This window comes from Paraburkholderia caledonica, from assembly GCF_000383275.1.
Taxonomy (GTDB): domain Bacteria; phylum Pseudomonadota; class Gammaproteobacteria; order Burkholderiales; family Burkholderiaceae; genus Paraburkholderia; species Paraburkholderia caledonica.
The window spans coordinates 1-229385 of sequence record NZ_KB911036.1 but is presented as its reverse complement, the minus strand read 5'-3'; the positions used below and the strand labels follow the sequence as shown (position 1 = coordinate 229385).

The 229385-nt window shown below is 60.7% G+C and carries 211 protein-coding genes, 1 tRNA gene and 6 pseudogenes (1 of these 218 running past the window's edge); 105 read left to right on the top strand and 113 right to left on the bottom strand.

Annotated features, from left to right (window positions below):
- The 3 genes from H281_RS0110880 to H281_RS0110870 form a co-directional block, all read right to left on the bottom strand.
- On the bottom strand, positions 1-427 hold the 5' portion of the coding sequence (locus tag H281_RS0110880; protein WP_020067140.1) for a YbaK/EbsC family protein. 95 nt of this gene lie to the left of the window's left edge; 427 of the gene's 522 nt are visible here — the first part of the coding sequence; the start codon lies at positions 425-427; the stop codon falls past the left edge of the window.
- A gap of 61 nt (positions 428-488) precedes the next feature.
- On the bottom strand, positions 489-1415 hold the full coding sequence (locus H281_RS0110875; protein ID WP_020067139.1) for a hydroxymethylglutaryl-CoA lyase: 927 nt from the start codon (positions 1413-1415) through the stop codon (positions 489-491).
- A gap of 76 nt (positions 1416-1491) precedes the next feature.
- Positions 1492-2433 (bottom strand): 2-hydroxyacid dehydrogenase, encoded by a 942-nt coding sequence (locus H281_RS0110870; RefSeq protein ID WP_020067138.1) that lies wholly within the window; start codon positions 2431-2433, stop codon positions 1492-1494.
- Positions 2434-2742: 309 nt separating this feature from the next.
- On the opposite strand from H281_RS0110870, the gene H281_RS0110855 reads away from it, so the two are divergent.
- Both H281_RS0110855 and H281_RS0110850 read left to right on the top strand, forming a co-directional pair.
- The gene (locus H281_RS0110855; protein WP_020067135.1) at positions 2743-3345 is read left to right on the top strand and encodes an RBBP9/YdeN family alpha/beta hydrolase; all 603 of its coding nucleotides are present in this window, start codon (positions 2743-2745) and stop codon (positions 3343-3345) included.
- Positions 3346-3536: 191 nt separating this feature from the next.
- Complete coding sequence (locus tag H281_RS0110850; RefSeq protein ID WP_020067134.1) at positions 3537-4562, top strand: sulfate ABC transporter substrate-binding protein; 1026 nt, start codon at positions 3537-3539, stop codon at positions 4560-4562.
- 86 nt (positions 4563-4648) lie between these two features.
- Here H281_RS0110850 and bioB read toward each other — a convergent pair whose 3' ends face one another.
- The 12 genes from bioB to H281_RS0110790 all read right to left on the bottom strand — a co-directional run bounded on the left by bioB (position 4649) and on the right by H281_RS0110790 (position 18552).
- Entirely contained in the window at positions 4649-5776 is a 1128-nt protein-coding gene (bioB, locus tag H281_RS0110845; RefSeq protein ID WP_020067133.1) for a biotin synthase BioB, read from the bottom strand.
- Positions 5777-5811: 35 nt separating this feature from the next.
- Positions 5812-6540, bottom strand: coding sequence for a dethiobiotin synthase (bioD, locus tag H281_RS0110840; RefSeq protein WP_020067132.1), 729 nt, complete (start codon positions 6538-6540; stop codon positions 5812-5814).
- Positions 6537-7721, bottom strand: a complete 1185-nt coding sequence (bioF, locus tag H281_RS0110835; protein WP_020067131.1) for an 8-amino-7-oxononanoate synthase — start codon at positions 7719-7721, stop codon at positions 6537-6539. The genes bioD and bioF overlap by 4 nt, the downstream gene beginning before the upstream one ends.
- Positions 7721-9082, bottom strand: coding sequence for an adenosylmethionine--8-amino-7-oxononanoate transaminase (gene bioA / locus H281_RS0110830; protein WP_020067130.1), 1362 nt, complete (start codon positions 9080-9082; stop codon positions 7721-7723). Before bioA ends, bioF begins: the two co-directional genes overlap by 1 nt.
- A gap of 628 nt (positions 9083-9710) precedes the next feature.
- Positions 9711-11000: a dienelactone hydrolase family protein gene (locus tag H281_RS0110825; RefSeq protein WP_020067129.1), complete on the bottom strand. Its 1290-nt coding sequence runs from the start codon at positions 10998-11000 to the stop codon at positions 9711-9713.
- Positions 11001-11641: 641 nt separating this feature from the next.
- Positions 11642-12109 carry a YchJ family protein gene (locus tag H281_RS0110820; RefSeq protein WP_020067128.1) on the bottom strand — a complete coding sequence of 156 codons (468 nt, stop codon included), beginning with the start codon at positions 12107-12109 and terminating at the stop codon, positions 11642-11644.
- A gap of 15 nt (positions 12110-12124) precedes the next feature.
- Positions 12125-13261: an acyl-CoA dehydrogenase family protein gene (locus H281_RS0110815; protein WP_020067127.1), complete on the bottom strand. Its 1137-nt coding sequence runs from the start codon at positions 13259-13261 to the stop codon at positions 12125-12127.
- 12 nt (positions 13262-13273) lie between these two features.
- Positions 13274-13951 carry an SDR family oxidoreductase gene (locus H281_RS0110810; protein WP_020067126.1) on the bottom strand — a complete coding sequence of 226 codons (678 nt, stop codon included), beginning with the start codon at positions 13949-13951 and terminating at the stop codon, positions 13274-13276.
- A 46-nt stretch (positions 13952-13997) separates the two neighbouring features.
- A complete protein-coding gene (locus H281_RS0110805; protein ID WP_020067125.1) occupies positions 13998-15206 on the bottom strand; it encodes an acetyl-CoA C-acetyltransferase in 1209 nt (402 codons plus the stop codon).
- Positions 15199-15975, bottom strand: a complete 777-nt coding sequence (gene can / locus H281_RS0110800) for a carbonate dehydratase (RefSeq protein ID WP_020067124.1) — start codon at positions 15973-15975, stop codon at positions 15199-15201. Before can ends, H281_RS0110805 begins: the two co-directional genes overlap by 8 nt.
- 94 nt (positions 15976-16069) lie before the next feature.
- The gene (gene aceK, locus H281_RS0110795; RefSeq protein ID WP_020067123.1) at positions 16070-17917 is read right to left on the bottom strand and encodes a bifunctional isocitrate dehydrogenase kinase/phosphatase; all 1848 of its coding nucleotides are present in this window, start codon (positions 17915-17917) and stop codon (positions 16070-16072) included.
- A 221-nt stretch (positions 17918-18138) separates the two neighbouring features.
- A complete protein-coding gene (locus H281_RS0110790; protein WP_020067122.1) occupies positions 18139-18552 on the bottom strand; it encodes a MerR family transcriptional regulator in 414 nt (137 codons plus the stop codon).
- A gap of 125 nt (positions 18553-18677) precedes the next feature.
- On the opposite strand from H281_RS0110790, the gene H281_RS0110785 reads away from it, so the two are divergent.
- Positions 18678-19748, top strand: a complete 1071-nt coding sequence (locus H281_RS0110785) for an MBL fold metallo-hydrolase (protein WP_020067121.1) — start codon at positions 18678-18680, stop codon at positions 19746-19748.
- Between the two features lie 85 nt (positions 19749-19833).
- Here the strand turns inward: H281_RS0110785 and H281_RS0110780 are convergent, their stop codons facing one another.
- From H281_RS0110780 to argS, 6 genes are all read right to left on the bottom strand, one after another.
- Positions 19834-21420 carry an ABC transporter substrate-binding protein gene (locus H281_RS0110780; RefSeq protein ID WP_020067120.1) on the bottom strand — a complete coding sequence of 529 codons (1587 nt, stop codon included), beginning with the start codon at positions 21418-21420 and terminating at the stop codon, positions 19834-19836.
- 256 nt (positions 21421-21676) lie between these two features.
- The gene (locus H281_RS0110770; protein ID WP_020067119.1) at positions 21677-22495 is read right to left on the bottom strand and encodes a cobalamin-binding protein; all 819 of its coding nucleotides are present in this window, start codon (positions 22493-22495) and stop codon (positions 21677-21679) included.
- 3 nt (positions 22496-22498) lie between these two features.
- On the bottom strand, positions 22499-23272 hold the full coding sequence (locus H281_RS0110765) for an SDR family oxidoreductase (RefSeq protein WP_020067118.1): 774 nt from the start codon (positions 23270-23272) through the stop codon (positions 22499-22501).
- 16 nt (positions 23273-23288) lie between these two features.
- A complete protein-coding gene (locus H281_RS0110760; RefSeq protein WP_020067117.1) occupies positions 23289-23927 on the bottom strand; it encodes a thiol:disulfide interchange protein DsbA/DsbL in 639 nt (212 codons plus the stop codon).
- 185 nt (positions 23928-24112) lie between these two features.
- Positions 24113-24940 (bottom strand): SPOR domain-containing protein, encoded by an 828-nt coding sequence (locus tag H281_RS0110755; protein WP_027804483.1) that lies wholly within the window; start codon positions 24938-24940, stop codon positions 24113-24115.
- 61 nt (positions 24941-25001) lie between these two features.
- Entirely contained in the window at positions 25002-26804 is a 1803-nt protein-coding gene (gene argS, locus H281_RS0110750) for an arginine--tRNA ligase (RefSeq protein ID WP_020067115.1), read from the bottom strand.
- A 432-nt stretch (positions 26805-27236) separates the two neighbouring features.
- Between argS and H281_RS0110740 the strand changes: the two genes are divergently transcribed.
- Positions 27237-27563 carry a DUF1840 domain-containing protein gene (locus tag H281_RS0110740; protein ID WP_020067113.1) on the top strand — a complete coding sequence of 109 codons (327 nt, stop codon included), beginning with the start codon at positions 27237-27239 and terminating at the stop codon, positions 27561-27563.
- A 175-nt stretch (positions 27564-27738) separates the two neighbouring features.
- Here H281_RS0110740 and H281_RS0110735 read toward each other — a convergent pair whose 3' ends face one another.
- The 7 genes from H281_RS0110735 to H281_RS0110705 all read right to left on the bottom strand — a co-directional run bounded on the left by H281_RS0110735 (position 27739) and on the right by H281_RS0110705 (position 36002).
- Positions 27739-27945, bottom strand: a complete 207-nt coding sequence (locus H281_RS0110735) for a hypothetical protein (protein ID WP_020067112.1) — start codon at positions 27943-27945, stop codon at positions 27739-27741.
- Positions 27946-28118: 173 nt separating this feature from the next.
- Positions 28119-30845, bottom strand: a complete 2727-nt coding sequence (gene metH / locus H281_RS0110730; RefSeq protein WP_277394737.1) for a methionine synthase — start codon at positions 30843-30845, stop codon at positions 28119-28121.
- 76 nt (positions 30846-30921) lie between these two features.
- Positions 30922-31992 (bottom strand): homocysteine S-methyltransferase family protein, encoded by a 1071-nt coding sequence (locus H281_RS0110725; protein WP_020067110.1) that lies wholly within the window; start codon positions 31990-31992, stop codon positions 30922-30924.
- 391 nt (positions 31993-32383) lie between these two features.
- On the bottom strand, positions 32384-32641 hold the full coding sequence (locus tag H281_RS0110720; RefSeq protein ID WP_013337859.1) for a BTH_I0359 family protein: 258 nt from the start codon (positions 32639-32641) through the stop codon (positions 32384-32386).
- Positions 32642-32759: 118 nt separating this feature from the next.
- Positions 32760-33548, bottom strand: a complete 789-nt coding sequence (locus H281_RS0110715; RefSeq protein ID WP_020067109.1) for an alpha/beta fold hydrolase — start codon at positions 33546-33548, stop codon at positions 32760-32762.
- 200 nt (positions 33549-33748) lie between these two features.
- Entirely contained in the window at positions 33749-35023 is a 1275-nt protein-coding gene (locus H281_RS0110710; RefSeq protein ID WP_020067108.1) for a DUF3108 domain-containing protein, read from the bottom strand.
- 61 nt (positions 35024-35084) lie between these two features.
- Positions 35085-36002: an IclR family transcriptional regulator gene (locus tag H281_RS0110705; protein WP_020067107.1), complete on the bottom strand. Its 918-nt coding sequence runs from the start codon at positions 36000-36002 to the stop codon at positions 35085-35087.
- A 161-nt stretch (positions 36003-36163) separates the two neighbouring features.
- Between H281_RS0110705 and H281_RS0110695 the strand changes: the two genes are divergently transcribed.
- The 6 genes from H281_RS0110695 to rfaE2 all read left to right on the top strand — a co-directional run bounded on the left by H281_RS0110695 (position 36164) and on the right by rfaE2 (position 42601).
- Positions 36164-37147 carry a fumarylacetoacetate hydrolase family protein gene (locus H281_RS0110695; RefSeq protein ID WP_020067105.1) on the top strand — a complete coding sequence of 328 codons (984 nt, stop codon included), beginning with the start codon at positions 36164-36166 and terminating at the stop codon, positions 37145-37147.
- A 123-nt stretch (positions 37148-37270) separates the two neighbouring features.
- Positions 37271-38539 carry an ABC transporter substrate-binding protein gene (locus H281_RS0110690; RefSeq protein ID WP_020067104.1) on the top strand — a complete coding sequence of 423 codons (1269 nt, stop codon included), beginning with the start codon at positions 37271-37273 and terminating at the stop codon, positions 38537-38539.
- Positions 38540-38575: 36 nt separating this feature from the next.
- Positions 38576-39427 (top strand): enoyl-CoA hydratase/isomerase family protein, encoded by an 852-nt coding sequence (locus H281_RS0110685; RefSeq protein WP_020067103.1) that lies wholly within the window; start codon positions 38576-38578, stop codon positions 39425-39427.
- A 119-nt stretch (positions 39428-39546) separates the two neighbouring features.
- Complete coding sequence (locus tag H281_RS0110680; RefSeq protein ID WP_020067102.1) at positions 39547-40425, top strand: PhaM family polyhydroxyalkanoate granule multifunctional regulatory protein; 879 nt, start codon at positions 39547-39549, stop codon at positions 40423-40425.
- Positions 40426-41013: 588 nt separating this feature from the next.
- Positions 41014-41886: a ferritin family protein gene (locus H281_RS0110675; protein WP_027780097.1), complete on the top strand. Its 873-nt coding sequence runs from the start codon at positions 41014-41016 to the stop codon at positions 41884-41886.
- Positions 41887-42118: 232 nt separating this feature from the next.
- Positions 42119-42601, top strand: coding sequence for a D-glycero-beta-D-manno-heptose 1-phosphate adenylyltransferase (rfaE2, locus tag H281_RS0110670; RefSeq protein ID WP_020067100.1), 483 nt, complete (start codon positions 42119-42121; stop codon positions 42599-42601).
- 122 nt (positions 42602-42723) lie between these two features.
- On the opposite strand, the gene H281_RS0110665 is transcribed toward rfaE2, so the two are convergent.
- From H281_RS0110665 to H281_RS0110655, 3 genes are all read right to left on the bottom strand, one after another.
- Positions 42724-42963: a hypothetical protein gene (locus tag H281_RS0110665; RefSeq protein ID WP_020067099.1), complete on the bottom strand. Its 240-nt coding sequence runs from the start codon at positions 42961-42963 to the stop codon at positions 42724-42726.
- Positions 42964-43042: 79 nt separating this feature from the next.
- On the bottom strand, positions 43043-43885 hold the full coding sequence (locus H281_RS0110660; RefSeq protein WP_020067098.1) for a type III pantothenate kinase: 843 nt from the start codon (positions 43883-43885) through the stop codon (positions 43043-43045).
- Positions 43882-44796: a biotin--[acetyl-CoA-carboxylase] ligase gene (locus H281_RS0110655; protein WP_020067097.1), complete on the bottom strand. Its 915-nt coding sequence runs from the start codon at positions 44794-44796 to the stop codon at positions 43882-43884. The genes H281_RS0110660 and H281_RS0110655 overlap by 4 nt, the downstream gene beginning before the upstream one ends.
- Before the next feature lie 119 nt (positions 44797-44915).
- Here H281_RS0110655 and H281_RS0110650 point away from each other — a divergent pair, with 119 nt between their 5' ends.
- The 10 genes from H281_RS0110650 (at position 44916) to H281_RS0110605 (ending at position 53704) form a co-directional block, all read left to right on the top strand.
- Positions 44916-46049, top strand: coding sequence for an MlaE family ABC transporter permease (locus H281_RS0110650; RefSeq protein WP_020067096.1), 1134 nt, complete (start codon positions 44916-44918; stop codon positions 46047-46049).
- Positions 46046-46924: an ABC transporter ATP-binding protein gene (locus H281_RS0110645; RefSeq protein WP_020067095.1), complete on the top strand. Its 879-nt coding sequence runs from the start codon at positions 46046-46048 to the stop codon at positions 46922-46924. Before H281_RS0110650 ends, H281_RS0110645 begins: the two co-directional genes overlap by 4 nt.
- Positions 46925-46949: 25 nt before the next feature.
- Positions 46950-47912 carry an MlaD family protein gene (locus tag H281_RS0110640; protein WP_020067094.1) on the top strand — a complete coding sequence of 321 codons (963 nt, stop codon included), beginning with the start codon at positions 46950-46952 and terminating at the stop codon, positions 47910-47912.
- A 30-nt stretch (positions 47913-47942) separates the two neighbouring features.
- The gene (locus H281_RS0110635; protein WP_020067093.1) at positions 47943-48584 is read left to right on the top strand and encodes an ABC-type transport auxiliary lipoprotein family protein; all 642 of its coding nucleotides are present in this window, start codon (positions 47943-47945) and stop codon (positions 48582-48584) included.
- Between the two features lie 31 nt (positions 48585-48615).
- Positions 48616-49779: a VanZ family protein gene (locus tag H281_RS0110630; protein WP_020067092.1), complete on the top strand. Its 1164-nt coding sequence runs from the start codon at positions 48616-48618 to the stop codon at positions 49777-49779.
- A gap of 180 nt (positions 49780-49959) precedes the next feature.
- A complete protein-coding gene (locus tag H281_RS0110625; RefSeq protein ID WP_027804480.1) occupies positions 49960-50283 on the top strand; it encodes a (2Fe-2S) ferredoxin domain-containing protein in 324 nt (107 codons plus the stop codon).
- 8 nt (positions 50284-50291) lie between these two features.
- Entirely contained in the window at positions 50292-50936 is a 645-nt protein-coding gene (locus tag H281_RS0110620; RefSeq protein ID WP_020067090.1) for an alpha/beta hydrolase, read from the top strand.
- Between the two features lie 334 nt (positions 50937-51270).
- Entirely contained in the window at positions 51271-52500 is a 1230-nt protein-coding gene (locus H281_RS0110615) for a D-alanyl-D-alanine carboxypeptidase family protein (protein ID WP_027804479.1), read from the top strand.
- A 12-nt stretch (positions 52501-52512) separates the two neighbouring features.
- A complete protein-coding gene (locus H281_RS0110610) occupies positions 52513-53463 on the top strand; it encodes a D-amino acid aminotransferase (RefSeq protein ID WP_020067088.1) in 951 nt (316 codons plus the stop codon).
- Positions 53435-53704, top strand: a complete 270-nt coding sequence (locus H281_RS0110605) for an HP0495 family protein (protein ID WP_020067087.1) — start codon at positions 53435-53437, stop codon at positions 53702-53704. Before H281_RS0110610 ends, H281_RS0110605 begins: the two co-directional genes overlap by 29 nt.
- A gap of 9 nt (positions 53705-53713) precedes the next feature.
- Here the strand turns inward: H281_RS0110605 and H281_RS0110600 are convergent, their stop codons facing one another.
- A complete protein-coding gene (locus H281_RS0110600) occupies positions 53714-54691 on the bottom strand; it encodes a transcriptional regulator GcvA (protein ID WP_020067086.1) in 978 nt (325 codons plus the stop codon).
- 98 nt (positions 54692-54789) lie between these two features.
- On the opposite strand from H281_RS0110600, the gene H281_RS0110595 reads away from it, so the two are divergent.
- The 3 genes from H281_RS0110595 (at position 54790) to lipA (ending at position 56936) form a co-directional block, all read left to right on the top strand.
- Positions 54790-55116 (top strand): DUF2917 domain-containing protein, encoded by a 327-nt coding sequence (locus tag H281_RS0110595; RefSeq protein WP_020067085.1) that lies wholly within the window; start codon positions 54790-54792, stop codon positions 55114-55116.
- Between the two features lie 73 nt (positions 55117-55189).
- Positions 55190-55915 carry a lipoyl(octanoyl) transferase LipB gene (gene lipB, locus H281_RS0110590; protein ID WP_027804478.1) on the top strand — a complete coding sequence of 242 codons (726 nt, stop codon included), beginning with the start codon at positions 55190-55192 and terminating at the stop codon, positions 55913-55915.
- Positions 55916-55928: 13 nt separating this feature from the next.
- On the top strand, positions 55929-56936 hold the full coding sequence (gene lipA, locus H281_RS0110585; RefSeq protein ID WP_020067083.1) for a lipoyl synthase: 1008 nt from the start codon (positions 55929-55931) through the stop codon (positions 56934-56936).
- 213 nt (positions 56937-57149) lie between these two features.
- On the opposite strand, the gene H281_RS0110580 is transcribed toward lipA, so the two are convergent.
- On the bottom strand, positions 57150-57833 hold the full coding sequence (locus tag H281_RS0110580; RefSeq protein WP_020067082.1) for a histidinol-phosphatase: 684 nt from the start codon (positions 57831-57833) through the stop codon (positions 57150-57152).
- 207 nt (positions 57834-58040) lie between these two features.
- On the opposite strand from H281_RS0110580, the gene H281_RS0110575 reads away from it, so the two are divergent.
- Complete coding sequence (locus tag H281_RS0110575; RefSeq protein ID WP_020067081.1) at positions 58041-59708, top strand: Na/Pi cotransporter family protein; 1668 nt, start codon at positions 58041-58043, stop codon at positions 59706-59708.
- A 29-nt stretch (positions 59709-59737) separates the two neighbouring features.
- Here the strand turns inward: H281_RS0110575 and H281_RS0110570 are convergent, their stop codons facing one another.
- On the bottom strand, positions 59738-60508 hold the full coding sequence (locus H281_RS0110570) for a DeoR/GlpR family DNA-binding transcription regulator (RefSeq protein WP_020067080.1): 771 nt from the start codon (positions 60506-60508) through the stop codon (positions 59738-59740).
- A gap of 317 nt (positions 60509-60825) precedes the next feature.
- On the opposite strand from H281_RS0110570, the gene ugpQ reads away from it, so the two are divergent.
- The 8 genes from ugpQ to H281_RS0110530 all read left to right on the top strand — a co-directional run bounded on the left by ugpQ (position 60826) and on the right by H281_RS0110530 (position 70927).
- Positions 60826-61590 (top strand): glycerophosphodiester phosphodiesterase, encoded by a 765-nt coding sequence (gene ugpQ / locus H281_RS0110565; protein WP_020067079.1) that lies wholly within the window; start codon positions 60826-60828, stop codon positions 61588-61590.
- Between the two features lie 162 nt (positions 61591-61752).
- Positions 61753-62865: an ABC transporter substrate-binding protein gene (locus H281_RS0110560; protein ID WP_027780115.1), complete on the top strand. Its 1113-nt coding sequence runs from the start codon at positions 61753-61755 to the stop codon at positions 62863-62865.
- Between the two features lie 133 nt (positions 62866-62998).
- Positions 62999-63937, top strand: a complete 939-nt coding sequence (locus tag H281_RS0110555; protein ID WP_020067077.1) for an ABC transporter permease — start codon at positions 62999-63001, stop codon at positions 63935-63937.
- Positions 63934-64725 carry an ABC transporter permease gene (locus tag H281_RS0110550; RefSeq protein ID WP_020067076.1) on the top strand — a complete coding sequence of 264 codons (792 nt, stop codon included), beginning with the start codon at positions 63934-63936 and terminating at the stop codon, positions 64723-64725. Before H281_RS0110555 ends, H281_RS0110550 begins: the two co-directional genes overlap by 4 nt.
- 33 nt (positions 64726-64758) lie before the next feature.
- On the top strand, positions 64759-65829 hold the full coding sequence (locus H281_RS0110545) for an ABC transporter ATP-binding protein (protein WP_020067075.1): 1071 nt from the start codon (positions 64759-64761) through the stop codon (positions 65827-65829).
- 377 nt (positions 65830-66206) lie between these two features.
- Entirely contained in the window at positions 66207-67487 is a 1281-nt protein-coding gene (locus H281_RS0110540; RefSeq protein ID WP_027804477.1) for a dicarboxylate/amino acid:cation symporter, read from the top strand.
- Between the two features lie 61 nt (positions 67488-67548).
- Positions 67549-69558, top strand: a complete 2010-nt coding sequence (locus tag H281_RS0110535; RefSeq protein ID WP_020067073.1) for a sensor histidine kinase — start codon at positions 67549-67551, stop codon at positions 69556-69558.
- A gap of 16 nt (positions 69559-69574) precedes the next feature.
- The gene (locus H281_RS0110530; RefSeq protein ID WP_020067072.1) at positions 69575-70927 is read left to right on the top strand and encodes a sigma-54-dependent transcriptional regulator; all 1353 of its coding nucleotides are present in this window, start codon (positions 69575-69577) and stop codon (positions 70925-70927) included.
- 143 nt (positions 70928-71070) lie between these two features.
- Here H281_RS0110530 and H281_RS0110525 read toward each other — a convergent pair whose 3' ends face one another.
- A complete protein-coding gene (locus H281_RS0110525; protein ID WP_020067071.1) occupies positions 71071-71604 on the bottom strand; it encodes a TlpA disulfide reductase family protein in 534 nt (177 codons plus the stop codon).
- Between the two features lie 247 nt (positions 71605-71851).
- Here H281_RS0110525 and H281_RS0110520 point away from each other — a divergent pair, with 247 nt between their 5' ends.
- On the top strand, positions 71852-72559 hold the full coding sequence (locus H281_RS0110520; RefSeq protein WP_020067070.1) for a hypothetical protein: 708 nt from the start codon (positions 71852-71854) through the stop codon (positions 72557-72559).
- A gap of 331 nt (positions 72560-72890) precedes the next feature.
- On the opposite strand, the pseudogene H281_RS34550 reads toward H281_RS0110520, so the two are convergent.
- Positions 72891-73490: pseudogene (locus H281_RS34550) on the bottom strand (ATP-binding protein); the annotation flags it as partial.
- A gap of 76 nt (positions 73491-73566) precedes the next feature.
- Here H281_RS34550 and H281_RS34545 point away from each other — a divergent pair.
- The 5 genes from H281_RS34545 to H281_RS34535 all read left to right on the top strand — a co-directional run bounded on the left by H281_RS34545 (position 73567) and on the right by H281_RS34535 (position 80304).
- Positions 73567-74763: a tyrosine-type recombinase/integrase gene (locus H281_RS34545; protein ID WP_020067068.1), complete on the top strand. Its 1197-nt coding sequence runs from the start codon at positions 73567-73569 to the stop codon at positions 74761-74763.
- Positions 74760-76478, top strand: coding sequence for a site-specific integrase (locus H281_RS36800; protein WP_164701866.1), 1719 nt, complete (start codon positions 74760-74762; stop codon positions 76476-76478). The genes H281_RS34545 and H281_RS36800 overlap by 4 nt, the downstream gene beginning before the upstream one ends.
- Before the next feature lie 9 nt (positions 76479-76487).
- Complete coding sequence (locus H281_RS34540) at positions 76488-77843, top strand: site-specific integrase (RefSeq protein ID WP_027804474.1); 1356 nt, start codon at positions 76488-76490, stop codon at positions 77841-77843.
- Between the two features lie 451 nt (positions 77844-78294).
- Positions 78295-78642 carry a hypothetical protein gene (locus H281_RS36795; protein ID WP_164701864.1) on the top strand — a complete coding sequence of 116 codons (348 nt, stop codon included), beginning with the start codon at positions 78295-78297 and terminating at the stop codon, positions 78640-78642.
- Between the two features lie 549 nt (positions 78643-79191).
- On the top strand, positions 79192-80304 hold the full coding sequence (locus tag H281_RS34535; protein ID WP_020067067.1) for a hypothetical protein: 1113 nt from the start codon (positions 79192-79194) through the stop codon (positions 80302-80304).
- Positions 80305-80668: 364 nt separating this feature from the next.
- Here H281_RS34535 and H281_RS0110495 read toward each other — a convergent pair whose 3' ends face one another.
- The 8 genes and pseudogenes from H281_RS0110495 to H281_RS36780 form a co-directional block, all read right to left on the bottom strand.
- On the bottom strand, positions 80669-81028 hold the full coding sequence (locus H281_RS0110495; RefSeq protein WP_164701862.1) for a hypothetical protein: 360 nt from the start codon (positions 81026-81028) through the stop codon (positions 80669-80671).
- A gap of 71 nt (positions 81029-81099) precedes the next feature.
- The gene (gene tnpC / locus H281_RS0110490; RefSeq protein WP_408735237.1) at positions 81100-82644 is read right to left on the bottom strand and encodes an IS66 family transposase; all 1545 of its coding nucleotides are present in this window, start codon (positions 82642-82644) and stop codon (positions 81100-81102) included.
- A gap of 133 nt (positions 82645-82777) precedes the next feature.
- Positions 82778-83068: pseudogene (gene tnpB / locus H281_RS37735) on the bottom strand (IS66 family insertion sequence element accessory protein TnpB); the annotation flags it as partial.
- Positions 83065-83415, bottom strand: coding sequence for an IS66-like element accessory protein TnpA (gene tnpA, locus H281_RS37635; protein WP_020067064.1), 351 nt, complete (start codon positions 83413-83415; stop codon positions 83065-83067). The pseudogene tnpB and the gene tnpA, both read right to left, overlap by 4 nt.
- Before the next feature lie 656 nt (positions 83416-84071).
- Positions 84072-85103 (bottom strand): DNA phosphorothioation system sulfurtransferase DndC, encoded by a 1032-nt coding sequence (gene dndC / locus H281_RS0110475; RefSeq protein ID WP_033379522.1) that lies wholly within the window; start codon positions 85101-85103, stop codon positions 84072-84074.
- Positions 85103-85753 carry a hypothetical protein gene (locus H281_RS36790; protein ID WP_164701860.1) on the bottom strand — a complete coding sequence of 217 codons (651 nt, stop codon included), beginning with the start codon at positions 85751-85753 and terminating at the stop codon, positions 85103-85105. Before H281_RS36790 ends, dndC begins: the two co-directional genes overlap by 1 nt.
- A gap of 823 nt (positions 85754-86576) precedes the next feature.
- Complete coding sequence (locus H281_RS36785; protein ID WP_164701858.1) at positions 86577-88940, bottom strand: hypothetical protein; 2364 nt, start codon at positions 88938-88940, stop codon at positions 86577-86579.
- On the bottom strand, positions 88937-90067 hold the full coding sequence (locus H281_RS36780) for a hypothetical protein (protein WP_164701856.1): 1131 nt from the start codon (positions 90065-90067) through the stop codon (positions 88937-88939). Before H281_RS36780 ends, H281_RS36785 begins: the two co-directional genes overlap by 4 nt.
- Positions 90068-91031: 964 nt before the next feature.
- Here H281_RS36780 and H281_RS0110465 point away from each other — a divergent pair.
- Positions 91032-91880 (top strand): TIGR04255 family protein, encoded by an 849-nt coding sequence (locus H281_RS0110465; protein ID WP_164701854.1) that lies wholly within the window; start codon positions 91032-91034, stop codon positions 91878-91880.
- A complete protein-coding gene (locus H281_RS0110460; protein ID WP_020067060.1) occupies positions 91877-92413 on the top strand; it encodes a hypothetical protein in 537 nt (178 codons plus the stop codon). The genes H281_RS0110465 and H281_RS0110460 overlap by 4 nt, the downstream gene beginning before the upstream one ends.
- Positions 92414-92848: 435 nt before the next feature.
- Here H281_RS0110460 and H281_RS35930 read toward each other — a convergent pair whose 3' ends face one another.
- Both H281_RS35930 and H281_RS0110445 read right to left on the bottom strand, forming a co-directional pair.
- On the bottom strand, positions 92849-94057 hold the full coding sequence (locus tag H281_RS35930) for a DUF1036 domain-containing protein (RefSeq protein WP_084690075.1): 1209 nt from the start codon (positions 94055-94057) through the stop codon (positions 92849-92851).
- Positions 94058-94344: 287 nt separating this feature from the next.
- The gene (locus tag H281_RS0110445) at positions 94345-94590 is read right to left on the bottom strand and encodes a helix-turn-helix domain-containing protein (RefSeq protein WP_020067057.1); all 246 of its coding nucleotides are present in this window, start codon (positions 94588-94590) and stop codon (positions 94345-94347) included.
- 181 nt (positions 94591-94771) lie between these two features.
- Here H281_RS0110445 and H281_RS0110440 point away from each other — a divergent pair, with 181 nt between their 5' ends.
- Entirely contained in the window at positions 94772-94960 is a 189-nt protein-coding gene (locus tag H281_RS0110440; protein WP_020067056.1) for a hypothetical protein, read from the top strand.
- A gap of 23 nt (positions 94961-94983) precedes the next feature.
- The gene (locus H281_RS34530) at positions 94984-95280 is read left to right on the top strand and encodes a hypothetical protein (protein ID WP_063828295.1); all 297 of its coding nucleotides are present in this window, start codon (positions 94984-94986) and stop codon (positions 95278-95280) included.
- Between the two features lie 648 nt (positions 95281-95928).
- Here the strand turns inward: H281_RS34530 and H281_RS34520 are convergent.
- Together H281_RS34520 and H281_RS0110420 are read right to left on the bottom strand one after the other, a co-directional pair.
- A pseudogene (locus H281_RS34520) lies at positions 95929-96906 on the bottom strand (YifB family Mg chelatase-like AAA ATPase); the annotation flags it as partial.
- 126 nt (positions 96907-97032) lie between these two features.
- A complete protein-coding gene (locus H281_RS0110420) occupies positions 97033-97287 on the bottom strand; it encodes an accessory factor UbiK family protein (RefSeq protein WP_020067052.1) in 255 nt (84 codons plus the stop codon).
- A 466-nt stretch (positions 97288-97753) separates the two neighbouring features.
- On the opposite strand from H281_RS0110420, the gene H281_RS0110415 reads away from it, so the two are divergent.
- The 7 genes from H281_RS0110415 to ptsP (H281_RS0110385) all read left to right on the top strand — a co-directional run bounded on the left by H281_RS0110415 (position 97754) and on the right by ptsP (H281_RS0110385) (position 105467).
- Entirely contained in the window at positions 97754-98092 is a 339-nt protein-coding gene (locus H281_RS0110415; protein WP_006048089.1) for a P-II family nitrogen regulator, read from the top strand.
- 45 nt (positions 98093-98137) lie between these two features.
- Positions 98138-99631: an ammonium transporter gene (locus H281_RS0110410; RefSeq protein WP_020067051.1), complete on the top strand. Its 1494-nt coding sequence runs from the start codon at positions 98138-98140 to the stop codon at positions 99629-99631.
- A gap of 247 nt (positions 99632-99878) precedes the next feature.
- A complete protein-coding gene (gene gshA / locus H281_RS0110405; RefSeq protein WP_013586995.1) occupies positions 99879-101168 on the top strand; it encodes a glutamate--cysteine ligase in 1290 nt (429 codons plus the stop codon).
- Between the two features lie 165 nt (positions 101169-101333).
- Entirely contained in the window at positions 101334-102290 is a 957-nt protein-coding gene (gshB, locus tag H281_RS0110400; RefSeq protein WP_020067050.1) for a glutathione synthase, read from the top strand.
- Between the two features lie 341 nt (positions 102291-102631).
- The gene (locus H281_RS0110395) at positions 102632-103120 is read left to right on the top strand and encodes a PTS sugar transporter subunit IIA (RefSeq protein ID WP_020067049.1); all 489 of its coding nucleotides are present in this window, start codon (positions 102632-102634) and stop codon (positions 103118-103120) included.
- An 80-nt stretch (positions 103121-103200) separates the two neighbouring features.
- Complete coding sequence (locus tag H281_RS0110390; RefSeq protein WP_020067048.1) at positions 103201-103470, top strand: HPr family phosphocarrier protein; 270 nt, start codon at positions 103201-103203, stop codon at positions 103468-103470.
- Positions 103471-103718: 248 nt separating this feature from the next.
- Positions 103719-105467: a phosphoenolpyruvate--protein phosphotransferase gene (gene ptsP / locus H281_RS0110385; protein WP_020067047.1), complete on the top strand. Its 1749-nt coding sequence runs from the start codon at positions 103719-103721 to the stop codon at positions 105465-105467.
- Positions 105468-105539: 72 nt separating this feature from the next.
- Here ptsP (H281_RS0110385) and H281_RS0110380 read toward each other — a convergent pair whose 3' ends face one another.
- The 3 genes from H281_RS0110380 to gpmA form a co-directional block, all read right to left on the bottom strand.
- Positions 105540-106298 (bottom strand): HesA/MoeB/ThiF family protein, encoded by a 759-nt coding sequence (locus tag H281_RS0110380; RefSeq protein WP_020067046.1) that lies wholly within the window; start codon positions 106296-106298, stop codon positions 105540-105542.
- Between the two features lie 74 nt (positions 106299-106372).
- Positions 106373-107950 carry a S41 family peptidase gene (locus H281_RS0110375; RefSeq protein ID WP_020067045.1) on the bottom strand — a complete coding sequence of 526 codons (1578 nt, stop codon included), beginning with the start codon at positions 107948-107950 and terminating at the stop codon, positions 106373-106375.
- 378 nt (positions 107951-108328) lie between these two features.
- On the bottom strand, positions 108329-109075 hold the full coding sequence (gene gpmA / locus H281_RS0110370; RefSeq protein WP_020067044.1) for a 2,3-diphosphoglycerate-dependent phosphoglycerate mutase: 747 nt from the start codon (positions 109073-109075) through the stop codon (positions 108329-108331).
- Positions 109076-109211: 136 nt separating this feature from the next.
- Between gpmA and H281_RS0110365 the strand changes: the two genes are divergently transcribed.
- The 5 genes from H281_RS0110365 (at position 109212) to H281_RS0110345 (ending at position 112198) form a co-directional block, all read left to right on the top strand.
- Positions 109212-109637 carry a rhodanese-like domain-containing protein gene (locus H281_RS0110365; protein ID WP_027777762.1) on the top strand — a complete coding sequence of 142 codons (426 nt, stop codon included), beginning with the start codon at positions 109212-109214 and terminating at the stop codon, positions 109635-109637.
- Positions 109634-109894 carry a glutaredoxin 3 gene (gene grxC, locus H281_RS0110360; RefSeq protein WP_020067042.1) on the top strand — a complete coding sequence of 87 codons (261 nt, stop codon included), beginning with the start codon at positions 109634-109636 and terminating at the stop codon, positions 109892-109894. The genes H281_RS0110365 and grxC overlap by 4 nt, the downstream gene beginning before the upstream one ends.
- 150 nt (positions 109895-110044) lie before the next feature.
- On the top strand, positions 110045-110515 hold the full coding sequence (gene secB / locus H281_RS0110355) for a protein-export chaperone SecB (RefSeq protein ID WP_027804472.1): 471 nt from the start codon (positions 110045-110047) through the stop codon (positions 110513-110515).
- A gap of 21 nt (positions 110516-110536) precedes the next feature.
- Positions 110537-111535: an NAD(P)H-dependent glycerol-3-phosphate dehydrogenase gene (locus H281_RS0110350; protein WP_020067040.1), complete on the top strand. Its 999-nt coding sequence runs from the start codon at positions 110537-110539 to the stop codon at positions 111533-111535.
- 114 nt (positions 111536-111649) lie between these two features.
- The gene (locus H281_RS0110345) at positions 111650-112198 is read left to right on the top strand and encodes an O-acetyl-ADP-ribose deacetylase (protein ID WP_027804471.1); all 549 of its coding nucleotides are present in this window, start codon (positions 111650-111652) and stop codon (positions 112196-112198) included.
- Here the strand turns inward: H281_RS0110345 and trmL are convergent.
- The gene (trmL, locus tag H281_RS0110340; protein WP_020067038.1) at positions 112171-112641 is read right to left on the bottom strand and encodes a tRNA (uridine(34)/cytosine(34)/5-carboxymethylaminomethyluridine(34)-2'-O)-methyltransferase TrmL; all 471 of its coding nucleotides are present in this window, start codon (positions 112639-112641) and stop codon (positions 112171-112173) included. The genes H281_RS0110345 and trmL overlap by 28 nt on opposite strands.
- 18 nt (positions 112642-112659) lie before the next feature.
- Positions 112660-113445, bottom strand: a complete 786-nt coding sequence (locus H281_RS0110335) for a ComF family protein (protein ID WP_020067037.1) — start codon at positions 113443-113445, stop codon at positions 112660-112662.
- An 83-nt stretch (positions 113446-113528) separates the two neighbouring features.
- Here H281_RS0110335 and H281_RS0110330 point away from each other — a divergent pair, with 83 nt between their 5' ends.
- The 8 genes from H281_RS0110330 to H281_RS0110295 all read left to right on the top strand — a co-directional run bounded on the left by H281_RS0110330 (position 113529) and on the right by H281_RS0110295 (position 120792).
- The gene (locus H281_RS0110330) at positions 113529-114494 is read left to right on the top strand and encodes a methyltransferase domain-containing protein (protein WP_020067036.1); all 966 of its coding nucleotides are present in this window, start codon (positions 113529-113531) and stop codon (positions 114492-114494) included.
- A gap of 326 nt (positions 114495-114820) precedes the next feature.
- Complete coding sequence (locus H281_RS0110325) at positions 114821-115294, top strand: DUF2244 domain-containing protein (RefSeq protein WP_020067035.1); 474 nt, start codon at positions 114821-114823, stop codon at positions 115292-115294.
- Positions 115295-115367: 73 nt separating this feature from the next.
- Positions 115368-117002 carry a cytochrome c oxidase subunit II gene (gene coxB, locus H281_RS0110320; RefSeq protein WP_020067034.1) on the top strand — a complete coding sequence of 545 codons (1635 nt, stop codon included), beginning with the start codon at positions 115368-115370 and terminating at the stop codon, positions 117000-117002.
- Positions 117003-117045: 43 nt separating this feature from the next.
- A complete protein-coding gene (ctaD, locus tag H281_RS0110315; RefSeq protein ID WP_020067033.1) occupies positions 117046-118659 on the top strand; it encodes a cytochrome c oxidase subunit I in 1614 nt (537 codons plus the stop codon).
- Between the two features lie 112 nt (positions 118660-118771).
- A complete protein-coding gene (locus H281_RS37265; protein ID WP_020067032.1) occupies positions 118772-118906 on the top strand; it encodes a cytochrome oxidase small assembly protein in 135 nt (44 codons plus the stop codon).
- A 44-nt stretch (positions 118907-118950) separates the two neighbouring features.
- Positions 118951-119565, top strand: a complete 615-nt coding sequence (locus H281_RS0110305; RefSeq protein ID WP_020067031.1) for a cytochrome c oxidase assembly protein — start codon at positions 118951-118953, stop codon at positions 119563-119565.
- 31 nt (positions 119566-119596) lie between these two features.
- Complete coding sequence (locus H281_RS0110300; RefSeq protein ID WP_020067030.1) at positions 119597-119806, top strand: DUF2970 domain-containing protein; 210 nt, start codon at positions 119597-119599, stop codon at positions 119804-119806.
- A gap of 128 nt (positions 119807-119934) precedes the next feature.
- A complete protein-coding gene (locus H281_RS0110295; protein ID WP_020067029.1) occupies positions 119935-120792 on the top strand; it encodes a cytochrome c oxidase subunit 3 in 858 nt (285 codons plus the stop codon).
- A gap of 166 nt (positions 120793-120958) precedes the next feature.
- Here H281_RS0110295 and H281_RS0110290 read toward each other — a convergent pair whose 3' ends face one another.
- A complete protein-coding gene (locus H281_RS0110290) occupies positions 120959-121168 on the bottom strand; it encodes a twin transmembrane helix small protein (RefSeq protein WP_020067028.1) in 210 nt (69 codons plus the stop codon).
- A 111-nt stretch (positions 121169-121279) separates the two neighbouring features.
- On the opposite strand from H281_RS0110290, the gene H281_RS0110280 reads away from it, so the two are divergent.
- From H281_RS0110280 to H281_RS0110260, 5 genes are all read left to right on the top strand, one after another.
- Complete coding sequence (locus H281_RS0110280; protein ID WP_020067026.1) at positions 121280-121996, top strand: SURF1 family protein; 717 nt, start codon at positions 121280-121282, stop codon at positions 121994-121996.
- 70 nt (positions 121997-122066) lie between these two features.
- Positions 122067-122729, top strand: coding sequence for an SCO family protein (locus tag H281_RS0110275; RefSeq protein ID WP_027804470.1), 663 nt, complete (start codon positions 122067-122069; stop codon positions 122727-122729).
- Positions 122730-122752: 23 nt separating this feature from the next.
- Positions 122753-123862, top strand: a complete 1110-nt coding sequence (locus H281_RS0110270) for a COX15/CtaA family protein (protein ID WP_020067024.1) — start codon at positions 122753-122755, stop codon at positions 123860-123862.
- A gap of 6 nt (positions 123863-123868) precedes the next feature.
- Complete coding sequence (gene cyoE / locus H281_RS0110265; RefSeq protein ID WP_020067023.1) at positions 123869-124774, top strand: heme o synthase; 906 nt, start codon at positions 123869-123871, stop codon at positions 124772-124774.
- 4 nt (positions 124775-124778) lie between these two features.
- Positions 124779-125396, top strand: coding sequence for an SCO family protein (locus H281_RS0110260; RefSeq protein ID WP_020067022.1), 618 nt, complete (start codon positions 124779-124781; stop codon positions 125394-125396).
- Between the two features lie 33 nt (positions 125397-125429).
- Here H281_RS0110260 and H281_RS0110255 read toward each other — a convergent pair whose 3' ends face one another.
- Positions 125430-125720 carry a YciI family protein gene (locus tag H281_RS0110255; protein WP_020067021.1) on the bottom strand — a complete coding sequence of 97 codons (291 nt, stop codon included), beginning with the start codon at positions 125718-125720 and terminating at the stop codon, positions 125430-125432.
- Between the two features lie 269 nt (positions 125721-125989).
- Between H281_RS0110255 and H281_RS0110250 the strand changes: the two genes are divergently transcribed.
- Entirely contained in the window at positions 125990-126802 is an 813-nt protein-coding gene (locus H281_RS0110250; RefSeq protein WP_020067020.1) for a MetQ/NlpA family ABC transporter substrate-binding protein, read from the top strand.
- A 6-nt stretch (positions 126803-126808) separates the two neighbouring features.
- Here H281_RS0110250 and H281_RS0110245 read toward each other — a convergent pair whose 3' ends face one another.
- Positions 126809-127735, bottom strand: a complete 927-nt coding sequence (locus H281_RS0110245) for a bifunctional helix-turn-helix transcriptional regulator/GNAT family N-acetyltransferase (protein ID WP_020067019.1) — start codon at positions 127733-127735, stop codon at positions 126809-126811.
- 369 nt (positions 127736-128104) lie between these two features.
- Here H281_RS0110245 and H281_RS0110240 point away from each other — a divergent pair, with 369 nt between their 5' ends.
- The 5 genes from H281_RS0110240 to nagE all read left to right on the top strand — a co-directional run bounded on the left by H281_RS0110240 (position 128105) and on the right by nagE (position 135527).
- Positions 128105-128839 carry a GntR family transcriptional regulator gene (locus tag H281_RS0110240; RefSeq protein WP_020067018.1) on the top strand — a complete coding sequence of 245 codons (735 nt, stop codon included), beginning with the start codon at positions 128105-128107 and terminating at the stop codon, positions 128837-128839.
- A gap of 110 nt (positions 128840-128949) precedes the next feature.
- Entirely contained in the window at positions 128950-130053 is a 1104-nt protein-coding gene (gene nagA / locus H281_RS0110235) for an N-acetylglucosamine-6-phosphate deacetylase (protein ID WP_020067017.1), read from the top strand.
- Positions 130046-131053 (top strand): SIS domain-containing protein, encoded by a 1008-nt coding sequence (locus H281_RS0110230; RefSeq protein ID WP_020067016.1) that lies wholly within the window; start codon positions 130046-130048, stop codon positions 131051-131053. Before nagA ends, H281_RS0110230 begins: the two co-directional genes overlap by 8 nt.
- 38 nt (positions 131054-131091) lie before the next feature.
- Positions 131092-133656 carry a phosphoenolpyruvate--protein phosphotransferase gene (gene ptsP / locus H281_RS0110225; protein WP_020067015.1) on the top strand — a complete coding sequence of 855 codons (2565 nt, stop codon included), beginning with the start codon at positions 131092-131094 and terminating at the stop codon, positions 133654-133656.
- Between the two features lie 71 nt (positions 133657-133727).
- Entirely contained in the window at positions 133728-135527 is a 1800-nt protein-coding gene (nagE, locus tag H281_RS0110220) for an N-acetylglucosamine-specific PTS transporter subunit IIBC (RefSeq protein WP_020067014.1), read from the top strand.
- A 340-nt stretch (positions 135528-135867) separates the two neighbouring features.
- Here nagE and rpoH read toward each other — a convergent pair whose 3' ends face one another.
- Positions 135868-136803 carry an RNA polymerase sigma factor RpoH gene (gene rpoH / locus H281_RS0110215; protein ID WP_020067013.1) on the bottom strand — a complete coding sequence of 312 codons (936 nt, stop codon included), beginning with the start codon at positions 136801-136803 and terminating at the stop codon, positions 135868-135870.
- Between the two features lie 359 nt (positions 136804-137162).
- Here rpoH and H281_RS0110210 point away from each other — a divergent pair, with 359 nt between their 5' ends.
- Both H281_RS0110210 and H281_RS0110205 read left to right on the top strand, forming a co-directional pair.
- Positions 137163-137726: an acyloxyacyl hydrolase gene (locus tag H281_RS0110210; RefSeq protein WP_020067012.1), complete on the top strand. Its 564-nt coding sequence runs from the start codon at positions 137163-137165 to the stop codon at positions 137724-137726.
- Positions 137727-137769: 43 nt separating this feature from the next.
- On the top strand, positions 137770-138153 hold the full coding sequence (locus tag H281_RS0110205; RefSeq protein ID WP_020067011.1) for a nuclear transport factor 2 family protein: 384 nt from the start codon (positions 137770-137772) through the stop codon (positions 138151-138153).
- Positions 138154-138156: 3 nt separating this feature from the next.
- Here H281_RS0110205 and ybiB read toward each other — a convergent pair whose 3' ends face one another.
- Entirely contained in the window at positions 138157-139131 is a 975-nt protein-coding gene (gene ybiB / locus H281_RS0110200; RefSeq protein ID WP_020067010.1) for a DNA-binding protein YbiB, read from the bottom strand.
- A gap of 226 nt (positions 139132-139357) precedes the next feature.
- On the opposite strand from ybiB, the gene H281_RS0110195 reads away from it, so the two are divergent.
- On the top strand, positions 139358-140056 hold the full coding sequence (locus H281_RS0110195; protein ID WP_020067009.1) for a fumarylacetoacetate hydrolase family protein: 699 nt from the start codon (positions 139358-139360) through the stop codon (positions 140054-140056).
- 25 nt (positions 140057-140081) lie between these two features.
- Positions 140082-140726, top strand: coding sequence for a maleylacetoacetate isomerase (gene maiA, locus H281_RS0110190; protein WP_020067008.1), 645 nt, complete (start codon positions 140082-140084; stop codon positions 140724-140726).
- Between the two features lie 92 nt (positions 140727-140818).
- On the opposite strand, the gene ftsY is transcribed toward maiA, so the two are convergent.
- The gene (gene ftsY, locus H281_RS0110185) at positions 140819-142009 is read right to left on the bottom strand and encodes a signal recognition particle-docking protein FtsY (RefSeq protein WP_020067007.1); all 1191 of its coding nucleotides are present in this window, start codon (positions 142007-142009) and stop codon (positions 140819-140821) included.
- Between the two features lie 242 nt (positions 142010-142251).
- Between ftsY and rsmD the strand changes: the two genes are divergently transcribed.
- From rsmD to H281_RS0110170, 3 genes are all read left to right on the top strand, one after another.
- A complete protein-coding gene (rsmD, locus tag H281_RS0110180) occupies positions 142252-142866 on the top strand; it encodes a 16S rRNA (guanine(966)-N(2))-methyltransferase RsmD (protein ID WP_027804469.1) in 615 nt (204 codons plus the stop codon).
- A gap of 112 nt (positions 142867-142978) precedes the next feature.
- A complete protein-coding gene (gene coaD / locus H281_RS0110175; RefSeq protein WP_020067005.1) occupies positions 142979-143494 on the top strand; it encodes a pantetheine-phosphate adenylyltransferase in 516 nt (171 codons plus the stop codon).
- Between the two features lie 201 nt (positions 143495-143695).
- Positions 143696-144682 (top strand): site-specific integrase, encoded by a 987-nt coding sequence (locus H281_RS0110170; RefSeq protein WP_027804468.1) that lies wholly within the window; start codon positions 143696-143698, stop codon positions 144680-144682.
- A 145-nt stretch (positions 144683-144827) separates the two neighbouring features.
- Here the strand turns inward: H281_RS0110170 and H281_RS36775 are convergent, their stop codons facing one another.
- The 7 genes from H281_RS36775 to H281_RS0110135 form a co-directional block, all read right to left on the bottom strand.
- Positions 144828-144995 carry a hypothetical protein gene (locus H281_RS36775; protein WP_020067003.1) on the bottom strand — a complete coding sequence of 56 codons (168 nt, stop codon included), beginning with the start codon at positions 144993-144995 and terminating at the stop codon, positions 144828-144830.
- A 52-nt stretch (positions 144996-145047) separates the two neighbouring features.
- Positions 145048-145491 carry a DUF6641 family protein gene (locus H281_RS0110160; protein ID WP_020067002.1) on the bottom strand — a complete coding sequence of 148 codons (444 nt, stop codon included), beginning with the start codon at positions 145489-145491 and terminating at the stop codon, positions 145048-145050.
- A gap of 74 nt (positions 145492-145565) precedes the next feature.
- The gene (locus H281_RS0110155; protein WP_020067001.1) at positions 145566-146966 is read right to left on the bottom strand and encodes a DEAD/DEAH box helicase family protein; all 1401 of its coding nucleotides are present in this window, start codon (positions 146964-146966) and stop codon (positions 145566-145568) included.
- Positions 146967-147679: 713 nt separating this feature from the next.
- Positions 147680-148549, bottom strand: coding sequence for an RES family NAD+ phosphorylase (locus H281_RS0110150; protein ID WP_241077862.1), 870 nt, complete (start codon positions 148547-148549; stop codon positions 147680-147682).
- A gap of 162 nt (positions 148550-148711) precedes the next feature.
- On the bottom strand, positions 148712-149647 hold the full coding sequence (locus H281_RS0110145; RefSeq protein WP_020066999.1) for a sce7725 family protein: 936 nt from the start codon (positions 149645-149647) through the stop codon (positions 148712-148714).
- Between the two features lie 7 nt (positions 149648-149654).
- The gene (locus H281_RS0110140) at positions 149655-150545 is read right to left on the bottom strand and encodes a sce7726 family protein (RefSeq protein WP_020066998.1); all 891 of its coding nucleotides are present in this window, start codon (positions 150543-150545) and stop codon (positions 149655-149657) included.
- A gap of 407 nt (positions 150546-150952) precedes the next feature.
- Complete coding sequence (locus tag H281_RS0110135; RefSeq protein ID WP_020066997.1) at positions 150953-151915, bottom strand: phospholipase D-like domain-containing protein; 963 nt, start codon at positions 151913-151915, stop codon at positions 150953-150955.
- Positions 151916-152174: 259 nt separating this feature from the next.
- Here H281_RS0110135 and H281_RS0110130 point away from each other — a divergent pair, with 259 nt between their 5' ends.
- The gene (locus H281_RS0110130; RefSeq protein WP_027804467.1) at positions 152175-152741 is read left to right on the top strand and encodes a tyrosine-type recombinase/integrase; all 567 of its coding nucleotides are present in this window, start codon (positions 152175-152177) and stop codon (positions 152739-152741) included.
- A 224-nt stretch (positions 152742-152965) separates the two neighbouring features.
- A pseudogene (locus H281_RS34515) lies at positions 152966-153577 on the top strand (porin); the annotation flags it as partial.
- Between the two features lie 57 nt (positions 153578-153634).
- Here the strand turns inward: H281_RS34515 and H281_RS0110120 are convergent.
- Positions 153635-153982, bottom strand: a complete 348-nt coding sequence (locus H281_RS0110120) for a hypothetical protein (protein WP_020066994.1) — start codon at positions 153980-153982, stop codon at positions 153635-153637.
- Positions 153983-154076: 94 nt separating this feature from the next.
- Between H281_RS0110120 and H281_RS0110115 the strand changes: the two genes are divergently transcribed.
- The gene (locus tag H281_RS0110115) at positions 154077-154706 is read left to right on the top strand and encodes a hypothetical protein (protein WP_020066993.1); all 630 of its coding nucleotides are present in this window, start codon (positions 154077-154079) and stop codon (positions 154704-154706) included.
- Positions 154707-154843: 137 nt separating this feature from the next.
- Here H281_RS0110115 and H281_RS0110110 read toward each other — a convergent pair whose 3' ends face one another.
- The 11 genes from H281_RS0110110 to H281_RS0110060 all read right to left on the bottom strand — a co-directional run bounded on the left by H281_RS0110110 (position 154844) and on the right by H281_RS0110060 (position 169229).
- On the bottom strand, positions 154844-155122 hold the full coding sequence (locus H281_RS0110110; RefSeq protein ID WP_020066992.1) for a hypothetical protein: 279 nt from the start codon (positions 155120-155122) through the stop codon (positions 154844-154846).
- A 64-nt stretch (positions 155123-155186) separates the two neighbouring features.
- The gene (locus H281_RS0110105) at positions 155187-155927 is read right to left on the bottom strand and encodes a hypothetical protein (RefSeq protein WP_020066991.1); all 741 of its coding nucleotides are present in this window, start codon (positions 155925-155927) and stop codon (positions 155187-155189) included.
- Between the two features lie 1455 nt (positions 155928-157382).
- A complete protein-coding gene (locus H281_RS0110095; protein WP_241077860.1) occupies positions 157383-157730 on the bottom strand; it encodes a hypothetical protein in 348 nt (115 codons plus the stop codon).
- 746 nt (positions 157731-158476) lie between these two features.
- Positions 158477-159979 carry a hypothetical protein gene (locus tag H281_RS0110090; protein ID WP_020066988.1) on the bottom strand — a complete coding sequence of 501 codons (1503 nt, stop codon included), beginning with the start codon at positions 159977-159979 and terminating at the stop codon, positions 158477-158479.
- Between the two features lie 148 nt (positions 159980-160127).
- Positions 160128-160982 carry a hypothetical protein gene (locus tag H281_RS35615; protein ID WP_164701852.1) on the bottom strand — a complete coding sequence of 285 codons (855 nt, stop codon included), beginning with the start codon at positions 160980-160982 and terminating at the stop codon, positions 160128-160130.
- A 352-nt stretch (positions 160983-161334) separates the two neighbouring features.
- Positions 161335-163137 carry a tetratricopeptide repeat protein gene (locus tag H281_RS0110080; protein WP_020066986.1) on the bottom strand — a complete coding sequence of 601 codons (1803 nt, stop codon included), beginning with the start codon at positions 163135-163137 and terminating at the stop codon, positions 161335-161337.
- 8 nt (positions 163138-163145) lie between these two features.
- Positions 163146-163412: a hypothetical protein gene (locus H281_RS34505; RefSeq protein WP_020066985.1), complete on the bottom strand. Its 267-nt coding sequence runs from the start codon at positions 163410-163412 to the stop codon at positions 163146-163148.
- Positions 163413-163425: 13 nt separating this feature from the next.
- On the bottom strand, positions 163426-163665 hold the full coding sequence (yidD, locus tag H281_RS35925) for a membrane protein insertion efficiency factor YidD (protein ID WP_241077859.1): 240 nt from the start codon (positions 163663-163665) through the stop codon (positions 163426-163428).
- Positions 163662-164333 (bottom strand): hypothetical protein, encoded by a 672-nt coding sequence (locus H281_RS0110070; RefSeq protein ID WP_020066984.1) that lies wholly within the window; start codon positions 164331-164333, stop codon positions 163662-163664. The genes yidD and H281_RS0110070 overlap by 4 nt, the downstream gene beginning before the upstream one ends.
- On the bottom strand, positions 164334-165353 hold the full coding sequence (locus H281_RS34500; protein ID WP_020066983.1) for an SPFH domain-containing protein: 1020 nt from the start codon (positions 165351-165353) through the stop codon (positions 164334-164336). It lies immediately after the preceding gene.
- 1287 nt (positions 165354-166640) lie between these two features.
- Positions 166641-169229 (bottom strand): DEAD/DEAH box helicase, encoded by a 2589-nt coding sequence (locus H281_RS0110060; protein ID WP_020066982.1) that lies wholly within the window; start codon positions 169227-169229, stop codon positions 166641-166643.
- Between the two features lie 663 nt (positions 169230-169892).
- On the opposite strand from H281_RS0110060, the gene H281_RS0110055 reads away from it, so the two are divergent.
- The gene (locus H281_RS0110055; protein WP_013337947.1) at positions 169893-170150 is read left to right on the top strand and encodes a YfhL family 4Fe-4S dicluster ferredoxin; all 258 of its coding nucleotides are present in this window, start codon (positions 169893-169895) and stop codon (positions 170148-170150) included.
- Between the two features lie 66 nt (positions 170151-170216).
- On the opposite strand, the gene hisC is transcribed toward H281_RS0110055, so the two are convergent.
- The 8 genes from hisC to H281_RS0110015 all read right to left on the bottom strand — a co-directional run bounded on the left by hisC (position 170217) and on the right by H281_RS0110015 (position 177492).
- Positions 170217-171296 carry a histidinol-phosphate transaminase gene (gene hisC, locus H281_RS0110050; RefSeq protein WP_020066981.1) on the bottom strand — a complete coding sequence of 360 codons (1080 nt, stop codon included), beginning with the start codon at positions 171294-171296 and terminating at the stop codon, positions 170217-170219.
- 114 nt (positions 171297-171410) lie between these two features.
- On the bottom strand, positions 171411-172013 hold the full coding sequence (gene pth / locus H281_RS0110045; protein ID WP_020066980.1) for an aminoacyl-tRNA hydrolase: 603 nt from the start codon (positions 172011-172013) through the stop codon (positions 171411-171413).
- Between the two features lie 149 nt (positions 172014-172162).
- Complete coding sequence (locus tag H281_RS0110040) at positions 172163-172780, bottom strand: 50S ribosomal protein L25/general stress protein Ctc (protein ID WP_020066979.1); 618 nt, start codon at positions 172778-172780, stop codon at positions 172163-172165.
- 163 nt (positions 172781-172943) lie between these two features.
- Positions 172944-173900, bottom strand: a complete 957-nt coding sequence (locus H281_RS0110035) for a ribose-phosphate pyrophosphokinase (RefSeq protein ID WP_006048037.1) — start codon at positions 173898-173900, stop codon at positions 172944-172946.
- Between the two features lie 47 nt (positions 173901-173947).
- Positions 173948-174024: transfer RNA gene (locus H281_RS0110030), tRNA-Gln, on the bottom strand.
- 52 nt (positions 174025-174076) lie between these two features.
- Positions 174077-174958 carry a 4-(cytidine 5'-diphospho)-2-C-methyl-D-erythritol kinase gene (gene ispE, locus H281_RS0110025; protein ID WP_027804466.1) on the bottom strand — a complete coding sequence of 294 codons (882 nt, stop codon included), beginning with the start codon at positions 174956-174958 and terminating at the stop codon, positions 174077-174079.
- Positions 174959-175018: 60 nt separating this feature from the next.
- Complete coding sequence (gene lolB, locus H281_RS0110020; protein WP_020066976.1) at positions 175019-175651, bottom strand: lipoprotein insertase outer membrane protein LolB; 633 nt, start codon at positions 175649-175651, stop codon at positions 175019-175021.
- Positions 175651-177492, bottom strand: coding sequence for a tetratricopeptide repeat protein (locus tag H281_RS0110015; protein ID WP_020066975.1), 1842 nt, complete (start codon positions 177490-177492; stop codon positions 175651-175653). The genes lolB and H281_RS0110015 overlap by 1 nt, the downstream gene beginning before the upstream one ends.
- 87 nt (positions 177493-177579) lie before the next feature.
- Here H281_RS0110015 and mutM point away from each other — a divergent pair, with 87 nt between their 5' ends.
- Positions 177580-178410, top strand: coding sequence for a bifunctional DNA-formamidopyrimidine glycosylase/DNA-(apurinic or apyrimidinic site) lyase (gene mutM, locus H281_RS0110010; RefSeq protein WP_027804465.1), 831 nt, complete (start codon positions 177580-177582; stop codon positions 178408-178410).
- 6 nt (positions 178411-178416) lie between these two features.
- Positions 178417-179565, top strand: a complete 1149-nt coding sequence (gene mutY / locus H281_RS0110005; RefSeq protein ID WP_027804464.1) for an A/G-specific adenine glycosylase — start codon at positions 178417-178419, stop codon at positions 179563-179565.
- A 23-nt stretch (positions 179566-179588) separates the two neighbouring features.
- Here the strand turns inward: mutY and H281_RS0110000 are convergent, their stop codons facing one another.
- From H281_RS0110000 to kdsD, 11 genes are all read right to left on the bottom strand, one after another.
- Positions 179589-180224 carry an LON peptidase substrate-binding domain-containing protein gene (locus H281_RS0110000; RefSeq protein ID WP_027804463.1) on the bottom strand — a complete coding sequence of 212 codons (636 nt, stop codon included), beginning with the start codon at positions 180222-180224 and terminating at the stop codon, positions 179589-179591.
- Between the two features lie 39 nt (positions 180225-180263).
- Positions 180264-181157, bottom strand: a complete 894-nt coding sequence (gene rapZ / locus H281_RS0109995) for an RNase adapter RapZ (protein WP_020066970.1) — start codon at positions 181155-181157, stop codon at positions 180264-180266.
- 103 nt (positions 181158-181260) lie between these two features.
- Positions 181261-182229 (bottom strand): HPr(Ser) kinase/phosphatase, encoded by a 969-nt coding sequence (hprK, locus tag H281_RS0109990; protein ID WP_007179412.1) that lies wholly within the window; start codon positions 182227-182229, stop codon positions 181261-181263.
- Between the two features lie 139 nt (positions 182230-182368).
- Positions 182369-182884, bottom strand: coding sequence for a PTS sugar transporter subunit IIA (locus H281_RS0109985; protein WP_027804462.1), 516 nt, complete (start codon positions 182882-182884; stop codon positions 182369-182371).
- A 326-nt stretch (positions 182885-183210) separates the two neighbouring features.
- A complete protein-coding gene (gene hpf, locus H281_RS0109975) occupies positions 183211-183567 on the bottom strand; it encodes a ribosome hibernation-promoting factor, HPF/YfiA family (protein WP_020066967.1) in 357 nt (118 codons plus the stop codon).
- 171 nt (positions 183568-183738) lie between these two features.
- Positions 183739-185253, bottom strand: coding sequence for an RNA polymerase factor sigma-54 (locus tag H281_RS0109970; protein ID WP_020066966.1), 1515 nt, complete (start codon positions 185251-185253; stop codon positions 183739-183741).
- Positions 185254-185431: 178 nt separating this feature from the next.
- A complete protein-coding gene (gene lptB, locus H281_RS0109965; protein ID WP_020066965.1) occupies positions 185432-186217 on the bottom strand; it encodes an LPS export ABC transporter ATP-binding protein in 786 nt (261 codons plus the stop codon).
- Positions 186214-186885: a lipopolysaccharide transport periplasmic protein LptA gene (gene lptA / locus H281_RS0109960; protein WP_020066964.1), complete on the bottom strand. Its 672-nt coding sequence runs from the start codon at positions 186883-186885 to the stop codon at positions 186214-186216. Before lptA ends, lptB begins: the two co-directional genes overlap by 4 nt.
- Before the next feature lie 30 nt (positions 186886-186915).
- Positions 186916-187515, bottom strand: coding sequence for an LPS export ABC transporter periplasmic protein LptC (lptC, locus tag H281_RS0109955; RefSeq protein ID WP_020066963.1), 600 nt, complete (start codon positions 187513-187515; stop codon positions 186916-186918).
- Entirely contained in the window at positions 187512-188072 is a 561-nt protein-coding gene (locus tag H281_RS0109950; RefSeq protein WP_020066962.1) for a KdsC family phosphatase, read from the bottom strand. The genes lptC and H281_RS0109950 overlap by 4 nt, the downstream gene beginning before the upstream one ends.
- Positions 188072-189055 carry an arabinose 5-phosphate isomerase KdsD gene (gene kdsD, locus H281_RS0109945; protein ID WP_027804461.1) on the bottom strand — a complete coding sequence of 328 codons (984 nt, stop codon included), beginning with the start codon at positions 189053-189055 and terminating at the stop codon, positions 188072-188074. Before kdsD ends, H281_RS0109950 begins: the two co-directional genes overlap by 1 nt.
- A gap of 185 nt (positions 189056-189240) precedes the next feature.
- Between kdsD and H281_RS0109940 the strand changes: the two genes are divergently transcribed.
- The 5 genes from H281_RS0109940 (at position 189241) to purU (ending at position 194428) form a co-directional block, all read left to right on the top strand.
- Positions 189241-191244 carry a monovalent cation:proton antiporter family protein gene (locus tag H281_RS0109940; protein WP_027804460.1) on the top strand — a complete coding sequence of 668 codons (2004 nt, stop codon included), beginning with the start codon at positions 189241-189243 and terminating at the stop codon, positions 191242-191244.
- A 75-nt stretch (positions 191245-191319) separates the two neighbouring features.
- Positions 191320-191886 carry an adenine phosphoribosyltransferase gene (locus tag H281_RS0109935; protein ID WP_020066959.1) on the top strand — a complete coding sequence of 189 codons (567 nt, stop codon included), beginning with the start codon at positions 191320-191322 and terminating at the stop codon, positions 191884-191886.
- A gap of 58 nt (positions 191887-191944) precedes the next feature.
- Entirely contained in the window at positions 191945-192559 is a 615-nt protein-coding gene (locus tag H281_RS0109930; protein ID WP_027804459.1) for a LysE family translocator, read from the top strand.
- Positions 192560-192611: 52 nt separating this feature from the next.
- A complete protein-coding gene (locus tag H281_RS0109925) occupies positions 192612-193463 on the top strand; it encodes an NUDIX hydrolase (RefSeq protein ID WP_020066957.1) in 852 nt (283 codons plus the stop codon).
- A 95-nt stretch (positions 193464-193558) separates the two neighbouring features.
- Positions 193559-194428 (top strand): formyltetrahydrofolate deformylase, encoded by an 870-nt coding sequence (gene purU / locus H281_RS0109920; protein WP_020066956.1) that lies wholly within the window; start codon positions 193559-193561, stop codon positions 194426-194428.
- A 76-nt stretch (positions 194429-194504) separates the two neighbouring features.
- On the opposite strand, the gene H281_RS0109915 is transcribed toward purU, so the two are convergent.
- The gene (locus H281_RS0109915) at positions 194505-195770 is read right to left on the bottom strand and encodes a PepSY-associated TM helix domain-containing protein (protein WP_020066955.1); all 1266 of its coding nucleotides are present in this window, start codon (positions 195768-195770) and stop codon (positions 194505-194507) included.
- 384 nt (positions 195771-196154) lie between these two features.
- Between H281_RS0109915 and H281_RS0109910 the strand changes: the two genes are divergently transcribed.
- Complete coding sequence (locus H281_RS0109910) at positions 196155-198278, top strand: TonB-dependent siderophore receptor (protein ID WP_020066954.1); 2124 nt, start codon at positions 196155-196157, stop codon at positions 198276-198278.
- Between the two features lie 58 nt (positions 198279-198336).
- Here the strand turns inward: H281_RS0109910 and H281_RS0109905 are convergent, their stop codons facing one another.
- Together H281_RS0109905 and uvrA are read right to left on the bottom strand one after the other, a co-directional pair.
- Positions 198337-199422, bottom strand: coding sequence for an AI-2E family transporter (locus H281_RS0109905; protein ID WP_020066953.1), 1086 nt, complete (start codon positions 199420-199422; stop codon positions 198337-198339).
- 33 nt (positions 199423-199455) lie between these two features.
- On the bottom strand, positions 199456-202329 hold the full coding sequence (uvrA, locus tag H281_RS0109900; protein WP_020066952.1) for an excinuclease ABC subunit UvrA: 2874 nt from the start codon (positions 202327-202329) through the stop codon (positions 199456-199458).
- 392 nt (positions 202330-202721) lie between these two features.
- Between uvrA and H281_RS0109895 the strand changes: the two genes are divergently transcribed.
- On the top strand, positions 202722-203915 hold the full coding sequence (locus tag H281_RS0109895; RefSeq protein ID WP_027804458.1) for an MFS transporter: 1194 nt from the start codon (positions 202722-202724) through the stop codon (positions 203913-203915).
- Between the two features lie 168 nt (positions 203916-204083).
- Positions 204084-204623, top strand: a complete 540-nt coding sequence (locus tag H281_RS0109890; protein WP_020066950.1) for a single-stranded DNA-binding protein — start codon at positions 204084-204086, stop codon at positions 204621-204623.
- Between the two features lie 67 nt (positions 204624-204690).
- On the opposite strand, the gene H281_RS0109885 is transcribed toward H281_RS0109890, so the two are convergent.
- A complete protein-coding gene (locus H281_RS0109885; RefSeq protein ID WP_020066949.1) occupies positions 204691-205491 on the bottom strand; it encodes a bestrophin-like domain in 801 nt (266 codons plus the stop codon).
- Positions 205492-205796: 305 nt separating this feature from the next.
- Between H281_RS0109885 and H281_RS0109880 the strand changes: the two genes are divergently transcribed.
- Positions 205797-207449, top strand: coding sequence for a methyl-accepting chemotaxis protein (locus H281_RS0109880; protein ID WP_020066948.1), 1653 nt, complete (start codon positions 205797-205799; stop codon positions 207447-207449).
- 167 nt (positions 207450-207616) lie between these two features.
- Here H281_RS0109880 and H281_RS0109875 read toward each other — a convergent pair whose 3' ends face one another.
- From H281_RS0109875 to H281_RS0109840, 7 genes are all read right to left on the bottom strand, one after another.
- Positions 207617-208426: a c-type cytochrome gene (locus tag H281_RS0109875; protein ID WP_020066947.1), complete on the bottom strand. Its 810-nt coding sequence runs from the start codon at positions 208424-208426 to the stop codon at positions 207617-207619.
- Positions 208423-210048 (bottom strand): b(o/a)3-type cytochrome-c oxidase subunit 1, encoded by a 1626-nt coding sequence (locus H281_RS0109870; protein WP_020066946.1) that lies wholly within the window; start codon positions 210046-210048, stop codon positions 208423-208425. Before H281_RS0109870 ends, H281_RS0109875 begins: the two co-directional genes overlap by 4 nt.
- Positions 210035-210616 (bottom strand): cupredoxin domain-containing protein, encoded by a 582-nt coding sequence (locus tag H281_RS0109865; protein WP_020066945.1) that lies wholly within the window; start codon positions 210614-210616, stop codon positions 210035-210037. The genes H281_RS0109870 and H281_RS0109865 overlap by 14 nt, the downstream gene beginning before the upstream one ends.
- Positions 210617-210618: 2 nt before the next feature.
- Positions 210619-210795, bottom strand: a complete 177-nt coding sequence (locus H281_RS36770) for a hypothetical protein (RefSeq protein ID WP_020066944.1) — start codon at positions 210793-210795, stop codon at positions 210619-210621.
- A 30-nt stretch (positions 210796-210825) separates the two neighbouring features.
- The gene (locus H281_RS0109855) at positions 210826-212160 is read right to left on the bottom strand and encodes a c-type cytochrome (protein WP_020066943.1); all 1335 of its coding nucleotides are present in this window, start codon (positions 212158-212160) and stop codon (positions 210826-210828) included.
- On the bottom strand, positions 212157-212858 hold the full coding sequence (locus tag H281_RS0109850) for a c-type cytochrome (protein WP_020066942.1): 702 nt from the start codon (positions 212856-212858) through the stop codon (positions 212157-212159). The genes H281_RS0109855 and H281_RS0109850 overlap by 4 nt, the downstream gene beginning before the upstream one ends.
- 451 nt (positions 212859-213309) lie before the next feature.
- Positions 213310-214197, bottom strand: coding sequence for a LysR family transcriptional regulator (locus tag H281_RS0109840; RefSeq protein ID WP_020066940.1), 888 nt, complete (start codon positions 214195-214197; stop codon positions 213310-213312).
- A gap of 94 nt (positions 214198-214291) precedes the next feature.
- On the opposite strand from H281_RS0109840, the gene H281_RS0109835 reads away from it, so the two are divergent.
- The 5 genes and pseudogenes from H281_RS0109835 to H281_RS0109815 all read left to right on the top strand — a co-directional run bounded on the left by H281_RS0109835 (position 214292) and on the right by H281_RS0109815 (position 219284).
- Positions 214292-215815, top strand: a complete 1524-nt coding sequence (locus H281_RS0109835; RefSeq protein ID WP_027804456.1) for an MFS transporter — start codon at positions 214292-214294, stop codon at positions 215813-215815.
- Positions 215816-216062: 247 nt separating this feature from the next.
- A pseudogene (locus H281_RS37560) lies at positions 216063-216374 on the top strand (response regulator); the annotation flags it as partial.
- Positions 216375-216422: 48 nt separating this feature from the next.
- Positions 216423-217403, top strand: a pseudogene (locus tag H281_RS0109830) (response regulator); the annotation flags it as partial.
- Positions 217404-217755: 352 nt separating this feature from the next.
- Positions 217756-218190 carry a CHRD domain-containing protein gene (locus H281_RS0109820; RefSeq protein ID WP_020066936.1) on the top strand — a complete coding sequence of 145 codons (435 nt, stop codon included), beginning with the start codon at positions 217756-217758 and terminating at the stop codon, positions 218188-218190.
- A 131-nt stretch (positions 218191-218321) separates the two neighbouring features.
- Positions 218322-219284, top strand: a complete 963-nt coding sequence (locus tag H281_RS0109815; protein WP_020066935.1) for an alpha/beta hydrolase — start codon at positions 218322-218324, stop codon at positions 219282-219284.
- Here the strand turns inward: H281_RS0109815 and H281_RS0109810 are convergent.
- A complete protein-coding gene (locus tag H281_RS0109810; protein WP_020066934.1) occupies positions 219254-220096 on the bottom strand; it encodes an EcsC family protein in 843 nt (280 codons plus the stop codon). The genes H281_RS0109815 and H281_RS0109810 overlap by 31 nt on opposite strands.
- Positions 220097-220235: 139 nt before the next feature.
- Here H281_RS0109810 and H281_RS0109805 point away from each other — a divergent pair, with 139 nt between their 5' ends.
- A complete protein-coding gene (locus H281_RS0109805; protein WP_027804455.1) occupies positions 220236-221831 on the top strand; it encodes an MDR family MFS transporter in 1596 nt (531 codons plus the stop codon).
- Positions 221832-221860: 29 nt separating this feature from the next.
- The gene (locus H281_RS0109800; protein WP_020066931.1) at positions 221861-222364 is read left to right on the top strand and encodes a MarR family winged helix-turn-helix transcriptional regulator; all 504 of its coding nucleotides are present in this window, start codon (positions 221861-221863) and stop codon (positions 222362-222364) included.
- Between the two features lie 93 nt (positions 222365-222457).
- Here the strand turns inward: H281_RS0109800 and H281_RS0109795 are convergent, their stop codons facing one another.
- On the bottom strand, positions 222458-223735 hold the full coding sequence (locus H281_RS0109795; protein WP_020066930.1) for an amino acid deaminase: 1278 nt from the start codon (positions 223733-223735) through the stop codon (positions 222458-222460).
- 166 nt (positions 223736-223901) lie between these two features.
- Between H281_RS0109795 and H281_RS0109790 the strand changes: the two genes are divergently transcribed.
- From H281_RS0109790 to H281_RS0109780, 3 genes are all read left to right on the top strand, one after another.
- Positions 223902-224792 carry a MurR/RpiR family transcriptional regulator gene (locus H281_RS0109790; RefSeq protein WP_020066929.1) on the top strand — a complete coding sequence of 297 codons (891 nt, stop codon included), beginning with the start codon at positions 223902-223904 and terminating at the stop codon, positions 224790-224792.
- A 3-nt stretch (positions 224793-224795) separates the two neighbouring features.
- A complete protein-coding gene (locus tag H281_RS0109785; RefSeq protein ID WP_020066928.1) occupies positions 224796-226277 on the top strand; it encodes an N-acyl-D-amino-acid deacylase family protein in 1482 nt (493 codons plus the stop codon).
- Positions 226278-226350: 73 nt separating this feature from the next.
- Positions 226351-226737: a RidA family protein gene (locus H281_RS0109780; protein ID WP_020066927.1), complete on the top strand. Its 387-nt coding sequence runs from the start codon at positions 226351-226353 to the stop codon at positions 226735-226737.
- A 56-nt stretch (positions 226738-226793) separates the two neighbouring features.
- Here H281_RS0109780 and queF read toward each other — a convergent pair whose 3' ends face one another.
- From queF to ilvA, 3 genes are all read right to left on the bottom strand, one after another.
- The gene (queF, locus tag H281_RS0109775; RefSeq protein WP_020066926.1) at positions 226794-227618 is read right to left on the bottom strand and encodes an NADPH-dependent 7-cyano-7-deazaguanine reductase QueF; all 825 of its coding nucleotides are present in this window, start codon (positions 227616-227618) and stop codon (positions 226794-226796) included.
- Complete coding sequence (locus H281_RS0109770; RefSeq protein ID WP_020066925.1) at positions 227615-228517, bottom strand: 5'-nucleotidase; 903 nt, start codon at positions 228515-228517, stop codon at positions 227615-227617. Before H281_RS0109770 ends, queF begins: the two co-directional genes overlap by 4 nt.
- A gap of 22 nt (positions 228518-228539) precedes the next feature.
- Positions 228540-229385: threonine ammonia-lyase, biosynthetic (gene ilvA, locus H281_RS0109765; protein ID WP_020066924.1), on the bottom strand; the 846-nt coding region annotated here is incomplete at its 5' end.

Sequence of the window (229385 nt, the reverse complement as noted above, 5' to 3'; positions counted from 1 at the left end):
CGGCGGCCGCCCACAGGCTGTCCAGCGCGAGCAGGTCTTCATCGATCAGCGTGACCGGTTCGACCGCATGACCGACCGGACACACGCCGCCAATTGCATAGCCGGTCTTTTCGCGGACGAACTTCGCGTCGGCGCGGCCGATGTCGCCCACCTGCGCCGCTACCTTCTTTTCATCGACGCGATTCGCGCCGCTTGCGACCACCAGCACCGGCGCATCGTCTTCGCGACGGCGAAACAGGATCGACTTTGCGATCTGCGCGACTGAACAGCCAAGGCCGGCGGCGGCTTCGGCTGAAGTCTTGCCGGTCTCCGGCAGCATGACGATCCGGCCACTGTGTCCGCGCTCGCGCAGCAGCAGTGCAACGCGGCGTGCAGAGTCCGGTAATGCGGTGAAATCGTCCGGGTCGAGAGAAGCGTGGTCCGTCATCGTGTCAGGTCCTGATAGTCTGGTGTCCGGCAATGTCTTGAGGAAGATGTTCGACGTAGGCTCAAACGCAGTTGGCCGCTTCGCTGCGCGCCTTCGCAAGCAGCGCCTTGCCCGCGCGCGAAACGTTCGGCCGACCGATCGACGTGGAAATAAAATCGCCGATTGCCACGACTTGAGCAAGGTCGATGCCGGTCTCGATACCGAGGCCGTTCATCAGATACAGCACGTCTTCGGTCGCGACGTTGCCGGTTGCGCCCTTCGCATACGGACAGCCGCCGAGCCCCGCCACCGACGCGTGATAGATTTCGATTCCTTCCTGCAGCGCCGCGTAGATGTTGGCCAGCGCCTGGCCATACGTGTCGTGAAAGTGCCCGGACAGACGCTCGCGCGGAAACACCTGCGTCACCGCTTCGAAGACTTCGCGCGTGCGCTTCGGCGTGCCCACGCCAATCGTATCGGCGATGTCGATTTCGTCGCAGCCGAGCGCTGCAAAGCGCTGCACCACGTCGACCACCGACGCGACCGGCACCTCGCCTTGATACGGACAACCGAGCGCACACGACACGCTGCCGCGAATGCGCAGGCCGTGCTCCTTGGCTGCCTGCGCGACCGGCGCGAATCGTTCGATACTTTCCGCGATGCTGCAGTTGATGTTCTTCTGCGAGAACGCTTCGCTCGCGGCGCCGAAAATCACGATCTCGTCCGCGCGCGCGGCAAGCGCGCCTTCGAAGCCGCGCAGGTTAGGCGTGAGCACCGAATAGATGGTGCCGGGGCGGCGCTCGATGCCGGACATGACTTCCGCGCCGTCGGCCATCTGCGGCACCCATTTGGGCGACACGAACGACGCCGCTTCGACGTTGCGAAAACCCGCTGCGGAGAGCCGGTTGATCAGTTCGATCTTCGTGGCGGTCGGCACGAACTCCTTTTCGTTCTGGAGGCCGTCGCGCGGGCCCACTTCGACGATCTTCACTTGCTTCGGTACGGCCATGATTGTCTCCTCATACACAGTAGTCGATTGGAGTTGGCGGTTTGGCACCTGCTCCTGCTCATGCAATTCGACGATGTCAATATCCGCGTTCGATGTCCACCACGCCCCCGACCGCTTCCCCGCGCTCCAGCGCCAGCATTTTTTCCGCGATCTGCGCGACGCTTTCTTCGCGCAACGTTAGCGCGGAGATGTGCGGCGTAATGGTGATGCGCGGCTCCTGCCAGAACGGGTGATCGGCGGGCAACGGTTCCTCGCGGAACACGTCGAGCGTGGCCGCGGCCAGTTGACCGCTTGCCAGCGCGTCGAGCAGATCTGCCTCCACGAGATGCGCACCGCGTGCAACGTTGATCAGATACGCGCCACGCTCAAGGCGCGAAAACGTGCGCGCGCCGAGCACGTCGGCGGTATCCGGCGTATGGGGCAGCAGATTCACGAGCACCTTCACGCCGTCGAGAAACGCGTCGAATTGCGCCGCGCCAGCAAACGTAGTGATGCCTTCGACCTGCCGCGCGCTACGGCTATAACCGCGCACCGGCATGCCGAACGCGGCGACAGCTTGTGCGACATGTGCGCCGAGCACGCCGAGACCGAGCACACCCACCGTGAACGTCTCGCGCGGATGCGGATCGAGTACTTGCCAGCGACCCTCGCGTTGCAGCGTCTGATATTCGTCGAAACGCCGCAGATAGCGCAGCACCGCGTGCGTTACGTATTCGGCCATTTGCGGCGCCATGCCGCTGTCTTCGAGACGGATCAACTGCGCGTTAGCGGGCAACGTGCCGGGCTGCTCGCGTTCGAGCGCGAGAATCGCGTCGACGCCCGCACCCAGATTGAAGATCGCCCGCAGATCGCTGCGGTCGGCCAGCATGTCGCGAGGCGGGCGCCATACGACGGCAAAATCGGCGGGCGCGGTGTCGCCGGGCTGCCATTCGCGCAGATCGGCCTTCGGCAGCGCACGGGCGAAGTCGTGCAGCCAGGCGGCGGCTTCGGCGTTCGGCATGTAAAAGAGGATTTTCATGCGGCCTCGCCTTTGAATGCGCGGTCGCGCCGCTTCGCGCGAGATGCACGCCGGCATGGCTGCGAGGCTTCCGGCGGCTGCGGCGCGGCGCACGACGCTGGCAACATGAGGGCTCCTCCTTTTATGGGTAGGCTTCATTCTACTTTTTCGCCGGCAATCCCGCGCGGTTGCGCACGACCGTGCGCGTTGCGGGCCAATGCGCCGCCCGTTGCTGCGATCCACTCCATAAACAAAGCACAAAAACTTGGTTCGTCCACGCGTCGCGCGGCGGGACAATGACCTCCCGGTTTCCCGTAGCGAGGGACAGACATGCTTTCATGCACCACAGCGCCGTGGCCGCCGCGGCTCGTGACCGTTCCCGGATTGCACGGCAGCGAGGGCGCACATTGGCAAACTTGGCTTGAGCGTCAGTTCGCGCGGTCGTTGCGCGTCGAGCAGGCCGACTGGGATGCACCGGACGTCGCAGGTTGGGCGAACTCGCTGCGCGAACTGCTCGCGCGTGAACGGGGGCCGTTCGTGCTCGCCGCGCATAGCTTCGGCTGCCTCGCGGCTGCGCACGCGTTGCAGCAGGCGTCGTATGCCAACGAGGTAGTCGGCGTGCTGTTCGTTGCGCCCGCAAGCCCGCAGAAATTCGCTTTCGCGGGACCGTTCGAGGCCAGGCGTGTCGGCGTTCCGTCCATTCTGATCGGCAGTGAAACCGATCCGTGGATGCCGCTCGCCGGCGCTCGCGAACTCGCGCAGCGCTTCGGCAGTGCGTTCGTCAATCTGGGCGACGCAGGGCACATCAACACCGCAGCCGGGTTCGGTCCGTGGCCGAGAGCGAAGTATTTCGTCGACACATTGGTGCATTGCGCGGCGCCGCTGCGCTTTCGCGACGAAGCGTTCGAGATTGGCCAGCAGGCGCTGGTTTGATGCGCTGGCTCGGGTCCGTTTGTTCGGCAGACCCGTTCGGCTTCTTATCGTGCGCCGCTCGATGCCCGCCATGCGGCGACTATCGCGCGCCCCGACTTCGGCCGAGGCGCGCACAGGCGATCCGCTAGAATCCCGCTTCACGCTGCGCAATTGCGCGGCCACAGGTTTTTATCATCGATAGCGGGGACAACATGGCATACAGGACGGGGACAACGCGCTGGCTGGCGGCCGGTTTTACGGCAGCCGCGCTTGCGCTCGGCGGCGTGTCGGCAGCGCACGCGGAGACGTCGTTGATGAACGTGTCTTACGACGTGACACGCGAGTTGTACAAGGACATCAATGCCGGCTTCATCGCCGCGTACAAGCAGAAGAGCGGCGAGAGCGTATCGATTCGCCAGTCGCATGGCGCGTCGAGTGCGCAGGCGTTGTCGGTATTGCAAGGTTTGCAGGCGGACGTCGTGACGATGAACCAGCCCAACGACATCGACCTGCTCGCGGAAAAGGGCCAACTGGTCCCCGCCAACTGGCGCACGCGTCTGCCGGACGACAGCGCACCGTACACGACTACGATGGTGTTCCTCGTGCGCAAGGGCAATCCGAAGCACATCAAAGACTGGGATGATCTGGCGAAGCCCGGCGTGCAAGTGGTGATCGCGAATCCGAAAACTTCGGGCAACGGGCGTTATACGTATCTGGCCGCATGGGGATATCGCAAGCAGCACGGCGGCAGCGACGCACAGGCGCTCGACTTCGAAAAAGCGATCTTCAAGAATGTGCCGGTGCTCGACACGGGCGGCCGCGGCGCAACGACGACGTTCACGCAGCGCGGCATCGGCGATGTGCTGGTGACATTCGAAAACGAAGTCGCGCTGATGAATACCGGCGTGGGCGCGGGCAATTTCGAAGCGGTCTATCCGTCGGTGAGCCTGCTTGCGGCGCCGCCGGTATCGATCGTCGACAAGGTGGTCGACAAGCGCGGCACGCGCAAGGAGGCGCAGGCTTACCTGGACTATCTATGGTCGCCGGCCGCGCAGGAGATCATCGCGCAACATCATCTGCGTCCGCGTGACAAGAACGTGCTCGCGAAGCACGCCGCCGAATTCAAGCCGATCAAGACGTTCACCGTCGAAGAAATGTTCGGCAGCTGGCAGAAAGCGCAGCAAACGCATTTCTCGGACGGCGGAACGTTCGATCAGATCATCGTCGACAAGAAGTAACTATTCGGACTGAAGATAAAAAAGGCCGCTTCATATTGAAGCGGCCTTTTTCATTGCGCGGCATTTACAGCGCGCGGTCAGTGTACTTAGTTCGTCGCGGCCTGTGCCGGTTGCTCGTGTTCGCAACCATGCTCGCAGCCGCTCTTATCGAGCGGCATGTGCTGCGCGGCCTCGGCGCGAATACCGAGGCGTTCGAGTAGCTTGCGGTCCGCTTCCGCTTGCGGATTGCTCGTGGTGAGCAACTGATCGCCGTAAAAAATCGAATTCGCGCCTGCGAGGAAGCACATTGCCTGCAACGCTTCGTCCATCTGCTCGCGACCGGCCGACAGGCGCACCATCGCGCGCGGCATGGTGATGCGCGCAATCGCAATCGTCCGAACGAATTCGAACGGATCGATCGATTCAGTGCCTGTCAGCGGCGTGCCTTCCACTTGCACCAGATTGTTGATGGGCACCGATTCCGGATACGGTTCCATGTTCGCCAGTTGTGCAATGAGGCCCGCACGTTCGCGGCGCGACTCGCCCAGTCCGACGATGCCGCCGCAGCACACGTTGATACCGGCGTCGCGCACGCGTTCGAGCGTGTCGAGACGGTCCTGATAAGTGCGCGTCGAAATGATCTGGCCGTAGAACTCCGGCGACGTGTCGAGGTTGTGGTTGTAGTAGTCGAGGCCTGCTTCGCGCAGTTGCTGCGCCTGATGCGTTTCGAGCATGCCGAGCGTCACGCAGGTTTCCAGACCCATCGCCTTCACGCCGCGAATCATGTCCTTGATCGGCTCGAGGTGCCGGTCTTTCGGATTGCGCCACGCGGCGCCCATGCAGAAGCGCGTCGCACCGTTTTCTTTGGCGGCCTTCGCGGCGGCGAGCACTTCGTCGACCGGCATCAGCTTGTCCGCTTGCAGGCCCGTATCGTGATGCACGGACTGCGGGCAGTACGCGCAATCTTCTTCGCAGCCACCGGTCTTGATGGAAAGCAGTGTCGACAGTTGCACCGTGTTCGCATCGAAATGCTCGCGATGCGTTTGCTGCGCGCGAAACATCAGGTCATTGAACGGCAGTTCATACAACGCGACGATATCGGCAACGCGCCAGCGCGCGAGCTGCTTCCCCGCTGCATCGACATTGGCGTTGGCGTTGGCGTTCGCATTGGCGTTTGCATTGGGGTTATTCGCGGCCGTTTCAGCACGCGCGGGGGCGATGTTCAGTTGCGTCATGGGTTCAATCCTCATGAATGGATGTGTTGGTTGATTCAGCGCTGCGCGTCACGCAGCGTCTGCAATAGCCGGTTGATGTCGAGTTGATCAGCCGCGAGTTCCGGCGCCGTTGGGCGCAGATGCGGCACGATGCCGAGCAACGGCGCGCCGTGTTCACGCGCGAGATGCTCGCGGATCGACGCGATGTTTTCGTCGGGAAAAGTCATGTCCGGGTCGACGCGATTCGCTACCCAGCCAGCAAGCGTGAGCCCGCGCGCGGCGATGGCCTCAGCGGTGAGCAACGCGTGACTGATGCAGCCGAGTCGCATGCCGACCACCAGCACGACCGGCAGCTTCAGCGCGACGGCGAGATCGGCAGTGTCATGTGTGGCGGTCAACGGTACGCGGAAACCGCCGACACCTTCCACTACCACCACGTCGGCGCGCGTCAACGCCTGCGCATGGCAAGCGACGATATGGTCGATATCGAGGGCGATGTTCTCCAGCGCAGCCGCGATATGTGGCGCAGCGGGTTCCTTCAGCAGATACGGCGTGCGCATCGCGGGCGGCAGCAGCACGGTCGAAGCGGCGTCGAGCTGATCCGCGTCTTCGTTATGCAGTTCGCCGTTCAGTTCGAACGCGCCCGCAGCGATCGGCTTCATCGCGGCGGCTTGCAGACCTTCGCGCGCGAAGCCGCGCAACAGTGCGCAAGAGACGAACGTCTTGCCGATTTCAGTATCGGTGCCGGTGACGAATAGCGACAGGGCAGAGTTCGTGGCGGTCATATGGCTTGCGCTCCTGCCTGTTGCAGGCCGGCTTCCAACCGGTCGAGATCCGCATGCGAATGCGCGGCCGACAACGATATGCGCAAGCGCGATGTGCCGGTGGGCACGGTCGGCGGACGGATTGCGGGAACCCACAGACCGGCGCGGTCGAGCGAGGCCGCAATATCCAGCGTCGCCTCGTTCGCGCCGATCACGAGCGGCTGCACGGCAGTGTGCGAATCGACCGGAATCCACGGCGTGCTTTTGAGCATCGCGCGCGTGCGTTCGATCAATTGCCGCAAATGCGCGCGGCGTTCATCGCCTTCATTGCCGCCGATAATGCGCAGACTCGCCGAAACCGCATGCGCTGCCGCAGGCACGGATGCCGTGGTGAAAATATAAGGACGCGCGCGCTGTACGAGCCATTCGATCACCGTCTCGTGCGCGGCGACGAACGCGCCCGACACGCCCGCCGCCTTGCCGAGCGTGCCGATGGAAATCAGATTCGGCGAACGCAACGCGGCGTCTGCGACGGCGCCGCGGCCTTGCGGACCGAGCACGCCAAAACCATGCGCGTCGTCGACGATCAGCCATGCGCCATGCTGTTCCGCGAGTTCGAGCAGACGCGGCAGCGGTGCGATGTCGCCGTCCATGCTGAACACCGTGTCGGAGACGATTGCTTTCACATCCGCGTCCGACGCGTCGAGCATCGCGCTCAGCGCTTCCATATCGCAGTGCGGATAGATCTGCACATCTGCCCGCGATAGACGGGCGCCGTCTATCAGCGACGCGTGATTCAGTGCGTCGGAGAAGAGCGTCGTGCCGCGGCCCGCGAGCGCGGTGAGCGTCGCCAGATTCGCCATGTAGCCGGTGCTGAAGTAGAGCGCGCGCGGGGTATCCACGAATCCGCCGACGAATTCAGCAAGGTCGTCTTCGAGCTGCGCATGCGCGCGCGAGTGGCCGCCGAGCAGATGCGAACCGCCGCTGCCCGCGCCGTAGCGTTGCGCGCCTTCGGCAATGGCGGCGATCAGTTGCGGATGCGCGGCGAGCCCGAGATAGTCATTGCTCGCAAAGCCGATAATCTCGCGGCCGTCGACCGTCATGTGCGCGGCGCAGGGCGTGTCGGCCGTGCGGCGTCGACGGCGCAGGCCGCGTTCGTCGATTTCCTTTAGCCCCTCTGAGAGTCTGTCGAGAAGATGCATTAGCAGACCTGCGCGAGCGTTGCTTCGAACGTTTCGCGAGTGCGCGAGGCGAGCAGCGCGAGTTCGTCGTCGTCGAGAATGTATGGAGGCATCAGATAAACCGTGGTCGAAATGGGGCGCAGCAGCAGTTCGCGTTGCAACGCGTTTTCGAAGAAGCGGCGCGAAAATGTTTTGGCATGCTGAGGGTTTTCGATTGCCGCGTCGAAGGCGACGATGGTGCCGCATTGCCGCAGGTTTCGCACCTGTTCATGCTCTGCGAGCGGCGCGAGCGCGGCCATCAGCTTTGCCGACTTTTGCGCGTTGGCTGCGAGCACGTTGTCGGTCGCGAATAGATCGAGCGTGGCCAGCGCCGCGCGACATGCGAGCGGATTGCCGGTGTACGAATGCGAGTGCAAGAAGCCGCGAGCGGTGTCGTCGTGATAGAAGGCTTCGAAGATTTCGTCGCGCGAGAGCACGATGGAAAGCGGCAGATAGCCACCGCTTATCCCTTTGGAGAGGCACAGAAAGTCCGGCCAGATGCCAGCCTGTTCGCACGCGAAGAAGGTGCCCGTGCGTCCGCAGCCAACGGCGATTTCATCAGCTATTAGATGCACGCCATATTGATCGCACAGCGCGCGTAGGCCGGCGATATACGAAGCGTCGTGCATGGCCATGCCGGCTGCGCACTGCACGAGCGGCTCGACGATCAGCGCTGCGATCTTCGTGGCGCGGGCTTCGAAGAGCGCGCGTACATGGTCGAGCGCGCGACGTGCGACGTCCGCAGCCGTCTCACCTGGTTTCGCAAGACGCGCGTCGGGTGACGCGACGACGTGCGCGTTGCGGATCAGCGGGTCATAGGCGTCTTTGAACAGCGCGACGTCGGTCACGCCGAGCGCGCCGATGGTCTCGCCGTGGTAGCTGTTCGCGATGCAGACGAATTCCTGCTTGTCGGCGAAACCGCGATTGCGCCACGAGTGGAAGCTCATCTTGAGCGCAATTTCGACTGCCGATGCGCCGTCCGACGCGAAGAACGCGTGACCCAGCGTGCCGTGTGTGAGCGCACCGAGGCGCTCCGCGAGTTCGATCGCGGGTTCGTGCGTGCAACCGGCGAGCATGGCGTGCTCGAGCGTATCCAGTTGGTCCTTGAGCGCCGCGTTGATCCGCGGGTTTGCGTGGCCGAAGAGATTCACCCACCACGAACTGATCGCATCCAGATAACGATGGCCGGCGCGGTCGTACAGCCACGCGCCTTGACCGCGCGCGACCGGCACGAGCGGAAGGCGCTCGTGGTGCTTCATCTGCGTGCAGGGATGCCAGACCGCGCGCAGGCTGCGGGCCACCCAGTCTTCGGTCGATATTGACGGTGTTGCTGAATTTTCCAAGAGGTACTCCAGAGAAGCTTTTCTTGCTGCTGCCGTGATTGGTTTTTATGGTTTTTCCGGGCGCGGCGCGTGCGCGTTGGCGACGCTGCGCGCAGCCCTCGGCTAGCGTGCGGGGTCGAGATTAGCGGTTTATTTGGGCCTTTGCACTAGGCCTTTGACCGTGCTTTTCGCTGGCCGCCGCGGGGTTCAGCGGTGTTCGCGACAGGTGATTTGCGTTTGAATCTGAAGCTCGCAAATCGCCGGAGTTGACGACGGCAAAGTAATTGGGGGTAGTGGGCGAGATTCGGGGGAAGGGGGACGAGCGGGGAGATGTGACTATCGGTCACGGGCGATCGGAGAAGGCTTGAGGCTGGCAAATTGTGGAGCTTGACGGACCGAAATCAGACGGAGTCGTCGTGCTGACACCTCAGCCTGGAAGTTCGATCTTCACGATGGAAAGTGCAGCCACTTCGCTGGGTTGGCAGCATAGGGGAATGCAAGAAAGGCCCACCAAGCGGGCCTTTAAGAAATTCAGAGGAGAGACAGAAAAGAACAGGCAGACGGCTAGTGAAGATTGGCGTATTTAAAAATTAATGGCCGACCTATGCCCTAAACCGCTGCGCATTTGAACCAGAACCCAATCGCAACATCATTCGCGACTGGCAATAGCCCGCCGTGCTTCGTCGGCAGAAGATCCGGACCCGCCGGTGGCACCACTATCCGCCGTCCGCGAACCTTGATCGCCCCAGACGACAGAACTATCGACGGCATACAACCGGCACGGCGCGGAACTCTGTTTCTGGCAATTAGCAATCGCGACCGACATCGGGTCGTCGCCGCCCTCGGCCCACGACCATGCGCCCGTGTCGGACACCGCAAATGCGCGGCTCGGATACTGATGCAGAAAGTTGCGATAGCCGTTGCGTCCAGCTTCGTCGACATAGGGCACCGCGTCTATGGCATCTACTGAAGCAAAGCCGCTTGCTTTGGGCGCCGAAGGATCCGCCACCCGGTACTGCACGCCCGTAGGCATGCCGACGCGGGCGAGGAAGGCCTCGACGGCCGGCCACCACACATGTACGCCGTCGCGGTCGCCGACGAGCCGATGTGCGTCGTTCTTGTAGCTGCCGTAGTCGACCATCTTCGCGCTTGCGCCGTGCGCTACGTACGCCGAGTACATTCCGGCCACGAGTGGCGCATTCCACACTGAGTCGTTGTCGCCGTACATCCACAGCGACGGCACTTTCGTTTTGTCGCCATACGCGCCGAATGCGCGCGTCAGGTTGCCTTGCCAGTCGCCGCACGCGTCCTGCCGCAAGCCGCCCGAAAAGTTGATCAACGCGCGCACGCCCGGTGCGGCCTCGGTGCCGTAGGCCAATGTCGCGAGACCGCCGTGTGACGTGCCGGCCACCACGATGTGTGACGCGTCGACGTAGGGCTGCTTCGACATGTAGTCGACGGCGGCCGCAACGTCGCCGGCCTGCGACATGCCGTTGCGTTCGACGTCGCAACCGTCCTGATGATAGACGCCGCCCGACTGGCCAAAACCCTGGCGGTTCGGTGCTACGACCACATAGCCGCGGCGCACGAATTCGCGCGCGAGCGGCAGCGGGTCGCTGCGCTCCTGCATACGCGGATCGCCGGGAATCTTGCCGTGATTGAAGACGATCATCGGAAACGGGCCTGCGCCGTCCGGCTTGTAGACCGTTGTCTGAAGCGTGATGTCACCGTCGGCATCGACGGGTATGCGGATAATCTGTTGGTTCAGGCGCGCGGTGGGCAGATAAACGTCGTCCTGGAGCGCGATGCGCGGCACCTGCGCGCGGGCGAGGGGTCCGGGCTGGGCGTCCGCGAGCGGATTCGCCTGCGCGACTGCGACAGCGCACGTGGCCGCTGCACAAATCACCGCACACTTCGTAAGGACCTTGCTCAACACCATTCACGCACCTGCCTGAAAAGACTGCCTGGACATCTCATGTCCGTTCATCGAAACACGCGGCCGACATTCGCCTTTCGTGCACGTTTGCGACAAACAAAAAGATGCTCACGTACGCATTGCGCGAAGCGCACGCACGTCAATCGAGATCGCACGGGATAAACCCAACGGCCGACGCGACCCCACGCGCCGATGATGAACGCCACGTCTGCCGCCGGGCGCCGCGGCCGTAACCGTTTCTATCTGGTTATCGGCCGAGCGCCGGCGCGGCTTGCGGAACCCTTACCAACTGGTCCTCGCATCGCGGCGTCACGAAGCAACGACCTCATCCTGGCACGACAATTTTGTTTTGTGCAATCAAGGAGAACCCGCGACGAAAAAATTGCTGCATCGCGTGCCGGCTTGCATGGCGGGCGTGGACTCGGCGCGGGGCGCGCTGGGGGCGGGGGCAGGCGGGTCCTTGAGGGTCCTTGAGCAGGCGCTGGCAAGCCGTTGCGCGGCACCGCAGCGCGCCAGGTGAGCAAAGGTAAGGCAAGGCCTGTGGCGTCGAGCCAACGGAAGAAAACGACGCTTCTATGGGGCCATATGCGATGGCGCCGCATTATCCGCAGCCGCGCGGCCAGATAATAGAAAGGCGCTGAAAGCTACTCGCTTACATCGCCGTCGACGTAGAGCCAGCGTCCTTCGTCGTTGCGAATGAAGCGGCTCAACTCGTGCAGCCTGTGCGCGCGGCCCGCCACCTTGTATCTGGCGACGAACTCGACCGTCGCGTGACGCGGATCGATCTCCGCGAACGTCTTGATTTGCAGTCCGAGCCAGCGAGGAGCGTCGGGCGCCGACACGTCGGCGTCCAGATCGGCGGGGCAGGTTTGCGGCGCCCAGGTCGCGCGCAAATAGTTCGTTGCGCCGACAACATAGGCGCTGTAACGCGAGCGCATCAGTTCCAGTGCGCGCGGCGCGACCTCGCCGCCGTCGATGTAACGGCCGCAGCACTGCTCGAAGCGCGGCGCTTTTGCGGCGCTCGCCTGGCCCGGAACCGCGCCGCCGCATGGGCAGTCGGCAGGCCGCTGCACGGACGACGTGTGACTGTTTTTCGAACTCATCGAAGTCATCAAACTCATCGAACCCTAGCCGAGACCGCGCGCGATCAATATTTTCTGAATGTCGCTCGTGCCTTCGTAGATCTGGCACACGCGTACGTCGCGATAAATCCGCTCGACCGGAAAGTCGCTGAGATACCCGTAGCCGCCGTGGATCTGCAGCGCCGCCGAACAGATCCGCTCGGCAGCTTCCGACGCAAACAGTTTCGCCATGGCGGCTTCCGTAAGACACGGCTGACCGGCGTCCTTCAGCGACGCCGCGTGCCAGATCAACTGACGCGCGGCTTCCAGTTGCGTCGCCATGTCGGCGAGGCGGAATTGCACCGCCTGGTGCGAAAAAAGCGGCTGACCGAAACTCTCGCGCTCTTTTGCATAGGTCAGCGCGGCTTCGTACGCGGCGCGGGCCATGCCGACGCTTTGCGCAGCGATGCCGATGCGCCCGCCTTCGAGCCCCGACAGCGCGATGCGATAACCCTCGCCTTCCGCGCCGATCAGATTCGCGGCCGGCACGCGGCAGTCTTCGAAGATGATTTGCGCAGTGTCCGACGAATGCTGGCCGAGCTTGTCTTCGACTCGCGCGACCACGTAACCCTTGCTGTCGGTCGGCACGATAAACGCGCTGATGCCGCGCTTGCCCGCCGCCTTGTCGGTGACGGCCATCACGATCGCAACGTCGCCGTTTTTGCCGCTCGTGATGAACTGCTTGACGCCATTCAGCACGTACGCGTCGCCGTCTTTGTCGCGTGTAGCGGTGGTGCGCAGCGCCGATGCGTCGGAGCCGGCTTGCGGTTCGGTCAGACAGAACGCGCCGAGCATTTCGCCTCGCGCGAGCGGCGTGAGCCACTCACGCTTTTGCGCGTCGTTGCCGTAAGTCAGCAGGATGCTGCATACGGGGCAATTGTTCACGGAGATCGCCGTGGATGTCCCGCCGTCGCCCGCGGCAATTTCTTCGAGAATCAGCGCGAGCGCGAGCGCGTCCATGCCGGCGCCGCCGTAGGTTTCGGGCACCAGCACGCCGTATGCGCCAAGTTCCGCGAGTTGACGGTGAACGTCCTTCGGGAACGTGCGCTCGCGATCCCACGTCGCCGCGTACGGCGTGACTGCTTCGCGCACGAATGTGCGCAGCGCGTCGCGGACCATGAGGTGGTCCTGATCAAGCACCATGAGCGTGTCTCCTCACCATTCCAGCGGCGTGCCGTCGTATTGATAAAAGCGGCCGTTGAACGCTTCGCGCGACGCGGCGGCCTGCTTGAGCACCTCGCGCATGCCGGCGACGCTGCGCGTGGGGTCGATCGCCGCCTGCGCGCCACCCATGTCGGTTTGCACCCAGCCGGGATGCAATGACACACACGTGGCGCGCTGCGCGTCGAGCGACGCGAGTTTGAGCGCGTCGTTCAACGCCGCCTTGCTCACGCGATACAGCCAGCCGCTCGTGCCGCTCGTTTCACCGATGCTGCCCATCTTGCTCGAAATCACCGCGAGCACGCCGCCTGATTCTTCGACGAGCGGCAGCAGGATCGGCATCAGTTGCATCGGGCCGCGCACGTTGGTGTGCATGACATGGTCGAAGTCTTCGGCGGTGATGGTTTCGATGCCTTCGGTGCGCGGGCCGTACACGCCCGACACGACGATGGCAAGGTCCACATGCTCGCCATCGAGCTTCCAGCCGAGCGCGGCGATATCCTCCGGCTCGGTCACGTCGACGGAATAGGTTTGCGCGCCAAGCTGAGTGAGGGTGTCGAGCGCGGCGCCGTCGCGCGCGGTGGCGAGCACCCGCCAGCCACTATGTTTGTACTGCCGGACAAACTCCTGGCCGATGCCGCGCGATGCACCGACGATCAACACTGTCTTCATGATTCACCTCAGACCAAGTGACACGCTTGAACGTGCGTACTACGCGTCAAACCAGTTCGATACCCATTGCAGTCGCTTCGCCGCCGCCGATGCACAGCGTCGCGACGCCGCGCTTGCCGCCGCGCTGTTTCAGCGCGCCGATCAGCGTGACGAGAATACGTGCGCCCGATGCGCCGATCGGATGGCCGAGCGCGCATGCGCCGCCGTGCACGTTGACCTTGTCGTGCGGCAGCTTGTGCTCTTTCATCGCCGCCATGGTCACCACGGCGAACGCTTCGTTGACTTCGTACAGATCGACTTCGTCGGCGCGCCAGCCGTTCTTCTCGAACAGCTTGCGAATCGCGCCGACCGGAGCAGTGGTGAATTTCGCCGGTTCCTGCGCGAAAGTCGAGTGGCCGACCACGCGCGCAATCGGCGTGACGCCGAGACGCTTGGCCGTCGATTCGCGCATCATCACGAGGGCCGCGGCGCCGTCCGAAATCGACGACGAGTTTGCTGCCGTCACCGTGCCGGTTTTGCTGAATGCGGGCTTGAGCGTCGGGATTTTTTCGAGGTTCGCCTTGAACGGCTGTTCGTCACGATCGATGGTGACTTCGCCTTTGCGGCTCTCGACCTTCACCGGTGCGATTTCCCACGCGAACGATCCGTCTTCGTTCGCGCGCTTCGCGCGGTTCAGCGATTCGACGGCGAATGCGTCCTGCGCGTCGCGCGTGAAGTCGAACGAAGCCGCGCATTCTTCCGCGAACGTGCCCATCAGGCGGCCTTTTTCGTACGCGTCTTCGAGGCCGTCGTAGAACATATGGTCGATCACCTGGCCGTGACCCATGCGCATGCCGCCGCGCGCCTTCGGCAACAGGTACGGCGCATTCGTCATGCTCTCCATGCCGCCCGCGACGATCACGTCCACTGAGCCGGCGGCCAGCATGTCGTGCGCGAACATCGCCGCGCGCATGCCGGAGCCGCACATCTTGTTGACCGTGGTGCTGCCGGTTGCAAGCGGCAGGCCGGCGCCGAGCGCGGCCTGTCGTGCGGGCGCCTGGCCGAGGCCGGCCGGCAGCACGCAGCCCATCACTACCTCGTCGATCTGCTCGGGCTTGAGGCCCGCGCGTTGAACCGCGGCTTCGATCGCCACCGAGCCGAGTTGCGGCGCAGTCAGCGACGCGAAATCGCCTTGGAACGCGGCCATCGGCGTGCGCGCCGCGCTCACGATTACAACTGGATCAGCCGTTGTGCCGTTCATGTTTGTCTCACTCATGTTTTAGCTCCTTGATCACACCTTCGACGATAGCCGGCACGTCGCCAAGCTGGGCCGCATCGGCGGCGACCACGTCGTTGTCCGCCTGATGCGCGCGGCTTGCCGACACGGCGGCGACGCAACGCTGGTAAGTTTCATCGAGCGCGGCCGCGTTGTTGATCGTCATGCCGAGGTCGCGCACCTTGCCGTCGTGCACGCCGTACGCCCAGCCGTGCACGGTCAGTTCCTGGCCGCGCGCCCATGCATCGTTGATGATGGTCGTGCGGCACACGTTCACCACTTGTTCCAAAGCGTTCAGTTCGACGAGACGCCGGTGACGCGCCTCGCCGAGCGGCCATTCGTCGAGCAGCGCGGCATGCTTCGTCCGCACGTCCTGCACGTGATGCAGCCAGTTATCCGCGAGACCCACGCGGCGGCCGTGCAATGCCGCGCCCACGCCCGAACAGCCATAGTGGCCGACCACCATGATGTGCTTGACCTTCAGCAGATCCACCGCGAACTGGATCACCGACAAACAGTTCAGATCCGTATGCACCACTACGTTCGCGATGTTTCTATGCACGAACACTTCGCCCGGCGGCAAGCCGATGATCTGGTTGGCCGGCACGCGCGAATCGGAGCAGCCGATCCACAGATACTCGGGCGTCTGCTGATGCGCAAGGCGCGAGAAGTACTCGGGATCTTCGGACAGTTTGCGGGCAACCCACGCGTCGTTGTTGTCGAACAGATGAGCGAGCGGGTGAGCGGGGTTGGAAGCGTTAGTGTTCATAAAGCGTCTTGGCGGTTATTCGACCGTTTGAGCGGCCGGGTCGTTACGTTAGATTCGGTGTCGTACGAGCGTCATTCATGCGGCGTGCGAGCCGTTACGCGACTTTTACGCTGCGCTCGTTCTCTGGCGCTTGCGCGGCGTCCTGAGCATTCGGTGCGTTGGATGCCGTATCGGCAAAGCGTTCCGGGTAGCGGATGCAGAAGCGCACGTTGCTGTCGTACGGGAAAAAATCGGGCAATTCGCCCTTCAGTAGATGGTCCTTATGCTTTTGCCACAGCGCGGGATCGAAGAAGTCGGCGTGATGCTGCAGGAACGAGCGGCGCACGCGTGGGTCGCCGAGCAGGAAAGTGCCATACGTCTCCGGGAAAATGTCGTGCGGGCCGACCGAGTACCACGGCTCGCCTGACATTTCGTCTTCCTCGTTACGCGGCGCGGGCACCGCTCGCACGTTGCAATCGGTCAGATATTCGATCTCGTCGTAGTCGTAAAACACGACACGGCCGTGGCGCGTTACGCCGAAGTTCTTGTACAGCATGTCGCCGGGGAAAATGTTCGCCTGCATCAGTTCTTTTACCGCGTTGCCATATTCCTTGATGCCGTGATCGACGTCGTTGTCGCTGCCGTTTTGCAGGAACAGATTGAGCGGCACCATGCGACGTTCGATGTACATATGGCGAATCACGAGATTGTCGCCGTCGTATTCGAGCAGCGACGGCACTTCCTTTTCCAGTTCGCGCAGGAGCGCTTCGTCGAGCCGCGAAAGGGGCAGCGCAACGCTCGAATATTCGAGCGTGTCCGCCATGCGGCCCAAGCGGTCGTGCCGTTTCACCAGCTGATACTTCTCCTGGATCTTCGCGCGCGTGGTTTCTTTCGGCGGCGGAAAGTTGTCCTTGATCAGCTTGAACACATACGGAAACGAGGGCAGCGTGAACACCAGCATCACGAGCCCCTTGATACCCGGCGCGATGATGAACTGATCGCTCGAATGCGACAGGTGATGCAGCAAGTCGCGGTAGAACAGATTCTTACCCTGCTTCTGCAAGCCGACTGACGTGTAGATCTCGGCCTTCGGTTTGCCCGGCATGATGGTGCCGAGGAATTCCACGTAGGCGGACGGCACTTCCATATCCACTAGAAAGTACGAGTGCGAGAAGCTGAAAATGATCAGCAACTGTTCGCGCTTGAGCAGCACGGTATCCAGCGCGAGCAAGCCGGGCTGCACGTGGCGCAGCGGCACCGCGAACGGCAGCAGCATATCGCCGTTGATAATTCTGCCGACGATATACGCCGACTTGTTGCGGAAGAACAGCGACGAAAGCACATGAATCTGGAAGTTCGGCGCTTCGTCGAATGTACCGAACGAGTCGTGAATGGTCTGCATCACGCAGCCGACGTCGCGCGTCAGATCTTCGAACGGCGGCTCAAGCTGGAAGTTCGTGACGATGCGCTCGAGCGTGGCGGCGAGGCCGTCCTTGCCGGGATAGTACGCACGGTAGGTAGGCTTTGCCGCGGGTTCGTCGTTCTCGATGTATTCGGTCGAGATCGCCGGACGCACGAAGATGAAGTCGTTGTTGAAATACGAGCGATGCAGGATTTTGCAGCAGACGGAATTGAAGAACGTTTCCGCGCACTCGGGCTGACGATGCGTGGTCAGCAACCCAATGTAGTGCAGCTTGATCTGCTGCCACACTTCGCTGTCGATATTCTCCGCGTCGTACTCGTCTTCGAGCAGCGCGACACATTCTTCTACGCGATCGTCGTATGACGTAATGCGCTCGCGGGCCAGCTTTTGCAGACCGTGCCAGTCGCCGCTTTCGAACAGCGCCTTGGCGTGGATCGCCGCGTCGCGAAAGATCCGGTAGTGCCGGTTGAACCCTTCGAGCAGCGTTTCCGCGACGTCAAAGCCGATTTGCGACGACAACAGTTTGGGGAAGTGATTCATGTCGACCGTGCATTCGTCTCATGTCGTGAAGACACCCGTGATTGTATCGTTCGAGTGCGCCTTCGACGCATTGCGCCAACCGGTTGATGACCCGCCGCCACCTGAGCGTTGCAGGGCACTCGCCGACTTTTCCGACTAACTCCGCTCAATGCTCCTGTTCCGCATCGTTACACGGCTCAACTTGCGGCAAAAAAACTGAGGGGCGGCGGTTCTCCGCCTGCTTACGCGGGCTTGGCTTCACGTGCCTTGTGCGTGCCGTTCTCGAGCAGCGCCCGCGCCTGAGCTTCATATTGCGCGAGGTCTTCGAGCGTCGCGTTCAGGTCTTCCAGTTGGCGCTCCAGCACGTCGCGATGACGCGCGACCGTGGCGAGAAACGCTTGTAGTTGCGGCACCGTGTCAGTTGGCGATTCATAGACGTCCAGCAGATCGCGAATCTCGGAGAGCGTGAAACCGAGCCGTTTGCCGCGCAACGTGAGCTTGAGCCGCGTGCGGTCGCGGCCCGAGTAGACGCGCCGCAAGCCGCTCGAACCTTCGCGGCTCGGTGAGAGTAAACCCTGATCTTCGTAGAAGCGGATCGCGCGCGGTGTGACGTCGAACTCCCGCGCGAGCTCGGTGATCGTGTATTGCGTGTTCATCGGGACATTCAGTAGCCGGGCAAAAAATCGGATTGAACGATAGAATCGACGTTTACGTTATCGTCAACTTGGGTTGAATGCAACCTGCGGCAAGTACGCGGAACGCGTGGAGGAAGACATCCGAAATGAATGCGCTCGAACATCAACTCGACTATCCGTTCAAAGACACATTGCCCGAACCCGGCCACGCGCAGGAAGTCGTGCCCGGCGTCTTCTGGGTGCGGATGCCGCTGCCGTTTGCGCTCGACCATATCAATCTCTGGCTGCTGCGCGATCAGATCGACGGTCAGGACGGATGGACGGTGGTCGACTGCGGAATCGCGTCCGACGCGATCAAGGAAAACTGGGAGACAGTGTTCGAGTCCGTGCTCGGCGGTTTGCCGGTGCTGCGCGTGATCGTCACGCATTGCCATCCGGACCACGTCGGTCTCGCGCACTGGATTTGCAGCGGCGGTGACAAGAAGCGCTGGGACGCCCGGCTATGGATGACGCTCGGCGAATATATGCAGGCTCGCGTGATGGCGGCGGGCGACGGCTCGAACGCGGGCGGCGAGGGCGCTGCGCGCCACTTCGCGCTGCATGGCGTGACCGACGAGGCGTCGCTCGACAAGCTGCGCAGCCGACAAAGCTATTACGCGAACCTGGTGCCTGAAGTCCCCGACCAATACCGGCGCTTGCGCGAAGCGGATGCCGTCAGGATCGGTGGCAAGACGTGGCGCGTGGTGACGGGCTTCGGTCACTCGCCGGAGCATTGCGCGTTGCATTGCGAGGAGATCGGCGTGCTGATCTCCGGCGACATGGTTTTGCCGCGCATATCGACAAACGTGTCGGTCTTCGCGATGGAGCCGGAGGGCTCGCCGCTCGCGCTGTATCTGGAATCGCTTGCGCGCTACGAAGCAATGCCCGAAGACACGCTCGCGCTGCCGTCGCATGGCAAGCCGTTTCGCGGCGTGCGTACGCGCGTGAGGCAGCTGCGCGAACATCACGATGCGCGTCTCGCCGAAGTTCGCGAGGCGTGTGCGCAAAAACCGCAAAGCGCGGCAGATATCGTTCCGCTAATGTTCAAGCGCGAGCTCGATATCCACCAGTTGACGTTCGCGATGGGCGAGGCGCTCGCGCACTTGCATCTGCTGTGGCTGGCGGGCGCGCTAAAGCGCAGGCTGGATGCGGATGGAGTGATGCGCTTTTCGGCGTGATGGTTCGCCAAGTTTGAGACGCCGACAAAAAAGCCCGGTGCTTTCGCATCCGGGCTTTTTTTACGCTTCAAAGCGCAGCGAGTGACTACTGCACGGCCACCGTTCCAAAGTTCTGTCGTCCAAACGGACTCACGTGATAACCGCTCACGTTGGTTCGCGTGATAGCCGCGGCAGTCGGATAGCCGAGCGGAATCCACAGCGCCTGATCGTGGATGATCTGCTGCGCGGCCTGATACGCCTTCGCGCGTTTGGCCTGATCGGGCGTGGACTTGCCGTCGGCGATGAGCTTGTCGAGATCCTCATTGCAGAAGCGCGCGAAGTTGATGCCCGACTTCACCGCATTGCAGCTAAAGAGCGGCGACAGGTAATTGTCCGGGTCGCCGTTGTCGCCGGCCCAGCCCATGAATAGCGAATCATGCTGGCCCTGCTTGGCCTGCTTGATCAGTTCGCCCCATTCAATCACTTTCACGTCCGCCTTCACGCCGATCTTGGCGAAGTCCGCCTGAAGCAGTTCGGCGCCGGCCTTCGGATTCGGATTCAGCACGCTGCCGTTCGGGCGTACCCAGATCGTCGTTTCGAAGCCGTTCGGATAGCCCGCGTCGGCGAGCAGCTTTTTGGCCTTCGCGGGATCGTACGGCCACGGCTTCACAGCCTTGTCATAGCTCCACGTATTCGGCGGATAGGGATTGACCGCCGGCGTCGCAGTGTTGTCGAAGACGGTCTTCAGATACGTGGTGCGGTCGAACGCCATGTTCAAAGCGGCGCGCACTTTCTGATTGTCGAGCGGCTTTTTCTGCGTGTTCAACGCGACGAACGCGGTCATGAATGCAGGCGTTTGCACAATGGCGAGCGACTTGTCGCCCTTTGCGTCGGCAAGATCCTGCGGCTTCGGCGACAACGCAATCTGGCATTCGCCCGCCTTCACCTTCTGCGCGCGCACCGTGGCGTCTGGCGTAATTGCGTAGATCAGACGGTCGATCTTCGGTTTCGTGCCCCAGTAGGACGGATTCACGTCATAACGGATCACCGCGTCTTTCGTGTAGCTCTTCAGTTCGAACGGACCCGTGCCGATAGGCTTCGAGTTCAGATCGACCTGCTTGCCGGCCTTGAGCAACTGATCCGCGTACTCGGCGGAATAGATCGAAGCGAAGCCCATGGTGAGGATCGACACGAAGGTCGCGTCCGGTGCGTTAAGTTCGAACTTGACGGTGTTGTCGTCGACCTTGCTGATCGACTTGATGAGCTTCGGCAATCCCATCGACTGAGCATGCGGGAAGCCGCTCGCGCCCGCCACCTTGTGCCACGGGTTGCTGTCGTTCAGCATGCGGTCGAACGTGAAGACGACGTCGTCGGCGTTCAGCGGCCGGCTCGGCTTGAAGTAGTCGGTGGTCTGAAACTGCACGTTCGGGCGCAGGTGGAACGTGTAGGTGAGGCCGTCCGCGCTCACGTCCCATTTGTCGGCCAGCGACGGCACCACTTTCTTTGCGGCTTCGTCGTATGAGGCCAGCGAATTGAAAATCACGTCAGCCGACGCATTCGTCGTGACGAGCGAGTTGAACTGCACGACATCGAAGCCGTCGGGGCTCGACTCGGTGCAGACGGTCAGCGGTTTGGCGAGCACGAGCGCGGGCGCTGTGACCAGTACGGCGGCTGCGAGCAGTTTGAAGCGCATAAGATCTCCGATAACAAGCGCAGTCAGGCAGTGCGTCTGGTTTCTGGTTATGTTCCGTTGACGGGCGACTGCGGCGTGGCCGTCGACTTCATTTTGATACGTTTCCAGCGCTCGCGCATGACCGGCATCAGTCGCGATCAACCAGGTGATCAACTGACGGACCAGGCGCGCGCCGGCCTTCGCGAAAGCTTATCGAAGGGCCGTTGCGACGACAACAACATAATCCGCATATTCATATGGAATCAGCGCCGCGGGTTCACTCAGACGCGGCCTGCTTCATTAGATAAGCGATACCGTCGATAGCGCGCACGCCGTACCACGACACCATCTCGCCATCGATCAACTCAATGCGTTTGCCGGCCATACGCGGATCGCTTTTGAGCGCATCGCAATGAGCTTGCGTGAAGCGATATGGCTCGCTTGAAAGCAGAATACGGTCGACGCCGGCAAGCCACGGCGAGCGGTCGAAATCGAGCGCCGGATAACGGGCCGCGCCCGCGGCTCCGCCTTGCACGTCGGGCAGCGTGTGCCAGTTCACGAGGCGCAGCATCGCGGAAATGTAAGTGTCGCGCGCAACGGTCATCCATGGTTCGCGCCAGATCAGATACAGCACGTTCTGCGCAGCAAACGCGCGTGAGGCGGCCTCGCGCAGACGCGCTTCAAGCATTGCGGCGAGACGCTGCGCTTCTTTATCCCGATCGAAAATCGCGCCCAGCAGCGCGTAGAGCGAAAGGTTGTCGTGCGGTGTCTGCGGATGCGTGACGACGACATGCGGCACGATCGCGCGCAACTGCTCAACGGTGTCGCGCTCGTTCTCGTCGATATTGACGATCAGATGCGTAGGTTGCAGCGCACGAATCGTTTCGATATTCACCGCTTTCGTGCCGCCGACCTTGGGCACGTTGCGAACCTTGTCGCGCGGATGCACGCAAAAGCCGGTGCGCCCGACGATCTGCGGTTCGAGGCCGAGAGCAAACAGCAATTCGGTGATGCTCGGCACCAGCGAGACGATGCGCGCGCCGGCACCCGCTTTCTCGTGCGCGACGCCGGTTGCATCGACCGCACGCAGTGACATGATTTACTCGGCGACGGCGCGCGGCTTGCGCGGCGCGCGTTCGAACACGCGGTCATAGAGCCAGCGTGGCGCTACGTGCAACAGCATCGCCACCACGCGCATCTGCCAAGGGAACACAGCGTAAGCCGTGCGACGCTCGATCGCACGCGCGGCCTTAGCGGCAAAACGATCGGCGTCCATCAGGAAGGGCATGCTGTACGGATTGTGCGCGGTCATCGGCGTGCGGACATAGCCAGGCGCGATCGTGACCACGCCGACGCCGAGCGGACGCATCTCGACGCGCAATGCTTCGAGATACTTCGCCGCCGCGGTTTTCGACGCGCTGTACGCACCCGAGCCGGGCAAGCCGCGCACGCCTGCTACGCTGGCAATGCCGACCAGCGTTCCGCGCCTGGCCGCGATCATGGGCGCGGCGAACGGCTCGAATGTGGCGACCACGCCGAAGTAGTTGACGTCCATCACTTCGCGGAACGTGCGCAGATCGCCTTGTCCGGTGACCGCGCCGCGGCTCACGCCTGCATTGGCGATCACGATGTCCGGCACGCCGTGCTGCGCGATGAATTGCGCGGCGGCATCGGCGAGCGCCTCGGCGTCGCGGACGTCGACGGAATAGATGGAAATGGGGTTCTGCGGATGAGACCGCTGGAAGGCAGCAAGGGCGTCGCCGCGGCGGGCAACGAGGCCGAGAATCGCGCCGCGCCGCGCATATTCGGCGGCGAGCGCGAGGCCGATTCCACTTGACGCGCCGGTAATGAAAACTTTCAACGGTGAACTCATTCCGGCGCCTCGGGTTTTACATCTTCTTTGCGCGAACCTGCTGGACCAGGTAGTCGAGCACCTGCACGGTGCCAGGCAGGCTATTGGTGGCGGCCGGGCCGGTTTCATACTTGCCCTGGACTGCGATAGTCGGCACGCCGTCGATCTTGTAGTCCTCAAGCAGCTTCTTGTCTTTCTGCAACGCGCTTTGCGTCGAGAAAGAGTTGTACGCGTCCATGTACTTCTTCGGATCGACGCCGTTCTTCGCGAGGAATTTGGCCTGATCTTCGGGCGTCAGCAGATAGTTTTTATTGACGTGGATTTCGTTGAAGACTTTCGGCGTGAGTTGCGTGGCGAGACCCAGTGCGTCGAGCGCGTGATACATCTTGGAGTGCGGAATGAAGTCGTCGCGGAAGGCAACCGGCACGCGCTTGAACACCACGTCGGCACCTTGCTTCTTCACCCATGCTTCGAGGTACGGGTTGAATTCGTTGCAGTGCGGGCAGCCGTACCAGAAGAATTCGGTGACTTCGATCTTGCCGGCGGGCACGTCGGTGGGCTGCGCGCTCGGCAACACCGTGTAGTCCTTGCCCGCGACCGGCGCCGTCGGCGATGCGTGCGCCGTGGCGGCAACGAGCCCAAGCGAGAGGAACAGAATGCTCAGCAGTTTTTTCATGTTTTGTTGACCCAGGTAGGCGTAAAACAGTGGCGCCACGCAAATGCCCGTCACCGTTTTTAAATCGGCGTTCGACGGTTCTATCGTCCGTCGTGCTCAATCATGCTTATCTTGCTTGCGATTCCTGTGACCGGCGCCGCACACCGATAGTTCGGCGGCGGCGCAGCCGGCGGATCGCTCGCTGTTTATTGTTTGGTGAAACGGATGACCGCTGTGTCCACGCCCGCGTCCGACAGGCGCTGGCGGTTCGCGTTCATGTCCTCGAACTTCGAAAACGGTCCGATACGTACGCGATAGTACGTGACGCCGCCCGCATCGCGCTGCGTGACCTTCGACTCGAATCCCTGGAATGCGAGACGCGCGCGTTGCTGTTCGGCGTCGGCAGCGGTCTTGTACGCGCCCACTTGCAGGAAGTAGCCGGTGTTCGCGTCGCCCGGCGCCGGGGCTGCGCCCGAACCCGGTTTGCCATTTGCGGCCGTGGCCGACGACGTGCTTTTCGGCGCCGAACCCGCGGCCGTGGCTGCCGGCGCGCTGGTCGCTTGCGGCTTCTTCGCGGGCGCGGCGGCGGTGGTGCTGCTGCCGTTATCCTGAGCCGGCTTCGGAGCGACCGCGGTGCCGTTCGCGTTGGCGTTCGGATTATTGCCGATGGTCGGCGGCACTTCGATGATCTGAGGCTGTTCCAGCATGCCCGACTGCGTCTGCGAGTTGGTCTGGCCAGGCGCGGTATTCGGCGGCGCGGGTTGTGCCGCTTGCGGCACCGGCTGCCCCGGCGTCTTGCCTTGCAGCGGACGGTTCGGATCGTATTGCGCCTGGCTCGCGCTCGAATCGGATGCAGCAGGCGGCGCCACCTTCGAGACGAACGGCGTAGGCGCACGGGTGATATAAAGCGCCACCACTACCGCGATCGCAAGGCCGACGATCAGGCCCAGCACGACGCCGAGAAAAGTGCCCCCGGTTTGCTTCGATTGCTTTGTTGTGCGGCGTGGTTTTGCCATCGTACGAATTACCTGCAAAAAGAATCCTGGAACGGCCGCCGATTATAACGACGGCCGCATACATGTTGCGCCGGAGGACTTACATCTTGACTGGAGCGGAGACGCCGATGATCGCAAGACCGTTGGCGAGCACCTGACGCGTGGCCGCCAGCAGCGCGATGCGTGCATTGCGTTCGGCGGCATCGTCGACCAGCACGCGCTCGGCTCTGTCATTGTAGAACGAGTGGAATTCCCCGGCGAGGTCGCGCAGATAGAACGCGACCGCGTGCGGCGCGAGTTCGTCGGCGGCATGTTGAAGCATGTCCGGGAACTCGGCGAGCTTGTTCAGCAAGGCCATTGAGCGCTCGCTCGTGAGCGGCGCGAGGTCGACGCCGGCAAGCGCGCTTTCGTCAGTACTTTGATCGCCGCTGTAGCGGGCCTTGCATTCGGCTATCACGGAGCAGATCCGGGCATGTGCATACTGCACGTAGTGCACGGGGTTTTCGTCATTTTGTTTCAACGCGAGGTCGATGTCGAAGACGAACTCCGTATCCGCCTTGCGCGAAATCAGGAAGAAGCGAACAGCGTCGCGGCCACGGCGAATCGTTTCTTCGTCGATCAGATCGACAGCGGCTTCGGACCCCGGCGTCGCGCCGCCCGACCATTCGATCAGATCGCGCACCGTCACATAGCTGCCCGCGCGCTTCGAGATCTTCACCTCTTCGCCGTTGCGCATGACCGTAACCATCTTGTGCAGCACGTAGTCCGGGTAGCCTTTCGGAATGCCGATGCCGAGACCTTGCAGGCCGGCGCGCACACGCGCGATCGTGCCGTGGTGATCGGAGCCCTGAATGTTGATGACCTTCGTGAAGCCGCGTTCCCACTTCGCGACGTGATACGCGACGTCAGGCACGAAGTACGTGTACGTGCCGTCGGTTTTGCGCATGACCCGGTCTTTGTCGTCGCCGTCGTCGGTCGTGCGCAGCCAGAGGGCGCCTTCCTGCTCGTAGGTCTTGCCCGCGGCGATCAGCGCCTGCACGGTCTTCTCCACGCGGCCTTCGGTATAAAGCGACGACTCCAGATAGTACTGGTCGAACTTCACGCCGAACGCCTGCAAGTCCATGTCCTGCTCGCGGCGCAGGTACGCGACCGCGAAACGGCGGATCGCGTCGAGGTTTTCGACGTCGCCCGCGCCGGTGACGGGTTCACCGTCGCTCGCGGATACCGTGACGCCGTTCATATAGTCTTTCGCGATGTCGGCAATGTACTCGCCGTTGTACGCCGAAGCCGGCCAGCCTTCGTCGCCCGGAGCGAGACCGCGTGCGCGCGCCTGGGTGGATAGCGCGAGCGTTGCGATCTGCACGCCGGCGTCGTTGTAGTAGAACTCGCGATGCACGTCCCAGCCTTGCGACGCGAGGACGTTCGACAGCGCGTCGCCGAGCGCGGCCTGGCGGCCGTGGCCGACGTGCAGCGGTCCTGTGGGGTTCGCCGACACGAATTCGATGAGCACATGCTTGCCGGCGTCGCGTTGCGAGCGGCCATACGTTTCTTTCTCGGCGAGCACGGCGGCAATCACGGCCTGCTTCGCCGCGGCGGCGAGGCGCAGGTTGATGAAGCCGGGACCCGCGACTTCGGCGGCTTCAATGAGTCCGTGCGCTTGCGGCTGCGCGAGCAGCGCGTCGACGATCTGTTGCGCGAGCTGGCGCGGATTGGCGCGCAGCGGCTTGGCGAGTTGCATCGCCACATTGCACGCGACGTCGCCGTGGGCGGCGACTTTGGGTCGCTCCAGCGCGATGGTGGGCGACACGAACGCGGCTTCGGCCGCACCTTGCGTGGCAAGAGCTACCTGCTTCACCGTGTCGGCGAGCAGTGTTTCGAGAGTATGTTTATGTGCGGGCAGCATGCTTGTTGCGAGTCCAGTGAGGCAATCCGGTGATGCGGAAGAGGCGCCGGCCGCGCGGCAGGCGCGGCCGATTCGTCAGAAGCGTGGAAAGCGGCGGTTCGCTCGTCAACGCATCGGCATGACGGACGCGCCATCGGGCACGCAGCCTGCAACACAATAAGCGCGTTGCGCGGCGCCCTGCAACGGCATGGGCGCGGCGGCATGCAGGCGCGAACCGGCCGGGCTGGCTGCGCCGCTTGCACCTGTGCGCGCGGCGCCGCGAGGCGCGCTTTTCCGTCCAGACGGATTTTAGCAGGTGCTAATATGTTCAATCAGATGCCCAGCAAGGGCCGATGCCGCCGCGTCTCTTTGGCGAGCTAACGGAGCGCGCGCTGACGGCTGCATTGAGCGCCGCTCGCGCGTCAATCGAACATAACGAAAAAGGGAACAGTCATGCTGATTACTTTCAAATGTCGCGCTTGCCCAGACGTGATCATGCTCAATAATCTGGCACAGCATCTGGTCGGCATTGTCGGCAAACGTCTAGGTGAACGAGGCGTCATTACTCACGACGAACTCGCAGACGCTATCACCAAACTCGAAGCGGCCATCACCTTCGACAAGCAGGAACGCGCCGAGCACGACGGCCATTTCCACGAAGGCGAAGAGGGCCACGAGCATCACGAGATTCCGCCTGGACTCGCACAGCGCGCTTACCCGTTCCTCGACATGCTGCGCGCCGCGCAAAAAGAGAACGCAGACATTGTTTGGGGACTGTGATTCTCGCGAGCGAGCCACGCCACTGCGATCGGATCGCGAGGGATATGCGCGTGCTGTATTTGCCGTAGACCTGGTGTCCGACGGCCCGCGCCTCATGTCTGAATGAAAAAAGAGCCCGCTCGACGCGGGCTCTTTTTCGTTGCGAGGCCGAAAGCGCTATGGCCGTGCAGCCTGCTTACTGACTGGCGGCTGCCGGAGCGGCTGCGGGAGCTGACTCACCTTTCTTCATTTTTTGCTTCTTCGGTTTCTTGACGTGTTTGACCGTGGGCGGGGAGTACGAGCTGACCGCGCTCGAACCGCCGGGAGCGGCAGTTTGCGCGAGCGCCGCCGAAGCGCCCGCGGCAAGCGAAACAGCAGTCAATAACAGCACCAGCTTCTTCATAGGATTTTCTCCGTCGACGGTTGCAATTAGTTAAGCCGACGCGTTTTAGCCGCGTCTGGCGGGTCAAGCCGCCTCAGTCTACAAAGCCGAAAATTACGTTGCCGCAAATATTCAGTCTTTCTCGCCGGATATAGTGGGTTTCCCGCCACGCCGGCAGATCGGCTCTCACCGGCTTAGAGCAACGGCGCCAACGCCCGCTCGGCATCCGCCTTCGAAAGAGACATTCGCTGTGCGTAATCTTCCAACTGGTCCTGGCCGATCTTGCCCACGGAGAAATATGTGCTGTCCGGATGTGCGAGATAAAAGCCGGAGACGCTGGCCGCCGGCAGCATGGCAAGCGATTCGGTCACGCTCATGCCGATGTCGCCCGCTTGCAGCACCTCGAACATGTCACGCTTCACCAGATGGTCCGGGCACGCCGGATAGCCGGGCGCCGGGCGAATGCCGCGATACTTTTCCGCGATCAGATCGTCGCTGGACAGGTTTTCGGTGTTGGCGTAACCCCACAGGTCGCGCCGCACCCGCGCATGCAGCGCTTCGGCAAAGGCTTCGGCGAAACGGTCGGCAAGCGCCTTCAGCATGATTGCGCTGTAGTCGTCGTGATCCTTTTCGAACTGCTTTTCCTTCACGTCGACGCCGAGACCCGCCGTGACCGCGAACATGCCGATGTAGTCCGCCACGCCCGAGTCTTTCGGCGCAATGAAATCGGCTAGCGAGCGGTTCGGACGCATCACGCCGTCTACCACCGGCCGCACGCTTTGCTGCCGCAGGTTGCGCCAGGTGAGCGCGACTTCGGTGCGCGATTCGTCCGTGTAGATTTCGATGTCGTCGTCGTTGACCGTGTTGGCGGGCAGCAGCGCGATCACGCCGTTTGCCTGCAGCCAGCGACCCTGGATCAGACGCGCGAGCATCGACTTGCCGTCGGAAAACACGCGCCGCGCCGATTCGCCGACGATCTCGTCGTTCAGAATCGCCGGATAAGGACCGGCGAGGTCCCAGGTCTGGAAGAACGGCCCCCAGTCGATGTAGTTGGCCAGCTCGTTCAGATCGAAGTTCTTGAACACGCGCCGGCCGATGAACTTCGGCTTGACCGGCTGATAGCCTTTCCAGTCGATCGGCGTTTTGTTCGCGCGGGCTTCGGCAAGCGTGACCATCGGCAGCGCCTTTTTGTTCGCGTGCTGATTGCGAATGCGCTCGTAGTCGGACTTCAATTCGTCGAGATACTTTGTCGCGCCTTCGTCAGACAGCAGACTCGACGCGACGGACACCGAACGCGACGCGTCCGGCACATACACCACGGGGCCTTCGTAATGCGGCGCAATCTTCACTGCGGTGTGCACGCGCGAGGTGGTCGCGCCGCCGATCAGCAGCGGAATCTTCTTCACGCGGAAATAGTCGTCGCGCTGCATTTCCGACGCGACGTAGGCCATTTCTTCGAGACTCGGCGTGATCAGTCCGGAGAGTCCGATGATGTCCGCGCCTTCGACCTTCGCCTTCGCGAGAATGTCGTTGCACGGAACCATCACGCCCATGTTGACCACTTCGAAGTTATTGCACTGAAGCACCACCGACACGATGTTCTTGCCGATGTCGTGCACGTCGCCCTTGACGGTCGCAATGACGATCTTGCCCTTCGCGCGCACGTCGCCGCCCGCAGCCGCAAGTTGCTTCTTTTCTTCTTCGATGAACGGGATCAGGTGCGCAACCGCCTGCTTCATTACGCGGGCCGACTTCACGACCTGCGGCAGGAACATCTTGCCCTGACCGAACAGGTCGCCGACGATGTTCATGCCGTCCATCAGCGGGCCTTCGATCACGTTGATCGGACGGCCGCCTGCGGCCGCGATCTTCGCGCGCACTTCCTCGGTATCTTCGACGATGAAGTTCGTAATGCCATGCACGAGCGCATGCGACAGGCGCTTCTCGACGGGCTGGTTACGCCACTCCAGGTTCTCTTCTTTCTTCGCCGCGCCGGTCTTGAATTTGTCGGCGATTTCGAGCAGGCGGTCGGTGCCGTCCGGGCGACGGTTCAGGACCACGTCTTCGACGCGTTCGCGCAGTTCCGGATCGAGGTCGGCATACACGCCGAGCTGCCCCGCGTTGACGATGCCCATGTCCATGCCGGCCTGAATTGCGTGATACAGGAACACGGTGTGAATCGCCTCGCGCACCGGATCGTTGCCGCGAAACGAGAACGACACGTTCGACACGCCGCCGCTCACCTTCGCGTACGGCAGGTTTTCCTTGATCCAGCGCGTCGCGTTGATGAAATCGACCGCGTAGTTGTTGTGTTCTTCGATGCCGGTGGCAATCGCGAAGATGTTCGGGTCGAAGATAATGTCTTCCGGCGGAAAGCCCACTTCGTTCACGAGGAAGTCGTACGAGCGCTTGCAGATCTGCGTCTTGCGCTCGAACGTGTCGGCCTGGCCCTGCTCGTCGAAAGCCATGACGACGGCGGCCGCGCCGTAGCGGCGAATTAGGTTCGCGTGATGGCGGAACGCTTCTTCGCCTTCCTTGAGCGAGATGGAGTTGACGATCGCCTTGCCTTGCACGCACTTCAGACCGGCTTCGATCACTTCCCACTTCGACGAGTCGATCATGATCGGCACGCGCGCGATGTCCGGCTCCGACGCGATCAGATTCATGAAGCGGACCATCGCCGCTTTGGAGTCGAGCATCGCCTCGTCCATGTTCACGTCGATCACCTGCGCGCCGTTTTCCACCTGCTGGCGCGCGACGGCAATGGCTTCGTCGAACTGGTCGTTCAGGATCATTCGTGCGAACGCCTTCGATCCTGTCACGTTGGTTCGTTCACCAACGTTGATGAAAAGCGTCCCGGACGTGACGTTGAACGGCTCTAGGCCGGCAAGGCGCATGGTGTGATCTGTCATGGCGTATATGCGAGTCGATTGCGTGCGTTAGGTGCGGCTCGGTTGCGTCTGCGGTGTGTCTGCGTTGCGTCTGCCTGGACGCCGCTCAAGCGGCGTCGCGATACTGCGTCGGCCATTTGCGCGGCTTCACTTCGGCGAGCGCCTTGGCTATCGCAGCGATGTGCTCCGGCGTCGTACCGCAGCAGCCGCCCGCGATGTTCACGAGACCCGCTTCGGCGAATTCCTTGAGCAGTCCGGACGTGTCGGCCGGCAATTCGTCGAAGCCCGTATCGCTCATTGGATTCGGCAAGCCCGCGTTCGGATAGCACGACACATACGTGTCGCAGAGCTTTGCAAGTTCGGCGATGTAAGGGCGCATTAACGCCGCGCCCAGCGCGCAGTTCAAACCGAACGTGAGCGGCTTTGCATGCCGCAGCGAGTTCCAGAATGCCTCGACGGTCTGACCCGAGAGAATGCGCCCCGAGGCGTCGGTGACCGTGCCGGAGATCATGATCGGCAAACGTTCGCCGGTGTTTTCGAACAGTTCGTCGAGCGCGAAAAGCGCGGCCTTCGCATTGAGCGTGTCGAAGATGGTTTCGACGAGAAACAGGTCCGCGCCGCCTTCTAGCAGCGCCTTTGCCTGCTCGTAATAGGCCGCGCGCAGTTCGTCGAACGTGACGTTGCGCGCGCCGGGATCGTTCACGTCGGGCGAAATGCTCGCGGTCTTCGGCGTCGGTCCGATCGCGCCTGCTACAAAGCGCGGCTTGTCCGGCGTCGAATACTTGTCGCATGCGGCGCGCGCGAGCTTTGCAGATTGCAGATTCATTTCGACTGCAAGCGCTTCCATGCCGTAGTCCGCCTGCGCGACCGTGGTCGCGCCGAACGTGTTCGTCTCGATAATGTCGGCGCCCGCAGCCAGATACTGCTCGTGAATCTCGCTGATGATCTGCGGCTGCGTGATGGACAGCAGTTCGTTGTTGCCTTTGATGTCGCGCCCGTAGTCCTTGAAACGCTCGCCGCGATAGCGCGCTTCGTCGAGCTTGTAGCGCTGGATCATCGTGCCCATTGCGCCGTCCAGAATCAGAATGCGCGACTTGAGCAGCGCGGGCAGCGCCGTGCCGCGGGTATAGGCGAGCTCGGGACGGACAGGCTTGGCAGTTTGGGCAGGCTGGTTCATGGCGGACAAGGGCTTGCGCCGGCTTTTTCGGGAACCAGTCATTGTAGCCGTAGCCGGGCTAATTCGCCGGGGCGCGGGCGGCGTGGCGCTGACTGGATGTCGCGTGAGGCGCAATTCAGGTCGACAAAGACCTGAGAGACCACGCAACGCACTGCTGCGCGCGAATCCCACTGGACGAAACCGCAACACGAGCGCAACACGTCGCGGCGAAGGGAACACCACAAAAAGAAAAACGGTTCAGCAGGCTGAGCCCACTGAACCGCTTTCATCATTGCCGACCATCTTGTGAAGGCCGCCGGCGGTGCCGGACGGCGTGGTCGATATATGTCGCCAAATACGTGAAAACTATACAAACGGTCCTGCCGCCGAGAACGTCGGCGAGACCTTGAGGTCAGTGGAGGATTACCGGCTGATGCATCAGGCTGTCGAACTGGCCGAGGAATTCGTCGACTTCGTCTAGCGACGGTTCTTCTTCGATCAGCTTTTGCACGTTCTCGCGAAACCGCGCCGCCATTGCACCGTCAATGTAAATTTCACGCTGCATGTTTTTGTCGACGATCTCGTAGCCACCCGATTTCATGGCCAGCGGGCCTTCTTGCGGCGGAAATTCGACGACACAATAGTTAGGGCTGTTGTAGATCATTTGCATGGCGACACTCCTTATTTCCGTTGGCTCCTGGCCATTCCTGCGCCATACGTGGAGCTTATGGTGTGGAATTCAAGGGGTGGGTCCGGATTGACGCTTGTAAAAGTTCCGAACCTACCGGTTAGACCGGCCTTTCAAGAAACGTTTCAAGCAGTGCGGCAAAACGTTGAGACTGCTCGACTGGCGCAAGGTGAGCGGCGTCGAGCAATTCGAAGTGAGCGCCTTCAATGGCATCTGCTATCTCCTGACTAGCAGCAGGCCGCGTGCCCGTATCGTGGCGCCCTGCCACGACCAGGGTTGGACAGTGAATCGCTCCCAGCTTACCGCGTACGTCGAACTCGCGCAGCGCTTCGCACGCCATGGCGTAGCCTTCTGGCAACGTGCGGGTCAGCGCCTCGTGGATCGGCTCCACTGCTTCGGGATGCGCAACCCGAAAATCCTCGGTCAGCCAGCGTTCGAGCGTGGCGGCCGCAAGCGGCGCCATGCCGTCCCGGCGGGCGCTGGCGGCGCGCTGGTCCCATGTGGCGCGGGCCTCTGGCGGATTCGCGGCAACGCTGTCGGCAATGGTGAGCGAGTCCACACGGGACGAGTGGTCAAGCGCGAACTGCTGCGCGATCATGCCGCCCATCGACATACCTACGAGGTGCGTGCTCGGCGCACCCAGCGCATCGAGCAGCGCGGCAAGGTCGCCGGCAAGATCGCCAACCGAGAACGGCTCTTTTGACAATTCCGTTTGGCCGTGACCCCGCACGTCGTAGCGCAGAACCGTATAGTCGTCGCGAAAATAGCCTGCGAGCTGGTCCCACACGGACAGATCGCCGCCAAGTTGATGAATGAACGTAAGCCAGGGGCCGCCGCCTTCATTGCTCAGCACGTAGCGCGTCTCGATTCCGTTGATGTTCACTTGCATGCGGGCTCCTTCAAGGGGATCGCAGTGGAAGAATTGGTCGAGGCCTGACGTGTATGCGCATATACGCAGATACGTCTGCGGCCCGCCAACGGTTGCATCAGATGATGCAGAGTCGGCATCGAGACGGAAGTTTCGCGAGTATGCGCGAGGCACTATTCGAGTGCATGCCCGCATCGCCGCCGGTGCCGGCGGGCTTTGTATCAGGGCTTGATGTTGCCGGAAGTGTCGTCGGCACCGGTCGAATTGACAGCCGGGCCTGGCGGCGATGCCAGCGGCGCGGCTGGCGCTGCGTCGGAGGCGGCTGTCGGCGCGGCTGAAGGGGAGGCACCCGGAGATATATCGGACGAGCCCGCGTTGTTATCGACACTGATCTTGCCGCGCCACACCAGTTCGAACTGCGTGCCGTTCGGCTCCGTCTGCACGAGTCGCGCGGGCAGCCAGCCGAGCGAAGGCGCGAGCCATACGTCGATGCGGCGCTGGTCGCCCTGGCGGCGCGGCAGCCGCTTGAAATGACGCGTTTGCAGGTAGCCCTGCGCGGTGCGGATGGTTTCGTCGCCAATAGTCTCGACCGGCCAGTTTTCACCACTGTCGCTGTCTACCACGAAGAACTGGCGCGTCACGCCCGGCTTGTAGGCATCGGGGTCGCCGCGCACCAGGCTCGCCAGTTGCATGATCATGCTGAAGCGGTCCTGCGCGCCGTCGGGCAATGGCAGTGTGGCGGGCGTTCGCGTGAAGGCGATCTTTTTGTCGGCGCGGTTGAAGATAGAAACATCTTCCACGCGGCGACCGCGCTTTTCCACGTATTGCTCGGGAGCGAGGCCGAATGCATCAATACGGCCATGGCTCGAATACACGAAGGTGCCGACAAAAGGTAAGGGCACCGAAACCACCATTTCGTAACTTTGCGCGCTGCTGGTCCAATGGATCGTGCCGGGCTGGTTTCGCACGCCGTTGTAAAACGTGTCGTACTGAAGTTCGCCGGACGGCGGGACCGAGAACTTGACGCCGGGCGCCGCTGGCGCGGCCTGCGCTGCGCTTGCCGTCGCGCTTGCGGGCGTGGCGTTTGCGGCGCTCGCCGGCGCCACGTTTGCGACAGGCGCGCTGGCGGAGGGGTCCGATGCGGCAATAGTGGCGTCGACTGTGGGCTTTTCGGCCGGTCGCAACGCGGTCAACACATGCTCGCGCGGCTTGCCGGTGACGGGCTTGCGTTTTCGCTCGGGCGCGGGGGCAGCCGGGGCCGTGGCAGCCGGATTGCGCTCGATACGTTCCGGTTTAAGAAGCGCAACCTGCACCGGGACATGTTCGTCGTCGGATGGATTCAGCGTCGCGCGGTGGCGCTCGACCCATTGCGCGGCGATCCAGTGAAGAACGCCGACCACGAGCAGGACCGCGATCCAGCGCCACGTACGCCAACGGACACGCGGCTCGTCAGCGAGCGTCAGATCGGACCGGCGTGCGGTGGAAGGTAGGGCCATCGGCGATTGAATGCGTGCAGTGCGGGCGCAAAGTGCGAATGAATGGATGCGGCGGGGAGCCTTAACGCGGCGTCGGACTATACCCCAGCTCGTACGACAGCTTTTGCGCACATTCACGCAGCGCCGTGTCGATTTCGCCGCCCCAGCCAATGTCGAACGCGCCTTCGTGACCGAGCGCGACGAGGCCGAGCGCCAGTTCGCCCGTCGAATCGAACACCGGCATGCAGAACGCGTGAATGGTCGGCAGCAACATGCCTTCGACGCGCGCCGCTTCATGCTCGCGCACGTCCGCCAGCACCCTTTCGACTTCTTCGCGGGTACGCGGCACGCCTAGATGCGACGAGCGGCGGGTGTCGGCCAGTTCGCGCTCCAGCATTGCGCCGGTCTTGCCCGCGGGCAGATAGGCCGCAAAGAGCAGGCCCGTGGCGGAACTGAGGAGCGGCATCACGTCGCCGAGTTTCAACGACGCCTTCGCCGGATGGCTCGATTCCATCCAGTGAACCATGGTCGGCCCCTGATTGCCCCACACGGCGATGCCCACAGTCAGATCCAGCCGGTCCCGCAGTTCGGCGAGCGCGATCCGCGCGAGCTTCACGCCGTCGACGCGAGCAAGCCGCGCGAGCCCGAGTTGCAACGCGAAGCCGCCCAGCTCGTATCGACCCGAGAGCGGGTCTTGCGACACGACGCCTAGACGTAAAAAGCTCACCAGATAGCGGTGGGCTTTCGCAGGGCTCATGCCGGCGCGCTGCGCGAGATCGCGCAGCATCATGGCGCGCGGTTCGCGGGTCAGCACGTCGAGCAGCCTGAAGCCGACTTCGATCGACTGGATGCCCGAGCGCAGCTTTTCCTCACCGGCGTCGGCGGCGTCGGCAGCGTCGGTGGTTTCGGCGGTCTCGTCGTCGATGTCGGATGCTTCGGCGGCGTCGGCGACGGCGTCGGCGCGGTTAGGAATTGCGCCGGAGCGGGCAGTGTTCGGCATGAGCAAGGCGCGCGAAGCGCGTTCAGAAGCGGTGAAAGAAAGCCGGCCGCAGAGCCCGCGCGATACGCCTGACAGCCGTTTCGGCAAGGCGGGCTTGGGCTGCGCCGATTCACCATCGTAGAATAGATTCCCTCTATCGTCACTAACCCGGTTCATCATCCATGAAACTTGCCACGCTGAAAGACGGCACGCGCGACGGCCAACTGATTGTCGTGTCCCGCGACCTGCACACGGCGGCCGTTGCCGACGCGATCGCGCCCACGTTGCAGCGCGTGCTCGACGACTGGACCTTCTACGCGCCGCAACTGCACGACCTGTACGACGCGCTCAATCAGGGGCGCGCGCGGAATACGTTTTCGTTCGACGCAAGCGACTGCATGGCGCCGCTGCCCCGCGCTTTCCAATGGGCGGACGGTTCGTCGTATGTGAATCACGTCGAACTCGTGCGGCGCGCGCGCGGCGCGGAGATGCCGCCCGAATTCTGGACCGATCCTCTGATGTACCAGGGCGGCAGCGACGACTTCATCGGTCCGGAAGACGACGTGGTCTGTGCATCCGAAGCGTTCGGCATCGACTTCGAGGCAGAGGTTGCGGTTATCACCACGGACGTGCCGATGGGCGCGACGCCCGAGCAGTCGCTCAAAAGCGTGCGTCTGATCACGCTCGTCAACGACGTCTCGCTGCGCAACCTGATTCCCGCCGAACTCGCGAAGGGCTTCGGGTTTTTCCAGAGCAAGCCGGCCTCTTCGTTCGCACCGGTCGCCGTGACGCCCGACGAACTCGGCGAACACTGGCGCGAAGGTCGCGTGCACCGGCCGATGATCGTCCATTGGAACGGCAAGAAAGTCGGCCAGCCAGACGCCGGCACGGACATGGTGTTCCACTTCGGCCAGCTGATCGCGCATGCTGCGAAAACGCGCAATTTGCGAGCGGGCGCGATTGTCGGGTCGGGCACGGTCTCCAACAAGGACGCGAAGCGCGGCTACTGCTGTATCGCCGAAAAACGCTGCCTCGAAACGATCGAGCATGGCGCGCCGCAGACCGAGTTCATGAAGTACGGCGACACGGTGAAGATCGAAATGTTCGATGAAGCGGGCAAGTCGATTTTCGGCTCCATCGAGCAGAGCATCGCACCGCTCGACTGAAGCGGTACGGCGCATCGTCCGAAAGGGTTTCGCCCGATGCCGCTGCCATCGCGCGCCGCTACACTGACTGGCGCGGCGGCATCGGCGGTAAATCAAAACGAAAAACTCATGTGAGGAGACACCATGCGGCGAGCTGGATCGATTGACGCGGGATTGGGGAGCGCATGCGCGCGTGGTCTGCATGCGAGCGCATGGCTGGAGGAGCGGGAAGAACTGAAGCTGAGCAGGCGGCTCGCCAGAGCCGCGGCTCGTGTCGCCGCATTGTGTACGGCGCTTGTATGCCTGTCGCCCGCGGCGGCGCTGGCTCAGGTGAAGATCGGGCTCGTGCTCTCGCTGACCGGGCCGGCCGCGTCGCTCGGCATTCCCGCGCGCGATACGGCGACGTTGTTGCCGAAACAGATCGGCGGCCAGAGCGTCGAATACATCGTGCTCGACGATGCGTCGGACACGACCCAGGCTGTCCAGGACACCAAGAAGCTGATCTCCGAAAATCATGTCGACGCGATCATCGGTTCGTCCATTACGCCGAACTCGCTGGCAATGATCGACGTGGTCGCCGACGGAACTACGCCGATGATCTCGCTTGCGTCGTCGGCGAAAATCATTGAACCCGTTGATGCCAAGCGCCATTGGGTCTTCAAGACTCCGCAAACGGATGCGATGATGGCTTCGGCAATTGCCGAGCATGCAAGCACACGCGGAGTGAAAACTGTCGCGTTCATCGGTCAGGCCGATGCGCTCGGCGAGACCTTCTATGCCGAAGTCGCGAAGTTCGCGCAGCTTCATCACATGCAGATGGTGGCGAGCGAGCGGTTCAATCGCACCGATCCGAGCGTGACGGGGCAGGTGCTGAAAATCCTCGCAACGCATCCCGATGCAGTGGTGGTGGGCGCGGCCGGCACGCCCGCGGCGCTACCGCCGAAGACACTGCGCGAACGCGGCTATAAAGGGCTGATCTATCACAACCACGGCGTGGGCAATAACGACTTCCTGCGCGTGTGCGGCGCCGATTGCAACGGCACCTTCCTGCCAGCAAGCCCAGTGCTGGTCGCGGCGCAATTGCCTGCGGATCATCCGGCGAAGCGCCTCGCGCTCGATTACATCGCGCGCTTCGAAGCGCTGCGTGGGCCTGGCAGCGTCTCGGCATTCGGCTCCTACACGTGGGACGCGGGCATGTTGCTCAGCCATGCCGTGCCGATCGCGTTGAAAACAGCAGCGCCGGGCACGCCGGAATTTCGCCGTGCGTTGCGCGACGCACTCGAAGGCACGCGCGGTCTCGCGGATACCAACGGCGTCGTCAACATGAGCGCCGGGGACCACCTGGGGCTCGACCAACGTGCGCGCGTCATGGTCGAAATCAGCAGCGGCAAATGGGTTTATCAGCCGCGTTAAGCGATGCGCGCATCACGCACCCACGGATAGATCACCATGACTGAACAACCTCACACCAACGATGCGTTCTACGCACGTTACCAGTCGCTCAAGTTGCATCGCCGTCCGCACGGCGTACTCGAAGTGGTGATGAGCGGCGAAGGCGCGAACAGAAGCGCGCTTGCTACCGCCGACGCGCGCATGCATTACGAACTCGCGGAAATCTGGCGCGACATCGACCGCGATCCAGACACGCGCGTCGCTATCATTCGCGGCGAGGGCAAGGGCTTCTCGGCGGGTGGCGATCTGCAACTGGTCGAAGACATGGCTACCGACTTCGACGTGCGCGCGCGCGTGTGGCGCGAGGCTCGCGATCTGGTCTACAACGTTATCAACTGCAGCAAACCGATCGTCTCGGCGATGCACGGTCCGGCCGTCGGCGCGGGTCTGGTCGCGGGTCTGCTTGCCGATATTTCGATCGCGTCGAAGACTGCGCGCATTATCGACGGGCACACACGGCTCGGCGTAGCCGCCGGCGATCACGCGGCGATCGTCTGGCCGCTACTGTGCGGCATGGCGAAGGCCAAGTACTACCTGATGCTGTGCGAGCCGGTGAGCGGCACGGAGGCGGAGAGAATCGGGCTCGTGTCGCTTGCGGTCGACGAAAACGATCTGCTGCCGAAAGCATTTGAAGTCGCGCAGAAGCTCGCACACGGTTCGCAAACCGCGATCCGCTGGACGAAGTATGCGTTGAACAACTGGCTGCGCTCGGCAGGGCCCGCTTTCGATGCGTCGCTTGCGCTGGAGTTCATGGGATTCGCCGGGCCGGACGTGCGTGAAGGCGTGACCTCGCTGCGCGAGCGGCGTGCGCCGGATTTCGGCGGCGCAGACCCTTGGCGCGCACCGTAACGGATGCAGCGCGATTCTGATGTACCGCGCTGTATGATCGGCTTCAGGCGCGCTCGATGCGCTCTCCGGTTCGCGTTTTTCTTTCCGCGCTTTTTTGTTAATGCAGCGAGGCGACAAGCATGACTGACACATCTGGTTCAACGCCGCCGTTCCCTGGCTTCCCCGGTTTTCCGCCCGCCGAAATGCTGGAACACATGTGGGGCATGATGCGCATGTCGCCGTTCGGCTCCGCGTTCTCCGGCGCACCATCGGGCGCGGGCATGGGCGCGGGCATGGGTCCGTCGCTGTCGATGATGTCCGACATGATGGCGCCGCTTACCAACGTCGAAGAACTCGATAAGCGCATCACCGACATGCGCGCGGTCGAGCAATGGCTCAAGCTGAACCTGAGCATGTTGCAATCCGCGATTCAGGCGCTCGAAGTGCAGCGCGCGACGCTTGCGACGCTGCGTGCATTCGGCGCGTTTGCACAGCAATCGATGAGTCAGCCGGCGGCGGCAGCGTCGCCAGCGCCGGCCCCCGCGCCGAGTCCGTCGCCAACGAGCGGCTGGCCTCACCCGGAGCCGGCGGCTTCGGCTGAAAACTCGGCTACCGCTGAAGCGTCGGGCGACGAGGAAGGCGCACCTGCCACTCCTCCATTCGACGCATCGGCATGGTGGAACCTGCTGCAATCGCAATTCAACCAGATCGCGCAATTCGCGATGACTCAGCCGACCGCGAGCGCTGCGGGAGCGGCCGAGAATAGCGGCGCACAAGCCGAGACTGACGAGGACGCTGCCGACGAGGCGGGCGAGGCAGTTGGCGGGGCGACCGATGTACCGCGACCGTCGCCCGAGGACGAAGCCGCCGCAGCGTCTGCAAGTTCGGCTGAAGGCGCTGGATCTGCTGGCCAGTCTGCGGCGAAGCGGCCAGCGGCGAAGCGCGCGCCGTCAACCACAAAGCGCGCAGCGGCTGGTACGGCCAGCAGCGGGTCGAAGCCGCCAAAAAAATCCCTGTGACGATGCGCAGCGGGAGGCGGGCGGCAGCCGGGCCGATTGTCGGGGCAACTGGGCAGAAAAATCGCCGGCTGTCACCGTTTTGACCCCGTCGCAAGCCACACTCCGCCGATTGCACAGTCGTTGAGACAGGTCAACCAGGCATCGGAATTGCGTCCGCTATCGCGCGGGTTTGAGGAAGTCAGCGTGCTATCATTGGAAGGCATTTGTTTGGTTTTGGGCGCGCGCTGAAAACAACCAACCAGTCGCCCAGGCTCCATTCACCGCCGGCATCACCGGCGCAGGGCTGGACGGTGCGGTTTTCATCGCAAACTGGCTCGACCTCAGGCATAGGGTATCCCTCACCCATGGTTGGCCGCGCAATGCGTGACCCGAGCGTGTAACTTTGCGTTAGCCGCTCCTCGCGCGAGCGCCCGGACTTCTTCGCTGCCCGTGCATCCAGGCGGCCGGTTACCGCGTAAAATTGAAGGCTTGGCCGGCGAACGGCGCGGCATTCGGGTAAAGCACCCGGCGCGTTTCGTTCGTGGTCAGGAAAGTGCTACACGTAGTAGTGACAGACACACACAGTATGTGCAGAACAGGGGTGGGACTATGAACACCATGCTTTACCCGGAACTTTATAAATCGCTCGAATCCGTTCGATGGGACATGGAGAAAGACATTCCCTGGGACAAGTTCGATGCATCGCTATTGACCGACGAGCAGGCCGCGACGATCAAGATGAACGCGATCACCGAATGGTCGGCGCTGCCCGCCACGGAAATGTTTCTGCGTGACAACCATCACGACAGCGATTTCTCCGCGTTCATGAGCGTGTGGTTCTTCGAAGAACAGAAGCATTCGCTGGTGCTGATGGAATATCTGCGCCGCTTCAAGCCGGAAATGTGCCCCACCGAAGAAGAGCTGCACGCCGTGCGCTTCGAATTCGACCCGGCGCCGCCGCTTGAAACGCTGATGCTGCACTTCTGCGGCGAAATCCGCCTGAATCACTGGTATCGCCGCGCTGCCGAATGGCACACCGAGCCGGTCATCAAGCACATCTACGAAACCATCTCGCGCGACGAGGCGCGGCATGGCGGCGCTTACCTGCGCTACATGAAGAAAGCCATGGTGCAAACCGGCGACATCGCGCGAGCCGCTTTTGCAAAGATCGGTGTGCTGATGGCGTCGGCGCGTCGCACGGAAAAGCCGTTGCATCCCACGAATCTGCACGTCAATCAGGCATTGTTCCCGCGCGACACGATCCAGTCGCGCCTGCCCGATCCGGAATGGCTCGAACGCTGGCTCGACGAGCAGATCCGTTTCGACGACGGTTGGGAAAAGAAGGTTGTCGAGCGCATTCTGCATAACCTGTCGCTGCTGTTCGAGCGCACGTTCACTACCGCGCAGGAACTGAACCGTTATCGCAAGGAAGTGGTGACGCGGCTGCAGGCCGACCAGAAGTCGGCCGAACAGCCGGCTTGAATGGAGCCTCGTGAATCCGGGTTCGCGGGTCGCGCATGATGCAAAGCTAGCGCCGCGCTCCGGTTCGGCGCTTTAAAACGGTCCGGCAGGCGCGAGCTTGCCGGACCGTTTTGTTTAATTTGCGCCTGATTTCGATGCTCGCCCTTATGCTTGACCAGTCTGCGTGAGCGTTATGCTCCACGTTGCATACGCCGTATCTCGACGGCAAATCTCCGTATCTTCCATATCCCAAATGGCCGCTATTTTCGAACGCAAGATTCTTACTCGCGACGCGCTGGTCGCGCTGCGCCCTTCGCTGAACGCGCCGGTCGTATTTACAAACGGCGTGTTCGACATCCTGCATCGCGGGCATGTGACCTATCTCGCGGATGCGAAAGCGCAGGGCGCTTGCCTGATCGTCGGCGTGAACAGCGACGCGTCGGTCCGTATGCTCGGCAAGGGCGATGACCGGCCGATCAACAACGAAGCCGACCGCATGGCTTTGCTCGCGGCGCTGGAGAGCGTCGACTACGTGGTTTGCTTCGGGGAAAAGACGCCTGTCGAACTGATCTCGGCGCTACGTCCGGATGTGCTCGTCAAGGGCGGCGACTACGACATGGATACGTTGCCGGAGTCGGCCATCGTGCGCGGCTGGGGCGGCAAGGCGTTGGCAATTCCGTTCGAGCATGACCGCTCGACGACGGCGCTGCTCAAGAAGGTTCGTACGCAAGGCTAAGCACGAGCGGGCGAGCACGGCGCAAAGTCTGTATGGCCTAGGCTTGCGCTTGCACAGTTAGATGCGCCCCCCGACGCGCCGCTGCAATATCCGGCTCCAACTCTCAGCTTCGATTGTCCGTTTTATTGCGGCAACGCCGACGCCGCGATCGGCGCGACCGGTGCCGCCGCGCCGACAACAGCCTGATCAGCGGCGTCCGTGGCGGTGACCGGGCGCACCTTCAACCAGTCCGGATGGACTTCACGGCTCAGGTGATTGGGTTCGCGCCCGCTCGCGGTGGGCGTCGGGCCGAACACGCCGCGCACTGCGACGAATGCCAGAAGGTTGGCCAGGAACAGTATGGCAATCAGCCAGCGCAGCATCGTTATATTTTCCCTTCCAGAAGTTGTCCCGCCGATGTGGTTCAGACGCGAAGCTCAGCCATCACATTTAGCCGGAGTTCTACACGCCGTGTTCCGAAGCGCGCTCGGAAGCTATCAGTGCAAGCCCAGACAAAACCAGTGAATCGTGGCGAGTATGCGGCACTTTCAGTGCGCTCGCCACTTCGTCTGCAGCGCCGCCGCCGACCACGAGGCGCACCGGCACCTGCCATTCGTCCGTCAGGTCGCGCCATGTCCGCTCGACGAGTCCCGCTTGTGCCAGCGTGCAGCCGGCGGATAGCGAACGCGGCGTATCCGTCGCGAAGAACGGACCGCGTCGGGCTGCGTCCTGCTTATCAGCGGAACTCGCCAGAAGGCCGCGCGCGGCGTTAGCGTCGAGTGTCGGCAATTGAGCCGTGTGCTCGCCGAGCGAGCGCATCATCAACGTCCAGCCTGGCGCGATGAGTCCGCCCACGAAGCGGCCGTCCGCGCGCAACGCCTCGAGCGTGGTCGCGGTTCCAAAGGTCGCAATGAGCAGATGCTCGCCGGGAAATGCCGCGTGCGCGCCGATCATGCCGGCCCAGCGGTCGCTGCCGAGCGCGTGCGGCGTCGTGTACGCGTTGGTCACGCCGCATTGCTGCTCGCGTGCGCGAATCGTGGTGAGCGGCAGATGCGGCCATTGCGCGTCGACCAACGCAGCGATTCGCTCACCAGCGGTATCGCCCGCGACGTTCGATAACCATGCGCCGCGAGGCGCCGGCAAGTTCGCCCACTGCGTCGCCCCTTCAGTAGCCCATTGAGTCTGATCCGCGCCGCCATGCGCAAGCGCGCCACCGGCGATCTGCGTGCCGTCAGCCTCGACCATCGCCCATTTGACGCGGCTATTGCCCGCGTCGATCAAAAGATGACGCGCGCCGCTCGTCATGCAGCACCGTCGGCGAGACGCAGCGACACGTCGCCGGTCGCGATGCTCTGCCGGCCCGCGTCGGTATCGAGCAACAACTGGCCGCGCTCATCGACGCCCGCAGCGACGCCGCGCGTAACTTCCGCGCCCTGTTCGAGCAGCACGACCTCGCGGCCGGCGTACGCATGCATTGCGTTCCAGCGCGCCTGAAACGGCGCGAATCCTTCCGCACCGAAGCGCTGCAACGCGGGCTCCAATGCGTTGAGTTCGGCGGCGAGCGTATCGGTGAGGTTCGCGTTGGGCAGCGCGCGCTGCAGCGCGGTCGGTGCCGTGCCGCGCACCTGCGGCGGCGACCCGGCGTTGAGCGCGCCGATTTTCGCGGCGAGTTCGTCGGCGCCCTTCACGTTGGTGCCGATGCCGATCACGACGGCGCTCGCGTCCTCCGTACTCCAGGCGGTCTCGATCAGGATGCCGGCGAGCTTGTCGCCTTCGAGCAGTATGTCGTTCGGCCACTTCAGCGCAATCTGGCCGGGGCCCGCGACAGGCAACGAGCGCAGTCCGTCGACGAGCGCCACGCCCACCGCGAGACTCAATCCCGCCAGTCCTTCTAGCGGACGCGGCAGCACGCAGGCGACCGAAAACAGCAGCGCATTACCCGGCTCCGCGTACCACGGACGCCCGCGGCGGCCGCGTCCGGCGGTCTGCAGGTAAGCCACCCGCACGATCGGCCGTGGCAGCGCGCCCGCCTTGCGCGGCAGCGCCTTCACGCGGGACATGAGGTCGGCGTTGGTCGAACCGGTTTCTTCGACGATTTCGATCGGCCAGTCATGCGCATGCGCGCCGAAAAGAGCGACGGCGCGTTCACGGTCGATACGCCAGTCCGCTGCATTCGCGGCAGCGGCCGGTCCTTTGGGAGGAGTGGAAGCGTTCATGTCCCATATTGTAGCGACAGCCTGTAGCGACAGCGAACCGCCTGGGCCCGCCAGCGCGGTCGATCCGCTGCGCGTTCGTTACAATGGCCGCTACTCCGATAACCACATTGCAACGATCCTTGAACTACGACACTCCGCCCGGCCTTGAAGTCGCGGCTGGCAGCCAAGGCAAGATCGTCCGGCTCTCGGGCCAGTGGACGGCGCTCGCGCTCGCGCGCGACCGCGCCACCGGACATGTGATACCGCAACTGCGTTCGCTCGAAGGCGCCGAAGGCATCGGTCAGTGGGATCTATCGCGCATCGACCGGATGGACCACGTCGGCGGCCAGGCGCTGTGGCGCGTGTGGGGCCATAGAATGCCGCCCGACACCGAACTCACCGACACGCAGCGCGATATCTTCGAGCGCATTGCGTTGCTCGACACCGTGCGCGAGACGGCGGAGCCGGTCGTCAGATTCGATCCGTTCACGCGGCTCGGCCTCGGGCTGTTTTCGTTCTTCGAGCATTTATACGGCGGCGTGGCTATGCTGGGTCGCGTCGTGCTCGATCTGCTGGCGATCGCGCGCAAGCCCGCCCTCACGCCGTGGACTGAAATCTCAGCGAATATCTACAACGCCGGCACCAGGGCGCTCCCCATCACCGCGCTGGTCGCGTTTCTGATCGGCATCGTGCTGAGCTATCTGTCCGCGCAGCAACTGAGGCTCTTCGGCGCCAATCAGTACATCGTGAATATTCTTGGGCTCTCGGTGATCCGCGAACTCGGGCCGGTGCTCTCGGCGATTCTGGTCGCGGGCCGCTCCGGCTCGGCAATCACCGCACAGATCGGCGTGATGCGCGTGACCGAGGAACTCGACGCCATGCGCGTGATGGGCATTCCGCACGGTCTGCGGCTCATCCTGCCGCGCGTGGTGGCGCTCGGCGTGGCGATGCCGCTACTCGTGATGTGGACGAACATCATTGCGCTGAGCGGTGGGGCGCTCGCCGCGAAGATCGTCCTCGGCATCGACATGAGTTATTTCGCGCGCGCGTTGCCCGGCGTCGTGCCGGCCGCGAACCTGTGGATCGGTCTGGGCAAGGGCGTCGTCTTCGGAATGCTGATCGCGATCGTCGGCTGCCACTTCGGGTTCCGTATCAAAGCCAATTCGCAGAGTCTCGGCGAAGGCACGACGACCTCGGTGGTGACGTCCATCACGATCGTGATTCTCGCGGACGCCGTGTTCGCGATTCTGTTCCAGAACGTGGGGCTCGGATGATCGCGCCGCTAACTCAGGCCGTACGCGGCCAGCCGATGCCTTCCATCGCCGAGCCGGTGATCGAAGTGATCGACGTCACGAAGCGCTATGGCCGCAACGTAGTGCATCAGCATGTGAATCTGGACGTGCGGCGCGGCGAGATCGTGTCGATCGTCGGCGGGTCGGGTTCCGGAAAGACCACGCTCGTGCGACAGATTCTCGGGTTGGAGCGGCCAACTTCGGGAACCATCAAGCTGTTCGGCGAAGACCTCGCGACCATTTCGCCCGAAACCGCGCTGCTGATGCGCAGCCGCTCCGGCATGCTGTTTCAGCGGGGCGCGCTGTTTTCGTCGCTGTCGGTGTTCGACAACGTCGCACAGCCGGTGCGCGAACTCGGCAAGGTGCCCGAAGACCTGCTGCGCGACATCGTCATGCTGAAACTGGAGATGGTCGGGCTGCCGTGCAAGCACGCGTCCAAAATGCCTTCGGCGCTGTCCGGCGGCATGATCAAGCGCGTAGGCATTGCGCGCGCGATTGCGCTCGAACCCGAACTGCTGTTTCTGGACGAACCGACCGCCGGGCTCGATCCGCAAGCGTCCGACGAGTTCGTCGAACTGATTTCGGCGCTGCATCGCGCGCTCGGCTTGACGGTCGTGATGGTCACGCACGATCTCGACACGATGGTCGCGCTTTCCACGCGCGTGGCCGTGCTGGCGGATCGCAAGGTGCTGGTCGCCGCGCCTGTCGAAGAAGCGGCCGGCGTCGATCATCCGTTCATCCGCGAATATTTTCTCGGCTTGCGCGGGCGCCGCGCCTTGCAGGCGTTGCCGCCCGAGCGCCGCGCAAAGCTGCCGCGCGCGGCGCTCGAGCCGGCATCGTCCGAATTGCCGCTGTGAATCAGGGAAACTAGGGAACCTGGCAATGGAAAACAAATCGCATGCGTTCTGGGCAGGACTCTTTACGGTCGTCCTGCTGGCCGCGATTGCAACGGCGGCTTTTTTGTTCAATGTCGACCGCGCGGTGCGTGTGCCGTACGATCTCATTGCGCGCACCAACGTAACGGGTCTTTTTACCGACGCGGCCGTGCGCTATAGAGGCCTCGACGTCGGCAAAGTGCAGTCGATCAAATTCGACCGCGATCATCCGGGCCAGATCCTGATCCGTATTCTCGTCGACACGCATGCGCCGATCACGCATTCCACGTTCGGCAGTCTCGGCTTTCAAGGCGTGACGGGCATTGCGTTCATTCAGCTCGACGACACGGGGCGCGATCCATCGCCGCTCGCTTCGTCGGCGAAACAGGTTGCACAGTTGCCGATGCGTCCGGGCTTGCTCGACCAATTGCAACAACGCGGCGACGTGTTGTTGAAGAAACTCGAAAAGGTCACGGACGACGTCGACAATCTGTTGTCGCAGGAAATGGTCGACCAGTTGCACGGCACGGCGGCCAGCATCCAGAAAGCCGCGGACGGCGTCGCCACGCTCACGCAGCAGATGGCGCCGGTGGCCGGCAAGCTGCCCGCCACCATCGACAAGCTGGATAGCACGCTCGTCTCAACGAACCAGTTGATCACGAGCCTGAATCGTGCGGATGGTCCGTTCGAGACCAATCTGAACAAGGTGGGCACCGCGGCTCAGCAAGCGGGCGACGCGCTCACCGCGATGAACGGCTCATTGCAGGATCTGTCGGCGCGGGTCGGTTACGACACGTTGCCGCGGGTCAATTCGCTTGCTGAAGACGTGCGCTCCGCCGCGCGCTCCGTGGACCGCGCCGCCGACACGTTCAGCACCAGCCCGCGCAGCGTGCTGTTCGGTGCGCCGGCGGCGGCGCCGGGCCCCGGCGAGGCTGGTTTTACGTGGCCTGCCGCGCGCGCCGCACAATGAATCTGAAGGTTTGAAGAAAGGAACATCGTCATGTCACGCTCCATTCACCGCTTGTTGTCCTCGCGTGCCGCGCGCACGGGCGCTGTTTGCGCGACGCTGCTTGCGCTCAGTCTGCTGGCGGCAGGCTGCTCCAGCACGCCGGCCGCGCTCGCGGACATTCGCTACGACTTCGGGCCGCCGAAGCCTGCAGCGTCTGCGGGCACGCAATCGGCGGTCAAGGTGCTCGACGTGAGCGCGCCGGAAATGCTCCAGTCCGACAAGCTCGTGTACCGGCTCGGCTATGCCGACGCGCAGCAGTTGGCCGCGTACGCGAACAGCCACTGGACGATGCCGCCTTCGCAGTTGCTCACGCAACGTCTGCGCGGCGCGCTCAGTTCTCGCGGCACGGTGCTGACGGGCGCTGACGGCGTCGCCGCGCCCGTGCTGAAGGTGGATCTGGGCGAGTTCGAGCAGGTGTTCGACAGCCAGTCGCAAAGCCATGCAGCGGTGACCGCGCGCGCCACGCTGACGCAAAACGGCAAGGTGCTGGGTCAGCGAACCTTCATCTCCAGGGCGCCGTCGAGTACCGCCGACGCTGCAGGCGGCGCGCAAGCGCTCGCCACCGCCAGCGACGACCTCGTCGCGCAAATCGCCGCCTGGCTCGGCGTTCAGGCGCTGGTCGCCGCGCAATGACCGGCGCGCAGCGCACGCAACGGAGCGCTGCATGAGCGAAAGATCGTGGCTGCGCCGTCCGTCGGTGCTTTCGCGGCAAGCGCTGCTGCTGTACACCGTGCTGATCGTCTACGGTTCGTGGTATCCGTTTTCAGGTTGGCGCTCGCTCGGCCTGACGCCGTTCGCCTTCCTTTCCGATCCGATGCCGCAGTATCTGACGGCATTCGATGTCGTCACGAATGTGCTCGGCTACATGCCGTTTGGCGCGCTAATGGTGCTTGCGCTCTATCCGCGCTGGCGCGGGCCGCTCGCGGTCGCGTTGGCTTTCGTGCTCGGCGGCTTGCTGTCGGGCGTGATGGAAGCCGTGCAAACGTATTTGCCGACGCGGGTCGCGTCCAACCTCGACCTCGCGGCCAACGCGCTCGGCGCGCTGCTTGGCGCGGCGATCATGTCGCCGGCCACGGGCGCGCTGCTCGACCGCGGGTTGCTGCGACGCTTACGGCTCATGTGGTTCCACCGCGAGAGTGCCGCGCTCGCGTGTCTTGTCGCGGCCTGGCCGTTTGCGACGATGTATCCGTCGCCGCGTCTCTTCGGGCTCGGTAACTGGCCGCGCGCGCTGTGGACGCGAGTCGATTCCACGACGCAAGACGCCCTGTTCGCGTGGACGCCGGCCGGCTGGCACGTCGGCACATGGCCCGCGTGGGTCGCCGCCTGGCTGCCTGACGATGCCTGGGAAGCCCTCATCACCACGCTCAATCTGTTCGCCGCGCTTGCGCTCGCGTCGTTGACGATACGCCGTCATGCGCCGCGCGTGCGGCTGTTGCTGCTATTTATCGTCGTGGCTCTTGGAGTGAAGGCGGGCGCTACGTTCTTGCAGTCGCAATCCGGCCTCGCCTTCGACTGGGCGACGCCAGGCGCGCTCGCGGGCCTCGTCTGCGGCGCGGCGCTCGGGCTCCTGGCGCTGCGTCTGCGGCGCCGATCGCGCACCGCGCTGGCGGCGGGCGCACTCGTCGTGACGCTCGTGTTCGTCAACCTGTTGCCGGTAAATCCTTATTTCGATGTCGTGCTGGCCGACTGGCGGCAAGGACGGTATCTCCACTTCAATGGCCTCGCGCGCTGGCTCGCGTGGGTGTGGCCGTACGCGGCGCTCGTGTGGCTTGCGTTCGTCGTCGAACGCGTTTGGCTCAGGCGGCGCACGAGGCTTGAGTCGAAGTAGGCACTCCTGCAGCGTCAGCGATGCTGGCCTCTTGCTCGCTATAATCGTTCGCAAGCGGTCCTTCGCAAGCGACCTCCGCAAGCGGCGCGGCCAACGGCTCCTGCGCAACAAAGCGCGCGCCGCTGCGCCCGACTGCCTTCTGCACTATTGCCCTTCTGACAGCCTCGCTCTTCGTACAACATGGACTCCTTCTACAAGTACCACGTCTTCTTCTGCCTTAATCAGCGTGAACCGGGCGCAGAGCGTCCGAGTTGCGCGAACTGCAATGCGCAGGCAATGCAGGAATACGCGAAGAAGCGCGTGAAGAAACTCGGCCTCGCCGGCCCCGGCCAGGTGCGCATCAACAAGGCAGGTTGCCTCGACCGCTGCGAACTCGGCCCGGCGCTCGTCGTCTATCCGGAAGGCGTCTGGTACACGTATGTCGACGAGAGCGACATCGACGAAATCGTCGACTCGCATCTGGCGAACGGCAAGGTTGTCGAGCGTCTGAAGATCGATCAATAGGCGCTGCGATGAACGCACATACGAAGAAGTATCTGATCGACGGCCCGGTAGGCAAAATCGAGGTCGCGCTCGATCTGCCCGACGAGACGCGCGAAAACGGCGCGGCGCCGCGCGGCATTGCGCTCGTCGCGCATCCGCATCCGCTCTTCGGCGGCTCGATGGACAACAAGGTCGCGCAGACGCTCGCACGCACGCTCGTCCAGTTGAACTACGTGACGTATCGTTCGAATTTTCGCGGTGTCGGGCAAACGCAAGGTGAGCATGACGCGGGCATCGGCGAGCGCGACGATTTGCGTGCGGTGCTCGACCACATGCGCGCGCAGCCGGGGCACGCCGATCTGCCACTGGTGCTGGCAGGCTTTTCGTTCGGCACTTTCGTGATGTCGCATGTGGCCGCCAAGCTGCGCGACGAAGGCAAGGAGATCGAGCGGATGGTGTTCGTCGGCACCGCCGCGAGCCGCTGGGACGTGGCGCCTGTGCCGGAAAACACGCTCGTGATTCACGGCGAGACTGACGAGACCGTTCCCATTCAATCCGTTTACGACTGGGCGCAGCCGCAGGAATTGCCCGTGGTGGTGATTCCGGGCGCAGAGCATTTTCTGCATCGCAAGCTGCATATCCTGAAGCGGATCATCGTCGACGCCTGGCGGTAAGTTGCCGCGCGGCGCGCGTTTTCCGGGGTACAGGTACGCGCAAACGCCCGGCTATTCACCAGTCATTGCGCGAAGTTCGGGGAATACCACGCGTATAATGGGCGCTCTTTTTTGGGCGCAGCACGGCCTGTCCGGCAGTTCGCGCGACGCGTAACTTCTTTTCACGCGCGCAGCGGTGCCGGCTACGAGTGTGCTGCGCGAACCGATCGCGTGGCCGGAAGTCCAATGGGCGCTCAAGCCGTTACGTTTAGTCGTCACGGCCAGTCGCTCGCCGACCGGCTCTTCCAAACTCTGCGCCCTGCGCGCGTTGAATATATCTGCACGAACCGACCCTATGCGTTTTTCCACCTCCGGCCGCACGTCTTTTCCCTCCGTTGCAAGTTTTGTTTCTCCCACGCTAAGCCGCGCATTGACGCTCGGCGTCGTGCTGCCCGCCACGCTGGCGGCCAGCACTGCGTTCGCGCAAGTGCCGCCGCCGGCGGTGAATGCGCGTTCGTGGGTGCTCGTGGACGCGACCAGCAATCAGGTTCTGGCTTCGGGCAATCCCGATGAGCGCGTGGAACCGGCATCGCTCACCAAGCTGATGACTGCGTATCTCGTCTTCGAAGCACTGCAAACGAAGAAGATCGCGATGGACCAGACGGTGACGCCGAGCGAAGCGGTGCGTCGCGTGCGCACCGACGAATCGCGCATGTTCGTGGAGGCAAACAAGCCGGTGACCGTGCACGATCTGGTGTACGGCATGATCGTGCAGTCGGGTAACGACGCCGCCATCGCGCTGGCCGAACTGGTGGGCGGCAGCGAAGCGCAGTTCGTCAACATGATGAACACCGAAGCACAGCGCCTCGGCATGAAAAACACGCATTTCGCCGATGTGAACGGCATGCCCGACGCGCAGCACTACACCACGGCTGGCGATCTCGCGGTGCTGTCGGCGCGTCTGATCCGCGACTTCCCTGACTACTACAACATCTTCTCGGTCAAAGAGTTCACGTACAACAAGATCAAGCAGCCGAACCGCAACCGTCTGCTGTGGATCGACCCGACCGTCGACGGTCTGAAGACCGGCCACACGCAAGCCGCCGGCTACTGCCTGATCGCGAGCGCGAAGCGCTCGCTGCCGGGCACGCAGGACGCGTCGCGCCGCCTCGTCTCGGTCATGATGGGCGAGACGAAGGAACACGACCGGGTGCAGGACAGCCTGAAGATGCTGAACTACGGCTACTCCGCGTACGACACGGTGTGCCTCTACAAGGCGAGCCAGGTGGTGGGCACGCCGCGCGTCTACAAGGGTGCGCAGGACTCGGTGCAGATCGGCGTGAAGAGCGATCAGTACATCACCGTGCCCAAGGGCATGGCCGACAAGGTGAAGCCGCAAATCGAGCAGATGGATCCGCTGATCGCGCCGATCGCGAACGGTCAGCAGGTCGGTACCGCGAAGCTCGTCGCCGACGGCAAGGTGCTCGCACAGTTCCCGATCGTCGCCTTGCAGGCCGTGCCGCAAGCCGGCGTGGTGGGCCGCGTGTGGGATTCGCTGATGCTCATGTTCAACAAGAAAAAGTAAACACGGATCGCAATGACCGCTCTTCCTGATGTTTCGCTCGAGCCGATCGTTTATCTGAACGGCGAAGTGGTGCCTTTGTCCGAGGCGCGCGTGCCGGTGCTCGACCGCGGCTTTATTTTCGGCGACGGCATTTACGAAGTCGCGCCGCTATATGCGCACGCGGCCGGACGCACGGCTTTCCGCTTCGAACAGCATCTGGCGCGTCTGTCGCGTTCGCTCGAGAAGATCGGCATTGCCAATCCATTCGACAATGCAGGCTGGCGCGCGTTGATCGAGCGCGTGGTCGCGGCCAACGAAGCCGAGGCCGGTCTTGCCGCCAGTCAGGATGCGATCGCCTACATTCAGGTCACGCGCGGCGTCGCAAAGCGCGGCCATGCGTTTCCCGCGGGCGTCCAGCCAACGGTGTTCGTCATGGTTACGCCGCTCCATCTGCCCAATGCTGCCCAACGCGCGGAGGGCGTGCGTTGCGTCAGCGCGGAAGATCGCCGCTGGCTCAATTGCGACATCAAGTCTGTGTCATTGCTCGGCAATGTGCTGATGGCGCAATACGCCGCGGAAAACGACGCGTTCGAGACGGTCCAGTTCCGCGATGGCGTGTTGACCGAAGGGTCGTCGTCGAATGTGTGGGTGGTGAAGGGCGGAGTATTGATCGCGCCGCCGCGCAGTCACAAGATTCTCGAAGGCATTCGTTACGGGCTGATCGAAGAGCTGTCGGCGGAATGCGGTATCCGCCTGGAAGTGCGTGAGATCGCCGAAGCCGAAGTGCGCGCAGCGGACGAGATCATCATCAGCTCGGCCACCAAAGAAGTGCTGCCCGTCACGCAGTTGGACGGCCAGCCCGTGGGCAGCGGCAAGCCGGGTGCGGTGTTTGCGGCGCTGTATGCGGCATATCAGCAAGCCAAGGCGAAAGAGGCGCAGCAGCAAGGAGCAAAAAATGAATCCGGCGAACGAATCACTAATTGAGTATCCGTGCGATTTCCCGATCAAGATCATGGGCAAATCGCACCCCGAGTTCACCGAGACGATCGTCACGGTGGTCCGTCAGTTCGACAGCGAAGTCGACGCCTCGCGCGTCGAGACGCGTCCGTCCAGCGGCGGAAACTACACCGGGCTGACGGTGACGGTGCGCGCCACTAGCCGTGAACAACTCGACGATATTTATCGGGCGCTCACCGGTCATCCAATGGTCAAGGTCGTGCTTTAAGGCGTCCCACTACGGCGCGACGCGCAATGCGTCCGCCGCGTCCGCTTTCCGGCCCGCGCTTGCGGCCGAGCCGGCCTCGCAGGCCCGGTCGAACAACAGTTTGAACCGTCCCACCTCCGCAAAGACCCAGTCCCTGAACGCCTTCACCCGCGCTGTTTCCAGCATTTGCGGCGGACAGATGAAGTAGTACTGCCACGGACTCGGCCCGTCCACATCGAACAACCGCACGAGTCGGCCCGCCGCAATCTCATGCATGGCGAGCGAACGGCGCGTGAGCGCAATTCCTTGACCGTCGATTGCCGCCTGCAACAGGTTCGACGAATCCTGATACAGCACGCCGCGCTTTGGTTCCGGCCATTCGGTAAGTCCCGCGGCGTCGAACCACGGCCGCCATAATTCGTCGTCGGAACGGAGCAGAGGAAGTTTCGCCAACTCGGCGGGCGTTTTCGGCAGGTTGCCACCGTTGAAATTCGGCGCGCATGCCGGGAAGAAAATTTCCTCGAGCAACAGTTCGGAGTAAAGCCCCGCGTATTTTCCGTAGCCGAAACGGATTGCTACGTCGACGTCGTCGCGCGCGAAGTCCGTGAGCGCGTTTGTGGACAACAGTTCGAGGTCCCATTGCGGGTGGGCTTCGATAAAGCTGCCGACGCGCGGCGTGACCCACCGTGCCGCAAACGACGACAACATGGACACCACGAGCCGCCGCTCGCGGTCACCGGCACGGAGTTCGCGCGTGGCGTCGGACAATGCGGTTAGCGCAGAGCGCACGTGGTTGGCGTAGCGCCTGCCGGTTTCTGTCAGCCGCACGCGCTTGCCGTCGCGGGCGAACAGTGACACGCCGAGTTCTGCTTCCAGTGCCCGGATCTGATGGCTGACCGCGCCGTGCGTGACGAAAAGTTCGTCGGCGGCGCGCGAGAAGCTCTCGTGACGGGCGGCGGCTTCGAAGGCTTTGATCGCATTCAACGGCGGCAGATGGCGCAGCTCCATCGTAATATTTCTCACATAGAGGTGAAAATTGATCGTTTTGCGTAACCCCTTGCTACGCCTACGATTGTAGCCATGAAACGACTTTTGGCGAGGGCATTATGCGAGAAGTTTCCTCTAGCATCGCGTATGAAATCCACGGTGGCGAAACGCTTCCCCTGAAGGTGGCCCGCAGCACGAAGCTGGTCGTGCGCGGCGGTGCGGTTTGGGTAACACGCAGCGACGACACCGAAGACTACTGGCTGCAACCCGGCCACACGCTGAGATTGCGACGCGGCGAACGGCTGTGGATCAGTGCGGAAGGCACACCGCGCGCGACGATCGCGTTTTCAGTGCCCACGCGCTGCGACGAGCGTGCGCTTAACTGGTTTGCGCGAGTCGTCGAACGTTGGGCGGCGCGGATGCGCGGCGGCTGGCGCACCGTTTGATGGCGGGTGCCCCGCCAGCCGGGCGCGGCGACTCCCGACGGGAATCGCCGGATTTCGGTAAACTGCGTGGATCATGTCCGTCCCGCCGGTTTCTACTCCCCCAATGCCCGTCGCGGCGCCGCTCGTGCTGCGCTGGCGCGGCAGCGAACTCTACGAAGCCAGTTTCGATGCGATGCGCGCGTTCACCGACGCGCGTACCGTCGACACTCCCGACGAAATCTGGCTAGTCGAACATCCACCCGTCTTTACGCTTGGCCAGGCCGGCGATCCGGCACATCTGCTGGCCGCCGACAGCGCTATTCCTCTGGTGAAAGTCGATCGGGGCGGGCAGATCACGTATCACGGTCCGGGGCAGGTGGTTGCCTACCTGCTGCTCGATTTGAGGCGTCGCAAGCTGATGGTGCGCGAGATGGTCACGCGGATCGAGCAGGCCGTGATCGACACCCTTGCGGCGTATAATCTCGCCGGAGAACGCAAGGCGGGCGCGCCCGGTATCTACGTCGCGCCCGGGCCGCACGCCGGGTTGCATGCCGGCGCAAAGATCGCCGCGCTGGGCCTCAAAATCCGCAACGGCTGCAGCTATCACGGCGTTAGCCTGAACGTGAAAATGGATTTACGGCCGTTTCTGGCCATTAACCCTTGCGGCTACGTGGGGCTCGAAACAGTCGATATGGCAACGCTTGGCGTTGTGGCCGGCTGGAACGACGTGGCCCACACCCTTGCAGCGTGCCTCACCGCAAACCTCGACGGCAATCCCGCGGCCGTCGCCCAACCGCAGGCCGGTGCGCTCACCGCCTGACTGGACCGAACGAATGACTGACGTTACCGCGAACCTCGCAACTTCTCCCGTGCCTGAAGGCGTGCCGGCATCCGCCGCTGCCTACGACGCCACCGCGAAGCAGAAGGCGCAAGCCAAAACCGCCCGCATTCCTATCAAGATCGTTCCGATCGAAAAGCTGAAAAAGCCGGACTGGATTCGCGTCAAGGCGGCGACCGGCAATTCGCGCTTCTACGAAATCAAACAGATTCTGCGCGAGCACAATCTGCATACGGTGTGTGAGGAAGCGAGCTGCCCGAACATCGGCGAATGCTTTGGCAAGGGCACGGCCACGTTCATGATCATGGGCGACAAGTGCACACGTCGCTGCCCGTTCTGCGACGTGGGCCACGGCCGCCCGGATCCGCTCGACCCGGAAGAGCCGGCGAATCTCGCGCGCACTATTGCCGCGTTGAAGCTCAAGTATGTGGTGATCACGAGCGTGGATCGTGACGATTTGCGCGACGGCGGCGCGGCGCACTTCGTCGAATGTATCCGTCAGACGCGCGAGTTGTCGCCTGACACGCGCATTGAAATTTTGACGCCCGATTTCCGTGGTCGTCTGGACCGTGCGCTCGGCATTCTGAATGCCGCACCGCCTGACGTCATGAATCACAACCTCGAAACGGTGCCGCGTTTGTACAAGGAAGCGCGCCCGGGTTCGGACTACGCGCATTCGCTCAAGCTGCTCAAAGACTTCAAGGCGCTGCATCCGGACGTCGCGACCAAGTCGGGCCTCATGGTCGGCTTGGGGGAAACGGAAGAAGAGATCCTGCAGGTCATGCGCGATCTGCGCGAGCACGATGTTGACATGCTCACCATCGGTCAGTATCTGCAGCCTTCCGAACACCATTTGCCGGTGCGCTCTTATGTGCACCCCGACACCTTCAAGATGTACGAGGAAGAGGCGTACAAGATGGGCTTCACGCACGCAGCGGTGGGCGCTATGGTGCGCTCCAGCTACCACGCCGACTTGCAGGCGCATGGAGCCGGCGTAGTGTGAATGTCAGGTGACTGATCGGTCAGGTTGAAGAAAACCCGCACATGTTGCGGGTTTTTTATTTCACGGTGGGCAAGCGCCTGATCGCCGTAGTACCGCCGGCTCGAACAAAAAGCATATCAGTTAGGCAAACGAATAATCAGGCGTGGCGAGCGAAACCGCCACCATCGCGGTTGCGGCCCTTGACGGCCACACCGACATTGCACCAAGCGTGCGTCAGCTGAAAAGTTCGATGACAGGCCAGCCTCGCTCATTCGCGATCGCACGCAAACGCGGATCGGGATTCGTCGCGACCGGATGCGTGACTCGTTCGAGCAGCGGAACGTCGTTGATCGAATCGCTATAGAACCAGCTTTGAGGAAAGTCGTGCAAACGGTGGCCGAGCGAAGCTAACCAGCTTTCCGTGCGCGCGATCTTGCCTTCACGGAAAGTCGGAACGCCCACCGACGCACCTGTGAAACGGGCAAGCGGATCATCACCCTCCGTACCCAGTTCGATCCCGAGAAGATGCTCGAAGCCGAGCGCCTTGCCGATAGGCGCGGTAACGAACACGTTCGTTGCGGTGACAATGCAGCAAAGGTCGCCTGCCTCGATATGACGCTGCACCAGTTCGCGTGCGGCCGGCAGGATCGCCGGCGTGATCACTTCCTGCATGAATTGCGCGTGCCACGTGTCGAGCTGTTCGCGCGAGTGGCGAGCGAGCGGCGCCAACGTGTAGTCCAGATAGGCGGCCATGTCGAGCGTACCGGCCACGTACTGCCGATAATATTCGTCGATGTCTTGCGCATGGCGCGCCGCGCCCTCTATGCCGAGTCCAGCGATAAAGTGAGCCCACGCCTGGTCGCTGTCGAGCGGCAGCAACGTGTGGTCCAGGTCGAACAGCGCGAGATTGCGGCTCATCCGTTGTCCTCGTGACAGGTGGTGGTCGCGTCACATGAACGGCACAGACGGTCACGCGACGATCTTCATCGTTGGCCGAGCGTATATTTAAAAGCACAAAATTACAATAAGGCAAAAATGTGCAACACTACTGTCATATACGCCCCGGGTGTCGTACGCGCGGCATGCGGTTCGGGTCATGGCAGCAGAGAATAAGAGCAGTGCCTTATGTTGATTCTCCTTAACCTTCTCGCCGGCGTGGCACTGCTTGTCTGGGGCTCGCATATCGTTCGCACCGGCATCCTGCGCGTACTCGGCGCAGATCTGCGCAGCATCCTCGGGCGAAGCACCCGCAGCCGTTGGCGAGCATTCCTGTCAGGCGTCGGCGTCACCAGCCTCGTTCAAAGCAGCAACGCCACGGCGGTCATCGTCACGTCGTTTGCCGCGCAAGGGCTCCTGCCGCTGACCAGTGGTCTTGCGATCATGCTCGGCGCCGACGTCGGCACCGCGCTGATGGCGCGAGTTCTTACCCTCGATCTATCCTGGTTGTCGCCAATCCTGATCCTGTTCGGCGTGCCACTGTTCCTGTCGCGCAAGCAGACGCGCACAGGTCAGGCCGGCCGTACGCTGATTGGTCTCGGTCTGATTCTGCTCGCGCTGCATCTGATCGTAGAGGCCGCGCAGCCCATGATGCAAGGCGCAGGCGTGCGCGTGATGTTCGGCGCATTGACCGGCGACACCATGCTCGACGCGCTAGTGGGTGCGGCCTTTGCAATGCTGTCGTATTCCAGCCTCGCGGCCGTGCTGCTCACGGCCACGCTTGCATCATCGGGCGTCATTTCGTTGAAGGTCGCGTTGTGCCTCGTGATCGGCGCGAACCTCGGCAGCGGCATGCTGGCGTTGCTTGGCACCGTGGCGCAGAACGCGGCGGCGCGGCGGCTCGCTTTGGGCAGCTTCGCCTTCAAGCTGGCGGGCGCGATGCTGATCCTGCCGTTTGCACCGCTGCTCGCGCGCGGACTGCCGGTGCTGATCGCCAATCCGCGTGAGGCCACCGTGGGTTTTCATCTGATCTACAACGCGCTGCGTTGCTGCGCATGCCTGTCGCTGATCGATCCGGTTGCGCGCGTGTGCGTGCGCGTGTTGCCCGACCGGCCCATGCCGAACGGCGAACTGCGGCCGCTGCATCTGGACGAGGCCGCGCTGTCCACGCCGACGCTCGCGCTCGCGCATGCGGCGCGCGAAGTGCTGCGCATCGGCGACATCGTGCGGGCCATGCTCGACAACGTGGCGGAGCTGATTCATCACAACCATCTCGACAAGGCGCGCGAAACGATCCGTATGGACGACGACGTCGACGAACTCTACGCAGCGGTCAAAAACTACCTCACGTTGATCTCACGCGAGCAGTTGGATGAAGCTGACAGCCGCCGATGGACCGACATCATTTCGCTGACGATCAACCTCGAGCATGCGGGCGACATCATCGAGCGGATCGTGGGAGATATCGAGGAGAAGAAGATCGCTCACCGCCTGTCGTTTTCCGAAGAAGGACTCGGCGAACTGGACGATCTGCAGACGCGGCTCGTCAGTAATCTGCAACTCGGTCTATCCGTATTCCTGAACAACGATCTGCGCTGCGCCGAACGTCTACTCGCAGAAAAAGAGCGTTTCCGCGATCTGGAGCGCGCGTATTCATACAGGCATCTGGACCGGCTCACGGGGCAGACGCTACGCAGCATTGAAACGAGCGCATTGCATCTGGATCTGATCAGCGACATGAAGCGGCTTAACTCGCTGTTCTGCTCGACGGCTTATCCGGTACTCGACGCCGCCGGCGCATTGCATGACACGCGTCTGCGCAAGCGCGCGCTCGACACGATGCATGTGAAGGAATGAGCAGCGCGCTCGGCGTGCAGCATGACGCTTCAGGCCAGCACGACCTCTTCGAGCTTCTTTTTTAGCGCCGTGAAATCGGCGGCGTCTGCGGCCTTCTTGTTGGTGACGAGCACGTCTATCCGCTCGACCGGGCAATACGAGATCCGGCTGCGCTGACCAATCTTGCTGTAATCCGCAAGGATCACGACACGGTCGGCATTCGCGACCATAGCGCGCGCCACTTCGGTTTCGGCGTGGTCGTAGTTCGTCGCGCCATGCCGGTGATCGACGCCGACCGGCGACAGCAGCGCGAGATCCGCCCGATAGCGCTGAATATCGAGCACGGTGGTGGCGCCCGTGGTTGCCATCGCGCGGTCGCTGATCGTGCCGCCGAGCAAAATCACTTCGTTGCCCGCATCGGCCTGTTCTGCAGCGCCGCGCAGCTTCAACGCGACGTCGATCGAATTGGTCACTATGGTCAAATTGGCGAGCTTCGCGAGCTCTTCGGCGAGCGCCGCGGTCGTCGTGCCCGCGTCGATGAACAGCGTCTGGCCGCTCGCGATCAACCCGGTCGCCGCCTTTGCAATCGCCGTCTTGGATTTGACGCGCATGTGCGCGCGCTCGGCGATCGGCGCTTCGTCGGCGGGTTTGATGGCGCCGCCGTGTACCCGCCGCAGTTCACCGAGCGCTTCGAGGTCGAGCAGATCGCGCCGAACCGTTTCGCGCGACACGCCAAGGTCCGCCATGATCCGTTCGGTCGACACCCGATGGAGCGTCGACACTAACGCGCGTATTCTCTGATGACGGTCTTCCTGCCACATGCATTTTCCTTGGATGCGAAGGCGCTCGCACAACGTGTCTTAGTCAGTGACATCGTGGACACGAATGTGTGTCCAGACGATGTCAAGGCTACTACTTTAGCCGCATTGTGTTGTATTTTTTTGGCAGCTTGCAAGTTTGTGTATTTGACTTTAGCCTTCGCAAATCGAAGCGCCGTGCTCGTTCGAAACTCGAATGTTCGAAAGGCAAAGTCTGATCTGTTCTTTCGTGCATTAGCGTGGCGCTTTTTGACAAGACCGCATGCGTTGAAGTGCTTCAATGCACTCTCCGCTTTCTTCTGGGTGAAAGGTGACCGGACGTGGGAAACGGGATCGATCATGTATCACCTGCAGACTGGCCATATCCGCCGCTCGTCGCGCACCGCTGCGGCGGCACGCTCGCGCCTGAGAACACCTTAGCGGGATTCGACGCCTGTGTGCGCTACGGCTACCGCATGGTCGAGTTCGACGCCAAGCTTTCCGCCGACAATGAACTGTTCCTGCTGCACGACGACACGCTCGAGCGCACGACCAACGGCTACGGCGCTGCTGCCGACTATACGTGGGCGCAGCTCGCCATGCTCGACGCGGGCGCCTGGTACGGTCCGCAATTCGCAGGCACTCGCCTGCCGACGCTTGCCGATGCAGCAGCCCGTTGCGCGCGCGACGGCATCGCGGCGAACATCGAAATCAAACCTTGTCCGGGCCGAGAAGAGATTACCGGCCGCCTCGTTGCGGACGGTGCGCTCAGATTGTGGCAAGGGCGAACGGCGCCGCTGCTGTCGTCGTTCTCTTTCGACGCCCTGGCAGCTGCGCGCGACGCGGCGCCTTCATTGCGGCGCGGCATGCTGTTCGAGGAAGTGCCCGCGGACTGGTTGCGTATCGTGCGCGAGCTCGACTGTGTGTCCTTGCATGCGAGCCATCGTTATCTGACGGAGCAACTCGTCGGCGAAATCCGCGAGGCTGGACTGCATGTGCTCGCATACACGGTGAACGATCCGGCGCGCGCGCAATTGCTTGCGCAGTGGGGCGTTGACATGATTTGTACAGATCGCATCGATATGCTGCAGCACGACATGCTTTGAACTGCGATGCCGGCCAAAGCAGGGCGTGAGTGTGCACGCAGGCACGCGAAGGCGGCCGCAAAGGCCGACCAGGAGCGCACGCAATGGCGCACGAGTAACGCCGTTGAAGTCGAACTAGAAATTTTCCAAACGTAGCAACTTCGGCAGAGGATGGGGAAAACTATGAACCGCACCGTGTTAGCTCGCATACTTTCGATGTCGGCCGCCGCGGGCGTCGCAGCCGCCGGCGCGAGCAGCGCTAGCGCCGCGCCGCTCGACGCACTGATCGCCGCTGCGAAACAGGAAGGCCAGCTTACCGTGATCGCGTTGCCGCACGACTGGTGCAACTATGGGCAACTCGTCGCGGGTTTCCAGAAGAAGTACGGTATCAAGATCAACGAGCTGAATCCCGACGCGGGCTCCGGCGATGAAGTGGAAGCGATCAAGGCGAACAAGGGCAACAAGGGTCCGCAAGCGCCCGACGTGATCGACGTGGGTCTGTCGTTCGGCCCGAGCGCGAAGGCCGAAGGTCTGCTGCAGCCGTATAAGGTCTCTACATGGAACTCGATTCCCAAAGAATCGAAGGATGCCGACGGCTACTGGTACGGCGACTACTACGGCGTGCTCGCGTTCGAAGTGAACGCCGACATGATCGACAAGGCGCCGTCCGACTGGAGCGACCTGCTCAAGTCAGACTACAAGAACGCAGTGTCGCTCGCGGGCGATCCGCGCTCCGCGAATCAGGCGATTCAGGCGGTGTACGCGGCGGGTCTTGCGCAAAGCAAGGGCGACGCGAGCAAGGCGGACAAAGCCGGCCTCAAGTTCTTCGCCGACCTGAACAAGAGCGGCAACTTCGTGCCGGTGATCGGCAAGGCCGCGTCGCTCGCGCAAGGCACGACGCCGATCGTCGTCCGTTGGGATTACAACGCGCTCGCCGATCGCGACACGCTGAAGGGCAACCCGAAGGTTCAAGTGGTCATCCCGAAAACGGGCGTAGTCGCAGGCGTCTATGTGCAAGCCATCAGCGCTTATGCGCCGCATCCGAATGCAGCCAAGCTGTGGATGGAATATCTCTATTCCGACGAAGGCCAGATCGGCTGGTTGACCGGCTATTGCCACCCGATGCGCTACAACGAACTGGTGGCCGCGAAGAAAGTGCCGCAGGCGCTCCTCGACAAGTTGCCGCCGCCGTCGTCGTATAAGAACGTCGTGTTTCCGACGCTCTCGCAACAGGACGCGTACAAGGAAACCATCACGAAGCATTGGGACGAAACGGTCGGCGCGAACGTCAAGTAAGCGCTGCTTCGACGTTTAGCGCGAGGTCGTACACGCCGCGCGCGTCGTCCTAGTCGGACGGCGCGCGCCGTTACCCAGAGTGCCGGACATGCCGGCGATGCGGCCAATGCGGGGAATACCCAAAGGGTGAGCTATGAGCGCTTCATCGGATGCTGGATCGGTGCAGCCGGATCTGCTGGTTCCGCCTGTGCCCACTCCAACGCCGCGCGTCGACGGTCCGGGCCGCGCGTCGCAGATGCTGGCCTGGATCGGCGTCGTGCCGTTCTTCACTTTCGCGCTGCTGTTCCTGATTCTGCCGACCGGCTTTCTGATGATCGGCGCGTTCCAGGATTCGCAAGGTCACTTCACGCTCGCCAACCTGCGCGACCTGTTTCAGCCGTCCGTGCTCGACGCTTACTGGATCAGCTTCAAAGTCAGCGCAGCGTCCGCGGCGGGCGGTGCGCTGATCGGCTCGCTGCTCGCGTGGGCGGCGGTGCAGGGCAAGCTGCCGGGCTGGATTCGTCCGACGTTGATGACGTTCTCCGGTGTCGCGTCGAACTTCGCGGGCGTGCCGCTAGCGTTTGCTTTCATCTGCACGTTGGGACGCGTCGGGCTCGTCACCGTATTGTTGAAGAAGTATCTCGGCTTCAATCTGTATTCGACGGGCTTCAGCATTCTCAGCTTTTCGGGGCTCACGCTGACCTACCTGTACTTCCAGATTCCATTGATGGTGCTGATCGTCACGCCCGCGCTCGACGGCCTGAAGCGCGAATGGCGCGAAGCATGCGATTGCCTCGGCGGCACCGCGTCTCAGTACTGGCGCTACGTCGCGCTGCCGGTGCTATGGCCGAGCGTGCTCGGCGCGACGCTGCTGCTGTTCGCCAACGCGTTCGGCGCGGTCGCCACCGCTTACGCGCTGACCGGAAGCTCGTTGAACATCGTGCCGATTCTGCTCTTTGCGCAGATTCGCGGCGACGTCATGCACAACCAGAATCTCGGCTACGCGCTTGCGCTCGGCATGGTGCTCGTCACGGGTCTGTCGAACGGCGGTTATATCTGGCTGCGCTCACGCGCTGAAAGGGGCCGCCGATGAAAAGCCAATCGCGCGTGGGAGCGTGGACCGCAATGGTGGTCGGTTCCCTGTACTTCCTGATTCCGCTGATCGCCACCTTCGAGTTCAGTCTGCGGATGAAGCGTGGCACATATAGCTTCGAAGCCTACAGCGTGGTGCTCGGCGATCCGCGCTTTCAGGCCTCGTTTGGTTATTCGATTCTGATGGCGCTGCTGACGATCGTCGTCGGCATATTGCTCGTTGTGCCGACCGCTTACTGGGTACAACTGCGCTTGCCGAAGCTGCGGCCGGTCGTCGAATTCATTACGCTGTTGCCGCTCGTGGTGCCGGCTATCGTGATCGTGTTCGGCTATCTGCGCATCTACAACAGCAGTTCGATTCTGCCGCTCACGAGCAACGAGCGCGCGACCGATCTGCTGTTGGTGTTCGGCTACGTGACGCTGTCTCTGCCGTACATGTACCGCGCGGTCGATGCCGGCCTGCGCGCTGTCGACGTGCGCTCGCTCACCGAAGCCGCCGAGTGTCTCGGCGCGAACTGGCCGACGATTCTCTTCAAAGTGATCTTCCCGAATATCCGCTCGGGCATTCTGTCCGGCGCGTTTCTCACCTTTGCGGTGGTAATCGGCGAATTCACGCTGGCGAGTCTGCTCGATCGGCCCGCGTTCGGTCCTTACCTGCAACTGATCGGCGCGAATCGCGCGTATGAGCCGTCGGCGCTTGCGATCATCGCGTTCATGATTACGTGGGCGTCGATGGGCTTGATCCAGGTGTTCGGCTCGGCCCGCGCGTTGAGCGGTCAAAAGGTTTGATGCAATGAGCTTGATCCACTGAGGCAGCGAATCATGGCATTTCTCGAGATCGAAAATCTGCACAAGTCCTTTGGGACGAACATCGCGTTGCATCACTTCGACATGAAGATCGAGCGCGGTGAGTTCATCACGTTCCTTGGACCTTCCGGCTGCGGCAAAACGACCGTGCTGCGGATGATCGCCGGCTTCGAAACGCCGACGCGCGGCGTCATCCGGCTCGATAACAAGGACGTCACGCATCTTCGTACGCGGCAGCGCAAGGTCGGCATGGTGTTTCAGTCGTATGCGCTGTTTCCGAACATGACGGTCGCGGAGAACATCGGCTTCGGGCTGAAGATCACGCACCGGCCGCAGGCGGAAATCAGCCAGCGCGTCGAAGAGATGCTGCACCTGATCAAGCTGCCGCAGCTCGGCGGCCGCTATCCGTGGCAACTGTCGGGCGGTCAGCAGCAACGTGTGGCGCTGGCGCGCGCGTTGGCCGGCAAGCCGCAGGTATTGTTGCTCGACGAACCGCTGTCCGCGCTCGACGCGAAGATTCGCATTTCGTTGCGGCAGGACATTCGCGCGCTGCAGCGCGAACTCGGCATCACGTCGATCTTCGTTACGCACGATCAGGAAGAGGCGTTGTCGATCTCCGACCGCATCGTCGTGATGAACGAGGGGCGCGTCGAGCAGATCGGCTCGCCTTCGGAAATCTACAACTATCCTCGAACTCGTTTCGTCGCGTCGTTCGTCGGCACGCTGAACATTCTGGCGGGGCACGTGATCGATCCGGCGACCGGCAAGATGGTCGTGGACGGCCAGGAGCTGACTACTACGCAGGAACTGCCGGCCGGCGATGCGGGCAAGAAGCGTCTGCTTGCGCTGCGCCCCGAAGCGATCGTGCTCGAACCGGCGGCGCCTGGCCGCAACACACTGAGCGCGACCGTCGAAGAAGTGAATTTTCTCGGCGCAGTGGTGCGGATCAGGACGCGCGTAAAAGACGCGGTGATTTCTCTCGACGTGTTCAACGATCCGAATCGCGGTTTACCCGAGCGAGGTCAGCCGGTGTCACTCGGTTTCTCGCATGAGAATCTGCTGGTACTCGAAGAGGGCGGCGCTTAGGAAAACGGCAAAGCCCCCGCCAGTAAAGGCTTCGGGTTTCCCCTGAGCTGCTGCCGAAGCGAATTCCGGTTTTCCCGACGCGGGCCGTCCGGATTTCCGGAATCCCGGATGGCACTTGCGATTAGGCGCAAGAAAACCTATAAAAATCAAAGGCGCGCGGCCTGCCTCAAGCTGGCATCGACCTTGCGAAATAGATAACGCGGCCGCAACGGTCCGACAACTAAAGCAAGGAGACAACGATGTCCGATTTCCCTTTCCGGTACTTCTGAATTCGTCGTCTTGTCGCGGCCTAATGCCGTGCACAGGCGTGACGATCATTCGTTCGCATGATGCGCAGCGTGGCAGGCCATAGGCTCACCCACATCGCAGGAACCATCGTGAAGAAACCTATCCACAAAGTGCTGTACGTCCAGGTGATCGTGGCGATCATCATCGGTATCGCGCTCGGACATTACTATCCGAATCTCGCCGTCGACATGAAACCGCTCGGCGACGGCTTCATCAAGCTCATCAAGATGGTGATCGGGCCGATCATCTTCTGTACGGTCGTGACCGGCATTGCCGGCATGGAAGACATGAAGAAGGTCGGGCGCGTCGGCGGCAAGGCGCTGCTGTATTTTGAAATCGTCTCGACGTTTGCACTGGTGCTCGGCCTGATCGCGACGCACGTGCTGAAGCCGGGCGTCGGTTTCAATATCGACCCCGCCACGCTCGACGGCAAGGCGGTCGCTTCATACGCCGCCAAGGCGCACGGTCAGACCACGGTCGACTTCCTGATGCACCTGATTCCGGACACGCTCGTCTCCGCGTTTGCACAGGGCGAGATTCTGCAGATCCTGCTGATCGCGCTGCTGTTCGGCGCGGTGCTCGCCACAGCCGGTGAGAGGGGTAAGGTCGTCACGAACTTCATTGAAGGGCTCTCGCATGTGCTGTTCGGCATCGTGCGCATCATCACGAAGCTCGCGCCGATCGGTGCGTTCGGCGCGATGGCGTTCACCATCGGCAAGTACGGTATCGGCTCGCTGCTGCCCATGCTGAAGCTGATCGGCACGTTCTATCTGACGTCGATCGTATTCGTGGTGGTCGTGCTCGGCATCATCGCGCGTGCGGTGGGCTTCAACATCCTGCGCTTCATTGCGTACATCAAGGAAGAGATGCTGATCGTGCTCGGCACGAGCTCGTCCGAAGCCGCGCTGCCGCAACTGATGCTCAAGCTGGAAAACCTCGGCTGCTCGCGCTCGGTGGTGGGTCTCGTGGTGCCGACCGGTTACTCGTTCAACCTCGACGGCACCAACATCTATATGACGATGGCCGTGCTGTTCATCGCCCAGGCGACGAACACCGACCTCACGTGGGCGCAGCAGCTCACGCTGCTGGCAGTGACGATGCTGACGTCGAAGGGCGCGAGCGGCGTGACGGGCGCGGGCTTCATCACGCTCGCCGCAACGCTGGCCGTGGTGCCGACCATTCCGCTGTCGGGCATGGTGCTGATTCTCGGTATCGACCGCTTCATGAGCGAATGCCGTGCGCTGACGAACATCGTCGGCAATGGCGTGGCGACTGTGGTCGTGTCGGCGTGGGAAAAGGAACTGGACCGCAACAAGCTGAACTCGGCGTTGCGCGGCGACGTGCCGGTCAAAGAGCCGGCCGGCGTTTAAGCCGGGCATCGACGCTCATTGTCTGAAAACGCGTGACGTTTGCGGCCGCGGACACCAGCACATGCAACCGGTGACCGCGCGCCCAACCGAAGTGCCGTCGGCCGGGGAAGCTCGCGCCGACCGCGCTTCGCCTTATGCCACAATATCCGATCACACCTCACCGGATATTGCCAACGTGACGCGCCGTCTGCTGATCCTCTTCGCGCTCGTCGCCGGGCTCGTCGCGGCGTGCGGGCTCACCTACAGCGTCGCGTGGCAAAGCGGAATCGACAGCTTGCGGCGCAATGCCGCCGGGCGCGTCGATCGCACCGCCAGTTCGCTCAAGAGCACACTTGAGCGCTATGAATCGCTGCCGTATCTGCTCGCCGAGCATCCCATCGTGCAGGACGTGCTGGTCGATCCGTCGCCTGCCAACGTCCAGCGTGCGAATCTCTATCTCGAAGATTTGAACCGCCACGCGCGCGCAACGGTGACCTACATCATTCCGCTCGACGGCTATTGTGTCGCCGCGAGCAACTGGCAAGGGCCGGGCAGTTTCATCGGCGCGGGCTATCTGTTTCGCCCATATTTCGTCGATGCAATCAAAGGCCACGTGGGCCGCTTCTTCGGCATCGGCACGATCTCGCAGGCGCCGGGCTATTACATTTCGCAGCCGGTGCGTCGTGAGGGAAAGATCGTCGGCGTGGCTGTCGTCAAACTCGATCTCGAATGGTTTCAGGGCGCGGACGCATACGAGCCGCTCCTCGTCACCGACGATCACGGCGTGATCTTTCTGTCGTCCGTGCCCGCATGGAAATATCACACCATACGGCCACTGTCGGGCCAGGTTGCCGATTCCATCTACCAGGCCCGACAGTATGCGCAGCAGCCTATTGCGCCGCTGCCCGTGACGATCGAGCGCAAGCTCGAAGGCGACGCGCAGATTGTGCGCGTCGGCGGCGGACGCTACGCGCCTCGCTATCTCGCATCGCGACGCGGCATGGGCGAACCCGACTGGCATCTGATTACCATGGCGCCCGTTAGCCCAGTCGACGCTGACGCGCGCAACGCGACCATCGTGACCGGGTTCGGCTATGTGTCGCTCGTATTGCTCGCGTTCTACTGGAGAATGCGCCGGTCCCGCGTGCGCGAGGTGATGCGTAGCCGCGCGCTGCTGCAAAAGGCGTACGCCGAATTAAACCAGCGCGTTGCCGAGCGCACCGCGGATCTGTCGCAAGCGAACGAGCAATTGCAGAAGGAAGTGGCCGAACGCACGCGCGCCGAACAGGAATTGCGCGCCGCGCACGACGAACTCATTCAGGCGAGCAAGCTCGCGGCGCTCGGTCAGATGGCGGCCGGCATCACGCATGAACTGAATCAGCCGCTCGCGGCATTGCGCGGATTTTCGGACAACACGCGCGTGCTGCTGGAGCGCGGCGACCAGGCATCGGCGCGGGAGAACCTCGAAGCGATCGCGGCGCTCACCGAACGCATGGGCAAAATCACCAATCAGCTCAAACTGTTCGTGGGACGCGCGCGGCCGCGCAGCGCGCGCGCTTCGGTCGTGCGGGCGCTGCGCAATGCCCTCGCGCTGTTGCAACAACGCTTGAAGGGCGTCGAACTCGACCTCACGTTGTTCGACGCGGAAAACGGCACGCGCGTGCCGCTCGATCTCGCCGACGATCATGCCGAACTGGTAGCCCACTGCGACGATCTGCGTCTCGAACAGGTGCTGATCAATCTGCTCGGCAATGCGCTCGATGCGACCGCCGACATGACTCCGCCGCGCATTTCCGTGCAGATTGAAGTTGCTGCGGACAGCCTGTCGTTCGCAGTCAGCGACAATGGCCCGGGCATTGCCGAAGATGTCTTGCCGCATCTGTTCGAGCCGTTTTTTACCACGAAGGAAATGGGCCAGGGACTTGGGCTCGGGTTGGCGATTTCGTCGTCGATCGCGCGTGATTGCGGCGGCACACTCGTGGCGCGGAATGTGGCGAACGTCCCGAACGGCGGTGCATTATTTGTACTGACGCTGCGCCGCGCGCGCGTGCAGACGAGTCACACCGCGGACCCGCTCACCACGGGTTCGTGAATCCGATGAGAACAACATGCTGAACGACGGCTTGCAAGTGCTGTATATCGAAGACGACGAACTCGTGCGGCGCGCCAGCGTGCAGAGTCTGCAACTGGCGGGCTTCAACGTGGTCGGTCATGCGTCGGCGGAATCGGCGGCGAAGTCGATCAGCGCCGACTTTTCGGGCGTGATCGTCAGCGATATCCGGCTGCCCGGCGCGAGCGGTCTCGATCTGCTCGCGCAATGCCATGAGCGCGCGCCCGACGTGCCGGTGATTCTCGTCACCGGTCACGGCGATATTTCGATGGCGGTGCAGGCGATGCGCGACGGCGCCTATGACTTCATCGAAAAGCCGTTTGCTTCTGAGCGCCTGATCGAAACCGTGCGGCGCGCGTTGGAGCGGCGCAAGCTCGTGCTGGAAAACCTCGCGCTGCGCCGCGAGCTTGCCGGGCAGAGCACGGTTGCGCCGCGGATTATCGGCCGCAGTCCGGCAATCGAGCAGGTCCGGCGGCTGATTGCAAACGTCGCGCCGACCGATGCGTCCGTGCTCATCAACGGGGACACCGGCGCGGGCAAGGAATTGATCGCGCGTAGTCTGCACGAGTTGTCGCCGCGGCGTGACAAGCCGTTTATTGCGGTCAACTGCGGCGCGCTGCCGGAGCCGATGTTCGAGTCGGAGATGTTCGGCTACGAACCGGGCGCCTTCACCGGTGCTGCGAAACGCCGGGTCGGCAAGCTCGAACACGCGTCGGGCGGCACGTTGTTTCTCGACGAAATAGAAAGCATGCCGCTTGCGTTGCAGGTGAAGCTGCTGCGCGTGTTGCAGGACGGCGTGCTCGAACGCCTTGGCTCGAACCAGCCGATTCGCGTGAATTGCCGCGTGGTCGCCGCGGCAAAAGGCGATATGGCGGAACATGTCGCCGATGGTTCGTTCCGTCGCGACCTGCTGTACCGCTTGAACGTGGTGACGATCGCGCTGCCGCCGCTTGGCGAGCGTCGCGAGGACATCGTGCCGCTTTTCGAACACTTTCTGCTGGACGCGGCCGTCCGTTATCAGCGTCCCGCACCGATTCTCACGGACCGTCAGCGCGCAAGCCTGATGCAGCGCGAGTGGCCGGGCAATGTGCGGGAGTTGCGCAATGCGGCGGACCGCTTCGTGCTCGGCGTCGCCGACGACCCCGTCATGTCTTTCGGCGACGAAGGCGCGCAGCCGCAGCCGCTGAAGGAGCGCGTGGAGCAATTCGAACGGGCGGTGATTGCTGAGGCGTTGGAGCAGAGCGGCGGCGCCGTGGCAATCGCGGCGGACCGGCTGCAGCTTGGCAAAGCGACGCTTTACGAGAAGATCAAACGCTATGGCCTCGCGGCCAAAGGGGACGGGGACCGGTGAAAAAAGAAACGCCGGCAATTCATGCCGGCGTTTTTCATTGGGCTGTGGGTTTGGCTTTCTGTCTTGGACTCGGATCTGTTGATCCGGACGCCTAGCGTTACTTTTGGCACGAGGCTCAGTCGGCCTCGTGGCTCTCGCCCGGCTCAAGCAGCGTTCAGCGCCTTTTCCAGCAGCTGGTCGAGTTCCGCGAACTGCGGCTCGCCGACATAGCGCTTCAGAATCTTGCCGTCCTTGTCGACCAGGAAAGTGGTCGGCGTGAGCTGGACGTTGCCGAACTGCTTCGCGGCCGAGCCGTCGTCCATGGCGACCTTGAACGGCAACTGACGCGTCTGCGTGTAGTTGGTCACGTACATGGGCGCGTCGTAGCTCATGGCCACCGCGACGAATTCCAGCCCTTTACCTTTGAAGCGGTTATACGTCTGGACCATCTGCGGCATTTCCTTCATGCATGTATCGCAGCTCGTCGCCCAGAAGTTGACCAGATAGACCTTGCCTTTCAGATCGGCAGTCGAGACTTTCTGGCCCGAGAGCAGCGTGAAAGTCGCGTCGGGCACGCGCTGTTGGCCGGCGAACGCAAAATAGCCAGCCACGCCGATCGCAATCGCCACGACGGCGGCGATCACGTAGCGAATAGGATTCGTGCGCCTGACGGCGGCGGTCGACGTGATGGTGCTCATGAACGGAACCTCGGAAATCGCGAAATGGCGTGGGACAGCGTGTGGGCCGGGGCTTTGCGCCCGCTGCCCCATAGCGTGGGTATTGTAGTCCTATTCGAGCCAGGCGGCAGCGAGCGCCCGCACCGGGCGCATGCCTCGCGCGGGCTGCGGCCGATTGTGGGCCGATTGTGGCCGATTGTGGCCGATTGCGGCCGGTTCCCCGGCCGCGTGCCGCTTCCGCTGACGCTTCTCAATCTGCCAGCGGATAATGTCGCTTTATGCTCACGTCATTGGCCCGTTTTTCGGGCGCCTTGTTCCCATGCTCCAGATCGTTTTTCGCGTTTCCCCTCTGTTCACCCAACTTCTTCCGCGTCTTGTTTCCGGCTTCGCCCGCAATCGGAATACAGCCGATCAGAAACGCCCCGTGGTTTCGCGCGCGCATTCGGTTGTCCGCGTGGGGGCTTGTTCGCTCGCTCTAGGCGCGGCTCTGAGCGGCTGCTCGCCGACTTTCGACTGGCGCACGATCATGAATAACGACAGCGGCTACACGATCGATCTGCCGGCCAAGCCGGGGAACGATCAACGCGCCGTACAGATAGACGGAGCGCCGATGCAAATGGCCATGCAAACGGCCGAAGCCGGCGACGCCGTATTCGCGGTCGGCACGATCACGCTGCCCGACGAAAGCGAGACGACGCAACGCAAGGCGCTCGACTTTCTGCGTACCGGCCTGGCGCGCAACGTCGGCGCGCAGCCGGATGCGCACGCCGTGCAAATCCCACTCGCGGCCGGCGGCAAGGTGCTGGGTCTGGAAATGAAGTTGAGCGGGCAAGCCGGTTCAGACCACGAAAAGCGCACCGTTTATGCGCGGCTTGTCGCGCGAGGGCGTCATGTGTATCAAGCCGCGATTATCGCTTCACAGCCGTTGCCGCAGGAGCAGGTCGACCAATTTTTTTCGTCTTTCCAGCTGTATTGAAAGCGGTAGTTTTGGCCGATCCAAGGTGCGACGGATCATTTGTGCAGTGAAAGTTCCGTCGCAGCTTTGCACGCTAATTCTCGGTTTACGTTGAAGTTTTCCACTTACCCATGGGTCCTGTGGATAACTCTGTTGAGAACTCCCCATTTTTTCGCGCAGATGCCCGCCCCATGGGCATTTCGCCTGTCCGCGCGCCCGTCGGCCCGAATAAAAAAATGTTTTAAATCAACGGTCTTGCTCGAAAGCCTTCTATGTACCTTTCAGATGTTTCTAAATTTATCTGGAACGCGCGCATGTGCATAAGTCAAGTCTTGACAGCATATTTTTCTCCTCACCCAAAGCCAAAAGCGCGTCGATACTGAACGGCCTCGCCGACCTGTGCAGCGCTCGGCATGCTCGTGCCCGCGAGGTCCGCAATGGTGCGCGCCACCTTCAACACGCGGTAGTAAGCGCGGGCCGACCAGCCGAAGCGCTCCCCGGCCTCGCGCAGTAGCGCTTCGCCGGCTGCGTCGGGCCGACAGACGGCGTCCACCTCTTTTCCACTCAACTCGCGGTTGGTTTTGCCTTGCCGCGCCAATTGACGCTCGCGTGCGACGTTCACCCGGCTCGCGATAACCGCGCTCGTCTCGCCGACGGCGTTTGACCGCGCGGAAAGCTCCGCCGACGTGAGCGCAGGCACTTCGAGTTGAATGTCGATGCGATCGAGCAGCGGCCCGGACAGCTTGCGCAGGTAGCGCGCCGCGATGTCGGGCGTGCAGCGGCAACGTCCGTTCGGATCGCCGCGCCAGCCGCAGGGACATGGATTCATCGCCGCGATCAATTGGCAAGCTGCGGGAAAGTCCGCCTGCAACGCTGCGCGAGAGATGGTGATGCGACCGGCTTCCAGCGGTTCGCGCAGTGTTTCCAGCACGTCGCGGTCGAACTCCGGCATTAGGTGTAATCGATCGTCTGTCCACTTTGAGGACGACGGGAAGTGCATATATTTATGCCAAAGACAGGAGCAAGCTATGCAAAGTGCAGGTAACGGGTTTGCCTCCATAGTGATTTGTCCGCGTAGTGTTTTTTCGGATTTCCCGACTGCCTGCGAGCTGGCGCGGATACCCGGCGCTGCCGACATCCAGCCAAGGCTTTTTGAATTGCCGGCCGTCGCCATAATCGTCGACCCGAAAGGCATTCCTGTATGGATGCCGACGCTCTATCTCGCCGACATCGCGTTAGCGAGTCACTCTGTAACCGGTGATACCGTACGAACATATGCAGAGGCCCTTCTTCCGTGGCTCGAATTTCTCGTGCATCAGGGAATACAGCTGAGCGGCGTGACAGAGGAAACGATCGGCTTATATAGAGCCAGTATCGCGCATCAGAATTGCAAAAAATCTCCCTGGCGGTACGCTAGCGCGACTGTCAATCAGAGGGTGGTTGTCCCTGCAAACTTCCACGCGTGGGGCCAGCGCTGCACGCTAATGCCTTCACCACTCGGCGCATACCTTTGTACGCCGCGGTCTGTTGTTGAATCGCGCGTTAGTAGCCATCGTCGTGTCTTCCATGCCTCAAGGCTACAAAAAATTGCTGCACCGCGCGTCATCGCCCGTACGCCCATGACGCTGGGGGTCGATGAGCTCCAGCAGTTGTTCGCTGTGACGTCCTCACCATATCGTCTGATGTTACGTTGGTGCGTCTCCTGCGGATTGAGAAGGTTTGAGGTTTGCAGCTTGCAGGTACGTGATCTTCCTTCTACCGCCGAGCTTGGCAATTTCGCAGATGGCCTCGCACGTCTCACAATACTGAGAAAGGGATCGAAAGAGCTGACTGTTCATGTCCCTAGCAGGCTCGTCGAGGAGACACACTGGTATGTACTAACTGAACGACCTGCCCCCGCCGCGAACAATGGACACTTTGTGTTCTTGAACCGGCGAGGAGGGAGAATATCGCGTCAGATGCTAACGAGGGAATTTCGAAAAAGCGCAGATGCCATCGGCAGCAAGGCCACCCTTCACCATCTTAGGCACACATTTGCACTTGTCGTACTGAGCATTCTTCAGCGGCACGAGGAGGCGGGTCAAGAGCTCAACCCACTCAAAGCCCTCCAGACTCTCCTTGGTCACGCAGCTATCGAAACTACCGAAACGTACTTGCGCGCTGCCCAGCTATCGAGCGACGCCGTAAGAGATGCACTTGACTACCTGTATGGAGCGTCAATATGAACGACATGACGAATCGGGCAAGTGGTCAAACAGAACAAATCGTCGGTGGCATACATGAATTCGACTTGGTACTGCGACTAAACGATGACAATGACAGGATAGTTGAACTCAACTTCGCCTTGCTCCAGCTGAACATAGAAGTCTGCTTCGCCTTGAAACGCGCCTTAACCGCACATGTTGGGCACACTGCTGTAGTCACCCAAAGAAAGACATTCTATAGCTTGAGGCTTTTGGGAAAGTGCCTCAGGGAGACCGGGCTCGCTGACAGTGTTCCGTTGCCAGGTGATGTAGCACGCACATTTTCAAAATGGCTTGACGCATCAAACCTAGGCTACAGCGCTCAATCGCACTTAAGAACCGTGGTAAGTATCCTGAAGTGGTGTCAGCGGAACGCGCCTGATGTGGTCGCTGCGCGAGCGACATTTGTCGTTAATCCCATTCGGTCGTTAGTGCCGAAACAACGTAGCCCACTTGGCGAGGAAGTTATCAAGCAAATCCTACGCGCTTGCTACGATGACATCGATGCTTCGGAATGTAGTTTGGATCACGGGCGGCGTCTGAGAACCGGCGAGGTTGATACGGTAGAGGATCAAGTCGCGTCTGATCTGGTTATTGAGTTGCTCGAATTCGGAGGAGGAGAGCTAGGGTTTCAGCGCACGATTCGAAGTTCTGGACACGGGTTCGCTCGGCGTATTCAGAAAATGGGAGGGGTCCGAGCATTAGGCGAACTGCTTTGGCTCTCTCCAAACGCATTGTTTCCGTTTTATCTGGCGATCCTCACGCAGGTGAGCGGAAATCCAGACGCGGTGAGAAACATGCGTCGGGACTGCATTCGACCGCATCCTCTACGCGATGACCTGGAATTCCTCGTTTGGGACAAACCACGAAGCGGACGAGAGCAGCGCGCCGAATTTCCCACAGGGCGTCAATGGAGCGCACCTAGCTTGGCGCGCCGCTTGCAAAAACTCAATGGGGACCTCCTTGATCTGGCACCGTCCCGCATGCGTGACAGACTCTTCTTATGTCGCAGTCCGTCGAGCCGACGCGTTATCACGCTTTCTGAAAGCCTAACGTTCATTTACTTACGCGAATTCATCAGGAAGCACAGGCTTCCAACGTTTCAGCTAAGAGACTTGCGACATACAGGAGCGGTTCTTCACCATAGATTCGGACACTCAATGGATGCAGCGAGAAAGCGGTTGAATCACGACTCACTGCGCACTACCTCTATTTATACCAGTTCTTCCGACCGGGCCGACGAGCATGATCTAATAATTAGACAATTCCAAGGGGAGATCGTAAGACTAGCGCTCGCGCCAACCGAGAAATGTCTCGACGAAGATCCAGTTTGGAATGCAGACGATCAAGGTGCCGACACCGTGTTTGGTTTTCGATGCAAGAATCCCCTTGCCGGCATCGCGCCAGGTAGTACGGAGGGAAAAACCTGTCTACAGTTCACTCGCTGCGCGTCCTGTCCAGGTAGCATTATTCCAGTTGATGATCCTGCTGTCGTCGCGAGGTTGTTGGAGGCGTTAAGCGCACTTGAGGACGCGAAGGAACGGTCATATCGAGAAGGTTGGTACGTTCGTTATGAGCTTTTATATGAGCCCACCAGACTCGTTCTTATAAACGATGTGATTCCGGCCGTACATGCATCGATACGCGAACGCGCACATCATCTCGTACAGAAGCGTCGCATTCCGAATCTTGAGTGAGGTGGCGCAATGCTCGAAGCAGTGGTTGTTCGAAAAAACCGAAGCCGATGGTATCTGTCGGTAGACGGTCTATATGGAAACAAGGTTGCGAGTATCTGCTGGAAGGATTTCTTGCCAAAGGGCTGCGGAACCAAGCATCAACGCGCATATCTGTTAAGCAGCATCAAAAGTCTGCTTGGGGCCATGATAGAGGCACCGCGGCAGTCAAACGGCGAGATACTTTCCCATGCGACGATACTTAACTGGACGCTTGGCCTACGTCGTCTAGTTCTATGGATGCTTCAGCGAGACATCTGGAGATTTTCCGCTCTGAGCGCAAATGATGTTGCTGATTACATTGAACATGCCTCCACTCGTCACGATGGTGCGGGAGGCGTGTCGCAGCAGACTCTCTATTTCCGCGTCAGGCAACTTCAAGAAATGTGGGAGCTGAGGGACCAATACAGTAGCGGCTTACGCGTCAACCCGGCTTCGCTCGAAATAGAGGCGTTACAGCGCCGTCGGAGACCCACATCTTCATGGAAGGCATTAGACGAACCTGCGGCACTATCGTTGATCGGCGACGCAATCAGTTGGGTAGAGTCACATGGCGAGTATCTCCTCGCTGTTCGACATCGGCGGTGGCGATTAGAGCAGTGCGCGGTGGCAATCTGCAAGCGGGCGAAACATAGGCGAATCTTGAACTTTTACAAAGAAGTCGCGCAGGAAGCAGAATACGAGCAATTGAGTGAGCAAATCGCCAAGAAAGATAGTCGCACGTATCTAACGCTTCAGAAAGCGATGAGCATGACCGATGGAGCATGCTACGTGATACTGCTGTTCTTGGAAGGAATGCGGGTTAGCGAGCTGATCAGGCTTGATTCTGGATGCTTAAAGGCATATTCCGGCGAGGACGGAAATGAGATCGTGAAGCTTCATGGCGTCGCTGCCAAACAGGGGGGGCGGGAGCGTACTTGGATTACCTGTGAACCGGTCGTTCAAGCGATAAATTATTTTGAACGTGCGTTCTCGGAAGTACGTGAAGTGCATAAACTCAAGGCGCTCGTTATAAATCATCCCCATGGTCTTGCGGCGCTGGGCAAGGGGGCGACTCGAGCCCCTAGGGGAGTGATAGCGCAGCGTATGCAACTTTTCTCGAGCAACCGTCGTAGAGCAGGATCGGTTGTGCAGCACCTGCATCCTCATATGGCTCGAAAAACCTTCGCGCGCTTCGTTGTTGCGCGCGACAAACGTGCCCTCGAATCACTGTCATATCATTTGGACACATTCACCGAGCGGTTACAGATGGCTACTATGTTGGTAGTGACATGGAGCTTCAAAAGTTGCTCGATGAAGAGGCTCGAAGTGATCTCGCTAAAGGATTGATGGATCTGCTAAGTGCGTCTTATGTGGGGGGGCGAGCTGGCGCTTCCATGCGAGCTATGATCGATTCTTTGGACCAGAAATTTCGCGGTAAGACCGGGCTGAACAGCTTGGTTGATAAGCTAATCGAACAAGGGGTTCAATTGGCGCCCTGTGATTGGGGATACTGTATCTATTCTCAAGCCTTATCGTCCTGTCGTGGCGATGCTCACGGCCCGAACGAAGCGCGACGATCACCGGACATCTGTTCTGGATGTCCCAACTTCGCGGCGACTGAAAAACACAGAGCATGGTGGGAAGCTAGAATTGATCGAGACGACGAGTTTCTGAAATGTACCGCACTGTCCGAACAAGCAATCGAATGGATCAGTAGGAGACGAGAGAACAGCGCCCGTATTTTGAGAGGCCTAAACGAACGCTCGTTGCATACAATCGGTAGCGCGCGAGACAAATTATGACGAGAAAAGTGCCAACGTTAAGCGTCGAGGATCGAGTACGCGCAGCCGTGCACGCCAAGCGCTGTTCTGACCCGGCCATTAAAGTTTCAATCAGCGAGGTGTGTCGCTTGGCCGGGGTCAGCCGCGCCGGGCTGTATGCTCATCACCGCCCCTTGATCGAAGAGCTATTGCATGACGTTCGAGCTTCGGGTGCTGAAAGCAAAACGACGGTCAATAGGGCAGAGCAGAAACCTGATATTGAGGCGACAAACCGAGCGCTGTTGTATCTTTGCCTCGAACTGCAACTTGAACTCAAGTCGATGCGTGCCAGATGCACGCCGAGGACTAAAGCGAAGTCCACATAGGGTCGAGTTAGTCGATAGCAATGTCGATCTGACCGGATCGAAGAGGGGTGCTCGTCGTTGACGCGATCAAGAGTTGAAGGATAATAGGCGCGATCCCAATATCACTGGTCTTAAGTTAGTCTAAGCAATCGAGGAGTCCATACTCGCTTAGCGCCATCGTATTCGATGTATTTGGTACACTTGTGTACGCTCCGTGAGCGTCGCTCACCTTATCGAAAGCTTACGCAGTGGGCGCACTAGGGGGCGATCTCAGCCTGATGACAGCGCACGCATCGTGGCGCAAAGTCGTTCTGTGAGCTATCTGATCGAGCGAGTGTCGCTTCTGTTGCAAAGCAATTTTCACAAGCCGACAGACCATAAATGTGTAGACGTCTGGACTTGATTTGACAGACGGTGTCAGTCGCCGGGCTCACTTCGGCCAACAACGGGCGGTCGACGTCCCTATGAGAATCGTCGACAATTTCGGCATTGCGATGACGGCTACGGGACGCCGATGGCCGTGCGCGGAGATGTCTGCCAAGGGCCCAGCTATCATGGGATGGGGCCCTTATGATTGACGCCTCGGCGATCATTAAGAAGGGTGAAGATCTAGAAATGAAACGGATCGCGCGAAACCCCGGTAAATTCGAACCCCTCAATCTTTACACCGCCATCGGCCGGGAAGCAGGTTATCAATTAGGCAGCGAGGCTCATTACCAGCACTTTATTAAAGCTGTCGAGAAGTCGCTGAAGGCTGGCCAGGCCAACCTCAATATGTTGCATGGAAAGCGTGTCGAGGCGCTGTTCGCACATGTAGCCGGTGCGCTAGGAAAGTGCCTGATGGTGAAGGCAGAAGATGCCGGCGATATCTTTGTGGCTGACGGGGAGGTGAAGATCCCTGATTACCGGCTAGTGCTTAGGGATCGGAGCCAGCTCCTTGTCGAGGTCAAAAATTGTCACGGCGATGGGATGGAGCGGCCGTTCTCGGTAAAGCGCGACTATGTCGACCAGCTGGATCGATACGCGGACATGAACGGAGCGTCATTGAAGTTCGCTGTCTTTTTCTCAAGCTGGCGCATCTGGTGCCTATTGTCACGGCAGTCGCTCCAGGAAAAGGACGACGACCTCATCATTACCTTCCCGATCGCTATGGCGAGGAACGAGATGTCCTTGATCGGGGATGTGATGATTGCAACCTTGCCGGAGCTAAAAATCGAATTACTGGCTGATCCTGCGGAGGCGCACACGGTCGATAAGCGTGGCCGGACGCAGTTCATCATCCGCAGCGCCAAATTGTTTTGCGCGGGTAAAGAAATTGTCGATCGTGCCGAGCAGGCGATCGCCTTTAGGCTGATGCGATCAGGGAAGTGGCCGGACACCAGTGAGGCCATCGTTGAAGATGGAAAGCTGCTCGGCATTGTCATTACAGCGCGGCCGGAGACATCGCACGAAGGACAGCATTTCGAGGGAATTGGTAGCCTCAGTTCCCTGGTGACCTCCGCTTATGGCGAAATGACGGTCAAGGATAGGCGCCCGATCGCACTCGATGTCGCGGCAGATCCGGCCGAGTTCGCACTCTATATTCCAGAAGATTACAAAAGCGACACCTTGCCGCTCTGGCGCTTCGTGTTGCAGCCAAACCCGGCTTTTCAGGTGGGCGGAGATGATACCGAGGGACCATAAAAGCCTTCCTTTCAATCAATCGGCCCGGCCGCACCGAAAACTTCGGCAAGCTGTTGACCAAAGCCGCCGGTCTGAATAACCAAGGTCTCGGCAGCCGCCGCTCAATGGCCGGTTTCGGGCGAGCAAATTGCCGGTGGCGGTGCCTCAACCCGGCCATTTGCGGACGTTTGCGCTGGCTTGCACATGGACATTCGAACGTCTGCTTCGCCTTGGGCAAGAAACTTCCTCACCTGAGCGACATCATAAAGGCGCGAGAAGCGATGTCGCTGAAACAAGAGATACCGCGATCAGGCTTGACTGGCGTTTCCGGATCAAAGGCGGTGACACAATTATTGTGGTCTACGGAAGCAGCTGCGGCGTGTCGTTAGGTGAGATGCAGGGCGCTCACCGCACTGAAGCCGCCAGAGATGGCCGCCACAACACACGTGGCCTCAATGATCAGCATCACTACGACGAGTTCGGCCACCAGGGGCGTCAGGTGCCACCAGCGTTTCGCTGATTGCTTAAGACGCATTGCTCGACTGCCTTCAATATCGGGGTAAGCCGCCCGCGCCCGCTCCTTTCCGAGTTTGACGTGGCCTTCCTTGAGCGGCTCGAAGAAGAGACTGACACTGCACCACGCCGCAAAGGCCGCCATGCCCCAGAGGACGACGCCGATAGCGATCTTCTCCAGTGTCGGCTGCCCGTGCAATCCGCCGTGCACAAAAACCGCGCCAATGAACACGAGCAGCGCCTGCGGGGTGATATTCCTGGTAAGCGTGGCAGCAGCGACGTCTTGACGGGGGATCGTGATTGTCAGGCTGGGCTGCGGAGCTGATCGGCGACGGCCCACGGTGTGAGTTCGTCAATGCGATTGATCGCATGATCGGCGATGCGTGCGAGCACGAAGCGCAGATACGCCTCAGGATCGATGCCATTGAGTTTTGCGGTGCCAACCAGGCTGTAGATGGCGGCGGCACGTTCGCCGCCAGAGTCTGCTCCAGCGAACAGATAATTGCGGCGACCGATGGCCACCCCGCGTAGCGCGCGCTCAACTGGCAGGTTATCGATTTCGAGCTGGCCATCATCGCAGTAGCGTGTGAACGCTTCCCATCTGTTCAACGCATAGAGGATCGCCTGACTCGTGTCAGATTTGCGCGAGAGTGTTTCGAGCGTCGTCGTGAGCCACGCATGGAATCGGTCAAGTAACGGCCGCGCGTGCTTCTGGCGATAGGCGCGGCGCTCGTCGGGCGGTTTGCCCCTGATCGTTGCTTCAATCCGGTATAGCGCGCCGATACGCTCGAGCGCTTCGGTGTTCAACGCATTGGGGCGCGCTGCGTGCAATTCATAGAACTGGCGTCGGGCGTGCGCCCAGCAAGCTGCCTCCGTGACGCGCCCGGTTTCGTAGATGGCCTGGTAGCCACCGTATGCATCGGCTTGCAGCGTACCGTTGAACGACCCGAGGTGCTGCTGCGGATGGATACCCTTGCGATCCGGCGTATAGGCGAACCACACCGCCGGTGGTGTGATGTCGGCTGACGCACGATCATCGCGCACGTACACCCACAAGCGACCCGTCTTCGTCTTGCCGTTGCCCGGAGTAAGCACTGGAACCGGCGTGTCGTCGGCGTGCAGTTTCGTCGCCGACATCACGTGACGACGCAGTGTTTCAACGAGCGGCTGCAGCAGCGTCGCCGCGTGACCGACCCACTTCGCAAGCAGCGAGCGGTCAAGCTCGACGCCTTCTCGCGCGTACATGACTGACTGCCGGTAAAGCGGTATGTGGTCCGCGAACTTCGAGACCAGCACGTGCGCCAGCAGCCCCGGGCCGGCGAGACCGCGTTCGATGGGGCGGCTCGCTGCAGGCGCCTGAGCGATGTGGTCACAACGCACGCAGGCAAACTTCGGGCGTACATGACGGATGACCCGGAAGCTGGCCGGTACGTACTCAAGTTGTTCGGCGACGTCTTCGCCCAGCGACTTCATCAGGCCACCGCAATGCGTGCACTTCCCGGCGGACTCGGGCAAGTGCGTTTGGATCTCTCGCGGCAGATGATCGGGCAGTGGCTTGCGCGGTGCGTGTTCCACAGCCGTGCGCGGCGTGTTCGGGATTTCGACCGGTGTCGCGCCTTCGTCGGCCTTAAGCTCTTCGAGACGCAGCTCGAGTTGCTCGATCTGACGGTCCAGCTTCTCCGACTTGCGACCGAACTGCATACGGCGCAGCTTGGCAATGAGCAGCTTCAGGTGTTCGACTTCGGCTGCGCGCGAAGCCAACGCGGCTTGTTGCGAGTCGACCGTTTCCTGCAGTTTGAGCACCTGAGCGTCGCGCTCGCGAAGCGCCGCCTCCCGGCTGAGCAGCATGGCCTTCAGCGTTTCGACATCGTCGGGAAGTGGGTTCGCGCGCGTCATGCAGGCAGTTTACGCGCCAGCAACGACGTTTACAACGCTGAGGTCGGCCGTGCCGTTCTCGTCGGTTGCCGCCAGCGATGCCTTCCAGCAGCATCGATAGTTGCGCCGGGCTCAGGCAAATAACGCCACCGTCGGCTTGAGGCCATACGAAGCGCCCCTTCTCGAGTCGCTTCATCAGCAGGCACATGCCATCGCCACTCCACCACAGCACCTTGAGCAGGTCGCCGCGCTTGCCACGAAACACAAAGACGTGCCCGCAGAACGGATCTCGCTCAAGCACGGTCTGCACCTTGGCCGCGAGACTGTTGAACCCGGCCCGCATATCAGTTACACCGGCAGCCAGCCAGACGCGCGTTCCTGACGGGAGGCCAATCACGACGACGACCGCAACGTTGCCAGTACCGTCCGAAGCGCGCTCAGGTCAGGTGGTCCATCGAAGCGGACTCGCACGGCGCCACACTCGACGACGATACTCGATGGCAATTGTGCTGGCACCGGCAAATGCACAGGAATGAACGTCTCAGTGGGCTGAGCTTGCGTAATCGATTGAGCGCGCTCATGAGCACGACGCCAGCGCGCGATCATGTTGGCGTTCAAACCGTGCTCCTGTGCTACGTCCGCGATCGAACGGGCCGGATCGTTTGATTGCGCTACGATCATCGCCCGGAATGCCTTCGAGTAGTTCTTGGATCCCAGTCGTCGGCCTACCGCCTTCGTTTCCATCGTTCTGGTTCCCACTTGATCTGGTGGGAACTAGGTTGCCGATTGAGCGCACCTATGAACAGACGGTGGTGAAGCAACGCTTACTATTCCTGAGGAAATCGAGGTAGTGCTTGCGCCCTTCCTTGAACAAATACATGTGTGCTTCCCTTGATGCACTTAAAAATGAACGCGGCAACGCCCGCGAATCTGGCGCTCGCAGCGACCCCGCTGCCGGTCGTAGACGGCCAATTCATTGGTTATCGGTAAAGGAGGGCTTATTTACAGAGCGCCGGGAAAATATTTTTATCTTCGTCGTCGTTGCCGCGCATTCGTATGCTGCTTGCATGAGACGCTGATTGGCCGAGGCCGTGTCAAAACGCAAGCTGCTTCGGCTCAGCGCAAAAGAGGCTTGTCAGAACGCTCTATATGGGCCTATCGGCACCTCGGGAAGGGTAAAGCGACCCCTGAAAACCTAGTGGTTTTGAGTTTTGACACGGCCTCGGCCACAAACCGTCGTTTGACTCCTTCGTAATTCGGACAATGAAGCGGCCGTTTTCCCCAGCAAACGGTCGCACACTACGCGATACATAACAGTCAGCAAAAACGGCATATAAGCGCCGATTTAGCGCCCGGAGACGTGAAACGCAAGAAGGCCTTAGCAGTTATCGCTCGCCGATTTAACGATCGAGTGCCCAGAGATCTTCTATCGCGGCGATCTCCGCCGGGGAGATCAACTTCCATTTTGTGGCTCGCTGCGCATCCAGTAGCCTTTCAAGGATTTCCTTCCGTGCCTTCAATGTGAATGGACCAAGACCCTCGTTTCCATTCCGGCGACGCTTTTCGCGCCTCAAAGGGTCGTCTCGAATCGCCTGAAGCCAATTTCGAAAATATAGCAAGGGCTGAAGGCTCTTATGCTCGTTCAACTGCACCAGGTTTTCGACCGCCCTGTCTCGCTGCACTACAGTGCAAGTCCAGCAACCGAAGCGGCTCTTGCCGCAGGATGCCCCTTTGGGGTCCCTGACTATGGGACATTCGCCGCTGGCTCCTTTGTAGAGTTCGGCGAGTCTCACTGAGTCGATGCTTAGCGGTCGACCCGGTTCTGAGAGTAGCTCCCAGACATCATCAACGTGAAAATCGATGATCGGACTGAAGATGGGAATACCTGCATTTCCTGTTTGCCGTAGAAAACCTTTTCGGTCCGCCGCATGGCGGCGAATTGTCCTGTCCCGCGCCATGCTTTCGCCATTCCGCACTCCCAAAAGTAGCAACCCATTGTCGACGTTGGCGTTTCGGAGCGCATGACGAACCGGATTAATTCGCAGTCGATCGGTGCACCACCTAAACTTGTTACTGGGCGGAGGATATCCTCGCCCGATTACCTTGACAAAATACCGATCTTTAATCGGAGGAGAAACAGCGATACTTTTGATTGGTAGGTTCAACTCTTTAGCCTCCGCGTCGAGCTTAGCTAACGTAGTTGAAACAAGGTGCTGAATTGTCGGAATTTCGACCCCGGTGTCGCAGTAAATAATCGACACGGGGGAAGTTACCCCATTTAGTCCTTTTAAAGCCTGGAAGACCAATTTTACAACTGCGGAAGAATCTTTTCCTCCACTGAATCCGATATACCATGGGCGTTCTGATTCGACGTAGACTTTAGATATATAGTCGAGCGCTTCATTTATTTTTTTATTATAAATTTTTTTCATTATTGTGCTTCGAGAGCCAATTTTACGTCTTTAAGAAGATCATCTCGCTTAAACCGTGCGATATACTGCGTCTGGCGTTGACCAAGGCGGATGTGTTCGCGAACGGCAACACGAAAGCAAAAATAAAATATAACAAATATGGCTAACAAGAAGCCCGAGAACTCAAGAGTTCGATCCGCTGCAGCGCCAACAATGAAGTGACATGCCCAATAGAAAACAGATCCACCAGCGCAAATGGCCGATATGTCACAATATGAACTTACGAAAGCTCCATTTTCATACACATCTTTTGCTCTTTCCGACAATGACTTGTCGTTATCTATAAGCCGATAAAAAACATCGAGAAGGATCTTGCTCCTGCGAAGTTTCCAATCTTGATATTGATCAAGCTCATTTTTAACAACATCCGCAAGCGAATTTGTAATGTCAGAGTTTATTAGATCCCAAGTGTCACCAAGCAGTCGATTGCGGAGTCCGGCAGTTCTGTAGATAGCCCCAACCGTGACTGCAGCAAAAATGTAGACAACGGCTTTCGAATCTACGTGCAGGAGTGTATCAACAGAAAAGCCAAAAAAAATTGGATAGAGAACCAGTAATATGACAATTCCGGGAACAAGTAGCCTTATGAGTTTTAGCGTCTCTTTTGTCATCTTGACTGTAAATTACAAGTTGGAATATACATGAAAGCAAGCAATTGAAGCCACCCACGGGATTGTAATCCTACAGCAACGGCGGGTACCTTCTTGCTCAAGCGTATTTTCGAGCGGTATGGACCGATCGGACGCTGGCCGTCATCAGATTTACTTCCTGTCACTGCCTTGTTGCGTCATTAGTTGAATTGTCGTGCCGGCGGCTGCACAGATCGAATTGACGTAGGACAGCCACCCTACTCGACTGGCTGCTGTACTTCAAAAAGCCGACATTGATGGGGCCCAGGCTCACGGTCGGCTACGGGTCGCGTTGAGTCTGTCCGCTCGTCAAGCTCATCGCTGGAAAGCGGCCAGTGGGATTTCGCTGCCCGGAAACGGCCAGTCGCCAGTGCGTACTTACGACCCACTACGGCCAAACGACCCTCTCCAAAGCGGTCAGTCAGCCGAATGAGCGTGTTGCGGACCGGAGCGCCATGAAGCGGACGTTGGCGACCTCACCCAACCGGCCAATAGCAGTCAACCAGTCCGCGTTAGCGGGCGACCGATCTTTGGTGCTTTGCGGTCATGACTTATGAGCAACAACGGACCGTTTGGCGTATAGCCTCCTACGCCATCTCCAAGATCCGCAGCCATGCGAACGCCGTCGAGCTCGGATCGAAGCATCAAGCGCAGAAACCCGGTAACACGTCCCATCTGCGCTAACTCTTTACGAACTGAGCGCTCACTGTCTGTTGGTCGTTGTGCATTTTCCGCCAATACGGCCTGGAATGACGCGCTCAGCAATGCATGCTCGATAGAAAACAACTAGAATTTAAGTTAAGTTCTATTTGATTGGCGAACTAAAATTTAGCTTTCCAACGTATTCATATGTTTTGTCCCTAAGATCATCTTGAAATTTATTCTGTGCATCCTGGACAGCTTTACCACAGGCCAAAGCTGCCGCGACACCAAGTGTGGGATTTACGATTGATCCTAATATGCCGCAGCTTATAAAAGCAACTGTTTTGCAATCGGACGGGTCCAGATTCGCTTGGATGGATGTATTAATCGAGAAATCTTTGGTTGTGATTGCTCGATTTTTGTCCGCAAATTTCATATCAACTTTGCCAGATATAATATAATCAGCGGCGACCGTTTTCACGTCTGGCTTACAGGAATCCGCCACGTAATTCCCGCCGACCACCCCTCCACCGGTATAATGCTGAGCCTGTGCCGCGAGCATGCCTGGAATTGCCATTTTTATTGAAATCGGTACATCTGTTATGTTCGGGGCCGACCATGTCGCGCCATCGACGGAAACATCGACATCCTTCAGCGCGATTGGCGCAGTTAGCGCAAATCCGATCGGCACGGAGTAGGCACTGATGCTGAATTTTCCTCCGGGTACTCCCTCTTCACGCTGGTCAGCCGGTGTGCGATAAATGGCACTCGCGGAGTCAACGGAGAAATCCAGTTTCGCAGTACCGTAGCCCGACTGATATTTAATATCGTGGAGGCGCAACGACGCGGCTGCGCTCGACTCGGGCGCATCGGCGTGAGCTACGAACGTCCCCCCAAGGTCGCCCTCAATCTTTGGATCGCTGCCAAGATCGCGTCTGACCGTCAAATCAATTGATCCACTGCCACTCACAAACCTTACAGAACCAAGCCCCGATGCCGTCAAGTCCGTCAAGATAGCCTTGAACTTCATCTCTCCGACTGGAGATTTGTCACCCTTATCAATCGCCATGTTCTGGCTTGAAAGACTAAAAACGCCCAGTTTTAGCTTAGTCGATTTATCAAGATTCCAGTCTTGAGCTGAGAGTTGCAAATTGATATTTTGCAAACCTCCGGTTATGGGTGTTGTTTGGTCGGCAGTATCTATTCGTAGAATATCAGTTAGCATATCCCCGCTGTCGATCGTTAGTTTGTTTTGGTTGGGAAGTGCGATATATCCGCCTGGAGCTAGTTTGACTGTTGCAGCCGCAATCGCCCCTTTTACGACTACTCGGCCATCAGTTCCCCAGGCGAAAGGTATGCATCCTGCCGGAGCACCGTTTTCACAGCTCAATGCAAGACGCAGATTTGCGCTTTGCAAGTTGACTTTAACATTATCACTGAATTCAAACTGACTGCCTTTTGTTATTAGAGCGAAAGTGCCGCTGCTGCCGGCAAGTTGCCCTGAGCCTCCTTTGTACGTGATGGCTACCCCGTGAAGCTCTAGTTCTGCACTTTGAATACTGATGGATGACTTACGTCCATTCGAAGAGTCGATCTGGACTATTGAACCGTCTCCGAGGCCCCCGGTTATCGATCCGTCAGTCATTTCGATATTTCCCGCGTTTTCCTTTACGGTCATATGTTCGAATGAAACGTGGGTGGCGGGCGCAAGAGCAAGTATTGTATTTCCAAAAATAAGATTTCCGCCTTTTGCGTTAATGCTTATATTTTCGAGCATTGCTAAGCCAGTTTTTTGGCGAGTGTCGTAATCAGCATAGTTCATTCGAATCAAGCTGCCATTGCCAATCGTAATGAAGTTTCCATTGGGCAACGAAACCTGTTGATCCGCGGTCAATGAGACTAAAAACGCTTCAGTGATCGGCTTGTCGTTCTTGTCTAAGGAAGTAAAAAATGTAACTCGGCTGACTGGGTCACTAATGGAATCGTCAGTTTTTCCGTTAATACAAGACATTTCACCCGGCTTGCAAAATTTGGATGCTGCAAACGGCTTGCCTTTGAATAAATTTCTCGCGATGGGCTGTAGGCCAAATATCGCACCAACGTTATTTTGGAATCCAGAGTGACGCTGCGAGCAGTTGCCTCCGGGTTGGATTTTAACGTCGCTACTTGGATCAATATATCCACCAGGCCCGACTATAACTTTTGCTAGTCGGAAACGAGTGCAGGTGCCGTCCGATGTTCGAAATACTGCGTAGGTTGGTGTTTTCTTAAAATCGATAATCGCGGACTGCAATATTCCTTTCACGTATCGGAAACTAACCAGCGCGACGGTGTTGCCTGGAATCGTCCATGTCACGTCAACGTCTTGTGTACGTGAGACGTATGTTCCCCGGTCGAGGTAGATATAAGCTTGCGCCTCTGCAGTATCAATAGCGTTCGCTATCGACTGGTACGTGGAATCCGCCATTGCAGGCTTGAATGTGCATGCGAGCGACAGGAGAAACCAGCAAAGCATTCTCGGCGTCATTTTTTTCCTCCTTTCGGCGACTTATTTTGCAGAAGAACCCCCGCCATGAAGTGGCAATCCCAGAGCATTGTGTGCTTCCATGCGTCACTGTCGTCTGCTCGTTGCCAAATCCAGTCGTATCTATTGAATTCGTCGGGTAGGTCTGCGGCACCAGCAGGACACTTGGCCAAAGTCATCGCTGCAACCTCGGGCGAACGCTTTCCTGCGAGCCATGCGAAAAATGGGTTTTGAGGCTGCGCAGACGCTAGGTGTGCTGCGGCTTTATCAAGCAGCGGATCACGCACGCCCGCCTGCCATAAGACCAGAATATTTACTGCGGCTAGATGTTGTGGATAATCAGGATCGTTGGTGAAAGCAGAGGAGTGCGCAAGCATGACGGCGTCAGACTGCCAGTGACGCAACGCATTCTTGAAATTAGCGTCATTAATTGTTGTATTCATCGAGCTTGCGACTACTGACAAAGTGGCCAAGTCACCAGGTCGCATAGTACAGCCGAGTTTGGCGTCAGGGTCGCCATCGACGTCGTCGTCCGGGCAGAATCGGGGGATACGTAACGTGCATCCTTCACCTGCACAACGTTGATTTCTCCCTAACCAATTCAGCCACCATTGGAAGTTAACGCGCCGAATTTTGGGGTCAAGGAGTGCCCAAAGTTGTAGCCCCAGTGCCATGTCGGGTGAGAAGGAGTTTTCCTTTATTAGCCGAGGGTAGGTTCGCAGGCGGGGCGAGCGGAACCATTCACCGGTAACGTCATTCTGCGCAGATGCAACTGCGGAACATCCTCCCTCGTCGCCGCTGAAGCAAAGTAGCGCGTTAAACAATGTCAGGTCGCCATCCTCACAGACGGGCAAGGCCGGTGGAGGCGAGTCTGACGGAGGCGGTCGCGCTTCGCCTGGAAAACATGTGGCACCAGCCGGACAGGCCGTTTGTACGGTGGGTTTTCCTGGCTGAGGCAATGCGAGAATGCATCGTGGGGCGCCGAGGTGCCAGACTTCAGAATCGCGCTTTCTGATCTGATCATCCCATTGGGCGTAGGCCGGGGAGATTAGCGTGAGCACGAAAAAAATAATTACGGCGTACTGGGCAAGTGCAGATAAGAGTCCAAAAATCGCAATGGACCGGTTCATACGCATTTGGTTACTCCCGACATGTTCTACATGTTTTAGACTGCGGGAAGAACGATATTTACGCCGGATATTTCACTGCTAGTTTGAGCAAGGCATCTCGGAAGCAGATGCTGTCAACAGTGGAACCGTCCAGTTCGTGCTAAAGGAGTTGCTGACGCGATCGAAGATGCATTGCCGATGCGCTTTGCTCTGTGCGCAACCGCACACATACAAGGAAAAAGCAGCAGCGATTGGAATGTCAAGTCGGGCGTCAACCCACAGGTCGATTTGTGCGTTCATTCTGGTGGCTGCAGTCTGCTTCAGAGTCCTGTCGACCAATTGTTTGAAGTAACGCGGGCAAGAGAATTGCGTTCGTCTTGTGCCTTACCGCGTTTCGGAATTTCTCCTTGAACATTCCGGTGTAGCAGTCAGATTTTTTGGATATATGACCTCATTCTTGAGCAGTGGTCGTGGTTGCGATACGGCGAACGATCATGTGCAAGGTAACTTGGCGGTTCCGGCTGTGCGAGAGTGGCCGCTCCCGAGCATATGAAGGACGTTCTTCAAAGTAATGCGTGGGGCTGCTCCGGGTCGGGTGCCGCCTTTCGCCGCCTCCATGGTTGAGCAGCCTTCGCCGGATCTGACGGTGTCTGTCCGATGACGTCCCGACTTATACACATAATGCGAGTCCCCAGCGCGGCTCAGACGTGAATCTCATGCCGCACGGGAAGGCCGGCCTTGTGACTCGGTGCAAAACCTGACGAACCCTGCGCCATTCCACGCAGCGCGGCACGTCATATGTGCGGGCGCGCACGCACGGCTCCTTTTTGACGGGGCGATACTGGAGGGGCGCGTTTCTGAAGAAGCGTCCTCCAGCTAAAGTTTTTGAGAATCGTGTCGAAATCTTAAGCGTTGACTTGCCGTGCTGTTGCTGGTATTTTCCGGCACGGCAACCGGCCGCTCCGGGAACGTAGGACGATGAAATTTGCTCGAAGACATGAATAAGCCGACGGTTTTCCCAATCCGGGGAAGTCATTCTGTAAAGAATGTTGTTTTCGTATGTGAATTGGCTTCCCACTTGGCGCCAAGTGACTTGGAGAAGATTGTTTCTGTCTACGAACGTGACGCGAAGCTGAAGGCCTTCCTGCCGGTCAAGGTAGAGCAGCGGGGGGCCGTTTCTATCATGATCCAGAGCGGTAACGGTCCGGTCCCGACAGCCAAGCCGAACAACGATTTGGTCGGGCTGGGCTTCAATCGCATTGCCCCCGACGGTTCGGCAGAGTGGGCGCTGAATCTGGCTCCCAACGCTGTCATCGTTGCGTGTCATCAGTACAACCGCTGGGTCGATGCGGTCGGAACCGTGCTGCCTGTCTTGCGACAGGTGCTCGAAGTTTCTCCTCATATAGGTGTTTCCACCATTGGATTGCAATACCTTGATGAGTGGAACATAGCCGCAGCCGAGGGCGAACCGATTGCGCCGCTGTTGTTTAATCCGGCAGCTCAGTACATCCCGCAGAGGCTGATGGGGCAATCAGGGGCGTGGCATAACCATTGCGGGTACTTCGACACGTCAGATGCGGCGCTGCCTAGGGTTTTGGTCAACGTAAATGTGAACGTGAATGCTGATCCTGTGACCGGACGCTATACCGCAGCGTTGAATCACGCACAACGATCATTTCAGCTTGAGCCGCTTTTTATAGGAGGCGACGTTGAGGCGTTCTCAGCTAAGATAGAACAACAGTTCACATCGTTGCATCAACGAAACAAGCAACTACTCGGCGAAGTGTTGTCTGAAGCCGTCCAAAACCAAATAAGCCTTTTTGCCGCGCCATGAAGTCAACGTCGATCCAGTCGCTCATAGCCACCAGTGCAATTCTGCTCAGTATTGCTGGTTACGCCGCGCCGACGACGAGCCTGCCGGATTTCGACTCGCTCGGCAGCGTCTACTCCGTTGGCCCAATTGCAAACAGCATAATTCCGGACAACCCTTCAATTATTGCTTGGGCGGACACGGTGACCGACACGTCATTTGCGACGGCTTGGATGGACCACGGCAATGCACATGATCCGGCGATGGTTGGCACTCTCGTGCAGAGTGGGGTGGACCCGTCAACAGGGATAAGCTTGGTTGAACGAGCGAAGGTCTTTCTGCGCCAAGAAAACCTTCCCGTCACAGACGTGCAGGTGACGATGGTGACTGATCCAGAAGAGGATTTTCATATTGCCCAAGTCTGCTTCTTCGTTAATGCTACATTCGATGCGGCGTTGAAGGCCGATTTGAAATTGACCCGCACCTTGGTTAAAGAGACGCGAATTCCGCTTAATATGTCGCTGAATGTCCGTGAAACTCAGCTTGTCGCCTCATGAATTCGTGTGAAGACTTCACAGAGTTTGGCCGCAGCTTATTGACGGACAGTGCTCCCGAGATTGCGCTCCGATGTGGTGCTAGCCGTATCTATTATGCTGCGTATCATCTGTGTCACCATTATGCGAGTCAATATTGTACTCCCTTGCAAGAGGAAGATAAGAAGGTTGGGGGGCTGCATGCACAGTTGTTCAAGCGTTTGGCTGAAAACAGTAAAAGACCAGAACTAGACGAGCTCCTTCGGAGTGTGGCGGAGTTTGCGAAAAAAATGAAAGCTATCCGCGTTCAAGCAGATTACACGCTCACTCGCGATTTCACGAGGACTGACGCGGATCGATGCAGCGCTTTCTTGGACGTCGTGAAAGAATACTGCGAACAGGTTGATCAAGTCGCAGCAGTTAAGGTCGAATAAACTGTTACCTTGGGGATTGCTTTCGCTAGAAACGGTGCCAGTCTCGGTCCCAGCCACAACTCGTTCCGAAGCCGATGTCTTCGGCGTAGTCCTTCACGTCATTTGCTACATCAAGGATTGGCTTCAGTGCCTTCTGAGTGCGATAGATAAACGACGCAAGCTGGGTAGATAACGCCGCTGCACCGCCAATTCCGCCTGTCGGGATTGAGGATGCGATCGTTTCGATAGCCGTCTCTTTGAGCCATTCTTCGGCCTCATGGCGAATAGCTGCAACGGCACGCTCTTTTAGTTCATCGGCTATCCTCCGCCCCATTGCGGCGGCTACGTTGCCGTCCGTCGGGACGCCCTGCTGAACGGCATCTGGCGCGCAAGCCAGCGGGATTGAGGTTGCCACCTCATTGCGCGCCGTTTCGATGACCTGAAAAGAATTATCAATGAAATCAGAAACGGGTCGCTCCACAAAATCCGGAAGTTTCAGCTGAAAGGTCAAATCGCACTGCATTTGTTTCTTGTATGTTGCCCACGTATTGCAGGCTTTGATATTTGTGCATCGCGTTACCGAACTCGGCAAGCATGTCCAGCCGCCGAAAGGCAGGCTTTGATGATTGCCGCATGGATCGACGCTTGTGCTGCATGTTGATAAGTCAGGCACGCCGGTGTCGTAAACGTTTGTGCACTCAGTCTTTGTCTGTGGCGGCGTGAAGATATCTGTGTAACTTGCGAGACGGATTTTTTCACTACGCATTTTCGGTTTATTTAGCGTTTGAGTTAGCAGCTGACACGCCTTTTCCCGGCTGTCTGCGTTGCTGAAGTCTACGGTCTCGCCGGGCTTGGAAAGTCGCAATATATATTTTGTCGAGTTTCCGACGGCTATCTCTCGAACCCGCACGGGTTTATCGTCGGCACCATTACACGCGTCGTTTTGGATGTCAAACCTTGAAGATGAGACGCATCCTGTGGGGGCGGTTGTCGATCCGGCCCATTCGGTCCCGTCATCTCGCTTTGCAAAGTAATAGTAAGCAAATCGGTGATCTAGGGAGTCAGCCACGTTCGAACATCTGGACGGGAAAATTCCCCACCAACCTTGGGTATGCCATCCGTTACCGTCGTTGTGGTGAATAGCGACGAAGATTTTCTGGCTTGTATGGTTGCAGACAATTAGTTGGGCATGTGCGCTAGTGCAAAATAAAAACGAGATAGCTGCCCAAAGACACTGCCGCAAAATGCGATTCATGGCCCGCTCCCAGCGTCGCTAGACGCATCTCCGAGCAAATGGATCGAGGCCGGCTTCTAGCCTAGAAAATACCTTGCACGGATCAAGGGGAGCTATGCGTGGGTGTACGCTAGCGCACACAGCGCATTACGGCGCACCCTCTGATCGCCGCGGTGGCGTCGTCGCACTGGGAAACCGTGGGATCTATGTTGACTACGGAAAGTTCGATGCGGGGCCGCGGTTTCCGATTGCCTGTCGCTATGAAATTGTCGGAATCGGCAAAAAGTGTGGTACGGCCAGTCAACTCGTCACATTCCAGCGGACTGCAGCAGCTCAGAGGGCGTGCTGTCCAACGCGTGCGCGATTCGGATTAAATTTAGGATTGTTAAATTCCGCTCTCCGCGCTCGATCTTGCCCATGTGGCTACGGTCAATCCCGGTAGCCAGAGCAAGACCCTCCTGAGAAAATCCTTTTTGGATGCGGTGGCGTCTTAATGCCGCTCCTATCGCGGCCAAATGGCCCTCATAGTCGATTTTCGCGGATAGCCTTTGCATGCCAGGATGGTCGAGCTATCATCCTATTTTGGCCACGGCTTTTACGACCCATTTGCTGCTGCGGAGTGCGCGACAGGGTCACACTTCGTGTCGCAGCGACATGGATTCAGGCCGCTACCTCGACTCCGTGGGTGTCCGAGCCCTTCCTTCGTGCCCGTGTCGGCGTTGCTGGAGAGTGCAAATGCGTAAGCGTAGACTTTGTATCGATCCGATGTCGGACGAAGAGGCGCAGGAGAAATTCGCGCGCCTGTCAGTACTGATCCGTAGAGTGGATCATCGCGTGTCCCGTACGCACCTGAACGAAGCAATATCTGAACTTTTGAACGAGATTGATAACTTGGAGAACGACGAGGAGTTCGGTCTTCGTTGAATAAGCCGCCAAGCCGCGCCGACATGGAAAAAGCCAACCTTGACTCGCTCGACGAGCGTACATTTGAAGCGGAGTTCTTGGATAGACTCGCCCACGATGATGGTTCAGCTGCACAAGCCCATCTTGCAGCCGGCAGGCCGATTTACTACCACGATCCAAATACGTCGGCCGATCTGGTCATCAAGCTGTTTCCTGATGGAACTCACCAGCTCGTCCGGTTCGATTTACGGGGAGAGCATGTCGTAGGCGGGCAGAGTGATAGCGACGGTGAGTCGCAAGACCCCGTGCCGGCTTTGGTGCGGGGCCGCGACGCCCCCTAGAACGCTACTTGCGTGGATGCTAGTCGCTCATGCCGGAGAGCTACTGCGAGAATCTGGCGTGCGCTCAAAGAGCGCTTAGACCGGCTCGGTAGGATCATCGTAACGAAGGACTGTGCCGCGTATCTGATCTAACGGGGACGTCATATCATTTCCGCGGACGGACCTCCACTGCTCGGCTGAGACGTCAATGCACAGACCAAGCTCTCTCGCCGTTTTAACAGGTAGGCGCACCACCAAGTCAGCGCCGCCGTCTACGTGGGTTTGTAGCTCTGCACTGACGCCCCGTAATTCAAGATAAATCACACCCGTCTCGGATTCTTTTTCGTATATGCGCCAAGACGGCTCAGCGGGCTGATCCGAGGGATGACGGGCCAACGTTACCTTGGTACTCATGGTCTGCTCCTAGCCAGCTTAGTTTACATTTTGCATCGTACCCGTTATGGATTGCAGATTTAAATCTACGCGAGACGGTAGCTATCTGATAGTTACCACAGGTGCGTTTCCTGAGCTTTCGTCACCGGAATAACGACGTAGACCTGCGATCTGCCCGACGTCCCAGCACGCGGTCGAAGTTATCCACAGGAGACCCCGCACCCCGTCAAGCAGAAAAGAACTAGAAAGACAGACAATCCAGAAACACATAACGTTCAACTCGTCGAGAAAAAGCACGCCCAGGTGAGCCAGCGTGATCTCACCTGGCTGCGAAGGGTTGCGCCCGCCGACCAACGCTGCCGCGCTCGACGAATGATGTGGCGCGCGAAACGGCCGTCGGCGCCATTGCGAGGGCGAGAACCCCGTGCGGCTTGCAGAGAGCAAGGCTGCCGAACTGAGCGCCTCGTCGTCGGTCATGGGTGGAAGCAGACCCGGCAGGCGAGCGGCGAGCATGGATTTGCCGGCCCCCGGCGGCCCGATGAGCAACACGTGATGTCCGCCGGCCGCGGCGACTTCGAGCGCTCGGCGCGCGCCACGCTGGCCGATCACGTCGCCCATGTCGGGCACGGCAGCAGGCGTGAACTGTGCGAGGTCGGGTGCGGCGACCGGATAGAGGCGCGCTTCGGGCGCGTCGGCCAGATGAGCGCACAGCGACGGCAGATCGCTCGCGCCATACACATCTACGCCGGGTACGAGCGCAGCCTCGGCTGCGCTTGCGGCAGGCAGATAGAGTTGCGGATTGCAGTGCGGCGGCGCGCGCGTGGCCATGCATTCAGCGGACGTGTCGCCCGCTGCCGCGCTGCGCGCGGTGCCACACGCCATCGCGAAAGCGCCGCGCATGGGACGCAGCGCGCCCGTCAATGACAACTCGCCGGCGAACTCACGATGAAGCAGCGATTCCACGGGAATCTGGCCGCTTGCCGCGAGAATGCCCAGCGCGATCGGCAGATCGAAGCGGCCGGATTCTTTGGGCAAGTCTGCGGGTGCAAGATTGACGGTGATGCGCCGCACGGGAAAGTCGAAGCCGCAGTTCTGCAGCGCCGCCCGCACGCGCTCACGGCTTTCGCGGACCTCCAGATCGGGAAGTCCGACGATCGAAAAAGATGGCAACCCGTTCGCGAGGTGCACCTCGACGGTTACTTCGGGCGCGCGGCCAGAGGCCGGCGCGCGACTGCGCACCACGGCAAGCGACATGTTTTCTCCCGTCGGACGGTGCGCGACTAACGCGCTCCAATCCCCTTAATACGCTGATGACGTCACGGCTCGCTTGCCTGTGATGTGCAGCTAGATGCAGCTACTGCGCTGCCAGAACGGCGAGCGTCAGGAAGTCTGCGTGACCGGAAGTTTCTGTTCGAGTTCTGCGACTCGACGCTCCAGTTCTTCGAGACGCGCGCGCGTTCGCACGAGCACCTGTGTCTGGGTATCGAATTCCTCACGCGTGACCAGATCGAGCTTGGAGAAGCCCTGCGAAAGCATGGCTTTCACATTGCGTTCGACGTCTTTGGCCGGCGAATTCTTGAACAGCTCGCTCATGCGCGCCTGAATGTCGTTGAAAACATCGTTCGGTTGTTTCATGGTGTTCCCCTTGGTGCACAAAAAATGTGCAGCGTTTCATTACGTCTGTGCCTCGCATCTGACGATGCGCTGTGTTGGTGCGCCGGCCTTTTCAACTCACGACGGCGTGAGCCCCTTTGGTGCGCGCTTCCTGTTTCGGAACCTGCGGACACTCTAGCAACGATCCCTGCACCGCGCCACCGGGCGGGGCGTGCATTAGCCATTCGGACAAGAGCGACCGAGCCGCTCGCAAAGCCCGCGCGGGCGCAGTTTGACACAACATGGCATGTGAGTTGCTTTTACTGCCCCGCGCGCACTGCCGGCACCATTTTCCGGCAGCGGAACGAGACCACGCGGACGGTTACGAGTGCCAGCCTTGCTTCTGCATACGGAACGCAGACGGACTGAAGCAGGGCTGCAACGAGTTACAGAAACAGGTTACGCAAACGGGTTACGCAACGGGTTACGCAACTAAGCGAGGGATTTCATGAAACTCATCACCGCAATCATCAAGCCGTTCAAGCTCGATGAGGCGCGCGAAGCCTTGTCGGCGATCGGCGTCTCGGGCATCACGGTCACAGAGGTCAAGGGGTTCGGCCGTCAGAAGGGCCATACGGAGCTGTATCGCGGCGCTGAATACGTCGTCGATTTCCTGCCGAAGGTGAAGATCGAGGCCGCTGTCTCGGACGACATCGTCGATCAGGCGATCGAGGCGCTGGAGCGCGCGGCACGCACCGGCAAGATCGGCGACGGCAAGATCTTCGTCACGCCGATCGAGCAGGTGATCCGGATTCGCACCGGTGAGACCGGCGCGGACGCTCTGTAACACCAAAAGATAGCGACACAGATAAGCGACAAGAGGAAACGAAAGATGCGCAAACTATTGATGTCCCTGCTGATGGCCGGTTCGCTTCTCGCGGGCGGTGTCGGCGCCGCGCTCGCGGACGACGCGTCCGCTCCCGCAGCCGCCTCGGCCGCTACTTCCGATACGGCAAGCGCGCCGGCACCGGACGCGTCGGCCGCCGCCGCAGCTTCGGCACCCGCGGCTGACGCATCGGCTGCACCCGCAGCGAGCGCCGCCGCAGCACCCGCGGCATCGGACGCCGCGCCGGCCGCACCGACCGCGCCGTTCTCGGTCGATTCGTCGAAGATCAATTCGGGCGACACCGCCTGGATGCTGACCTCCACCGCGCTCGTGCTGTTCATGACGATCCCGGGTCTGGCGCTCTTCTACGGCGGCATGGTCCGCAAGAAGAACGTACTCGCGACGCTGATGCAGAGCTTCGCGATCACCTGCCTCGTGACGATCATCTGGACGGTGGTGGGCTACAGCCTCGCGTTCACGCCGGGCGGCTCGTTCATCGGCGGCTTCTCACGCGTCTTCATGGCCGGCATGAACTACATCAAGGGCGACAAGGCCACGACGCTGACCGTCAGCCACCTGGCCCCGACGATCCCGGAAACGGTCTACTTCGTCTATCAGATGACGTTTGCGATCATCACCCCGGCGCTGATCACCGGCGCGTTCGCAGACCGTATGAAGTTTTCGGCGATGCTGGTGTTCATGGCGCTGTGGTCGATCATCGTCTACTCGCCGATCGCGCACATGGTCTGGGAACCGACCGGCTGGCTGGCTAGCGCAGGCGTCCTCGACTTCGCGGGCGGCACGGTCGTGCACATCAATGCCGGTATCGCGGGTCTGGTGTGCTGCCTGGTGCTCGGCAAGCGCGTCGGCTACGGCAAGGAAGCAATGGCTCCGCACAACCTCACGCTGACGCTGATCGGCGGCGCGATGCTGTGGGTGGGCTGGTTCGGCTTCAACGCGGGTTCGGCAGTGGCGGCAGACGGCCGTGCCGGCTTCGCGATGTTCGCAACGCAAGTAGCAACGGCAGCCGCGGCACTCGCCTGGATGTTCGCCGAATGGGCGGCCAAGGGTAAGCCTTCGGTGCTCGGTATCGTGTCGGGCGCGGTGGCTGGTCTCGTGGCGATCACGCCGGCTTCGGGCTTCGTCGGTACGCTCGGCTCGCTCGTGATCGGTATCGTGGCCGGCGTGGTCTGCTTCTGGTCGGCAACGTGGCTCAAGCACAAGCTCGGTTACGACGACTCGCTCGACGCGTTCGGCGTGCACTGCGTCGGCGGTATCGTGGGTGCGCTTCTGACTGGCGTGTTCGCGGTCAAGGACATCGGCGGCTTCGACGGCAGCGTGCTGCTGCAAGCCAAGGGCGTGCTGACGACGCTGATCTACAGCGGTGTGGTGAGCTTCATCCTGCTGAAGATCATCGACATGACGATGGGTATCCGCGTGACGGAAGAGCAGGAACGCGAAGGCCTGGACGTCAGCCTGCACGGCGAACACGTCGAATAAGGAAGTGGCTTGACGAGCCCGTGCTCCCGGGCTCGATGAATCAGGAACAAGCACGAACAAGCACAGCGCTTCGGCCCGCCTTCATGGCGGGCTTTTTTCTTGCTCGCTATCTTGTTAACAGTTCTTTTTCCTGTCTATCATTGCGATAGAGACAATGCATTCTGGCTAGCTTGCGAATGGAGAAAGCGTCCCCAAATGGGCAAAGCATTTGCTCTACAATCTTTTTTCTCCAGTCTGCGAGTGATCAATGGTTCCGCACCTAGTTACGGCGTTAAACGGCCCGCTGCTCGATCTTGAGCGGAAGATCCTCGACGCCACTCCCGCAATCGAACGCTGGTTCCGCCTCGAGTGGCAGGAGCACACGCCGCCGTTCTATTGTTCGGTCGATCTGCGCAACGCAGGTTTCAAGCTTGCCCCGGTCGACACCAATCTGTTTCCCGGCGCTTTCAACAATTTGCCCCAGGAAGTGCTGCCGCTTGCCGTGCAGGCCGCCATGGCGTCGATCGAAAAAATCTGCCCGGACGCCAAGAACCTGCTCGTGATTCCCGAGCGCCACACGCGCAACGCGTTTTATCTGGAGAATGTCGCCCGGCTGGCTGCGATCATGCGACAGGCCGGCTTGAACGTGCGTTTCGGCACGCTCGACGAAAGCATCAACGGACCCGTCACCATTGCGCTGTCCGACGGGCAGAAACTCGTGCTCGAACCGCTCGAGCGCTCGCAGCGTCGCCTTGGGCTGAAAAATTTCGACCCGTGCTCGATCCTGCTGAACAACGATCTGTCGGGCGGCATTCCGCCGGTGCTCGAGAATCTGCATGAGCAGTATTTGCTGCCGCCGTTGCATGCCGGCTGGGCTGTTCGCCGCAAATCGACGCACTTCTCGTGCTATGACGACGTGGCGAAGAAGTTCGCGAAGATGGTCGAGATCGATCCCTGGATGATCAACCCGTACTTCGCACATGTGGAAGGCGTGGATTTCCAGGAGCGCACCGGCGAGGAAGCGCTGGCCGATGCAATCGACGGCGTACTGAAAAAGATCGCCAAGAAGTACCGCGAGTACGGCATCTCCGAAAAGCCGTATGTCGTCATCAAATCGGACGCGGGCACTTACGGCATGGGCGTGATGACCGTGCACGACGCGTCGGAAGTGGCCGCGCTCACCAAGCGCGAGCGGGCGAAGATGGCGGCTACGAAAGACGGCCTGGAAGTGCACGACGTCATCGTGCAGGAAGGGGTGTACACGTTCGAGCGCATTGGCGAAGAAGTGGCGGAGCCGGTCGTCTATATGATCGACCGGTACGTGGTGGGCGGTTTCTACCGTGTGCACGGCAGCCGCGAGCGCGACCAGAATCTGAACGCGCCGGGCATGCACTTCGTGCCGCTCGGTTTCGAGCACACGGCGCTGCCCGATGCGCACGCCAAGCCCGGCGCGGCGCCGCCGAACCGCTTCTATATGTATGGCGTGGTGGCGCGGCTCGGGCTGCTCGCCGCATCGGTCGAGCTGGAAAAGACCGATCCGGAAGCGATCCAGGTTTAAGCTCGGCCGCGCGAGGGCGGCCTGCATGAGGCGCGACGGCGCGCATGCCGCCCGCGCCGTTTTGACCGACGACATTCGCGCTCGACTTCACTCGCAAATTCACGCGCAATTTCAAGCGCAGTTACACGATCAACGCCATGCCCAGCAGGGCGCAACGGGACCTTCATGGACATTCTTTTCATCGCCGATCCGCTTACGCAGTTCAAGATCTACAAAGACTCTACTTACGCGATGATGGCCGAGGCCGCGCGCCGCGGTCATACGCTGTACACGTGCGAGCCGAAGCATCTGGCGTGGACGGGCGGCGACGTCGAAGCAAACGTGCAGCGCTTTGCGATCACCGGCGACGTGACCGACCTGCATCGCGATATCTGGTACGCGGCGGAAGCCGCCGCGCCGCGCGCGCTCAAGAGTTTTAGCGCGGTGGTCATGCGCAAAGACCCGCCCTTCGACATGGAATACGTCACGTCCACGTGGCTGCTCGAAATGGCCGAGCGCGCCGGGGCACGCATCTTCAACAAGCCGCAGGCGATCCGGGATCACTCGGAAAAGCTCGCCATTGGCGAGTTTGCGGAATTCGTCGCGCCCACGCTGGTAACACGCGATCCGGCGCGGCTCCGGGCCTTTCACGAGCAGCACGGCGACGTGATTCTGAAGCCGCTCGACGGCATGGGTGGCATGGGCGTATTCCGCGTGAAGCCCGATGGCATGAACCTCGGGTCGATCATTGAAATGCTGAGCCATGACGGCACGCGTTCGGTGATGGCGCAGAAGTTCATCCCCGAAATCAAGGACGGCGACAAGCGCATTCTGCTGATTGGCGGCGAAGCCGTGCCGTACTCGCTCGCCCGCATTCCGCAAGGCAACGAGGTGCGCGGCAACCTCGCGGCGGGCGGACTCGGCGTCGCGCGTCCGCTGACCGATCATGACCGCAAGATCGCCGATACGCTCGCGCCCGTGCTGGCGGCGCGCGGTCTGCTGCTCGTCGGCCTGGACGCGATCGGCGACTGGCTCACGGAAGTCAATGTGACGAGCCCAACGTGCTTTCGCGAGATCATGGATCAGACGGGCTTCGACGTCGCGGCGATGTTCATCGACGCACTGGAGCGCGCCGCGGGTTGAGCGGTCGTCCTTGAATGTCGGCGGCGGCTCCCCAAACTACGTGGCAGGATCAGCATCACGTCCGCTCAGAACGGACGCTGGCTTAGGCCCCAAAACGGGCCTGCTACAATGCCCGCTCTTCGCGTCCGTTTCTGGCAATAGGCTCTTGCACCGGGCCATCGGCACGAATCGCGGACCTGGAACGAGCGGATTCAGCGTGCGCCGGCACGGCGTCATGCTTGTGATTCCGCTCATGAAGTGGTGCATTCCCGGCTCTCATGGCCCACGGCCGGCCGAGAGCGCGAGCGTTTCGGACAGGTTCCGATCCACGTTTGGGGCCGTCTTTTTGCAGTAAGGCTGACATGGCAGGCATTCTGATCATTGCGCACGCTCCGTTCGCCACCGCGTTGCGCGACTGTATTTCGCATATCTACGGTGGCTTGCCGGCTCGCATCGGCGTGATCGACGTATCGCCCGATTGCGATCCCGCACAAATGGTTTCTTTCGCCGAGTCGGAAATCGCGCGTCTGAAAGAAGAGAACGGCGCACTCGTGCTCACCGATATGTTCGGCGCCACGCCCGCGAACATTGCGGGGCGGCTTGCCTCGGTGCCGGACGTGCGCGTGCTGTGCGGCGTCAATTTGCCGATGCTCGTGCGCGCGGTCTGTTATCGCGCCACGCCGCTCGACACGCTGGTGGACAAAGCGCTCGCCGGCGCGACCAAGGGCGTTCATGCAATCGGCCCGGCCACGCCCGCGCCCGCTGAGTCGTCGGCGGCCTCGGCCGACTGTCTGCCCGCGTTGCCTTGCGACGCGGAACTCGTCCAGAAGGCTGGGCCAGCAGGCCTGTAGCGCATCGCATTGCAACTGCATAACTACTGACTGGCAGATTCACTTTCACAACAACACTTACCAGCGCTTCGGACCATCACATGCTGCAACAGGAAACGACTATCGTGAACAAGCTGGGGCTGCACGCGCGCGCGTCGGCCAAGTTGACGCAACTGGCGGGCAACTACCAGTCGGAAATCTGGATGAGCCGCAATGGCCGCCGTATCAATGCGAAAAGCATTATGGGCGTGATGATGCTGGCCGCGGGTATCGGCAGCACGGTGTTGATCGAAACAGAAGGTCCCGACGAAAAAGAAGCGATGGACGCACTGTTGAAACTGATCGCTGATAAATTTGGCGAAGGTCAGTGAACTTGCGAATCGATATACCGATGAGTGAAGCGCCGCGGCTGTCCGCGGCGTTTTTTTTAGCGCGCGACAATACGGGGATCTCTTCGGCGAATGCAATGATGCATGGAGCGCAACGACTACGGTCTTTCGTGCTGCATTGCACACAGCATTCACGCACGTGCGCGACGGCGTGGAATTTATAATGACGACGAGAGTCTGAGAGCACTGCAGCGGTTTGCCGCGGCATCACACAACTAGAGGAGGTGCGCGTGTCGTTCACGCTGCATGGAATTCCCGTGTCACGCGGTATTGCCATCGGGCGAGCCTATCTGATCGCCCCGGCTGCACTTGACGTAGACCACTATCTGATCGAACCCGCGCAAATCGAGAGCGAGGTCGAGCGATTTCGCGCGGCCCAGCAACGCGTGCATGAAGAACTCGATGCGCTGCGCGCCGATCTCGCCGCGGACGCGCCCAGCGAAATGGGCGCTTTCATCAACGTACATTCAATGATCCTGAACGACGCAATGCTCGTTCAGGAAACCATCGATCTGATTCGCACACGCCGCTACAACGTGGAATGGGCGCTGACCGAACAGCTCGAACGGCTCTCGCGCCATTTCGACGATATCGAAGACGAATATCTGCGCGAGCGCAAAGCCGACATCGAGCAAGTGGTGGAGCGTGTGCTGAAGGCGCTGGCGGGCGCGTCGGGCTCGCTGGTGAATGGCGTGCACGGTGCGTGCGACGAAATGATCGTGGTCGCGCACGACATTGCGCCAGCCGACATGATGCAGTTTAAAACGCAAACGTTTCAGGGTTTCGTCACGGATCTCGGCGGGCGTACTTCTCATACGGCTATCGTCGCGCGCAGCCTGGGCATTCCGGCGGCGGTCGGCGTGCAGCACGCGAGCGCGCTGATTCGCCAGGACGACCTGATCATCGTCGACGGCGACCACGGCATTGTGATCGTCGATCCGGCGCCGATCGTGCTGGAGGAATATTCATACCGGCAGAGCGAAAAAGCGCTTGAGCAGCGCAAGCTGCAGCGCCTCAAATTTTCGCCGACGCAAACGCTGTGCGGCACGCGTATCGAACTGTGCGCGAACATCGAATTGCCGGAAGATGCGCGCGCCGCGGTCGACGCCGGCGCGACCGGTGTTGGCCTGTTCCGCACCGAGTTCCTGTTCATGAATCACAAGCACCGCATGCCCGAAGAGGAGGAGCAGTTCGAAGCCTACCGGCGCGCGGTCGAGTTGATGAACGGTCTGCCGGTCACGATTCGCACGATCGACGTAGGCGCCGACAAGCCCCTCGATTCGATGAGCGGCGGCGACGGTTACGAAACCGCGGCGAACCCCGCGTTGGGGCTCAGGGCAATTCGCTGGAGCTTGTCCGAGCCGCAGATGTTCCTCACGCAATTGCGCGCGATTCTGCGCGCGTCGGCGTTCGGCACGGTGAAGATTCTGGTGCCGATGCTCGCGCATGCGCAGGAGATCGATCAAACGCTGGACCTGATCCGCGAAGCCAAGCGTCAGCTCGACGACGCAGGGATTGCTTACGACCCGAACGTGCAGGTCGGCGCGATGATCGAGATTCCGGCGGCGGCCATCGCGTTGCCGCTCTTTCTCAAGCGGCTGGATTTTCTGTCCATCGGCACCAACGATCTGATCCAGTACACGCTGGCTATCGACCGGGCGGACAACTCGGTCGCGCATCTGTACGATCCGCTTCATCCGGCGGTGCTGCATCTGATCGCCTTCACGTTGCGCGAAGCGAAGCGAGCGGGGGTGCCGGTGTCGGTGTGCGGAGAGATGGCGGGCGACCCGAGCCTGACGCGTCTGCTGCTCGGCATGGGCCTCACCGAGTTTTCAATGCATCCGAGTCAATTGCTCGTGGTCAAGCAGGAAGTCTTGCGCTCGCATTTAAAAACGTTGGAGAAGCCGGTGGCAGATGTGCTCGCTTCGTTCGAGCCCGAGGAAGTGCAAGCTGCGCTTAAGCGCGTGGCGCAAGCCTGATCGACAACGCCTGCTCTGAATGAAAAACGCCGCACATGTGCGGCGTTTTTCGTTTTGGCTTCGTTCGTCTGTTCAAGGCAGGTGGGGTTGTCCGCATACCGGGCAATCGGGCTGACGCGCAATGCGCATGGTAGTCCACTCCATTCGCAGCGAATCGAGCATGGTCAGCCGGCCGACAAGCGGCGTGCCGATTTCGCCGATGATCTTCAGCGCTTCCGCTGCCTGCATTGAGCCAATGATGCCGACCGTCGGCGCAAACACGCCCATGGTCGAGCACGCGACTTCCTCGAACGGCTGGTCTTCGGGGAATACACACGCGTAGCACGGCGATGCTTCGTTGCGGAAGTCGAACGTGCTGATCTGGCCGTCGAAGCGCAACGCGGCGCCCGACACCAGCGGTACGCCATGCTTCACGCAGGCGCGATTGATCGCGTGGCGCGTGGCGAAGTTGTCGGTGCAATCGAGTACCACCGTGGCGGCCGGCACATGACGATCGAGCCACGCGTCGTCAACGCGTTCGGCCACCGCGTTCACTGTCACTTCGGGATTGATTTGCGCGAGCGTGTCGCGGCCGGACTCCACCTTCTTGCGTCCGACTGACGCGCTGACATGCAGGATCTGCCGCTGCAGATTGGTGAGATCGACTGTATCGGCATCGACTAGCGTCAAGCGTCCGACGCCGGCCGCCGCGAGATACATCGCGGCAGGCGAACCCAGTCCACCCGCGCCGACAATGATCGCGTGCGCATCGATAAAGCGCTGTTGCGCCTCGATGCCGATTTCGTCGACGAGAATATGGCGGGAATAGCGAAGGAGTTGATCGTCATTCATGAGGGGCCAGCGTGTCTTCTTCGCTGCGTGTCTTCACGGCGACTTGCGCCGCGAAGACACGTGAGTCGTGCTGCTTACTTGCTCTGCGTAGCCGGTGCGGATGCCGGCGCAGCACCCGATGCGCCCGGCACCGGTTGCGTCGGCTTAACCGCGACCGGCGCGGACGCTGACGTGGCCGGCTTGTTCTGCGCGAGACGGCGCTCGGTCAACGACTTCGATTCCTGAACCGGCTTGCCTTCGAGCTTGTTCAAGGCTTGGGCCAGCATGAAGTCGTCGGCGGAACCGAATTCGACCGGCTTGCGCTCGCGATCTTTCTGGCGCTGTTCCGGCGTCTTCTTGTCGTTCTGCTCTTCGAGCTGACGCAACTGGTCCATGCGATCCTGCTCGCGCTTCTCGGCTTCCTTCTTCTCGTTCGGGTCTTGCGTGTTGGCAAGGTGATTCGAGTAGTCGACTTCGCGCGTGACGAGCGCGTCGTCCGGATCGCCTTCCGCGTACTGATCGACCGCGATGTCAGGACGGATGCCCTTGTTCTGGATAGAACGGCCGCTCGGCGTGTAGTAATACGCCGTGGTCAGGCGCAGCGCCGTGTCGGCGGTCATGGGTCGCACGGTCTGCACCGAGCCCTTGCCGAAGGTCGTCTTGCCGACGATCAACGCACGATGCTGATCCTGCAGCGCACCCGCGACGATCTCCGATGCCGACGCCGAGTAGGCGTTGGTCAGCACGATCATGGGCACGGTCTTGAAGATCGGCGCTTCGTCTTTCAGCGGGTCGGAGTCAAAGGACTGCAGACGGTAGTTGTCGTAAGTGTCGCGATAGACCTGCTTCGAATCCGGAATCTGCCCGTTGGTGGACACGACGACCGAGTTCGGCGGCAGGAACGCGCCGGCTACGCCGACCGCGCTTTGCAGCAGACCGCCGCCGTTGTTGCGCAGGTCGAGCACGAGACCCTTCAGATTCGGCTGCTGACGCGCGATGTCCTGCAGCTTCGCGGCGAGGTCCGGCGTGGTGCGTTCCTGGAAGCTGGTGATACGCACATACGCGTAGCCCGGCGCGAGGATCTTCATCTTGACCGACTGCACCTTGATGAGCGCTCGCGTCACCGTGAGCGGGAAAGTGCGGTCGTCGGTCTTGCGGAAGATCGTGAGCGTGACCTTGGTGCCCGGCTCGCCGCGCATCTGCTTGACCGCCTGGTCGAGCGTCATGCCGCGTACCGGCTTGTCGTTGATGCGCGTGATCAGGTCGCCCGGACGAATTCCGGCGCGGAACGCGGGCGTGTCTTCGATCGGCGAGATCACCTTGATCAGGCCGTCTTCCGACGAAATTTCAATGCCAAGGCCCGCGAAGCGACCTTTGGTCTGCTCCTGCAGTTCCTCGTAATCGGTCTTGTCGAGGTAGGACGAATGCGGGTCGAGGCTCGACACCATGCCTTTGATTGCGGCGGTGAGAAGCTTTTTATCGTCGACAGGTTCGACGTACTCGTGCTTGATCTGCCCGAACACTTCGGCAAACAGCCTGAGCTGGTCCAGCGGCAACGGAGTGGCGGCGGCGCTGGCGGGCTGCTGGGCCGAGGCCGAAAGTTGCAAAGTGGCGAATACACCGGTAGCAAGGCCCGCGGCGATCAGGCCGATATTTTTCAGGTTCTTTCGCATAGAGTCTGTTGCGGTCGGAAGCGCGTGGCAGCGTCGATAGAGATGGGGACGGACAAGTATAACTGCACACCCGCCAACTCAGGGCGCGGCGCAGGCAATCGTGATTCGACAGCGCGAAGCGTGCCGGGTTCGGCGCAACGCGCGCGCGACGTCGAAGTAATGTGCGGTAACAGTGGAAGTGGATCGCGATGAGAATGGCCGCGATCGAGGAAAGCGGACCGCGCTGACCGGTACGTCTTGCCGGTCGGCGTGGTCCGTTTGTGGCGCGCCGCGGCGCTTGCGGTCACCGTCGCCGCAACGATCTTTAACAAAGAAGCGCTGCGACGCGGCGAAAGTCAGCTAGGTTGCCCTTACGCTGCGATTTTCGGCGCAGCGGAATCAGCCCGCCTTGCCTTGCTTCGCGACTGCGGCCTGCGCCTTCGCGATCGCTTCCTGGTCTCCCAGATAGTAGTGCTTCAGCGGCTTCAGGTTCTCGTCCAGTTCATAGACGAGCGGCACGCCGTTCGGAATATTGAGCCCGACGATGTCCTCGTCCGAGATGTTGTCGAGGTACTTCACCAATGCGCGGATCGAGTTGCCGTGCGCCGCGATCACCACCTTGCGGCCCGACTTGATGGCCGGCGCAATCGACTCGTTCCACAGCGGCAGCACGCGCGCCACCGTGTCCTTCAGGCACTCGGTGAGCGGCAGCTGTTCGCGCGGCACCTTGGCGTAGCGCGGGTCGTTGTACGGCGCGCGCTCGTCTGTCGGTTCGAGCGCAGGCGGCGGCGTGTCGTAGCTGCGGCGCCAGACCAGCACCTGTTCGTCGCCGAATTTCGCTGCGGTTTCGGCCTTGTTCAGACCCGACAGCGCGCCGTAGTGACGCTCGTTCAGACGCCACGAATGCACGACGGGTATGTACATCTGATCCATCTGATCCTGCACATGCCACAGCGTGCGGACAGCGCGTTTGAGCACGGACGTATAAGCGATGTCGAACGAATAGCCGGATTCCTTCAGCAGCACGCCCGCTTGCTGCGCTTCGCGGTTGCCCTGTTCGGTGAGGTCGACGTCTACCCAGCCCGTGAAGCGGTTTTCCTTGTTCCACGTCGATTCGCCGTGGCGGATGAGAACGAGTTTGTACATAAGATTACCGGTCGGTAGTAAGGAAGCGGTAAGCGCTGCCCGGCGCACGTAGAGGAGCGCCGCCATCGCGTCAGACGCTTATTTTATAATGCCCGGATTGCCCTTTCCGATTTCTCTCTTTTTCGGCGGATCTTCCGTGAAGTTTTTCACTGATTACACAAACCTTGTCCTCATTGCGATCGTCCTCATCTCCGGTGGGTTGCTGCTGTGGCCGACCATCAGCCGGCGCGGCCGTGGTGGCCTGTCGGCCGCCGAAGCCACGCAGTTGATCAATCGGCGCAATGCGGCGGTCATCGATCTGCGTCCGCCGGCTGACTTCGCCAAAGGGCATTTGCCCGCGGCTCGGCACCTGGAATTCGCCGAGTTGCAAGCAAAGGTCGCGCAACTGGTGAAGAATAAGAACAACCCCGTGCTGCTGGTTTGTCAGACCGGCCAGCAGTCGAACAAGGCGGCGCGTATCGTGCAGGATGCGGGATATGCGGAAGTCCACGTTCTGGAAGGCGGCGTCGACGCCTGGCAGAAAGCCGGCATGCCGGTTGTGAAACAAGGAGTAGCCAAGTGAACAAAGTGATCATGTACAGCACGCAGGTGTGCCCGTATTGCCAGATGGCCGAACGTCTTTTAAAGTCGCGCGGCGTCGAGAATATCGAAAAAGTACTGATCGACAAGGACCCGGCCCGTCGTGAGGAGATGATGACCCGGACCGGTCGTCGCACGGTGCCGCAGGTGTTCATCGGCGAGACGCACGTCGGCGGGTATGACGATCTCTCCGCGCTCGATCGCGCGGGCGGTCTGACGCCTCTGCTGGCAGCCGCCTGAGTTCTCGCGCCGTTGGGCGCGGGAAGCGGCGGGTGAAATACAAGCCGGCGCATCGTCGCCCCGCGAGGGCAGGCGGCGCGCCGCAACTATCTGGCGACCCGTGACTTCATGGGCCGCCGCTACGCATATCTATCAGGGAATCACTCAATCATGTCCGACGAGAACAACCAGCCGTTCTTCAACATCCAGCGCATTTATCTGAAGGACATGTCGCTCGAGCAGCCGAATTCGCCGGCCATTTTCCTCGAGCAGGAAATGCCGTCGGTGGAAGTGGAAGTCGACGTGAAGGCCGAGCGCCTCGCCGACACCGTGTTCGAAATTCTGGTGACGGGCACCGTGACGGCCAAGGTGTCGGACAAGGTCGCGTTCCTGATCGAAGCCAAGCAAGCGGGCATTTTCGACATTCGCAACATTCCGGCTGAACAGGTCGATCCGCTCGTCGGCATTGCGTGCCCGACCATCCTGTTCCCATACCTGCGCTCGAACATCGCCGACGCCATCACGCGCGCCGGCTTCCCGCCGATTCACCTCGCCGAAATCAACTTCCAGGCGCTCTATGAGCAACGCCTCGCGCAGATGGGCGGCCAGGACGGCGCAGCGCAAAACGGCGTCACGCATTAAGTGTCGCAGGCAGTGCCGGCTATGAAGGTTGCTGTCCTCGGAGCCGGCGCATGGGGCACGGCCCTCGCCGGCCATCTGGCCGTCAGGCACGACACGCTGTTGTGGGCGCGCGAGCCCGCGCTGGTCGCAGATCTCTCCGCTTCGCACGAAAACGCCCGCTATCTGGCGGGCGTTGCCTTGCCGTCGGCGCTTCGCTACGAAGCGGACCTGAACGCAGCGCTCGACCACGCGCTCGCCGACGACGCGCTATGCGTCGTGGCCACGCCCGTGGCCGGACTGCGCACCCTGTTCCAGTCGATGCGCGATGCGGGCAAAGTGCCCGTGCATATCGTGTGGCTGTGCAAAGGTTTCGAAGCGGAGTCGCAGTTGTTGCCGCATCAGGTGGTCGCGGCCGAACTGCCCTCGCACGGCAGCAATGGTGTGTTGTCGGGGCCGAGTTTCGCGCGTGAAGTCGGCCAGGGCTTGCCGGTTGCGTTGACCATCGCGAGTGCTTCGGCGGTCTGTCGCGAGCGTACGGTTGCGGCGTTTCATCACGGCGCGATGCGCATTTATACGGGCGACGACATCGTCGGCGTAGAAGTGGGCGGCGCGGTGAAGAACGTGCTGGCGATTGCAACAGGAATCGCCGACGGTCTGGGTCTCGGTCTGAACGCGCGCGCAGCGCTGATCACGCGCGGACTCGCAGAAATGTCGCGTCTTGGCGTGACGCTCGGCGGTCGCGCGGAGACGTTCACCGGTTTGACAGGGCTCGGCGATCTGATTCTCACCGCGACCGGCGATCTGTCGCGCAACCGCACGGTCGGCGTGCAGCTTGCCGGAGGCCGTTCGCTTGCCGATATTCTCGGCGGCTTGGGCCATGTGGCCGAAGGCGTGCGTTGCGCGCAAGCGGTTCTCGCGATCGCGCGTGCTCATGCAATCGACATGCCGATCACCCAGGCGGTCTGTGCCGTGCTGTTCGACGGCGTTGCGCCGCGCGACGCCGTCAGCGCCCTGCTGCGGCGCGATTCGAAGGCCGAATAGGCCGCCCGCGTTTCCGGGTGCGCTATCGTCAGCCGTTCGGCGTGTAACAACGCTGAACGGCTGTCTTCACTCGCTGTCCATCGTCTATCGACGCTACGGATCAGCGAGGCTCATATGCTCAATATAGGTGGTTGCACGCTGGAGGCACGCGTGGCCGACATCACGACTCTCGACGTCGACGCCATTGTCAACGCAGCCAATACCTCCTTGCTCGGCGGCGGCGGTGTGGACGGCGCGATTCATCGCGCTGCAGGCAAGGAATTGCTGGGCGAATGCGAAGCGCTTGGCGGCTGCGCGACAGGCGACGCGAAGCTCACGCGCGGCTACCATCTGCCGGCGCGCTATGTGATTCACGCGGTGGGCCCGGTCTGGCGCGGCGGCACGCATGGCGAGGCCGATCTGCTGGCTTCCTGTTATCAGCGTTCGCTCGAGGTGGCGCGCGAGGCGAACTGCGCGAGCATTGCATTCCCCGCGATCAGTTGCGGCATCTACCGTTTTCCTGCCGATGAAGCAGTTCGTATCGCGGTCCAAACGGTAATCGAAAATCTACCTCGCATGCCGCAACTCGAGCAGGTGATCTTCGCCTGCTTCGATCACGCGATGTTCGAGCGTTATCAGGCGGAGTTGCAGCGCCGTCAGGCGCCGCCGTCGAAACCTGTTTGACGCCACGCTTCGAACACCACGATCGCGACGGTATTCGACAGGTTCAGGCTGCGGTTGCCGGGACGCATCGGCAGGCGCACGCGCTGTTCGTTCGGAAACTGTTCGAGCACCGAGTCGGGCAAGCCTCGCGTTTCCGCGCCGAACACGAACCAGTCGCCCGATTGGAACGCGTGCTCGTGAAAGCGGCCCGAGCCGCGCGTGGTGAACGCGAACGTGCGCAACGGGTCCGGCGACTCTTTCGCTATGAAGGCGGCCCAGTCGGCATGCACGTTCATTTGCGCGTACTCGTGATAGTCGAGGCCGGCGCGGCGCAGCTTGGCGTCGTCGAGCGGAAAGCCGAGCGGCTCGATCAGATGCAGCCGCGCACCCGTGTTGGCGCATAAGCGGATGACGTTGCCGGTATTGGGCGGAATTTCCGGTTCGACAAGAACGACGTTGAACATAGAGTGATCAGGTAGAAACTAGTTTTTCGGTGTGCGCAGTGCGACGAAGTTCGTGACGCGCCGCGCACCGGCTGCCTTCAGCATGCGGGCGAGCGCTTCGAGCGTTGCGCCGGTCGTCATTACATCGTCGACAATGCCTACGTGCAGTCCTTCGACTCTGCCAGCAAGCTGGAATGCGCGGCCCACGTTGAGGCGGCGCGCGTCGAGATCGAGCCGCGACTGCGGCGCGGTGTCGACCACGCGGCGCACCAGAGTCGGGTCGGCCGGCACCTTCAGCGAGCGAGCCAGCGCTCTGGCAATCTGCCATGCCTGGTTATAGCCGCGTTCTCTGAGACGCCGGTCTGCGAGCGGTACCGGAGCGATAACATCGGGGCAGTCAGACGGCTCTTGCCAGGCATCTTGCGCGAGACGGGCAAGCCGCCGCGAGAATTCGCGCGCCAGCATCAACTGGGCGCGAAACTTCAGGCCGACTGCGAGCGCGTCGAGCGGCGCGCGATAGTCGGCGAGCGCGAACGTTGCGTCGAACGGCGGTTTTTCGACGACGCAATCCGCACAGCGATAAGACGCGTGTTGTTCCCTTCGCGCGAAAGTCAGCGGCACGGCGCAGACACAGCAACGCAACGCACTCTCATTCCAATAGGATTCGTCGCAAAAGGGGCACAGCGTGCTGTGCGACAAATTGCCGCACAGAGCGCAGGCGTTAGGCAAGATCGCGTGCATTGCACGCGGCCACGCCGAACGCACGCCGCGCGCGAATCGCGTGAACGGACTGGCTGACGACGGAAAATATGCTCGGAATGTCATGCACTGGCGGCCGCAAAGGCCTTTCGCACTGAAGCGGAGGAAGCGAACGAGTATACTTCGGGCTCTACGCCAGTACGACACCCATGTCCCCAACTTCCGCTCAATCAGGCCGTCCGGCCTACGATTCCCAGCGCCTCAGGCGGATTTTCGACCGCCGTGCAACGACTTTCGACGACGTCGCCTTCCTGCCGCGCGAGATCGCGCAGCGCATGCGCGAGCGTCTCGATTACATCAAGGTCGCGCCGGCAAGCGTGCTGGATGCCGGTTGCGGTGCAGGCGAAGACATTCCTGCATTGCGTGAGCGCTTTCCGGAAGCGCCGGTGTTCGGCTCGGACCTGTCGCACGGCATGCTCACACGCGCGCTGCGCCACGATTCCGGCGATACGAGCTGGCGGCGCTTCTTGCCGGCCACGCTGGGCAAGGCGCTTGGCGCACGCGGTCCGGGCTTCGCGCAGGCGGACTTTTCCGCGCTGCCTTTCGCGGCTGGCGCCTTCGAATTCATCTGGTCCAATCTCGCACTTCACTGGCACTCGCGCCCGGACCTCGTATTCCCTGAGTGGCAGCGCGTGCTCAAGGTGAATGGGCTGCTGATGTTCAGTACCCTCGGACCCGACACCCTGAAAGAGTTGCGCGGCGCATACGCCGAAGTGGAAGCGGCGCACGGTGTCGGCTCGCGCAAGCATGTGATTGACTTTGTCGACATGCATGACCTTGGCGACATGCTGGTCGAAAGCGGTTTCGAAATTCCCGTGATGGATCAGGAAACCATCACAATCACCTATAAGTCGCCCGAGTCGCTGCTCGCGGACGTACGCCGTTGGGGCGCGTATCCGTTCGAGCGCGAAGAGTCGTCGGGCGCGGCGGCACGGCGGTTGCACAGAGCGTTGCTGGCAGCGCTCGAAGCGCGCCGGCGCGGCGACGGAACGATCGCGCTGACCTTCGAGGTGATCTACGGACACGCATGGAAAGCGGTGCCGCGCACGACGGCGGAAGGACACGGCATCGTGCGAATAGAGGACATTGGGCGAGGCTCGTCGAGGAATCGCTAAAGAGATAAAGAGGACATCTGTTATGTCTGAAATTACCGCTTTCAAAGACGTGCAAAAGGTGCGGCAAAACGGCGCGGAGGCTTGTCGCGCCTGGCTTGTGAGGCGGTCGGGGCTTGCTTGTGGATGCTATGGATCGCGCCTATAATGCGTCAGTTTGTCGCCCGGAGTTCCCACATTTGGGGCGGCAGGCCCGAGGCACGGGCTGCAACACGAGTTGGCGCGGTGGCGGTTGGGCGGCCGGAATATGAGGTCGCGGGTTGAGGTCACTGTCGGGCATTGCAGGCGGCCGTTGGTGGCGCGTTGTTGACGTTCGGCGGGAGGCAGCGATGGATGCATCAGATCTGCTGGCGGATTCAGAACCGGTCCTGAAGGACTGGACCATGAAACGCAACTGCTCCATGTCGCCGCGGCAGTTCGTGTGTTTCTATGTGTCGCTCGCGTTGTTCTCGTTGGCAATTGCTTTCATGCTGGTTCTGGTCGGCGCCTGGCTGGTGTTGCCGTTCACCGGTATCGAATTGCTGGCGGTGGGCGTCGCGTTTGCCATGTATGCGCGCCACGCTGTCGATTACGAACGCATCCGGTTGTTTCAGAACCGGCTTGTAATCGAACAGGTGAGCGCCGAGCAGGTCACGCAGTTCGAGTTCAATCCGCGCTGGGTGCGGATCGAGGCTGGCGCAACACCGCGTGATCAGATCAAGCTGGTCTCGCGCGGCGAGACGATCATGATCGGGCAGCATCTCGCGCAGCACCGGCGCGCGCAGTTCGCCCGCGAGTTGCGTATCTGGCTCGCGCGTTGTTAGGCGCATCCGGTCATGCGGCGTTCACGGGGAGCGCGGGCAGCCCGTCACGGGGTCAGCGGGGTCGAGGGTTTGAATGGAAATTTTGGGTAAGGAAGCTATGAAAACAATCAAGCGAGCGCTCATGGGCGTGCTGGCGATGAGCGGACTGCTTTTCGCCGGTGCCGCCCTGGCAGTGGGCGATGTTCCGGGCGGCCCTGCCGTCAACGAGATCAATCTCCAGCCGCCTGCGACTAAAATCGCTGAGGAGCTCTACAGCCTCCACACGTTCATGCTGATTCTTTGCACGGTGATTTTCATCGGCGTGTTCGCTGTGATGTTCTATTCGATCTTTGCCCACCGCAAATCGAAAGGCCACAAGGCTTCGAATTTCCACGAAAGCACCACCGTCGAAATCATCTGGACGATCGTGCCGTTCGTCATCGTCGTGCTGATGGCGTTGCCGGCCACCAAGACGGTTGTCGCAATGAAGGACACGACCAACGCCGACGTCACCATCAAGGTCACGGGCTACCAGTGGAAGTGGGGTTACGACTACGTGAAGGGTCCGGGCGAGGGCATCAACTTCCTCTCCACGCTGGCCACGCCGCGTGCCGAAACCGACGGCCGTCAGCCGATTTCCACTACGTATCTGCAAGAAGTCGACAATCCGCTGGTCGTGCCGGTCGGCAAGAAAATCCGCATCATCACCACCGCCAACGACGTGGTCCACTCCTGGTACGTGCCGGCCTTCGGCGTGAAGCAGGACGCGATTCCTGGTTTCGTGCGCGACACGTGGTTCAAGGCTGACAAGGTCGGTACCTTCCGCGGCTTCTGTACCGAACTCTGCGGCAAGGAACACGCGTTCATGCCGGTGGTGGTCGAAGTGCTCTCCACCGACGACTACGCGAAGTGGGTCGACACGCAGAAGAAGAAAATGGCGGCGGGTCAGGACGATCCGAACAAGACTTATACGATGGCCGAGTTGATGGAACGCGGCGGCAAGGTCTATGCAGCGAACTGCGCGGTCTGCCATCAGCCTACCGGCAAGGGCGCGGGCGCATTCCCGGCGCTCGACGGCAGCAAGGTTGCGAACGGCGCGATTGCAGAGCACGTCAGCATCGTGTTGAAGGGCAAGAATGCAATGCCTTCGTGGGCACCTACGCTGAACGACGTAGAGATTGCCTCGGTGGTCACGTTCGAACGTAATTCGTGGGGCAACCACACCGGCGACATTCTCCAGCCGAAGCAGGTTGCAGACGCCCGTAACGGCAAACTGCCGGAAGGCGGCAACCATCTGGCCGACGCAGGCGCGGCGGCGAGCGGCGCGGAAGCGGCGTCGGGTGCTGCGGCTTCGGATGCATCGGGCGCGCAGGCAGCGTCCGCGGGTTCGGAAAGCGCGGCGGCATCGCAAGCAGCATTGCCGGCGAGCGTCTACTTCGATACCGGCAAGAGCACGCTGCCCGCCGACGCGAAAGCGGCGGTCGAAGCAGCCGCGGCTTACGCGAAGGCGCATCCGGACGCGAAGTTCACGCTGTCTGGCTTCACCGACGCAAGCGGTTCCGCGGACACGAACGCGAAGCTCGCAAAGAGCCGTGCGGAAGCCGTGCGCGACGCGGTGAAAGCAGCCGGCATCGCCGAAGACCATATTATTTTGAAGAAGCCGGAAACGATCACGGGCGGCAGCGACGCGAAAGAAGCCCGGCGTGTTCAGATCAGCCCGGCTGCCTGACGTGTCACGGTCAGCACCGCAGTATTCGCTTTAGGAGATTGTCATGTCTAGCATCGGACACGATGTAGTCGCGGGCCACGAGCACGTGCACGGCGACCATGCCCACGAAACGCCACATGGCTGGCGTCGTTGGCTGTTCGCAACCAACCACAAGGACATCGGTACGCTGTACCTGATCTTCTCGTTCACCATGTTCCTCTCCGGGGGCGTGATGGCGCTGATGATTCGTGCCGAATTGTTCGAGCCGGGCCTGCAGATCATGCGCCCCGAGTTCTTTAACCAGTTGACCACCATGCACGGCCTGATCATGGTGTTCGGCGCGATCATGCCGGCGTTCGTCGGCTTCGCGAACTGGATGGTGCCGCTGCAGATCGGCGCATCGGACATGGCCTTTGCCCGCATGAACAACTTCAGCTTCTGGCTTCTGCCGGTGGCGGCTGTTCTGCTGGTCGGTTCGTTCTTCTCGCCGGGCGGCGCAACCGCCGCGGGCTGGACACTGTACGCGCCACTGTCCACGCAGATGGGCCCGGGCATGGACTTCGCGATTTTCGCGGTCCACCTTATGGGCGCTTCGTCGATCATGGGCGGGATCAACATCGTCGTGACGATCCTGAACATGCGCGCGCCCGGCCTCACGCTGATGAAAATGCCCATGTTCGTCTGGACGTGGCTGATCACTGCGTACCTGCTGATCGCCGTGATGCCGGTTCTGGCTGGCGCGATCACCATGGTGCTGTTCGATCGCCACTTCGGCACGTCGTTCTTCAACGCGGCGGGCGGCGGCGACCCGGTCATGTACCAGCATATCTTCTGGTTCTTCGGGCACCCCGAGGTGTACATCATGATCTTGCCGGCGTTCGGGATCGTGTCGCAGGTCATTCCGGCGTTCTCACGCAAGCCGCTGTTCGGCTATAGCTCGATGGTGTACGCAACGTCGTCGATCGCGATTCTGTCGTTCATGGTCTGGGCGCACCACATGTTCGCAACCGGCATGCCGGTAACGGGCCAGCTGTTCTTCATGTACGCGACCATGCTGATCGCCGTGCCGACTGGCGTGAAGGTGTTCAACTGGGTCGCTACGATGTGGCGCGGTTCGCTGTCCTTCGAAACGCCCATGCTGTTCGCGGTCGGCTTCCTGCTGGTGTTCACGTTCGGCGGCCTGTCGGGCCTGATGCTCGCCATGGCGCCGCTCGACATCCAGTATCACGGTACGTACTTCGTGGTCGCACACTTCCACTACGTGCTGGTGGCGGGGTCGCTCTTCGCGTTGTTCTCGGGCTGGTACTACTGGGCGCCGAAGTGGACCGGCTGGATGTACAACGAAACGCGCGGCAAGATTCACTTCTGGGCGTCGATGTTCTTCTTCAACCTCGCGTTCCTGCCGATGCACTTCGTCGGTCTCGCAGGCATGCCGCGTCGCTACGCCGACTATCCGGCTCAATTCACCGACTGGAATCAGGTGATTTCGATCGGCGCGTTCGGCTTCGGTCTCGCGCAGGTGTACTTCCTGTTCGCGGTGGCGTTGCCTGCGTATCGCGGCGGCGGCGACCACGAGAAAGCGGGCGACAAGCCGTGGGACGGCGCAACGGGCCTCGAGTGGACCGTGCCGAGCCCGGCTCCGTTCCACACGTTCGAAAACCCGCCGACCGTCGAGTAATCGTCGTTTAGCGAAGTAGCCGGTTCGGTGGCGGCGCGATTGCATCGTCGCCCGGACCGGACGGCGGCGAAAGCGCGGCAATGGCAGTAACCAGGTATCCAGAAACTCGAGCATGACGCGCAATTCACAGGAAAGACGTACGCCGGAGCAGATTCGGGCGAGCAACAGACGGATCGGTCTTGTGCTGCTCGCAATCGCAGCGGTATTTTTCGCGAGCGTCATCATCAATCAGGGTTGGTTTTCCTGACGGAACCGGTCCAGGTGTAGTTTGCAGGTTTGTTGAGGATTGAGATGTCGACGCAACCGCCGGCTCAGGCCGATCGCTCTTTCAACCGTTCGATGCTGGTCAAGCTGTTCGTCGTCGCGTTGATGATGTTCGGTTTTGGTTTTGCGCTCGTGCCGATGTACCGCGCGATCTGTCAGATCACCGGCATCAACAACCTGGTGCAGCGCGATGCAACGGTGCGCGAGGCGAAGAATACGCAGGTCGACATGAGCCGGACGGTTTCGATCGAATTCGATGCGAACGCGCGCGGCCCGCTCGGTTTCAAGCCGGAACAGCGCAGCATGGACGTGCATCCGGGCGAAGTGACAACAGTGATGTACGAGGTGAGCAACGAACAGGCGCGCACGATCCAGGCGCAAGCCATTCCGAGCTACGCGCCAAAGCAGGCAACTGAGTACTTCAAGAAGATCGAGTGCTTCTGTTTTACGCAGCAGACGTTGACGGCGAATCAGACGAAGCGGATGCCGGTTGTGTTCGTCGTCGATCCGAAGTTGCCGAAGGACGTGAAAACGATCACGTTGTCGTACACGTTTTTCGAGTTGAACACGCCGGCAACGGCGAAGGTCGGAAGCGCGGCGCTTCCGGCCGAGACGGCGGCAACTGCTGCCAATCCCGCCTGACGGCTCATGCCGCCGGCGAAGGAAGACAACAATGAGCGATAACAGCGGCGGCCCGCGCAAAAGCAGTTTCGGCCAGTCGATGAAGGCGGTGTTCTGGTCGTTTTTCGGCGTGCGCAAGCGGCGCGATCTTGAAGCCGACGCAACGCAACTGAACCCGGTGCACATCATTATCGCGGCGTTGATCAGCACGGCGATTTTCATCGGCGTGCTGATTCTGGTGGTACGCGCGGTGGTGGGCTGACATTGCGCATGCATGTGGTACGGGCGTAGCAGCGCCCACGAATTAGAGTGAAGCGGTGCGGTACACACGCGCCGCCGAAGATGCAGCCGGAGCTTCCGGAACAACTGGACTGAAGTGGAGAATCAAGAATGAGCGGTCAAAACGAGAGCCCGTACTATTTCGTACCGCATCCGTCGCGGCACCCGATCAGCGCCGCCGCTGGGTTGCTGGTCATGCTCGGATCGCTTGCGGCGTGGATCAACGAACATGACTGGGCGCCGATCGGCGTTGTCGTCGGCCTGTTGTGGCTGCTCTTTACGTTGTGGCACTGGTTTGGCGACGCGATTGCCGAATCCGAAGGCGGCATGTACGGCAAGAATGTCGACAAGTCATACCGCTGGAGCATGAGCTGGTTCATCTTCTCTGAAGTGATGTTCTTCGGCGCTTTCTTCGGCGCGCTCTTCTACGCACGCGCAATCGCGCTGCACGAACTGGCGAGTCTTGATTACAAGCTGATCTGGCCGGATTTCTCGGCGGTGTGGCCCAACAACGGTCCCGCGTCGCTCGTGTCGACCTTCAAGTCCATGACGCCATGGCCGGTGCCGACCATCAACACGGCGCTGCTGCTTTCGTCGGGCGCCACCTTGACGGTCTCGCACCACGCACTGCGTGAAGATCATCGTAAGAAGGCCATCATCTGGCTGGCAGCTACGCTCGTGCTGGGCGTGTGCTTCCTGTTCTTGCAGGGCTTCGAATATTTCCACGCGTATAACGAACTGAACCTGACGCTGGCTTCGGGCGTGTACGGCTCTACGTTCTTCCTCCTGACGGGCTTCCACGGTTTTCACGTGTTCCTCGGCGGCACGATGCTCGCGGTGGTGCTGGTGCGAATGATTCGCGGCCACTTCACTGCGGAACACCACTTTGCGTTCGAAGGCGCGGCCTGGTACTGGCACTTTGTGGACGTCGTCTGGCTCGGACTCTACGTCGTCGTGTACTGGCTGTAAGACTGATTGGCCCGCGCCGCGGCCGGTTATACCGGAGCGCGCGGGGGCCGTCGCGCAGCGTCCATCGGAACACCGCGCACGCGTAGTGAGCAGGATTGATGAAGCGCCGCCCTCGACCCCGTCAGGGCGGCGTTTTGTTTATAGCGCAGTGATGGTGAAGCGAGGCTCAGCGCCCGTACGGAATGCCGGTTGAGTGAATCCAGCCCATCCAGTACGCAAAGAGGATGAAGAGGAACAGCGAGATCGAAAGTCCGACTCGCGTGGCGAGCGACCAGACCATCCGCTTGGTTTTGCCCTTGTCATGCATCATGAAGTACAGCGCCGACACCATGCTGGCGATGATCAGGACGAAGGCGATGGGAACGAGAATGTGCATGGAAGCTGCTGAAACGGAAGAGCACGAAGGCAAGGTGATCATTATCTCACCGCGCGCCGGCGTTTGCCCCACGTTCGCCCGCCCGTTCAAGCCGCACCTGGAGTGTCGTCGATGAAGATCCGGCTCGTTCCCGCGTTGCTGATCCTGCTCGTGGTCGCGGTGACCTTGCGGCTCGGCTTCTGGCAGCGCGACCGCGCGCATCAGAAAGAAGCACTCGAGGCACGCATCACGCAGTTCGAGAACGCGCCCGCGCAACCGGTCACCAGCGCGCCGGTCGCATTGAAGGACATCGAATTCCATCGCGTGAAAGCGCGCGGCACGTTTGTCGCTGACAAGGTCGTGTACCTCGATAATCGTCCGTATAACGACCAGCCGGGTTTTTACGTGGTGATGCCTTTTAAACTCGCCGGCGGCGGTTATGTGCTCGTCAATCGGGGCTGGTTGCCGCGTAACATCAATAATCGCGAGACGATCGCGCCGTACACTACGCCCCAGGGCGAAATCGAGATAGAAGGAATTGCGCGTGCGGATGCTTCGCGTGCGTTTGAACTGGGGCAGGGCGGATCGGCCGCGCATCAGGCGATTCGCCAGAATCTCGACGTCGCCGCGTATGCCGCCGAGACCGGACTGCCCTTGCAATCGTTCGTGATCCAGCAATTGAACGACGACGGCGACAAACTCGTGCGCGACTGGCCGGCTCCAACCAACGGCGTCGAGCGCAATTACGGCTACATGTTCCAGTGGTGGGGCATGGCGGTCGCGGCTTTGGCCTTCGGCCTGTACGCCGCGCGCCGCGCGGCCAGAAAACAGCAGGCGCCCATCGTGTGATGCGGCGCGTGCCCGGCGCGGCTCTCCACGACCTGGGCGAGCCGCACAAATTATTGAAAGAGGTTATGTAGTGTCGACGCCATCTCCCCGTTCGCAGCAAGCCCGCAAACCGACCGCCGCCAAGCCGATGCCCGGTCAGCCCAACGGCAAGGGCTCCTGGGAGCGCGGCCGCTGGATCCTGCTGCTGCTCGCGATCGTCTGCGCGGCCCCCATTGCCGTGTCCTATTTCATGTACTACGTGGTGAAGCCGAGCGGCGGCAGCACCAGTTACGGCGCGCTCGTCGAACCGCAGCGGCCGATTCCCGAGTCGCTCGTCGTCACCGGCGAAGACGGCAAACCGCTCAAACTCGACACCTTGCGTGGCCACTGGCTGCTGATCTCCGTCGACGACACCGCCTGCGACAAAGCATGCGTGACGAAGCTCTACTTCATGCGGCAAATCCGCGCGGCACAGGGCCCGGAACGCGAGCGCGTCGTAGAAGTGTGGCTGCGGACAGGTGCGGGCAACGTGGCGGACGTGATACAAAAGGCTTATCCCGACACCAACATGCTGCTTGCCGATCCGGCGCAGGTGTCGGCGTGGCTGCCGACCGCGAACGGCACCAAGGTCACCGACCACATCTATATGGTCGATCCGAACGGCAATCTGATGATGCGTTTCCCGAAAGATCCGAACCCGAGCAAGATCAAGGGCGACGTGACCAAGCTGCTGAAATGGTCGAGCATCGGCTGATGCCGCAACCAGGGTAATAGAAGATGTTCGTACTGCAATTGGGTCTCATCGGCTTGTGTATTGCGTTGTTGCCGCTGTCTTATGTGTGGGTCAAGGCCGACGACAACAAATTCCGCAAGCTCGTGTGGCTCACCACTTTCCTCACGCTCGACCTCGTGATGTTCGGCGGCTTCACGCGTCTGACCGACTCGGGGCTCGGCTGCCCGGATTGGCCCGGCTGCTATGGCACGTCGTCGCCATTTATCGCGCATGCGGCGATCACCGCCGCGCATCAGGCGATGCCCACCGGCCCCGTCAGCATGACCAAGGCGTGGATCGAAATGATCCACCGCTACTTCGCGATGGCGATCGGCGTGCTGATCATCGCGCAGACGGTGATTGCATGGATCGCGCGCATCAAGCGGCGTCCGCTGCACGTGTCGCCCTGGTGGCCGACTTCGCTGCTGCTGCTGATTCTCGTGCAAGGTGCGTTCGGCGCATGGACGGTGACAATGAAGCTGCAACCGGTCATCGTGACGACGCACTTGCTGCTCGGTCTCGCGCTGCTGGGCACGCTCGGCTGGCTCGCCGCGCGCCAGACGCCATTGCCCGCGTATGAGCCGGAAGCCGCGCGTTGGCGCGTCGCGGCGGTCGCGGGTCTCGTGCTGTTGATTGTGCAGATCGCGTTGGGCGGCTGGGTCAGCACGAACTACGCGGTGCTCGCGTGTACGGATTTCCCCACCTGCAACGGCCAATGGGTTCCGCCGATGGACTTCTCGCACGGTTTTCACCTTTGGCGTGCGCTCGGCATGACAAGCAGCGGCGACATGATCACGCAAGATGCACTGGTAGCGATTCACTGGACGCACCGCACCTTCGCGCTCGTGGTCGTCGGCTACCTCGTGTGGTTCGCGCTTCAATTGCGCCGCTTCGAGTCGCTGCGACGTCCGGCGAACGGCGTTTTGCTGGTGGTGCTGATCCAGTTCGTCACCGGATTGTCGAACATCGTTCTGCAATGGCCGCTGCCTATTGCGGTAGCTCATAACGGAGGCGCGGCGATCCTGTTGCTCCTGCTCGTTATGTTAAACTTTCGAATCGCTTATAGCCGTCCCGGCCGCGCCGTGTTGCCTGCGCGCGATGCCGCGCCAGCGTGACCCCACATGGACAGCACAACACTCCCTCATACGCCCGGCAGCCGGATCTCGCAGTACATTGCGCTGACCAAGCCGCGCGTCACGCAACTTGCCGTGTTCTGTGCCGTCATCGGCATGTTTCTGTCGACGCCCGGCATGGTGCCCTGGACGGTTCTGATCGGCGGCACCGTCGGCATCTGGCTGCTCGCCGGTGCGGCGTTTGCAATCAACTGCCTCGTCGAACAAAAAATCGACGCGAAAATGCGGCGCACGTCGTGGCGTCCGTCGGCGCGCGGCGAGATCACCACTACGCAAATTCTGCTGTTCTCCGCCGTGCTCGGCGGCCTTGGCATGTGGACGCTTTACACGTTCGCCAATCCGCTGACCATGTGGCTCACGCTCGCCACGTTCGTCGGCTATGCCGTCATCTATACGCTGCTGCTCAAGCCGGCCACGCCGCAGAACATCGTGATCGGCGGCGCGTCGGGTGCGATGCCACCGGCGCTCGGCTGGGCCGCCGTCACCGGTCAGGTGCCGGGCGACGCGTGGATTCTGGTGCTGATCATTTTCGTGTGGACGCCCCCGCACTTCTGGGCGCTCGCCTTGTACCGCCGCAAAGATTATGAAAACGCCGGCTTACCGATGCTGCCGAACACGCACGGCGAAAAGTACACGCGGCTGCATATTCTGTTGTACACAGTAATTCTGTTCGCCGTGACTATGATGCCGTTCATCTCCGGCATGAGCGGCGTGCTCTACCTTGCAGCGGCCGTAGTGCTCGGCGCGGTGTTTCTCGCCTATGCGTGGAAGATCTACCTCGAGTACTCCGACAATCTGGCGCGCCGGACCTTCCGATACTCGATCGTCTATCTGTCGCTGCTGTTTGCCGCGCTGCTGGTCGACCACTATGTGCGCGTTGTGATCGGCGCGTAATACCATGCTCAATACCCGCTTCGCGCGTGCGGCGCGTGCTGCTGTGATTGCGTGTGCGCTCGGCAGCGCATTGTTCGTGGCGGGCTGCGGCAAGCAGCCGCCAGCGTTCCAGAACCTGGACTTGACCGGCAATACCCAGTTTGGAAGCAACTTCTCGTTGCCGGACACGTCGGGCAAGATTCGCACAATGGCGGATTACAAAGGCAAGGTCGTCGTGCTGTTTTTCGGTTACACGCATTGCCCGGATGTTTGCCCCACCACGATGGCCGAGCTCTCACAAGCGCTGCAGCAACTCGGTCCCGAAGACGCCAAGCGCGTTCAAGTACTGTTCGTCACTGTCGATCCCGAGCGCGACACTGCCGCGCTGCTCGGGCAATACGTCTCCGCGTTTAATCCGACCTTCGTAGGCCTGCGTCCCGCTGACGAGGCACAGCTCAAAAAAGTGGCGAAAGACTTCCGCGTCTACTACGCGAAGGTGCCCGGCAAGACCCCCGACAGCTACACGATGGACCATACGGCGGCGAGCTATGTGTTCGACACCGAGGGCAAGCTGCGCCTTTTCGCGCGCGACGGCCAGGGCGCCGCGCCTTGGGTGCACGACATCAAGCTGCTGCTTGACTGACGTCGTGCTGTACATAAAAGACCTGCTCCAAGCTCAAACCGACATCGGCAGATTCAATCCCGGCGCAAGCCGTGTCGTCTTGAACTCGGTCACCTCGTAACGCGCGAGCTTCTGCACGGCGAACGGGTCGGTTGCGAGGATCGCATCCAGCCTGTCACGCTCGATGCGCACCGCCAGAATGATGCCGCCGTCGCGCGGCACTTTCGGTCCTGCGGCCACGAACACACCTGCTTCGAAATGCGTGGTCAGGAACGCACGGTGCGCTTCGAGCGCGTCGTCGATTCGTTCGAGTGAAGCGGTATAGATCAGGTTGATGACATACATGGGCGTCCTCGCAGGAGATTGAACGTACCGCGGATGCTCGCGGCAACGTTTCGAATTATCAGCCACAGCGTGGCGCTTCGCCGCCCGATCGCGCTTCGCATACCTATATGTGATTGCTGTATTTCACATCTCGCACGGCATATGAGACGATTTACGGTCCGGCCGGCGGCGCGCTCTGATCCCGCTGCTACCTGCGTGTCATCAGTGCCCGCGTCCGGCTATCACCCGAATCTCATGCGAACGATTCGATTAGAAACAGCGAGAATTACATGCAGCGCAGAAATATCCTCAAAGCCCTCTCCGCAGTGATCGCCGGCGCGGCGATCGTCACCAGCCTCGGCGCTCATGCCGACGACAAAGTCATCAAGGTCGGCACCATCGGCGGCCCGGACGCGCAGATCTGGGAAGTCGTCACCAAGGTGGCAAAGCGTGAAGGCCTGAACGTGAAGGTCGTCGAATTCAACGATTACGTGCAGCCGAACGCCGCGCTCGACGCAGGCGATCTCGACGCCAACAGCTTCCAGCATCAGCCGTATCTCGACAGCCAGATCAAGCAGCGTGGCTACAAGATTGTCAACGCGGGTCTCACCTACATCTCGCCGCTCGGCATCTACTCGAAGAAGCTGAAGTCGCTAAAGGATTTGCCGCAAGGCGCGAAGGTCGCTGTACCGAACGATCCGTCAAACGAGAACCGTGCGCTGCTGCTCCTGCAGACGCAAGGCGTGATCAAGCTGAGGGCCGGCGCGGGTACGAACGGCAACAATGCTACAGCGCTCGACGTCGCTGAGAATCCGAAGAAGATCAAACTGGTCGAACTCGATGCCGCGCAATTGCCGCGCTCGCTGGCCGATGTGGACGCAGCCGCGATCAACACGAATTTTGCACTTTCCGCCGGTCTGCAGCCGACCAAAGACGCGATTGCGCTCGAAGACATTCACAGCCCGTACGCGAACCTGATCGCGGTGCGCACCCAGGACAAGGACAAGCCGTGGGTGAAGAAGCTGGTTGCAGCGTATCAGTCGGAAGACGTGCGCCAGTTCATCAAGACGCAGTTCAAGGGTTCGGTGGTGCCGTCGTTCTAACGCGGCTCACAGTCCCAACTCCCACCGCTCGATCATCAGATCCTTGCCGAAACGGCGCTCCGGCGCCGTGCTGACGAGTTCGAAACCGGCGCGCTTGCACAGGCGCCGCGGCTCTTCCAATGCGCTGGCCGTGGTCAGCGTCAGTCTCGTGTAACCCGCGCGCCGCGCGAACCGCGTTGCTTCAGTCATCAAGCGTGTGCCGATGCCAAGATGCTGCACGTCCGGTTCGACCCACAAGAGGCGCACGCCGGCCACCGTCGTTGACACGGCGACGATGCACACCGCGCCCACCACCATGCCGTTGTGATCAGCGACGACGCATGTTTCGCGAATGCTATCGTTGCGTTGCGTGTAGTCGGCGACCACGCGCGCAAGCAGCCCTTCGAACGATCCGTCCCAACCATATTGCGCCGCGAACCACTGCGCTTGTCGATGCACGAGCCAGCCGCACTCGCCGGGGCGCGGCGCGCGCAGTTCGATGGCGCCCTGCTGCGGCTTGTCGCCGAGCAGTCTTTCAATAAGGTTCATCGCGGCAATCAACTGCTCCTGTGAGCCCGCGCCGAGTCCGCCGAGCAGGTCCAGCACTTCCTCAACAGCTGCCGAGTCGAGCGGCGCATAGGCTGCGTGGCCGTGAGCCGTCAGTTCGATTAGCGACTGGCGCGCGTCCGTTTCGGACGGCCGTCGCGTAATCAGATTGCGACGCTCGAAACTGGTGAGCAAGCGGCTCAGATAACCGCTGTCGAGTCCAAGCGCGCGGCCGAGCGCCGACGCCGTCTGCGCGCGTCCGCGCGACAGTTCGTGCAGCACGCGCACCTCCGTCAACGAGAACGTGCTGCGAGCCAGGCGCTCGTGCAGAGCGCCGATAAGCCGCGTGTAGAAGCGATTGAAATGGCGGACTGCCTGGGCCCGTCGCAGCGTCTCGGAATCGGTCAAATGCTGATCTCCCGTTCTTTTTATGGATTCGCATACCACTATATTGGAACGCGCCTTCCTTAACAAAATCATGCATTTGGCATAAGCCGCGCGGGGTTCGAAAACGGACGAACGTGCACTCTTTCAGACCTCGCGAACTGGATCGTAATTGGGTCTGCTACATGCTGAATTCGTCTCGAATACGGGTAAATCCTGGGCTCTCCGAACCCGCATGCGGACCATGTTCATCGGCCGCTCCGGCTTGATGGACAAGGCTTTGCGCCCGGTCATACCGGCATAGAACCAGTTCGTTGACTGGTATTATGTTGGTTATATAATGGGCTCTCATTTTTTGCAGGCCGAACCTTCCGCCACTGCCGCCGGAGCGCCATGGAAACTCGCTGGTCCGCACTCATGCCTGACGCTCGCAACGTCACGCCGCTGTATTTGCAGCTCGCGCGCAATCTGGCGACCGCGATCCATTGCGGGGTGTGGTCGGCCGGTGAAGCGTTGCCTTCGGAGCGGACGCTCTCGGACGCAATCGGCGTGTCGCGCATTACCGCGCGCAAGGCAATCGAACTGCTGGTCGAGCAGGGACTCATCCGGCGCGCGCGGGGCGCGGGCAGCTTCATCACGCCACGCGTCGAAGATCCGCTGTCGCGGCTCACCGGCTTCACCAAGAAGATGCAGCAGCGTGGCTTCCGTCCGGACTCGGTTTGGCTCGAGCGCGATATTCGCGCTGCCAATCGGGAAGAGCTGGTGCGCCTCGGTTTGTCGCCCGGCGCGGCAGTGGCGAGCCTGCGCCGGCTGCGCCGCGCGGACGGCATCGTGATGGCGGTCGAGCACTCGGCGCTTCCGGTCGCGATCGTTCCCGATCCGCAGGCAATCGGCGTTTCGCTTTACAGCTATCTGGAGCAACGCGGCGCAGCGGTTGTGCGCGCGTTGCAGCACTTTCGCGCGGTCAACGCTTCGAGCGAGATCGCTTCCCTCATGGATATCGAACCGCGCTCGGCGCTGCTGGTCATTACCCGTATCGGTTATAGCGCCGACCAGCGCGCAATCGAATTGACGGACACCTATTGCCGCGACGACTACTACGACTTCGTCGCTGAATTGCGGACCTGAGCGCCGCATCCAGGTGGGGCACACGGCCGCGTAAGCCGCGCGCCCGCGCCCCGCACCGCGCGCTCAGGCGCGATTGAGCCACCCCGTATCACGCCTTGCAAGAGAGACTCATGCTGACCGGAAACATACTCACCACCGACGGGTGGATTCACGGCACGCTCGAATTCGAAAACGGCCGCATCACGGCGATTACCGGCGAGCGTGTCGATCCCGCGACGAACGACGCTCCGTACATCCTGCCGGGCTTCATCGACCTGCACGTGCACGGTGGCGGCGGCGCCGACGTCATGGAAGCCGGTAACGCGATCGAAACGATCACACGCACTCATGCGCGCTACGGCACGACGAGTCTGCTGGCTACCACCATGACCGCGCCGCGCGACGAACTGATGAGCGTGGTCGCCGGTCTCGGCGACGTCGCGCGCGTGCGCACGCCAGGCTGCTCGCGAGTGCTCGGTGTACATCTGGAAGGGCCATACATCAACCCTGGCAAGCTGGGCGCGCAGCCCGATGCAGCCGTCTCCGCTGTGATGGACGAAGTGCTCAAGTATCTGTCCATCGCGCCGATTCGCGTCGTTACGCTGGCGCCTGAAATTGCCGGCCATATGGACATCATCTCGGAGATGGCGGCGCGCGGCGTGCGCGTACAGCTCGGCCATTCGCTCGGCACTTACGACGACGCCGTTGCCGCGCTCAAACACGGCGCGTGCGGCTTCACGCATCTTTTCAACGCGATGTCGCCGCTGCATCACCGCAATCCTGGCCTCGTCGGCGCGGCGCTCGCGCATGCCGAATTCGCCGAAATCATTCCCGACCTGCTGCACGTGCATCCGGGTGCGATCCGCGCCGCACTGCGCGCGATTCCGCGGCTGTACGTGGTCACGGACAGCACGTCGGCGACCGGCATGCCCGACGGCGAGTACCGCCTGGGCAGCCAGCACGTAACGAAGTGTCTCGGCGGCGTGCGTCTCGCCGACGGCACGCTCGCCGGCAGCACCCTGACCATGGATCAGGCGCTGCGCAATCTGGTGTCGATCGGTCTGCCGATCGCCGATGTATCAAACCGTTTGTCGCGCTACGCCGCCGACTACCTCGGCATCGAAGACCGCGGCCGCATCGCGCGCGGTGCATGGGCCGACGTCGTCGTGTTCGATCGTGAACTGGCGTTGAGCGCGACATACGTCGAAGGAGAAGCAATTGTCGAATATGCTTAAAGAGGCGTTGGCGTCCGCAGAAACGGTCGCCGCGCAACTCACGGACACCTCGCGCGTCGAGGCCCTGGCCGCCCGGCTCGCTCAGCAACCTCGCCATGTCGCGCTGACGGTCGCGCGCGGCAGTTCCGACCATGCGGCAAGTTACTTCGCAAGCCTGACGATGAGCCGCCTCGGCGTGCCGGTCGCGTCGCTGCCCATGTCGGTCGCGACGCTCCAACAGGCGCCGCTACAGGTTCGCGATCAGCTTGCACTGGCGTTCTCGCAATCGGGCAAGAGTCCTGATCTTGTCGGCACGATGCAGGCGTTGCGCGAGGCGGGCGCGTTGACGGTTGCCGCAGTCAACGCACCGGCTTCACCGCTCGCCGACGCGTGCGAGTGGCATCTGCCGCTCGTCGCGGGTCCTGAACTGAGCGTTGCCGCCACCAAAAGCTACATCGCGATGCTCTCGATTTCCGCGCAACTGGTTGCGCATTGGCAGCGCGATCCGGACTTGCTGGCTGCGTTGAACGCGCTGCCCGACGCGTTGCAGACCGCCGGCAAGCTCGACTGGTCGAAAGCCGTCGACGAACTGCGCGGCATCGAACGCATGATCGTGATCGGCCGCGGTCTCGGCCTTGCCGTCGCGCAGGAAGCCGCGTTGAAGCTGAAGGAAACCTCCGGCATTCAGGCAGAAGCGTTTTCTAGCGCGGAAGTGCGGCACGGTCCGATGGAACTGATCGACCGCGACTATCCGTTGCTGGTGTTCGCACCGCGCGGGCCGGAGCAGGCTGGTCTGCTGCAACTCGCGCGCGACATGCAGGCTCGCGGTGCTCGCGTTTTGCTTGCCGCTCCGTCCGATGTACCCGAAGCGACGCTGCCGCTCGCTACCACCGCTCACGCGGCGCTCGATCCGATCGCCGCCATCCTGTCCTTTTACGTGATGGCTGCGGGCCTTGCGGCCGCGCGCGGGCGCAATCCCGATGCGCCGCGCCATCTCAACAAAATCACCGAAACTCACTGACGAGAAATCAGATGCGACGTGTCGAGGAGTCCCGTTTAATGAGCCATTCTGAAGGCCATATTGTTTTGCTGGCGCCGATGACCGGTCCGGTCGTGCCGCTCGCGAACGTGCCCGACCCGGTGTTTTCGGGCGGCATGTTCGGTGACGGGATCGGCGTCGATCCGCTCGAGGGCCGACTCGTCGCGCCGTGCGAGGGAACCGTCACCCACCTTGCACGCACCGGCCACGCTGTGACGCTGGCCACGGCGGAGGGCGCCGAGATTCTGCTGCATATCGGTATCGACACTGTCGAGCTGAACGGCAAAGGCTTTGCGCCGATGATCGAGCAGGGCGCACACGTGCATGCCGGCGACGTGCTGATCGAGTTCGATCAGGATCAGATCGCCTTGCATGCGCCGAGCCTTGTTTCTGTCATCGCTATAGCCAACTCTGACGCGTTCGAAATCGTCGAGCGCGCGCAGGGCGGCATGCTGAAGGCGGGTGAAACGCCGCTGTTGTTGCTGCGTCCTCGCGACGGTGCGGCGGCCGACGCGTCTCGTCAGTTGAGCGCAACGAGCGTGACTGAGGAAGCGCGCGCGCAAGTCACACTGGTTCACGCGGGCGGCCTTCATGCACGGCCGGCAGCGCGTGCGCGTGAAGCGGCGCGCGGTTTCGATGCGCGTGTCGAGGTGCGTTACGAAGGGCGCAAGGCGGCAATCGAAAGCGTGGTTGGACTGCTGGGACTCGGCGCGGGTCAAGGCGCGACGGTGGAGCTACTCGGCGTGGGTCCGCAAGCCCGCGCCGCTGTAGACGCGATTGCTGACGAGCTGACGCGCGAGGCGCACGGCGAAGTCGAAGAGAAGCCTGCGCGGCAGAGTTCGCCCGCGCCGCAAACCGTGGCACCGGCGGCGGGCGAGACTCTCGCGCCGAACACGCTCGCCGGTGTCTGCGCGTCGCCGGGCGTGGCGATCGGCAAGCTGGTGTGCTGGGACGACGCGGACATCGATCCGCCTGAACAGGCAAGCGGCACGTCGGCTGCGGAAAGCCGTCTGCTCGACAAGGCGATTGCGACCGTCGACACCGACCTCGGCACGACGGTGCGCGACGCGTCGCAACGCGGTGCGGTCGGCGAGGCGGGTATTTTCGCGGTGCATCGCGTGTTGCTTGAAGACCCCACGCTGCTCGACGCCGCGCGCGATCTGATCAGTCTCGGCAAGAGTGCGGGCTTTGCGTGGCGCGAAGCGATTCGCGCACAGATAGCCATCCTTACTAATATCGAAGACGCGTTGCTCGCCGAACGTGCCGCCGATCTGCGCGACATCGAGAAACGCGTGCTGCGTGCGCTCGGCTATACGAATGCCGCAGCGCGCGCGCTCCCGGACGAAGCAGTGCTCGCCGCGGAAGAGTTCACGCCATCCGATTTGTCCGCACTGGATCGTTCACGCGTCACGGCGCTCGTGATGGCGCGCGGCGGTGCGACGTCGCACGCGGCGATTCTCGCGCGGCAGGCGGGCATTCCCGCGCTGGTCGCTATGGGCGATGCGCTGTATGCGATTCCCGAAGGCACGCAGGTCGTCGTCAACGCGACCACCGGTCGGCTGGAATTTGCCCCCACGGAGCTGGATGTCGAACGCGCGCGGCTCGAACGCAGCCGCCTTGCGGGTGTGCGCGAAGCGAATCGCCGTACGTCGCAGGAAGCTGCGGTCACGGCCGATGGCCGCGCGATCGAAGTCGCCGCGAACATCGCGACGCTCGACGACGCGAAAACGGCCGTGGAAAACGGCGCGGACTCGGTCGGCCTGCTGCGTACCGAACTGCTGTTCATTCACCGTGCAGCCGCGCCGACCACGGACGAGCATCGGCAGAGCTATCAAGGCATTGTCGACGCATTGAGCGGCCGCACCGCGATCATCCGCACGCTCGACGTCGGCGCGGACAAGGAAGTCGACTACCTCACGCTGCCGCCAGAGCCGAACCCCGCGCTCGGCTTGCGCGGCATTCGCCTCGCGCAGGTGCGCCCCGATCTGCTCGACGATCAGCTGCGCGGTCTGCTCTCCGTAAAGCCGTTTGGTGCCGTACGCATTTTGTTGCCCATGGTGACGGATGTGGGCGAGCTGATTCGCATCCGCAAACGGATCGACGAATTTGCTCGCGAGTTGGGCCGCACAGAGCCGATTGAAGTCGGCGTGATGATCGAGGTGCCGTCGGCGGCGCTGCTGGCCGACCAACTGTCGCAACACGCGGACTTCCTGTCGATCGGCACGAACGACCTGACGCAATACACGCTCGCCATGGACCGCTGTCAGGCCGATCTCGCCGCACAGTCCGACGGTCTGCATCCGGCCGTGCTGCGACTGATTGCAGCGACCGTGCAAGGCGCGAGCAAGCATGGCAAATGGGTCGGCGTATGCGGTGCGCTAGCGGGCGATCCGCTTGCGATGCCGCTGCTTGTCGGCCTCGGCGTAACCGAGCTTTCGGTGGACCCGGTTTCGGTGCCGGGCATCAAGGCGCGGGTGCGCAACCTCGATTATCAACTGTGCCGTCAACGCGCCCAGGACGCGCTGGCGCTCGAATCGGCGCAGGCGGTAAGAGCAGTAAGCCGCGAAACGTGGCCGTTGGACTGAACCCCGCACGGTACGCAACGCTACATAACTCACGACGTTCGTCGACAACGAGACAAGGATTGGAGGTATCAATGGATGGGAATCCGTTTCTGAAGATTCAGCGCCTGGGACGCGCGCTGATGCTGCCTATCGCGGTGCTGCCGGTTGCCGGCCTGCTGCTGCGCCTCGGCCAGCCCGATGTGTTCAACATCAAGATGATCGCCGACGCCGGCGGCGCGATCTTCGACAACCTGCCGCTGCTGTTTGCAATCGGCGTGGCGGTCGGCTTCGCGAAGGACAACAACGGCGTCGCGGGTCTCGCGGGCGCGATCGGTTATCTGATCGAAGTCGCGGTGATGAAGGACATCAACGACAAGCTGAATATGGGCGTGTTGTCGGGGATCGTGGCGGGTATCGTGGCCGGCTTGCTGTACAACCGCTACAAGGACATCAAGCTGCCGGACTACCTGGCGTTCTTCGGAGGGAAACGCTTCGTGCCGATCGTCACGGGCGTGGTCTGTCTCGCGCTCGGCATTCTGTTCGGCTATGTGTGGCAACCGGTGCAGAGCGTGATCGATACAGCCGGCCATTGGCTGACCACGGCGGGCGCGCTCGGCGCATTCGTGTTCGGCGTGCTGAACCGGCTGCTGCTCGTGACGGGTTTGCATCACATCCTGAACTCGCTGACGTGGTTCGTGTTCGGCACCTTCACGCCGCCGGGCGGCGCCGCCGTGACGGGCGACCTGCATCGCTTTTTCGCCGGCGATCCGACTGCCGGAACGTTCATGACGGGCTTTTTCCCGGTCATGATGTTCGGCTTGCCGGCCGCATGTCTCGCGATGTTCCATGAAGCGCCGAAAGAGCGCCGCGCGATCGTGGGCGGTCTGCTGTTTTCCATGGCGCTTACGTCGTTTCTGACGGGCGTCACGGAGCCGATCGAGTTCAGCTTCATGTTCCTCGCGCCGGTGCTGTACGTGATCCATGCGCTGTTGACGGGTCTTGCCCTTGCAATCTGTTCGGCGCTCGGCATTCACCTCGGCTTCACGTTCTCCGCGGGCGCAATCGACTACGTGCTGAACTACGGCCTTTCGACCAAGGGCTGGCTGGCCATTCCGGTCGGCATCGTGTATGCGGTGGTGTACTACGGCCTGTTCCGCTTCTTCATCCGCAAGTTCAACATGGCGACGCCGGGCCGTGAACCCGCCGCTGCCGACGAACAAGTCGATTCGTTCGCGGCCGGCGGTTTCGTTTCGCCCGTGGCAGGCGCTGCCGTCCCGCGCGCGCAGCGTTATATCGCGGCGCTCGGCGGCGCGGCGAATCTCTCGGTGGTGGATGCGTGCACGACGCGTCTGCGTCTGTCCGTGGTGGACTCCGGCAAGGTGTCGGAGAACGAACTGAAGACCATCGGCGCGCGCGGCGTGCTCAAGCGCGGCGCGACGAACGTACAGGTCATTATCGGACCGGAAGCGGACATCATCGCTGATGAAATTCGGACTGCGATGGAGCGGGGCGGTAACGATGCCGGTGTGGTGAAGCCGGCTGCATCCGCTGCTGCGCCGGCTGCGGTTTCGACTTCGGCTGCACCTTCGGCGACGGTGGGTGGTGCTTCGGCTGCCGCAAATGGTCCGCTCGATCCCGATCCATTGCGCTGGCTGGCGGTGTTTGGCGGCGCCGGCAACGTGAAGTCGCTCGACGCAGTGGCGGCGACGCGTCTGCGTATCGTCGTTCAGGATCCGTCGGCGGTGGATCGTCAGCGTCTCGCGACGCTCGACACGGCGTGGGTTGCGGCGGATACGGTCCATATCGTCGTCGGCGATGCGGCGCGGCGTTACGCGCAAGCACTGGCAACGCGCATGCCGGCCAGCGGCGGCGCGGCGCCTTTGCCTGCGTGACCGACAGGCGTGGCGGCGAAGCGCTCAAGGCGCTTCATGCCACGCGATGCGGCGATGCGGTTAGCGCGGGTCCACCGAGCCCCCGACCAGCAGCGCAATAAGAAAGCGGCACCTCGATCCGAGGTGCCGCTTTGCGTTTACCGGCGCCATGCCGGACAAACTACTCGTTAGCGTGCGGTACGCCGACCCTTCTCGCGTAGCCGGCGCGTGTGCCCATTTGCCGCAGCCCGGGAACGACGCAAAAAAAAGCCCCGCCGTCTTGCGAGGCAGGGCTTTGGACTTCAGCGCTTCTTTTTTGGCTCACCGGCTTACACCACGCCGATCTGTCCGTTGACGAGCGTTACGCGTATTCGGTCAGCGCACCGCGCATCTTCTTCATTGCGCTAGCTTCGATCTGACGAATACGCTCAGCCGAGACGCCGAACTCGTCGGCCAGTTCGTGTAGCGTCGAGCCGCCCGAACCGTCGTCTTCGACCTTCAGCCAGCGAGCTTCGATGATGCGGCGGCTGCGGGCGTCGAGTGCCTCCAGTGCCGTCGCGATACCGTCGCTTTGCAGCTTGTCGCGTTGACGCGAGGCCAGTACCGCGGTCGGCTCGCTATGCGAGTCGGCGAGATACGCGATCGGCGCATACGACTCTTCGCCGTCTTCAACCTGGCCTTCCAGTGCGATGTCGCCGCCGGAGAGGCGCGTTTCCATCTCGGCTACTTCTTCGCGCTTGACGTTCAACTCTTTGGCGAGTCCTTCGATCTCGTCCGGCGTGAAAGCGCCCAAGCCTTGTTTATGGCTGCGCAGGTTGAAGAACAGCTTGCGCTGCGCCTTCGTTGTGGCGACCTTCACCATGCGCCAGTTGCGCAGGATGTATTCGTGGATCTCCGCCTTGATCCAGTGCATGGCGTACGACACGAGACGTACGTTCTGCTCCGGATCGAAGCGCTTCACGGCCTTCATCAGGCCGATGTTGCCTTCCTGGATCAGGTCGGCGTGCGGCAGCCCATAGCCCAGATAGTTGCGCGCGATCGAGACGACCAGCCGCAGGTGCGACAGCACGAGGCGGCGTGCAGCCTCGAGGTTGTCGTGCTCGCGGAATTCTGTGGCGAACTGGCGTTCTTCTGCCGGCGTCAGCATCGGAATCCGATTTACGGCCTGGATGTAGGCGTCGATGTTGCCCAGTTGACCGGGCAGCAGGGAGGAATGCGAGAGCGCCAGCGCACCTGCCGGAGCGGCCTTAGCCGACGACGGGCTCAGAGTACTCGGAAGGGTCAATGCATGGCTCACGTTTAAAACTCCTTTGGAATCAGGCAAAAGCTTGTTCAGGTAACGACTCCAGCGTTGGATGTTAGCACTCTCGATTTCCGAGTGCTAATACTTAGAGCCCATAGGGGCATCCAAGTTCCGTTGTTTCCTATTGAATTTCAACTTTCAATAGTCATCATACTCGCCTTCGGCGGCCAGCGCTGCTGCCGTAGAAATTACCTAACAAACACCATTCACTTTCACTTTCGACCGATTTTTGCACTTTATGATGTATGTAATTGCGAAAATTTAAGTTTCTTAACAGGATCCACCGCCTTCAGATTGTCTTTAGAATACGCAAACTGTTACAGAATGTTCAACTTGCTGAGCGCGGGTATCAGATGGACAACAAAAAGAATGTCTTCCGTGGTCTGGCTCTAAAAACTGCGTGCGCGGCTCTGCTGCTCACGCTTTCCGGCGTCGCCGCCGCTGATCAGTTCGGAGTCCAGGTCACCGGAGCTCTAGGGGATCATCATGTCAAGAAACTGGACCTCGGGCTCGTGTGGGACCCGAATCTCACGTGGTGGCAGATCGGCGACTGGCATTTCGCGCTGATCGGCGAGGCCCATGTTGCCTGGTGGCACACGAACGAAGGCAATGTGCATGAGAACATCGGCGAGATCGGTGTGACGCCTATCATTCGCTTCATTAAAGGATCCGGATCGATCCGGCCTTTCGTCGAAGCGGGCGCGGGTGTGCGCTTGTTGTCGAGCCCGAGAATTTCTTCGACTTTCACACTGTCCACTGCGTTCCAGTTCGCCGATATGGCGGGTGTGGGCATGCAGTTCGGCGCCCATCAGCAGTACCAGGCGGGCTACCGCTTCCAGCATGTTTCGAATGGCGGTATCAAAGAGCCGAATCCTGGTATAAATTTCCACCAGCTATACCTGCAATATAACTTCTGACGACCGTGGCCGCGTCTGGCTCACCGGTGCAAGGGGCTGAGCAATGGCGGCAAAGACAATCGAGGCGATCCGCGGGCTGGAACGCGAACGCTTCCGCGCGATGGTCGACGGCGACGGTCAATCGCTCGACGCGCTGCTCGCAGAGAACGTGAGCTACGTGCACACGAACGGCAAGCGCGAGACGAAGCGGCAGTTCATCGACGGCATTACCGCCGGGCGCCGCCGCTATCGGCAAATCGAAGTGCAGTCGCAAGATGTGCTGCCGGTCGGCCGCGAAACCTGCGTCGTGACCGGTCGCGCGCTGATCGAGATGGAAGCGAATAGCGGCGCACTGCTTTTTCCCATTGCCTACACGGCAATCCACACGCAGGAAGACGGCCAGTGGCGCCTCATTGCATGGCAGGCGACGCGTTGCGCGATTGAGTGAGCTTCAGTGCGCGGGCGTTCTAGCGACGTCGGCAATCAACTCGACTTGCCTCTCTATCGCGCTTGGCACCGGCGCCTCGCCGCGCAGCACGGCGCCGATCCATGCCGCTGTCGTCGCGGCATCGCGTGCTTCGGGCAACTCGACCTCAGGTGCGTCGCGCGACGAGCGTTCATGCGGCACTCGCGTTTCGCAGATCCCGTCGTGCAGCCAGTCCACCTGCACCTGACGCCGGGTGTCGGCGACCGCTTCGCCCTCCGTGCCGCGCGCGAGCAAAGCGCCGCCGGCCGCCGCGTCCGGATGGCTGCTAAATAGCTGCGTGAGGCTGTCCCGATACGGCGGATGCGTGTAGTTCACGAGACGCAGCCCGGCGGGCGCGAACGGCTGCAGAATCTTGACGAGCGTATGCGTCGAATTGCGCACGCCCATGCGCCGCCGCAGCCCGAGCAGACGTGCAAGCTTTGGCGCGAGCACGTCGATCGGCGCAAACGCGAGACGGCGCTCTGCAAGCCCGTCTTCAATGTCGTCGTGCGAGGTCGCGTGCGGTATCCGCAGATGCGTGAAAATTTCGGCGCTCGTCACGCGACCGGGATCGTCGGTGATGCCGTGCACGAGGACCGGCACCCCTTCACGCGCCAGCAACAGCGCAAGCAGCGGCACGAGGTTCGGCTGTTTGCGCGCGCCGTTATAGCTGGGGATCGACACGGGCCGGAACTCGCCGGGACGCAGATGAACCGGCTCGAACGACGCATGGGCGCCCGCCAGCATCGCCGCGAGTTCGTCGGCGGTTTCACCTTTCACACGATAAGCGAGCAGCACCGCGCCCAGTTCCAGTTCACCGACGCGGCCGTCGAGCATGGCGGTGTAGAGCGCGCGCGTATCGTCGGCCGTGAGCGCGCGTGCTCCGTTCGGCCCGCGGCCGATTTCCTTGATGAAGCGGGCACAGGGGAACGGGTTGGCGGTGTCGGCGGAGTCTGTCATGAGCGCAATTGACGTGCTGGCGTGCCGCCGTCGGGACGGTACGCCACGGTATTCAAGGGACGTTATCTGGTGTGAGTATCGCATCTATAGCCGTCCGGCGAGACGCGCGCATTGACGCGCCGCTCTCCGGAACCCTTGCCTGACTTGCGCGCGTCGCCTTCTACCGCGCGTTACACTCGCTGTTTTATCGCCGCACTGCGGCTCATATCGAAGAACGGAGAACCGGATGAGTTACGTATTTGCACCGGCACCGGTGGTCGCAGTGCCGGTTGTCGGGTCCAGCGAGCAGTTCCCTGTGCGTCGCATTTATTGCGTCGGCCGCAATTACGAGGCGCATGCCCGCGAGATGGGTCATGATCCCGACCGCGAGCCACCGTTTTTCTTCAGCAAGCCGGCAGATGCCGTCCTGTATGTACCGCCGGGCGAGACCGGCGAGTTTCCGTATCCGACGCTATCTAAGAACGTCCACTTCGAAATGGAGCTCGTCGCGGCGATCGGTAAAGGCGGCAAAAATATCTCTGCGGACAGCGCGCTGGATCACGTCTACGGCTATGCGCTCGGTCTCGACATGACGCGCCGCGACCTGCAGGCCGAGGCGAAGAAGCTAGGTCGTCCGTGGGACACCGCAAAGGGTTTCGATGAATCCGCGCCGCTCGGCCCGATTCATCCGGTGTCGAGCGTCGGCCACATCGGGAAGGGCGCGATCTGGCTGTCTGTGAACGGTGAGGAGAAGCAACGCTCGGATGTGTCGCAACTCATCTGGTCGGTGGGCGAAACCATTGCCTACCTTTCGACGTTGTTCGAGTTGCAGCCGGGCGATCTGATTTTCACCGGCACGCCCGAAGGCGTCGGCGCGGTGGTGCAGGGCGATCTGATGAAAGGCGGCGTGGACGGACTGGGCGAATTCAGCGTGCGCGTCGTCTGAAGCAGTTTTGGGAGGAGACAACGACATGAAGCTCTACAGCTATTTTCGCAGCTCGGCGTCGTATCGGGTGCGGATCGCGCTCAACGTGAAGAACCTGCCCTACGAGTATGTACCTGTACATCTCGTGCGAGACGGTGGCGAGCAGCTAAAGCCGGAATACCGCGCTGTCAACGTGGACGGCATCGTCCCCACGTTGATCGACGGCCATGAGGTGATGCCGCAGTCGCTCGCTATCATCGAATATCTGGAAGAAACGCATCCCGAGCCGCCGCTTTTGCCGAAGGCGCCCGCCGACCGTGCATATGTGCGCTCGCTCGCGTTGCAGGTGGCGTGCGAGATTCATCCGCTCAACAATCTGCGTGTGCTGAAGTATCTGAAACACACGCTGCGCGTGGAGAACGACGCGAAAGACGCCTGGTACCGGCATTGGGTGGACACAGGCTTTGCGACGCTGGAGGCTCATCTGGCGAGCGACGGGCGCACCGGCAAGCTTTGTTTCGGCGACGAGCCGACCCTCGCGGACGCGTGCCTGATTCCGCAGGTGTTCAACGCGCAGCGCTTCAACGTCGATACGTCGAAATATCCGACTATCCAGCGCATTTACGACCACGCGATGCAAATCGACGCATTCGCGCGCGCCGCGCCCGGCGTGCAGCCAGACGCCGAATGAGCCGCACCGAGTTGCCGGTGTAAAAAGGGCACTCCGAAGAGTGCCCTTTTTGTGACTTGCCGGCGAGGCGCCGCTAAGGGCGTGGCTTCGGCTTAACCGCCTAGCAACGCGTCGGAGAACTCCTCAGCGCTGAAAGGCTGCAAGTCCTCCACCTTTTCGCCAACGCCGATGAAGTACACCGGAATGGGTCGCTGCCGCGCGATGGCTGCAAGAATGCCGCCTTTGGCTGTACCGTCGAGCTTGGTGACGATCAGGCCGGTCAAGCCGAGCGCGTCGTCGAAAGCCTTGACCTGCGCAAGCGCGTTCTGCCCGGTATTGGCGTCGATCACGAGCAACACCTCGTGCGGCGCGCCGTCCTGCGCCTTGCCGATCACGCGCTTGACCTTGCGCAGCTCTTCCATCAGATGCAACTGGGTAGGCAGACGGCCGGCCGTGTCCGCCATCATCACGTCGATCTTGCGCGCCCGCGCGGCGCCGACCGCGTCGAAAATCACGGCCGCCGGATCGCCGCTTTCCTGCGACACCACGGTGACGTTGTTGCGCTGCCCCCAGATTGCCAACTGCTCGCGCGCGGCGGCGCGGAACGTGTCGCCGGCGGCAAGCAGCACCGACTGGTTGAAACTCTGCAGATGCTTGGCGAGTTTGCCGATGCTCGTCGTCTTGCCCGCGCCGTTGACGCCCGCAATCATCATGACGAGCGGCTGCGCGCGTCCGAGCATGAGCGAGCTTTCGAGCGGCTTGAGCAACTCGACCAGTAGCGTGCGCAGCGCCGTTTTGACCTGTTGCGGCTCCGTAAGACGCTCGGTGCGTACCTTCTCGCGCAGCGCTTCAAGCAGGAATTCGGTCGCGTCGACGCCCGCGTCGGACATGAGCAGCGCGGTTTCCAGCTCTTCGTAAAGATCCTCGTCGATCTTGGTGCCGACGAAAATGCCGGTGAGGCTCGAACTGGTCTTCGACAAACCGGTTTTCAGGCGAGTCAGCCACGAGCGTTTGGCGGTCGCATCCTGCAACGGCGGAGGCACGATTTCGACGGTCTCGAGCGTCGATTCCTCGAAATCGGGCTGGGGCTGGGGTTCGGGCGCGGCGGCGGGCGGCGACACGATGCTCGCCGGCACGCGGGCACTTGCGGCATTCGCGGCCGGCCCGGCTTTCGCGGGTACAGGCGGCTCGGCCGGCGCTTCTGCAGCCGGCTCGTCAATCAGCCCCTCAGGCGCGATTTGCGATTCGTCTGGCGCGTTTTCGGACTCTTTCGAACCCTTGAATCGTTTGAAAAAGCTGAACATGATCTGGCGTGGTGAGAGCGCGCGCCGATGCGCGCGGCCGGTACAGCACCGGCGAAAGCGGCAGGCAGCGTTGCGATGCGGGATGCAAGGCGCTGGAAGCCGCACATTTTATCAGGCGCGCCGTCGCACGTTGTATAGGCCGAACGGCCAGGCTGGACGCGCCGCGCCCCTGTGGTAACGTTGGCGCTCCGGTCCGCTTGCTTCGACGCAGCGGACGCTTCTGTCAACGCAATCGAAACTGCATGCCCCGTTCAGCCTCTTCCCGCGCCCATGGCGCTTCGTCTAAAGGCGGTAAGCCGCACGCCATCCGGATTATCGGCGGCGACTGGAAACGCACGCCACTGCCCGTGCTCGACCTCGACGGCTTGCGCCCCACGCCGGACCGGGTTCGCGAAACGCTGTTCAACTGGCTCGGGCAACGTCTGGATGGCCAGCGCTGCCTCGATCTCTTTGCCGGCAGCGGCGCGCTCGGCTTCGAAGCGGCGTCGCGCGGCGCCGCACGGGTACTGATGGTCGAGCGCAACTCGCGAGCGGCGAGCCAGTTGCGGGCCAACCAGGAACGACTCGGGGCGCGCATGATCGAAATTGCCGAGGCCGACGGTTTGCGTCTTGCAGCGAGTCTGCCGCCCGGTTCGTTCGACGTGGTATTCCTCGACCCGCCGTTTGGCTCGGATGTACTGGACAAAGCGCTCGGGCTGACGGCTCCGCTCGTGAGCAGCGACGGTTTCCTGTATGTAGAAGCCGGCGTGGCGATCGAGCCCGGAGCGAACGAAGCGCTTGCCGGGTGGGAAATCGTCCGGCAGGGTAAGGCGGGCGCTGTCCACTTCCATTTGCTGCAGCGCGAAAATGAGGAATAATGCGCCTTCCATAACAAGCGCCGGACGGTTTGCCGTCACGCGTGCGGCCGGTGCCAAATGCGTCGCGTGGACGCTTTGACGTGCCCATCTGTCTGAAGAGAGGAGAAGTCTCATGGTAGTCGCCGTGTACCCGGGCACGTTCGATCCGCTAACGCGCGGTCACGAAGACCTCGTTCGGCGCGCGTCGAGCATCTTCGACACGCTGGTGGTCGGCGTCGCCGACAGCCGCAACAAGAAGCCGTTCTTTACGCTCAAGGAGCGGCTCGATATCGCTCACGAAGTGCTGGGCCATTACCCGAATGTTCAGGTCATGAGCTTCAAAGGGCTGCTCAAGGACTTCGTTCGCAGCAACAACGCGCGAGTGATCGTGCGCGGGCTGCGCGCCGTGTCCGACTTCGAGTATGAGTTCCAGATGGCGGGCATGAACCGCTATCTGTTGCCCGACGTCGAAACCATGTTCATGACGCCGTCCGATCAGTATCAGTTCATTTCGGGCACGATTGTGCGCGAGATCGCGCAGCTGGGCGGCGACGTGAGCAAGTTCGTTTTCCCGTCGGTCGAAAAATGGCTGAAGGAGAAGGTTGCGGCGTTGGACCCGGATAACGGTGCTTCGGCGGCGCAGCCGTAACCGGCGTAAACTGTCGGTTTGACGGATCAAAGCCGGCTGCGGCCGGCGCGAAGTGAGAGAAGTATGGCCTTGATGATTACCGACGAGTGCATCAATTGTTTATTTAATTAAATATTTAATTCACCGTTCAGCCAGGCTTTCTAGCTTTTCCGATTGCCAGAAATTACCCTCTTGCAACTCAACTGCAACTCAGAGGTAAAAATGGCAACTTTCAGCCAACGAAATGGACGTTGGCAAGTGAAAATAAACCGAAAGGGATTTCCGACGCAATACAAGTCGTTTTCGACAAAAGCCGAAGGCCAAGTTTGGGCTCGTGCTGTTGAATCGGCAATGGACGCCGGAACGTGGGTGGATCTTGCCGGTACAACCGACATTACATTTGGTAATATTTTGGGCCGCTACAAAGAGTCGGTCACACAGACAAAGCGAAGCAGGCGGAGTGAGGAATACCGGATCGGCAAAATGATGCGCCACAAGATTGCCGAGTACAGCATCCGGAATCTCACGACGAGCGTGCTGGCCGATTACCGCGATCAACGTCTCAAAGATGCGTCTAACGGGTGTGTCTGCCGCGAACTGGCGACGATCAGCGCCGTTATCACGCATGCGCAGCGTGAATGGGGTCTCAGCATCAACAATCCGGCAAAGCTTGTGAAGAAGCCGCGATTGCCGCCTGGTCGAAACCGCCTGTTGAAACCTGCAGAGCTTGATCGGCTGTTGCATGAGCTGAATGCAGAGCGTCACGAGTTACGGAGCAAGTGGCTTGTCCCGCTCGCGAATCTCGCACTCGAGACAGCGATGCGGCAGGGCGAGTTGCTCTCGCTCGAATGGAAACACGTTGATTTCGAAGAGCGCACGGCCTATCTACCGATGACAAAAAACGGGAAAGACCGATATGTGCCGCTGAGTAGCGCAGCCATTGCGATTCTGGAAAGTTTGGAGCGTGTTGACGAGCGTGTCATCCCGATCAGCCAGAACGTCGTGTTGTGTGCATGGCCACGCGCATGCAAACGCGCTGGTATCGAAGATTTTCACTTTCACGATCTGCGGCACATGGCAACGACGAAGCTTGCGAAGAAGCTGCCGAACGTTATCGAACTCGCATCGATAACAGGGCATTCCAACGTGCAAATGTTGAAGCGGTATTACCATGTGTCTGCAAGCGAGCTTGCTCAAAAGCTCGGCTGAGAGCGAAGGGAGATCTGTCTGCTGTTCGTTCTATAAAGTCGTGTACAGCGTAAACACGGAAGCGCGCGAAAAGTTGTTGTCTTTGATACTCGCCCTTTGAATGCGTCGTCGGCAAATCAAAGAGCGACGTGGGTCGCTCAACGCCTCAAATTGGCTTTGAGTTGAGCTTCGCGAGCTGCTGTTGTGTCTTCTGTAGTTTTAGACGCAGGTCTGCTGTCTTTGCGGCTCGTGTTGCACGCTTGGCCGCTTTCTTTTGTGCGTCGACCTGCTGTTTCTGCAGATCGACTTCTCCGATGATTTCGATGTATCGCATGATTGCTACCTCCTCGCTGATATTTATGAGCGCGAGGAAGTAGCGTTGCCGGTCATTTTGCTGCGAAGCCGGAGCGCATAGTTGCACTAACCGCTTCGATCTGCGTATCCAATTCGCCGGCTGCAACCGCAGCCTTCAGCGCATCAAGTGTCGGGATCAACTCAATGATTGTGCCAACCTCGATGGCCGACTTGCCCTTCGCGAGTTCGAGCGTCTTGGCACCATAGCGGACAGACATACAGAGTTTGCCGTTTTCGGCAGTGAACCACCATGCACGAACACGCTTCGTGCTTTCGACATTGCGACGCTCGCCAGTTTCGGCGTCCTTGACCGAGCGGAAACGTGTCGGTTGGAACGACTTTCCTTGCTGTTGCGCTTTCGCCAGTTCCGTCTGTTCCCAAATCTTTGCGATCAGGCGGTTACGGCGCTCGACGACTTGGGGCAGGGCACCGGGGCGCTTCGTTGCGACCAACTTCAGGTTATTCAGCGTGCTCACTTAGTTCTCCTCTGATGTGTGGGTGCAGGAGAGGATGCGTTCCGGTTGCAAAGAGATCAAGTGAAAAATCGAAATCATTCTCCCTTGCTTTGCGATTCTGCTTTCAGTCTGTCCCTGCGTCGTCTTTGGCGCTCAGCTCCCGTCATTGCCTTGCCTGTCTTTGGGCGTCCCGCTTTCTTTCTGCCGGGTTCTGCCATGCCAATTGCTTCGACGGAACAGCCGGGAAAATATCGTTGCAAATAGTCGGCCGACCTCTTGTCCATCACGAGCACTGTCTTCGGATTGGTATCGTCAGCAACGCGCAGGCTAGTTCGCATGATCGTTTGGTACATGGTTTGATGGCTCTGCGCGCGCGTCAGCTCATCCGGTGACACGTCGTTGGCCTTCATGAAGCCGAAGTCTGCATATTTGTTGTTCAGCGCGCTCATGAAGACGGCGTTGTGCACCTTCACGTACTTGTTCAAACCATGGCATACATTGGGCACGCGCGTACCAAAATCGAGACCTGTTTTGTCATCGTTGTTGGTCGCGTAGATGTAGCGTTGGCCGTCCATCAGTTCTTCGACTTTGGTTTTTACCGCACCTTGAATAGACTGGCCATCAATATTGCTGTCACGGAAGGTCTTTGACCAGTCGTTCTCGAACATGTATTTGACCGTCAGCAAATGGCCGTTTGCGTGTGTCTGGCCGGACAGTTTTGCGGAGATCGCAACGTGCTTCTGGAACTCGACATGTTCAGACCAAAGCTTGTATAGCACCGACTCAGTCATCATGGCTCCCATGATCGTTACCGATTTGTACTGAGCGAAAGACTGCGGACGCAGTAGTGAGTAAATGGTAAGCGACTGTTGGCCCATTTCTGCGCCATTCACGACCTTGTTCCATGAATCGACCTGAGCGTACGTGTCCCACGTGTTGTAGTTGTGCAGCTTGTCGCACACGTCTTGATAAAGCTTGTCCTGATCGTCGCTGTATTTGCATTCAGCCATGCGCTGAACTTCAGCCTCGCTGCCTTGCTTGATCGAAAGAAATGCATAATTATTCTCGGACGCATGCAGAACCACGTGGCTGGTGAACGTGCTGTGATTCACCGGCAGCTTTGCGGACCATGACGCCAGGCATTGGGGGATTTCGTCGATGATAATCATCCAATCTTTGGCGTTGTGCCAATACGGCAGCGACAGAAAGGACTGATGCGTGATCAGCAGGATCTCACCGACGCCTGGCGCTGCCGCACGCAGATGGTCCTGAATCTTGTCCTTGACCTGACCGCTTACGCACTCTGAGTGCAGCTTCCTTATCTGCACGTGGTTTGTGTTGCGCTTCTCTAAATTCTCCCGCGTCTGGTCGATCAAGACGGTAGACGGCTGTACCAACGCGATTTTCACGCCGAGTGCTGCTTGGGCAAGTGAGTAATTGATGGCTTTTCTTGTCTTTCCTGAGCCAGCGAGGGCATCCACGGTATAGATTTTCATTGTTATTTTTATTTTATAGTTCAGACAGCGTTGTTGTGCTGTCGCTACTGGTTCTCTGGCACCAGTTGTGAGCGTCTTGCTCACGCTTTATTTAGCTTGGCGTCGGAACTGTGTAACGGCCTCTATCTATCTAGAAGAGTAATTTCGTTACATGCCGAAAGCTATCTGCCTGAGCGGAATTGCAAGTAGGGAAAAGACAACTAAGTCATTATCTTCCGGTATTGCGCGAGCGAGGCGAGTGGAATACCAGAGGTAATGGATTATGTTGTCCTGCAACAAAGCGATGCCGGAGCTTTGCTTGCAGAACACATAATGCGCTAGTGCGTGATCGAGATCAAATGCATTGGGCGCAGGGCTTCATCGTCACAAGTTCCTCTGAAGCACCTGTGCCTCGATACATTTTTCCCATCTGGGTTGCATCGCAAGCTCGCACCCCCAGATGCACAAAATATACTCGGCATTTCGTTCCTCAGAAGGAGTCCTTCCGCAGATGGCTTGCGCAAATGTGTATTGTCCTAAGGGTATGCAGGGCGCTATTCAACGGTTGAGACCGTTACGGTCATGTCCAATAAATAGAAGGGCAGAGGCGGAGGGCTCCCGCGTTGCTTGTTGAGTTTTATAGCTAAAAATCTCTAAACTGAATCCTCGCCTCGGCGGGGATTCAGCATTTCAGCGTGACGGCAGCGCAAATCAGCGGTAAGCCTCGCGATATCCTAGACGGGAGCTACGTCTACGGAGACGCGGTTAATGTTGTAACGCCTTACCGATATCCCTTTCGCTTTCGCCGGACTGAACAGCGCCAGATTCATACCGCTACTGACAGAGCTGCGAAATGCGACACCGTCGTAACCGCTTTTCTTGATGAACTCACACAGGTATTGACTCGGTATATAGTCAATCGCCGCGCTGCGGGGAAGGACGGGACGCGTAAGCTCTTCGCCTAGTTTCTCCAGAAAAGGGATGTCGGCGCGCAATTGCCCGATTGCGCCCGCGTCGCCGAGAACGAAAGGGGAGACGAGTTTGCGTGGGTCGCGCAAATCAACGGCGACTAAGGGCTGGAGCACTTGAAACTCCGCGACGCACGCGACCTCGCCAGTGTGGGGGCGTACCTCTGCTGCCGCTGTCTCCGGCAGTGACCCCAGGTAGAGATATGGAATTCCGACAGGGTTGGCGCGTCCGTGTGTCGCGTACTGTTTGGGCGGCGCGCCCATTTCGCCTAGCGGATAGGGCGTATCGCTGGTCATGATACGGGCTCGATACCACACCTCCGGCAGTGGATCTGCGAGCAGGTGAGAAAGGAGTTCACGCAACCGATTGGTGTCGAGCGCTTCGTCGAGAAAATATCGGTTCTTATAAAGAAGTTCGTCCCTTAACGTTTCCCAACGAACGAGGCCTTCACTTTTGTAGGCCGCTGACGGAGAGAAGGGCTTCCTGACGATCTCTCCGTCGTCAAGAATTTCGCAAAGCAACGCTTTGGCGTTTGCAACGTCCAACCGTGGGTGTGAGAACAGCCGCCAGTCGGCTTTCATCCATTCAACGAGGGACTTTCCCTCTGCGTTGGGCTCATATACGTTGACCAGCATTTCGAATACGGTCGCAAGCTGGCCGGGTTCAATGAGGTCTACTTCCGTAGATTCGCAAAAGTCGCATTTTCCTCGACCGGGGCTTAGCGACGGGATTATGTTCTTGCTGAGGCCTCGATCACCGAAACACTCGGGGCAACAATATGCGGCCATAGGTGCTGTCTAGGAAAGGAAGTTCGCAAGCGTCTCGATGTGATGCTTCATCGATAGCTTCTTCACGTGGCCGAGTCCTGGGAAGTGTTTCTTCGAATGAAGTTCTTTAAACTCTGCGATAGCGGTTCCTTCAAACAAGTGCGATGTACCCGAGTCAAGTTTCGAAATCAATTTTGCGAGAGCCTGTCCGAACTTGCCGGCTGGATCCGTTGGTGTGTTATTTGTCGTCGATAGGAAGTGATAGACGTACATCACATCATCCTTGCCTGGGTCGATGTACGTGAGATGAATCGCGACTGCGTACGCGGGTCCACCTCCTTCGCTGTAGTCGTCACCGACCATTAAGAAGTCGCCGAAGCCGTTCATGCCTTCTTCCTCAAACGTGACATGAAGGTCGGAGAATTTTTCGACAGGCGGGTAATCGGCATTCTTGCGCCGCTCGAAGCCGTCACGCAAAAGGATCCGCATGCTACCCTTGAAATGCCGCCAATAGAGTTTTCCGCAGTGCTTTTCGACAAAAACGTGCTGCGTGCTCACGAGGGCATCCCCAAGCTTCTCTGCCAGTGCCTTTGGTTCGGTGAACCCCGCATGGATGAAGACGGGTCTGTGGTCCTGATGTGTTTGGTAAAACTGAAATGCGTCGTTGACGGACATGCTGTCTTTCAGCAGGATTCCAGCTGCAATGGCGTTTTGATCCCCGAATCCGGCTTTGAGCAATGCGGAGATGTCAGCGCCATCACTGGCGTGATCGCCATAGTCCGGATTAACAATGACGATCGCTTTGCCGTTCACGCTACAGATTGCCTTGAGCGTTCGATCCAGACCGTTTAACGCCTCCTTTACTGGCTCGATAATCGGCACGAAACTGGATTTGGCAAGTAATTCCGCCGTTTCACGAATCGCCAAAAGTTCGAACTGCTTCCCGCGAAAGTATGGGTGATACATATTGTCGTTATGCCCAAGTCATTGCCTCATCCAGCGGCGTTCGCACCGCTTCGATTAGGCGATCATGATCCGCGCGACGCACTTGAATTGCCAGAGCGGCTGGTTGAAGCGAAACAGGCAACTGGTCAACCAGCGAGCTCAGTGACGCCAAATTGCGCGTTTTCTTTAATGTGCAAACCATCTGATGATGCACGTCTGCGGGTGCGAGCGTCTTGAAGCACTCACGCAGAGCACCCCACAGCATCGTATTGGGGACATCGGGCACAGGGACCCGCAGATTCCTTAGTATGGTCCGCGCTTCAGCGACACGCAACGACTCGAAGATAGTCAGCGGGCAAACTAAATCGGGGCGTTCTACCGCTTCGCGGACGGTACAGATTCGGTCCCATCGCACGAGACTTAGTACACCAACTTCCGGCGGTGTATTGTCAATGACGCCCTGAACGTGCGCCTCCCCCGCAATTACATAAACTTTCGCGAAGACCTTTCGATAATTCGAAACTTGATTTGCCAACCGCGCGAGGGAGTCTCGGTCGGATTTGATCTCATAGACGGTACCGGTGCCATTCAGGATCGCAAGGTCCGCCTTGCAGGAGCCCGCTCGAAATTCTGTCAGCATGCTCGCCGTCTTCAGAGAATGGCGGCCGAGCAAAATGTTATGCGTTAGAGCAGCTCGATACACATACTCGTCGCGTATGCCAGCCTGCCGGAGCACGGCGAACGCGTTGTCGAACGCCGAGCTGACGGTCTCAGCAGTGCTTCGATTTGCACCTGAGATACCTGTCTCTGCAAGCAACTGAGCAAACAAAGGGGAGCGGCCCTTCTTGGCCAACTCACGAAACACGCTGGACGAGAAAAGGCGAGAAAGCGCGGACAGCTGCCTTGCATTTAATGACATGGTTCTCTCCGGCCCGTTCTGTTCCGTCTGAGCCTTGCGAACTCCGACCTCCACCCGGTTTTGTGGGCTTGATACCCCAAACTAGTCGATTTTATACCATTTTTGCTTTCTTGCTACTTGGTGCGTCGGGGATATGCAGGTTGCGACACACGCATCTGCGATGCGGTTTTGCGGGACAGGCACAGATGTTCTGCGCAGCGAAGCTTTCTGCTTTGCAACGAAGACCTCTATCTATTACTTTTCGAGACCGGCTCGCGCTAACGCGCCGCTTGTCGGGTGAGGGCGGCGGCGGTCAGTAGGTCAGCAAGAGATGATTGAAAACCTTTTCTTTCCTCGCAAGTGTTTGGTGCTTCCTGCTGGGCAGGATGCGGGACTGATGCGGCTTACGACGACTCGGCCTACGTTGCTCAGAGATTCCATGTACATCCATGGCCACGCTGGCTGTCGATGATGTCGGAGATATTTCCCTGCCACTCCTCCAATACTTTTGGAATATGACGTCGCATCCAGCGGTCACGCCAACCAATCGCCAATACCCACTCTTCTACCGTCGCATAGCCCTTGTTAAATTCATTAAAATTCTCCATGAGTACTCTTCCCACAGCGTGAAGCTTGACCGGATATGTGCGGCCTGCCGCATCGGTTAGCTGTCTCCACGTTAGAAGACTCTGAGCGTCGCTTATCCGAATTCGCTCGCGGCGAAAGCGCGCGAGCATGCTCTCGCGATCCTCCACGTCGTAGTCTTCTGGGAAGTCGTATTCGTCGTATAAGCCTAATTGGGCAGCAAGAAAATTCTCGTAAATCAGGCCCAAGCGGCGCGCATGACTATGGTTGGTACAGATGCTCCAAAGCTCGACTTGGCTTTCTGCATGTTTGCCGGATTCGTCGCCCAACACGACTACGTTGTAGGTAACGCTTCTGCAAACAGGGCAATACTGGTTCACCTGAGCATAGTCCAATTCCAGTAGATCATGGAACTCATGTAGATAGCTGTTGATGAGGCTAAAGTTATCCTCGACTACGACTATGTTCTCAAAGTGGTTCGCCGCATTGCCAGACCAGTTGTAGCTACCGGTGATCAATATGCGTTCGTCAATTATGCAAAACTTGTTGTGCATTAGAGCGCTACGTCTCGCTTTTCTGGGGTGTAACTGTACTCCCTGCATACAGTTCACCGCGGAGCGGGAGTTGATGTGATCGTCGTTGTAGATCACATCAATTTGCACGCCGCGCGCAGACAGTCGAGTGAACACCGATTGATAAGCAACTGGACTAATCCAAGCAACGCAAATTCGCACACTGATCTGCGCGCGGTCCAGAAGCTTTAGGATCTCTTGCTCAATTGATTCGAAGTGGGCGTATGCCTGCATTTTTTTTGAAGAGCGTGACGGGCGTCTAGAACGCCCAAAGGGGCAATGAGAAAAGGACTCGCAAATTGTCTCACGAAAAGAATGCGAACGCCCGTGGTCGAAGTCTGGGCAAAAACCAAAGCAAATAGCAAAAAGCTTTGGTTTCGGCGTAAGTGCTTGTTTCCTATGAGGATCCGGACTCGTCAATGATCTGTTGATTCTCTTAACCAAAGAATGCACCCTCTGGCGTGTGGAATTCATTGGTTTCGGAGATCAGCACGTGAAACAGGCCAAGACTTTGACCGACAAGGAACTCAAGCAGGTACTTACCTACATTTCGTTGAACCGGCACGCAGCGCGCAATCGAGCAATGCTACTGCTGACGCATTGGGCCGGTATGCGTGTAGGCGAGGTCGCCGCCTTGCGTATTGGCGACGTGTTGAACGCAGACAACTCGATTAAATTCGAAATCCGCTTGCTTGCGGAGCAGACGAAAGGGCATCACGCACGAACCGTCTTTATCGGCCAGCGACTTCGCAAAGAACTGGCGTCGTACGTCGCGACGCTGAAATGTCGGTCAACCGACAAATCGCTGTTCGCTACACAGAAACGGGCCGGGTTCACGGCCAATACACTGTGCCAATACTTCCACTGGCTTTACAAGGAGGTGGGCATCGACGGCGCAAGTAGTCATTCAGGTCGACGCTCATTCATCACGAATCTGGCGAACAAGGGCGTCGGCGTACGCGTGCTCATGTCACTTGCGGGGCACCGGGACATCTCGACGACGCAACGTTATATTGACGTCAACGACGAGATGCAGCGAGCAGCCGTCGATCTGCTTTGAAACATCACGATTAAATCGAGATGCCCAACGCAATAACGCAGAACGCGTCCGATAATCGGACTTGTCAGGTACAGCGACAGTTTAAGTCCAAACCTTAGCCCCCGTTGCAGCTTTCGTGAATGCCTCGGCAAGTTTGTCGAAGTGGCGAAGGGCAGCTGGGCGTTAGCTCGACCTGTTTGCGGCGAGCGTCTTCTGTGTCGGAGAGGGTGGTTCAGCTTTTTTCTGCATGCATCGCGTTCGGCAGCAACTTCGAGTCAACCGGTGCCGATGGCTTCTCAGGTCAGCTTCCCGGCCATCTTGGCGCGGGCACCATGTACGCGTTGCTTGGGTCCTATGTGAATGGACCCATCCGCGTCGGCATCGGCATGCAACAGGTCAGCGACAACTCGAACAACAAGCAGACGCTCGTTCATGCGAATTTCGCCTACGCGGTTGGGGCGACGAAACTGTATGCCGGCTATATGCGCTCTCGCGACAATACGGGCCTTGTCGATTCGTTGCTTGCTGAACAGCCGATTCCAGACACTATCGAGTTGAAGAACACGGATCGGACTGATGACGGGCCGTTCGCTGGTGTGTCGTGGCAGGTGAGCGATCCGCTACTGTTTTCCGCCGCGTTCTATTACGATCACATGCGCAACGCGACGACTGCGACGGGCACGCAAGGCAGTGGGAACCGCTACACGGCTGTCGCGCTGGTCGAATATTCATTATCGAAGCGCACTACTGTGTATGGCACGGTCGATTTCAACGAGGTTGATGGGGCCGCATCGGTGGAGTTACCCGGAAGGTCAAGCCAGACTGGTGTTGCAATTGGCCTGCGGAGTTTCTTCTGACGGCCGCAGCAAGTCCGATAGTCGGACCTGTCGGTTAGACCGGCCGTGTGAGGGAGGTCAGATGCCCTTCGCTGCTTTGGCAAAAGCTTCCCCAAGCTTGTCGAAGTGCTTCAGCGCAGCCTGTGTCAGTTCGATCTGCTTGCGACGAGTGTCTTCGGTATCGCTGAGCTGCAACCAGCCCTTTTCTCGCATCGATGTGATTCGAGCATGTAATGTGGCGGGCGACCCCAGCTCGCTTTGCGCCATCATGTCGCGTACTGACAGACGGTTCTTGGTCTGTGTTGCGCGAGCTACAACCTCAAGTATCCGCTCTTCAAGCGGATCGAGCGCGGCAAGCGTAGGCAAACCACGCAATGCCTCGGTCAGTTGCAGGAATCGCAGGTAGATATCAGCAGGACGTGTCATTGCTTACGCACTGTTGAGGATAGGCGCTCGCGGGACGACATGCAGGCGCGTTATGATTCGCTCGATAATCAACAAGGACGAATAGTTTACCGCAATGTCTAGCTTACGTTTGCATTTCTGGTCGATCACCGGGACTCTGATCGCGTTTTTGGTCTCACTGTGGATCAACCAGGAGGTGTTCACTCACACGTCATTCGTTCGAGGCATAAACTGGATCTTCCTGCCGTCCGGTGTTCGGCTTCTCAGTACGTTGCTGGTTGGGTTTGATGGATTCGTTGGCCTGCTGGTTGGCGGTCTGCTGATGAACTTTTTCTATTGGTTTCCACACGACCCGGTTCGCTCAATTGCGGGAGCCATTCTGGGTTCGCTAGCGCCCTATCTCGTGTATAGGCTTGCGCTGGAGCGCTACGACCTGAAGGCATCACTGACAAATCTTACGCCCAAACGACTGCTCGTACTGGCCGTTGCGTACTCGGTTGCGAATCCGCTGTTGCACCACATCTGGTTCGCGCTGCAGGGCAATACGCAGAGCATTGGCGAAAGTTTCGTCATGATGTTCATGGGCGACCTGACCGGTGCGTTGACCATGCTGTATGTGATGAAAGGGATCCTGGCCTTGTTGCCGAAACAGCGAAGTACTTCCCATACGTCGAACGGGATGTTCAACGTTCAACTGGCCTTAAAGAGGGCATATGACAACCAGTCAGCACGCCACGTCACGTAACTCGCTTAAGATTCCCTCACACTCCCCTTCGCGCCGTTGTCGGCGCGATCATTAGCGCAGCCGGGCCCCCTTATGCAGTCTATCGCCTGGCACTTGGGCGCAACGGCCCGAAAGAGCCATTGACCAAGTTGGATGTCTCATTTCATTTTTTCCATCTCTTGAATGCAGATTTGCTTGATTCGCTTTCGAGTAAATTCGGCGTTTGTCCAATTGTAGTTATAGATCGTATCTACGGTGTCTTTGTTGTCCGGGTCCATATGTTCCATGATCGCGCCTTTCGAGATGCCTTGGTCTTTAAAGCTGACGATCAGACTCCATAGATTAGCCTGACGATCGCAGTAATCGGGTGGTAAGGCGGCTAACGTGTTGAAAGAGCACCCGAGCGTAAGCAATCCAATGATAATATTGTTTTTCATTTTATGCCGATGAAATGTTGCGAGTCTAAGAAATCGACAAAAGAAAGGAGATGGTCCGGGTAAATCAACGAGACAATGGAAGAACGACCTCTTTGTCGGTGGCGGGAAAGCGCTGCCGTAGCCCATCGTTCATGTAGGCCATTGCCTTGCATGCTTGGTTAAGCCGCTCATAGCTTTTGATCTTTCCATTGGGTCCAAGCTGCGCGAGTATCGGCTGTGCCGCCTCAATTCCCGCTTGCCTGACCGCATCCTTATCCACTTGAGGCCATAGACGCTCTTCGTCCAAGGTGGCGCCGAGCGCGTATCCCTCGTATTCCTTACCCAACACCTTCCCGTTGAACTGCGCTTGGCAGTAGTCCGTCGCGCCTCGGAATGCTTTTTCATTCGCTACGGTCCGCTTGTGATGTTGGCCCGCAGGAAAGTAGTACTCGAGACTGGCATTCTGGCGAACCATCTTCTCGCAGAGGTCAATTACTGTTTGCGGGCTGATCGATTTATCGGGGGTTTCTTCAACCATCTGGAAAATGATCGTTGCTTCGTCGGTGCCTATAGTATTCACTTGGCCCGCGCTCAAAGGAGGAAGTGTCGCAATTTTTGCGGCTCCGACGCTTCTCATATCCTTCATGGCCGGTACTTCATCATTCCAAAACCGATGGTTGTAGTTGCCTGCGCAGATGGATGCCGCAAGCTTGGCAATTTGCGGGTCGGGTTCATCGCCGCTATCGCGAGCAAAGACGGGAGTTTTAGCGAGAAAACTTAAGCATGCAAACGCAATCAAGAGAAGATTTTTGTGATTCTTGCTCATGGATATTCTATGATCGGTAGACGAGTATTCAGTGATGTTATTGGTCGCTATGAATAGGTTCGGGCTATAAATTGGTGTTGATCAAATTCGCGTACTTGGCAGTAGATCGGATGTGCTTCGAACATAGTTCCACAAAGTATCTCGCCCTGTCATCCGGGGCTTTACTCAACGCGGTCGGGAGGCTCTGCTCTTGGGAAAACACATATCGAGTAGCTTCGTCTCCAATCATCGTAGTTACGGAGACTACTCTATTCGAGTAACCTTTTATCGCGATGGCACTACGGATGTCTCTCAACTTTTCCTCGGCTTTCTCTCGCATCGAATTGCGTATCTCGTTGTCGCTTACCTGATTGGCGATGCTATATCCACAATAATATTCTGCCGCCTCCTCAGCAACGTCGACAATTGAAGCTTGTCGCTGCGGGGCTGTGTCCGTTTGACCTTCTTGCAGCGAGTTGGGCGTGGCTCTGTTACACCCAGAAAAAACAACACTTACGCCGATGATCGTCACGAATAAGAATTTGCGTTTCATTTAGATTAAATTTAGTTATCAGCTATCGCTGCGGGTACAGAATCGTCGAACGGTACTGACGAGTGGAAGCTGGTCAACTCGCTTTGGATCAGCAATATGTGACTTTTAGGCGTTCATAGAAGTTGGCCCAGTCAATTGCAAGAAGCGGAATGGTGTGATCACCGCGTCTCCAATAGCCAAAAAAGCGCATCCAGCCATTGAGAAAAATTCCAACACCGGGACGAAGCAAACACGGTGGCCTTGCAACCGGGGGCAAATTTCGATACGGACTCTGTGCTGCGAGGTCGCCAAGCGATATGGCGCTGTGGTCGCTACGCAATTTTGAGTTCGCTGTGTGCGTAGAGAGGAAAGCTTCCGCAGCTTCCACGACGCAAGGTGTACTGAGTTCAACGTACGAGACACGAAGGTTGTCCAGAATCCCAGACGCGATGATTTGCTCCGCCGCATCGGCTGTTGTGTGGCTCGCTACAACAAGCTTGGCTTGTCGGGGCACCGTTTGGAATGATGTCTCTCCATGTCGGAGCGCATTTTGAAAGGTCGGATAGTACGTGAGCCATTGACTGGGAACGCGACTGACCGGCTGCAACGACATGGCTAGCCGATCGGTCCGTGAGACCCGTTCCGTTTTTATGTTTTCTCTCAGGTTCATCGTTATAAAAACTATATCGGTTTGGGCAAAAGCACGCAAGGCTCGGGGCGCATCGTAACGTCAACACCTGGTTTTCGGCCACGTGAGGTCGAACTTTAGAGCAGCCGCAAAATTTTTTGTCCGTGTGGGCGTCGCGCGCAGCTGCCGTTACGAGGGAGGGGTGCTGCTGCGTCTGCGTTGAAGCGCTTGGATGTTAGGGGGAGTTATGGTCGCGGCGGTTTCTCGCTACCGGTCGATCAGAGCGGAACAAGCGCCCGAGCAAGGGGCGCATCCGTCAATGCCCGATATGCTTCGCCTCCATCACAGACAGCGCCTCAACAAAGATCATCTGCAAGGCTGGCAACGTACGTTCAAGAACGTCGTACAGGCCCATTTCGCGGCTACGTTGCTCCAGCTTCGTCCGATACAGTCTGGCAGCTTCGCATCGAGCATCGATCGCCACGAGAAAGTATTCGCCGTTCCGATTTCTCGTGGATTCGATGTCATTGACCAGACCGTGTTCTTGCAAGTCGAACGCGGCACCGATCGCCTGACCGCGACTGCAACCGAGCAGCAGGTGCAGTTTGTCGAGCGAGATTTCGCCGGTGGACAGCCCGATGTCGAGCGCTTTCGCGGCGAACACGGATGTATTCAGCGCTTTTGCGAAAGCGGTTGCGTACCGGCGTTGGTACAGCGACATAACATTGTGAAAGCGAGTAATCGCGAACATATGGTCTAAGCTACAAGACTTCGTATCGGAGCAGCATCATGCGATGCCGGGGTACAAGGAGGGTAGCGAGGGAGCTTTGGATCATCAAGAAAAGGTTGATGCGGTAGGGTTCTATGGACTTTGCTCGGTTCGTGCGCTAGGCCAAACCTAGCGGGGAGCGTATTGACCCGTCCGATCAACAGAGTGTCTAAGTCTGTTGGTTGCTTGTGGAGCGCTGGTGCTATTGCGCGGCTGGCGACGCAGGATCCTGCGTTGTCGGGAAATGAGTGTTCAGATGAGCGGAGCGCGGCGAGAGACGGGGGGTACGAGCACGCCGTTTTGCGAAAAGTCCGACTATCGGACGACGGTCCGCTGACTTGCATGCGAGCCTTCAACCTGCAGTAGATCGCAGTGAGCGTTGTTGATTTCCGTGCTTGCCCTTGGTCGGCTTTCCGTGGTGCGAGAATGTGTTGAGGACGGCGACGAGTAACAAAAAATACCATAGACGAAGGCATTTTCGTTACTCGCGAGGACTCGTCAGGTTGGATCGTTGGCTCCGCATTAGGTGCTGAGGTTCGCCGCGTCAGACGGCATGCATCAGTTGGAGCAGGGCTGGTGTCGTGCCAAAGGACACGGTCCGCGCCAAGTCCGATTATCGGACTTCTCATCAGCGGGTAATGTCAGTTCAGAGCACGGTGCTTATTGGCCAGTTGCATGGCGTTGGCCAAGGCTGCGGTTGCGGTGCATGTGTCCGCGCTATTCGTATCGCGCAGATTGTCAAGTTCCGCCCGCAGAGCATTGCGCAATGACTGGTCCTTGCTGATGATTTGAGGTCCGTCGCCTTTTCGCTCCATCGATTTCGAGCTATTCAACCGCGGAACCGATTCATTGTCGGGCGAAATGTCGTCACTCCAATCTCGGTCGAGGTGCTGCCTCAGGCTTTGATCAGCTTCCAGCGTCTGCTCAAGCTCATCCAGCGCAGCTTGGTAAGTAGATTCAGCTGCGCTCTCGCCGTACGTGTTGCGCCACCAATCTGCTTCGCGCAGCTTTTTGACGTATTCCTGAAGCGCAGCGGGAGTCTCGGACATGTCCTTATTGAATTGCCGATCGGTTTCCCACGCACCTTTGATCTTGTCCGCGATCTCATCCCCAAGTTTCTTGCGGATATCGGAAATGGTGATGTCGTCGGCTTGCTCAAGCATTTCCTCGATTTTCTGCCGGGTAGCTGCGGACTTGATCTGTTCGGCGTTTTCCTTGTAGTAACCTGTGTAGACGGCATCGACCGCTTCGCTGTCTTCGACGACAGTCTTGACCACAAAGATGCCGTCGGCCTGAAGCACAACGATGGCCGAAAGCTCAACGTCAGTCTGCAGGTCGTCGAGCGTATTTCCAACGCTGCCTTTGCCAAGTGTGATGAGAGCCGATGACTTCAACTGTTCGCGAACGAGATCCAAAACGGCCTTCGAAGGCCGCTGGGGCGTCTCAATGGTGCTCTTGCCTGCGGTCTCGGTCTCGGCATTTGGCTGCTTCTTTGAGCCGTCACGATTGTAGGTTTCGACAATCTCGCGCTCGCCGTGCTCGTCGTCGAGCCATTTGAGAAATCCGTCTGGGGTGACTTTATGGGCGAGTGCGACTCGCAGCACGAGAACCTTGTCGGACACGAATTGCTTGGTCGCGTCAGTGAAGGTCAGCTTGACGATCATGTGGATCGGGGTAGTCTTGCCCTTGGTTACTTTGATCTTGGGCGTGGCTGCTGCGCACTGTTCTTTGAGCGCGGCTTCGTAGGTCTTCTGGTGATCTCCCGCGTTCTCGTATGCGTGCGCTGCAATGTAGTCCGCGTGCAACGCTTGCCTCGACTTTTCGCGCGACCCGCTGCCAAGCGTAATTGCCGTTGCAACGAGGCGCGTGAAGTTGGCAGTGACGCCGCAGGTACGATCTTCGGACGTGGCGTGCTGCTGCGTGGGTTCGGGTTGCTGTACCGGTTGCTCCGCCCGATGGGATTGCTGTGCCTGATCGGATTGCACCTGATTGGATCGGTGTGCGATATCGGCGTACTTGATGACTTTCGCTTGCGAATTTTCTCCCGCTGCCAATTGAGCCATTCCGAGGTGCTCGGCGGCTTCGGCTGCTTGGGCAGCGAGAATTTGTGATGTGAGGGATGCTTGCGTATTTTGGAATTCCATATATTGCTCCAGTTAATGTTTCGTTTAATTTGCCGATCAGTTAATCGACGAAACGAACTTTAATCAGGAGTGGAAATGCAAAATAGCCCGCTTGCTATTTGACGTGTGCTGCTTGCCTGCAAACGGTTAACCGTTTGCAGGCACTCGTTCACGGTTTGCTACCAAACAGCATACCGTCTAGCCAGCCAGTGATCGTGCGTTCCGCTTGCATTTCGGAAAGGGAGATCTCGTGATCCTTTGCCGCAGCGAGCACCTCGTCCTTGATCGACAAGGCGGCGTTGCGCTTGCTCGGATAGCTCTTCTTTCCGGCTAGCTTTCTCGCCAGATCTCTCAGCGGCTCGAACTTCGCGTCACGTTTGGTTGCGCCTGATTTGCCGCGTTCAGTATTTGCGTGAGCGAGGACCGGCTCCACCAACACCAATCCTTCCAGCAGACCGAGAAAATATTGAGCATTTCCGATGTGCGACCGTGCGTCATCGGCGTTTCCGCTTTCCTCCGCCACTGTGGCTAGGAGCGCGTAGGCGCATGACTTGACCATAGAGGGCATGTACGCTTCGTGCGTGAACTCGAATTGGGGAGAGTGAGTCCGAAGGTTGATATTTAGGGGCTCAGGGTGATCGGCTTGCTGAAGCGCACCAAGTACGGGGATGAGGATTTGGTCATGGAAGCTGCTCTCGTCAGAAGGGCATACGACGTGAAATAAAAATGTAAGGCTCTTCAGGACTTCCGATGTGGCTTCCTCGACCGTTGCGTGTTTCGAGAACGGTTCGCCGATTTTTCGTTGGTGCAGCACATCTGGGGCCATAGATATTGTTGCGATTGCGGTGATTGGTATGTTGGCGGCGCTGCGGCGCTCTCCGGATTCGGAGTTGGCACTGCGGTGAAACCACCGACCACGCGGCCAAGCGCATGTCGGCTTTTTGCCAAGCCGTAGATTGTCGGTCACACCGACAGTTGAGGCAATCAGCGACGCGGGTTTGGCCTTGCTGCAACTGGCGCACATACGTCTCCGTCGAAGTGCAGGACGCTTGCAATGGCGTTTTGGCGCGCTCTATAGCTTTGCACTCCCTCCGCTATTAAGCAGCGCGGCCAGACGCTTGGTGACGTTTCTGGCAAGCCATACGTCGAATTTCCTGCTATGCGCAGTGCCGATAGTCGGTCCTGCAGACTTCAGCACTGCATCGGCGTGATACAGCGAGATTGTTTGGGGCAGCTGCGCGAGATTCGCACCGGCTATGCGCTCCGCATGAGGCGATGATCGGCCAAGAACTACGCGAGCCAGTAGCTTCGATCGATAGGTAAAGACGCCCCCAAAAAAGCCAACCTTATTTCTCGGGAAGCGTCGCGCCGCAGAGTTACTGACTCGAGAGTAATGTCAGCGCGCTCGCTGCCGCAAGCTTGATACTCGCGTCTTCGTCGCTGTCGGCAATACCGCGAAGGTAGGTCAGCGTCTTGTCCCGATTGGACGAGAACTGAAAAGCGAGCACAAAGCAAGCGGTTGCCTGATCGGCTAAGCCCTTCTTCGCGTACACGTCTGCGAGATTGGCCCACGCGGACGTCCGCCCCGGTGCTTGGGAGAGCACCGTCCCGAGCTCGGCTTCGGAACGATCGAGATCGTTCGCTTTATAGAGCGCGAACGCAAGATTATTTCTGACTTCAACGTCCGATGGATCGGCAAGCACTGCCGTCTTGAGCGTTTCAGCTGCGCCGGTGGCGTCACCCGATTGCAGCGCCTTGAGGGCAACTTCATTCGTCGTTCTCGCCAGTTTGCGGTCTCCCTTCGCTGGCTTGGAGAGCGCCTCGATTTGAGCTTTCAAATCCGCGACTTTGACCGCATTCGCGGCGGCATTGATCATCTCTGAAAGCAACCCGGCCGCAGACGCGGGAGCCTTGACACCAAAGCTGCCTGTCGCAGAACCCACGTTGCTAGCTTGAAAACTGACGGGCCGAACGGCACTGGAGTCCTGCACACCCGCAGGTGCATCGCTAGCCGATTCGGAAACGGAAGCAGTCACGCGTTGGCTCTGCCCTGCATTCGTGCCTTCTGCGTCCGCAACGGTGGACGTCGCACTGGCAGCGGCGGCAGCGGTAGTCTGGACATTCTCGTTGTGCTGGTCTGATGGGCTCACGAGCGCCTCCTGCGTCGGTGCCTCCGTTTGAACGGCTGGAGACACAGAGGCAGGTGTAGCCGCGCCTACAGCCGCCATAGAATCTACGTCCTTCCTCTTCGAACCCGCCGCTCCTGCACCGATGAGGACAAGCAGAATAAGCGTCGCGGGAACCCAGATCTTAGGCTTCTTGAACGTCTGGAGGAGGCCGCCAGCTGCCTCATCGGCCCCAACTCCTTCGGAGCGATTCGGCGCAGAGGAGATTTGCGAGGTTTCCTGAACTTTCCGCAAGAGCCGCTGAACATCCTTCTGTTGAACGGCCAGCCATTTGCTGAATGTTTCAGTACCATCACCGGACGTCGTTTGAGCAATGTTCACGAAGAAGTCCTTGAACGCTTGCGTCTTCGACTTCGCGACACCCATACCTTCTAGTTCTATAAGTACGTCAAGCATTGAGCCAACAACCGATAGACGCAAAGATGCATCGGTTGGCTGCAGGATGAAAACGTCCTGAACGGCCTTGATGCCTCGGGCGGCCTCGTCAAAGGCGCTTTGGGCCGCGTCGCGGTTCTCGCCATAGGCGACATATTTTTTCTTCGCCGTCGCAAAGAAATACTGCATTGCGCGGGTCGCGGATTCCAAAAACTGGTTTCCGAGCACGACTCGTGAGTACGCGACATTTTTAGAGTCGCCAGCTTGGTCTGAAGCGCGCTCGATGTACTGCAGCGTCAATGCAAGACTCTTATCGAAGTTTGAGGGCTTCAGCAGACGCGCCTTGCAAAGCGCAAGATAAATCCACGCATCCGCCGAGAAAGGCGCAGACTGGGTCACGCAAGACGTCAGGCTTTTCTCGGCTTCCACGAAATCGTTGGCGAGGTATTGCGACAGCGCCACCTGATAGAAGCGGTCTTCTGTCGTGGCTTCTGTATCTCTCGCCAAGTGCTTGAAAAACTCTTCATCGACGTTGAGCGTTCCGCAGTAGTCACACGTGAACTTGCGTGCTGCAGAAGCGCTCGGTGCACCACATTGCTTGCATGTCAACGGGCTCATTGCGCACCTCACATAGGACGACGGAAGACGAGTTGATAGATTTTGAAGTCGCCGTCCTGAGTCGCTTGATTGAAAATCTTCAACAGCGCATCGAAACAACCACCTTTTACCTGCACGTCAAACGTGTATTGACCCTGCAGTTCCCAGCCGTCCCGCGCGTGCTCCTGAAGCAGGACTTCCAGTTGTGCTGTGACCTTGCGCCCCGCGTTGCCCTTGCGAACATCGGCCGTCGTGACTTCCGCCTTGAAATTAGTGACTTTGTATTCGTATTCCATTTTGTTTTCCGCTCTACTGGTTTTTTTTGGGCACCGGATCAGTGCCGCCTTCATAAAGCATCGGCCGACATCTGCACACACGGCCAACCGCCAATTTCCCCCCTCGTACCAATCCGTAACGCCTGATTGCCTGAAACGCGTATTTCGAGCACGACGGTGTGTAAATGCATTGGGCAGACGCGCGAAGACGAGCACCGACGTGTCCGCGCCGATATCTGACGATTTGCCATAGCAGCAGTCTGGTCAGCGTCACGACTGACTCCTGAAATCCTGCAGAATCCGCGAGCGGCGTCCCACAAGTTCGTCGAGTTGTCGCACCGAAGCACGGGTGACGGACACGTCGTTCGCATCGGCGAAAGCTGCGATCAACGCGTTCAGTTCGGCATCGACCCCGTGACTCACCTCCCGTGCGGGCGATGGCCCGTAGCGGACTTTGTTGGCGACCTTATCGACCGCTTCGCGGAGCGATTCGTCACTCAGGCTGTCGCGCAGATCCACGAGGCGGTTGAATAGGATTCGGTTATGCCCACGATCGTGATCGTTGCATGTCACGGCGTCGATCCGCTTTTGACTCACGCGGATCAAAATCTGCGCAGACACAAAGCCGCCGCACGCGAGTACGTCGAGTGCGTAGGCCACGGACGGCAAATCATAGGTCGCAGCCCAGAGCGCTGTGACGGCGCACGCGATGAGGAGTCCGCTAACGAAGTATTGTGGCCCGAGCGATGCGATCGTACTCGCATTGCTTGCGGTCGCCCGAGCCGATCCGGGTGCGACGAAAAGCGAAAACACGCTGAGACCAAGCATGACGAGATTCACATAGACCGCTGTCGTGACGACAGCAGCAGGCAGAAGCAAAATCAACGCGCCATTGAGACTCAACGCGATGATCGCCCCCGCGCCGACAACAAGCGCTCTCATTCACGACCCCAATATCAGTGACTTTTGCTGAGCGAACTCTTCGTCGGTGAGAATACCGGCGCTCTTCAACTCGGAAAGCTCTTTGAGCTGCTTGATCTTCTCTTCCATCGACAGACGAGGTTGCCCAGCCGGTGACGGAACCTCGATCGACGGGACGATTTTGGCTAACTCTCTGGCCATACCGCTTCCGAGATTGATGCCCATTCCGGCACCAAAGCCTGCGCCGATTAGCGAGCCGGCGGCCCCTTCATTCGAAGCGGCTGCCTGCAGAATATCGAGGCTGCGTTGCTGCTGATAGTCGAATCCCAGAATGGACATTTCGGCGCGCTTGGCCAGCGCCTCGCGGAGTTTCGCGACTCCAGCGTCGTCTTCCGGTACGTTGATTGAATGGATGCTGAACTGGGGAATCGTGACGCCATATTCCTGAGCGTGCGGTAGCATCGATTGCCTGACTTTCTCGGAGATGGCTTCGATACTCGCGTTCACTTCTAGAATGGACAGCCGGTCGCTGCTCACCGCGCGCGCGACTTCTCCTTTGATTCGCTTGATGAGTTCTCCGCTCAGGTAGCGGGAAATATCCTCTGCATCGAAAGACTGGAGCGTTCCAACGATCTTGTTTAGAAACAACTTGCTGTTTTCAATGCGGATGCCGTACTGGCCGAACGACCTAACGGGGACCATGATGCCAAATTTCGGATCCTGAAGCTGGATCGGATCCGGGGTGCCCCACTTGACGTTCAAGTTGGTCGCCCTATTGACGTACCAGACCTCAGCTGTGAAAGGGCTGCGGCCGCCGAAAGGAAGTCCAAACAGGTTGCGGATGACCGGAATATTTTCCGTCGAGAGAGTGTGTCTGCCTGGGCCAAAGGGGCCTTCATAGACGCCCCCTCGAACCAGAAAGGCCTCCTGCGACTCATTGACGATGAGTTGGGTCCACGTCGACAGTTCTTGGGAGGGGCATTTCCACACCACTGACGCGTCGCTCTGCGCGTCCCACTTCACCAAGTCAAGTATTGCCATCTTCTCGTGCGTTGTTATTCAGTTGATATGCCCGATCATCGCCAGACGTCCGTATCGCAACAGTGCAGGACCTTAGCGTTGCAGTCCCGGGTACCCAGGATAAGCAAGCGCGTCTGTTGTGGGATAAAGAAACCGCCAGATCCGTGCTCGCGTGTGCGTCCGCTATTATTTTTATAACGATATGCTTACAAAGGTAATTGCATCTGCTCACTCGGTTTATAACGACCGAATTTTTGGAAACTTTAGGGCGTGATGATTGATCGGACGGGAGGTTTGATGACAAAAGATATGTAGTGGGCATCTGGTGCTCCCATTTCGGAGCGAAACCGACGTCTTAATGCCAGAGACGACTCGTGGGCGCCCGGTTATCGATGTCGGCAGTACGCGTTCGTCCACCTTGCCGGAAGCTGCCATTGAAGGCTGCAACGTCAGCTCTAGGGTAGGTTCATCGCACCGGTGCTCTCGGTCAAAAAACCGCTGGTTTGCATGCATTGCTGGAGGGCGTTCAGGCGTTGGTTCGACGCCGTTAGCTGTCGACGGGTTCACAGTTACGCGACCGCCTGCAACGGGCCGATTTCAGCTATTTTGAACGGGGTGCAGCTTACATTGAGGTCCGCGACCAAGATATGTCGGCGCAACCGACAAGTCTCGATGTTGTGGCGTTAGGCTGCGCGATGCCAGCGTCGGAAAAGATCACCGACCGCAGCCACACAGGTCCAGTCGATCCAAAAGATTTCCGGGCTCATGGCGTCTTCGCACACACCAGGTCGCTCGAAGCGCAATTTGAGTGAATGGCGTTTTGGCGCGCTCTGTAGCTTTGGACATGCTCCGCGCCGAAGCCGCGCTGCCAGACGCCAAGTGACGTTTCCGGGACGCCACATGTCGAATTTCTTGTTATGCGCAGGTCCGACAATCGGACTTTCCAATTTCGGTGCTGCGCAGTTTGGGGGCGGCGACAGGGGGAGCGTCGAAAGTGGGCGGTGACGAGCCGTTTCGCAAGCTACATCGACTCGGGGCGGTACGCTCCGGTCCTCCGGTCGGGATGTCAAAACTAGCAATGCCCATCGTGAAGACGCCGGCGAATGCTACGTCGATTGATGCTTGCAACGTTTCGGCTGCCGTCGGGCCAATAGCAGTCAGTCGGCTTTTCAAGCAAGGTCGTCGACAATGTAGTGTTGCGCCACCCTTAAAACCACGCGACGCAGATGAATGCCGAGGTATCGGTGGACGAGATCGTTGGCTGCGCCTGACGGCGCAGCCAGAGGTTGGGAATCGCCGTAGTAGATTTTACGCGTGAGTCATGCAATCAACTGCGGCATTGTCCTGGAGGTAGCCACAGATTGACGCGAAGTCGATGCCTCGTTCCTTGAGCAGTGCGCCTGCATTTGCTTGCCAAACGAGGTCCCCCTGCTCAAAGAAGGTCGATCGTAGCTCGCGCACGGTTTGCAACGCAGTCTCGGCCCATTTCTGAAAATGACCGAGCTCCCAATAGAGCAGTCCTTCTGCGTGCGGCACTGCGGCCTTCCGAATGTTTCGAGCCGGCGATACCAATACAGGCAGATACTCGCAACCTTCAGACTCCTTGACGTGCGCCCTCATCCAATCCGGATGTGACGTCGCCTGCCGAGCCTTAGTGACATTCAGTTCCCCCTCTGCGGTGGTGTCGACATAGTCTTCGAAAACAATGCATCGCGACTCTGAAATCCACCAAGGGTCTGGCGACCCTTCCGCCTCAATTTTTCCGGAAATGAATCCCAACAGGTTGCCGAGTTCGGTCTGAGCCTGCTCGAACCGAGCGGGATCCAGAAGCCCTTCGAGGATCGACTTCTCTTTCTTCGCGAACTCGCGGTCGTGCGTAGCACCCAAGCGGGTTAGCTCGGCACCAATCCTTTCTACCTGCCGCTGCAGCGCGAAATCGGCAGCGTCAGCCGCGACAGCATCACTGACTTCTCGTCGAGCGAACGCAGTGAGCCAACTGATATCCGGCGCGCACTTGTAAGCCTCGCGGAAATAGTGCCGGGCCTTTGATTCAAGTGATGCGATGCCACAGTTCGCGCCCAGATAGCTGGCAGAACCAGCAAGGTAATTCCAGAGTGCCCGATACCCACGAAGCGTGGGTGCTGCGAGAGCGCCGAGCACCCGCTCTGCCGCGCCTACGGCTGCCTCATAGTCATGCCGCCACAACGCAGTTTGATAGTCGACCTCCCACGCCACCGCTGTTTGCAATTCCGCGATGGCAGGAAGGAACGTTTGCTGCTTGCGGTTCCGGTCATCCACGATCGACTGGTTGGCGGCCTCCCACGCTTTCCCGTTCTCAAGAAAGATCTCGAAGTTTTCGATCAATTCAGCGATCGTGGTGTCCTTAGACTGGAATGTGCCAAAAGCAATCTCCGCCTGCAGCTCAGGATGGAAGAACTCGCGCCGGCGAATGTCGGCAAGGTAGTCAGGCAGCTCCTCCCCGGACACCACGACTGCGGAGAAATCCTCCAGCGATCGTGTGCAACGGCCGATTGCCTGCACGACCCGAGTCTGGATTCGTTCGTTGTAGAGCGTATTCGCGCCCATCCGAGTCATCAGGAACCGTTCTTGGGAGTTCATTGCTTTGGGCAAGCCCTCGATGAACAAAAGGCGACATTCGTCCCCGGCAAAGTCAACGCCGTCGTACCGGTTTGCCACGACGGCTACAGCGTCCGGGCTACTCACAAATGTCGCCTTGGACTCCTCGATGTCGCCCGCACGAAATACCGGATAGCCAAGCGACTCATCGACCTGGTCTGCGATGGTGTCCGCCATTTTGTCGCTCGGCACGAGGACGACGCTGCGCCCCGCGCGCTTCATCAGTTCGGTTCGCAGCGTCGGAATCTCGGCACTGGTCAATGACATTTCAGGGAAGATGAAAAACCGTCGACCGACGCCCTGCGTGTCCCATCCCTTTGGGGCAGGCAATCTCCTGATCGACTTGCGACCTGTCAGCCGCTCGAGATCACCACCGACCCCCAGCGTCGCAGACATGTAGACACGCTGCCGAGCAACCTCGAATGCTGCGTGGGAGAATGTCGGCGGAAGCAACGGGCGGATCAGGATGTCCTGAGACGACAGATACACATGACATGCGTCAAGATGGTCACGCAGCAAAGACCATTGGTAGGCCAATTCATTACCTTGGGTGTGCGCATCCAGGATCTCGATCAATTGATCCTTGACGGCGAGGAGCGTGGGCGTTGCGAGCTTGTCGACCCAGGTCCGGTCGACCACGTCTTCCCAGACACCACGAAGACGCGACAGATCCGTCGGCGCTAGGTAATGCGCAAGTGCGTTTGTCACGGCCTGATGCAGTGCAACATGTGCTTCCTCAATCCGGCTGATACGAAGTGTCCAGTGAGCGGCAATGTAGTTTTCGCTGGCGTGCGCGTCATCGACGAATATGACGTCAGCGTTGTCAAAGAAAGTGTTCGTATTAAACAGGCCCGAATAGGTCGTGATTGCGACCTTTTGCGCCTGCTGGTAGTCAGCCCTGTTTGCCGGCGTGTAGTCCCGCTGTTTGCCCACAAAGGTCGCGACCGACAAGCCATATTTTTCGTTAGCCTGCTCCGCCACCTGATGGACCAGTTGTCTCGTCGGACAAAGATATACGACACGCTCCTTGAATTTCCTGCGACGCCACTCCGCGATCAACAGTCCAACCAGCGTTTTGCCACTACCCGTCGGCAGTTGCAGAGCGACATCGGGATGATCAATGGCCTGCGCGGCGTAGGCTTGCATGATTTCCGCCTGATGCGGCAAGACATCAGGGAATTTTCGACGCGTGAGTTCACGGAACAACTTGTCGGGCGTCTCCGGAACAGACGCATCGATCGGTGGTGTTTTGAAGGCCATCTTTCTCAGTTCTTTTGGTTAAGGTGTCGTTCGCAATTTTATGATCCCGCCGGATAAAGCGCGATCTCCGTCACAGCCAACGTCTTCACCGGCACCAACGCAATATGTTCGAGGACTGGGATTGCCGGAAATGCCGGAGCCGTACTCGTCCACGCGGCAACCTAAGTCATCAGCGAGGGCGGAGAGTACCGCCTTCGCAAGAGACGCTCTGCCGGCTGTGCCGCCCAGTCGGTTCAATGACTTCCGCATTGGGTCGACGGTCCGTTCCGGGTCCGATTTCAGACATTCGAACGGGGGAAAGTCTGCGACAAGTCGGCGCAACCGACAAATCGCGATGTTGCGGCGTACGCTGCGCGTTGCCTGCGCTTGTGCCGGAGAAGATACCGATCGCAGGCAAACAAAGGACCGGGCGATCACATAGATTTCCGGGCCCATCGAAATCGCGTCGTTCCGGCACTCGGGCTCGCATACGTCGCAATTGTGCTAAGACGTCTTGCAGCTCATGGCTTGGCGTGCTGTCTCGACTTTGCGCGCTGCAAAGTTTGCAACACCTGTGCAACTCAGCCGCAACTCACAAACGTGGATTTCGGGGAATTTTGCACGACCGTGCGGAAGGCTGAAAAGCTATAATATATTGTTTTTTCTAGCAAAGTTGGTGGCAGCATGGCCCTGATGATTACCGACGAGTGCATCAATTGCGACGTATGCGAGCCCGAGTGCCCGAACGACGCGATTTCGATGGGCCCGGAAATCTACGTGATTGACCCAAAGAAGTGCACTGAGTGCGTCGGTCATTTCGACGAACCGCAGTGCATCCAGGTGTGTCCGGTCGAGTGCATTCCGCGCGATCCCGAGCACCTCGAAACGCCGGAAGGCTTGATGGCGAAATACCACGCGCTGCAGGCGGCAAAGAGCGCGTGATGTTCTTGCGGTGAAAACGCGAAGCGGCGAGGCACGGGCCTCGCCGTTTTTTTTGCGCAGATCCGCTCAGCCGATGTAAGCGCTGAAGATGTCGCGCAATGCGTCGAGCAGAACGCCGCATTCCGCGTCGGTACCGACCGAAATGCGCAGGTGCTGGTCGATTCTCGGTGCGTTGAAGTGGCGCACGAAAATTTCCCTTTCACGAAGGAGCGATACGAGCATTGCCGCGTCGTAGGCCTCATGACGCGCAAACAGCAGATTAGCTGCCGACGGCACGACGTCGAAGCCTAGCGCCGTTAGTCCCGCGCTCAATCGCTCGCGGCTTGCAATTACCTTTGCGCAGGTGTCGCGAAACCACCGGTCGTCTTCGTAAGCCGCGCGCGCGGCGACTTGTGCGAGGCGGTCGAGCGGATACGAATTGAAGCTGTCTTTTACACGATTGAGCGCGTCGATCAGCTCCGCGTTGCCAAAGGCGAAGCCGACGCGCATGCCTGCCAGCGAGCGCGACTTGGACACTGTCTGCACGACGAGCAGATTCGGATAGCGGTCGATCAGTCCGATCGCCGATTCGGCGCCGAAGTCCACATAGGCCTCGTCGATTACCACAACGGAATCCGCGCTTTTCTTTACGAGGCGCTCAATATCGGCGAGCGGCAACGGACGTCCGGTGGGCGCATTCGGATTCGGAAACAGGATGCCGCCGTTCGCAATGGCGTAGTCGTCGACGTTGATCGCGAAACTGTCGTCGAGCGGAATCGTCTGGTAGTCGACCTCGAAAAGCCTCGCGTACGTGGGATAGAAGCTGTACGTGATGTCAGGGAACAGCAGAGGCTTATCGTGCTTCAGCAAAGCCTGGAAGGTGAGCGCAAGCACTTCATCTGAGCCGTTGCCCGCAAACACCTGATCCGCACGGATGCCGTGATAGGCGGCGACCGTTTCACGCAACTTGAACGCGGTGGGGTCCGGGTAGCGGCGCAGCGACTCGCCGGCGTCGCCGAGTTCCTGACGAATCGCCTCGAGCACGCGGGGCGACGGAGGGTAGGGATTCTCGTTGGTGTTCAGCTTGACCGGACGGGCGAGCAGGGGCTGTTCGCCCGGCACATACGGCGTCAGACGGTGAACAATGTCACTCCAGTATCGGCTCAAAGCGCTCTCCTATCGTTGCAACGCGGTTGATTGGGGTTGGCGCTCCGGCCGCTCTTGCTGCTCTGGAACGAGGCAGCGCTGCTTCATCCCAACCTGCGCCGCCAGCAACACAGCTTAAGAATTGCGATGCAGTTGCATCATTGCCCGTTCAAGCTCGCCTTTAATGATCTGCGGCATGACTGCCAACGCGCGCTCGATGGACGCGTCGATCGCGTCCTGCTCTTCACGGCGCGGCGGTTTCAGGACGTAGTTCGCCACGTCGGGCTTGGCGCCCGCGCGCGCACTTTCGGGAATCAGGTCGCGTGGATGCCCGATGCCGATGCGCAGCCGCCAATATTGCTGCGACGACAAATGCGCGGTGATGTCCTTCAAGCCATTGTGTCCGCCGCTCCCCCCGCCGAGCTTAAGCTTGACGCTGCCGGGCGGCATGTCGAGTTCGTCGTGCGCGACGAGTATCTCGTCGGGAAGAATCTTGAAGAACTGCGCCACCGCTACGACGGACTGACCCGAGCGGTTCATATAAGTCTGCGGCTCCAGCAGATGCACTTCCTCGTCGTGGAGTCGGGCCTTCGAGTAGAAGCCATGGAAGCGCCGCTCATCGCGCAGCGTCGTGCCCGCCTCGCGCGCCAGTTGATCCACAAGCCAGGAGCCGGCGTTATGGCGCGTCGCAGTGTACTCGGCGCCCGGATTGCCGAGGCCGACGATCAGCTTGATCATGATTGAGTGGGTCCATCTGGCCCGCAAGCCAAACGCGGCCGGGCCGAAATAACCGAAAAAAAACCCGCCGGGGCGAACCTCGGCGGGTCACATCGATCGTCTCATTGAAACGGATCGAGAGGATTACTTGCTCACTGCGCGAGGCGCACTCAAGCAGCCGGCGTTTCGCCTTCACCAGCGGCGGCGTCGCTTTCGGACACTGCGCCAGCCGGGATCGTTGCAGCAGCGACCACCGGGTTTTCTGCTTCGACGTGAGCAACCAGCGACACGCCTGCCGGCAGCGGGATGTCTTTAGCGTGAACCGATTGACCAGCTTCGATCTTGGCCAGGTCGACTTCAATGAATTCAGGCAGTGCCGACGGCAGGCACTCGATTTCCAGTTCATTGACGACGTGCGAGATCACCGCGCTCGCCAGCTTCACAGCCGGGTTGCTTTCCTGGTTCATGAAGTGCAGCGGTACCTTGGTGTGCAGCTTCTTCGATGCGTCGACACGCTGGAAGTCCACGTGCAGCACGAGCTGACGGAACGGGTGATATTGCACGTCGCGCAGCAGAACCTGTTGCGACTTGCCACCAACTTCCAGATCGAGGATCGACGAGTGGAAAACTTCTTTCTTCAGCGCGTGCCACAGCGCGTTGTGGTCCAGTTCGACCAATTGCGTTTCAGCACCAGCGCCATATACGATGCCCGGGGTCTTGCCCGAGTTACGCAGGCGGCGGCTCGCACCCGTACCTTGCAAAGAACGCTCGAAAGCGACAACTTTCATTTTGAATCTCCAATGCACTGCCCGCGACCAGGCAGTAAAAACGGGGCCCGCAAGCCGTTATGGCTGAGGCCCCAGAGCTGCGGCATGAACCTTCGTTCGTTCACGCCGATTGTGCAAAAGCGCGTGTTTCGCATGAAGCGATACACCGCGCCTTCGCAAATACTTAACTTTCAGCGAACAGCGACATGACCGAATCGCCGCGGCGGATCCGCGAGAACGTTTCGGCAAGCAGGCCGGCGCTGGTCAACGAACGGATCTTCGCGCACGAGCGGGCTTCTTCACCGAGCGGGATCGTGTCCGTGACAACGAGTTCGTCGAGTGCGGATGCGGCAATGCGCTCGCCGGCGCCGCCCGACAGAACCGGGTGAGTGGCATAAGCGAAAACCTGCTTCGCGCCACGTTCCTTCAAAACCTGAGCCGCCTTGCAAAGGGTGCCGGCGGTGTCGACCATGTCGTCCATGATCACGCAGGTCCGGCCTTCCACTTCACCGATGATGTTCATCACCTCGGCAACGTTCGCCTTCGGGCGACGTTTGTCGATGATCGCGAGGTCGCAGTTCAACTGCTTCGCCAATGCCCGGGCACGAACCACGCCGCCGACGTCCGGCGAAACGACCAGCAGGTTCTCGTAATTCTGCTTGCGCAGATCGCCGAGCAGCACAGGCGTAGCGTAGATGTTGTCGACGGGGATGTCGAAGAAGCCTTGAATCTGGTCGGCGTGCAGATCCATCGTGATGATCCGCTCGACGCCTGCGATTTCCAGCATGTTCGCCACGATTTTCGCCGAGATGGCGACGCGCGCCGAACGAGGGCGGCGATCCTGACGTGCATAACCGAAGTAGGGGATGGCTGCCGTGATCCGACCGGCCGATGCGCGCTTGAGCGCGTCGACCATGATCATCAGTTCCATCAGGTTGTCATTCGCCGGTGCGCACGTGGACTGCAGAACAAAGACGTCTTTGCCACGCACGTTTTCCTGAATCTCGACCTGGATTTCACCGTCCGAGAAACGGCTAACCATTGCTTTGCCGAGGGGAATACCGAGGATTTTGACGACTTCCTGTGCAAGCGCGGGATTTGCGTTGCCAGTAAAAACCATCAGGCCGTCATGGCTGCTCATCGTGCACCTGCTTCAGGCTGGGGGCGAGGGGAAATGCGAGAAATTATTGGCAGGGGAGAAAGGATTCGAACCTTTGCATGCCGGAATCAAAATCCGGTGCCTTAACCAGCTTGGCGACTCCCCTACACTAACTTTGAGCTCCGCCGAACGTGGAGTTTCGTTCGACGATGCAAAACTTATGACGCGAAAGCAAAGAGTGGATGTTGTTCCAGACTGGCGGCCACTGCGCTGTTCCATTCGCCTGGCAGTTTAGCTTGCACCGCTTCTGCTTCAGCTTTACTACGGAACGCTGCAAAGACACTTGCACCAGATCCGGACATCCGCGCCGGCGCGACGTTTTCAAACCATCGCAGCACTTGCGCTACTTCCGCGTACTTTCCGACGACAACCTGCTGCATGTCATTACGGCCAAAGCTCTCTGGCCATTCAGTGTTGCAGCTAAGTTCTGCAGGAAAGTCCGTAATTGTGAGGGCTTTTGAATCTCTTGTCAACGCTTTTTCGGAAAAAATCGCTGCAGTCGGAACATGAACCCTCGGCGTCACTACCAGGAAATGACGCGGCGGCAATTGTACAACGTCTAAAGCTTCACCGACACCCTGGGCAAACGCATTTTTTCCAAAAACAAAAAATGGCACATCGGCGCCGAGCTTCAATGCCAGCGCCTGCAATTCCAGCCGCGGCACGTTCAATTTCCAAAGCCGGTTCAGCGCGAGCAGCGTGGTGGCGGCGTCCGAACTGCCGCCGCCAAGCCCTGCGCCCATAGGCAGGCGCTTTTCGATTTCGATGTCGACGCCTTCCGGCGAGCCTGTATGCGCTTTCAAAAGCGTGGCGGCGCGCACGGTGAGGTCGTGTTCGGGGGGAACGTCGGCGATTTCGGTGCTACGCGTGATGAGGCCATCGGCTCGACGCCTGAAGTGCAGCGTGTCGCCCCAGTCGAGTAGCTGGAAGACCGTTTGCAGCGTGTGATAGCCGTCCGGCCGGCGCCCGGTAATGTGCAGAAAGAGGTTGAGTTTCGCTGGCGCGAGGCAATCGCGCAGCGAGTCGGTCGTTTCGATCATGTCGAGGCTGCATGCGCCGAGATGGCGCCGAATAAGCGGCAAGAGCGCGAGACGCGCGTTTTACTGGTCCAGTACAAGCTTGATGTCGAGCGGCGGCTCCGAGCGCGTCAGATTCACCCGCTTTACGCCAGTAGCCGGCGCTTCGGCGTAGGCAAGATAGTCGATCGTCCAGCCGTCCTGAGTGATTTCCTTGAAGCGTGACGGCTGTTCCGGGTCCCGTTCCGTCTTGGCACGCGAGGTGGGCGCGGGCGAAGGCTGCAGCCAGTAACGCAATCCTTCGACGGGAAGTGCGAAGCCGAGCGCGTTCTGCATCAACGTGGAGACGTTGTCAGCGGTGAGCGGTTGGCGGTTCGGCAATTCAAGCGTGGCCGAAGCCGGCGACGACGTGACGATCGCGAGTGTCTGCCCAAGCGGATTGCGCAATTGCAAGGTCACCGTGTCGCCCGTTTCCTGCCACGAGAAATTGCCGTACGCGTTGCGCTGCTGGCCGTTCTGATCGTTGTACTGGACGGCGAAACGGCCCTGGTAAGCACGGCTCGTTTGCGCGGTCACCGCGGTCGCCGCATTCGACGTGGACGGCCCCTGCGGTTTCACCGAGGCGCAGCCGACCAGTGTTACGACGGCCGCCGCAGCGAGACCGAGCGCCGCGCGACGCGGCGCCCATGAAAAAGAATTGAAACGGGAAATACGCATCAAAGATCGTTCACCTGAAGACGTTGCAGCGTTTTGACGAGCGTTTCGTTGTTGGGTTCGAGCTTGCGAGCTTCGCGGAAAGCGGCGCGGGCCTGGTCCTGATCGCCGGCTTTCCACAGCACCTCGCCGAGATGCGCGCCGATCTCAGCGTTCGGCTGAATGTCGTAGGCCTTGCGCAGCACCTTGATCGCGTCCGACGTATTGCCCATGCGGTACTTGACCCAGCCGACGCTGTCCATGATGAACGCGTCGTTCGGCGCAAGCGACGACGCCTTCTCGACCAGCTTGTCCGCTTCCGCTAGACGCTGATTGCGATCGGCAAGCGAATAGCCCAACGCGTTGTACGCCTGGGGATTGTCTGGTTGCGTCTGAATGAGCTTGCGCAACTGCGCTTCCATGACGTCGAAGTGGCCGTTCTTTTCGGCCGCCATGGCGTAGTCATAGCTCAGATCCGGGTCGTCCGGAAATGCCGCCGTGGCTTGCTGCAGGCGCGTTTCCGCCTCAGGGTAGCGCTTCGCGTCGAACAGGATGGCTGCGTCGGTGCGTGCGACCAACGCCTGGTCGCGCGGATCGGCTGGCCGAAGATTGGCCAATTGGCGGCGCGCGTCGTCAGGCTTGCCTTGCTTCGCGAGCAGCTGCGCGCGCGTGATCTGCGCGGGCATGTACTGCTGGCTCGACGGCGAAATCTTGTCTAGCCAGTCGGCGGCGGCCGCTTCGTTCTTCTGTTCGAGCGCCAACTGCGCCAGATAGATATACGCTTGCCCCGCATCCGCGCCAGGCGTTTTCTCGGCTTGCTGCGCGTACTGCGTGAGATACGTCTGCGCCTCGGCGAAGTTCTTCTGCTGGATCTTGATGAGTGCGAGCGCCATGAGCGGCGTGAGGTCGTTCGCATTCGCCTTGTGCATGATCTCGAACTGCTTTTGCGCGTCGTCCAGGCGGTCGCTTGCGAGATACATTTGCGCGAGCGCGAGACGCGCGTCATGCGACTTCGGGTTTTGCTGCACGTATTTTTCGAGCGACGCGATTCCTTCCTTGCGTTCCTCGGGGCCCATTTGCGACAGCATCAGCGCGGCGGGCAAATAGTCAGGCTTAAGCGCAAGCGCCTGTTCCAGCGACTTGCGAGCACCCGGCGCGTCATTGGAAACGAGTTGCTGACGTGCGACGGCCAGCTGCGCTTCCGGCCGGTTCATATCGTTCTTCAGCAGGTCCTGCAACACATGCAGGCCGCCGATGCGATTCGGTCCGCGAGAAATCAGCAACTGGAGCGCAAGAATTGCGCTGCCGCGATTCTGCGCGGGCACCTTCTCGAGTTCACGCGCAAGCAACGGCGCTGCGTCATCGGGCTTGCCCGACAGTACCAGCAGCGACGCGTCGAGTTGTGCGGCCCGCTCCGAGCCTGGCGCATACTGCTGCCACAATTGCGCGGCGGCCAACGCGTCCGACGGGCTTTGCGCGGCCAGCGCGATTTCAGTGGCGCGCTGCGCCATGCGCGGATCGTGCGTGTCGCGCGCAAGCGCGAGGTACGTCTGATAAGCAGGCGCAGGCTGATTACGCTGCAACGCGACTTCGGCGGCGAGCACCTGGAATACGATCTGGCTCGTCAGTTGCACGTTCGGCAGCGCTTTCTGTTCTTCCGCTGACGGCGGGCCGAGCGGGTCGGACAGCGTGACCGAGGTGTCGTCCGACTCCGGCGATGGGTCCTGCGCGTGCGCGGGCAGCGCGGCGAACGCCCAAAGCGCGAGCGCGGCCACACCCAGCGAGCGCCGCGCGGACACTGCGTGCGGCACGCGGGACGCGCTAGCCGGGCGCTTCGAAAACAGCTTCACGAAGGACAAGTTCATGGAAATCCGTTCAATGTTTCGGACGATTGTAACGCGCTCGCTACAATACGCGCACAACCACTCACGCAAGTTGCAGACCAGTTAGACATGCCAGAGCTGCCAGAAGTTGAGGTTACCCGACGAGGGATCGAGCCGTATGTGTCCGGCCGCAAGGTGCAGCGCGTCGATGTCCGTACGCCTGCGCTGCGGTGGCCGATTCCCGCGGACCTTGCGAATACCTTGCGAGGGCACGTCGTGCGCAACGTCGAGCGGCGCGGCAAATATCTGCTGTTCGAAATCGACGCGGGGTGGTTCATCGTGCATCTTGGCATGACGGGCACACTGCGTGTGTTGCGTCATGTGCCGCATCCTCCGGCCGCGGCAAAGCACGACCACGTCGACTGGATTTTCGACGATTTCATTCTGCGCTTCCGCGATCCGCGACGCTTCGGCGCGGTGCTGTGGCATCCGCGTGAAGCCGGCGACGTGCTCGAGCATCCGCTGCTTGCGAGTCTTGGCGTCGAGCCGTTTTCGCCCGCATTCTCAGGCGCGCTCATGCACCGGCTCACACGCGGGCGCAAGGTGTCGGTGAAGCAAGCTCTGCTGGCCGGCGAAATCGTGGTCGGCGTGGGAAATATCTATGCGTCCGAAAGCCTCTTTCGCGCGGGTATCCGGCCCATCATCGCGGCCGGCCGCGTTTCGCTCGTACGCTACGGATTGTTGGCCGATGCAGTGCGCGTGACGCTGGCAGCGGCGATCGAGAAAGGCGGCAGCACGCTGCGCGATTTCGTCGGCAGCAATGGCGAAAGCGGGTACTTCCAGCTCGATTATTTCGTCTATGACCGCGCGGGGCAGCCGTGCCGCGTGTGCGGCACGCCGATCAGACAGATCGTGCAAGGTCAGCGCTCCACTTACTTTTGTCCCACCTGTCAGCGCTAATTTTCAATGCCTTCCCGCTTAACTCCGAAGTCCGGTCCGCGTTCCGCGCCGTCCGCCGCGCCTGCTGTATCCGCGGTGCCCGCATCTGCACTGACGTCCGGGTTTGCCGCCCGGCTGATCGCATGGCAGCGCATGCATGGGCGCCATGATCTGCCATGGCAGAACACGCGCAATGCCTATCGCATCTGGCTGTCGGAAATCATGCTGCAGCAGACGCAAGTCTCGACGGTGATTCCGTACTACGCGAAGTTTCTCGCGCGCTTTCCGGATGTTGCCGCGCTTGCCGCGGCTCCTGTCGATGATGTGATGGCACTGTGGGCCGGCCTCGGCTATTACACGCGCGCCCGCAATCTGCATCGCTGCGCGCAGGCGGTCGTCGAGCGGCACGGCGGCGCGTTCCCGGCTTCGGTGGACGAACTCGCGGAACTGCCCGGCATCGGGCGTTCGACGGCGGCGGCGATCGCGTCGTTTGCGTTCGGCGCCCGCGCGACGATTCTCGACGGCAACGTGAAGCGTGTACTCGCGCGAGTGTTCGGCGTCGAAGGATTCCCCGGTGAGAAGAAGGTCGAGAATGCCATGTGGACGCTGGCTGAATCGCTGCTGCCGTCGAATGCATCGGACGACGAAGTCAGCGCGTACACGCAAGGTCTGATGGACCTTGGCGCCACATTGTGCGTGCGCGGCAAGCCCGACTGCTTGCGCTGTCCGTTTTCCGCCGACTGTGTTGCGAACGTGACGGGACGTCAGCGCGAACTGCCGGCCGCGCGTCCGAAGAAAGCGGTGCCGACGCGTCGCACGTGGATGCTCGTGCTGCGCGACGGCGACGCGGTCATGCTCGAAAAGCGCCCACCGTCCGGTATCTGGGGCGGCCTTTGGAGCTTGCCCGAGGCCGCCGACGAAGCGGCACTCGCCACGCGAGCGCGCGAGTTCGGCGGCGACGGTGCGGTGTCGCCGCTCGCGCCGCTCACGCATGTGTTCACGCACTTCAAGCTGGAAATCGAGCCACGGCTAGCAGAGTTCGATCGTAGTGTCGGCGCTCTCGCGGCGTTACGCGATGCGGACACGGCTTGGGTGTCGGTAAGCGACCTCGATTCTTTCGGCGTGCCCGCGCCCGTACGAAAACTTCTGGAGAGTCTGCGGGGTTCGCTGATCTGAGCGGTCACGCGCGGAGCCGCTTCTTACAGCAGTTGATGCTGCTGCATATAGTGATGAACCACGTCGATGCGCGCGCCGGCATCCAGCATTTCCATGAGCTTTTGCCGCGCTTTTAGTGCGATCGGCAGTACTTCGGCGAGACGGTTGGATACCCACGACGGGTCTTCGAGTCTGAACGGTTCCGCGAACGGCAAGCTTTCCGGGTCGCGCTCCTGGATCGTCGCGATGATGCGCTCCAGCACCTCCGCGCACGCGCCAAACTTGGCGAGTTGCTGGTTACCTTCTAGCGGCCGGTCTTCGCCGAGCGGCTCGGCCATACCGACCAGCAGACCGCTGCTTTCCACGCGATGCGACAGCAGCCGGAAGCGCCGCGTGCCGCGCGCGCGAATCAACAGCATGCCGAAGGTCTCAACGTCGCATTCTTCAATTTCGGCGAGGCAGCCGATTGATTCGGGCACCGAAGGCTCGTGTTCCCGAGCGACCTCGGCGCCGCTTTTCAGCAGGCACACGCCGAACGGCGTCTTTTCGCGCAGGCAGTCGCGCGCCATATCGAGGTAGCGCGCTTCGAAGATTTTCAGCGGCAGAATGCCGTCAGGAAACAGAACGGTATGCAGCGGGAACAGCGGCACATCGGCGAGCACAGTAGAAGTAGAGGACATGGCGCAACGCTTCGAGTTAAGGCCGCGCGATGCGGCCGGTTAAGCCACTAACTTCGATGACGCTCCGGCGTCGACCGGTGCGTCGCGATGCCGCACGATTACATTTGCTGTATTGGCGAGACGCGCGGCAAGCGTCTCCGCAATGAACACCGAGCGATGTTGGCCACCCGTACAACCAATCGCGACTGTCAGATAACTGCGATTGTCGTCGCGGAAATGCGGCAGCCATTTGGCGAGGAACTTCTCGATATCGTCGATCATTTCGTGAACGACCGGCAGCGCGTCCAGAAAATCGATCACCGGTTTGTCGAGGCCCGTCAGCGGGCGCAACTCATGGTCGTAGTACGGATTTGGCAGCGTGCGTACATCGAACACGAAATCGGCGTCGAGCGGCACGCCGCGTTTAAAGCCGAACGACTCGAACATCAGCACGAGACCTGCATGCTCCTGCTCGATAAAACGCTTCACCCACTGGCGCAGCACGTTCGCGCGCAAGTTGCTCGTGTCGATCTGATGGCCGAATTCGGCAAGTCCCGCGACGAGCTCGCGCTCGCGTTCAATTGCCTCCGCGAGCGACGTGAGCAAGCCGACATCTGCGTCATGCGCGGTCGAGCCCGACAACGGATGGCGGCGACGCGTTTCCGAGAAGCGCTGAATCAGCGACTGCGTGCTCGCGTTGAGGAACAGCACCCGCACGTCGTGAGCGCGCGAGAGGTCGCGGATCATCGCAGGCATGTCGTCGAGTGACGCACTCGAACGCGCGTCGATCGCAACCGCGAGGCGGTCATTTCCGTCTTCGGCGAGGTAGGAGGCGAGTTCGGGCAAAAAGCGCGGCGGCAAATTGTCGACGCAGTAATAGCCCGCGTCCTCAAGCGCGTTGAGCGCGACGGATTTGCCAGAGCCGGATATGCCGGTGATGAGGATTATGCGCATGGAGTCGTGAAATCGGTCCGTTTCATCATAGCATCTGACTGCTCTCGCGCGTACCTGCAACCGGCCATGGGCGTGGGCTGCAAGTACTCGATGTACGACCGACTCAGATCAGTTTGCCGGGAAACTGACTATCCGGGTCCTGCATGGCGAGGCGCTGCCGGTCCATGAAGTCACGCAGCGTGTCGATGCCGCGCAATTGCAGAATGGTATTGCGCACTGCGGCTTCGACCAACACCGCGAGGTTGCGGCCTGCTGCCACCTGAATCGTGACCTTGCTGATGGGCAGGCCGAGCACGTCGACGGTTTGGCTCTCCAGCGGCAGCCGCTGGAATTCACCGTCAGGACGGCGTACCAGTTGCACGATCAACTTGAGCTTCATTTTCCGGCGCACGGCGGTTTCACCGAAAATCGTCTTGATGTCGAGCAGTCCCAGGCCGCGTACTTCCAGCAGATTTTGCAGCAGCGGCGGGCAGCGCCCTTCGACGAAGTCCGGGCCTAGCCGGACGAAGTCGACGGCGTCGTCGGCGACGAGGCCGTGGCCGCGGCTAATGAGTTCGAGACCGAGCTCGCTTTTGCCGAGACCCGAGTCGCCGGTGAGCAGCACGCCCATGCCGAGAATGTCGAGAAACACGCCATGCAACGTGGCGCGCGGCGCGAGAATGCGCGACATGTAGAGGCGCAGGCTGTCGATCACCGCGGCCGCCGACATCGGCGTCGTAAAAAGCGGTGTGGACGAGCGCGTGCAGCGAAGCACCAGTTCCGGCGGAGCCGCGACGCCGCCCGCCACCACGAGGAAAGGCGGTTCCAACGCAATCAGTTCGGCCATGTGGCGCGAGCGGTCTTCGTCGGTCTGGCGCTTGTAGTAGTCGATTTCGGCGTCGCCGAGCACCTGGATCCGGTTCGGGTGGATCAGGTTCAAGTGGCCGACGAGGTCGGCGCTCGACGTGGCATTGGCGACCGATTCTGAAGAAAAGCCGCGTTCCCAGCCTTCATGCCCTGTCAGCCAGCTTAGCTTCAGCGTGGCGGCGTTATCGTCGAAAATGCTCTGGGCGTTGATGCTGGACGTATCCATGAGTCAGTGACTCCAGTGTTGGCCGCTTGCCGGGCAAACCGCCGGCCACGCTAACGCGGGCCGTGCGCCGAGCCTGGCTATATCCGCACGCGGGCGGTGGGACGTGCGGATAGGCGGCGTGCGGATGACCGCCGCTGCATCAAGGTTGCCACTGAGTGAGCAGGCGATGCAATGATTCGCGGTCTTCTTCCGTATGCAGGCGCTCGCGGGCCTCGCGATCGGACAAAAGTTGCGCGATTTCCGAAAGGATTTCGAGGTGCTGCTGCGTGGCCTGTTCAGGCACGAGCAGGAAGATCAGCAGCGAGACCGGCTGGCCGTCGGGCGATTCGAAGGGAATGGGTTCGGCCAGACGGACAAACGCGGCGAGCGGCTGCTTGAGTCCTTTGATGCGGCCGTGCGGAATCGCGACGCCTTCGCCAAGCCCTGTCGATCCGAGGCGCTCGCGCGCAAACAGATTGTCGGTGACCGTGCTACGGGCGATGCCGTTCTGGTTCTCGAAGATGAGGCCCGCTTGCTCGAACACGCGCTTTTTGCTGGTGACCGATAGTCCGACGACGACGTTCTCGAGGGGAAGAAATTTGGCTAAACGATTCATGTTGACAGGCGAAAACGTGGCCTGGGTTCTCCTCGCTGGGGCGATTGATTGGCGTTCCATTCGTTTGATGCTCACCGCGATGTGCGTTGGAGTCCGAAAGCACAGTACTCCGGCAGACCGCGTGCACGCGACCTAGACCCCGATGGTAACCGGAACATTATAGAACAGGGCGACGGCGTATGGTGCGGCGCGCCATCAATGCTCAATAGGTTCTTTTTTCAGGGCGATTCGCGCTGCGACGACCTCGAGGATCGTCCGGTGGGAACCGGCAAGCAATCGGCAAGCAATCGACAAGCATTCGGCAAACAAACCGGAATCCCAACGAAAAACCGCCCGAATGCGGGCGGTTGAGGTGAAGCGAAATGAAGTAAGTCTTCTAATTTCGCTTACTGCGGCGGCACGTCAAGTTGCGGCGCCGGTTGATACTTGATCGCTTCGTGCTGATGGCCTTGCAGGCGATCCTTGTGACGTATCACTTGCCGGTCGAGCTTGTCGATCATGAGATCGATCGCAGCGTAGAGGTCGCTGTCACAGCTCTCGACAAAAATGTCCTTGCCCTTCAGATGCAGGTTGATTTCAACCTTTTGCCGCTTGTCCTTTTCCTTGTGGTTGTCGACCGAGAGGACCACACTGCCGTCGATGACCTGATCGAAATGTCTTAGCACCCTATCCAGTTTGGTGATCACGTATTCGCGCAACGCAGGCGTTACTTCGAGGTGGTGTCCACTGATCTGCAGATTCATAGTGCTTCTCCAAGCTAATGGCCGCTTGGTCCGCACGATGACGTAGGTCCGGTCGATCTGTCGGCTTGCCTGAGTCGCCCCCCGGTGACTGACTTCTGGCAGGTCGCATCGGCCGGCCTGTCCGCCAACTTGCGGAGCGGCCGGTAAATGCCCGCCACGGAAGGCGACGGGCTACAGAGACTTGCGCAGGTTGACTGCCGGAATCCTGAGTGCTTCGCGATACTTCGCGACGGTGCGCCGTGCGACCACGAAGCCCTGTTCCGCCAGCAGTTCGGCTATGCGGCTGTCTGAAAGAGGCGTTTTTGCGTTTTCCGCTCCTATCAGTTGCTTGATGAGCGCGCGAATGGCCGTGGAAGAGGCCGCGCCGCCCGTGTCTGTCGAAACATGCGATCCGAAGAAGTACTTGAACTCTAGCGTCCCGAACGGGGTGAGCATGTACTTACCGGTTGTCACACGCGAGACAGTCGACTCGTGTAGGCCCAGCGTATCAGCAATTTCCCGCAAAACCAAGGGGCGCATAGCAATTTCGCCGTGCACAAAAAAGCTCTTCTGGCGCTCCACAATGGCCTGCGCGACGCGCAGGATTGTTTCGAAACGTTGCTGAATATTCTTGATGAGCCAGCGCGCTTCCTGCAGTTGCTGGCGCAACGAACCGCTGCCCGGATCGCCGCGGTTGTTGCGCAGAATATTGGCGTACAGGTGATTGATGCGCAGCTTCGGCACCACTTCGGGATTGAGTTCAGCCTGCCAACCTTGGGCAGTTTTGCGCACCATGATGTCCGGCACCACGTAGTCCGCTTCGGCCTTGCCGTACGCCGCGCCGGGGAATGGCTCGAGCGAGCGGATCAGCATGTGCGCGTCGCGCAGGTCGTCGTCGTTTGCTTTCAGATGCTTGCGCAGACGCGTGAAATCGCGCGCGGCCAGCAGCTCCAGATAATGGGCGACGATTTCGAGCGCGAGCGTTCGCGTGGGCGAGGGCGGCAGCCGCAATAGTTGCAGCTTGAGACACTCGGAGGCGGAGCGTGCGCCTACGCCCGCCGGGTCGAAGCTATGCAGCAGCGCGAGCGCGGCATTCAGTTCGTCGAGGTCGACTTCGAGTTCTTCGGGCAGATCCGCGAGCACTTCGTCGAGCGTGGCGGCAAGGTAGCCGTCGTCGTCTAGCGACTCGATCAGGAAGGTGATCAGCGCCCGGTCACGCTGACCAGCCTGCGTAACGCGCAGTTGCGCCATCAGGTGATCGCGCAGCGAAGTACTCGATTCGTGAATTTGCAGCGGGGGTAGATCGTCGTCGTCGGAGGCGTTGCCGGAGCGGCCGTAGTCGTCGAGATTCCATTGCGACGCGTCGCCGTTGCTGTCGCCCGAAAGGCCGTTGTACTCGTCTACGCCTTGCGGCTCGCCGTTTTCCGCGCGCTCACTGCTGCTGGACGATGACGAGCCGTTGCCGCCCATCTGGTCGGGTGGCGCCGACGAACTGGGTGCCTGGGTAATCAGCGAACCGTCGGCCGCCACGCGAAGCGGGCTCGCGATCCAGTCGTCCTCGTTCTCGAGGAGCGGATTCTGCGAGATCGCGGTTGCCACTTCCTGCTGCAGTTCGAGCGTGGACAGCTGAAGCAGCCGGATGGACTGCTGCAGTTGCGGGGTCAACGCAAGATGCTGCGATAGGCGGAGTTGGAGGCTGGCTTTCATGGCAAGTTCAGATTCATTGTAGAGAGTTTGCCACGACCGCGATACCTTGCGAATTCGCAATTACGCTGCGCCGGTCCCGGCGACGCCGGGCGCGGGCCGCCCGCGACAGGAGCAGGCCCGGGCGCTTGCCACCGAAGAACCGGCAAACGCGCGTGGCGCCGCCGATTCCCGCCAGCACTTACATGCGGAAATGCTCGCCCAGATAGACGCGCCGCACGCTTTCGTTTTCGATGATTTCGCTCGGCGCGCCGGCGGCCAGCACGCTGCCGTCGCTGATGATGTAGGCGTGATCGCAGATACCGAGCGTTTCACGCACGTTGTGGTCGGTGATTAGCACACCAATATTGCGTTGCTTCAGAAATTTAACGATCTTCTGGATTTCGAGCACCGCAATCGGATCGACGCCCGCGAACGGCTCGTCCAGCAGAATGAAGCTCGGATTGGTGGCGAGCGCCCGCGCGATTTCCACCCGGCGGCGTTCGCCGCCCGACAGCGACAACGCAGGATTGTCGCGCAAATGCGAGATTTGCAGCTCGTCCAGCAAAGCTTCCACGCGGCTCGTGATTGCGTCTTTTGTGAGGCGCTTGCCGTTGTCTTCGTGCTGCAATTCCAGCACCGCGCGAATATTCTGCTCGACTGAAAGCTTGCGGAACACCGAAGCTTCCTGCGGCAGATACGAGAGCCCGAGCGAAGCACGCTTGTGGATCGGCAACAAGCTGATGGACTTGCCGTCCAGATCGATTTCGCCTGCGTCGAGCGGCACGAGGCCGACGATCATATAAAACGACGTGGTCTTGCCCGCGCCGTTCGGCCCGAGCAGCCCGACCACTTCGCCGCTTTTAACGTCGAGTGAGACGTCTTTGACGACCGTGCGGGAACCGTAGCGCTTCTTCAGATTGCGTACGACCAGCGAACTACTGGTGCCGGCCGGCTTGCGATTGGGGAGGGACGCGGAGGTGCTCACTGATTCGGCGCTCCCTGAATCGTGGTGGACGGCGCGAGCGTGGCCGACGCACCGTTCAGCGGCGCCGCGCCGCCGTTACGCGGCGAAAGCATCGCGCGCACACGGCCGCTCGGGTTGCCCGGTCCCGCGACGTCCTTGCCTGCCTTCGCGGTATAGAAGTCCTTTTGCCCGTCATATGTGATGACGCTGCCGTGCACCTGGTCCATCACCGTGGAAAGGCCTTGCAGACGCTTGACGGTCGCATTCGTGGTGAGGGTGGTCAGGTCCTGCTTGCCGTCGTAGTCGATACGAACGGCCGTGCCTTCGATGTATTCATCGAGACCTTCGCGCTTCTGACGGAAATACGACAGATTGCCGCCGGTCGAGGTGCCGGTTGCGTACTGATAGCCCTGCGGGTCTTGCGTCACGTCGACACGGTCGGCCTTGATCACGATCGTGCCTTTGGTCGCGACCACATGGCCGGTGAAGATGTTGACCTGTTTGAGGTCGTCGTAAGTCATGTTGTCCGCTTCGATATTGAGCGGCTTGTCCTTGTCGGCGCGGTCTGCGTGCGCGAGCGGCGCGAAGCCGGCGAGCGGCAACGCGACAATCAGCGCAGCAAGTCCGGCGCGGCACGCGGACAGGGTTCGCGAGCGGCCGGTATGAAAACGGGGGAACGATTCGTTCATGCAGTCACGCCTGGAATGGATTTACCCGGGTTACTTGGGCGAGCTGCCGCCGGCGTCGGACGCGGCGATCGCGCCTTTCACATTGCCGAAGAGCTGCATCACCCGGGTGACGTTGTTGTAGTTCATGCCGCTGGCAGTCATTACGGAGACGCCGCGCTGAAGTTTAACCGGCTTTTCCGTCTCGATCACATCGTCGTTGACCAGCACGCGGAAATGCTCGGAATCGGCTTGCATCTGCGGGTCGCCATAGCCTGGCGCGCGCAGGATGCGTGCGTTGCCATACAGGTCGACGATGGACGCGTCGCCGTTGACCTTGCCCGTATCGCCGGTTGCAGTGACGATCGGCTTGCCCGGCTGGAACGCGCGCATCGCGGGCTTGACCAGATCGCTCAGTTCGTCGTCTTCGTAGTGAACCAGCGACTGCGCGGTCAGGCGATATTGCGTCGAGCCCGACTGATCGAGTTCGGAAACCGAAAAGTTGTCGGCGAAGTAGTCGGGCGTGTGCTCCTTCGGACGCACCGCACCTTCGTTTTGCCGCGGCAACGTGGCTTGCAGAAGCCACCACGTGATGCCCGCGAGAGCGGCCATCGCGACGAGCGGGATCAGCGAAGTCAGGCGAAACTGATTCATCCGACGAGGCCCCGCTGTTCGCCGCTACAGGCGGCTGCGAGCAGCGCCTCGTACTTGTGCTGGGCGCGCAACAGCGTGTCGCACACTTCGCGGGCCGCGCCGTGGCCGCCGCGCGCCTCGCTGACCCAGTGGGCTCGCGCGATCACTTCAGGATGCGAATTAGCCGGTGCGGCCGCGAAGCCGACCTTCAGCATCACGCCGAGATCGACCCAGTCGTCGCCCATGTAGCCGCATTGTTCCGCACTCATGCCGGTCGCCTGGAGCAACTCCGCGAACGCCTGCGGCTTGTTCTCGATGCCCTGATACACGTGCGTGATATGCATTTCTTTCGCGCGCGCGGCGACGATGCCCGACTTGCGCCCGGTAATGATCGCCGTTTCAATGCCGGCCTGGCGCAGCAGCTTCATGCCGTGGCCGTCCATGGAATTGAAAGCCTTCATCGTGTCGCCTTCCGCCGTGAAGAGCAGCCCGCCGTCGGTCAGTACGCCGTCGACGTCGAAAATCATCAGCTTCACGCGGCTTGCGCGTTCGGTAGCGGTAGGGGGCGCGACGGCCATCAGATCACCTTTTTCGAGAACAGGTCGTGCATGTTGAGTGCGCCGATGAGCTTGCCCGCTTCGTCGACGACCAGCATCTGATTGATGCGATGGCGCTCCATCAGTTCCACGGCTTCCACTGCGAGATGATCCGGACCGATGGTGCGCGGGTCGGCAGTCATGACCGAAGCGATCGACAGCGCGCGAAAATCGCCGTCACGCTCCAGCACGCGGCGCAAGTCGCCGTCGGTGAAAATGCCCTTCACGCGGTCTTCGCTGTCGACGATCGCGGTCATGCCCATGCGCTTGGCCGTCAACTGGAACAACGCGTCGCGAACGGTCGCTTCGGGCGTGACCTTCGGCACCTGATCACCCGTGCGCATGACGTCGCTGACATAAGTAAGCAGGCGCCGGCCAAGTGCGCCGCCCGGATGCGAGCGCGCAAAGTCGTCGCGGCCGAAGCCACGCGCGTCGAGCACGGCGACCGCGAGCGCGTCGCCGAGCGCGAGCGCCGCCGTGGTGCTCGCTGTAGGCGCAAGATTCATCGGACAGGCTTCTTTCGCTACGGCAGAATTCAGATGGACGTCGGCCAGTTTCGCGAGGCTCGACGACGGGCGGCCGGTCATTGCGATCAGCTTTGCGCCGATCCGCTTGATGAGCGGCAGAATTGCCACGAGTTCTTCGGTTTCGCCGGAATTGGACAACGCGAGAAATACGTCGTCGGCGGTGACCATGCCGAGATCGCCATGACTCGCTTCAGCAGGATGCACGAAGAACGCCGGTGTGCCGGTGCTGGCCAACGTGGCCGCGAGCTTGCGGGCCACATGCCCGGATTTGCCGATGCCCGAGACGACCACTCGCCCGCGGCAACCCATGATGAGTTCGACCGCGCCGACGAAGGCGCCGTCGAGTTGATCGCGAAGCGCGCGCACGGCGTCCGCTTCGATGTCGAGCACGTCACGAGCGAGCGCAAGTGCCCGGTCGCCATTGATTTTCGCTATCATTCGCGAAGTATAGCAAAGGCGCTTGTTCGCCGCGCCGGGCCTGCTGTGCAAAGCCGCTGCCTTCATCGGCCCCTTCAACGGCCGCTTTATCGCCCCCTATAACGGCCCCTCAACCTTGTCGCACGGCGTGTTGCGTGCGCGGTTCCGCTGACGAACGAGGACGCTTCACTCATGCGTTTTTGCCGATGATTTCCCCGCTCGAAATGACGCTTTTCCTGCTGCTGGCCTCGGTCGCGGGCGTGGTGATTTTTCGCTTTCTGAATCTTCCGCCGATGCTCGGCTATCTGAGCGTCGGCATCGTCGTTGGGCCGAATGCGTTGGGCCTCGTTCCCGATTCCGTGGGCGCGCAGAACCTCGCGGAGTTCGGCGTCGTGTTCCTGATGTTTTCGATCGGCCTCGAGTTTTCGCTCGCGAAACTGCGCTCCATGCGCCGGCTCGTGTTCGGACTTGGTCTATTGCAGGTGTTGGGCACGATCGCGATCGCGGTCACGCTCGGTTTCGTGTTCGAGCGTTGGGTGCATATCAAATGGCAAGCGAGCGTTGCGCTCGGCGGCGCGTTGGCGATGTCGTCGACGGCGATTGTCAGCAAGATGCTTGCGGAGCGGCTCGAGATAGAAACCGAGCATGGCCGCAATATCTTCGGTGTGCTGCTTTTCCAGGATCTCGCGGTGGTGCCGCTCCTGATCATTATCTCGGCGTTGGGCGGCGATTCGAAAGACCTCGTCAACGCGCTCGGCGTCGCGGCCATCAAGATCGTCGTCGCTTTGTCGCTGCTGCTGATCGTCGGACAGCGTTTCATGACGCGCTGGTTCAATGTGGTCGCGCGGCGCCGCTCGCAGGAACTGTTCATTCTCAATCTGCTGCTCGTGACGCTCGGCTCGGCGTTCATCACCGACAAGTTCGGGCTGTCGCTCGCGCTGGGCGCGTTCATCGCAGGCATGTTGATCGCGGAAACGCCGTACCGGCATCAGGTGGAAGAAGACATCAAGCCGTTTCGCGACGTGCTGCTCGGGCTTTTCTTCGTCACGACCGGCATGCTGCTGAATCCGCGCGTGATCTGGGAGCATCCGCTGATCGTGCTCGGTTTCCTGATCGGTCCGATCCTGCTCAAGGCCGTCATGATCACGGGCCTTTCGCGTCTGTTCGGGGCGTCGCCGGGCGTCGCCATGCGTACGGGTATCGGCCTCGCGCAAGCGGGCGAGTTCGGCTTCGTGCTGCTGAATCTGATTCTCGACAAACATCTCGTCGACGCCACGCTGCTGCAGGCAATTCTTGCGGCGATGCTGCTCTCGATGCTCGCCGCGCCGTTCCTGATCCAGAACGCGGACCGTATCGTGCTGCGGCTGTCTTCGACTGAATGGATGATGCAGTCGTTGCAAATGACGCGCATCGCCACGCAGAGCCTGAAGCAAAGCGGCCACGTGATCATCTGCGGCTACGGGCGCTCCGGGCAGAACCTTGCGCGCATGCTCGAACACGAAGGTTTGTCGTATGTCGCGCTGGACCTCGACCCGGACCGCGTGCAAGCGGCCGCCGCCGCGGGCGAGTCGGTCGTGTTCGGCGATGCGGGCCGCCGCGAATCGCTGCTTGCGGCCGGTATTCATCGCGCCGCGGCGATCGCGATTACGTATGCAAACACGCCGTCGGCATTGCGCGTGCTGCACAACATCCACGAACTGGAACCGACGCTGCCGGTGATCGTTCGTACCGTCGATGACGCCGATCTGGAAAAGCTGCTGGCCGCCGGCGCGACAGAGGTGATTCCCGAAATCGTGGAGGGGAGCCTGATGCTCGCTTCGCACACGCTGGTCGTGATGGGCATACCGATGCGTCGCGTGGTGCGCCGCGTGGAAGAAATGCGCGACGAACGTTATGCGCTGCTGCGCGGCTATTTCCACGGCGCCGACGACATGGACGACGACGACGGCCACGAACAGGTGCGGCTACAATCGGTCCCGGTCGACGAGAACGCCGACGCGGTTGGCCGCACGCTCGCGGACCTGGGTTTGTACGAACTGGGTGTCGAAGTGACAGCGATTCGCCGTCACGGCATTCGCGGCGTGGAGCCGGACCCGTCCACCAAGCTGCGCGCGAGCGACATTGTCGTGTTGCGCGGCTTGCCCGAACAGTTGGCGCAGGCCGAGGAGCGGCTCTCGAAACACCGCCGCGCGGGCGCCGCCGCGGCGTAGCGATTGCTGCACGGTTCGTGCGGCAGCACCAATTCAGCTTTTCATTGGACCTGTCGAGGTCCATCCGGAGACATCATGTCAAACGCGCTCGTGAGCGCGCCGCTCGATGCGGCCGACTACATCAAGAGTCATATTCGCACCGTGCCCGACTGGCCTCAGGCCGGCGTGCAGTTCCGCGACATCACGCCGCTGCTTCAGGAGCCAAAGTCGCTGAGGGTGCTGATCGACCTGTTCGTGCAGCGTTATATCGACGCGAAGCTCGACTACATTGCCGGGCTCGATGCGCGTGGTTTCATCATCGGGCCAATTCTTGCGTATGAGTTGAATCTGGGCTTCATTCCGATTCGTAAGGAGGGCAAACTGCCATACAAGCGCGCGTCGCAATCTTATGAACTGGAGTACGGCACGGCCACCGTCGAGATTCACGAAGACGCGTGCAAGCCGGGCGACCGCGTGGTGATCATCGACGATCTGATCGCAACCGGCGGCACGATGATGGCCGGCAAGATTCTGCTCGAGCGGCTCGGCGCGATCGTCGTGGAAGGTGCGGCGATTATCGACTTGCCTGAACTCGGCGGCACGAAACTGCTCGCCGACGGCGGGCTGTCGCTGTATACGGTGACGAGCTTCGACGGTCATTGAGCGCGCGGCAAACTCGCCGCTACGCACTTCACCTTGTGCAATGAAGAAGGTAAGAACGATGCCCAACTTCATGCTGTTCCTTGCCACGTCGATTGCGATCACGATGGCGCCCGGTCCGGACAATCTGCAAGTGCTCGCGCGCGGCATCTCGCAGGGCCGTGCGGCTGGTCTCGTGGCCGCGCTCGGCTTTGCCGCGGGCATCACGTTTCACACGACGCTCGCCGCGTTAGGCGTGGCAGCGCTGCTGCGCTCCTCGCCGTTCGCTTTCCAGGCGATCAAGCTGGCCGGCGCGGCGTATCTCGTCTGGATCGGCGTCAAGGCGCTGCGCAGCCAGGGCCTCGCGACCGCACACGAGCGTGCGCCGCAACCGTTGATGGCCGTGTTCCGCCAAAGCGTGCTCGGCAATCTGCTCAATCCGAAGGTGACGCTGTTCTTTATCGTATTTCTGCCGCAATTCGTGCAGCCGCACGGCGCGCAAAGCGTCACCGTGCAAATGCTCGAACTCGGCGCGCTTTTCATGTTGCAGACCGTGGCGGTGTTTTCTCTGTTTGGCGTGTGTGCAGGGATTATCGGCGGGTGGTTGAAGCGCCGGCCGCGTGTCGGCGTGTGGCTCGACCGTCTTGCCGGCGCCACCTTCATTGCGATCGGGATTCGAGTCGCGTTGCGTGACTGATCTGGCTCACTGCCGCTTGCCACCGCTTGCCGCCGACAGTTTGGAGTTTCGAATGAGTTTGCCTTGCCTCATTGCCGCGCGCCGCTTCGACGTTGCTGCGCACCTGCCGTTCTACATCGACAGCGACCAGGTCGGCTGGATTCGTTCGAGCGATGTGCGATTGCTCGCGCGTTGGCCCGACGTATTCGACATCGACGATGCGCGCGTGAGCCTCGCGCCGTCGTTCAACACCGTTGATTTGCGGAGCGCGGCGCTCGGTTCGGTGATCGGCGCGCTTGCCGCCGAAGGCCGCATTCCCGGCTGGCGCAACGAGACCTATGCGATCCGCAATGCGTTCGACGCGCCGCCGCTCGCCTACATCGAACGTGCGGCGTCGCGCTTTTTCGGCACGCTGACCTACGCGGTGCATCTGAACGGCGTCGTAGAATATGCGGATGGCGGCGCGCCGAAATTGTGGATCGCGCGCCGCAGCGACACGAAGGCGACCGATCCCGGCATGCTCGACAACGTAGTGGCGGGCGGAATCGGTTGGGGTTTCGGCGTCGAGGCGACGATCGTCAAGGAGTGCTGGGAAGAAGCCGGCATTCCGGAAGAGATTGCCGTGCGGGCGGTGGCGGGCCGCACTGCGTATGTGTTGCAATCGCTGCCCGAAGGCACCCAGGCCGAACAGATCTTTATCTACGACCTCGCGCTGCCGGCGGACTTCGCGCCGCGCAATCAGGACGGCGAAGTCGGCGAGCACCGGCTTGCGCGCATCGACGAAGTGGCGCGCTGGATCGAGGAAGGCGCAATGACGGTCGACGCGAGTCTTGCCACGCTGGATTGCCTGCTGCGCCGCCGCTGGATCGACGAAGAGGCCTGCGCGGGAATTGAAGCGTTGTTCGCGCCGCCCGTGCTCGCGTAAGCACGTCATCGCGGACCTTGCCAAAGCGCCTTGCGCCGCACACCATACAGCAACACCGAACAAACCACGCATTGAAGAAGGGAGTCACCCAGGTCATGTCGACCGATCACAGCTTTATCCTCAAACTGTCGTGCGCCGATCGGCCCGGCATTGTTCACGCCGTGTCGGGCTTTCTGTTCGAGCGTGGCAGCAATATTCTCGACTCCGCACAGTTCGGCGACAGCCGCACCGGCGAGTTCTTCATGCGCGTGCATTTCCAGCAGGTGGGCGGCGATCCGGGGCTCGAGGCGCTGCGTGTGTCCTTCGGGGCGCTCGCCGAGCAGTTCGGCATGAGCTGGGAATTGCACGATGCATCGGTGAAGCCGCGCGTCGTCATCATGGTTTCGAAAATCGGGCATTGCCTGAACGACCTGCTGTTCCGCTACCGTACCGGTCAGCTGAACATCGAGATTCCGGCGATCATCTCGAACCACAAGGAGTTTTATCAGCTCGCAGCGAGCTATGACATTCCGTTTCATCATTTCCCGCTGCTGGGCGGCACGCCCGAAGCGAAGGCCGCTCAGGAAGCGCGCGTGCTCGAAGTGATCGACGAGCATCAGGCAGATCTGGTCGTGCTCGCGCGCTACATGCAGATTCTGTCGCCGAAGCTGTGCGAAGCGCTTGCGGGTCGCGCAATCAACATTCATCACTCGTTTCTGCCCAGCTTCAAGGGGGCGAAGCCCTATTACCAGGCGTTCGATCGCGGCGTGAAGTTGATCGGCGCAACGGCGCACTACGTGACGACCGATCTGGACGAAGGTCCGATCATCGAGCAGGAAGTGGAGCGCGTGGACCACAGCATGACGCCGGAGCAGTTGACGGCGATCGGCCGCGACGTCGAATGCGTGACGCTGGCGCGTGCGGTGAAGTGGCACGTCGAGCACCGCGTGGTGCTGAACGGTAGCAAGACGGTGGTGTTCCGTTAGAAACGGGTGAGGGCTTGCCGCAGCGGCATCCTTTAGCGAAGCTCCGCTTCGTTTGCCGCTGCGCACAGGTACCGGTTCATTCGGGCGCGACGTTCGGCTCAGGACGTGCCGGTGCTCTGCCGGCGTCCCGGGTCACTGGCGCTTTGTGCATTCTCTGCGCGTTCTGCGATGAGCGGCGGCGCGCATTCAGCTTCTTCAGCCAGATCAGCAGGCCGGTCGCGCTCAACACGGCGACCGCGATGCCGACTGCGCTAATCACGATCCGCCCGCCAAGGCCGAGGATGCGTCCCGAGTGCAGCGGAAACTGCACCTGCATGAAGACGTCGCCCGCTGTGCCTCTGCCCGGAATCTGCTGGCCGAGCAGCTTGCCGGTTGCCGCGTCCCAGTACATCCACGGGTTGCCGAGGCCCATGTCGCCGTGATCGTTGCCGGTCTCATAGAAACCGACGCCGTACGCATGCAGGAATTCCGCGTAATAGATGCCCCCCGGAGGCGCTTGCAGGTGCTGCGTTTTGCCGGCTTCTTGCGCCAATTGCAGGACGCGCTCGCGGGTGAGCAGGCTGTCGCCGGGCTTCGGCGCGCGAAGAATTTCCGGGTTGTTGATCGGGTCCGGCGTGAGCGTCGAAAACATCGAGACGATGGGACGCACAACGGGTGACGCGAGGTTCATCGACACCGACGTCACCGCGACGATCATCAGCAGTCCCCAGATCCACACGCCGCCCGAGCGGTGCAAGTCGAACGTGAGCGCGTAGCCGCCGCGCCCGAAACGAAACGCGAACGACTTGCGCCACGTATTGAGGCTCGGAAACGACAGGCACAGCGCAATTGCGCTATCGAACAGCCAGATGATCCCGACGATGCCCATCAGCCAGACGCCCACGTCGATGCCGCCGGTGAACGGCAGATGCAGCGTGTAGTGCAGCTTGTAGATGAACGGAATCAGGTCGATCCTCGCTAGCGAAAATGCGCCCCACTGCCGCTGACCCTGAATCTTGCCCGTGGCGGGATCGACGGCGATCTGGTTGAAGTCGAGCTTGTACGGCTCTCGCGTTACGGGATTGGTGCGCGGAAGCACCATCATCTGCAGCGTATGGCCGGGCTCTGCCGCGAGCGGCAGATACGTCACTTGCAAGCGCGGATCGGCGGCTTCGACGCGTCGCGCGAGTTCCAGGCCGGACAGAGCCGGCCCTTCGGTGCGCGCCTTGAAAAACGAAGGATTGAGCGCGGCATCGAGCTCGTGATCCCACGCGATGATCGCGCCGGTCAGTCCCGCGACGAACAGGAACAGCGCAGTGGCGACACCAAACCAGCGATGCAGACGGACGAGCTGGCTCCTCATGGGCGTACCGGAAACGCGAAGCGGAGTTGCGGACGACGGATCACAGCGGTAGCAAAGTTGTAAATGGGAATTGTTCGCATCTTATGCGATGCGTGTCGTAAGCCGCAAGTTCCTTGAAAGTTCGGCGGGTCAGCTGCGTTGATCGCGTTCCGGGCGGCTCGACTAATCGGTGCGCGGTGCCGCGCCCGGTAAGGCTTGCGAAGGCACCTCACAGCGCGCATGCGACAAAATGTCGCATCTTCACCCTTACAATTGGCGAAGTTTTTCGGCATTATCCCGTCCCGTACAAATAGTAATGATTCTCATTTGATGAAATGAGACAGAGAAACGGGATCGACAATGAAGAAACACAGCGGGGTAGGACGTTCACGAAAGAGTCGCGCAATGCACCGGTTGCACTGGGCCGCGTGCCTGGCATTAACGGCAAGTCAGGCCGCGCTGGCGCAGCAGGTGCCGCCGCCAGTCGCGTCTTCGGAGAGCGGTGAAAACGCGTTGCCGGCCGTCAAGGTCACGGCGGCACACGACACCGCTCAGCATCTGAAAGAGGACGTCGGCAGCGGCGCACTCGGCACCCGCTCGCAACTCGATACGCCGTTTTCGACCACCGTCGTGACCAGTGAAGAGTTGCAGGATCGCCAGCCGTCCAAACTCGGCGACGTGTTTGCCACCGACGCCTCCGTATCCGACAACGGCAACGCCTACAACGCGTGGGCCACATATCTGACCGTGCGCGGCATGCAGCTGGACTGGCAGTCGGGATTCAAGATCGACGGCATGCCGTTCAACAGCTATGGCATCACGATGCCCTACGAGCAACTCGAAAAAGTGGAACTGCTCAAAGGGTTGACCGGCTTCATGTACGGATTCGGCGCGCCCGGCGGCGTCGTCAACTACGTGACGAAAAAGCCGCCCGTCTCGACGACGCCAGTACGCAGCGTCGACGTCGGCTACTACACCGACGGTGTATGGACCGAGCACGCGGACCTTGGCGGTCGCGTGGGTCCGGACGGCATGTTCGGCTATCGCCTGAACGCCACACACGAGGAAGGCAAAACCTATAACGACGGCAACGTGCGGCGCGATTCGGTTTCAGTCGCACTCGACGCCCGCATCACGCGCGACCTGAAGGCGACCTTCGGCGCGTTATATCAGGAGCGCCATTCGACCGGCATTACGGGCGCGATCTCGACGGCGCAATACACCGGCACTAGTCTGCCGCATACGATAAGCGGCGGCACCGGCGACCTTTCCGGTCCCGACCAGCATCTGAACACCAATCTCCAGCTTTACACCGCCGGCCTGCAGTACAACCTCGGCCCGGACTGGACACTCAACGCAAGCTACAGCTACAGCAAGAGTTCGCGTGACCGCAACGAAAGTACGTACTACCTGCTGAACGGCGCGGGCGATTACACCGACAGCCGCTTCGCCGGCAAGGAAGGCCATCAACTGAGTCTGTGGCAGGTGTCGGCGGAAGGCCACGTGAAGACGGGACCCTTCCAGCATCAACTGGTATTTGGCGCAGCCTATCAGCGTCAGACGAACGACTACGGTGCGAACAGCTTCTTCGGCCAGATTGGCACGGGCAACATCTACCAGCCGAACACCAACACGTTCGGTGGCGCGTCCAACTACTACACCTATCGCGACAGCGACATCACACAGAAGGCGCTCTTTGCCAGCGATACGATCGCGTTGACGCAGCGCTGGTCGGTACTCGGCGGCGTGCGTTACACGAACTACGAGCAGCACGGCTATTCGACGACCGGCGCGACGACCTCGACCTATAGCCAGAACGGCGTTTTGACGCCGACCGTCGCGCTGATGTTCAAGCTCGCGCCGACCACGACGTTGTACACGAGCTATGTCGAGTCGCTCGAAGCGGGGACCGTCGTCGGCGATACGTATGCGAATCGCGGTGAACTGCTCAAGCCTTTGCGCAGCAAGCAATACGAAGTGGGCGTCAAAACCGAGCAGGGACGCTGGAGCGCGACGGCTGCCTTGTTCCGCATCGAGCGCGGCGCGGCCTATGCGAATAGTGCGAACGTCTATACGCAAGACGGTGAGTCGATCTTCCAGGGTGTCGAGATGGGCGGCGATGTGCGTTTAGGCCGCAACTGGAACGTGGGCGGCGACCTGATGTGGATCAACACGAAGTACGAGCGCGGCGCGGCCAATAACGGCAACCGCGTGGCGGGCGCGCCGCAGTTTGTGGTTGCCGGCCATGCGACTTACTCGGTGCCGTACGTGCCGGGGCTGCGCATCGGCGCGGACGCGAAGTTCACGGGCAACACCAATGTGCGTCCGGCGGACAATCTGAATGCGCCGGGCTATTTGCTGGTGAATCTGGGCGCGAGCTACGCGACCCGCATCGCCGGCTATGACGTGACGTTCCGCGCGGCAATCGACAATCTGCTCAACCGCCGCTATTGGGAGTACCAATACGCCGATTACGTGACGCCGGGCGATCCTCGCACGCTGTCATTGAACGCGCGCATCGACTTCTAAGCAAAAAAAACGGCACCGCGGTGCCGTTTTTCTTTGCATCCTCCAGCGTACAACTGGATCAAACCAGCCGCAGATAGATCAACTCGCGCTTGATGTACGCGTAGAAGATCGGCGCCGCGACAACGCCGGGCAGACCGAACGCGGCTTCCATGACGAGCATTGCCACGAGCAGTTCCCAGGCGCGCGCCTCGATCTGTCCGCCGACGATCCGCGCGTTCAGGAAGTACTCGAGCTTGTGAATCAAAATCAGAAACGCGAGCGACATGACCGCCGCCGGAAAGCTCACCGACAGCGCCACCGCAACGATGATCGTGTTCGAGATCAGATTGCCGATGACCGGCAGCAAGCCGACGATGAACGTGACCAGTACCAGCGTTTTCGAAAGCGGCAACTGATCGTGGAAGATCGGCAGAAACAGCAGCAGGAAGATGCCCGTGAACACCGCGTTGATCGCAGAAATTTTCACCTGCGCGAATACGATGCGGCGGAACGCGTCGGCGAAACGCGTCACGCGCGTGACGAACGCGGTGGACAGCGGCAGCCGGTGCATGTGCTGTTGCGCACTCACCGCGATGATCGCACCAATGATCATGCCGATCAGAATGTGCGTGAACGCGCGCGCAGCGCTCTTGCCGCTTTGCTGCAGCATGTTGGCGTGCGTCTGCATCAGCTCGGCGGCTTTGGTCTTCATCTGCTCGGTGTCGACCGGCAGCGAACTCGCGATGAATTGCGGAATCCGCCCGCGCGCCTGATCGATCAACTGCATGGCCTGGTCGAGCAGCCTCTGCACACTGGGCACGTCGTTCTCGAAGTGCTCGATGATGCCGAGCGTGAGGCCCGTGAGCGCGCCTACGATCACAGCCGACAGAAACACCACCGCGAGCCAGCGCGCCCGCTTGCTGGACATATGACGCTCGATGCGCGGCGCGATCGTATGCACCAGCTGAAACACCAGAAGCCCGGCCAGCAGGGCGCCGAGCAGCCGGAGTTCGATCACCGCCCACATGCCGAACAGCATCAGCACGTAACTGCCGATCTCGACTGCCGAGAGCTTCGGCAGGCTCATGTTGCTGGTCAGCCTGACCGGGCGTGGACGTAGGTCCTCAACTTGCCCGTCTTCGCGCGCCTGATTCCGCTTGGCCATGGCTTATCCGTCTCCAACCCGTGTTGTGCAGCGTTACTTTTTACTGGCCGCGCGCTTGAGCAGGGGCGCCAGATATCTACCGGTAAAACTTGCTTTGGACTTCGCGATCTGCTCGGGCGTGCCTTGCGCGATGATCTGGCCACCGCCCGCGCCGCCTTCCGGACCCATGTCGATGACCCAGTCCGCAGTTTTAATTACATCGAGATTATGCTCGATGATCACGACGGTATTACCCTGGTCGCGTAACCGATGAATAACTTCGAGCAGCAGCGCAATGTCATGAAAGTGCAACCCGGTCGTGGGTTCGTCGAGAATGTATAGCGTGCGACCCGTATCGCGCTTGCTCAGTTCCAAAGATAGTTTGACCCGCTGCGCCTCGCCGCCCGACAAAGTGGTGGCGGACTGGCCCAGCCGGATATAGCCGAGGCCGACGTCGAGCAGGGTTTTCAGCTTGCGCGCGACGACCGGCACCGGCTTGAAGAACTCGTACGCATGCTCGACCGTCATGTCGAGCACCTCGCTGATGTTCTTGCCTTTGTACTGCACGTCCAGTGTTTCGCGGTTGTAGCGCTTGCCATGGCAGACGTCGCACGGCACGTAGACGTCCGGCAAAAAGTGCATCTCGACCTTTAGCACGCCGTCGCCCTGACAGGACTCGCAGCGCCCGCCCTTCACGTTGAACGAGAAGCGGCCCGGGTCGTAGCCGCGCTCCTTGGCGGCGGGAACGCCCGCGAATAGCTCCCGGATCGGCGTGAAAAGGCCCGTATAAGTGGCCGGATTCGAGCGCGGCGTGCGGCCGATCGGCGACTGGTCGACGTTGATGACCTTGTCGAAGTGCTCGAGACCCTCGATCGACTCATACGGCGCCGGCTCCGTGGAAGAGCCGTACAAATGATGCGAGACCGCGTGATACAGCGTGTCGTTGATGAGCGTCGACTTGCCAGAGCCCGAAACGCCGGTCACGCACGTAAGCAGGCCGACCGGCAGGTCGAGTGTGACGTGCCGCAGGTTGTTGCCGTGCGCCTCGACGATGCGCAAATGCCGCTCGTCCGGGTCCTTGCGCTCGTCCGGATACTCGATGGTGCGCGCGCCGGACATGTACTGCCCCGTCATGGAGGCGGGGTTGCCCTGCACCTGTTTGGGCGTGCCCTCGGCGATCACCATGCCGCCGTGCTCGCCGGCGCCCGGACCCATGTCGACCACGTAGTCGGCCATGCGGATCATGTCTTCGTCGTGTTCGACGACGATCACCGAGTTGCCCAGGTCGCGCAGATGCTTGAGCGTGGCGATGAGCCGGTCATTGTCGCGCTGGTGCAGGCCGATGGACGGCTCGTCGAGCACGTACATCACGCCGGTCAGACCCGAGCCGATCTGCGACGCGAGGCGAATGCGTTGCGCCTCGCCACCCGACAGCGTTTCGGCGCTGCGTTCCAGCGACAGGTAATCGAGCCCGACGTTGTTCAGGAACATGAGCCGTGCGACGATCTCTTTCACGACCTTGTCGGCGATCTCGCGCTTCGAGCCTTCGAGCCGCAGCGTCTGGAAGTAGCCGAGCGCGTCGCGCAACGGCCAGCCGCTGATTTCGTAGATGCCGCGCGCGTCGCCGTCCGTGCCGATGCGCACAAAGCGCGCTTCCCGGCGCAACCGCGTGCCCGCGCAGGCGGGGCACGGCTGATTGTTCTGATACTTCGCAAGCTCTTCACGCACTGCGGCTGAATCCGTCTCGCGATAACGCCGCTCCAGATTCGGGATGATGCCTTCGAACACATGCTCGCGGACCGACGTGCGGCCGCGCTCGTTGATGTACGAGAACGGAATTTCCTGCTTGCCCGAGCCGAACAGCAGGATCTTGCGGACTTTTTCAGGCAGGTCTTCGACGGCAGTGTCGATGTCGAAGTCGTAAAACGCCGCGAGGCTTTGCAGCATCTGGAAGTAGAACTGGTTGCGCCGGTCCCAGCCCTTCACCGCGCCTGCCGCGAGCGACAGCGACGGATGCGCCACCACCCGCTTCGGATCGAAGAAGGTGATCTGGCCGAGGCCGTCGCATTCCGGACACGCGCCCATCGGATTGTTGAACGAGAAGAGCCGCGGCTCCAGCTCCTGCAGCGAGTACGAGCAGATCGGACACGCGAACTTCGAGCTGAACAGGTGCTGCTTGTCGGTGTCCATTTCGAGCGCGATCGCGCGGCCGTCGGCGAGACGCAGTGCGGTTTCGAACGATTCCGCGAGGCGCTGCTTCATGTCGGGCCGCACCTTGAGGCGGTCGACCACGACGTCGATAGTGTGCTTGTCGTTCTTCTTCAGCTTGGGCAGGGAGTCGACTTCATAGATCTTCGCCGCGCCTTCATTGGCCGTGCCGCCGCCCGAGCGCACGCGAAACCGGATGAAGCCCTGCGCCTGCATCTCCTCGAACAACTCGACGTGCTCGCCCTTGCGGTCGGCGACGACCGGCGCGAGGATCATCAGCCTGGTTTCTTCCGGCAGCGCGAGCGCCGCGTCGACCATTTGCGACACGCTTTGCGCTTCGAGCGGGATTTCGTGATCCGGACAGTAAGGCGTGCCGACCCGTGCGAACAATAGCCGCAGGTAGTCGTGAATTTCGGTGACGGTGCCCACTGTGGAGCGCGGATTGTGCGACGTGGCCTTCTGCTCGATCGAGATCGCCGGCGACAGACCTTCGATCAGATCGACGTCGGGTTTTTCCATCAACTGCAGGAACTGGCGTGCGTAAGCGGACAGGCTTTCGACGTAGCGCCGCTGTCCTTCCGCATACAGCGTGTCGAACGCGAGCGACGATTTTCCCGAGCCGGAAAGACCGGTAATTACGACGAGCTTGTGACGTGGTAGGTCGAGATTGACGTTCTTCAGGTTGTGGGTGCGAGCCCCACGAATACGGATTTGTTCCACGGATTTATTCCATGAACTGCGGAAAGAGGAAGAGGCTAAACCTGCTACTATAACGACTTTTCAAGGCCGCCGTTACGGTTGCCTGACGGCCCCAACAGGCCTGAACAGCGCCTCAGGCAAGCTGTAAGAACGTGGTTCAGCGCTAGCGGGAAAAGGTCTAACTGGGGCCGTTTCCGGCAAGTACAAGGCGCCGCGAAGCGCGCTGCGGCCGCAAAGGCGCGAGAGCCAAAGGGTCAGGGGCGCGGTCAGCGCGGAGCGGGAACGCTGCAGGCTGTCCGGTTGGCTCGAGCGGCAGTGCCGCACCGTCTGCAGGCCGTCCCATGGAAAGCCGTCCGGTCGTGGCGCCCCGGTGCCCCCGGTGCGTCAGCCAGCTCATTCAAAGAACGCTTCCGATGTCCAATCCGTCTGCCACCTCTTCACGCATGAGCGCGCCTGAACTGCGCGCGACCGTGTCGCTTGCCGCCATCTTCGCGCTGCGCATGCTCGGACTCTTCATGATCATGCCGGTGTTCTCGATCTACGCGAAGACCATTCCCGGCGGCGAAAACGTGCTGCTCGTCGGCATCGCGCTGGGCGCTTATGGCGTGACGCAGTCCATGCTCTACATTTTCTACGGCTGGGTCTCCGACAAGATCGGCCGCAAGCCGGTCATTGCTGCGGGCCTGCTGATCTTCGCGCTCGGCAGCTTTGTCGCGGCGGGCGCGCATGACATGACGTGGATTATCGTCGGCCGGGTGATTCAAGGCATGGGCGCGGTGTCGTCAGCAGTGATTGCCTTCATCGCCGATCTGACTGCTGAAGAGCACCGCACGAAGGCGATGGCCATGGTCGGCGGCAGCATCGGCATTTCCTTTGCGGTGGCGATTGTCGGCGCGCCGATCGTTTTCCATTGGGTCGGCATGAGCGGTCTTTTCACGCTGGTGGGCGTCTTCTCGATTCTCGCCGTCGGCGTGGTGCTGTGGGTCGTGCCCGATGCGCCGAAGCCCGTGCATGTGCGGGCGCCGTTCGCCGAAGTGCTGCACAACGTCGAGCTGCTGCGTTTGAACTTCGGCGTGCTGGTGCTGCACGCCACGCAGACGGCGTTGTTCCTCGTCGTGCCGCGCATTCTCGAAGCCGGCGGCCTGCCGGTCGCGTCGCACTGGAAAGTGTATTTGCCGGTCATGGGCTTGTCGTTCGTCATGATGGTGCCCGCGATCATCGCCGCTGAAAAGCGCGGCAAGATGAAGATCGTACTGCTGTCCGCCATCGCTCTTATCCTGATCGGACAGTTGTTATTGGGCGTGGCTCCGCATACGATTCTGAGTGTGGCGGCCATCCTTTTTGTGTACTTTCTGGGCTTCAACATTCTGGAGGCGTCGCAGCCTTCGCTGGTGTCGAAACTGGCGCCGGGCAACCGCAAGGGCGCGGCAGCCGGCGTGTACAACACCACACAGTCCATCGGTCTTGCGCTGGGTGGCATGATCGGCGGCTGGTTGCTCAAAGCGGACGGTCAGAGCGCGGTCTTCTTTACTTGCTCGGGGCTCGTCTTTTGCTGGCTTATAATCGCCGCAAAGATGAAACAGCCGCCGCTTAAAGCGTCCTCGTGACACGCGCGGAACACTCGCAGAACATACGCGGCGACTCGGGCGTGTCCCGGCATCACCCAGAACTCACCCGGCGGCGGGCAGAGGCACACTTTTGATCTCGGGCCGGTCAGGCGTGAGAGGCGAACTGTGTTGCCGGGCCGCCCGAAATGGAATCAACAGGAGAAACTCATGGCATCCGTGAACAAGGTCATTCTCGTCGGCAATCTCGGAGCCGATCCGGAAGTCCGTTATCTTCCGAGCGGCGACGCAGTGGCGAATATCCGCCTTGCAACGACGGATCGGTACAAGGACAAGGCGTCCGGTGAAATGAAGGAAGCGACCGAATGGCACCGCGTGTCGTTCTTCGGCCGCCTCGCCGAGATCGTCTCCGAATACCTGAAGAAGGGCTCGTCGGTCTATCTCGAAGGGCGCATTCGCACCCGTAAGTGGCAGGCGCAGGACGGCACCGACCGTTACTCGACGGAAATCGTCGCCGAACAGATGCAAATGTTGGGCGGTCGTGGCGGCTCCATGGGCGGCGGCGACGAAGGCGGCTACAGCCGTGGCGAGCCGTCGGAGCGCAGCGGTGGCGGCGGTGGCGGCCGTGCTATGTCGGGTGGCGGTTCGCGCGGCGGCAGCGGTGGCGGCGCGAGCGGTGGTGGCTCCAGCCGTTCGAGCGCACCGGCCGGCGGCGGCTTTGACGAGATGGATGACGATATTCCGTTCTAACCACCCGTACCAGAAGACCAGCAAAAAACCCCGCTTCCTCAGCGGGGTTTTTTCTTTTCAGCAGTCGCTATCGTCTCAAATGCTCCAGCGCATCGCGCATCGGCAAGCTGGAGATCATGATTGGCCCGGTGAGCGGTGTATCAAGATCGACGATTACATAGATCGCCGACGCAATCGACACAGCCCCAAGCGAAATTGTCACGAGCGCCAGCGCATTGCGAGGCGCGATGAGCCCGAAGCTCAGAAATATCACGCACAGCCAGAACGTCAGCGTCTTGAGGAAGGGCTGCGAGATGGAGCTGTGCGCTTCCTCGATAATCTTCCAGCGCGCATCCACCACGCGGCGAAATTGCGTCAGGCCGTCGTCGAGCGCGTGCTGTTGCAGCGGATCGCGCGCGCGCAACTGCCGCAATTGCCGGCCTACCGACGTCAGCATTTCGCCGAGCCGCACGTTTTCCAGCTTCTGCGAGTTGTCCGGCGAGCCGAGGTGGGTGGGGTAGTCGCCCGTAGGAGTCGGTTCGTTCGGCCACGTCGATGCAATTGCCGCGGCCGTGTAGACGCGCAAGAGGTTGCGCGCCGGTTCGGTGTCGCTGCCGTAATCCCTCAACGTCGTGTCCAGTTCGATGATGTCGGCGGCAAAGGTGCGCAAGTCATTTGACGCCGTGTCGAAGCTGGATTTCGCCGACGCGGTCATCAAACCAAGCACCAGTGCGGCAAACGTCACGAGCATGCCGATCACCAGTTGCACGAGTTGCACAGTCTCGTGTGCCTTGTGCTCCTCGGGCAGGAGCGGGCGCACCCACACGCCGATGCCGGTGGTCGCGAGCAGGAGAATGAAAACCACCAGAGCCGAGCCTATTTCGGACATAGAGATGCTCCTATGACATTTGCATCGACGGCCAACCGGCTTAGGTAGGACGCCTGAAACTCGGCAGTCCCGCTATCGCCGGCGTTCGGGCGGCTTCGCGCCGCTTGTAATTTGATGTGACGCAAAAGCGTACGCCATCCACCATAAAGTTTTTAGCGATTCAGCCGTAGTCCCTATCTGTGGCATTCGCTTAATTTTTGACAAAAACGGTTGCGGACCATGCCGAATGGGCTGGGCGCAGCATGCATGGCCGACGCGTATTTCACTGAACATTCGGTCAGGCGGCCCAAATGGAGACTAGCCCGATGCTGAAAAATCTGTCGATTCGCAGTTGCCTTACCCTGATGATCGCGTTCTTTGCCGCCGCCCTGCTGCTGGGCGCTGCAGCCGGGCTGCTGTCGCTGCGCTCGAGCAACGCGTCCCTGCAACAGATGTACACCGTGGACACGCCCGCCGTCGCCGATCTCGAAGGCAGCGCCGGCCAGCTGTTACGCCTGCGCCTCGCACTGGCCACTTATGCGTCGCTCGTCGATCTCAACGACCAGGACGGCGCAAACGCTGTGCTCAAGCGTTTTGATCAGTACCAGAAAGCATCGAATGAACGGCTTGCCCACTATGTGAGCCGCGCGAGCGCCGAGGCCGACGAGCAGCGCCTCATCAAGGATATGCAGGACAAGCGCGGCACGTTCCTTCGCGAGGGTGTCGAGCCGGCGTTGGCTGCACTCAAGGCGGGCGACCGCACCGCGTTCCAGCAATTGCAGGCGAAGAAGCTGCCGTCTCTGTACAGTTCGTTCGAAAAGGCGATGCTCGCGCTCGAACAGTTGCAGCTCGACCACGCCGAACAGCGCTATCAGAGCGCACAGGCCCTCTTTTACGCGATCTGCGTAACGGTGGCGATCGGCATCGGCATCTCGCTGCTCGGTTCGTTGCTCGGTCGCGCGGTGCTGGTGCGCGCAATCGTGAGTCCGGTCGATGCCACCATCGCCCAGTTCCAGCGGATCGCCAATGGTGACCTGACCGGGCAGATCGTCGTCACGAGCAGCAACGAAATGGGCCGCCTCGCCGCCGCGCTGCGCAAGATGCAGGAGTCGCTGATCGCGACGGTGAATTCGGTGCGTCAGGGCACCGAATCGATCGACAGCGGCGTAAGCGAAATCGCCGCGGGCAATACGGACCTGTCACAACGTACCGAAGAACAGGCGGCGTCGCTGGAAGAAACGGCGGCGAGCATCGAGCAACTCACGTCGACGGTTAAACAGACTGCGGACAACGCGAAGCAGGCGAGTTCGCTCGCGCAAGGCGCGTCGACGCTTGCCGCTCAGGGCGGCGAATTGACCGAGCAGGTGGTAGGCACGATGCACGAGATCGTCGACGACTCGCGGCGCATCGCGGATATTGTCGGCGTGATCGAAGGGATCGCATTTCAGACGAACATCCTCGCGTTGAACGCTGCGGTCGAGGCGGCGCGCGCCGGCGAGCAGGGCCGCGGCTTTGCGGTCGTCGCGAGCGAAGTGCGTTCGCTGGCCCAGCGAAGCGCCGCGGCCGCGAAGGAAATCAAGGCGTTGATCGAAGCGTCGACTACGCGCGTCGAGAACGGCTCACAACTGGTCGAGCGGTCCGGCTCGACGATGACCGAGATCGTCCAGGCCATTTCGCGAGTCAGCTCGATCATGGGCGAGATCGCCGCAGCCGCGACCGAGCAGAGCACCGGCATCGACCAGGTCAATCTGGCCGTCGCGCAAATGGACGAGGTCACGCAGCAGAACGCCGCGCTGGTCGAACAAGCCGCGGCCGCGGCAAGCTCGCTGGAGGAGCAGGCGAGAAGGCTCACATCGGCCGTGGCAGTGTTTCAGACGGAAGGCGGCTCGTCGTCGCGGGGCCTGGCCGGCTCGCGCAACGGTCAGAGCGCTGCAACGAAACGTGCAGCGAACGGCGTGGACGAACTGGTGGTCGCTTGATACATGCGCGGGCGGCGTTGCGTTAGGTTCGTGGCGCGTGCAGTGAGGCGGCAGCGCTGCATATCACCGCGGGGTAGGGGGCGTCGCGCCCTGCCCAGAGCATCGCACTTCACGGTCGCGCGCCCCAGCGAACCACAGTGCACCGCACCCCGCCCAAATCGTTCGCTCTACTGCATACCCGCGTAGTACTTCGCGACACTATCAATCTCCGCCGATGTCATGTGCCGCGTGACATTGCGCATCTGCTCGTTGATGTCGTTGCGGCGTGCGCCAGAAGCAAACGCCCGCATCTGCGCCGCAAGATAAATCGACGATTGGCCGCCAAGCCACGGCGCCGAACCCTTGCGATCCAGCTGCCCGTGACATGCCGCACATGGCGCGATGTTGCGCTGCGGATCGCCCTGCATGGCCAGCCGCACCGCGTTCGCATCGGGCGTGCTGCCGGTGGGCGCAACTTCTGCGGCGGGACCGCGTGGCAGCGACGCGTAGTAAGCCGCGAGATCGTGCAGGTCCTGATCGCTGCGAGCGGCGACGATCGGCTGCATTACCGCGTTCTGCCGCACACCTTGTTGGTAATCGCGCAACTCCTTGTAGACGGCGTCCGCATATTGACCGGCCAGCGCGGGCGCTGTGACCTGCACCGTACCGAGCACGCCGTGACACATCGAGCATTTCTGCGTGGCGAGGGTCGCGCCGCGCCCGATCGAATCGGCGTCGGCCCGCACGCGACGCAGCGGCGGCAGGACGACCACGTCGCTCGGTGCCCGGCCCGCGATGTTGGTACCGCTGTACCAGCTCGACGGCGCGCCCGCAGCGCTGCAGATCGTCGCCCATAAGCTGCGGTTCGCGAATGCGCTATTCGCCGAAGGCAGCCAGATGAAACCTATCAGCATCGACACGATGGCCAGCGCGAGCGTGCCGGCCACGCTTACCGTGAACCACGGGTTTCGCAAGCTGAAGACGCGTTCCTGATTCATCGCTGTGCTCCAACCACCACCGCGGGCACGGACGTTTGCGGCAGCTTGAGCAATTGGACGATGGGCACGCTGTAGTTGACGACGGTCAGGCCGATCATCAACGCGACCCACAAGCCGAAGCTATTGAGCGCGGCGGGCACGCGTTCGTCCGGATGCACCGCGCTCGCGAAACGGAAGCCTTGCTGCGGAACCGCCGGCCCGAACTGCGACTTCGCGAGAATGTAGATGAAGAGCGCGCCCGATATGGCGAGAACCACTCCGCCGACCGCCGACATGCTGACCCAGAACGCCTGTGATTCGAGGCTAGGCATCTTGTAGTCGTAGTAAGCCATGCGGCGCGGTGCGCCGAGCAGGCCGACGTAATGCCACGGCAGCGTGACCACCAGCATGCCGATGAACCACAGCCACAGTTGCGTGCGCACGAGCTTCATCGACACGATTGCGCGGCCGGTGAGTTGCGGCCACAGTTCATAAGCAATCGCGAAATACATGATGACGATTGCGCCGCCGAAGATCAGATGGAAATGTCCGGTCACCCACTGCGTGTTGTGCACGGTGGTATTCAACTGATAGCTCATGTTGATCAGACCGCCGGCGCCGCCAAGCCCCAGCATCACGAACGAAAACGCGACGACGAGCATCATCGGGTTCTGCCAGGGCAATGCGGTGAGCCAGCCGAACGCACCCTTGCCGCCGCGCAGCCTGCCGGCAATTTCCACCGACGCGCAAATCGTGAACACCGTCAGCAGCGTGGGCACGGACACCATCCCCGTGAATACTGCGTGCAGGAACTTGAAACCCGAGCCGATCTGCGGATCGGCGAACAGATGGTGGATGCCGATCGGCATAGCGAAAACGAGGAAGAGGATGAACGACACGCGCGCCATCGAATCGCTATAGAGCCGCCCGCCGATGGCTCGCGGCACGAGCGTGTAGTACGCGATATAGGCGGGAATCAGCCAGAAGTAGACGATGGCATGCAGCGTCCACGAGAACAGGACACGTGACAGGCCTGCGTCGATCGTATTCTTGAGGCCAAACGCAACCGGCAGAATCTGAAGCAGGATTTCGAGCGCCGCGCCGACCGCCGTCCATGCCCATAGATATGCGCCGGCGACATTGGCGAACATCGCGAGCGGTACCGGCTTTCCGGGGTTCGCGCGCCGCCATATGGCGAGGTTCACGTGCATCAACGCGACCCAGATCCACGAGCCGACTACCACTAGCACCACGCCGAGATAATAGAAGGGACTGCCGATCATCGGCGGATAGAACGTGTAGAGCACCGAGGCCCTGCCGAGTGCGACGGGCACCATCGCCATCACCGCGCCGACCGCCAGCATGATGAAGGCGGCCCATGCCCACTTCAGGCCCGCGAGGCGCTGCGCGAGCGCAAGCTCGACGATTGCGTAGCCAAAGCCCATCGACACCAGAGTCGGCATCACGTAGGCCATTACTGAACCGTGAGCGGTGACTGAGCGGTAGTACAGCTCGGGGTCGCCAATCCACGGCGCGAGTGGACTGCGCACGAGCATCTGCCAGGCGCCGAGAAACAGCGCGACGATAAACGCGATGAAGGCGAGCCAGAAATGCGCGAGAACGAGTCGCTTAGCGTGAAACACAGCTCAGCCTCCGTGATTGTCGGGCCTGCTCGAAGAAGGCGGCTTTGTCGATCACTTTCACATGCGCCCACATGGCCTGATGGCCGAAGCCGCAGAACTCGTGACAGGGCATGGTGTGATCGGCGGGCGCGTCGAAGCGCGTGTTCAACGTGGCCACGTAGCCGGGCACGACCATCGTGTTGATATTGGTGTTGGTGACGAGCAGACCGTGCACGACGTCCGCACTGGTGGTTCGGATCGTGACAGGCGTGTCGGCGGGCACGAGCAGACATTGCGGTGTGAACGAGTACTGCTGCGCGATAAAACGCACGACCACGGAGCCGTCGGGTTCAACTGCGCTGCCCAGATTGTCTTCGACGAATTCGCCCGACAGTTGCAGACGAGACGGGTCGATCGTTTCCACACGCGATGGCGGCATCATCGCCCAGTGGAGCCCCGAGTACACGATCACGGCCAGCATCAGCACGATCAGCGCGCCGACGAAGATCGCCCAGCGGCGCTCGGCGCGTAGCGCGACGGTGTGGCCGCTGCCCGGTTGGTGTTGGGAGTCGGGGGAATGAGTGGACATGATCAGTGCACGACGCCGCGCGGCAGAAACACGAGGAAGTAGAAGCCGAACCAGATCGCCATGACGATCAACGTGGCCACGCCTGCGACGGCGATCGCACCATGCGGACCCGCGACGACCACGCGTTCTACTTCGTCGTCGGTGGGAGGGAGCGCGGCGCGCGTATCGTTCGCTTCCATCTAGGGCTTCTCCTGTTGCCGGTGCGGCGGCTAGTGCAGCGGCGCTTTGCGCAGTTCGTTGACATCGCGGGCGGTGACCGGCGTCCCATGATTGCCCCACGCTGTGCGGATATAGGTAATGACGGCGGCCGCGTCGGTGTCGTTCAGTTCCTGCGCGAAAGGCGGCATGCCGTAGGGCTCCGGATTACGCTTCGTGCCAGGCGGGAAGCCGCCGTTCAGCACGATGCGGATGGGATTGACCGCGGAGTTCATTTCGATCGACTGGTTGCCCGCGAGCGGCGGATAGTGCTGCAACTGTCCTTCGCCTTTTGCGCCATGACACAGTGCGCACTTGTCGGCGTAGATCTTTTCACCGAGCGCGAACACGTTGGTGCCGGTCGGCGCTGTCGGCCCGGACTTGCGGCCGCGATTGTCCGGCAACGTCTTCAGGTACACCGCCATTGCCTTGACGTCTTCGTCGGTCATGTATTGAAGGCTGTGATAAGTGACTTCGGCCATTGGGCCGTACACTGCGCCGCGATCGGAAATGCCCGCTTGCAACAGGTCGACGATGTCTTTGATGCTCCAGCCTCCGAGTCCGCCGTCCTTGTCGGAAGTGAGCGACGGGGCGTACCAGTTCTGCACCGGAATCAGCCCGCCGGCAAATTGCTCGCTTTGTGACGAGCCGCCGAGCATGTTGATCTTCGTGTGGCACATCGTGCAGTGCCCGAGGCCTTCGACGAGATACGCGCCACGATTCCATTCGACGGAGCGGGTCGGATCGGGCTTGAATTCGCCTTCGCGGAAGTACAGCGTGCGCCAGCCATACAGCAATTTGCGCTGATTGAACGGGAAGCGTAGCGTGTGCTTGCGATTCGGCGTGCGCACCGGCTCGACCGATTTCAGGAAAGCGAAGATCGCGTTGGAGTCTTCACGCGTGACCTTCGTGTACTGCGCAATCGGCATGGCGGGATAGAGCAGCTTGCCCTCGGGCGTGATGCCGGTGCGCATCATCCGGAAGAACGCGTCCTCGCTCCATGTGCCGATGCCGTACTGCGCATCTGGCGTGATGTTCGGCGAGTAGAGCGTGCCGAACGGCGTGTCCATCGCGAGGCCGCCGGCGAACAGCCTGCCGCGCGGCGCGGTGTGGCAGGCCACGCAGTCGCCCGCGCGCGCAAGATATTCGCCGCGCTTGACGATGTCCGTGCGGTTGTCGACGGAGGTATTGGCCTTGGCTTCTGTGGTGCTGTCGGCGGCGCGAGCTTCGGTGACAAGCGAGTGCAGTGGCGCGCTGCAGGTGACCAGCGCTGCGGCGGCAACAAGTAGCAGGAGCGAGAGGTGCAACTTACGTGAGAGCACGCGCAGCGAACGAAGTGTCGTTTTCATTGCGGTTGGCTCCCGCATGCGAGAGGCAAGCGCTCCGCGGACGCCGGCACGGGCCGCGGGTCGGCTGGACGCGGTTGCCGCGCGAGCCAGGTCGAGACGGCGGTGATGTCCTTGTCGGTCAGCTTGACGGCGATCGACCGCATGCAATCCGGCGCGAGCGCGTGACGTGTGCCGGAGCGCCAGGTTCCCATCTGCCCGGCTATGTAGCTCGCATGCAAACCTAGCAGGCCGGGAATGCCAGGTTGCTGCCCCGTCATGCGCGCTCCGTGACATGCGATGCACGCGGGAATCTTGCGCGCCGGGTCGCCCTGCATGACGAGTCGCTGACCCGCTGCGAGCACGGCGGGCGCGACGTTCGATTGATCGGCATTCGGGTAGGGCGGCTGCAAATCGGCGAAGTACTGGCTGATCTTGCGCAGATAGTCGTCGGGGAGAAACGCGACCAGATAACCCATCGGCGGATAGGTGCGGCCGCCGTCGCGAAACGCTGTTAGCTGATTGAACAGATACTCGGCCGGTTTGCCGGCGATGCGCGGAAAGTAATCGTTGTTGAGGCCTTGGCCCTGCACGCCATGACAGGAGGTGCAGGCGCGCACGCGTTCGTCCATGGCCGAGGGCATCGGGCCGGGCGCGCTGGTAGCCGCGAGCGCCGTGCCGTTCCATAAGACGTAAAGCACGAACAGAAGCGCAAATCCCATAGCTCTACGATGCACGTCGGGCCTCGCTGGGGAACGTTCTTTTGTCGATCTGCTTCGCCCGCATTGACGGCTGGATTCGCTTCCGGCCTGGTTCGCCATGCTCAGCGGGTCTACCTTTTTTCTCTATCGCGACAGCGCAAACGGCAATGGAAGGGCACTTATTGTGGATGGCGAAACGTTGGTTCGCCGCTGCGATTCAATGGCTCGTCAAAGAACGCGTTGACACACGTAAGCGCGAAGGACAGCAGCTTTCCCGTTGCTGGATCGACGCGTTGATGCCCGACTGCATATGTCAGACTGCAGCAATCCATTCGGAGCGTCAATGACGAAACAATAAGGCTGGCTGACTTCGTCTCTGATCATCATAGGCGGCGTTCAGAACGCTTTCAACACTTCTATTCACGCCGCATGCAAATGAACGTTAGCGCGCGAATGTGATGTTCTGATGTGCTCAATTGAAGAGCCTCATCAACGCGGAGCGCGCATTGGTCACACGTTCGCTCTCGCCGATCCGCCCGGGCAGCAAATGAAACTCGACGGCGGGTAATGCGGGTAGGCCAATGCCCGGCGGGCATGCGACCACACCTGCTCCAATCGACGATTCATTCAGGCACGAGATGCCGAGTCCAGCCTTCAACGCGAGTTGCAATCCGGCTACGCCCGAGGCGGAATGCGACACGACATAAGACACCTTGTTTTCGTCGAGCAGCTTCACGACGAAGCGCTGCAACTGGCAACTCGAGGGCAACAGCACCAGTTGATACGGTGCGACCGGTCGCGGGCTCGCATCCGATGCGCTTGCCCACAGCAATTTCTCGCGCCGCACGACGGTGCTCCGCGCGCTGCTGCGCCCGCTCGACGCGCGAGTGTTGCCCGTAACGAGCCGCAACGAGAGGCCGATGTCGAACGATGCGTCGTCGCCGGCGCTGCTGTCGATCACGGCGCTCGGCAGCACGGTGACATGCAGCTTCAGACGCGGGTGCTGCTCGGAAAACGTCTTGAGGATGCGAGCGATGTCGTGCGGGCGGTAGTAGTCGGTAATTGCGATGCGCAGTTCGCCGTCGAGCGAACGACCTTGGAGGTCTTCGAACGCCGCTTCGCTCATCGCGATGATGCGCCGCGCATGCTCCAGCAGGCGGCTGCCCGCGGGAGTCGCGCTCACGCCCTGCTTGCTGCGCACGAAGAGCGGCTGGCCTGCACGCTCCTCGAGTTTTTTCAACTGCTCGCTCACCGACGATTGCGATAGGAACACGCGCTCCGCGCCCGCCGAGACGCTGCCCGACTCGGCGACGGCGACGAAGGTCCGTAGTTGCGTCAGGTCGAATCCGCGCTGGCTCATGTTTCGTTATACCCGATGGATGACATCTATATTTCCGGCTTTTCCGATGGAATGCGTCGCCGTAGCATACCTCCGAATTCATTGCGGAGGAAACATGGAAAACGCACTACGGGCAGGCGACCAGATAACGGGCGGCCTAGGGGCGAGCCACCGGTGGAAGGTATTGGGCGTGGGCTTTGCCGCCAACGCGAGCTTTTCGGCCGCATTCTCGGGTATTCCGACCACGGCGGTTTACTTGCGCTCGGGTTATCACCTCGGCAATGAAGGGCTCGGGCTTGTGCTGGGCATGCTCGGCCTGGGCATCGCGGTGAGCGAATTGCCGTGGGGACTCTTGACGGACCGGTGGGGCGACCGTCGCGTGCTGCTGCTGGGTCTGCTTTCCACCGCCGCGGCGCTGGCCGGCTTGGCGTTGTTCGCAGCACCGTCCGGGTCGCATGTGCCTCGCGTGACGACGCTTGCGCTCGGACTGTTGCTCGTGGGTTTGCTCGGCGGCAGCGTCAACGGTTCGAGCGGCCGCGCGGTCATGGCGTGGTTTCGCGAGGGCGAGCGCGGACTGGCCATGAGCATTCGCCAGACGGCTGTCCCCGCAGGTGGCGGACTCGGCGCGCTGTTGCTGCCGGCGCTTGCAACGAGATTCGGTTTCGTGAGTGTTTATGCGTTGCTGGCGCTGAGTTGCGCGATAACCGCGGCATTGGCATGGCGCTGGTTGCATGAGCCGACGTATGTGGAGAATGGCGATGCCCGCGCGGCGTATGTCGGCGGTGGGCATGGGGCGAATGGAGAGGGCGGTGTGGGCGGTGCGGGTGGTGCGGGTGGTGCGGGTGGTGCGAACGGCGCAAGCGATGCGAACGGCGCGAACGGCGCGAACGGCGCGAACGGCGCGAACGGCGCGAACGGCGCGAACGGCGCGAACGGCGCGAACGGCGCGAACGGCACAAGCGGCATTAGCAGTGCAAACGACATTAACGGCGCACATGCCCGGAGCCGCTCGCCGCTGCGTGACGCCCGCATCTGGCGCGTAGCGCTCGGCGCGGGCGCGCTTTGCGTGCCGCAACTCGCCGTGATCACGTTCGGAACTGTGTTCCTCCATGACTTCGGGCGCGCCGGCGTGCTGACCATCAGCGTCGCGATGGCCGCGGTGCAGGCAGGCGCCGCCATCGCCCGTGTCTGGAGCGGCCGGTGGACGGATCAGCGCGGCAATCGCCGGGGATACATGCGCGGCTGCAGTCTGCTGACTTCCGCGCTATTCGCGGCGCTCACACTCATGAGCGGTGTCGCCGGCATGCAGCACACCCCGACAACAGTGACGACGATGTTTCTCGTGCCGATGATCGTGCTCGGCGGGGTGAGCGCATCTGCCTGGCACGGCGTCGCCTTCACCGAACTCGCGACGCTCGCCGGAACGAGCCGCGCCGGCACTGCGTTGGCGCTCGGCAATACCTGTGTTTTCCTCTCGCTTTTTCTGACGCCGCTCGCGATTCCGCCGCTGCTATCGCTCGGGTCATGGCCGATGGTGTGGGCGGTGACAAGTCTCTGTGCGTTGATTGCGCTGCCGGTTTTTCCGCGCGCATTGCGCGAGGTCGGCACGAGCGCGCCGCGCGCCTGTGACACGGCTTGACGATTGCCGGCGTGCGCGAGGCAGTTTTTGCGCGGCTTTTATCGAAATGCCGCGCGGGTCAAGGTTAATTCAAACGTGATTTTCCCGCGAACCTGAGCCCGCCGATTTTCTCAATTTATTCGTTTTGAATAATTGGGGGCTTTTGTTGTCCGTGCACCGTAATTGCCGGTGAATTCAGCACTTGATTCGGAACACTCCGATTTTCGTTACGCGCACCGCGGTGATTTTATGGTCCCGTCGACGCGCGATGGTTAGAAACGATTGCGCGTCGACGCGGGTGCGGAGCGTGTCGATTTGTCCTGCGTATCTGACGACTATTCCTACAACAAACGAGATCAATCTAGTGAACCTCCGAATCATTCTCGCGGATGATCATCCATTCGTTCTGCTTGGCGTTAGAGCTATGCTCGAAACCAGATCCGGTGTCGCCATCGTCGGCCAGGCCGTCAACCCGACGTCGTTAATCAAACTGCTGCGGCGCACGCCATGTGACGTGCTGGTCACCGACCTGTCGATGCCTGATCCCGGCGCCGCGGTGGAAGACGAACTGAACCTGATCCGGCAGATCCATGCTGAGTGGCCGCGACTACGCATCGTCGTCATGTCGACGACGACCAACATTCTCGAAGACAACGTTCGCCTAAGCATCAATCCGATATCGTGGCGCGGACTCGGTGCGGCGTGTGCTGCGGCCATGACGGGCCTTCAGTCCGCGCCGGCGCCGTCGGTCGGCGTGCCGCGCATGCATGAAAGCATCACCGCGCCGCCGGACCGGGAGCGGGCTATCGCGAGCGGCCGCCTGATTCTCGTCGCTGAAGATCATCCGGTGAATCAGGAACTCATTCGCCATCAACTGGCGCTGCTCGGTTTCGCGTGCGACGTCGCGAACGACGGCGCCGAAGCGCTATCCGCGCTCGAACACACCAGTTACGGATGTCTGATCACGGACTGCCATATGCCCAACGTATCTGGCTATGAACTGACGCGGCGTATCCGTGAGCGCGAGCGCGAGCAAGGCCGCTCAGACCGTCTGCCGATTCTGGGCATCACCGCCAATACGGCGCCTGAAGATCTGAGCCTCTGCCGCGAGGCAGGCATGGACGACAACCTCGTCAAGCCGACGCGCCTCGCAACATTGCGTGAATACTTGAGCCGCTGGTTCAGCACTGGCAGCGCATGGCAGGCGGCACCCGCAGATAACGCTGATATCCAGGAGCCGACAGACTCGTCGGCCGCGGGAGCCTCGGCCTTCGTTCCGGTCGACCTGAATCAGATGACGCAATTGTGGGGCAGTGAATCGACGGTCAAGGCGTTGCTCGATTCGTTCGTTTCTTCAGTGCGCGAAGACATTCAGGCACTGTCGTTGTTACTGGAAGACGCGGACACGTTGCGCGTGCGCGAGTGGCTTCACCGGGTAGCAGGCGCGGCGAGCGTACTGCAATACCCTCCGCTCATCAGCGTGCTCGACGAATATCGCCGCGATATCTCGGGCGCGCCCGAGCGCGGGCGCCATAACGGACTCGCGGTGATCGACAAATGCAACGCGATGCTTGACGGCATCGAACACCAGGCGGCATTGCTCGCCTGAGCGCGGTCATTAGCTGGATCAACGCCCAAAGCAGTGCTGCTCGCAACCGCGCCGCAATCGACGGACGAAAAAAAACGCGGCCGAAGCCGCGTTAAAGATTTGGAGACATCCCTCGATGAAGGAGTCACTTCTCGCGAGCCCAAAGCATACTCGGGAAAACGCGGATGATTCAGTGCAGAATCTGCAAATAATTGTTTGGAAAATCGTTACAAGCGAAATCAACGGCGCGATTTAGACGCGTAGACCCGCGCGTCGTCCGCCATGAACGTCTTTCGAAGATTTGCACTAGTATGTGATGGCTTCGCTCGTGGCCGAGGTGTCGGCGCGGCGGCGCATCTAGTCGGAGAAGACCATGATTACGCTAAAAAAACTCAACCTGGCTGTGGTGTTGTGGGCCGTAACGGCGGGTGTCGCGTTCGCGGACACGGTCGCGCTAAAAGCGGCTCTCGAGCCTTCAAGCGAAGTGCCGCCGCGTGTAAGTCACGGACATGGCACGCTGAACGCAACGTTCGATACGTCGACGAAATCCCTGCAATGGACTGTCAGCTACGAAGGCCTCAGCGGCCCAGTAACTGCCGCGCATTTTCATGGCCCGGCGCCGGTCGGACAAAATGCAAAGGTCCAGGTGCCGATCGACAAAGGCGCGCTCGCAAGTCCAATGAAAGGGTCTGCCGCCCTCACCGAGCAGCAGGTAACCGATCTGATGGCGGGCCAGTGGTACTTCAACATTCATACCGCGCAAAATCCGACGGGTGAAATCCGCGGGCAAGTGATGCCCGCCAACTAGATCAGAGAATCCCTGAAGCGGCGCGTCGCCAACGCGTCGCCGCCGTCTTCAGCAAAATTAGAAGCCGCCGTCCACCGGCATGGCGGCCACGCACGTACCATGGTGGGACATTTCCCAGGGAGGATGTCCCAATGAGTTGGCAAAGCGTAGTCGCGTGCTGGATTTTGCGCAGGCAGTTTCGCCCTCAAACCCTGAAGCCGCATATCGATGTCGAGAAAGCGCGCGCATTGACCGCGAAGCGAGCCTGGTCGCCGGACGTGCCGCGTGGTTGGCGTCTTCGGGAACTGGACGGTGCGGACGGCAAACCGCTGCGTGGCGAATGGATCGAGCGCTCGGGTGAGCCGTCGATCGGCGCGCGACCCACGGTGCTGTATCTCCACGGCGGCGGCTACTACTTCTGCTCGCCGCGCACACATCGCTCGATTGTCTTCGGCCTCGCAACGCGCGCGAACGCGCCGGTCTTTTCGCTCGACTACCGCCTCGCGCCTGAACATCGCTTTCCGGCCGCACTCGACGATGCCACTGCCGCCTATCGTTACCTGATTGCCGAAGGCACGGCACCCGAATCGATTGTGATTGCCGGCGATTCAGCAGGCGGCGGTCTTGCGCTCGCTACGTTGGTCGCACTGCGCGACGCGGGCGATCCGCTGCCCGCAGGCGCCGTGCTGTTCTCACCGTGGACCGATCTCGCGGCAACAGGCGCCAGCATTGTCGACAACGACGGCGCCGATCCCATGTTCAGCGGCCCGGCAATTACGAAAGCAGCGAAAGTCTATCTGGGCGATATGCCTGCCACCCATCCGTATGCGTCGCCGGTTTATGCGGACCTGCGCGGCTTGCCGCCGCTCTTCATGATGGCCGGCAGCACCGAGGTGCTGCTCGACGATTCGCGGCGCGTGGCCGCTAACGCGCGCGCGGCCGGCGTCGATTGTGAGCTCGAGGTGTGGAAGAAGATGCCGCATGTGTGGCCGATCTTCGCGCCGTTCATCCCCGAGGCGAACCGGGCGCTCGATCGCGCAGCGGACTTCGTTGGACGCGTGACGAGCCGCGCGGCCAATGCGGCTCAGGTATCCAGGGTGACGTCGATAGTCTGATAGGCGGCCTTTACCGTCTGCTCGCCGTACTGCCGTTCGAGGCGCCGTACGGTGAAATGGCCATGTGCGACCTGCTGGAAGTGGTCGATAAACACAGTGTTGACCATCGCGCCGAGCACCGCGCCGATCGCCGGAATGGATTTCGCGGCGATCTGTTCGCTCACCTGCACCGAGAAGCGCGCGGCGATCGAGTGCAGCAGGCGCAGCAAGGCGGCCGAGCCGTGTGCGGTGAATCCTTTCGTTGCCATTTCCGACGACGCTTTCGACACCGCCTGCGCCAGCGCGCCGCGCATGATGAAGTAGCCGAAGTCGGCGTCGTCGTCCGAGGCGGATGTGCCGCCCATGCCCAACACGGTCAAACACTGCAGTTGGGTGTCAACTGCCGTCAGATCCTCGCCCTCGCTGCGCGCAATATCGCAGATCGAGCGGAACATCAGCGTGGTGGTCACGGGCAACTCGACGGGTAGCGCCAAGAGGCCGAATGCGCCGCCCGCTGCGCCGGTCGTAGCGACCGCGAACTTGTGCAGCAAGTTGCTCGGTTTGTCCGGCACAAGCAAGGGCGACGCGCTGTCACGCCGGCCGAGCGTGCGCATCGCAATCGACAGACATTTGCGCAACGCCAGTTCGGTCGCGTCCGTGACCTTTTCGTTCGCAAACGCCGGCATGCGCGAAATCAGCTTCTCCAGCGGCGCCCCGACGATGCTTGCCAGTTTCATTGCCAGCGCTGGACTTTCCAGCTCGTGTTTCGCGCGCCGCAGCGCGCGGAGGTCCTCGTCGGACAACGATTGTGTTGCGAGCGAACTCGGGTGCATGTGCCTCCCTGGCGTCATTTATGTGCATTCTTCAGTCGATTCGGGGCGCCGCCTGGCGCGCCGGATCGTCCTGCTTAGAGCGCGAACGCATGGTATGATTCCCAATCGTTTGACGAGTCAACTGTTGCTCCATCAAAAAATGGCCGTTCACACCGCAGCCCACCATTCGAGTGGGCAAGTCTTACCGTTCCGGGAATCGCTTCTGGCGATGCTCGGCATCTCGTTCGTCACCATGCTGGTCGCGCTCGACCAGACCGTGGTCGGCACCGCGCTGCCTACAATCGTCGCCGAACTCAAGGGTTTCGAGCTATACGCGTGGGTCGCGACGTCGTATCTGCTCACGTCGGTGATCACCGTGCCGATTTTCGGGCGCCTCGGCGACTATTACGGACGCAAGCCCTTCGTGATCGCGTCGATCATCGTGTTCACCGGCGCGTCCGTGTTGTGCGGCGTCGCGAACAACATGCTGTTTCTAGTTCTCGCTCGCGGCTTGCAGGGCATCGGCGGCGGCATGCTGGTGGGCACCGCCTTCGCGTGTATTGCCGATCTGTTTCCGGACTCCGTCGTGCGTCTGCGCTGGCAGGTGCTGATGAGTTCGGCATTCGGCATTGCCAATGCAATCGGTCCATCGCTTGGCGGCTTCCTGACGCAGTACTACGGTTGGCGCTCCGTCTTCTACGTAAATCTGCCGGTCGGCCTGCTGTCGCTGTTCTTTGTGTGGCGCTTCCTGCCGCATCTGCGACATGTGGAGCATGAAGGCAAGATGCGGCTCGACTGGCCCGGCGCCGTGCTGATCGCGGTGGCGCTCGGCTCGCTGCAACTGTTCGTCGAATTGCTGCCGAAGCATGGGCTCACATTGAGCGCATGCGCGTTGCTCGTGCTGAGCATCGCCTCGGCGTATGCACTGTGGCAATGGGAGAAACGCTGCCCGACAGCAATCCTTCCCGTCGACATGTTCCGCAATCCGAGTCTCGCCGCGCTATTTACATTGGCGGTGCTCGGCGGCTTCACGATGTTCTCGCTGCTCTTCTATGCGCCGCTGCTGTTCCAGGGCGGCTTTGGCATGTCGCCGAAGGAAGCGGGCCTCGTCATCACGCCACTCGTCGTGTTCATTACGATCGGCAGCATTACCAACGGGCGCGTCATTTCGCGCGTGCGCAATCCGAATCTGATGCTGTATGTCGGCTTCGCGCTGCTCGCGCTCGCGTGTCTGGGCGTGGTCGTCGCAACGCGTTCCATGCCGCAGTGGCTACTCATGTCGTTCATGGTGCTCGGCGGGCTCGGCCTCGGTTTCGTTATGCCGAACCTGACGATCTTCGCGCAGCAGACGGCCGGTCGCGAGCATCTCGGCATTGCAACCGCGCTGCTGCAATCGCTGCGGATGATCGGCGGCATGATCGGTACGGCGCTCACCGGCACGCTGGTCAGCCATATGTACGCGAGCGGCGTGCGCAGCGCACTCGACAGCGAGCGCGCATCGCAATGGTTCACGGACCTGGGCGATCCACAGATTCTGATCAATCACGAAGCACAGGCGCGCTTGCTGAGCGAACTCGCACAAGCCGGGCATAACGGCGCCATGCTTCTGGAAAGCGCGCGCGAAACGCTCGTCGCCGCAATTCATTTAGGTTTGGCGATGGCGGCCATCATCGCCGTGGTGTCGGTATGGCAAAGTCGCCGTGTTCCGCCGATCAAGCTTCAGCGCAAGCTGGAGCCGGTGATTCACGCCGACTGATTTCAGCTTTTGAGTTTCACTGAACCATCATGGAAGAACAGGACCGCATAGCCGTCATGCAGCAATTTGGACGCACGTACCGTACGTTCATGTCGGCGTTCGAGGCGCAAGTCGGCCACCCGCTGCCGCGCTGGCGCATCATGCTCGCGCTGCATGAGCAGGCGGGCGAGTCGTCGCAGAAGCGGCTTGTCGAACGTTTGCGGGTCGATCCTGGCGCATTGACCCGCCAGTTAAAAGCGCTCGAAGGATTGGGCTGGATTGCGCGCAGCATGGACTCGCGCGATAACCGCGTGACCAACGTACGCCTGACTGAAGCGGGCTTGTCCGCAACCGAAGCGAGCTTGCCGCGCCGCAACGCCTTTTTGCACGACACAATGGCCGCGCTGCCGGACGATGCGCTGAACGCGCTGTCCGGCGCGCTAAAAATGCTGGAGGCGAGGATTGGCGAAGTGGTGTCCGCGACTAACGCCGGAGAAACAGCCGGCGACGTCACTGCTGACGACCGCCAACCGCCCGTGAAGCAACGTGCTTGACGGTCGTCGATTGGCGCAGCGAGCAGGGCGCCAAGAGCACAAGCGGTGCGTCCCATCCCAACGCCGCTCGCCGCTCGCGAAACGCCAGAACAATCAGAAGAACGTTTCGATCACCTCGGTAACGCGATAAGCGGAGTCGAGCACCAGCACCTGGCGCCACTTATCAAAAGTCAGGCACGGGTGCGAGATGTCGAACGCGATCATGTCACCGACTTTCACATCGGCGCCCGCGGGAATCCGCAAGTACGCGTGCTGATCCATCAGGCCGAAAACCTCCCAGCCTTCGCTCGCCGCTATGTCGCGCGGCGCCGGATTGCCCGGCCGATAATGGCGGGCCGGTTCGGGCAGGCCCGCGTCGAATGCGGAGTCACGCTTGCCTAGACCGATGATTGCGCGATCCGGTTCGGGAATCGACTGCACATAGGCCCACAATTGCAAAGCAGGCAGCAAGCCTTCGCCCATTTTTTTCGCGACTGGATTGCGCGCGAAGATATCCGTCTGCGCCTTGCGGTAAATGCCGACGTCATGTGTCAGATAGCAGCCGGGACGCAGCACGACCTCGACCTTGCCGGTTTCCGACGCCTTCACGAATTCCTCGGCGACCACGTCGTACCATGCGGAACCCGCGCCCGACAGGATAGCCGGCGTGCGATCGAAACGTCCTTCGTCGAGGAGCGCGCGTGTGACCGCGACCGCGCTTTGCAGAAACTCGCGGACTTCGTGTTCTTCCTTCAGCACGCCTTCGTATAGCTCAACGCCGGCGAGCTTGAGCACGTCGGGATAACGCGCGATTGCTTCGAGCACCGCGTTGCGCTGCGCTTCGTCGCGAACGCCAGTGCGGCCGCCCACGACGCCGAGTTCGAGCAGCACTTGCAATGGCTTTTTCACCGACGTGAAGAACTGCCCCAACTGCTCGACGCCATCGACTGAATCGACAAGGCAAAAGAACTCGAAGTCCGGGTCGCTCAGCAGCTCGGCGACCATCATCATGTTGCGGCGCCCAACCAGCTGATTTGCCATCAGCACGCGCGAGACGCCGCCGTGATAAGCCGCGCGAACCTGATGCGCGGTGGCGAGCGTGATGCCCCACGCGCCGGTTTCCAGCTGACGACGAAACAGTTGCGGCGCCATGGTCGTCTTGCCGTGCGGCGCGAGCTTGACGCCGTATTCGGCAACGAACGCCTGCATCCAGTTCAAATTGTGCTCGACGCGATCGGCGTAAAGCACAGCGGCGGGCAGGCTCACGTCTTCGTTCAGCAGATTCCACTCGAGACGCGCAGCATCTGTGAGCTGGATGCTGGCGCCCGGAACCATGCCCAAGCCCTTGCTATAGGGATCAATCGTAGCGCCCTGATAGTTTGTAACTTTCATGTCTCCTGCTCCATCGTCCGGTTAAATTGCATCGAAGTTGACTTTAACATGTTACCGAAAGTACGATGGGCGAAGAAATGTTATTTAGTACCAAGCTAGGCCCGCACTCGCGCTGTGTTTTACCTGCAGCCATCGCGAGCCTTGGCGCGGTGATCCCCGGGCTGCAATGAACTCAACCGCCGAACCGCTGGCATTCGATATCGTCGCGCGCATCGCCGAATGCGCGCCGGGGTTGCGTTCGGCTGAACGCAAGGTCGCCTCGCTGATCCTCGACGATCTGATGAGCGCATCGCGCGCCAGCATCGGCGCGCTCGCGCAGCAGGCGCAGGTGAGCGTCGCGACAGTCACGCGGTTTGCCAAGGCGGTGGGCTGCCGCGACGTCCGCGAGTTGAAGCTGCGGCTCGCGCAGGCGGCCGCGGTGGGTCAGCGCTTTCTACAGCCGGGCACCCCGAACGACGCGCCCGAGCACGTCGCAACCCGCGTGTTCGACGAACTGCAGACTGCGCTCGCGCACAATCATCAACTGTTGCGCCAGGCGCCGCTTGGGGGCGCCGCAGCAGCGCTGCGGGCCGCGCGCATGATCTATGTGTTCGGCATGGGCGGCGGCTCGACCGCGCTCGCCGACGAAATGCGTTTTAGACTGGTGCGGTTGGGCCGGCCCGCGGCCACTTATCAGGACGGCTTGTTGCAGCGCATGGTCGCGAGCACTGTGTCGCGCGACAGCGTCGTGATCGCGCTGTCCACCACGGGCCGCGTGCCGGAGATGGTGGAGAACTGCAAAATCGCGCGCAGCTATGGCGCAACGGTGATCGCACTGACCGCCCCGGCATCGCCGTTGGCGAAGCTGGCCGACTGGGTCATCCCGATCGTCGCGTTTGAGACAGACTTCATTTACAAGCCGTCGTCGTCGCGTTACGCAATGATGATGGCACTCGATGTGCTCGTCACCGAACTTGCCGTCAGCCAGGGTGACGAGAGCCGCGAATTGCTACGCCGCATGAAGCACGCGCTCGACACGCACCGCGGCGGCGGCGATCGACAACCGTTAGGAGACTGATTCATGCACTCGCATCCCGAAGCCGCCGACACGCTGATCGTCGGCGCGCAACTGTATGACGGCACAGGCGCGCCGCCTGTCGAGCGCGACGTCGCGGTCCGCGACGGGCGCATCGTCGCGATCGGCAATCTGTCGAACTGGCTCGCCGAAGAAGTGATCGAGGCCGAAGGCCGGGCGCTGGCGCCGGGTTTCATCGACGTTCATACGCACGACGACACGCACGTGATCCGCTCGCCGCAAATGCTGCCGAAGATCACGCAAGGCGTGACGACGGTGATCGTCGGCAATTGCGGTATTAGCGCGTCGCCGGTTGCGCTGAAGGGCGATCCACCCGACCCGATGAATCTGCTCGGCGAGCGCGACGCGTTCCAGTACCCAAGCTTCGCGGACTACGTGAAAGCCGTGAATGCGGCGCGTCCGGCCGTGAATGTCGGCGCGTTGATCGGGCACACCGCGTTGCGCAACAACCAGATGGACCGGCTCGACCGCGCGGCCTCGCCGCAAGAGATCGAGGGCATGCGCGCGCAACTCGAAGAAGCGCTGGCCAACGGCGCGCTCGGGCTGAGTTCGGGACTCGCCTACGGCTCCGCGTTCGCCGCGCCGACCGAAGAAGTCATGGCGCTTGCCGAACCGCTCGCCGCCGCCGGCGCGCTGTACACCACGCATATGCGCACGGAGTTCGACGCGATTCTCGACGCGATGGACGAGGCGTATCGCGTGGGCCGTCACGCGCACGTGCCGGTGATCATCTCGCATCTGAAATGCGCGGGGCCGTCGAACTGGGGACGCAGCACCGAAGTGCTGAACTCGCTCGAAGGCGCGCGACGCATGCAGCCTATCGGTTGCGATTGCTATCCGTACAACCGCAGTTCGTCGACGCTCGACCTGAAGCAGGTCACCGGCGACATCGACATCACGATTACGTGGTCGGAACCGCATCCGGAAATGGCCGGCAAGCTCGTCAAAGAGATTGCGGCCGAGTGGGGCGTCACGCAGCAGGAAGCGGGCAAGCGCCTGCAACCCGCGGGCGCGGTCTATCACAACATGTCCGAGGAAGACGTGCGGCGCATCCTGTCGCATCCCGCGACAATGGTCGGCTCGGACGGCTTGCCGAACGATCCGCTGCCGCATCCGCGCTTGTGGGGCGCGTTTCCGCGCGTGCTCGGCCATTACGCGCGCGACGCCGGTTTGCTGCCGCTCGAAGAAGCGGTGCGCAAGATGACGAGTCTGTCGGCGCGGCGCTTCGGCCTCGCGCAACGTGGCGAGGTGCACATTGGCTATCACGCCGACCTCGTGCTGTTCGACCCGGCTAAGGTGCGCGACGCGGCGACGTTCGAAAAGCCGCAACAGGCGGCCGACGGCATCGACGCAGTATGGGTGAACGGCGTGCTGACTTACCGCAACGGCGAAGTGACGGGCGAGCGCGCCGGACACTTCGTCGCGCGCGGCGCGGCGTCGAAAGGCGATGCGCAGGGCGCATTCTGATTATCCGATCGAACGATCTACCATGGCGCGCGCCGCAACGAGCACGCGCGCCCGACTTTTAAGGAGCATGACGATGAAGCGATATGGCGTTGAAGGCGGGAAGGGAACGGGCGGTCAGCATATGCCGTTTGCGCGTGCAGTCGAAGCGGACGGCTGGCTGTTCGTTTCCGGGCAAACGCCGATGGAAAACGGCGAAGTGATCAACGGCGGAATTGTCGAGCAATCGCACAAGGCGATCCAGAACGTATTCGCGATTCTGAAGGAAGCGGGCTACGGCGCCGAGCATGTGGTCCGCTGCGGCGTGTGGCTCGACGATCCGCGCGACTTCGCGTCGTTCAACAAGGTGTTCCGCGAATACTTCGGCGACAATCCGCCGGCGCGCGCATGTGTCGTTTCGTCGATGGTGATCGACTGCAAGGTCGAAGTGGATTGCGTCGCATACAAGAAGCCGACGGCTTGAAGCATCAGGTTTGCCGCGGGCGCGTGACTGAGAACCCGCGGCGATAGCGTGCTTGCTTACTGACGCGCGAGCCGCATGTTGTCCGGCATCGGCAGGTTGTAGTTGGTGCGGAACGGGTTGATATCCAGCCCGCCGCGCCGCGTATAACGCGCATAGACCGCGAGCTTGACCGGCTTGCATGCCTTCAGCACATCGATAAAGATTTTCTCGACGCACTGCTCGTGAAAACCCGTGTGATTACGGTACGAGATGATGTAGCGCAGCAAGCCCGCGTGATCGATCTGCGGGCCGACGTAGTGAATCTGCACGCTGCCCCAATCCGGTTGGCCGGTCACCGGACAATTCGACTTCAACAAGTTCGAAAACAGCGTCTCCTCGACAGGCGCTTCGTCTAACGCCGCTTTCAGCAGCGAGGCGTCAGGGTGGTAGACGTCCGTGTCCAGGTCCAGCCGGTCGAGCGACATGCCCTCGAATTCTTCCATCTGCAATTTGCCGAAATCGTGCGGCGCAGTCAGATGAACCGAAACGGTCGCGCCGCAAGACGCCGATACGTCGCGCTTGATCGTGTCGCGCACCACGTCGATCGACTCAAACGCGGTCTGCGCGAACGAGCCGAGATAAAGCTTGAACGACTTCGACTCGACGATGTTCGGCGACTCGGCGGGCACGAAGAAGGTCGCCACCGCGATTTGCGGTTTGCCGCGCTGATTCAGCCACGACAATTCATACGCGTTCCAGATGTCCGTGCCGAAGAACGGCAGTTGCGCGCCAATGCCGATCGCGTCGCGTGCGTTGCTGCGCGCAATCGGAAAGAGCAGCGAGGCGTCGTACTGTTCGGTGTAAGTGGAAGCCTTACCCAGCGGTGATTGTTCGGGTGTCATGATGCATTCACGATGCCACTCAGCACGTGCCCGGTCGCCGTCACGACGCGGGCCGATTCGCAATGGCCAATTTGGTCGTCGAAGAAAAAGTCCGGCTCGAACTCGCGCAAAAATGCGCTCTTGTCGAGGCCGCCGAGGAACATCGCTTCGTCGATTTCGATGTTCCAGGCCATCAGGGTTCGGATCGCGCGCTCGTGCGCGGGCGCCGAGCGGGCCGTCACCAATGCCGTACGAATATGCATGGGCGCGGCTTGATCCGCGAGTTTTTGCAGCCGGTGAAGCGCTTCGAGCAAGGGTTTGAGCGGCCCGTCGGCGAGCGGCAAATCCTTATTGTGCGTCTCATGGCCGACGAACGCCCGCAGGCCGTCCTTCTGAAAGACGCGCTCGGCTTCGTCGGAAAATAGAACCGCGTCGCCGTCGAAAGCAATGCGGATTTCGTCCGGATACTTACTCGCCATTTTCGCCGATTCCGGCAGGACGCGTGCAGCCGGGAAACCTGCGGCCAGCGCATCGCGCACGTCGTCCTGATTAGCTGAGAGAAACAGCGACGCGTTCAAGGGCTTCAGATATCCGAACGGCGCACGGCCGCGCGTGAACACGCCGCGCTCGATAGCGAGCCCATGTTCGCGGCACGAATGAAATGCGCGCAGTCCGCTGATTGGATCGCTGCGCGACAGGATCACCACTTCCACATGATGACCGCCCGTGTTCAACGCCAGCAGCTTGCGGATCAGAGGAAACGCGACGCCGGGTTTGGCGGGCACCGTCAGCCGGTCGCGCTGCAGCGCTTCATACGTCTGTAGGTCGCCTTCTTCGTACACGCGGTTCTCTTCTTCGAAATCGAAGAGTGCGCGCGACGATATCGCCACTACCAGTTTGTCGACAAGCGAGAGAGCCATGTGCGCGTTTCAATCCAGAAGGTCAGGCAAGAAACAGCCGATACACCGGATTGTGCGTCTCTTCCCAATGCGGATAACCGAGCGTGGCGAGGAAGCGCTCGAACTCCGCGTTGTCCGTCTGCGGCACCTGGATGCCGACGAGAATCGAGCTATAGTCCGCGCCCTGATTACGGTAGTGGAAAAGGCTGATGTTCCAGTCAGGCGCCATCGACGAAAGAAACTTCATCAGCGCGCCCGGCCGTTCGGGAAACTCGAAGCGGAATAGCCGTTCGTCGTGCGCGAGCGGCGAGCGGCCGCCGACCATGTAACGGATATGCTGCTTCGAGAGCTCATCGAACGTCAGATCGACGGTGGCAAAATTGTGCGCCTCGAAGGCACCCGCAATCTGCGCCGATTCGCTGCGGTTCCGGATCTGCACGCCCACGAAAATGTGCGCGGACTCGGCCTGCGCGATCCGGTAATTGAATTCCGTGACGCTGCGCGTGCCCACTAGTTCGCAAAAGCGCCTGAAGCTGCCGCGCTCCTCGGGAATCGTCACCGCGAACACCGCCTCGCGCGCCTCGCCCACTTCCGCGCGCTCGGCCACGAAACGCATGCGGTCGAAGTTCATGTTCGCACCCGACGTGATCGCGATCAGCGTCTGGTTCTCGATCCCTTCGCGCTCCGCATACTGTTTTGCGCCCGCCACAGCGAGCGAGCCCGCCGGTTCGAGCACGCTGCGGGTGTCCTGAAAGACGTCCTTGATCGCGGCGCACAGCGCGTCAGTGTTCACGAGCAGCACGTCGTCCAGATATTCGCTGCACAGGCGGAAGGTTTCTTCGCCGACGAGCTTCACCGCGGTGCCGTCGGAGAACAGGCCGACCTCGTT

Coding starts and splice junctions, on each gene's coding strand:
- ctaD (WP_020067033.1), top strand. CDS start 117,046: ATGTCTAGCATCGGACACGATGTAGTCGCGGGCCACGAGCACGTGCAC.
- mutY (WP_027804464.1), top strand. CDS start 178,417: ATGCCTTCCCGCTTAACTCCGAAGTCCGGTCCGCGTTCCGCGCCGTCC.
- H281_RS36780 (WP_164701856.1), bottom strand. CDS start 90,067: ATGAACCGGTCCATTGCGATTTTTGGACTCTTATCTGCACTTGCCCAG.
- rapZ (WP_020066970.1), bottom strand. CDS start 181,157: ATGCGCATAATCCTCATCACCGGCATATCCGGCTCTGGCAAATCCGTC.
- H281_RS0110625 (WP_027804480.1), top strand. CDS start 49,960: ATGGACTCCTTCTACAAGTACCACGTCTTCTTCTGCCTTAATCAGCGT.
- H281_RS0109835 (WP_027804456.1), top strand. CDS start 214,292: ATGGAAAACGCACTACGGGCAGGCGACCAGATAACGGGCGGCCTAGGG.
- H281_RS0110445 (WP_020067057.1), bottom strand. CDS start 94,590: ATGCAAAGGCTATCCGCGAAAATCGACTATGAGGGCCATTTGGCCGCG.
- H281_RS0110825 (WP_020067129.1), bottom strand. CDS start 11,000: ATGGTGTTGAGCAAGGTCCTTACGAAGTGTGCGGTGATTTGTGCAGCG.
- gpmA (WP_020067044.1), bottom strand. CDS start 109,075: ATGTACAAACTCGTTCTCATCCGCCACGGCGAATCGACGTGGAACAAG.
- H281_RS0109780 (WP_020066927.1), top strand. CDS start 226,351: ATGAAGCGATATGGCGTTGAAGGCGGGAAGGGAACGGGCGGTCAGCAT.
- H281_RS0110305 (WP_020067031.1), top strand. CDS start 118,951: ATGTCGACGCAACCGCCGGCTCAGGCCGATCGCTCTTTCAACCGTTCG.
- H281_RS0110525 (WP_020067071.1), bottom strand. CDS start 71,604: ATGAGCACCATCACGTCGACCGCCGCCGTCAGGCGCACGAATCCTATT.
- H281_RS0110655 (WP_020067097.1), bottom strand. CDS start 44,796: ATGAACGCTTCCACTCCTCCCAAAGGACCGGCCGCTGCCGCGAATGCA.
- H281_RS0110140 (WP_020066998.1), bottom strand. CDS start 150,545: ATGTCATTAAATGCAAGGCAGCTGTCCGCGCTTTCTCGCCTTTTCTCG.
- H281_RS0110350 (WP_020067040.1), top strand. CDS start 110,537: ATGAAGGTTGCTGTCCTCGGAGCCGGCGCATGGGGCACGGCCCTCGCC.
- H281_RS0109880 (WP_020066948.1), top strand. CDS start 205,797: ATGCTGAAAAATCTGTCGATTCGCAGTTGCCTTACCCTGATGATCGCG.
- H281_RS0110335 (WP_020067037.1), bottom strand. CDS start 113,445: ATGACATTCCGAGCATATTTTCCGTCGTCAGCCAGTCCGTTCACGCGA.
- H281_RS0110610 (WP_020067088.1), top strand. CDS start 52,513: ATGACCGCTCTTCCTGATGTTTCGCTCGAGCCGATCGTTTATCTGAAC.
- ispE (WP_027804466.1), bottom strand. CDS start 174,958: ATGATCGAAACGACCGACTCGCTGCGCGATTGCCTCGCGCCAGCGAAA.
- dndC (WP_033379522.1), bottom strand. CDS start 85,103: ATGAAAAAAATTTATAATAAAAAAATAAATGAAGCGCTCGACTATATA.
- coxB (WP_020067034.1), top strand. CDS start 115,368: ATGGAAATTTTGGGTAAGGAAGCTATGAAAACAATCAAGCGAGCGCTC.
- H281_RS0110765 (WP_020067118.1), bottom strand. CDS start 23,272: ATGAGTTCACCGTTGAAAGTTTTCATTACCGGCGCGTCAAGTGGAATC.
- H281_RS0110115 (WP_020066993.1), top strand. CDS start 154,077: ATGTCTAGCTTACGTTTGCATTTCTGGTCGATCACCGGGACTCTGATC.
- H281_RS0110135 (WP_020066997.1), bottom strand. CDS start 151,915: ATGCAGGCATACGCCCACTTCGAATCAATTGAGCAAGAGATCCTAAAG.
- H281_RS0109770 (WP_020066925.1), bottom strand. CDS start 228,517: ATGGCTCTCTCGCTTGTCGACAAACTGGTAGTGGCGATATCGTCGCGC.
- H281_RS0110395 (WP_020067049.1), top strand. CDS start 102,632: ATGGCAGGCATTCTGATCATTGCGCACGCTCCGTTCGCCACCGCGTTG.
- pth (WP_020066980.1), bottom strand. CDS start 172,013: ATGATCAAGCTGATCGTCGGCCTCGGCAATCCGGGCGCCGAGTACACT.
- H281_RS0110255 (WP_020067021.1), bottom strand. CDS start 125,720: ATGTATGTCATCAACCTGATCTATACCGCTTCACTCGAACGAATCGAC.
- H281_RS0110685 (WP_020067103.1), top strand. CDS start 38,576: ATGACTGAACAACCTCACACCAACGATGCGTTCTACGCACGTTACCAG.
- H281_RS0110630 (WP_020067092.1), top strand. CDS start 48,616: ATGAGCGAAAGATCGTGGCTGCGCCGTCCGTCGGTGCTTTCGCGGCAA.
- H281_RS0110120 (WP_020066994.1), bottom strand. CDS start 153,982: ATGACACGTCCTGCTGATATCTACCTGCGATTCCTGCAACTGACCGAG.
- H281_RS0110780 (WP_020067120.1), bottom strand. CDS start 21,420: ATGCGCTTCAAACTGCTCGCAGCCGCCGTACTGGTCACAGCGCCCGCG.
- queF (WP_020066926.1), bottom strand. CDS start 227,618: ATGACACCCGAACAATCACCGCTGGGTAAGGCTTCCACTTACACCGAA.
- H281_RS0110605 (WP_020067087.1), top strand. CDS start 53,435: ATGAATCCGGCGAACGAATCACTAATTGAGTATCCGTGCGATTTCCCG.
- H281_RS0110820 (WP_020067128.1), bottom strand. CDS start 12,109: ATGACTTCGATGAGTTCGAAAAACAGTCACACGTCGTCCGTGCAGCGG.
- H281_RS0110735 (WP_020067112.1), bottom strand. CDS start 27,945: ATGAAGAAGCTGGTGCTGTTATTGACTGCTGTTTCGCTTGCCGCGGGC.
- lipB (WP_027804478.1), top strand. CDS start 55,190: ATGTCCGTCCCGCCGGTTTCTACTCCCCCAATGCCCGTCGCGGCGCCG.
- rsmD (WP_027804469.1), top strand. CDS start 142,252: ATGCCCCGTTCAGCCTCTTCCCGCGCCCATGGCGCTTCGTCTAAAGGC.
- H281_RS36800 (WP_164701866.1), top strand. CDS start 74,760: ATGAACGACATGACGAATCGGGCAAGTGGTCAAACAGAACAAATCGTC.
- H281_RS0110635 (WP_020067093.1), top strand. CDS start 47,943: ATGTCACGCTCCATTCACCGCTTGTTGTCCTCGCGTGCCGCGCGCACG.
- H281_RS35615 (WP_164701852.1), bottom strand. CDS start 160,982: ATGTGCGCCAGTTGCAGCAAGGCCAAACCCGCGTCGCTGATTGCCTCA.
- H281_RS0109820 (WP_020066936.1), top strand. CDS start 217,756: ATGATTACGCTAAAAAAACTCAACCTGGCTGTGGTGTTGTGGGCCGTA.
- H281_RS0110665 (WP_020067099.1), bottom strand. CDS start 42,963: ATGCTGCGCTGGCTGATTGCCATACTGTTCCTGGCCAACCTTCTGGCA.
- hprK (WP_007179412.1), bottom strand. CDS start 182,229: ATGGATACGTCCAGCATCAACGCCCAGAGCATTTTCGACGATAACGCC.
- gshA (WP_013586995.1), top strand. CDS start 99,879: ATGGTTCCGCACCTAGTTACGGCGTTAAACGGCCCGCTGCTCGATCTT.
- H281_RS0110675 (WP_027780097.1), top strand. CDS start 41,014: ATGAACACCATGCTTTACCCGGAACTTTATAAATCGCTCGAATCCGTT.
- H281_RS0110535 (WP_020067073.1), top strand. CDS start 67,549: ATGCAACCGGTGACCGCGCGCCCAACCGAAGTGCCGTCGGCCGGGGAA.
- H281_RS0109810 (WP_020066934.1), bottom strand. CDS start 220,096: ATGCACCCGAGTTCGCTCGCAACACAATCGTTGTCCGACGAGGACCTC.
- H281_RS0110000 (WP_027804463.1), bottom strand. CDS start 180,224: ATGTCCTCTACTTCTACTGTGCTCGCCGATGTGCCGCTGTTCCCGCTG.
- H281_RS0110805 (WP_020067125.1), bottom strand. CDS start 15,206: ATGAGTGAGACAAACATGAACGGCACAACGGCTGATCCAGTTGTAATC.
- tnpC (WP_408735237.1), bottom strand. CDS start 82,644: ATGCTGCTCAGCCGGGAGGCGGCGCTTCGCGAGCGCGACGCTCAGGTG.
- purU (WP_020066956.1), top strand. CDS start 193,559: ATGTCGACCGATCACAGCTTTATCCTCAAACTGTCGTGCGCCGATCGG.
- H281_RS0110545 (WP_020067075.1), top strand. CDS start 64,759: ATGGCATTTCTCGAGATCGAAAATCTGCACAAGTCCTTTGGGACGAAC.
- bioB (WP_020067133.1), bottom strand. CDS start 5,776: ATGACGCAACTGAACATCGCCCCCGCGCGTGCTGAAACGGCCGCGAAT.
- rfaE2 (WP_020067100.1), top strand. CDS start 42,119: ATGGCCGCTATTTTCGAACGCAAGATTCTTACTCGCGACGCGCTGGTC.
- argS (WP_020067115.1), bottom strand. CDS start 26,804: ATGCTGCCCGCACATAAACATACTCTCGAAACACTGCTCGCCGACACG.
- H281_RS0110570 (WP_020067080.1), bottom strand. CDS start 60,508: ATGTGGCAGGAAGACCGTCATCAGAGAATACGCGCGTTAGTGTCGACG.
- H281_RS0110785 (WP_020067121.1), top strand. CDS start 18,678: ATGAATGCGCTCGAACATCAACTCGACTATCCGTTCAAAGACACATTG.
- H281_RS0110410 (WP_020067051.1), top strand. CDS start 98,138: ATGCGCAAACTATTGATGTCCCTGCTGATGGCCGGTTCGCTTCTCGCG.
- H281_RS34545 (WP_020067068.1), top strand. CDS start 73,567: ATGCAAAGTGCAGGTAACGGGTTTGCCTCCATAGTGATTTGTCCGCGT.
- H281_RS0110330 (WP_020067036.1), top strand. CDS start 113,529: ATGTCCCCAACTTCCGCTCAATCAGGCCGTCCGGCCTACGATTCCCAG.
- H281_RS0109805 (WP_027804455.1), top strand. CDS start 220,236: ATGGCCGTTCACACCGCAGCCCACCATTCGAGTGGGCAAGTCTTACCG.
- H281_RS0109890 (WP_020066950.1), top strand. CDS start 204,084: ATGGCATCCGTGAACAAGGTCATTCTCGTCGGCAATCTCGGAGCCGAT.
- H281_RS0110250 (WP_020067020.1), top strand. CDS start 125,990: ATGCAGCGCAGAAATATCCTCAAAGCCCTCTCCGCAGTGATCGCCGGC.
- H281_RS0110560 (WP_027780115.1), top strand. CDS start 61,753: ATGAACCGCACCGTGTTAGCTCGCATACTTTCGATGTCGGCCGCCGCG.
- H281_RS0110440 (WP_020067056.1), top strand. CDS start 94,772: ATGCGTAAGCGTAGACTTTGTATCGATCCGATGTCGGACGAAGAGGCG.
- H281_RS0109865 (WP_020066945.1), bottom strand. CDS start 210,616: ATGTCCACTCATTCCCCCGACTCCCAACACCAACCGGGCAGCGGCCAC.
- H281_RS0110280 (WP_020067026.1), top strand. CDS start 121,280: ATGAAGATCCGGCTCGTTCCCGCGTTGCTGATCCTGCTCGTGGTCGCG.
- H281_RS0110070 (WP_020066984.1), bottom strand. CDS start 164,333: ATGAGAGCGCTTGTTGTCGGCGCGGGGGCGATCATCGCGTTGAGTCTC.
- H281_RS0110195 (WP_020067009.1), top strand. CDS start 139,358: ATGAGTTACGTATTTGCACCGGCACCGGTGGTCGCAGTGCCGGTTGTC.
- H281_RS0109795 (WP_020066930.1), bottom strand. CDS start 223,735: ATGAAAGTTACAAACTATCAGGGCGCTACGATTGATCCCTATAGCAAG.
- H281_RS34540 (WP_027804474.1), top strand. CDS start 76,488: ATGCTCGAAGCAGTGGTTGTTCGAAAAAACCGAAGCCGATGGTATCTG.
- H281_RS36770 (WP_020066944.1), bottom strand. CDS start 210,795: ATGGAAGCGAACGATACGCGCGCCGCGCTCCCTCCCACCGACGACGAA.
- H281_RS0110875 (WP_020067139.1), bottom strand. CDS start 1,415: ATGGCCGTACCGAAGCAAGTGAAGATCGTCGAAGTGGGCCCGCGCGAC.
- H281_RS0109905 (WP_020066953.1), bottom strand. CDS start 199,422: ATGGCCAAGCGGAATCAGGCGCGCGAAGACGGGCAAGTTGAGGACCTA.
- H281_RS0110080 (WP_020066986.1), bottom strand. CDS start 163,137: ATGAGCCCGTTGACATGCAAGCAATGTGGTGCACCGAGCGCTTCTGCA.
- H281_RS0110645 (WP_020067095.1), top strand. CDS start 46,046: ATGATCGCGCCGCTAACTCAGGCCGTACGCGGCCAGCCGATGCCTTCC.
- H281_RS0109910 (WP_020066954.1), top strand. CDS start 196,155: ATGCACCGGTTGCACTGGGCCGCGTGCCTGGCATTAACGGCAAGTCAG.
- H281_RS0110015 (WP_020066975.1), bottom strand. CDS start 177,492: ATGAACTTGTCCTTCGTGAAGCTGTTTTCGAAGCGCCCGGCTAGCGCG.
- H281_RS0110035 (WP_006048037.1), bottom strand. CDS start 173,900: ATGAGCAGCCATGACGGCCTGATGGTTTTTACTGGCAACGCAAATCCC.
- nagE (WP_020067014.1), top strand. CDS start 133,728: ATGGATGGGAATCCGTTTCTGAAGATTCAGCGCCTGGGACGCGCGCTG.
- H281_RS0110105 (WP_020066991.1), bottom strand. CDS start 155,927: ATGAGCAAGAATCACAAAAATCTTCTCTTGATTGCGTTTGCATGCTTA.
- H281_RS0110640 (WP_020067094.1), top strand. CDS start 46,950: ATGGAAAACAAATCGCATGCGTTCTGGGCAGGACTCTTTACGGTCGTC.
- H281_RS37265 (WP_020067032.1), top strand. CDS start 118,772: ATGACGCGCAATTCACAGGAAAGACGTACGCCGGAGCAGATTCGGGCG.
- H281_RS0110290 (WP_020067028.1), bottom strand. CDS start 121,168: ATGCACATTCTCGTTCCCATCGCCTTCGTCCTGATCATCGCCAGCATG.
- H281_RS0110555 (WP_020067077.1), top strand. CDS start 62,999: ATGAGCGCTTCATCGGATGCTGGATCGGTGCAGCCGGATCTGCTGGTT.
- ftsY (WP_020067007.1), bottom strand. CDS start 142,009: ATGTTCAGCTTTTTCAAACGATTCAAGGGTTCGAAAGAGTCCGAAAAC.
- H281_RS0110720 (WP_013337859.1), bottom strand. CDS start 32,641: ATGCAAATGATCTACAACAGCCCTAACTATTGTGTCGTCGAATTTCCG.
- H281_RS0109970 (WP_020066966.1), bottom strand. CDS start 185,253: ATGAAAGCCAGCCTCCAACTCCGCCTATCGCAGCATCTTGCGTTGACC.
- H281_RS36790 (WP_164701860.1), bottom strand. CDS start 85,753: ATGACAAAAGAGACGCTAAAACTCATAAGGCTACTTGTTCCCGGAATT.
- H281_RS0110690 (WP_020067104.1), top strand. CDS start 37,271: ATGCGGCGAGCTGGATCGATTGACGCGGGATTGGGGAGCGCATGCGCG.
- coaD (WP_020067005.1), top strand. CDS start 142,979: ATGGTAGTCGCCGTGTACCCGGGCACGTTCGATCCGCTAACGCGCGGT.
- H281_RS34530 (WP_063828295.1), top strand. CDS start 94,984: ATGGAAAAAGCCAACCTTGACTCGCTCGACGAGCGTACATTTGAAGCG.
- H281_RS0109915 (WP_020066955.1), bottom strand. CDS start 195,770: ATGAGGAGCCAGCTCGTCCGTCTGCATCGCTGGTTTGGTGTCGCCACT.
- H281_RS0110170 (WP_027804468.1), top strand. CDS start 143,696: ATGGCAACTTTCAGCCAACGAAATGGACGTTGGCAAGTGAAAATAAAC.
- H281_RS0110680 (WP_020067102.1), top strand. CDS start 39,547: ATGACTGACACATCTGGTTCAACGCCGCCGTTCCCTGGCTTCCCCGGT.
- H281_RS0109940 (WP_027804460.1), top strand. CDS start 189,241: ATGATTTCCCCGCTCGAAATGACGCTTTTCCTGCTGCTGGCCTCGGTC.
- H281_RS0110375 (WP_020067045.1), bottom strand. CDS start 107,950: ATGCGAAAGAACCTGAAAAATATCGGCCTGATCGCCGCGGGCCTTGCT.
- H281_RS34505 (WP_020066985.1), bottom strand. CDS start 163,412: ATGGAATACGAATACAAAGTCACTAATTTCAAGGCGGAAGTCACGACG.
- H281_RS0110770 (WP_020067119.1), bottom strand. CDS start 22,495: ATGTCACTGCGTGCGGTCGATGCAACCGGCGTCGCGCACGAGAAAGCG.
- tnpA (WP_020067064.1), bottom strand. CDS start 83,415: ATGGAAACGAAGGCGGTAGGCCGACGACTGGGATCCAAGAACTACTCG.
- H281_RS0110270 (WP_020067024.1), top strand. CDS start 122,753: ATGTTCGTACTGCAATTGGGTCTCATCGGCTTGTGTATTGCGTTGTTG.
- H281_RS0109850 (WP_020066942.1), bottom strand. CDS start 212,858: ATGGGATTTGCGCTTCTGTTCGTGCTTTACGTCTTATGGAACGGCACG.
- H281_RS0110595 (WP_020067085.1), top strand. CDS start 54,790: ATGCGAGAAGTTTCCTCTAGCATCGCGTATGAAATCCACGGTGGCGAA.
- H281_RS0110790 (WP_020067122.1), bottom strand. CDS start 18,552: ATGAACACGCAATACACGATCACCGAGCTCGCGCGGGAGTTCGACGTC.
- H281_RS0110090 (WP_020066988.1), bottom strand. CDS start 159,979: ATGGAATTCCAAAATACGCAAGCATCCCTCACATCACAAATTCTCGCT.
- H281_RS0110460 (WP_020067060.1), top strand. CDS start 91,877: ATGAAGTCAACGTCGATCCAGTCGCTCATAGCCACCAGTGCAATTCTG.
- H281_RS35930 (WP_084690075.1), bottom strand. CDS start 94,057: ATGAATCGCATTTTGCGGCAGTGTCTTTGGGCAGCTATCTCGTTTTTA.
- H281_RS0109800 (WP_020066931.1), top strand. CDS start 221,861: ATGGAAGAACAGGACCGCATAGCCGTCATGCAGCAATTTGGACGCACG.
- H281_RS34535 (WP_020067067.1), top strand. CDS start 79,192: ATGATTGACGCCTCGGCGATCATTAAGAAGGGTGAAGATCTAGAAATG.
- H281_RS0110615 (WP_027804479.1), top strand. CDS start 51,271: ATGCGTTTTTCCACCTCCGGCCGCACGTCTTTTCCCTCCGTTGCAAGT.
- H281_RS36795 (WP_164701864.1), top strand. CDS start 78,295: ATGACGAGAAAAGTGCCAACGTTAAGCGTCGAGGATCGAGTACGCGCA.
- lptC (WP_020066963.1), bottom strand. CDS start 187,515: ATGAATCAGTTTCGCCTGACTTCGCTGATCCCGCTCGTCGCGATGGCC.
- H281_RS0110725 (WP_020067110.1), bottom strand. CDS start 31,992: ATGAACCAGCCTGCCCAAACTGCCAAGCCTGTCCGTCCCGAGCTCGCC.
- bioF (WP_020067131.1), bottom strand. CDS start 7,721: ATGCATCTTCTCGACAGACTCTCAGAGGGGCTAAAGGAAATCGACGAA.
- H281_RS0109935 (WP_020066959.1), top strand. CDS start 191,320: ATGTCAAACGCGCTCGTGAGCGCGCCGCTCGATGCGGCCGACTACATC.
- H281_RS0109930 (WP_027804459.1), top strand. CDS start 191,945: ATGCCCAACTTCATGCTGTTCCTTGCCACGTCGATTGCGATCACGATG.
- H281_RS0109840 (WP_020066940.1), bottom strand. CDS start 214,197: ATGAGCCAGCGCGGATTCGACCTGACGCAACTACGGACCTTCGTCGCC.
- maiA (WP_020067008.1), top strand. CDS start 140,082: ATGAAGCTCTACAGCTATTTTCGCAGCTCGGCGTCGTATCGGGTGCGG.
- H281_RS0110055 (WP_013337947.1), top strand. CDS start 169,893: ATGGCCCTGATGATTACCGACGAGTGCATCAATTGCGACGTATGCGAG.
- H281_RS0109985 (WP_027804462.1), bottom strand. CDS start 182,884: ATGGAACGCCAATCAATCGCCCCAGCGAGGAGAACCCAGGCCACGTTT.
- H281_RS0109815 (WP_020066935.1), top strand. CDS start 218,322: ATGAGTTGGCAAAGCGTAGTCGCGTGCTGGATTTTGCGCAGGCAGTTT.
- H281_RS0110760 (WP_020067117.1), bottom strand. CDS start 23,927: ATGAAAAAACTGCTGAGCATTCTGTTCCTCTCGCTTGGGCTCGTTGCC.
- H281_RS0110150 (WP_241077862.1), bottom strand. CDS start 148,549: ATGCTGGTCAACGTATATGAGCCCAACGCAGAGGGAAAGTCCCTCGTT.
- hpf (WP_020066967.1), bottom strand. CDS start 183,567: ATGAATCTGCAGATCAGTGGACACCACCTCGAAGTAACGCCTGCGTTG.
- H281_RS0110390 (WP_020067048.1), top strand. CDS start 103,201: ATGCTGCAACAGGAAACGACTATCGTGAACAAGCTGGGGCTGCACGCG.
- lptA (WP_020066964.1), bottom strand. CDS start 186,885: ATGAACGAATCGTTCCCCCGTTTTCATACCGGCCGCTCGCGAACCCTG.
- H281_RS0110575 (WP_020067081.1), top strand. CDS start 58,041: ATGTTGATTCTCCTTAACCTTCTCGCCGGCGTGGCACTGCTTGTCTGG.
- mutM (WP_027804465.1), top strand. CDS start 177,580: ATGCCAGAGCTGCCAGAAGTTGAGGTTACCCGACGAGGGATCGAGCCG.
- H281_RS0110695 (WP_020067105.1), top strand. CDS start 36,164: ATGAAACTTGCCACGCTGAAAGACGGCACGCGCGACGGCCAACTGATT.
- H281_RS0110155 (WP_020067001.1), bottom strand. CDS start 146,966: ATGAAAATCTATACCGTGGATGCCCTCGCTGGCTCAGGAAAGACAAGA.
- ybiB (WP_020067010.1), bottom strand. CDS start 139,131: ATGACAGACTCCGCCGACACCGCCAACCCGTTCCCCTGTGCCCGCTTC.
- nagA (WP_020067017.1), top strand. CDS start 128,950: ATGCTGACCGGAAACATACTCACCACCGACGGGTGGATTCACGGCACG.
- kdsD (WP_027804461.1), bottom strand. CDS start 189,055: ATGATAGCGAAAATCAATGGCGACCGGGCACTTGCGCTCGCTCGTGAC.
- H281_RS0110740 (WP_020067113.1), top strand. CDS start 27,237: ATGCTGATTACTTTCAAATGTCGCGCTTGCCCAGACGTGATCATGCTC.
- H281_RS36785 (WP_164701858.1), bottom strand. CDS start 88,940: ATGACGCCGAGAATGCTTTGCTGGTTTCTCCTGTCGCTCGCATGCACA.
- H281_RS0110300 (WP_020067030.1), top strand. CDS start 119,597: ATGAGCGATAACAGCGGCGGCCCGCGCAAAAGCAGTTTCGGCCAGTCG.
- H281_RS0110710 (WP_020067108.1), bottom strand. CDS start 35,023: ATGGCCCTACCTTCCACCGCACGCCGGTCCGATCTGACGCTCGCTGAC.
- H281_RS0110040 (WP_020066979.1), bottom strand. CDS start 172,780: ATGAAAGTTGTCGCTTTCGAGCGTTCTTTGCAAGGTACGGGTGCGAGC.
- H281_RS0109790 (WP_020066929.1), top strand. CDS start 223,902: ATGAACTCAACCGCCGAACCGCTGGCATTCGATATCGTCGCGCGCATC.
- H281_RS0110060 (WP_020066982.1), bottom strand. CDS start 169,229: ATGGCCTTCAAAACACCACCGATCGATGCGTCTGTTCCGGAGACGCCC.
- H281_RS0109855 (WP_020066943.1), bottom strand. CDS start 212,160: ATGAAAACGACACTTCGTTCGCTGCGCGTGCTCTCACGTAAGTTGCAC.
- cyoE (WP_020067023.1), top strand. CDS start 123,869: ATGGACAGCACAACACTCCCTCATACGCCCGGCAGCCGGATCTCGCAG.
- H281_RS0110870 (WP_020067138.1), bottom strand. CDS start 2,433: ATGAAAATCCTCTTTTACATGCCGAACGCCGAAGCCGCCGCCTGGCTG.
- H281_RS34500 (WP_020066983.1), bottom strand. CDS start 165,353: ATGGCAATACTTGACTTGGTGAAGTGGGACGCGCAGAGCGACGCGTCA.
- H281_RS0110325 (WP_020067035.1), top strand. CDS start 114,821: ATGGATGCATCAGATCTGCTGGCGGATTCAGAACCGGTCCTGAAGGAC.
- H281_RS0110210 (WP_020067012.1), top strand. CDS start 137,163: ATGGACAACAAAAAGAATGTCTTCCGTGGTCTGGCTCTAAAAACTGCG.
- H281_RS0110240 (WP_020067018.1), top strand. CDS start 128,105: ATGGAAACTCGCTGGTCCGCACTCATGCCTGACGCTCGCAACGTCACG.
- H281_RS0109895 (WP_027804458.1), top strand. CDS start 202,722: ATGTCCAATCCGTCTGCCACCTCTTCACGCATGAGCGCGCCTGAACTG.
- H281_RS0110855 (WP_020067135.1), top strand. CDS start 2,743: ATGCTTTCATGCACCACAGCGCCGTGGCCGCCGCGGCTCGTGACCGTT.
- H281_RS0110815 (WP_020067127.1), bottom strand. CDS start 13,261: ATGGTGCTTGATCAGGACCACCTCATGGTCCGCGACGCGCTGCGCACA.
- H281_RS0110345 (WP_027804471.1), top strand. CDS start 111,650: ATGCTCAATATAGGTGGTTGCACGCTGGAGGCACGCGTGGCCGACATC.
- can (WP_020067124.1), bottom strand. CDS start 15,975: ATGAACACTAACGCTTCCAACCCCGCTCACCCGCTCGCTCATCTGTTC.
- H281_RS0110715 (WP_020067109.1), bottom strand. CDS start 33,548: ATGCAAGTGAACATCAACGGAATCGAGACGCGCTACGTGCTGAGCAAT.
- H281_RS0110580 (WP_020067082.1), bottom strand. CDS start 57,833: ATGAGCCGCAATCTCGCGCTGTTCGACCTGGACCACACGTTGCTGCCG.
- H281_RS0110295 (WP_020067029.1), top strand. CDS start 119,935: ATGAGCGGTCAAAACGAGAGCCCGTACTATTTCGTACCGCATCCGTCG.
- ptsP (WP_020067015.1), top strand. CDS start 131,092: ATGAGCCATTCTGAAGGCCATATTGTTTTGCTGGCGCCGATGACCGGT.
- H281_RS0110600 (WP_020067086.1), bottom strand. CDS start 54,691: ATGGAGCTGCGCCATCTGCCGCCGTTGAATGCGATCAAAGCCTTCGAA.
- H281_RS0110660 (WP_020067098.1), bottom strand. CDS start 43,885: ATGACGAGCGGCGCGCGTCATCTTTTGATCGACGCGGGCAATAGCCGC.
- secB (WP_027804472.1), top strand. CDS start 110,045: ATGTCCGACGAGAACAACCAGCCGTTCTTCAACATCCAGCGCATTTAT.
- lolB (WP_020066976.1), bottom strand. CDS start 175,651: ATGCGTATTTCCCGTTTCAATTCTTTTTCATGGGCGCCGCGTCGCGCG.
- H281_RS0109875 (WP_020066947.1), bottom strand. CDS start 208,426: ATGAATCAGGAACGCGTCTTCAGCTTGCGAAACCCGTGGTTCACGGTA.
- H281_RS0110205 (WP_020067011.1), top strand. CDS start 137,770: ATGGCGGCAAAGACAATCGAGGCGATCCGCGGGCTGGAACGCGAACGC.
- H281_RS0109925 (WP_020066957.1), top strand. CDS start 192,612: ATGAGTTTGCCTTGCCTCATTGCCGCGCGCCGCTTCGACGTTGCTGCG.
- bioD (WP_020067132.1), bottom strand. CDS start 6,540: ATGACCGCCACGAACTCTGCCCTGTCGCTATTCGTCACCGGCACCGAT.
- H281_RS0110145 (WP_020066999.1), bottom strand. CDS start 149,647: ATGTATCACCCATACTTTCGCGGGAAGCAGTTCGAACTTTTGGCGATT.
- H281_RS0110530 (WP_020067072.1), top strand. CDS start 69,575: ATGCTGAACGACGGCTTGCAAGTGCTGTATATCGAAGACGACGAACTC.
- trmL (WP_020067038.1), bottom strand. CDS start 112,641: ATGTTCAACGTCGTTCTTGTCGAACCGGAAATTCCGCCCAATACCGGC.
- H281_RS0110420 (WP_020067052.1), bottom strand. CDS start 97,287: ATGAAACAACCGAACGATGTTTTCAACGACATTCAGGCGCGCATGAGC.
- H281_RS0110810 (WP_020067126.1), bottom strand. CDS start 13,951: ATGAAGACAGTGTTGATCGTCGGTGCATCGCGCGGCATCGGCCAGGAG.
- H281_RS0110415 (WP_006048089.1), top strand. CDS start 97,754: ATGAAACTCATCACCGCAATCATCAAGCCGTTCAAGCTCGATGAGGCG.
- H281_RS0110620 (WP_020067090.1), top strand. CDS start 50,292: ATGAACGCACATACGAAGAAGTATCTGATCGACGGCCCGGTAGGCAAA.
- H281_RS0110260 (WP_020067022.1), top strand. CDS start 124,779: ATGCTCAATACCCGCTTCGCGCGTGCGGCGCGTGCTGCTGTGATTGCG.
- H281_RS0109785 (WP_020066928.1), top strand. CDS start 224,796: ATGCACTCGCATCCCGAAGCCGCCGACACGCTGATCGTCGGCGCGCAA.
- aceK (WP_020067123.1), bottom strand. CDS start 17,917: ATGAATCACTTCCCCAAACTGTTGTCGTCGCAAATCGGCTTTGACGTC.
- H281_RS0109950 (WP_020066962.1), bottom strand. CDS start 188,072: ATGGCCGTCGCGCCCCCTACCGCTACCGAACGCGCAAGCCGCGTGAAG.
- H281_RS0110230 (WP_020067016.1), top strand. CDS start 130,046: ATGCTTAAAGAGGCGTTGGCGTCCGCAGAAACGGTCGCCGCGCAACTC.
- lipA (WP_020067083.1), top strand. CDS start 55,929: ATGACTGACGTTACCGCGAACCTCGCAACTTCTCCCGTGCCTGAAGGC.
- H281_RS0110705 (WP_020067107.1), bottom strand. CDS start 36,002: ATGCCGAACACTGCCCGCTCCGGCGCAATTCCTAACCGCGCCGACGCC.
- gshB (WP_020067050.1), top strand. CDS start 101,334: ATGGACATTCTTTTCATCGCCGATCCGCTTACGCAGTTCAAGATCTAC.
- H281_RS0110110 (WP_020066992.1), bottom strand. CDS start 155,122: ATGAAAAACAATATTATCATTGGATTGCTTACGCTCGGGTGCTCTTTC.
- H281_RS0110520 (WP_020067070.1), top strand. CDS start 71,852: ATGTCGCTTTATGCTCACGTCATTGGCCCGTTTTTCGGGCGCCTTGTT.
- H281_RS0110850 (WP_020067134.1), top strand. CDS start 3,537: ATGGCATACAGGACGGGGACAACGCGCTGGCTGGCGGCCGGTTTTACG.
- H281_RS0110380 (WP_020067046.1), bottom strand. CDS start 106,298: ATGAATGACGATCAACTCCTTCGCTATTCCCGCCATATTCTCGTCGAC.
- H281_RS0110550 (WP_020067076.1), top strand. CDS start 63,934: ATGAAAAGCCAATCGCGCGTGGGAGCGTGGACCGCAATGGTGGTCGGT.
- H281_RS0109885 (WP_020066949.1), bottom strand. CDS start 205,491: ATGTCCGAAATAGGCTCGGCTCTGGTGGTTTTCATTCTCCTGCTCGCG.
- H281_RS36775 (WP_020067003.1), bottom strand. CDS start 144,995: ATGCGATACATCGAAATCATCGGAGAAGTCGATCTGCAGAAACAGCAG.